Here is a 227225-nt window from a genome sequence, read left to right on the forward strand (position 1 = left end):
CAGCACCGCGTAGAAGGTCACGCCGGCGGCGCCGATCGCCGTGCGGGTGGCCGCGTTGCGCGGACGCTGTGCGATGTGGTGCTCGCGCTTGTCGCCCGTGATCCACGCCTCGATGAAGGGGTAGATCGCGACGAGCACGATGAACAGGCCGAGGGTGACCAGCGGGATCAGGATGTTGAACGACCAGGTGCGGTCCCAGAACACGGCCTCGAGGTGCGGGGGCACCAGACGCAGCGCGCCGTCGGCGAAGCCGATGTACCAGTCGGGCTGGGTGCCGGCGGAGACCGGCGACGGGTCGTACGGTCCGTAGTTCCAGATCGGGTTGATCGTGAACAGCGACGCGATCAGGACGATCACACCGAACGTGATGAAGAAGAAGCCGCCCATCTTGGACATGTACACCGGCATCATCGGGTAGCCGACGACGTTGCTGTTCGTGCGACCGGGGCCGGCGAACTGGGTGTGCTTGTTCACGATCATGAGCATGAGGTGCACCGCCAGCAGGGCGACCAGGATGGCCGGCAGGAGCAGGATGTGCAGCGTGTACAGGCGGCCGACGATCTGCGTGCCGGGGAACTCGCCGCCGAAGAGCAGGAACGAGGTCCACGTGCCGATGACGGGGATGCCCTTGACCATGCCGTCGATGATGCGCAGGCCGTTGCCCGAGAGCAGGTCGTCCGGCAGCGAGTACCCGGTGAAGCCCTCGGCCATCGCGAGGATGAAGAGGACGAAACCGATGAGCCAGTTCAGCTCGCGCGGCTTGCGGAAGGCGCCGGTGAAGAACACGCGCAGCATGTGCACGCCGATGCCCGCCACGAACACCAGGGCCGCCCAGTGGTGGATCTGGCGCACCAGCAGGCCACCGCGGATGTCGAACGACAGGCGCAGCGTCGAATCCAGCGCCGCCGACATCTCGACGCCGCGCAGCGGCAGGAAGGCGCCGTTGTAGTGGGTCTCGACCATCGAGGCCTGGAAGAAGAACGTCAGGAACGTGCCGGACAGCAGCACGACGACGAAGCTCCACAGCGCGATCTCGCCGAGCATGAACGACCAGTGGTCGGGGAAGATCTTGCGGCCGAGCTCCTTGACGAGACCCGAGATGCTCGTGCGCTCGTCGATGTAGTTCGCCGCGCCGGCCACGAAACGGCCGCCCAGCGGCGTCGCGTCGCGGGTCGCCTGGGGCTGGCTGGTGTCAGGGCCTGTCTCGGTGACAGTCGCGGTGCTCAATGGCGCTCCCAGAAGCTCGGGCCGACGGGTTCGGTGAAGTCGCTCTGCGCGACGAGGTAGCCCTCCGCATCCACCGCGATGGGCAGCTGCGGCAGCGGGCGGGCCGCCGGGCCGAAGATGACCGCGGCACCGTGCGTCACATCGAACTGCGACTGGTGGCACGGGCAGAGGAGGTGGTGGGTCTGCTGCTCGTAGAGGGCCACGGGGCAGCCGACGTGCGTGCAGACCTTGGAGTACGCGACGATGCCGTTGTACGACCAGTCCTTGCGGTCCTCGGCCTCGACGAGCTGCTCGGGCAGCAGACGCATGAGCAGGACGATCGCCTTGGCCTTCTGCTCGAGGTAGCCGTCGTGGTGGCTCAGGTCTGCGAGCGACTGCGGGATCACGTGCACGGCCGAGCCCAGCGTCAGGTCGGCGGCGCGGATCGGCTCGCCCGTCGGGTCGTGGGCGAGGCGCTCGCCCTTCTTCCACATGGTGTGGCTCAGCAGGGCCACCGGGTCACCGGCATCCGGGTGCGCCGTGCTGGACTCGGGAGCGAGGCCGCGGAAGAGCGTGATGCCGGGGAGCACGGAGGCCACGAGGGCGGCGATCAGCGAACCGCGGATGGCGGTGCGACGCCCGAAGCCGGACTCCTCGTTCGCCTCGCGGAACGCCTGGACGGCGCCTTCGCGGGTGACGTCGCGGCCGCGCGTCGCGTGGCGAGGCTCGATGTACTCCTTGTCGCTCATCACGGCCTTGGACCAGTGGATCGCGCCGATGCCGATGGCCAGCAGCGCGAGCGCGATGCCCAGACCGATGAAGAGGTTGTTGTGGCGGATGTCGATGATCCGGCCGCTCTCGATCGGGAACAGCATGTAGGCGGCGACCGCCCAGATGCTCCCCGCGAGCGAGAGGTAGAACAGGGTGTAGACCGTGCGGACGGCGCGCTGCATCGCGGCCGGATCCTTGTCGGTGATGCGCTCCCGGTGAGGCGGGAGGCCCGGGTTCTGCACGGGGTCGGGGACGGCGACGGCGAGCCCGGGGGAGGGCTTCCATGAAGCCCTCTCGTGCTCGAGTGCGTCTTCCTCGTGTGCCATGTCTCGTCCGTTCCCTACGTCAGTGCCGTTGTCCACGTATGCCCGATCAGTTCGACTTCGCCGTGATCCACACGGTGATGCCGATGAGGGCGCCGATGCCGAAGATCCAGATGAACAGACCCTCCGAGACCGGGCCGAGCGAGCCGAGGTTGAAGCCGCCGGCCGACTCGTTCTCCTGCAGGTACATCAGCGAGGAGATGATGTCGCGCTTCTCGTCGTCGGTGATGGTCATGTTGTTGAAGACCGGCATGTTCTGCGGGCCGGTGACCATCGCGGCGTAGATGTGCAGCGGGCTGGTCTTGGTGAGGGCCGGGGCGTACTTGCCCTCGGTGAGCGCACCGCCGGCCGCGGCGACGTTGTGGCACATCGCGCAGTTGATGCGGAACAGCTCGGCGCCGTTGGCGACGTCGCCCTGGCCGTCGAGGATCCGCTCGTCGGGATAGGTCGGGCCGGGAGCGACCGACTGGACCCACGCGGCGATCGCGCGGATCTGGTCCTCGGTGAACTGGGCCGGCTTCTGCGGCGCCTGGGGGCCCTGCATCTGCAGGGGCATGCGACCGGTCGACATCTGGAACTCGACGGCGAGCTCACCGACGCCGTAGAGCGACGGGCCGTCGGCCGTCCCCTCCATGTTCAGGCCGTGGCACGTGGCGCAGTTGGCCTGGAACAGCTTCTTGCCGTCGTCGACCGTCAGCGTCGTGGATGCCGACGCCGGCTCGGTCGAGGCCATCGCCGCGGAGGCGCCGGCATAGACGCCGCCGGTGACGAGCAGGCCGATGCCGATGAGCGCGGCGGCAGCCCACTTGCTGCGACGACCGGTCTTCGGGCGGGTGGTCTTGGATGCCATGGAGGAACTCAGCTCCGCTCTCACTTGACGACGTAGATGACGAAGAACAGGACGATCCACACCACGTCGACGAAGTGCCAGTAGTAGGAGACGACGATCGCGGACGTCATCTCCTTGCGTCCGAAGTTCTTGACGGCGTAGGCGCGCCCGATGACGAGGAGGAAGGCCAGCAGACCGCCCGTCACGTGCAGCGCGTGGAAACCGGTGGTGATGTAGAAGGCCGACGCGTACGAGTTCGCGCTGATCGGCAGACCCTCGGCGACGAGCGTCGCGTACTCCCAGACCTGGCCGGAGACGAACACGGCTCCCATGAGGAAGGTGAGGAAGAACCACTCGACCATGCCCCACTGACGGAACTGCCAGAACGAGCCGCGGCGGTAGGGCTGGAAGCGCTCGGCGGCGAACACGCCGGCCTGGGCGGTGAACGACGACAGCACCAGGATCCCCGTGTTCACGGCCGCGAACGGCACGTTGAGGTCTCCGGTGCTCTCGGCCCACAGGTCGGGGGAGGCGTTGCGCAGCGTGAAGTAGATCGCGAACAGACCCGCGAAGAACATGACCTCGCTGCCGAGCCACACGATGGTGCCGACGGCGACCGGATCCGGCCGCTTGACGGAACGCAAGGCTTGGGAATAGGTCGCTGGAGTGGTCGTCACGCTCCCCATTATGGCTGATTCCGGGCCGGGTTTTCGCATCACTGAAGGTGCGTTCGACTTTCGGAGGGATCGGAGGGCGCTTCGCGCGCGCCGGGAGTTCCCTGACAGAGTGCCGATAGGATCGGGGCTCATGGTGGAGCTCTATTCCTGGCCCGAGATCCTCACGGCCGTTCTCGACCGGCGCGACCTCAGTGTGTCGGAATCGACGTGGGCCATGCGGCAGGTGATGCAGGGCTCCGCGACCCCCTCCCAGCTGGGCGGATTCCTCCTCGCGCTGCGGGCGAAGGGCGAGACGGTCGACGAGATCGTCGGGTTCCGCGACGCCATCCTCGAGGCGGCACTGCCGCTTCCGGTGCCGGCGGACGTCCTCGACATCGTGGGAACGGGCGGCGACCGATTCGGCACGGTGAACGTGTCGACGATGTCGGCCATCGTCGCCGCAGCCACCGGCATCCCCGTCGTCAAGCACGGCAATCGCGCCGCCAGCTCGGCATCCGGATCTTCCGATGTGCTGGCCGCGCTCGGGATCGACCTGACGCTGCCGCCGGAGCGGGTGGCGGACGTGCTGGCCGAGGCCGGCATCACGTTCGCATTCGCGTCGGCCTTCCACCCGGGGTTCCGTCACGCGGGCCCGACGCGCGCCGAGCTCGGCGTCCCCACCGTCTTCAATTTCCTCGGGCCCCTCTGCAACCCCGCCCGCGCCGAGGCGAACGCCGTCGGCGTGGCGGCGCTGGACCGCGTGCCGCTCATCACCGGCGTGTTCCAGACGCGCGGCGCGACGGCTCTCGTCTTCCGCGGCGACGACGGGCTGGACGAGCTGACGACGACCGGGCACAGCCGGGTGTGGGAGATCAGCCGCGGCGACATCCACGAACACGATCTCGACCCGCGCGACCTCGGCATCCCGCTCGCCGACATCTCCGACCTCCTGGGCGGCGACGCGCACCACAACGCCGAGGTCGTCCGCCGTGTGCTCGACGGGCAGAAGGGTCCCGTGCGCGACATCGTCCTGCTGAACGCGGCCGCGGGCATCGTCTCGTACGAGCTGTTCCGCGACGCCACGCAGGTGCAGTACCCGATCGTCGAGCGTCTCGCCGCGGCGTGCGCGCGGGCCGCCGCCGCGATCGACGAGGGTGCCGCAGCCGGGGTCCTGGCACGGTGGGTCGAGGCGACCACGCGCACTGTGGACTGACCACAGGGTTTTCTCTGGCTCGTCCTCTGGTTGCCGCGCCGATGTGAGCGATACCGTGAGGCAACGGCCCGGCACCAAAGAGAGGACCCCCAACCATGTCAGAGAACACCGCCACCGCCGACACCCTCGAACCTCCGCAGAAGAAGGTCGGATTCGTCAAGATCGCCGGAATCCTCGGCATCCTCGGCGGAATCGCGCTGATCGTCGTCGGTCTCGTCGTGTGGGTCACGGTCTCGAGCCAGCTGCGCGCCGAGAACATCACCGTCCCCGATGACGCGATCGCCTTCCAGGGCCAGACCGTCCAGGGCCCGTTCACCGCGTACGTGCAGGCCGACATCATCCAGCACCACGCGCTGACGGCCTCCGGCGGCAAGACCTACGCCGAGCTCGACAAGGACGACCCGGTGCGCGCCACGATGATGAACGCGTCGTTCCTGCGGGCGTCGCTGTTCACGTCCGTCGTGTCCTTCGGCGTCGCCGCGTTCGCGATGGGAGTCGGCATCCTGTCGATCCTCTTCGGCGCCGCGCTCACGAGGCTCGCCTCCGTGCCCGTCGTGGTCCGTCGCTCGGCGGTCACGAGAGCCTGATCGATCGATGTCTCCCTCGGAACGGGCCCGCGCAGCGCGCGGGCCCGTTCCGCTGTCATGATGTCTTGCACATGGAGCCCATCGATGCCCTGAGGGAGATCGCGAGCCTGCTCGAGCGCGAGCGGGCCTCGCGCTACCGCTCCGCTGCCTTCCGTGCGGCGGCGGCGGCGATCTCCGATCTCCGCGCGGACGAGCTGGCCGACACCGCCGCCCTGCGCCGCCGGAAGGGGATCGGCGACTCGTCGTTCCGCGTCATCCAGCAGGCGCTGGCCGGGCAGGTGCCCGACTATCTCGCCGAACTGCGGGAACGATTCGCCCCGGCGCGGTCAGCGCTGCGCGCGACACTCCGCGGCGACCTGCACTGCCACTCCGACTGGTCGGACGGCACGACGCCGATCGGCGACATGGTCGACGCGGCGCGGGCCCTCGGTCACGAATATCTCGCGCTGACGGACCACTCGCCACGGCTGCGGGTCGCGAACGGACTGACCGCCGAGCGCCTTCGTACGCAGCTGGCGCAGCTGCCGGCGTACAGCGACGACGACTTCGCGCTGCTCAGCGGCATCGAGGTCGACATCCTCGACGACGGGCGGCTCGACCAGGAGCGCATCCTGTTGCGCAGGCTCGACGTCGTCGTCGCATCGGTGCACTCCGCCCTGCGGATGGAGGCCCCGGCGATGACCCGACGGATGGTGAACGCCGTCTCCAGCGGTGACGTCCACGTGCTCGGTCACGTCACCGGGCGTCTGGTGCGCGGTGACCGCGGCACCCGTCCGCCGTCGGCGTTCGACGCGCGCGCGGTGTTCGCCGCGTGCGCCGCGCACGACGTGGCGGTGGAGATCAACTCCCGGCCCGAGCGCGAGGATCCGCCGGACGGCCTCATCGCGCTCGCGCTGAGCGAGGGGTGCCTGTTCTCCATCGACTCCGACGCGCATGCTCCCGGCCAGCTCGGACTGCTGGACGAGGGCGCGGCGCGCGCCGAGCGTACCGGCGTGCCGCCCGAGCGGATCGTCACGACCTGGCCCCTCCCGCGCCTGCGCGACTGGCTCGACCGCTGAGGGCGGCGCCGCCGGCGGTGCCCGCCGGAGGCGGCCGTGCCCGCCGGGGGCTGCCGTGCCCCGCGGCGTCCGTGACGACCGTCGGATTCGCCGATTGTCGTCGCGGGCTGTCAGTGCCCAGGGGTCGGACCGTCTCAGAAAGTCCGACGAACGTCACCGACGTGCGGGGGTGCGGTCGCGTCGTCGTGTGGTGGCGGCGGCTGCCATGCCCTGCCGAGGCGGCCGTGACGACCGTCGGAATTCCCGGTCGTCACCGCGGGCCGTGGCTGCCCAGGGGTGGGACCGTCGCGGAAAGTCCGACGAACGTCACCGGCGTGCGGTGGTGCGGCGGTGCGGTGGAGCGGTCGCGTCGTCGTGTCGTGGCGGCTGCTGCCACGCAGGGCCGAGGTCAGGCGCGCGCGGCGACCGCGCTCACGGCGCGCGCGAGGGGCGTGCCCAGGTTCCACGCGGCATCCACACGCGCCACCTCCGCCGCATCGGGGGTGCGGAGCCGCGCGTCGACGTCGGGTAGGTCGAGCGTGCGGACCACCTCCACGACGCGCGGGGCGACGGCGACGTAGTCGCCCGCGGCGAGCAGCTTGGCGCGGATGCCGGCGGTGACGCCCTCGCCGGATGCGGCCGCCGCGAGGATGCCCGCGAGGTCGCCGTGGGTGGCGAGGAGGGTGGCGGCGGTCTTCTCCCCGATGCCGGCGACCCCGGGCAGGCCGTCCGAGGCGTCGCCGCGCAGCACCGCGAAGTCGGCGTACTGCTCGGCGAGCACCCCGTACTTCGCTGCCACGGCGGCGCCGTCGAGCACTTCGAGCTTGCTCATGCCGCGTCCGGTGTAGATGACCCGCACGTCCTTGTCGTCGTCGACGAGCTGGAAGAGGTCGCGGTCTCCGCTCACGACGTCGACGGGCCTCGTCGCCTGGGTCGCGTAGCTCGCGATGACGTCGTCCGCTTCGTGATGGGCGTGACCGACGATCGGGATGCCCAGAGCGTCGAGCTCGTCGCGGATCGCGGGGAGCTGGATCGTCAGGGGGTCGGGCACCTCCTCGACATCCGTGCCGCTCTCGACGACTTCGGCGACGCGGTGCGTCTTGTAGGTCGGGATGAGGTCGACCCGCCACTGGGGGCGCCAGTCGTCGTCCCAGCAGGCGATGAGATGCGTGGGCTCGTAGGTCGTCACGAGCTTCGCGATCATGTCGAGGAGTCCGCGTGCGGCGTTGACGGGACGGCCGTCCGGCGCCTTCACCGTGTCGGGCACGCCGTAGAACGCGCGGAAGTAGAGGGACGCGGTGTCGAGGAGCATCAGGCGATCGGCCACGCGCTCATCCTGTCACGCGGTCGCGTCGGCGTCGCGGTCAGCATCCCGGGCCGGTGGGGTTCTCCCCGCAGGTCCGCTCGACCAGGGCGGTCCGCACCTCCACGATCTGCAGCGTCGTGGTGCCCGCCGGGATCTCGAGAAGGCCCGGGACATCCGTCCAGCCCCCGCCGAAGTCCACCTGGGCCGCGTACCGCACGGTCGCGGCGGCCGTATAGGTGCCGCGGGTCGAGTAGGCGTGGCTCGTGTCGGTGGCGCTGAACTGCGCGCGGCCCAGCTGCGCCCACGTGCGGCCGCCCGTGACGGTCTCGCGCACGGTGCCGTCGCCGTGGACGAAGACGTACGACGTCGGTGTGAAACGCACGGTGACGGGCAAGTCGAACAGCACCCCGGTCTGTTCGTGGGCGCCGGCGGAGACCACGAAGTTGACGGGCATGCCGACGATCCCGACGCCGTCGGGCTCGTCGATGAGGGGCGTGGATGCCGGGGCGAACGACGCCACGTCGGCGAGAGTCGGCCCCAGCACGGCGACGGAATAGTTGCCGCGGCACAGGTTGTCGGTGCACGCCGGCGGGGGAGAGGCCGTGCCGCCCGAGTTCCCGCCGTCGCGCGAATCGTCGGGCGAGCCGTGAGAGCCCTCCGACCCGCCCGGACGAGTTGCGCCGACCTCGACGGAAGACCCCGTGTTCGAGATCGATGGGCATGATCCCTGCCAGCCGCTGCCGCATTCGGCGACGCCCGGCACCGCAAGTGACACTGCCAGGGTCAAGCCAGTAGCAACGATGCTCAGTGTCACGAGCACTCGGGGGCCCCTTCTCGTCCGCTAATGCTGGAGATACGGGGCACGGTCGACAAAGTCGCGACGGTGACGCTCAATGGCTGGACCGGTGGCCTATCAGTCGACACCTCAGATTCGCCCGCCGCGTTGATCAAAGTGACTTGGCTTACGTCGGCGCAGACGAGCAGTACGATCGACTCTGCCGCCGACTCAGGGCTGACTTCTAGCCGGGTTATGCGAGTCGCTCCGCCGACCTTCAGCCCCTTCGCCTGCAGAAAGCTGAACTCAGATCGCGCCTTCTCGTTCGCTTCTCCATCGGTCAGTTCGTACACCGGCTCAAAAGTGCGCGGGTCGGCGAGGTCGACGCGATTGAGGGCGTCGACGTAGGCGCGATAGGTCGCCTCGGCGGCGGCGAAGGCCTCCTCGTCCGACGCGAAGCCCGTCGCGGAGGCGCTCGGCGCGGGCGCGGGCTGAGGCGTGCAGCCGCTCATCGCCAGGCCCCAGACGACGGCGAGGGCGACCGCCGCCCCCGCCTGCCGCCGCGTCACCATGCCACCACGCTAGTCACGGCACCGGCCGTCCACCCCGGTTATCCACAGCCGCGCCGTAGAGTCGAGGCATGTCGTTCGGCGCCGTCTCTCCGTCGCACGGGCGCCGCCCGGCGCCGGGATCGCGGTGCGTGTGCGGCAGCGGCGACGCCTTCGCCGCGTGCTGCGGGCCCGTTCTCGATGGCGAGGCCGCGCCGACCGCCGAGGCGCTGATGCGTTCGCGCTACAGCGCGTTCGCGCTCGGCGACGCGGCACACCTGCTGGCCTCCTGGCACCCGGCGACGAGGCCCGATCGGCTCGAACTCGATGCGCAGACCGACTGGCGCGGGCTGGAGATCCTCTCCACGGAGCAGGGGCGTGCGGGCGACACCCGGGGTGTCGTCTCGTTCCGCGCCCGGTGGGCCGATCGGAGCAGCGGGGATCGCGGCGTCCTCGCCGAGACGAGCCGGTTCCGCCGCGTCGACGGACGCTGGACGTACCTCGACGGGGTGGTCGACCGGCGTAGCGTGTGAGCATGACCCCCGCCCGTCCGCCCGGCGCCCGTCCCGCATCGACGGATGCCGGCGCGCCGGAGGGACAGAGCGCGTCGCTGCTCACCGTGCTGATCGCCCTCGGCGCCAACCTCCTCATCGCGATCGCCAAGACCATCGCGGCGATGCTGACCGGCGCGGCGAGCATGCTCGCCGAGGCGGCGCACTCGTGGGCCGACACCGGCAACGAGATCTTCCTGTACGTCGCGGCGCGGAGGTCGGTGCGCCCGCGCGACGCGCGGCATCCCACGGGTTACGGACGCGAGGCGTACGTCTGGTCGCTGTTCGCCGCGTTCGGACTGTTCGCGGTCGGTGCGGGCGTGTCGATCATGCACGGCGTGCAGGAGCTGTTCTCCCCGGAGCCGGCCGGTCTGTTCGGTGTGTCCTACGCCGTGCTGGCCGTCGCCTTCGTCCTCGAGGGGATCTCGTTCCTGCAGGCGCTGCGTCAGTCGCGGCGGCATGCGAAGGAGAGCTCGCAGGACGTCCTCGACTACGTGATGGGAACGTCCGATCCCACGCTGCGGGCGGTGTTCTTCGAGGATGCCGCGGCGCTGATCGGTCTGGTGATCGCCTTCGGCGGCATCCTGCTGCATCAGCTCACCGGGTCGGCGGTCCCCGACGCGATCGGCTCGATCCTCGTCGGCGTCCTGCTGGCGGTCGTCGCGGTCGTGCTGATCCGCCAGAACCGTCGGTTCCTGGTCGGTGTCGCGGTCGATCCACGGGTGCGGGCGGCCGCTCTCCAGCGCCTGCTCGCCCAGCCGGAGATCGCTCAGATCACCTACCTCCACATCGAGTACGTCGGCCCCGGGCGCGTCTTCGTCGTCGCCGCGGTCGATCTGGTCGGCGACATCCCCGAGCACGTCGTGGCGGAGCAGCTCAACGCCATCGAAGACCGGCTCGCCGCCAGCCCGCGCGTCGCGTGGGCCGTGCTGACACTGTCGCGTCCCGGGGCGCCCGCCCTCGATCCCGACCACCCCGCCGACCCGCTGCGCGGCTGAGGCCCGCGACCCGGCGGGAACCCGGTGACTCTGATACCCTGGAGTGTCATTCGTGTGGCCCTGCCGCATGTTCCTGACACGCAATCCCTGACCGACCGCTCCGGCGGCGGCATCCGTTCGTCTTCGTACGGATGCCGCGATGCGATCTTCCGCGTCGGAGCCCGACATCCAACCCAACAAGGACAACCCACTACATGACTACCGCAACGACCGCCCCGGCCACCAAGCAGGTCGCCATCAACGACATCGGATCTGCTGAGGACTTCCTGGCCGCGGTCGAGAAGACCCTGAAGTTCTTCAACGACGGCGACCTCATCGAAGGCACCGTGGTGAAGATCGACCGCGACGAGGTCCTCCTCGACGTCGGGTACAAGACCGAGGGCGTCATCCCCTCGCGCGAGCTCTCGATCAAGCACGACGTCGACCCCAACGAGGTCGTCAAGGTCGGCGACGAGGTCGAAGCCCTCGTTCTCCAGAAGGAGGACAAGGAAGGCCGCCTCATCCTGTCCAAGAAGCGCGCGCAGTACGAGCGTGCGTGGGGCGACGTCGAGAAGATCAAGGAGAACGACGGTGTCGTCACCGGCTCCGTGATCGAGGTCGTCAAGGGTGGTCTGATCGTCGACATCGGCCTGCGCGGCTTCCTGCCCGCGTCGCTCATCGAGCTGCGCCGCGTCCGCGACCTCACGCCGTACCTCGGCCAGGAGATCGAGGCCAAGATCCTCGAGCTCGACAAGAACCGCAACAACGTCGTGCTCTCGCGCCGTGCCCTGCTCGAGCAGACGCAGTCCGAGTCGCGCACCACGTTCCTCAACAACCTGCACAAGGGTCAGGTCCGCAAGGGTGTCGTCTCGTCGATCGTCAACTTCGGTGCGTTCGTCGACCTCGGCGGCGTCGACGGTCTCGTCCACGTCTCCGAGCTGTCCTGGAAGCACATCGAGCACGCCTCCGAGGTCGTCGAGGTGGGCCAGGAGGTCACCGTCGAGATCCTCGAGGTCGACCTCGACCGCGAGCGCGTCTCGCTGTCGCTGAAGGCGACGCAGGAGGACCCGTGGCAGGTCTTCGCCCGTACCCACGCGATCGGTCAGGTCGCTCCGGGCAAGGTCACCAAGCTGGTCCCGTTCGGTGCGTTCGTCCGCGTCGCCGACGGCATCGAGGGCCTCGTGCACATCTCCGAGCTGTCGGGCAAGCACGTCGAGCTCGCCGAGCAGGTCGTCTCCGTCGGTGAAGAGGTCTTCGTCAAGATCATCGACATCGACCTGGAGCGTCGCCGTATCTCGCTGTCGCTCAAGCAGGCCAACGAGTCGGTCGACCCCAACGGCACCGAGTTCGACCCGGCGCTGTACGGCATGGCCACCGAGTACGACGAGAACGGCGAGTACAAGTACCCCGAGGGCTTCGACCCCGAGTCGGGTGCCTGGCTCGAGGGCTTCGACGCCCAGCGCGAGAAGTGGGAGCAGGAGTACGCCGCTGCCCAGGCTCGCTGGGAGGCGCACAAGCTCGCCGTCGCCAAGACGCTCGAGGCCGAGGCCGCCGCTCCCATCGAGTCCGGCTCGTCGTCGTTCTCGTCCGACTCCTCGAACGGCGGCGGCACGCTCGCCGACGACGAGGCTCTCGCGGCTCTCCGCGAGAAGCTGTCGGGTCGCTGAACCGCACCGCATCCGCACAGGGCCGTCGCACCGGAATCGTCCGGGCGGCGGCCCTGCGCCGTCCCCTCCCACCTGACCGCCTCGCTCGGCGGTAACGTCGTCCCATGGCGAACCCCCCTCGCTCCGCCGACGGCCGTATCGGCGGCGAACTGCGCGACCGCGTCGCAGCGAACAACCAGCTGGTGCTCTGCGCCGTCGTCGGCGTGCTGTTCGTCGTCGGCATCGCGACCGGATCCCTGGCGGACGGCGGTCTGTTCGGCGTCGCCGTGCTGCTCGTGGTGCTCGGAGGCGTCGCCGCGCTCGCGGTGCCCTGGTCCCGCCTCCCTCCCGCCGCGGTCGCCGTCATCCCCGTCGTCGACATCGTCGCGATCACGCTGCTGCGCATCTCCGACCCCGCGGCGGCGTTCGGGCTGCTCTGGGTCTTCCCGGCGATGTGGCTGTCGACCCTCGGCAGGCTCGGCTTCGCGGTCGCGGCCCTCGGCATCCCCGCCGTGTACTGGGTGGTGCTCGCGACCGGCTCCTCGTCCAGCGGCACGTACGCGGTCGTGCTCCTGCCGGTCGTCGTCATCGCCGTCAGCGCGGCCAGCTACGCGTCCGCGCGCCGATACAGCGCGCAGCGGAGCCTGCTCGATCGCCAGGCCGTCCGCGTGTCCGCGGCCCACCGGGAGGCGCTCCGGCAGGAGCAGCTCGTCAGCGAAGTGCTCGACACCGTCGACTTCGGCGTGATCCGCCTTGCGGAGAGCGGGGAGGTGGTGCTGGAGAACGATGCGCTCATCCGCTTCGGTCACATCCCCGGCTTCCTGCCCGCCGGCGCCGACGCCGCTGAGGTCCTGGACGAGAAGCTCGCCCCGCTCGTGGCGGAGCAGCATCCGCTGGTGCGACTGCAGCGCCGGGAGTCGTTCGACGACGTCGTGCTCTGGTTCGCCCTCGCCGACGGCAGCCGCCGCGCGATCGCGTTCTCCGGACGCCATCTGACCGACCACAACGGTGCGTCGGCGGGGGCCGTGCTGATCGCCCGCGACGTCACCGCCGAGCGCGACGCCCAGCGGGTGCGCGACGATCTCGTGGCGTCGATCTCACACGAGCTGCGCACTCCGCTGACCTCGATCCTCGGCTACCTGGAGCTCGCGCTCGACGGCGGGGGACTGTCGGAGGAGGCGCGGCGGCAGGTGGAGACCGCGTACCGCAACAGCGAGCGCCTGCTCGGCATCGTCACCGACATCCTCTCGGCCTCGTCGCGCTCGGGCTCGTCGATCGACACGCGGCTGCGTCCGCGCGCCCTCGACATGGCGGACGTCGTCCGCGCGGCGGCGGCCGGGCTGGAGCCCGTCGCGGCCGACCGGTTCGTCACGATCCGCGTCGATCAGGCCGGCTGGGCGGAGGCCTACGCGGATGCGGCCCGCATCCGCCAGGTGGTCGACAACCTCCTCGCCAACGCGATCAAGTTCAATCGCGACGGCGGCACGGTGACCGCGTCGACGTCCACCGACGGCGTGCACACCGTGATCCGTGTCGCCGACACCGGCATCGGCATGACTCCCGAGGCGACCTCCCGCGTCTTCGAGCGGTTCTTCCGCGCGACCCCGAGCGTGCCCGGCAACGGCCTCGGCCTCTCGATCACGCGCAATCTCGTCACGGCCCACGGCGGCACCATCACGGTCGAGTCGACGGCCGGCGAGGGCACCGTGTTCACCGTGGTGCTGCCGGCCACCCGGGACGTCTACGAGCGCGAGGTCGCGGCTCTCGGACTGGCCGGTCAGGACGATTCCGCCGTGGGGGAGCCGCGATGAGCCTCGACCTGTTCAGCGTGACCGTGATGACCGCGATCGTCGCGTCGGTCGCGGGCCTGACCTTCATCCTCGACACCCTCCTGCGCCGTGACACGGGTCCCGGGCGCCTGTGGGCGGTCGCCTTCTTCTGCGGGCTCGCGACGACGGTCGCCTACATGGCGTGGTCGGCGGGGGTGGGCGCCGCGGTGTCGGTCGCCGTCGGCAACACGCTGTTCGTCTGCGTCCCGGGGTTCATGCTGCTCGGCAGCCGGCGGTTCAACGACCGTCCGCTGACCGCGGTGTCGGTGGCGGTCGGGGTGCTGGCGGCGGTGACGTTCGTCGCCGTGCTGATCGAGTACCCCAGCCGTGGCAGCTGGGGCGGCTGGTGGGCGATGGCCGCCGCGCTCGTCGTGCTGTTCGGATGCGGTGCGGCGGAGTCTCTGCGAACGCCCATGCGGGGTCTGCGCAGCGCGTGGGCCCTCTCGGTCGTCCTGGGCCTCGCGGGCGTGTTCTACGCCGTGCGGCTGGTGGTCTTCCTCGCGGCGGGGCCGTACAGCGAGATCTTCTCGCGCTGGCTCGGCTCCATCAGCGCGAACATCGTGACGGTCATCCTCACGATGGTGGCGGCGATCGTGACGTCGGTGCTGCGGTCGCATCGCACCACGCTGCAGCGCTACGAGTGGCTGACGTCGAACGGTGTCGCCGCCGACGGCGTGATGCTGCCACGCACCTTCGCGGGGGCTCTCGCCGACATCGTCGAGCGGGCGTCGTGGCGCCGCGAGGGCATCGCGGTGATCGTGATGCGCGCCGACGGGGTCGACGAGATCGGCGACGCATTCGGCGGCGACGTCGTCGACACGATCTCCGCCGCCTGCCGCCACGCAGCGCGCTCCTACGCGCCGGCCGCGGCCCTGGTCGGCGAGGACGGCGACGGGCAGCTCGTCATCTGCGCACTGGCCGAGTCGACCGCCGACGCGCGCCGCATCGGCGGCGCGCTCTTCCGCGGGCTGATCGACGAGCTCACGGCGCTCGACCACGGGCGCCTCGCGTCGGTCGGCGTCGGGGTCGCGCTGACCCAGGTGCTGGGGCACGATCCCGAGGTGCTCATGACCGCCGCGCGTGAGGCCGCCCTGCGCGCGGCGCAGATCGCCGAGGCGTCGGTGATCGTCGCGGGCGCCGCATCGCCGTCCCCGTCGGCCGGCATGGCATCCTCGTAGTCATGCCTCTCATCGCGCTCACCGGCGGCATCGCGTCGGGCAAATCGACGATCGCCCGTCGGCTCGCCGGCCGCGGCGCCGTCGTCGTGGACGCCGACGCCATCGTGCGCGAGGTGCAGCAGCCCGGATCGGCGGTCCTCGCCGACATCGCGGAGGCGTTCGGTGCGGGCGTGATCGCGGGTGACGGCACGCTGGATCGGCCCGCACTCGGCGCGATCGTGTTCTCCGACCCCGCGGCGCGCGAGCGGCTGAACGCGATCGTCCACCCGGCCGTCAAGGCCGAGTCCGGCCGTCGCTTCGCCGCGGCCCTCGCCGCCGACCCGGCCGCCGTGGTCGTGTACGACGTGCCGCTTCTCGTCGAGGCCCGCGCGGACGATCCCTGGGACCTCGTCGTGGTGGCGCACGCCCCGGCATCCCTGCGGGCGGAGCGCCTGGTGACCCTGCGCGAGCTCCGTCCCGACGAGGCGCGGGCGCGCATCGCGGCGCAGGTCGACGACGAGACACGTCTCGTGGTCGCGGACGTCGTCATCGACACGTCGGGGACACTCGAACAGACGCACGTGCAGACCGACGCGCTGTGGGATCGGCTGACCGACGGGGTCCGCGCGGAGCGCTGACCTCGCGGCCTCACCCGGATGACGCGGGCGCCGCGGCGGCGTGCGGAGTGTGGCGGCGTCGTCGCCGGCGGAGCACGACGATCGCGGTCGCGACGATGCCCACGATCAGCGCCCCGGCGAGCAGCGGCGCGAAGATCGCCGCGAGGATGAGCCCCACCGCGGACACGTCCTCTCCGGCCGAGAGCGCCGGCGCGGCGAGGCCGAAGGTCGCGGCGTTCGCGATCGGCCGTATCGAGGCTTTGAGCGCGTGGATCGCGAGGACGATCACGACACCCACCACGACGGGCACCCAGGCCGTTCCGGCGAACAGCGCGGGGTCGTCCACGCGGACGGTCTCGGCGCTCGCGCCGGCTCCGAAGACGATCCCGCCTGATGCCGGGCGCACGACGGTCTGCAGCACGTCGTTGACGGAGTCGACCGCCGGCACCTTGTCGGCGACGATCTCGACGACCAGCAGGATGCCGGTGATCCAGAGCGCGACATCGCTCGACAGCCACGCCCACGCGGGCGGCAGCTGGAGGATCGACGGGAGGAACCGGTCGATCAGACCCAGGGCGAACAGCGGCATCCACGCGTTCAGGCCCGCCGCCGCGGCGAGGCCCGATCCGACGAGGAACTCCAGCATGGATCCAGGGTACGCGGCGCCGCCGACGCCGACGCCGACGGCGAACGGCGGGCCCGATGTCGGAGGCCGACCGTACGCTGGAGGAATGCAGACCACGCGATCCGTCCGGCCGTTCGAGGTCGTCAGCGAGTACGCGCCCAGCGGCGATCAGCCTCAGGCCATCGCCGACCTGGCCGCGCGCATCAACGCGGGAGAGACCGACGTCGTGCTGCTCGGCGCGACGGGAACCGGCAAGTCGGCGACGACCGCCTGGCTCGTCGAACAGGTGCAGCGGCCGACGCTCGTGCTCGCCCACAACAAGACGCTCGCCGCGCAGCTGGCCAACGAGTTCCGTGAGCTCATGCCGCACAACGCGGTGGAGTACTTCGTCAGCTACTACGACTACTACCAGCCCGAGGCCTACGTCCCGCAGACGGACACGTTCATCGAGAAGGACTCGTCGGTCAACGCCGAGGTGGAGCGGCTGCGCCACTCGACGACGAACGCGCTGCTGAGCCGGCGCGACGTCATCGTCGTCAGCACGGTCTCGTGCATCTACGGCCTCGGGGCGCCCGAGGAGTATCTGCGCGCCATGGTGGCCCTGCAGGTGGGGGAGCGGTACGACCGCGACGCCCTCATCCGCAAGTTCATCGCGATGCAGTACAACCGCAACGACGTCGACTTCTCCCGCGGCAACTTCCGCGTGCGCGGCGACACGATCGAGATCATCCCCGTGTACGAGGAGTACGCCGTCCGCATCGAGCTCTTCGGGGACGAGATCGAGGCGCTGTACATGCTGCACCCGCTGACGGGTGATGTCGTGCAGAAGCTCGACAGCGTGCCGATCTTCCCCGCGTCGCACTACGTCGCCGGCACCGAGACCGTCCACCGGGCGATCGGCACCATCGAATCGGAGCTGGCCGAGCGACTGGCGGAGCTGGAGGGGCAGGGGAAGCTGTTGGAGGCGCAGCGGCTGCGGATGCGGACGACCTTCGACCTCGAGATGCTGCAGCAGCTCGGCTTCTGCTCGGGCATCGAGAACTACTCGCGCCACATGGACGGTCGCGAGCCGGGCGAGCCGCCCCACACCCTCCTCGACTTCTTCCCCGACGACTTCCTGCTCGTCATCGACGAGTCGCACGTGACGGTGCCGCAGATCGGTGCGATGTACGAGGGGGATGCCTCGCGCAAGCGCACGCTCGTCGATCACGGCTTCCGTCTGCCGAGCGCCCTGGACAACCGGCCGTTGCGCTTCGACGAGTTCAAGAACCGTGTCGGACAGACGGTCTACCTCTCGGCGACTCCCGGGCGGTACGAGATGGGCATCGCGGACGGCGTGGTCGAGCAGATCATCCGCCCCACCGGTCTGGTCGATCCGCAGATCATCGTGAAGCCCTCCAAGGGACAGATCGACGATCTCCTGGAGGAGATCCGCCGGCGCGTCGAACGCGACGAACGCGTCCTGGTCACGACGTTGACCAAGAAGATGGCGGAGGAGCTGACCGACTTCCTGGGTGAGCACGGGGTCCGCGTGCGGTACCTGCACTCCGACGTCGACACGTTGCGACGCGTCGAGCTGCTCACGGAGCTGCGGCAGGGCGTGTACGACGTGCTGGTCGGCATCAACCTGCTGCGCGAGGGCCTGGATCTGCCCGAGGTCTCGCTCGTCGCGATCCTCGACGCCGACAAGGAGGGCTTCCTTCGCAGCGGCACGTCGCTCATCCAGACGATCGGACGTGCGGCCCGCAACGTGTCGGGCGAGGTGCACATGTACGCGGACAACATGACCGACTCGATGCGGTTGGCGATCGACGAGACCGAGCGTCGGCGCGAGAAGCAGATCGCCTACAACACGGCGCACGGCATCGACCCGCAGCCGCTGCGCAAGAAGATCGCCGACATCACCGATGTGCTGGCCCGCGAGGCCTCCGACACGAGGGAGATGCTCGCTCGCAAGGGCGGTGGCGGTCGCGCCGGCTCTCCGACGCCGCGCCTGCGGCGCGAAGGCATCGCGGCGGAGGGGGCGATGCAGTTGGAGGCGACCATCGAGGATCTGTCCAACCAGATGCTGGCGGCCGCGGGCGAGCTGAAGTTCGAGCTCGCCGCCCGGTTGCGCGACGAGGTGCAGGACCTCAAGAAGGAGCTGCGCGCGATGGAGCGCGCCGGACACGCCTGAGCGGCACGCCCAGGAACGCACGGCGCGCGTTCATGGGAGGTGGCTATCGGTTTGCTATCGTCACCGAGTGAGTATCGAGCAGTCCTGCGCGCCGGAACCCTCGGACGCGGGAACGAGCAGTACGGCGGGGGCCGTCGCGGCCGTCGTCAACCGACCCGACCACGTGACGCCGCGCACCCTGGATGAGGTTGCGGCCCGGCTTCCGAGCGCACGTGTGACGGGGTCGGCGACCGTGACGGGGATCTCGCTGACGACCGCGTCGACCCGCGCGGGCGACCTCTTCCTCGCCCAGCCGGGAGCGCGCACCCACGGCGCACGCTTCGTGGCGGACGCGGTCGCCGCCGGCGCCGCCGCGGTGCTCACGGATGCCGAGGGAGCCGCGATCATCGCGGAGACACCCGGCCTGGACCAGCTCGCCCGCATCGTCGTCGACGAGCACCCGCGCCGGTTCCTCGGTGCGCTCGCCGCCTGGTTCTATGGGTATCCCGCGCAGGCGCTGAAGACCATCGGCGTCACCGGCACTCAGGGGAAGACTTCGACGACCTATCTCGTGGACGCCGCGCGCGGCTCGATCCGCAGCGGCGTGATCGGTTCGATGGGGACCCGCATCGACGGCGTCGCGGTGCCCTCCACGCTGACGACCCCGGAAGCTCCGCAGATGCAGGCCCTCTTGGCTCTCATGCGCGAGCGCGGGGTCGAGGTGGTGTCGTCGGAGGTGTCCAGCCACGCGATCACGATGAATCGGGTCGCCGGGCTCCACTTCGACGTCGGCGTGTTCCTCAACCTCGGTCACGACCACCGCGACTTCCACGGCACGCAGGAGGCCTACCTCCTGGCCAAGCGCGAGCTGCTGACGAGCGCGATGTCGGGTGTCGGCCTGGTGAACGTCGACGACCGTGCCGGCCGTCGCCTGCACGCCGATCCCGAGCTGCACACGCAGTCGTATTCGGTCACGGGCCGAGAGGCGGACTGGCGGGCGGTCGACGTCGAGCTCGGCCTGCACGGATCCTCCTTCACGGTCGTGGGGCCCGAGGGGCAGTCGGCCCGCTTCACGACGCCGATGGTCGGCGAGTTCAGCGTCAGCAACATCGTCGCCGCCGTGGCGGCGCTCGACATCGTCGGGCATCCGCTGTCGGCGTCGGTCGCGGGCATCGCGACGTTCACCGGCGTCGAGGGCCGCGTGCAGTTCGTGCCGGTCGACGCGCCCTTCCAGGTCGTCATCGACGCCGGTCACAAGCCCGAGGCGATCAACGCCCTCCTGCGCGCCATGCGCCCGCTCACTCCGGCGCGGATCATCACGGTGATCGGCTCCAACGGCAACCGCGACATGCACAAGCGGCCTCTCATGGGCCGGTTCGCGGCGATGGCCTCGGACATCGTGATCGTCACCGACGACAACCCGGCCGACGAGGATCCCGCGACGATCCGCCGCGCGGTGGTCGCGGGCACCCGGGGCTCGCGCGCACAGGTCTTCGACGTCGCGGGACGCGCCGAGGCGATCCACAAGGCGGTCGAGCTGGCGGAGGAGGGGGACCTGATCGCGATCGTCGGCAAGGGCGACGAGCGTCACCAGATCATGCGCGACGGCGTGATCGTCCCGCACAGCGACCCCGACGAGGTCGAGTGGGCCCTGCAGCGGCGGCGTGCCGCCGCGGCGGCCGCGGCATCCGAGGGCTGACCGTCCGGCGGTCGTCCGGCGTCGGGGGAGTGCCTCAGGGGCAGTGCATGAGGGGCTTCGGGCCGCTGCGGTCGAACGTGTGCTGCGACATCGGCGCTCCGCACAGCGGGCACGCGCGCTCGGCGCGGGCGGGCTCCGGCTCGACGTCGTAGGGGCCCACCGAGGCCGGTCCCGCGAAACGGATCAGGCGCGTGTTGAGGTACGTGTACCAGCCGCCGGCCTCGCGGACCCGCTCGCGCAGCGGAGGGCGATCCGGATCGTTTCGTGTCATGAAGATTAGTGTACTAACGATTCGACTAGACTGGCGGCGTGGATTCTCGCGACGACCTCCTGAAGCTGGAGAACCAGCTCTGCTTCGCGCTCGTGACGGCGGCCCGCAACGTCGTCTCGATCTATCGGCCCGTGCTCGAGCCCCTCGGCCTGACGCATCCCCAGTACCTCGTGATGCTCGCGCTGTGGGAGAGCTCACCGCGCTCGCTGAGCGCGCTGGCCGACGAGCTCGCGATGGAGCCCGCGACGCTCTCGCCGCTCGTCAAGCGTCTGGAGGCGCAGGGCAGGGTCTCGCGCACGCGCCGGGCGGATGACGAGCGCGTCCTCGAGATCGCGCTCACGGCCGAGGGGCGTGCCCTGCGCACCGAGGCCCTCGACGTTCCCGGGCAGATCATGGCACGGGTGGGGGTCGACGCCACCGAGCTCGCGGCGCTCCGCGACGGTCTCGCGCCGTTCGCGGGGCGTCGGGTCGACTGAGCCGGCTACGCCGACAGCGCACGTCGGATCCGGTGTCGGAGGCCCCACCTAGACTTGTGCGGTGCCCATCGTCCCTGTCGCCTCGTCGAAACTCAGCGTCCGCGGAGCCCGCGTCCACAACCTCAAGAACGTCGATCTGGACATCCCTCGGGACGCCCTCGTCGTCTTCACCGGGCTGTCGGGTTCGGGCAAATCGAGCCTCGCGTTCGACACGATCTTCGCGGAGGGTCAGCGCCGCTACGTCGAGTCGCTCAGCGCATACGCGCGTCAGTTCCTCGGCCAGGTCGACCGTCCCGACGTCGATTTCATCGAGGGCTTGAGCCCCGCCGTCTCCATCGACCAGAAGTCGACCAACCGCAACCCCCGCTCCACCGTGGGCACGATCACGGAGATCCACGACTACATGCGCCTGCTCTGGGCGCGCATCGGCATCCCGCACTGTCCCGAGTGCGGCGCGCAGATCCAGCGGCAGACGGTGCAGCAGATCGCCGATCAGCTGATGGAGCTGCCGGAGCGCACGCGCTACCAGATCGTGGCGCCCGTCGTCTCGCAGAAGAAGGGCGAGTTCGTCGACCTCTTCAAGGAGCTGTCGGCCAAGGGCTACGCGCGCGCCGTCGTCGACGGCGACCTCATCCAGCTCGCCGAGCCGCCCACCCTCAAGAAGAGCTACAAGCACGACATCGCGGTCGTCGTCGACCGCCTCGTCGCGAGCCCCGACATCCTGGGCCGCATCACCGACTCGGTCGAGACGGCCCTCGGGCTGGCCGGCGGCATCGTCCAGGTCAACTTCGTCGACGAGGAGGGCGATGACGCCTGGGTGAGCTTCAGCGAGAAGCTCGCCTGTCCGAACGGCCACCCCCTGCAGCTCACGGAGATCGAACCGCGCACGTTCTCCTTCAACGCGCCCTTCGGCGCCTGCCCGGCGTGCTCCGGGCTCGGCACCCGGATGTCGGTCGACGTCGAGCTCATGCTCGGTGACGAGGACCTCTCGATCAACGAGGGCGTCATCATCCCGTGGACCACGCAGGGCAAGGGCCTCTACCAGTACTACGAGCGACTGCTCGTGGGTCTCGCCGACGACCTCGACTTCTCCCTCGACACCCCCTGGCGCGACCTCTCCACCGACGTGCAGGACGCGATCCTGCGCGGCGAGAACTACAAGGTCACCGTGAAGTGGCGCAACCGCTACGGCCGCGAGATGCGCTACTCCTCGGGCTTCGAGGGCGTGGTGCCGTACATCGAGCGGCAGTACACCCAGGCCGAGACCGACACGCAGCGTCAGCGATGGGCGGAGTACCTGCGCGAGGTGCCCTGCCCCGTCTGCCACGGCGACCGGCTCAAGCCCGAGGTGCTCGCCGTGCTCGTGCACGACCGCTCGATCGCCGACGCCTCGCGGATGAGCCTCGCGGAGGCGCAGGACTACTTCGCGCAGCTCGAGCTGACCGATCGTGAGGCCAAGATCGCCGCGGCCGTGCTGCGGGAGATCCGCGCCCGGCTGGACTTCCTGGTCCAGGTCGGACTGAACTACCTGAGCCTGGGCCGATCGGCCGGGTCGCTGTCGGGCGGCGAGGCGCAGCGCATCCGTCTCGCCACCCAGATCGGGTCGGGGCTGACCGGCGTCCTGTACGTCCTCGACGAGCCGTCGATCGGTCTGCACCAGCGCGACAACCGGCGCCTGATCGAGACCCTGGTCCGCCTGAAAGACCTGGGCAACACGCTGATCGTCGTCGAGCACGACGAGGAGACGGTCCACGCCTCGGACTGGGTCGTCGACATCGGACCGCGCGCCGGTGTGGACGGCGGCGAGGTCGTGCACTCCGGCCCCCTGGCCTCCCTGCTCGAGGAGGAACGATCCCTCACCGGCGCCTACCTGAGCGGCCGTCGGGCGATCGCGACCCCCAAGAAGCGCCGCAAGATCGACAAGAAGCGGATGCTGACCGTCGTCGGCGCGCGCGAGAACAACCTCCAGAACGTGACCGCGGAGTTCCCGCTCGGCGTCCTCACGGCGGTCACGGGCGTCAGCGGCTCCGGCAAGTCGACGCTGGTCAACGGCATCCTCTACGAGGTGCTCGCCACCAAGCTCAACGGCGCGCGTCGCGTGGCGGGCAAGCACACCCGCGTGACCGGGCTCGACAACCTCGACAAGGTCGTGCACGTCGACCAGGCGCCGATCGGCCGCACCCCGCGCTCGAACCCGGCGACCTACACGGGCGTCTTCGACCGCATCCGGACGCTGTTCAGCGAGACCCCCGAGGCGAAGGCCCGGGGCTACCAGCCGGGCCGGTTCAGCTTCAACGTCAAGGGCGGACGCTGCGAGGCGTGCTCCGGCGACGGCACGATCAAGATCGAGATGAACTTCCTGCCCGACGTCTACGTCGACTGCGAGGTCTGCCACGGCAAGCGGTACAACCGCGACACGCTCGCGGTGCACTACAAGGGCAAGAACATCGCCGAGGTGCTGGAGATGCCCATCTCCGAGGCCGCGGAGTTCTTCGAACCCATCCAGGCCATCCACCGCTTCCTGAAGACTCTCGTCGACGTCGGCCTCGGATACGTACGGCTGGGGCAGTCGGCCACCACCCTCTCCGGCGGTGAGGCGCAGCGGGTCAAGCTCGCCACCGAGCTCCAGCGGCGCTCGAACGGCCGCAGCATCTACGTGCTCGACGAGCCCACGACCGGACTGCACTTCGAGGACGTGTCGCGCCTGCTGCAGGTGCTCGGCGGGCTCGTCGACAAGGGCAACACGGTCGTCGTCATCGAGCACAACCTCGACGTGATCAAGTCGGCCGACTGGATCATCGACCTGGGGCCCGAGGGCGGATCGGGCGGCGGTCGCATCGTCGCCACGGGCACGCCCGAGCAGGTGGCCGACGTCGAGGAGAGTCACACCGGCGCCTTCCTCGCGGAGATCCTGGCATCCGAGCGCGAGCGGTCCGGCGCCGCAGCGAAGGCTCGGGGGCCGGTGCGGAAGGCGGGCTGAGGTGGCGTCCGACCTGCCGTACAAGCCGCGGCCGGGAGAGATCCCGACCCAGCCCGGCGTGTACCGGTTCCGCGACGCCGACGGCCGCGTGCTGTACGTCGGCAAGGCGAAGAACCTCCGGGCGCGGCTGTCGAACTACTTCGCCCCGCTGCACACCCTCCACGAGCGCACGCGCCGGATGGTGCTGACCGCGGCATCCGTGGAGTGGACCGTCGTCGCCAGCGACGTCGAGTCGTTGCAGCTCGAGTACATGTGGATCCAGGAGTTCTCGCCTCCGTTCAACGTGCGCTACAAGGACGACAAGTCCTACCCGTACATGGCGATCACGCTGGCCGACGAGGCGCCCCGCGTCATCGTGACCCGCAATCGGCGCATCCCCGGAGCGCGCTACTTCGGGCCGTATCCGAAGGTGTGGGCGGTGCACGACACCATCGATCTGATGATCAAGGTGTTCCCGATCCGCACCTGCTCCGACGCCTCGTACAAGAAGGCGATGGCCACCGGGCGGCCGTGCTTCCCCGGGCAGATCGGTCGGTGCGGGGGCCCCTGCTCGATGAAGGTGACGATCGAGGAGCACCGGGCGATCGTCGACGACTTCGTCGCGTTCATGTCCGGCGGAGACCAGCGGTTCGCGCGCGAGCTGACCGCCCGCATGCGCGAGGCCTCGGCGGAGATGGACTACGAGTCCGCGGCGCTCTACCGCGATCGTCTCCAGGCGATCGACGCCGTCCTCAGCCGCAGCTCGCTCGTGCTCGCGGAGGACACGGACGCCGACCTGTTCGGCATCGCCGAAGACGAGTTGTCGGCCGCCGTGCAGCACTTCGTCGTGCGCGGCGGCCGGGTGCGGGGTGTGCGCGCCACGACGATCGACAAGGAGCTCGACATCTCGGGCGCCGACCTCGTCGACCAGGTGGTGCAGCGCACCTACGGCTCCGCGACGGCGGCGGACATCCCGCGGCAGGTGCTGGTGCCGACGCTGCCCGACGACGCCGCCGACCTCGAGCAGTGGCTGCAGGAGCGTCGGGGCAAGCGGGTCACGCTCCAGGTCGCGCAGCGCGGTCGCAAGGCCGATCTCATGCGCACGGCGACGCTCAACGCGCAGCAGGCGCTCCTGCTGCACAAGACCCGCCGCACGTCCGACTACACGGCGCGCACGAAGGCCCTCACCGATCTGCAGATCGCGCTCGGGATGGACGAGGCGCCGCTGCGCATCGAGTGCTACGACGTGTCGCACCTGTCCGGCACGAACGTGGTCGCCTCCATGGTCGTCTTCGAGGACGGTCTGCCGAGGAAGGACCAGTACCGATCGTTCGGCGTTCCCGAGACCACGGACGACACCGACTCGCTCTACCAGGTGCTGACCCGTCGGCTCGCCCACATCGACCGCGACGAGGCGCTGCCGGATGCCGCCACGGTCGCCGTGGAGGGCGACCCGGACGCCGATCCGGACGCCCCCGTCGTCACGGAGCGCAAGCGTCCGCGCTTCGCCTACCGCCCGCAGCTGCTCGTGGTCGACGGCGGCGCGCCGCAGGTCGCGGCGGCGGCGCGGGCGCTCGAGGATGCCGGGCACACCGAGATCGCCCTGTGCGGCATCGCGAAGCGGCTCGAGGAGATCTGGCTGCCGGGGGAGGACTACCCCGTGATCCTGCCGCGCACCTCCGAGGCGCTCTACCTCCTGCAGCGCCTGCGAGACGAGGCCCATCGCTTCGCGATCACGCACCAGCGCAAGCGTCGCAAGCGCGACATCTCGACCGTGCTCGGTGAGGTGCCGGGACTCGGTGACGCGCGCATCAAGGCCCTGCTGCGTCACTTCGGCTCCGTCACCGCGCTGAGCGCCGCGACGGCCGACGAGATGACCGCCCTACCCGGCATCGGGCCGAAGCTCGCGGCGGCGATCGAGCAGCGCCTCGCGAATCGATAGGCTGTTCGTATCCGGATCGGCATGCGATCAGTCCTGGGGAGTGCACGTGGCAGATGACCAGCCCGCCGGCGAGGTGCTGATCGTCACGGGCATGTCCGGTGCCGGTCGCACGACCGCGGCCAACGCCCTCGAAGACCTCGACTGGTACGTCGTCGACAACCTCCCGCCCCAGATGCTGGGGCCGCTGCTCGAACTCACCGAGATGGCCGGCGGGGCGCTGCCGAAGCTCGCGGCGGTCGTCGATGTGCGCGGCCGCGACCTCTTCCAGGCGTTGCCGGCGGTCACCAGCGCCCTGCGCGCGGGTCGTCAGCTGCGCGTGCTGTTCCTCGACGCGGGCGACGACGTGCTCGTGCGCCGATTCGAGTCGGTCCGGCGCCCGCATCCGCTGCAGGGCGACGGCACGATCCTCGACGGCATCCAGCGCGAGCGCGAGCGGCTGGCGGTCATCCGCGAGAGCGCCGACGTCATCATCGACACGAGCGCGATGAACATCCACCAGCTGGCGAACCGCGTCGTCGACCTCTTCAGCGAGGAGGGCGCGGCGCGGCACACGATCACCGTCATGAGCTTCGGTTTCAAGTACGGCCTCCCCACCGACGTCGACCTCGTCGCCGACATGCGTTTTCTGCCGAACCCGTTCTGGATCCCGGAGCTGAAGGGGCACACCGGCGAGGAGGAGCCCGTGCGCGACTACGTGCTCGCGCAGGAGGGCGCGCGCGAGTTCATCGACGCGTACGCGACGGCCCTGCGCCCCGTCCTCGCGGGCTACCAGCGCGAGAACAAGCGCCACTCCGTTCTCGCCGTCGGGTGCACGGGCGGCAAGCACCGCTCGGTCGTGACGGCGATCGAGCTGGCCGACCGCCTGTCGCAGGTGCCGGGTGTGGCCGTACGGGTGAAGCATCGCGACCTCGGTCGCGAGTAGGCTGGATGTTTGTCCCCGCCCCCCGAACGAAGGATCGCCGTGTCGCCGACCGTTGACGTGAAGTCCGAGCTGGCCGCGGTCCGCGACCCTCGTCCCACGGCGCGGGTGGCCGAACTCACCGCGATCCTGCGCTTCTCCGGCGGCCTGCACTCGATCGCGGGACGCGTGGCCGTGGAGGCCGAGCTCGAGACGGATCCGCTCGCCCGACGCGTCGCGCGAGACATCATGGAGCTGTACGGCGTGCGCCCCGAGCTGCACCGCGTGCAGGCCTCAGGCGGACGCGCCGGCGGGCACTTCGCCGTGCGCGTCATCGAGGGCGGCGAGACCCTCGCCCGACAGACGGGACTGCTCGACGCGCGCCGTCGCCCGGTGCGCGGCCTGCCCAACAAGCTCACCACGGGGGCGCGCCACGACCTCGCGGCGGTCTGGCGCGGCGCGTTCCTGGCCAGCGGCACCCTCTCCGACCCCGGACGCTCGGCGGCGCTCGAGATCGCCTGCCCTTCGGGCGAGGCGGCCATGGCGCTCGTCGGCGCCGGCCATCGCATCGGGATCGCGGCGAAGGCCCGTGAGGTCCGCGGCGTTCCCCGGGTCGTCGTCCGCGACGGCGAGGCGATCCGTATCGCCCTGGCCGAGATGGGTGCCGTGCGCACCGCCCAGGCCTGGGAGGAGATGCGTCAGCGCCGCGAGGTGCGCGCCGGCGTCAACCGTCTGGTCAACTTCGACGATGCCAACCTGCGTCGGTCCGCACAGGCGGCCGTCGCCGCCTGTGCCCGCGTCGAGCGCGCACTGGAGATCCTGGGAGACGACGTCCCCGAGCATCTGCGCGAGGCGGGGGAGCTGCGGCTGTCCCACCGCGACGCGAGCCTCGACGAGCTCGGCCACCACGCCGACCCCCCGCTGACGAAGGATGCCGTCGCCGGCCGGATCCGGCGTCTGCTCGCGATGGCCGACAAGAAGGCCGTGAGCACCGGCATCCCCGGTACGGACTCCGCCGTGCCCGAGGGTCTCGAGGACTGACCCCCGCGTCACGGGGCGCGTGCGCGGCGGTACACGTCGGTCGCGGTGGGAACAACCCCCTGCCGGCAGCGTTGCACCTCAATAGGATGGCAATGTCCCATCGCCGCAGCGCAGTTGCGGCGCCGACGACAGGAAGAAGAGAACATGGCGATCTACACGCTGCCCGACCTCCCCTACGACTTCGCAGCCCTCGAACCGCACATCAGCGGCAAGATCATGCAGCTCCACCACGACAAGCACCACCAGGCGTACGTCACGGGAGCCAACACGGCGCTCGAGCAGCTGGCGGAGGCCCGCGAGAGCGGCAACCTGGCCAACGTGAACAAGCTCGAGAAGGACCTCGCGTTCAACCTCGGCGGCCACGTCAACCACTCGATCTTCTGGACCAACCTGGCGCCCGCGAACGACGGCGGCGGCGGACAGCCGGAGGGCGAGCTGAAGGCCGCGATCGAGGAGTTCTTCGGTGGCTTCGAGAAGTTCCAGGCGCACTTCACGGCCGCCGCGACCGGCATCCAGGGCTCCGGCTGGGCGGTGCTGAGCTGGGACCCGATCGGCGAGCAGCTGATCATCCAGCAGCTCTTCGACCAGCAGTCCAACACGGCGCAGGGCACCGTCCCGATCTTCCAGCTCGACATGTGGGAGCACGCCTTCTACCTCGACTACCTCAACGTCAAGGCGGACTACGTCAAGGCCGTGTGGAACATCGCGAACTGGGGCAACGTCGCAGAGCGCTTTTCGACGGCGCGCGAGAAGACGGCCGGACTGCTCAAGTAGTAGTCTCATGACCAGGTGAGGATGCCGGGTCCCTCCCGGCGACGGGCAGGTGACCCGGCATCCTTTTTCCTTCACACACCAAGTTCGCGACTGGCGCGTCGAAACGCCGTCGCCGTCGCGACATGAACCGGGAGACAACGTGTCTGTCAAGATCGGAATCAACGGCTTCGGCCGTATCGGCCGCAACTTCCTCCGTGCCGCGCTCGAGCAGGGGGCTGACCTCGACATCGTGGCGGTGAACGACCTCACCGACAACAAGACCCTCGCCCACCTGCTGAAGTACGACTCCGTCGGCGGCCGCCTCGACGCGGAGGTCTCGTACGACGCCGACTCCATCACCGTCAACGGCAAGGCCATCAAGGTCTTCGAAGAGCGCGACCCGGCGAACCTCCCCTGGGGCGAGCTCGGTGTCGACATCGTCATCGAGTCGACCGGCCGCTTCACCAAGGCCGCCGATGCCAAGAAGCACCTCGACGGCGGCGCCAAGAAGGTCATCATCTCGGCCCCCGGCACGGATGTCGACGGCACCTTCGTCATGGGCGTCAACGACGGCGAGTACGACTCGGCGACGATGAACATCATCTCCAACGCGTCGTGCACCACGAACTGCCTCGCGCCGCTGGCCAAGGTCTTCAACGACAACTTCGGCATCGAGCGCGGCTTCATGATGACCGCGCACGCCTACACGGCCGACCAGAACCTGCAGGACGGCCCGCACAGCGACCTGCACCGTGCGCGCGCCGCCGCGATCAACATCGTCCCGGCCTCGACGGGTGCCGCCAAGGCCATCGGCCTCGTGCTGCCCGAGCTCAACGGCAAGCTGAGCGGCTCGTCGTACCGCGTGCCGGTTCCCACCGGCTCGATCGTCGACCTCACGATCATCACGCCCACCGAGGGCCTGACCGCCGAGGTCATCAACGCGGCCTACAAGAAGGCTGCCGCGGAGGGCGAGCTCGTCGGCTACCTCAAGTACAACGAGGACGCCATCGTCTCCAGCGACATCCAGCTCGACCCGCACTCGTCGGTGTTCGACGCGGGCCAGACGAACGTCTCGGGCAACCTCGTCAAGGTCTCGTCGTGGTACGACAACGAGTGGGGCTACTCGAACCGCCTCGTCGACCTCACCGAGCTCGTCGCCGACAAGCTCTGAGGCTTCGCCATGGCTTTGCGCACCCTTGCATCCCTCGGGTCGCTGGCCGGTAAGCGCGTCATCGTCCGTGTTGACTTCAACGTCCCTCTGAAGGACGGCGTCATCACGGACGATGGCCGTATCCGGGCGGCTCTTCCGACCCTCAACGAGCTCATCAACCAGGGCGCGCGGGTCATCGCGTGCTCCCACCTCGGACGCCCCGACGGCGCGCCCGACGCCAAGTACAGCCTCGAGCCGGTCGCCCAGCGCCTGTCGGAGCTGCTCGGAAAGCCGGTCGTGTTCGCGCGCGACACGGTGGGCACCTCCGCACAGGAGGCCGTCGCGGCCCTCGAGGACGGCGATGTCACCGTCATCGAGAACCTGCGGTTCAACCCGGGGGAGACGGCGAAGGACGACGCCGAGCGTCGTGCGTTCGCGGAGGAGCTCGCCGCTCTGGGCGACGCCCTCGTCTCCGACGGCTTCGGAGTCGTCCACCGCAAGCAGGCGTCGGTCTACGACCTCGCCGAGCTGCTGCCCTCCGCGGCCGGGTACCTCATCGAGAAGGAGGTCGACGTCCTCGACCGCCTGACCGAGAACCCCGAGCGTCCCTACGCCGTCGTGCTCGGCGGCTCCAAGGTGAGCGACAAGCTGGGTGTCATCGCGCACCTCCTCCCGCGCGCGGACAAGATCCTCGTCGGCGGCGGCATGCTCTTCACCTTCCTCGCGGCCCAGGGTCACAAGGTCGGCAAGAGCCTGCTCGAGACCGACCAGATCGAGACCGTGAAGGGCTACATCGCGGATGCCGCCGCGCGCGGCGTGGAGCTGATCCTCCCGGTCGACGCGGTCATGGCCTCGGGCTTCGCGGCCGACGCCGACCACGTGGTCGCTGCCGCCGACGCGCTGGAGGACACCCCCTTCGGCGCCGACGGCATGGGCCTGGACATCGGTCCGCGCACGGCGGAGATCTTCGCCGACGCGATCCGCAGCGCGAAGACCGTGTTCTGGAACGGCCCAATGGGCGTGTTCGAGATGCCGGCGTTCGCTGCCGGTACCAAGACGGTCGCCCAGGCGCTCACCGAGGTCGACGGCCTGTCCGTCGTCGGCGGTGGCGACTCGGCCGCGGCCGTGCGTCAGCTCGGTTTCGCGGACGACCAGTTCGGTCACATCTCGACCGGCGGCGGCGCGAGCCTGGAGTTCCTGGAGGGCAAGAAGCTCCCCGGGCTGGAGATCCTCGGATGGGAGAGCTGATGGCGCGCACACCGCTCATCGCCGGCAACTGGAAGATGAACCTCGACCACCTGCAGGCGGTCGCGTTCGTGCAGAAGCTGCACTGGACGTTGAAGGACGCCGGGCACGAGGACGGCTCGGTGGAGGTCGCGGTCTTCCCGCCCTTCACCGACATCCGCACCGTGCAGACGCTGCTGGACGCCGACAAGATCCCCTTCGCGCTCGGCGCGCAGGACCTGTCGACGCACGACTCCGGCGCCTACACCGGAGAGGTGTCCGGCGCGTTCCTGAGCAAGCTGGCCTGCCGCTACGTCATCATCGGGCACTCCGAGCGTCGCGAGTACCACCACGAGAGCGACGCCATCGTCGCCGCCAAGGTGCAGGCTGCGCTCAAGCACGGTCTGGTCCCCGTCATCTGCGTGGGCGAGACGCTCGAGCAGCGCGAGGAGTCGGGGCCGACGGCCGTGTCCGTCGCTCAGCTGCGGGCCGCGCTGGAAGGCGTGCCGGCCGATGCCGACATCGTCGTGGCGTACGAGCCCGTGTGGGCCATCGGCACCGGACAGGTGGCGTCTCCCGAGCAGGCTCAGGAGGTGTGCGTCGCGCTGCGCGGCGTGCTCGCCGAGGTGCTCGGCGCGGATGCCGCCGCTCGCACCCGCGTGCTGTACGGCGGGTCGGTGAAGTCGGGCAACATCGCCAGCTTCATGCGCGAGCCGGACGTCGACGGCGCGCTGGTGGGTGGTGCGAGCCTCGTCGCGGACGAGTTCGCGGCCATCATCCGCTACCAGAAGCACGTCGGCGTCTGACGCCGTCCGACGCGCTTCGCTCTGCGTTTCGACTCGCTTCGCTCTGCGTTTCGACTCGCTGCGCTCTGCGTTTCGACTCGCTTCGCTCGCTCAACGACCGGGGGAGAGGCTCCGGTCGTTGAGCGAGCACCGCAGGCGCGAGCCGAAACGCAGGTATACTCGACCCTTGTGCGCCCGACGACGCGGGCGCCGCGAAAGGCTTCATCGACTGTGGACATCCTCGAGTTCGTGCTGCAGGTGCTGCTGGGCATCACCAGCCTCCTGCTGACCCTCCTGATCCTGCTGCACAAGGGGCGCGGCGGCGGTCTGTCGGACATGTTCGGCGGCGGCATGAGCTCTGCTCTCGGGTCGTCCGGTCTCGCTGAGCGCAACCTGAACCGCTTCACGGTCGTGCTCGCACTCGTCTGGTTCGTCGCGATCGTCGCGCTCGGACTCATCACCAAGTTCCAGGGGCTCTGATGGCAACGGGCGGAAACGCTATTCGCGGCACTCGTGTGGGTGCCGGTCCGATGGGTGAGCAGGACCACGGTCACCACGCCGACCGTATCGCCGTGTCGTATTGGGACGCGCTCGGCAACGAGACCGTGCGCTATTTCGCCGCGGGCATCGCCGAGGAGGAGATCCCCGAGGTCATCGACTCCCCGCACTCCGGGCTTCCCGCGGGCCGCGACAAGGAGAATCCTCCGGCGCTCGCGAAGACCGAGCCCTACAAGACGCATCTCGCGTACGTGAAGGAGCGTCGCACCGAGGAAGAGGCCGACGCCCTCCTCGACGACGCCCTCCAGCAGCTGCGCGAGCGCCGCGGCCAGGCCTGATCGCGGCGGCTGCCGCCGCCGACGCGTCCGCGAGGACGGCGTCCGCTCAGAAGTCCTGGTCGATCAGTTCGGCGGGCACGTTCGCAGCGGCGGCGTCGTCGACGAAGAACACCGTCTTCTTGCGCCCCTTCGCCCCGGCGGCGGGCACCGTCTCGTAGCTGGCGCCGGCGAGGGCGAGGCCCAGGGCCGCCGCCTTGTCGGTGCCCGAGACGACCAGCCACACGCAGCGTGCCGAGTTGATCACCGGTCGCGTCATCGTGACACGCACCGCCGGCGGCTTCGGCGCGTCGCGTACGGCGACCGCGGTGCGGTCGGTCACCTGGATCTCGCCGCGGTCGGGGAACAGCGAGGCGATGTGACCGTCGGAGCCGACCCCGAGGAAGCACACATAGAACTCGGGCCACGCGTGCTCGTCGGTGCCGAAGCGCGCGAGCTCGTCGGCGTACGCGGATGCCGCGGCATCCGCGTCGGGAGCGTCGCCGCTCGCCGCGATCGCGTGGACGTTCGCCGCGGGGACGTCGATGCGCGCGAGGAGCGCCTCCCGCGCCGCGCGCTCGTGGCGCTCGGGATCGTCGGCCGCCGCGAAGACCTCATCGCCCCACCAGACGTGCACGTGCGACCAGTCCACGTCCGCCCGTCGGGGGCTCGCGCCGGCCGCGCGCAGCACGGCCGTGCCGATCTGACCGCCGGCGAGGGCGATGTGGGTGGTCTTGCCGGCCGCCGAGCGGCGCGCCAGGCGCGCCAGCAGGCGGTCGGCGACGGCGGCGGCGAGCGTCGGAGCGTCCGGACTGATCACGACCCGTTTCTCGGTCCACATCTGCGCCATCGGAACTCCTAGGACTCGGTCGTGGTCGGGGGCCCCAGCAGCTCCCAGCCCTCCGTGATCACTCGACCATACAGGAGGTCGGGATCGAGCCGACGCAGCTCCTCGGCGAGGCATTCGCGGAGCGTGCGGCGCGGCAGGACGATGTCGTGCGAGGGCTGTCCGGGTTGCGTCAGCGTCGCGTCGATGTCGTTCGTCCGCTCGAGGACGATGTCTCCCGTCGCGCGCACGAGACGCACCTTCTGGATGCCGTGCTCCCACTCCTCGGGGGCCGAATAACGCCACTGCACGGGGACGTCGAGCTTCAGCCGCAGCCACGCGGCGAGCAGCCCCGTCGAGGGCGAGCTGCCGGCGCCGACGACCTCCACGGCCGTCACCGGCTCGTAGGGCGGCTGATCGAGCACGGCGGCGAGCTGCTCGCGCCAGTGCGTGAGCCGGGTCCAGGCGAGGTCCGTGTCTCCGGGCGCGTACGAGGGCCCGAGACGCGAGAGACGATCCTTCGCGTAGGGCTTGGTCGACGCATCCGTGATGCGCCGCTGCGCCATCCGGCCGATGTCGGACGCCGCAGGCTCGGCGGGCGGGAAGTCGGGCCACCAGGCGACGACCGGGGCGTCGGGCAGCAGCAGACCCGTGACGAGTCCCTCCTGGTTGGTCGCGACGTCGCCGCGGGCGCGCAGCACGACCACCTCGCTGGCCCCGGCATCCCCGCCGACGCGGATCTGCGCGTCGAGCTTGGCATCGCCTTCGGGGTCGGCGATGAGCACGATGACGCGCATCGGGTGCTCACGGGAGGCGTCGTTCGCGGCCTCGATGGCCTCCTCGTGCAGGCCGTGGGTCGTCACGATCACGAGCGTCAGCACGCGGCCGAGCGCGACCGCGCCACCCTCCTCCCGCACGCTCACGAGCGAGCGGGCGATCTTCGACACGGTGGTGTCGGGCAGGTCGACGATCACGGGCGCCTCCAGACGCGGCCATCACGGGCCAGGAGTTCATCGGCGGACGGGGGCCCCCACGAACCGGGGGAGTACTGCTCGAGAGGTCCGCCCTGCTGGGTCCAGTACTCCTCGACCGGGTCGAGGATCTTCCAGGAGAGCTCGACCTCCTCGTGGCGCGGGAACAGCGGCGGGTCGCCGAGCAGGACGTCGAGGATGAGGCGCTCGTACGCCTCCGGGCTCGACTCGGTGAACGCGTGGCCGTAGCCGAAGTCCATCGTGACGTCGCGCACCTCGTTGCCCGCGCCCGGCACCTTCGATCCGAACCGGATCGTCACGCCCTCGTCGGGCTGCACCCGGATGACGAGCGCGTTCTGGCCGAGCTCGAGCGTCTGGTTGCGCTGGAAGAGCAGCTGCGGAGCGCGCTTGAAGACGACGGCGATCTCCGTGACGCGGCGCCCGAGGCGCTTGCCCGTGCGCAGGTAGAACGGCACTCCCGCCCAGCGGCGCGTGCCGATCTCGAGCTTGATGGCGGCGTACGTCTCGGTGGTCGAGGCGGGGTTCATGCCGTCCTCCTCGAGGAAGGCGGTGACCTTCTCGCCGCCCTGCCAGCCGCCGCCGTACTGCCCGCGGGCGGTGGCGGTCGACAGGTCCTCCGGCAGCCGGACGGCGGCCAGCACCTTCTCCTTCTCGGCGCGCAGGTCCTTCGCGTCCATGGAGATCGGCTCCTCCATGGCGGTCAGCGCCAGCAGCTGCAGGAGGTGGTTCTGGATGACGTCGCGTGCCGCGCCGATGCCGTCGTAGTAGCCCGCACGGCCGCCCACGCCGATGTCCTCGGCCATCGTGATCTGCACGTGGTCGACGTAGTTGGCGTTCCAGATCGGCTCGTACAGCTCGTTGGCGAAGCGCAGCGCGAGGATGTTCTGCACCGTCTCCTTGCCGAGGTAGTGGTCGATGCGGAAGATCGAGTCGGCCGGGAAGGCGACCTCGAGCGCGGCGTTCAGCTCACGCGCCGTCTGCAGGTCACTGCCGAACGGCTTCTCGATGACGACGCGACGCCACGCGTCGGGGTTGTTGGACCGGTCGTCGACCAGTCCGGAGTCCTTCAGCTGCTTCGCGACGATGGGGAAGTCGCGCGGCGGGATCGAGAGGTAGAACGCGTGGTTGCCCATGGTGCCGCGTTCGACGTCGAGCTTCTCGACCGTCTCGCGCAGCCGGCGGAACGCGTCGTCGTCGCCGAACTCGCCGGAGACGAAGCGGATGCCCTGCAGCAGCTGCTTCCACGTCTCCTCACGGAACGGCGTGCGCGCGTGCTGGCGGACGGCGTCGTGGACGACGTTCGCGAAGTCCTGGTCCTCCCAGTCGCGGCGCGCGAAGCCGACGAGGGCGAACCCCGGCGGCAGGAGCCCGCGATTGGCGAGGTCGTAGACGGCGGGCATGAGCTTCTTGCGCGACAGGTCGCCCGTCACGCCGAAGATCACGAGCGCGCTCGGTCCGGCGATGCGATTCAGGCGTCGGTCATCGGGGTCGCGGAGCGGGTTGTGCTCGCGCGAGATCTCGGCAGTCATCGGGAAAAGACTCCTCCTGGGCCGCGGCTACTGCGCGGCCTCGAACAGCGAAAGCACCTCGACCTGCGGGTCGGTCAGGGTGAGGGTGACCACCGGTCGTCCGTGCGCGACGAGCACGTCGGCGTCGCCGGCCGCCTGAGCGGCGATCAACTGACCGAACGTGAAGGGGCGGCCCGGTATTTCCAGATCCACCTCTCCGGCGCCGATGATCTGCAGGAACACGCCGTTCGCCGGCCCGCCCTTGTGATACTGACCCGTGGAGTGCAGGAACCGGGGACCCCAGCCGAAGGTCGTCGGACGCCCGCTGTCGGCGGCGATGAGCTCGCGGATGCCGGCGAGCTGCGGAACCGCGGTGCGGTCCGCGTACGCCTGGATCGCGACATAGCCGTCGGCGCCGAGCCGCGCCCACAGCGCGTCGAGGACGCCGGCGAGCGTGCCGGAGGCGGCGAGGGCGGGGTCGGACACGCGCACCTCGACGCCGTCGACGGTGAACGCGGGTGCGCCGATGTCGGGCCGCGTCTCGAGCAGACCGCGCGCGGCCGCCTTCGCCGACTCGACATCGGGCTGATCGAACGGATCGATGCCCAGCATGCGGCCCGCGATCGCGGTCGCGTACTCCCAGACGACGAACTGCGCGCCGAGCGAACCGCTGACGAGCACCTCGTCGGGGTGCTGCTCGATGAGGCGGAAGTGCACCGCGTCGTCGACGAGGCGCACGATCTGCAGATCGGCGGGCGTGCGGTCGACCTCGGGCGACACCGGCAGCAGGACGACCGGCAGGATGCCGGTTCCGTTCTTGCCGGTGGACTCGGCGACGAGCTGCTCGATCCAGTCGGGCAGACCCACGATGTGCGTGCCGTCGCTGACGAGCCCCATCTTGTCGCGGCGCGGATCGCCGCCGGCGATCGCCGCGGCGAGGGTGAGCGCCGGGTTGCGCGGGTCGTCGATGGCGACCTCGAGCAGGGTGGCCTCGGCCTCGTCGAGCAGTTCGGCGATGTCGGCGCCGGCCAGTCCCGACGGCACGAGGCCGAACGCGGTGAGGGCGGAGTACCGCCCGCCCACGTTCGGGTCGGCCGTGAACACGCGGTAGCCCGATGTGCGCGCGGACTGCTCGAGCGGGGAACCCGGGTCCGTGACGACGACGATCCGCGCGGCGGGGTCGATCCCGAGATCGGACCAGGCGGCCTCGAACGCGCGTCGCGCCGAGTCGGTCTCGATCGTGGAACCCGACTTGGAGGCCACGACCAGCACGGTCCGCTCCAGGCCGCCGCTCTCGGCATCGCCGTCGATCGCGGCGAGCACCTGGGCGGGATCGGTCGAATCGAGGATCACGAGGGGCACACCGGCCGTCCGCGTGATGACCTCGGGGGCCAGCGAGGATCCGCCCATCCCGGCGAGGACGATGCGCGTGAGCCCGCGGGCGACGAAGTCCTCCCGCAGGGCGGCGATCTCGGGCAGCAGCGGCCGCGAGACGCTCACGGCCTCGACCCAGCCGAGACGCACGGCGGCTTCGGCTGCGGCATCCGGACCCCAGAGATCGGGGTCCCCCGCGGTGATCCCGCTCGCGACCAGGCTGTCGACCAGACCCGGCAGCGTCTGCGCGACGACGTCCTTGACGTGTCCCGAGACGTGGATCTCGAAACTCACCGGCTGGTCTCCGGGGCCTCGGCCAGCGCCTCGGCGACCGTCTTCTTCAGGTCCTGCCACGAGGCGATGAACTTGGCGACGCCCTCGTCCTCGAGCGTCTGGGTGACATCGGTGATGTCGACGCCGAGGTCGGCCAGCTGCGCGAAGACGAGATGCGCGTCCTCGTAGGCGCCCGTGACGGTGTCGCCCGTGACGACGCCGTGGTCGAAGGTCGCCTCGAGGGTCTTCTCCGGCATCGTGTTGACGGTGCCCGGGGCCACGAGCTCCGTGACGTAGAGCGTGTCGGGCAGCGCCGGGTCCTTGACGCCCGTCGAGGCCCACAGCGGGCGCTGGACGGTGGCGCCGGCGGAGACCAGCTCCTGCGCGCGCGGCGCGGAGAACTTCTTCTCGAACAGCTCGTAGGCGAGGCGGGCGTTGGCCAGGCCGGCGCGGCTCTTGAGCGCCTCGGCGTCTTCGCTCTCGAACGCAGACAGGCGCTTGTCGACCTCGGTGTCCACGCGGGACACGAAGAAGGAGGCGACCGAGTGGATGCCGGACAGGTCGTGACCGTTCGCCGCGGCCTGCTCCAGGCCGGCCAGGTAGGCATCGATGACCTCTTCGTACCGCTCGAGCGAGAAGATCAGCGTCACGTTGACGGAGATGCCCTCGGCGATCACCGCGGTGATGGCGGGCAGGCCCGCCTTCGTCGCGGGGATCTTGATGAGCGCGTTGGGTCGATCGACCTTGGCCCAGAGCTTCTTGGCCTCCGCGATCGTGCCGTCGGTGTCGTGGGCGAGATCGGGGGAGACCTCGATCGACACGCGCCCGTCGACGCCGCCCGTGGCGTCGTAGACACCGCGGAAGATGTCGGCCGCGTCGCGGACGTCGGTCGTGGTCAGCTCGAAGATCGCGGTGTCCACGTCGGCTCCCGAGGAGGCGAGCGCGGCCAGCGGGGCGTCGTACGAGTCGTCGTCCTGGTTGCCGATGGCCGCCTGGAAGATCGAGGGGTTCGTCGTCACGCCGGAGACGTTGCGCGTGTCGATCAGCTGGGCGAGGTTGCCCGAGTCGATGCGCGTGCGGGAGAGGTCGTCGAGCCAGATGCTGACGCCGGCGTCGACGAGCTGCTGGGTCGGGGTCGGGGTGCTCATGCGTTCTCCTTGACGGTTGCGCGGGCCGCTTCCACGACCGCGTCGGCGGTGATGCCGAACTTCTCGAACAGGGTCTTGTAGTCGGCGGAGGCGCCGAAGTGGTCGATGCCGACCGTGCGGCCGGTGTCGCCGACGATGCTGCGCCACAGCGGCGTGGATCCGGCCTCGACGGACACGCGCGCCTTCACGGCGCTCGGCAGCACGGACTCGCGGTAGGCGGCATCCTGCTCGGCGAACCACTCCAGCGACGGAGCCGAGACGACGCGGGCGCGGATGCCGTCGGCGGCGAGCGTCTCGCGCGCCGCGACGGCCAGCTGCACCTCGGAACCGGTCGCGATGAGGATCACGTCGGGCTCGCCGCCCTCGGCGTCGATCAGCACGTAGGCGCCCTTGGCGACGCCGTCGGTCGTGGCGAAGCCCGCCTCGCCGCGCGGGAACACCGGGATGTTCTGTCGCGTCAGGGCGATGCCCACCGGACCGCCGCTGGTGCGGCGCACGATCTCGTGCCAGGCCGCGGACGTCTCATTGGCGTCAGCGGGGCGCACCACCGTGAAGTTCGGGATGAGGCGCAGCGTCGACAGCTGCTCGATCGGCTGGTGCGTCGGGCCGTCCTCGCCGAGGGCGACGGAGTCGTGGGTCCAGACGAAGATCGACGGGATGTCCATCAGCGCGGCCAGGCGCACCGGGGGGCGCATGTAGTCGCTGAAGATCAGGAACGTGCCGCCGAAGGGACGCGTGGGTCCGTGCAGCTTGATGCCGTTGACGATCGCGCCCATCGCGTGCTCGCGGATGCCGAAGTGCAGCACGCGGCCGTAGGGGTCGCCCGACCACTCGTGCGTGGACCACTCGGCGGGGATGAACGACTTCGCGTCCTTGATGGTCGTGAGGTTCGACTCCGCGAGGTCGGCGGAACCGCCCCACAGCTCGGGCAGCTGCGCCGCGAGGGCGTTGATGACCTGACCCGACGCCGCGCGGGTGGACACCTCCTTGCCCGACTCGAAGCTCGGCACCGAGAGGTCGGCGGGCAGCTCGCCCGCCTCGAGGCGGTCCAGCAGCGCCTTGCGCTCGGGGTTGGCGGCGGCCCAGGCGTCGAAGTCGGCCTGCCAGGCGGCGCGCGCCTCGGCGGCGCGGTCGCGCAGGGCGCGGGTGTGCGCGATGACGTCGTCGGCGACGACGAAGGACTTCTCGGGGTCGAAGCCCAGCACCTTCTTCGTCGCGGCGAGCTCGTCGGCGCCGAGGGCGGAGCCGTGGATCTTGCCCGTGTTCTGCTTGCCGGGCGACGGCCAGCCGATGATGGTCTTCAGGATGACGAGCGACGGCTTGTCGGTCTCGCCCTTGGCCGCCTCGATGGCGGCGTACAGCTCGGCGACGTCCTCGACGTACTCTCCGGTCTTCTTCCAGTCGACGGTCTGCACGTGCCAGCCGTAGGCCTCGTAGCGCGCCGCGACGTCCTCGGTGAAGGCGACGTTGGTGTCGTCCTCGATCGAGATCTGGTTGGAGTCGTAGATCGCGATCAGGTTGCCGAGGTTCTGGTGGCCGGCGAGGCTCGAGGCCTCGCTGGTCACGCCCTCCTGCAGGTCGCCGTCGCCGGCGATCACGTACACGAAGTGGTCGAAGGGGCTCGTGCCCGCTGCGGCCTCGGGGTCGAACAGGCCGCGCTCGTAGCGGGCCGCGTAGGCGAAGCCGACGGCGGAGGACAGGCCTTGCCCGAGCGGGCCGGTCGTGATCTCCACGCCCTTCGTGTGTCCGTACTCGGGGTGGCCCGGGGTCAGCGATCCCCACGTGCGCAGCGCCTCGAGGTCGGAGAGCTCGAGGCCGAAGCCGCCGAGGTAGAGCTGCACGTACTGCGTGAGCGAGGAGTGACCGGCGGAGAGGATGAAGCGGTCCCTGCCCAGCCAGTGGGTGTCGGAGGGATCGTGGCGCAGGACGCGCTGATAGAGCAGGTACGCGGCCGGCGCAAGGCTCATCGCCGTGCCGGGGTGGCCGTTGCCCACCTTCTCGACCGCATCCGCGGCCAGCACGCGAGCGGTGTCCACCGCGCGCCGATCGATCTCATCCCAAGCCAGTTCCGACACGTGGTGCCCTTTCGAAAAGAGGGGGAGTGCGTCCGACACTCGAACCGGCCTCGGCGACGTCGGTCGCACCCTGCCGGCGCTCGGCGACGCCTGTGATTTCAGCTTAGCGAAGAGGCATGGGCCCGAAGCCCCGTATGTCATCCGTGACAATCCCGACCTGACCTCCTTGTTCAACATAGTGAATCATGTCCAGTGGAGTGGATGCAAGGGTGGGGAGAGCGTGACCTAGACTGGGTTCTGCCGAGAAAGGGGATCCGGGGCATGGTGCAGTCGAGCGTGTCCGCCGTGAGCGACCCCATCGCGCGGCAGGCCGTCGGTCGGAAGATCCGCGCCTACGTCACGCTCACGAAGCCTCGCGTGCTCGAGCTGCTGCTCGTGACGACCGTGCCGGTCATGATCCTCGCCCAGGGCGGGATGCCGGACCTCTGGCTCGTCCTCGCCACCGTCGTCGGCGGCGCGATGAGCGCGGGGTCGGCGGCGACCTTCAACATGTACCTGGATCGCGACATCGACGCCCACATGCGACGCACCGAGAACCGACCGCTCGTCACCGGTGAGGTGTCTCCGCGCGGAGCGCTGATCTTCGCCTGGACGCTGGCCGTCGCCTCCACGGTGTGGCTGCTGGTCACGACGAACGCGCTCGCGGCCGCGCTCAGCGCCGTCGCCATCTTCTTCTACGTGGTGATCTACACGATCCTGCTCAAGCGGCGCACCGAGCAGAACATCGTCTGGGGCGGGATCGCGGGCTGCTTCCCGGTGCTCATCGGATGGTCGGCCGTCACGGGCTCGCTGACCTGGACGCCCTTCATCCTCTTCCTGCTGGTGTTCCTGTGGACGCCTCCGCACTACTGGCCGCTCTCGATGAAGTACAAGGGCGACTACCAGGAGGCGGACGTGCCGATGCTGGGCGCGACCCGCGACGGCCTCCAGGTGGGCCTGCAGGTCATTCTCTATGCCTGGGCGACGGTGGCCTCCTCGCTGCTGCTCATCCCCGTCGCGGGGATGGGACTCGTCTACACGGCGTCCGCGCTCGTGTTCGGCGGCTGGTTCATCGTCGAGTCCCACGTGCTGTACAACCGTGCCGTCCGGGGCGAGCAGATCCGTCCGATGCGCGTCTTCCACGCGTCGATCACGTATCTCACGCTGCTGTTCGTAGCGATCGCGATCGATCCGCTGCTGCCGTTCTGATCCCCGAGGGCGCGGGCGGCGCCGGCACGTGTGCGTGCACACGCGAGAAGGCGCCGGCCCCCGTGGGGTACCGGCGCCTTCTCGATGACGCGGTGCGGGCGGATCAGACCGCGGGGCGGTCGGTACCGGCGTCGACGGTCTCGACGGGCGCGGACGCGACCGTCTCCGTCGCGGGGACGGACTCGACGACCTCGACGACCTCGATCTCCTCGGCGGCGACGACGGGCTCGATCTCGGTGCGACGCACGAGAGCGCCCAGCGTGCCGAGCGTGAGGGCCAGCGCGAGTCCGATGAGTCCGGCACCGATGAGGATCGCGCCGAGCACGGCCCAGATCTGACCGGCGTAGACCTCGACGCCGGTCGCGGTGCCGTCGGTGAGGGTGTTCGCCATGATCGTGAGCTTGTCGACGAGCAGGTACACGCCGCCGCCGATGGCGACGACCGAACCGCCCACGAGCACCCAGAACGGGATGCTGCGGTTCACACGGGCGGTGTTGGGCATGGGAAAGCTCCTTCTGTCACGTCACCGCACGCGCGGCGACAGATCGACTATCTGCGAACCACCAGGGGAGGAGTGATGCGCGGGCTATGAGGTCGCTGTGGACCGCACGCCGTCAGCCAGCATGGCACGGGGAGCCTTCAGGTGCAGCACCACGGCCGTCATCGCCGCCACGAGGCAGACGGCGAGCACCATGTGGATGTTGACCAGCACGATCGGCAGACCCGTGCGGGCCTGCCAGAGCCCGATCGCGATCTGCACGAGCTCCACGCCCAGCAGCAGCCCCGTCCACAGCGGCAGGCGCAGGGCGCCCGGCATCCGGAAGGACCAGGCGAAGAGCACGATCGTCAGGGCGAACAGGGTGTAGGCGGGCCAGCTGTGCACGTGCTGCCAGAAGATCGGGTCCAGACCGTTGCGGGCGGCCGCGTCGTCGCCCGCGTGCGGTCCCGAGCCGGTCAAGAGGATGCCGATCACGACCGTGATCAGCACGACCGCGCTGGTGACGTGGGTGAGGATCGCGTAGCCCCGGGCGACTGCGCGCTCCCGCGGCCCGGGTGTCGCGTACACGCGGACCACGTACGCGGCCGCGATCGCCACCAGGGCCGCCGACAGCAGGTAGTGCAGGCCCACGATGCTCGGGTGCAGGTGCAGCCACACGGTGATGCCGCCGATGACGGCCTGCAGGATGATGCCGATGCCGATGGCGAGCGTGAGGCGGGGCAGCTCGGGACGGGTGCGCCACAGGCGCACGACGGAGAGGAAGGCGAGGAGGGCCACGATCACCAGCACGCCGGTGAGGGTGCGGTTGCCGAACTCGATGAGGCCGTGGATGCCGAGCTCCTGGGTCGGCACCAGCGACTCGGGGGTGCAGTACGGCCACGTCTCGCATCCCATCCCCGAGCCGGTGAGCCGCACGAGGCCACCGGTGCCGACGATGACGACGTTGCTGACGAGGACGAGCCAGGCCAGGACACGGGTGCTGCGTCCGACACGCGCGGGAAGGCGCGAGGCCAGCGAGCGGCCGGAGCCCGAACCGCTCGCGGTCGTCGGGGCGTCAGGAGCGGAGGTCTGCGGTGCGGACATGGTGGGGTCGCCTCCCGGATGCGTGCCCGAACGGGCGCCGGCCACGCCCGTGTCGGGGTGTTGCCTGTAGACTGAAGGGGTGGGAACAGCGGCGCGCGAAGCGCGTCACGCCCCCTACAGTCTAGGCGCGCGAGGTGCGGGCCCCGACGCAGACCACGTCGGAGAAAACGACACGAAAACGGCCCTGAAAGCGGCATCCGACCTTCGCCCACGACACTCCGATCGTGAGACAGGCGCAGGCGCAGGAATGCCGGAGCGGATGACACCGCCGGGCACGAAGGAGGCAAACCCATGTCGGATGTGCTCATCGACCGCCCCGAACTCGAGGGGCTCGGCGTCTACGAGTTCGGCTGGCACGACACCGACGCCGCGGGCGCCGTCGCGCAGCGCGGCATCAACGAGGACGTGGTCCGGGGGATCTCGGCCCTCAAGGACGAGCCGGAGTGGATGCTGAAGACCCGTCTGAAGGGGTATCAGCTCTTCGGCCGCAAACCGATGCCCACCTGGGGCGCCGACCTGTCGGACATCGACTTCGACAACATCAAGTACTTCGTGCGCTCCACCGAGAAGCAGGCGCAGTCCTGGGAAGACCTCCCCGCGGAGATCCGTGAGACGTACGAGAAGCTCGGCATCCCCGAGGCGGAGCGCCAGCGACTGGTCGCCGGCGTCGCCGCGCAGTACGAGTCCGAGGTCGTGTACCACCAGATCCGTGAGGACCTCGAGGCCCAGGGCGTCATCTTCATGGACACCGACACGGCCCTGCGCGAGCACCCGGAGTTCTTCCAGGAGTACTTCGGCACCGTGATCCCCGCCGGCGACAACAAGTTCGCCGCCCTCAACACGGCCGTCTGGTCGGGGGGATCGTTCGTGTACGTGCCGAAGGGCGTGCACGTGGAGATCCCGCTGCAGGCGTACTTCCGCATCAACACCGAGAACATGGGCCAGTTCGAGCGGACGCTCATCATCGCCGACGAGGACAGCTACGTCCACTACATCGAAGGCTGCACCGCGCCGATCTACAAGAGCGACTCGCTGCACTCGGCGGTCGTCGAGATCATCGTGAAGAAGAATGCGCGCGTTCGCTACACCACGATCCAGAACTGGTCGAACAACGTCTACAACCTCGTCACCAAGCGGGCCATCGCCCACGAGGGCGCGACGATGGAGTGGATCGACGGCAACATCGGCTCCAAGGTGACGATGAAGTATCCGTCGATCTACCTCATGGGCGAGCACGCCAAGGGCGAGACCCTGTCGGTCGCCTTCGCGGGCCCCGGTCAGCACCAGGACGCCGGCGCCAAGATGATCCACATGGCGCCGTACACGCAGTCCTCGATCGTGTCGAAGTCGATCGCGCGCGGCGGCGGCCGCGCCGGCTACCGCGGCGAGGTGCGGGTGTCGCCGGAGGCACACCACTCCGCCAACACCGTGCGCTGCGACGCGCTCCTGGTCGACACGATCTCCCGCTCCGACACGTACCCCGCCATCGACATCCGCGTGGACGACGTCCAGCTCGGTCACGAGGCGACCGTGTCGAAGGTGAGCGAGGAGCAGCTGTTCTACCTGATGAGCCGCGGCATGCCCGAGGACGAGGCGATGGCGATGATCGTGCGCGGGTTCATCGAGCCGATCGCGCGTGAGCTGCCCATGGAGTACGCCCTCGAGCTGAACAAGCTCATCGAGATGGGCATGGAAGGATCCGTCGGCTGATGACGACAGTGACGCAGACCCCCGCCGATGCGAGCACCCGGGCGGAGGGTCACATCGACCCTGCGGCCTCGCTGGTCTCCAAGGTGGTGCCGGTGCAGACCCGGTCGGAGCGGCCGACCTCGTTCGACCCCGCCGACTTCGGCATGCCGACGGGACGCGAGGTGAACTGGAAGCACACGCCGGTGGCCCTCCTCGGCGACCTGCTGCGCGACGAGCCCGCCCCGCACGACGTCATCGGCGTCGAGGTGAGCGCGCCCGACGCCGTCCACCAGTCGCGTCTCGCGATCGGTGAGGCTCCGCGCGGCGAGGTGTTCCGTCCCGAGGATCGCGTGAGCGCGATCGCCTGGACGCAGGAGGCCGACGCGCCTCTCATCCGCATCCCCGCGGGCGTCGAGCTCGACGAGCCGGTGCTCGTGCGACTCACCGGCCGCGGCGGCGTCGCCCACGCGCACGTCGTCATCGAAGCGCAGGCCCAGTCGCGCGCCACCGTCGTGCTGCGTCACGAGGGCAGCGCCCAGCAGGCCCAGAACGTCGAGATCATCGTCCGCGACGGCGCCGCGCTGACCGTCGTGTCCGTGCAGCGCTGGGACGACGATGCGATCCATCTCGCGTCGCACCAGGCGCGCGTCGACCGCGACGCCACGCTCACGCACGTCGTGGTGAGCCTCGGCGGACGCGTGGTCCGCGTGAACCCCTCGGTCGAGCTCGCGGGTGCGGGCGCCGAGGGCAAGCTGTACGGCCTCGCGTTCTCCGACGCGGGCCAGCACCTCGAGAGCCAGGTCTACCTGCACCACAAGGGCGCGCAGACCGTGGGCGACGTGCTGTACAAGGGTGCACTGCAGGGCGAGTCCGCGCGCAGCGTCTGGATCGGCGACGTGCTCATCGGGCCGGATGCCGTGGGCACCGACTCCTACGAGGCGAACCGCAACCTCGTGCTCACCGACGGGGCGCGCGCCGACTCGATCCCGAACCTCGAGATCGAGACGGGCGACATCCGCGGCGCCGGTCACGCGAGCGCCACCGGGCGGTTCGACGACGAGCAGCTGTTCTACCTGCAGGCCCGCGGCATCGCCGAGGAGGAGGCGCGGCGTCTGGTCGTGCTCGGCTTCCTCGCCGAGATCGTCCAGAAGATCGACGTCGCCGACCTGCAGGACGAGCTGATCGCCGCCATCGAGGACGAGCTCGCCCTCGCGTCGGACGCCGAGGGAGCGGCCGAGTGACCGCGCAGAAAGTGCTGAACCTGAGCGACCTCGAGCAGGACACGGCCGTGCGCGTCGAGATCGACGGTGTGCCGATGGCGGTCGTCCTCGACTCCAACGGCGAGGTGCACGCCATCGGCGACACCTGCACGCACGGCGACATCTCGCTGTCGGACGGCTTCGTCGAGGGCGACACGCTCGAGTGCTGGGCCCACGGCTCGGCGTTCTCGCTGCGCACCGGCCGGCCCCTGAACCTCCCGGCCTACGAGCCGGTGCCCGTCTATGCGGTCACGATCGACGGGGACGACGTCCTCATCGATCCCACCGTCCTCAAAGAAGTGAACTGAAGAAGGTAATTGACATGGCTGTTCTCGAGATCCGCGACCTCCACGTGACGGTCGAGACCGACGCGGGCCAGACCCCGATCCTCAACGGCGTCGACCTCACCGTCCGCACCGGCGAGACCCACGCGATCATGGGCCCCAACGGCTCGGGCAAGTCGACGCTGGCGTACACGATCGCCGGGCACCCGAAGTACACCGTCACGCAGGGCACGATCACCCTCGACGGCGAAGACGTCCTCGCGATGTCGGTCGACGAGCGCGCGCGTGCCGGCCTCTTCCTGGCGATGCAGTACCCGGTCGAGATCCCGGGCGTCACCGTCACGAACTTCCTGCGCACCGCCAAGACCGCGATCGACGGCGAGGCCCCGGCGATCCGCACGTGGACCAAGGACGTCAAGGCGGCCATGAAGAACCTCCGCATGGACCCGAAGTTCGCGGCGCGCAACGTCAACGAGGGCTTCTCGGGCGGCGAGAAGAAGCGTCACGAGATCCTCCAGCTCGAGCTGCTCAAGCCCGCCATCGCGGTGCTCGACGAGACCGACTCGGGCCTCGACGTCGACGCGCTCAAGATCGTCTCGGAGGGCGTGAACCGCGCCAAGGAGGCGACCGACCTGGGCGTTCTGCTGATCACGCACTACACCCGCATCCTCCGCTACATCACGCCGGACTACGTGCACGTGCTCGTCAAGGGCCGCGTCGCGGAGGAGGGCGGCCCCGAGCTCGCCGAGCGTCTCGAGGAGGAGGGCTACGACCGCTACCTCGAGCCCTCCGACGTCGTCGAGGCCTAGGATCGAAGGCATGACCGCGACGCTCAACCCCGAGAAGTACGACGAGGTCACCGAGGCCCTCAAGGACGTGATGGATCCCGAGCTCGGGATCAACGTCGTCGACCTCGGACTCATCTACGACCTCAGCTGGGACGAGGAGAACGACGCGCTCGTCATCCACATGACGCTGACCTCGGCCGGCTGCCCGCTCACCGACGTGCTCGAGGAGCAGACCGCGCAGGCCCTGGACGAGGTCGTCGAACGGTTCCGCATCAACTGGGTGTGGATGCCGCCGTGGGGCCCCGAGCGGATCACGGACGACGGCCGCGACATGATGCGGGCCCTCGGCTTCGCGATCTGAGCGTCATGTCGTGACGTCGGGCACCGGCCGCGGCGCCGCGCCTCGATAGGCTCGACGGGTGAGCACCCTTCCCCTCGAGGCCCTGCCGTTGGAGACGTTGCGACGCCGGTCCAGCACGAAATGGCGCACCTTCGGCGCCGATGTGCTGCCGCTCTTCGTCGCGGAGACGGACTTCCCGCTCGCCGCCCCGATCACGCGGGCCCTGGCGACGGCCGTGGAACTCGGCGACACCGGGTACACGCCGCCCGACCTCGGTCTGCGCGACGCGTTCGCGGCGTTCGCGCGGCGGCGGTTCGGCTGGGACGTGGACCCCGCCCGCGTGCGCTCCACCGGCGACGTCATGATGGGCGTGGTCGAGATCATCCGCGCCGTCACGTCTCCGGACGATGCGGTGGTGATCACGCCGCCGGTCTACCCGCCGTTCGCGATGTGCGTCGAAGAGGCCGGATGCCGCGTCGAGGCGGTGCCGCTGACCGACACGGGGGCCGGGTGGGAGCTCGACCTCGACGGGATCGAGGCGGCCCTCGCCGCCGGTGCCCGCGCCGTGCTGCTGTGCAACCCGCACAATCCGACGGGGACCGTTCACCGCGCCGCCGACCTCGCGGCGCTCGCGGAGGTCGTCGCCCGTCACGACGCCGTGGTGATCAGCGACGAGATCCACGCGCCGCTGACCTACGACGAGGTGCCCTACACGCCGTTCCTCGCCGCGTCGGAGACGGCGGCGGCGGTCGGCTACACGGTCACGAGCTCGTCCAAGGCGTTCAACCTCGCCGGCCTCAAGTGCGCACTGATGATCACGGCGGACGCGCGGACCGCGGCCGTGGTCGCCGGCCTGCCCGCCGAGGTCGAGTGGCGCACGGGCCTGTTCGGCGCGATCGCGAGCATCGCCGCGTTCGACGCGGCATCCGACGGCTGGCTGGACGGCCTGCGCACGCGGCTGGACCTCAACCGCCGCCTTCTCGCCGACCTGCTGGCCCAGCAGCTGCCGGCCGCGCGCTACCGGGTGCCGGAGGCGGGATACCTCGCGTGGGTCGATCTCGGCGCCTACGGGTGGGGCGAGGATCCCGCGGCGCGCATCTTGGCGGAGGCGCGAGTCGCGCTCCATCACGGCCCGCAGTTCGGGCGCCAGGGGGACGGGTGGGTGCGCATCAACTTCGGCTGCGCGCCCGAGGTGCTCACCGCCGCCGTCGAGCGGATCGGTGCCCTGACGACGCGCTGACCCGGGCCGGTGTGACAACGCCGGAAGGTAAGGCTACCCTTAGAGGGTGTCTGCCGCCCCGACCGCCGTCCGCCCTGCGTACCGCCCGTATTCCGTCCGCGTGCAGGCCGTCCGCAGACTCGCCCCGCACTACGTGCGCGTGACGTTCACGAGTCCGCAGCTGGAATGGTTCGGCACCGCCGGACTCGACCAGCGCATCAAGATCGTGCTGCCGCTCCCCGGCATCCCGGGTGGTTTCGCCGACCTGGGCCAGGACGAGGAGGCGGGGGACTGGTACGACCGGTGGCGCGCGCTGCCCGCCGATCAGCGCAATCCGTTCCGTACCTACACCGTGCGCCGGGTGGATGCCGCGGCGCGGGAGCTGGACGTCGACTTCGTCATCCACCACGATGCCGGCCCGGCCGGGGCCTGGGCGGACGGCGCTCGCATCGGCGACGAGCTGATCATCGTCGGTCCGGACGAGCGCAGTCCCCAGTCACGGGTCGGCATCGACTGGCACCCCGGATCGGCGCGCCGGCTCCTTCTCGCCGGCGACGAGACCGCGGCGCCGGCCATCTGCGGCATCCTGGAGTCGCTCGACCCGCGCTGCGAGGTCGACGCGTTCATCGAGGTGCCCACGGCGGAGGACGCCCTGCGCCCCGCGCTGCCCGCGACCTCCGCGACGCGGCTGAGCTGGATCGCCCGCGGCGATCGCGCCCACGGTCTCGCGCTCATCGATGCGATCATGACCTGGACCGCCGCGCACGGCGACGTGCTGGCGCGCGCCGCCTCGCCGCGGCCGCAGGTGCTCGACGACATCGATGTGGATCGCGATCTGCTCTGGGACAGCCCGGAAGACGGCGACGGCGAGTTCTACTCCTGGATCGCGGGCGAGGCGGGCACGGTCAAGACGCTGCGCCGGCTGCTCGTCTCCGGCTGCGGCGTCGACCGCAAGCGGGTCGCCTTCATGGGCTACTGGCGCCTCGGCCAGGCCGAGCGCGTCGAATGACCGCGCCGCGACGACCGCGACGCACCCTCGTCGTCGCGGTGATCGGTGCCGCCCTGCTGGCCGTGCTCGTGATCCTCTCATTGACGGTGGGCGCCCGTCCGATCGCGCCTGCCGCGGTGTGGCAGGCCCTCGTCGGGGGAGGCACCGCCGACGCCGATCAGGTCGTGGTCCTCACGCAGCGGGTCCCGCGCACGATCATCGGCGTCTGCGCCGGCGCCGCGCTGGCGCTCGCGGGCACCGTGATGCAGGGGCTCACCCGCAACCCCTTCGCCGACCCCGGTCTGCTCGGCATCAACGCCGGGGCCTCGGTCGCGGTCCTCGGTGCGATCACGCTGTTCGGGCTGTCGCGTCCGGACGGGTTCGTCTGGTTCGCGTTCGTCGGGGCCGCTCTGGCCGCCCTGGTGGTCACCGCGATCGGCGGCCGCGGGCCGGATGCGTCGAGTCCGGCGAGGCTCGCGCTGACCGGCGCCGCCGTCACGGCCGGACTCACCGCCGTGACCTTCCTCATCCTCAACACGAACGTCTACGCGCTCGACGTCTACCGCTACTGGTCGGTGGGTGGTCTGACCGCCCGCGGGCTCGACGCCGTGCTCCTGGTCCTCCCGGCGATCCTGGTCGGGGCCGTCCTCGCCCTCGCTGCGGCGCGCGGCCTCGACCTCATCGCTCTCGGCCCGGAAGCGGCGGCGGGCCTCGGACACGACGTCACCCGCAGCCGTGCCCTCGGCATCCTGGCGACCGTGCTGCTGTGCGGGGGAGCGACCGCCATCGCCGGTCCGATCGTGTTCCTCGGGCTGCTCGTCCCGCATGCGCTGCGCCCGCTCGTCGGCGGCAGCTACGGCCGCCTGCTCGCCCTCGCGATCCCGTACGGCGCGGCCATCCTGCTCCTGGCCGACATCGTCGGACGCGTCGTCGCGCTGCCGGGCGAGGTGCAAGCCGGCATCGTGGTGGCCGTCATCGGCGCTCCGCTGCTCATCGCACTCGTCCTCCAGCCCCGCCGGAGCGCCCTGTGAGCGCGTCGCTCGCCGTGCGCCGCACCGTCGCCCGACGGCGGATGCGGGTCGTCGGTGTCCTCGCGCTCGTCGCGGTCGTCGTCATCGCCGTCGCCCTGTCGGTGGGCGACTACCCGCTGGCCCCCGACCGGCTGTGGCAGACGCTGACCGGCTCCGGAACGCGCATCGAGCAGTACGTCGTGTTCCAGGTGCGCGCGCCGCGCGCCGCCATGGCGGTCGTCGCCGGCGCGGCGCTCGGGGTCGCGGGGGCCCTCCTGCAGACCTACCTCGGCAATCCGCTCGCCAGCCCTGACCTGCTCGGCATCTCCGGCGGCAGCGGCGTGGCCGCGGTCACCGCGATCCTCGTCTTCGGCACCACCGGTCCCGTGCTGGTCGCGTTCGCGTTCGCGGGCGGGATCGCGGTCGCCGCGCTCCTCCTCGTCGCGGGACGCACCCTCCGCGACGGAGGATTCCGCCTGATCCTGGCCGGTATCGGCATCTCGTTCCTCTCGGCCGCCCTCATCAACCTGATGATGGTGCGCGCGAAGGTCGAGGAGGCGCGGCTCGCCCTGCTGTGGCTGACCGGCACCCTGGCCTCCACGCCCTGGTGGCAGGTGGCGACGGTGGGCGCCATCCTGATCCTGCTCGTCCCCGCGCTCGTGGTCGCGGGCCGGTGGCTTCCGATCACGCAGCTCGGACACGAGACCGCGAACGGCCTCGGCGTCCCCAGCGGGGCCGTCCGCATCGTCGTGGTGGCTGCAGCGGTGCTGCTGACGGCCGCGACCTCCGCCTTCGTCGGTCCGATCTCGTTCATCGCGCTGTGCGCCCCGGCGATCGCGCGCGCCCTGTTGCGTCACGGCGCGGTCGGCTTGGTCACCAGCGGTGTGGTCGGCGCCGTGCTGCTGCTGGCGGCGGACCTCGTCGCGCAGTTCGCGATCCCCGGCATGTCGCTCCCCGTCGGCATCGTGACCGGTGCGGTCGGCGCCCTCTTCCTCCTCTGGCTCCTCGCCACCTCGAAAGGACGGCAGCTGTGATCCCGGCATCCGCCTCTCCCCGCCTCGCCGCTCGCGGCCTCGCCGCCGGATACCCCGGTCGGCGCGTGATCGACGGCCTCGACCTCGAGATCGCTCCCGGTCGGATCACGATGATCATCGGGGCGAACGCGTCGGGCAAGTCGACCCTCCTGGGAACCCTGGCCCGTCTCCACACGCCGCTCGCCGGTCGGGTCGAGGTGGACGACGTCGACGTGCGCTCCGTGCCTCGTCGCCGGTTCGCGCAGACGGTCGGACTCCTTCCGCAGCATCCGACCGCTCCGGACGGTGTGACGGTGTCGGAGCTCGTCGGTCGCGGACGCCACCCGCATCGCGGACTGCTCGCGCGGTGGAGCGCCGAGGACTCCGCCCGCGTCGACGAGGCGATGGCGTGGACGGGGGTGACCGACCTCGCGGCGCGACCCGTCGGAGACCTCTCCGGCGGTCAGCGCCAGCGTGTGTGGATCGCGATGGCGCTCGCGCAGGACCCCCGCATCCTCCTCCTGGACGAGCCGACCACGTTCCTCGACCTCAGCCACCAGCTCGACGTGCTCGACCTGCTGCGCGAGCTCAACCGCAGCCGCGGCACGACCGTCCTGGCCGTCCTGCACGATCTCAACCTCGCCGCACGCTACGCCGACGAGCTCGTCGTGATGCACGACGGCGCGGTGGTCGCGCACGGCACCCCCGCGGACGTGCTGACCGCGGAGGTCGTGCAGACCGCCTTCGGCCTGCGCGCGCTCGTGATGCCCGACCCGCTCACCGCCACCCCGCTCATCATCCCCGTCCCCGCGGCCTCCGGCGCACCCGTCGCCGCGGATGCCGCACCGTCAGAACGTCCCTGAGAGAGGAACCCCCATGATAAGACTGCGCACGGCCCTCGGCCTTGCCACGATCGTCACCGCGACAGCGCTCCTGCTGTCGGGCTGCGCCGCCGGAACGGCGAGCGCTCCGACAGACTCCGCCGCCGCGACCGACGGATTCCCCGTCACCATCGACTCCGCGCTGGGATCCACGACGATCGAGAAGAAGCCGGAACGCATCGCGACGTGGGGATGGGGTGCCACCGACGCGGTGCTCGCCCTCGGCATCCAGCCGGTCGCGATCCCGGCGGACACCTACTCCGGCGGCGACGACAAGATGCCGCCGTGGATCGCCGAGGCCGTCGACAAGCTCGGCGGCACCAAGCCCGAGATCCTCGACGCGAGCGCGAACGAGATCCCGGTCGAGGCGCTCCTGAAGACGAACCCCGACGTCCTGCTCGCCCCGTACTCCGGGCTCACGCAGAAGGAGTACGACGCCGTGACGGCCGCCGGCATCCCCGTCGTCGCCTATCCGGACGCGCCGTGGACCACCCCCTGGCGCGATGTCGTCACGATCACGGGCAAGGCCCTCGGGATGAGCACCGAGGCGAGCGCGCTGCTGGCGAGCCTCGATGCCCAGGTCGCGGATGCCGCGGCGGCCCACCCCGAGTTCGCGGGCACGACCATCGCCTACGTGGACGACGACGTCGACACGTTCTACCTCTATCTGCCCTCCGACCCGCGAGTGGAGATCCTCGAGGACCTCGGCTTCGTCTCGCCGCCCAACGTGTCGGCTCTCGACACGGGCGAGGGCACGTTCTACACGACCGTGAGCCAGGAGAACCTCGACAAGATCGACTCCCAGGTGCTGTTCACCCAGGCCGAGGACCAGGCCACTCTCGACGAGTTCCTCGGCTCGTCGCGGGCGTCGCTCATTCCGGCGGTGCAGAAGGGCGCCGTCGCGGCGATGGTGGGCGCGGAGAACGTCGCAGCTGTGTCGCCGACCGCGCTGACCCTGCCCTGGGCGCTGCCGACGCTGACCGAGAAGCTCGCCGCGGCCGTCGCCACGGCCAAGGGCTGAGCTCGTCGCCTGAAAGAGAGGAAGGCCCCGACCAGCATGGTCGGGGCCTTCCTCGTTCGCGCGGGTGTCAGCGTCGCGCGTTGCGCTCGATCGCTCGCACGCCGGCCCAGGCGGCGGGGATCAGGAGGGCGGCGAGCGCGGCTTTGACGATGCCGCCGACGATGAACGGCGTGACGCCGGCCGCAAGGATCTCCTGCACGCCGAGGTCCATCCCGAGCACCGTGTTCAGGATGAACGCCATGTACGGCACGCCGAACAGGAAGGGGACGATGCTGGCGGCGACGAAGCCGACGAAAGCGAGCACGGGCTTGCGGTCCCACGCGCGCTCGGCGAACCAGCCCGCGACGTAGGCGGCGAACACGAAGCCGATGATGAAGCCGAAGCTCGGCTTGGCGACGGCGGCGATCGTCCCCGTGAAGCCGGCGAAGACGGGGAGGCCGGCCAGTCCCGCCACCAGGTAGGTCGCGAGGGCGGCGGCGCCGCGGCGTGCGCCCAGTGCGGCGCCGACGACGACCACGGCGAGGGTCTGACCGGTGATCGGCACGGGCCAGAGCGGAACCTCGACCTGCGCCAGGATCGCGACGAAGGCCGCGCCGGCGAGCACGAGGGCGGCGTCGAGGGCGACGACGCGCGCGCGATCGGTCGGGCGTGCGATGAGGTCGGCGAGGACGGGGCGGCGGCCGGCGGCGGCGAGGGACATGCGGTCTCCTTCGAGAGGCGGACGGGTCACGGCTCAGCCTAGGGCGTCACCATCACCGGCACCTGGCCGACATCGATGGAAGAGGCGCGGTTTCGTTGTCGCTGAGGGACAACAGCAGGCGAGCCGAGTCAGCCACCACCGCCGGCGGGAGGAATCTCCACCAACCGGAACCATCGTCCGGCCGGAGCGAGCCGGGCCCACACGGGGAGGAAGTGCGGGTCGGTGACGTGTCCGTCGAACGTGACGAGATCGATGCCGCGACCCGCGAGGACGTCCAGCGAGCGTCGGACGCTCGCTTCGACCAGCCTCTCGCCGTCCGACGCGGCCCGGGACGTCGTCTCCGCGGTGAGGATCGCCGCCTACGGGCCGTCCGTCGATCTCCAGCACTGCCGAGCGCGCGTGTGCGTCGCGCCAGCGATCGGCGCGGAAAGGGATCGTGCCGAGGAAGGGCAGCGACAGGTCGTCATCGGCGAACGGGCGCACACGCATGCGATCGAGTCTGGCACCGTACCGGCTCGTCGGAGACGGGATGGAGACACCGCCGGGCGGACCGTACCCGTCGCGACGGTAGACTGGGAGGCTGGCCCGCCTCCGGGTCGCTCTCCCTCACTGAAGAATGGACGTCTGCTGTGCTGGCCGTGCACGATCTCGAGATCCGCGTGGGCGCTCGAACGCTCATGTCGGAGGTGTCGTTCCGCGTGTCGGACGGCGACAAGATCGGTCTGGTCGGTCGCAACGGCGCCGGCAAGACGACGCTGACGAAGGTGCTCGCGGGCGACCTCCTCCCGGCCGACGGCAGCGTCGAACGCTCCGGCGAGCTCGGCTACCTGCCTCAGGACCCGCGCTCCGGCGACCCCGAGATGCTCGCGCGTACCCGCATTCTGGACGCCCGCGGTCTCGGGACGCTCGCCCTGCAGATGCAGGAGTCGTCCCTGCAGATGGGGGATGCCGATGAGAAGGTAGCCGCCAAGGCGATGCGTCGCTACGGCAACCTCATGGAGCGCTTCGAAGCTCTGGGTGGCTACGCGGCCGAGTCCGAGGCGGCATCCATCGCCCACAACCTGTCGCTTCCCGACCGCATCCTCGACCAGCCGCTCAAGACGCTGTCCGGCGGTCAGCGCCGCCGCATCGAGCTCGCCCGCATCCTGTTCTCCGACGCGCAGACGATGATCCTCGACGAGCCCACCAACCACCTCGACGCCGACAGCGTCGTGTGGCTGCGCGAGTTCCTCAAGAACTACAAGGGCGGCCTGATCGTCATCAGCCACGACGTCGAGCTCGTGGGGGAGACGGTCAACCGCGTCTTCTACCTCGACGCCATGCGCCAGGTCATCGATGTCTACAACATGAACTGGAAGAACTACCTGCGCCAGCGGGTGGCCGACGAGGAGCGCCGCAAGAAGGAGCGCGCCAACATCGAGAAGAAGGCCACGGCGCTGCAGCTGCAGGCCGCGCGCTTCGGTGCGAAGGCGTCGAAGGCCGCCGCGGCGCACCAGATGGTCGCCCGTGCGGAGAAGATGCTGTCCGGCCTCGAGGAGGCCCGCCAGGAGGACCGCGTCGCGAAGCTGCGCTTCCCGAAGCCCGCGCCCTGCGGCAAGACGCCGCTCATGGCGAAGAACCTGTCGAAGTCGTACGGCTCGCTGGAGATCTTCACTGATGTCGACCTCGCGATCGACCGCGGATCCAAGGTGGTGGTGCTGGGGCTGAACGGTGCCGGCAAGACCACCCTGCTGCGCATCCTCGCCGGCGTCGACAAGGCGGACACGGGTGTCATCGAACCGGGCCACGGCTTGAAGATCGGGTACTACGCGCAGGAGCACGAGAACCTCGACGTCGACCGCTCCGTGCTGGACAACATGATGTCCGCCGCGCCCGACATCAACGCGACCGAGGCCCGCAAGGTGCTGGGATCGTTCCTGTTCACGGGAGACGACGTGCTCAAGCCCGCCGGAGTCCTCTCCGGTGGAGAGAAGACGCGGCTGTCGCTGGCGACGCTCGTGGTCTCCTCCGCGAACATGCTGCTGCTCGACGAGCCGACGAACAACCTCGATCCCGCCTCACGCGAGGAGATCCTCGGTGCGCTGGCGCATTACGAGGGCGCCGTGGTGCTGGTCTCGCACGACGAGGGTGCGGTGCAGGCGCTCAACCCCGAGCGCGTCCTCATCCTCCCCGACGGTGTCGAGGACATCTGGGGCCGCGACTACGTCGACCTGATCACCCTCGCCTGACGCCAGCCGCGCGCGGGACGCGTCAGCGGGAGGTGAGCTCGTCGAGGAGGGCGTCCTCTTCCTGCATGTCGCGGTCGCGCGGACGCTGCTCCCGGCGCCGCCGACGGCGTGCCGCAGCGGAATCCGCGGGCGCGGGGGCGCGAGGCGCGTCCGGCCCGTCGGGGCCACCGCTCCCATCCGCCCCACCGCTCCCACCGGCGCCGTTCGCCTCGTCGGCCGCGGCATCCTCGGCGTCCTCACGACGGTGGCGGATCTCGGTGCGGATCATGTACCAGATGAACACGAAGCCCATCACGGCGAAGAGGATCCACTGGATCGCGTACGACAGGTAGGGTCCGGGATCGTCGGAGGGCGATTCGAGCGCGTTGGGCACGTCGGCGACGGAAGGCTCTTCGGACACGAGGAGGCCGTACGCGCTCGTGATCAGTCCCGCCTGCCCCGTCGTCTCGGCCACCAGCGGCAGGTTGATCGTCGGCACCTGGCCGTCCGGGGCCGACCGTCCCGAGTTCGGCAGCGCTTCGCCCGGCTTGAGGCGCACGACCACCTCCACCTGACCGGACGGCGGTGCGGGGATGGCGTCGGGCTCCGGCTGCGCGGATCCCGGGGCCAGCCAGCCGCGATCGACGAGGAAGACGTCGCCGTCGACGGTGCGGAAGGGCACGAGCACCTCGAACGCGCTCGTACCGCCGTGCGCCCGGTTGCGGGCCAGCAGCGTCTGGTCGGTGAGGTATTCGCCGGTGAGCGACACCGGATGCCATTGGTCGTCCGGATCGAACGCGCCGTCGGGGCCGATGAGTTCGCGCAACGGCACCGGGGCGGCGTCGTAGTTCGCGGCGACGAGCGCGAGCTGGCGGCTGCGGTCGGCGTTGCGCGTGAACTGCCAGTTCGACAGGAAGGCGCACACGATCGCGAACACCATCGCGATCGCGACGTAGCCTGCCCAGCGCAGCGCGGTGGACTGTCGGGCGGTGCGCGGGCTCATGCGGTGGTCTCCGTCTCCCAGGCGATCACGTCAACGGGGAAGTCGCGGGCGGCGAGGTAGTCGCGCAGGTAGGTGACGTGCTCGTCGCACGCGGCCCACGTCTTGCGCCGGTCGGCGGTGTGGATGCGGGGATTGCGCCACACCACCTGCCAGCGGGCGTCGGAGCGGCAGCCCGCGCGCGAGCAGATCGCGGCGCTCACGTCGGATCCGTCGATGTCGTCGGAGGTGCGTGCGACTCGGTGATGCGGATGACGGTCGGCGCGGCCGGAGATGTCGGCTGCGCCGAGGCGGGCGGCGGGGCGGGCGGCTCGATCGCGCGCTCGGGCGGGATCGCCCGCTCGGCGGGACCGGCGGCCACGTTCGCGATCACGACGGCGAAGTAGGGCAGGAACATCGCGCCCGCGCCGAAGAGCCAGGTGTACCACCCGTAGGGGGTGACGGCGACCATCAGCACGAAGCACGCGACGCGGATCACCATCATCGTGAAGTACTTCGTCATCCGCGCGCTCGCGTCGTCGCGCGGAGCGCGCGGCAACGAGGTGGCGGACTGGGGACGAGAGCTTTTCACGGTCCCCTCAGCCTACGCCGATCGGCGGCGCGCGGACCTCGTCAGTACGAGCTGTAGCGCGTGCCCGCGGTCGCCCCGAGGATCACGAAGAAGAGGAAGAAGGCGATGCCGATGACGGCGATCGCCACCCCGATCCACCCCACGATCACGCCGGCCAGGGCCATGCCGCGGCCGCCCTCGCCCGTCTTCTTGATCTGGTTGAGGGAGATGTGCCCCATGATGGCGCCGCCGAGGGAGCCGATGAAGGGCAGGATCCAGACGAAGCCGAGGATCGCGGCGATCATCGAGATGATCGCGAGCACGTTGGTCTTCGGTGCGGGGGCGCCGTAGTAGGGCGCGGCGGCGCCGTAGACGGGCGGGGCGCCGGGAGCCGGCTGCATCGGAGCGCCGGTGGTCGCGCCGTAGGCGGGCGGTGCGGCCGGGTAGGTCGGGGGCTGGTAGGCGGGCGGCTGATAGCTCGGCGCCGGAGCCGCCGCGGGCGGAGGCGTGTACGGGGCCGCCGGCTGCGCGGAGGCGGGAGCGGGCGTGGGCGGCGTCACCGGCGGGGTGGCCGCGGCATCCGGGGACTGAGGGTTCGTCGCATCGGTCATGATCTCTCCTGTCTCGCGATGTCAGCCTATCGGGAGCCGTCGCCGCGGGGGAGGAGCGGGCGTGCGCCGACTAGGCTGAGGCGGTCACATCCCCAGCGAACGGAGCCCCCATGTCGCACGACCGCGTCGTCCTCGTCACCGGTGGAAACCGCGGCATCGGCCGCGCGATCGCCGCCCGCTTCGTCGCCGAGGGCTACCGCACGGCGGTCACGGCGCGCTCCGGGGAAGGCCCCGAGGGCACGCTGACGGTGCGCGCCGACGTCACCGACGCCGCCTCCCTCGACGCCGCCTTCGCGGAGGTCGAGCGGGAGCTGGGCCCGGTGGAGATCGTCGTCGCGAACGCGGGCATCACCAAGGACACCCTCCTGCTGCGCATGACCGAGGACGACTTCGACTCGGTCGTCGCGACCAACCTGGGCGGCACCTTCCGCGTCGTCAAGCGCGCCTCCAAGGGGATGCTGCGGGCCAAGTGGGGACGCGTCATCCTCATCTCCAGCGTCGTGGGGCTCTACGGCTCGCCCGGACAGATCAACTACTCGTCGTCGAAGGCGGCGCTGGTCGGCTTCGCGCGCTCGCTGACGCGCGAGCTCGGCGGCCGCGGCATCACGGCCAACGTGGTCGCCCCGGGCTTCATCGAGACCGACATGACCGCCGAACTGTCCGAAGACACGCAGGCCGAGTACAAGCGGAACATCCCCGCGGGCCGGTTCGCGACGCCGGAGGAGGTCGCCGGTGTGGTGACGTGGCTCGCCTCGGAGGATGCCGGCTACATCTCCGGTGCGGTGATCCCCGTCGACGGCGGCCTGGGCATGGGCCACTGACCGGGAGCGCGTTTTGACTCGCGGGAGCGCCGTCCGCTCGAGGGTCGGTGGAACCTCAGCGCGAGATGGCGGCGACGATCGCCTCGCCGAGGTGCTGCGGCTGGGAGAACTGGGGCCAGTGACCACTGCCCAGGCGCACGATCTCGGTGTCGTCGATGGCCGAGAACTCGTCGGCGTACCGGCCCCACTGCGCCAGAAAACCGCGGAACTCCTCGTCGCCGAGTGAACCGGACAGCACGGTGACGGGGACGCGGTAGCGGCGTTCGTCGTGCAGCGCGATGGCGTCGGTGGGAACCCGCGCCGGCACGTCGTGGGTGAGGGGAGCGGTCCGCGCCCGCGTCTGCTCATCGAGATCGGCGACGTCGTCGGCGTCGAAGAAGTCCCAGCCGGGGAACGGCACGACGCCGTCGACGAGGTCGAACTCGGAGATCATGCCCCCGTCGTAGGGCACCGCGGTGTCGACCAGCACGACGCGCGCCACCCGGTCGGGACGCGCGTCGGCCGCGCCCCACGCGACGTTGCCGCCGCCGCTGTGGCCGACCACGACGACGGGCCCCTCGGCCGCGTCGATCGCCTCGACGGTCGCGGCCACCCAGTCGGCGATGCCGATGTCGGCGCTCTCGGCGGCGGGGGCTCCGAGTCCGGGCATGGTCAGGGGTCGTGGGGTCAGCCCCGCGGCGCGCAGCGGCGGCAGCACGTCGTCCCACGACGACGCGTCGAGCCAGAGACCGGGAATCATGATGACGTCCATGCGGTCACGCTACGCCCGGTCCCCGACATCCGTGCGGGCGTGGCCGACGCCGCGGTGCGTCAGGGCAGCAGGGGGATGAGCTCGCGCAGATCGACGGGCCCGACGACGAGGTCGGCCTGCCGCCGCACGGCGGGCTTCGCGTTGAACGCGACGCCGAGCCCCGCCGCCGCCATCATCTGCAGGTCGTTCGCGCCGTCGCCGACGGCGATCGTTCGGCGGAGGGCGACACCGGATGCCGCGGCCCACTCGCGCAGCGCGGACGCCTTGCCGGCGGCATCCACGATCTCGCCGTCGACCAGCCCGGAAAGGGCCCCGTCGTCGACCGCGAGGCGATTGGCGCGCCAGACGTCGATCCCCAACGCCGGGGCGACGGTGTCGAGGATCTCGTGGAATCCGCCGGACACGACCGCGGCCCGCCCGCCGCGCCGGTGGATCGCCGTGACCAGCTCGGCGGCCCCCGCCGTCGGCTCGACCCGGGCCCGCACCCGATCGAAGGCGCTCAGCGGCACGCCGCGCAACGCCTGCACACGCGAGCGCAGGCTCGTCGCGAAGTCGACCTCGCCGCGCATCGCCGCCTCGGTCGCGGCAGCCACCTCGGCGCCGCGGCCCGCCTCGTCGGCGATGAGCTCGATGACCTCGTTGCGCAGCAGGGTGGAATCGGCGTCGAACACGACGAGGAAACGGGCGTCAGGCACCCGTCCAACCTAGCGGTCCGTCAGCGGGCGACGTACGCGTTCTTGCCCACCACCGTGATGCCGCTGTCGGTCACCGTGAAGCCGCGCGAGAGGTCGAACGCACGGTCGACACCGACCGTCGCGCCCGGCTCGAGCACGACGTTCTTGTCGAGGATCGCGCGATGCACGCGCGCCCCGGCGCCGACCTGGACGTGATCGAACAGCACCGAGTCGGTGATGGTCGATCCCCCTCCCGACAGCGTCCACGGGCCTACGACGGAGCGTTCCAGGTGCGTCCCCGAGAGCACGGAGCCGAGCGAGACGATCGAGTCGATCGCGTTGCCCATGCGGCCGACGCCGTCGCGGACGAACTTGGCGGGCGGGGAGTTCACCGACTGCGAGTGGATCGGCCAGTCGACGTTGTAGAGGTTGAAGATCGGCAGCGTCGAGATGAGATCCATGTGCGCATCGAAGAACGAGTCGATCGTGCCCACGTCGCGCCAGTAGTCGCGATCGCGATCGGTCGAGCCGGGGACGTCGTTGCGCTTGAAGTCGTACACGGCGGCCTCACCGCGCCCCACGAAGTAGGGGATGATGTCGCCGCCCATGTCGTGGTTCGACCCGGGCAGCTCGCCGTCCGCCTCGACGGCCGCGATGAGCGCGTCGGCGTCGAAGATGTAGTTGCCCATCGACGCGAGCACCTCGTGGGGGGCGTCGGAGAGCCCCGTGGGGTTCTGGGGCTTCTCCAGGAAGTCACGGATCGTGATGTTGTCCGTCGGGTCGAGGTCGATGACGCCGAACTGGTTGGCGAGCCCGATCGGCTGACGGATGCCGGCGACCGTCGCCTTGGCGCCGGACTCGATGTGGGCCGCGAGCATCTGCTCGAAATCCATCCGGTACACGTGGTCGGCGCCGATGACCACGACGATGTCGGGCTTCTCGTCGTGGATGAGGTTCAGCGACTGCAGGATGGCGTCGGCCGAGCCGGAGAACCAGCGTTTGCCGAGGCGCTGCTGGGCCGGCACCGAAGCCACGTACGAGTTGAGCAGCGCCGACATGCGCCAGGTCTGGGAGACGTGGCGGTCGAGGCTGTGCGACTTGTACTGCGTGAGCACCACGATCTGGCGCAGACCCGAGTTGATGAGGTTCGAGATGGCGAAGTCGATCAGGCGGTACTGACCGCCGAAGGGCACCGCGGGTTTGGCTCTGTCCTCCGTCAGAGGCATGAGGCGCTTTCCCTCGCCCCCGGCGAGGATGATTCCGAAGACCTTCGGCGCTGCAGGCATGCCACCACACTAGGCCCCCGTTCGCCCTTGTACTAGCGTTCGTGACATGCGCGTCGACATCGTCACCAAGGAGTACCCGCCGGAGATCTACGGGGGAGCCGGGGTCCACGTCACCGAGCTGGTCAAGGCCCTGCGCGTGGGGGTCGAGGTGCAGGTGCGGGCGTTCGGCGCCGACCGCGACGAAGCGGACACGACGGCCTACGGCGTGCCCGCCGAGCTGGCCGCGGCCAACCCCGCGGTGCAGACGCTCGGAACCGACCTGGAGATCGTCGGCGACGTCGCCGGGGCGGACGTCGTCCACTCCCACACCTGGTACGCCAACTTCGCGGGACACATCGCCTCGCTGCTGCACGGCATCCCGCACGTCATCACGGCGCACTCCCTCGAGCCGCTGCGTCCCTGGAAGGCGGAGCAGCTGGGCGGGGGCTATGCGGTGTCGAGCTACGTCGAGAAGACCGCCTACGAGAACGCCGCCGCCGTGGTCGCCGTCAGCGACGGCATGCGTCGCGACATCCTGCGCAGCTACCCGGCGCTGGACCCCGCCAAGGTGCGCGTCATCTACAACGGCATCGACGTGGAGGCCTGGCATCCACAGCAGGACGACGCCCTCCTCGAGCGCTACGGCATCGACCCGAACCGGCCCTCGGTCGTGTTCGTCGGCCGCATCACGCGCCAGAAGGGCCTGCCGTACTTCCTGCGCGCCGCCACGCGCCTGCCCGCCGACGTGCAGATCGTCCTCTGCGCGGGAGCGCCCGACACCCCCCAGATCATGGCCGAGGTCGAGGGCCTCGTCCGCGAGCTGCAGGCCCAGCGCGACGGCGTCGTGTGGATCGACGAGTTCCTGCAGCGCGATCAGCTCTGCGCGATCCTCACGTCGGCCACGACCTTCGTCTGCCCGAGCGTGTACGAGCCGCTGGGCATCGTCAATCTGGAGGCGATGGCGTGCGGAGCCGCCGTGGTCGGCACCGCGACCGGCGGCATCCCGGAGGTCGTGGTGGACGGTGTCACGGGCCGTCTCGTGCCGATCGAGCAGGTGCAGGACGGGACGGGCACACCGGTGGATCCCGAGCGCTTCGTGGCCGACCTCGCGGACGTGCTCACCGAGGTCGTCTCGGACCCCGAGCGTGCCCGCGCGTACGGGGCGGCCGGGCGGGAGCGTGCCGCGAGCGCCTTCAGCTGGCAGGCGATCGCCGAGGCGACCGAGGCCCTGTACCGGGAGGTGTCGGGGCGCGTCGGCTGAGGCGAAGACCCGGCGCGTGCCGCCGGCGGGCGAGGGCACTCCCGATAGGCTGGGAGCATGCCCCAGGTGCTCGAGTTCCTCGATGTCGTCGTCCGCCGCAACGCCCGCAACATCATCGATCACATCGACTGGGCGGTCTCGGACGACCAGCGCTGGGTGGTGCTCGGGCCCAACGGAGCCGGCAAGACGACCATCCTGCAGCTCGCGGCGACGCTGATCCACCCCACCTCGGGCGAGGTGACCATCCTCGACGAGCGCCTGGGCCGCACCGATGTGTTCGACCTGCGCCCGCGCATCGGCTTCGCCTCGTCGGCGATGGCGCGTCGCGTGCCGCCCGAGGAGACCGTGCTGGATGTCGTGCTGACCGCGGCGTTCTCGGTGCTGGGCCGCTGGAACGAGACGTACGAGACCATCGACGAGCGCCGCGCGCGTCGCGTGCTGGCGGAGTGGAAGCTCGAGCATCTCGCCGAGCGCACGTTCGGCACGCTCTCCGACGGAGAGCAGAAGCGCGTGCAGATCGCCCGCGCGGTCATGACCGATCCGGAGCTGCTGCTGCTCGACGAGCCGACGGCGAGCCTCGATCTCGGGGCCCGGGAGGAGCTGCTCGGGCTGCTCAGCGGCTACGCCCTGGCGCCCACGACGCCCGCGATGGTCATGGTCACCCACCACGTCGAGGAGATCCCCGTCGGGTTCACGCACGTGCTGCTGCTGCGCGAGGGGACCGCGGTCGCCGCCGGCCCGCTGGCGGAGACGCTCACCGAGGAGAACCTGTCGGCGACCTTCGGCATGCCGATCGCCCTCACGTCGGAGGCCGGACGCTTCGCCGCGCGGGCCACGGGCGGCGCCTGAGACATCCCCGTTCCCGCCGGGTGCGGGCTGCTGGTATGATCGATCCTTGGTGCATTCGCACCGCAGACTTCCCTCGCCCTGGCAAAATCCAGGGCACCACGTAAGGAAACCCATGAAGACTGACATCCACCCCGAGTACAAGGCGGTCGTTTTCCGCGACCTCGGCTCCGGCGAGACCTTCCTCACCCGTTCGACGGTGTCGAGCGACAAGACGATCGAGCTCGACGGCGAGACCTATCCCGTCATCGACGTCGAGATCTCCTCCGCCTCGCACCCGTTCTACACGGGCAAGCAGCGCATCATGGACTCGGCCGGTCGCGTCGAGAAGTTCAACCAGCGCTTCAAGAACTTCGGCGGCTCGAGCAAGTAAGCCCGGTCCCGCGAGACAGCCCCGCTTCGGCGGGGCTGTCGTCGTTTCGGGGCGACCTCGCCTCCGCCGTCAGCGGATCGGCCAGCTGCCGTCGACGCGGTCCTCGGGGTCGAGCCGTCCGATGCGGATGAAGTACTCCGTGAGGCTGTCGGCCTGAGCGCGTGCCCACCCGATCTGTCGGGTGTGAAGCTCGTCGAGCGCGGCGTCGATCGCATAGCGCCGCGCGAGCGCCTGAGCGACCCGCCCGGCGGCGATCGCGTCTGCGGACGCGTCGTGGGCGCCGACCAGGGGAACCGCGTAGTGCGCCGCGACGGCCTCGAGCGTGCGCTTGCCCTTGCGGAAGCGATCGTGCGCTTTGTCGAGCACGAGCGGATCGATCACGGGCGAGGGGTCGAGGATGGGCGGGATGCCGTGGCGCAGCGCCTCGTACTTCAGCAGCGAGAAGTCGAACGGCGCGTTGTAGGCCACGACCGGGATGCCCGCGTCCAGCAGTTCCCGCAGCGCGGCGACGACCGCGGCGACGACCTGCGCCGCCGGAGCACCGTGCTCCCGGGCGTGCGCGGTCGTGATGCCGTGCACCGCCGTCGCCCCATCGGGGATCGGCACTCCCGGATCGGCCAGCCACGACTGCGCCCGGACCGCCGCGCCGTCGGCGTCGAGCAGGCCGACGTGGGCCGTGACGATGCGGTCGGTCGTGACGTCGATGCCGGTCGTCTCCAGATCGAACACGCCGACGGCATCCACCCATCTCGGCGGTCGCACGGGGGTGGTCTCGACGGTGGAGACGTCGTCCTCCCAGAGCGGGACGGCCTGCCACTGTTCCATGCCTCCGACGGTATGCGCCGGTTCCGACACCGACGCGCAGGCACGCGGAGGAGGACGGTCGCGGCGTCGGTCGCGAGTCGCCCCTCCTAGACTTCAAGGGTGACCGTCGACTCTCCCTACGCCGAGGCTCTCGCCGCCGTGCCCGTGTCGCGGCGCGAGATCGAGATCGACGGCGCCGTGACCGCGTACTGGGAGTACGGGCCCGCCGACGCCCCGGTCACGATGGTGGCCGTCCACGGCTACCGCGGCGACCATCACGGCCTGGAGCCCGTCGTCGCCTTCCTCCCGGGCGTCCGGGTAATCTCTCCCGACCTTCCGGGGTTCGGGGAGAGCGTGCCGGTCCCCGGTGCGGTGCACACCCTCGACACGTATGCCCGGTGGCTGTGCGCGTTCGTCGCCGCGGTGGCGCCCGGGGCCGTGATCCTCGGGCACTCGTTCGGTTCCATCGTCGTGGCCGCCGCCGTGGCGGCAGGGCTCCCGACGCCGCGCGTGATCCTGGTCAACCCGATCGGCGCGCCCGCGCTGGAGGGCCCCCGCGGCATCCTCACCCGCCTGGCGGTGTTCTACTACTGGGCCGGGGCCCGCCTGCCGAAGCGTCTCGGCGACGCACTGCTGCGCAACCGCGTCATCGTGCGGGTCATGAGCGTGTCGATGGCGAAGACGCGTGAGCCCGCGCTGCGACGCTTCATCCACGACCAGCACGACACGTACTTCTCGCTCTTCCACGACCGCGACGTGCTGCACGACGGCTTCGTCGCGTCGGTGTCCAACGACGTGCGTCGTTTCGCACCGGCCATCGCGCAACCCACGCTCCTGATCGCGGCGGAGAAGGACGACATCACGCCCATCGAGGCGGAACGCCACCTGCAGACGCTCTTCCCGGATGCCCGGCTCGTGGAGATCCCCGCCGTCGGCCACCTCATCCACTACGAGACGCCGCGCGAGGCGGCGGCGGCGATCACGCGCTTTCTCGGGCCTTCCGGCGACGGTACGCGTTGACGTTCATGCGGTTCCCGCAGTTGCCGGTGTCGCAGTAGAGCTTGGAGCCGTTTTTCGAGAAGTCGACGTAGACCGAGTCGCAGTCGTCCGCCGCGCACACCCGCACCCGCTTCCACTCGTCCGAGCGGATGACGTCGACGAACGCCATCGCCGACTCGACCAGCATGCGCATCGCCAGGGGGGCGTCGGGCTCGGTGGCGTGGATGTGCCAGTCGAACTCGTCGTGGATCACGAGCTGCGGAAGCGCCCGCCCGTCGCGGAGCATCGCGTTGACGAGGGGCACCGCGCCGTCGCGGTCGGTGGCCCAGAGCGCGCGCAGACGCCGCCGGTTCGCGCGCACGGCGTCGAGCTCGGCGTCGTCGCGTCGGAAGCTGCCCGTGTAGGAGAACTCCGACAGGTAGGCGTCGAGATCCTCCTGCGTCCGCAGGCGGTCGAGGCCTGCACCGTCGGTTTCGGGGAGGGTGTTGACGAGGGCCGCCGCGGCGCGCAGCGACATCTCGGTGTCATGGATGAAAACCACGTTGACTCCTGACCTCGGCGGGCGCTAGTGTCACCAGTGTAATTGCTGTTGAGTCCTGACAGTCCTCCTGCTCGATCCGAAGGAACGCCGGTGTCACGCACCGCTCCACCCGCCCGCACCGCGGGCATCGTCATGGCCGTCTTCTCCGCGCTGGCGTTCTCGTCGAGCGGCCCTCTGGTCAAGCCGCTCCTCGAGGCGGGCTGGTCGCTGTCGGCGGCGCTCATCGTGCGCATGGGGCTCGCCGGCCTCATCCTGTCGCCCGCGCTCGTGCGCGCGATGCGCCGCGAGCGCGGCTTCGTCCGCCGCCACGGGCTCTCCCTCCTGGCGTTCGGCCTGATCCCGGTGCTGGGCTGCCAGCTGCTGTTCTTCTCGGCGATGCAGCGGATGCCGGTGGCCGTCGCGCTGCTGATCCAATACCTCGCACCCGTTCTGCTCGTCGGCTTCGTGTGGCTGCGCACGCGCCGGGCCCCCTCGCGGCTCGTCATGATCGGTTCGGTGGTCGCGATCGTCGGTCTCGTGCTCGTGGTCGACATCGCCGGCGCGCGTTTCGACCTGCTCGGCACGCTCCTCGCGCTCGGAGCGGCGGTGTGCGTGTGCGTGTACTTCGTCATGAGCGAGCGCACCGGCGACGGCCTGCCGCCGCTGGCCCTCGCCGCCGGAGGGCTGCTCGTCGGCGCTGTGGTGATGGCGCTGCTGGGCGCCACGGGGGCCATGCCGTTCGCCGCGCCGCCGGTGTCGGTGACCTTCCGCGGCGTCGAGGTGCCCGGCATCCTGGCCCTGCTGTGGGTCGGGGCGGTGGGGACGACGCTCGGCTACGCGCTGGGCGTCATGGCGGTGCCGCGCGTGGGCTCGCGGCTGGCCTCGTTCATCGGTCTCAGCGAAGTGCTCTTCGCGCTCGGCTTCGCCTGGCTCCTGCTCGGGGAGGCTCCCTCCGCGGTGCAGATCTTCGGCGGTGCGCTGCTGCTGGCGGGAGTCGTCCTGGTGCGGATGGATGCGCGCGAGGCCGATGCCGTCGGCGTCGCCGCCGACGCCGTGCTGCCCGTGCCCGTGGTGCCGCTGCCGGCGGACGCCCTCCGTCCCGACGTCGTGCCGGTGGACGCGTCGCCGGTGGACGCGAGCGCGCTCAGCGCGTCGCGTCGTCGCGAGCCGATTCCAGGAGCGGCCGGATCCGATAGCCGATGACCTCGCCCATGACGAGGGAGGTCTCGGTGCGCTCCACCCCGTCGATCTCGAGGATGCGCGCGTCGACGTCGAACAGGTGCTGGGTGTCGCGCGCCGCGACCCGCACGAGCAGATCGACCTGACCGCTCATGCCATAGGCCTGCACGACCTCCGGGATGCTCGCGATCGCATGGGTGATCCGCGGCAGTTCCGCCTGCCGCACGGTGACGCTCACCATGGCCTCGATGGGCAGGCCCAGGGCGACCGGGGGGATCGCACGTTCGAAGGACTGGAAGACGCCGCCGCGCTCCAGGCGGGCCAAGCGCGCCTGGACGGTGTTGCGGGACAGACCCAGGCGTTCGGCGAGGGCCACCACGGTGGCGCGATGGTCATCGGCGAGCGCATTCAGGAGGTCGAGGTCCACGCGGTCCAGAGGTCCCATAGTGCCCAACTCTACCAGGGACCTTCGGGTCGGTCTGCGCAACATGCTCAGGCCACGGGTGAATGCTTGAGCTAGGTGCCAGACGGACGTAGCCTTCCAGGCAACCGGCGACGAGGCCGGCCCGGGCGGCGGTCGCTCTCCACGAGAGAGCGGCACGGCCAGAGAGGGATGACGACGATGTACACCCTGACCACAGACGAAGCGATGACGGCGCTGGACGACACGGCGCGACTGCTCACCCCCGAGGGGCGACGCGTCGCCGACCCCCGCCTCGACCCGTGGGTGCAAGATCTGGACGCCGCGGCGCTGCGCGCCCTGTACCGCGACATGGCGATCGTCCGTCGGATGGATGCCGAAGGCGTCGCCCTCCAGCGCCAGGGTCATCTGGGACTCTGGGCTCCGGCACAGGGCCAGGAGGCGATCCAGGTCGGCACGGCACGCGCCTGCCGGGAGGACGACTTCCTGTTCCCGAGCTACCGCGAGGTGGGCGTGACGATCGTGCGCGGCGGCGCACCGGCCGATCTCGTGCTCGCGTGGCGCGGTGAGGTGCATTCGACCTACGACCCCTTCGAGCTGAACCTCGCGACGCCGCAGATCATCATCGGCGCGCAGACCCTGCACGCCGTCGGGTACGCCATGGGCGTGCAGCGCGACGGCGGCGACCAGGTCGCCGTGGCCTATTTCGGCGACGGTGCGACCAGCCAGGGCGATGTGAACGAGGCGATGGTCTTCGCATCGTCCTTCGGCGCGCCGGTCGTGTTCGTCTGCTCGAACAACCAGTGGGCGATCTCCGAGCCGGTGACGGTGCAGTCGCGGTTCCCGATCGCCGGTCGCGCACCCGGCTTCGGCATCCCGAGCATGCGGGTCGACGGCAACGACGTGATCGCGTGCACGGCCGCCATGCGGTGGGCCCTCGACCACGCCCGCCGGGGGGAGGGCCCGGTGTTCCTGGAGGCCGTGACCTACCGGATGGGTCCCCACACGACCTCGGACGACCCGACCCGCTACCGCGAACGCGACGAGGTGGAGCGGTGGCGCGCCCGTGATCCGCTGACCCGGTTGGAAGCGCTGCTGCGCAGCACCGGCGACCTCGACGACGCGGCGCTCGCCGCGATCTCGCAGGAGGCGGACGCGCTGACGGGAGCCATGCGGGAGGCCGTGCTGACGGCGGTCACCCGCCCGCCGCTGGCCGTCCTCGACGACGTCTACGCGGAACCGCACAGCGGGCTGTCACGTCAGCGCCAGCGCTTCGCGGCTTACCTCGACTCGTTCGCCGACGGCGATGCGGAGGTGTCCCGATGACGCAGCTGACGATGGGCAAGGCGCTGACCGCGGGGCTGCACCGCGCCATGACGGACGATGACCGTGTGATCGTGATGGGGGAGGACATCGGTCGCCTCGGCGGCGTGTTCCGCATCACCGACGGCCTCCTCGGCGAGTTCGGGCCGAAGCGCGTGATCGACACCCCGCTCGCCGAGTCCGGGATCGTCGGCACTGCCGTCGGCCTGGCCATGCGCGGTTTCCGCCCGGTCGTGGAGATCCAATTCGACGGCTTCGTCTACCCCGCGTTCGACCAGATCGTGTGCCAGGTCGCGAAGCTGCACTACCGCACGCGCGGCCGCGTGAAGATGCCCCTCACGATCCGCATCCCCTGGGCGGGCGGTGTCGGTGCGGCGGAGCACCACTCCGAGTCGCCCGAGGCGTACTTCGTCCACACGGCGGGCCTCCGCGTCGTGGCCGTCTCGAATCCGCAGGACGCGTACACCGTCCTGCAGCAGGCCATCGCGTGCGACGATCCGGTCGTCTTCTTCGAGCCCAAGCGCCTCTACCACTCCAAGGGCGAGGTCGACCTGGACGCCGACGTCGCCGACGCGGCGCCGATGGGGCTGGCCCGCGTCGTCCGCGACGGCACCGACGTCACGATCGTGACCTACGGGGCGCAGGTCGCCACGGCGATGGATGCCGCCGTCGCGGCCGAGGACGAGGGCATCTCGATCGAGGTGATCGATCTGCGGTCGCTGTCGCCGGTCGACTACCGCACGGTGGGAGCGTCGGTGCGCAAGACGGGACGGCTCGTCGTGACCCACGAGGCCGGCGGGGAGGCCGGGGTGGGCGCCGAGATCGTGGCGAGCGTCACGGAGCAGTGCTTCCACTACCTGGAGGCTCCGCCGCAGCGGGTGACGGGTCACGACATCCCGTATCCGCCCGCGAAGCTGGAGAAGCATCACATCCCCGACCTCGACCGCATCCTCGATGCCGTCGACCGCGTCCTCGACCGCCCCCACAGCCTGACGGGGGTGGAGCTGTGATCGCGGAGTTCCGTCTGCCCGACCTCGGGGAAGGGCTTCCCGAGGCGGAGATCGTGCAGTGGCTCGTCGCTCAGGGCGACGAGGTGGCGCTCAACCAGCCGATCGCCGAGGTCGAGACCGCGAAGGCCATCGTCGAGCTGCCGTCGCCGTTCGCGGGCACGGTCAGCACCCTCCATGCCGAAGCGGGAGACGTCGTCGAGGTCGGAGCGCCGCTGATCGCCTTCCAGGTGGCGGGGGCGGAATCCTCGGAGGATGCTGCCGCCAGCGCCGCACCCGCCGCACCCGCCGCACCCGGCGGGACGTCCGCGGCCGCCGGCGCGCAGGACCCGGCCGAGGCCGCCGTGCCGAACCTCGTGGGCTACGGCGCAGCGCCCCGGGGTACCGCGCGCCCGCAACGCCGCCGGCGCATCGGCGGCGGTGCGCCCTCGAGCGCCCGCTCGACCGCCGCGACGGCGGCCGAGCGCGTCCTCACGGATGCCCCGCACGATGTCGTCGCCCCTGCGGCGCAGGAGCTGCGGCCGGAACGACCGCGCTCGACGCCCCCGGTGCGCGCGTATGCGCGAGAGCTCGGCATCGACCTCGCCCTCGTCGAGGCCTCCGGCGTCACCGACATCATCCGCCGCGAGGACGTCGACAGATTCGCCGCGACGCTGGACGATCGCGCACCCGGTGCGCACGAGGCTCCGGCCGACACCGCCGCGGCGAGCGGCGACGCCCCGCGGGAGACGCGCATCCCCATCCGCGGGGTGCGCAAGCACACGGCGGCCGCGATGGTGCGCAGCGCCTTCACCGCTCCGCACGTGACGACCTTCCTGGAGGTCGACGTCACGCAGACCACCCTGTTCGTGCAGAGCCTCCGGTCCGATCGCCGTCTGGAGGGTCACCGCATCGGGATCATGGCGGTGGCGGCGAAGGCCGTGTGCCTCGCACTGCGCGCCGAGCCGACGCTCAACTCGTCGTGGGACGAGGCCGCCGGGGAGATCGTCCAGTACGGCTACGTCCACCTGGGGATCGCCGCGGCGACCGAGCGCGGCCTCGTCGTGCCGCACGTGCCCGACGCGGACCGGCTCTCGCTCGTCGACCTCGCGGACGAGATCGGCCGCCTCGCCGAGACCGCGCGCGCCGGCCGGACGACACCGGCCGCGCTGAGCGGCGGGACGTTCTCGATCACGAACTTCGGCGTCTTCGGTATCGATGCGGGCACACCGATCCTCAATCCCGGTGAGGCGGGCATCCTGGGGCTCGGTTCGGTGCGGCGGCGACCGTGGGAGCACGAGGGGGCGATCGTGCTGCGCGACCTCATGACCCTGAGCCTGTCGTTCGATCACCGGTTGGTCGACGGCGAGCAGGCCTCGCGGTTCCTGACGATCGTCGGCGACGTCCTCCGCGAGCCCGCCCGCGCCATGCTGCTGGGCTGACGCGGGGGAGAGGTCACCGGGCGGCGAGTGCGGCGTAGGCCATGTCGGCCAGCACGTCGCGCAGCATCCCGTCGTCGCCGGCATCCACCGCCGCGTCGCGCCGGGTGCGTACGGCGTACGGCGTCGAGTTGATGAGACCGAACCCCGCGTGCGCGCGGACGCGGAGCTCCGGTTCGGTGAGGTCGGGGTGGACGGCGTGCAGCACGCCGACCCACAGCTCGACGTAGTCTCGCTGGAGCCGGCGCACCTCGTGACGGTCCTCCTCGCTGAGGCGGGCGAGATCGCGGTCGTGCACGCGGATGACGTCGGCGCCGCGGACGGCGAACTGGACATGGAAGTCGACGAGGTCGCGCAGTGACCGGTCCGGTCCGTGTCCGGCGTCGATGACGCGGCGTCCGCCCGTGAGCAGATCGTCGCTGGCGCGCAGGAGGATGGCGCCGAGCAGGGCGCGCTTGCTGTCGAAGTGGCGGTAGACGGCGGGACCGGTGATGCCGACGGCGGTGCCGAGGTCTTCCAGGCTCACACCGTCGAAACCGTGCTCGGCGAAGAGGCGGGCGGCGGCTTGCAGCAGGGAGTCGGCGCGCTGGGCCTTGGCTCGCTCACGCGAGGTGCGCGATGCCGCAGAACGCGTTGTCATTCCAGTTAATCCTCGCTAACCTGGACCTGTGGGTTAGTGCACACTAACCCACCCGCTCGCCCGCGCGCCACGAGATTGCGGGAGGCGTTATGCGACCGCGACATCGAAGGGGATGCCATGGCGATTCTGGATCCGTACGACCACGGACTGACCGACGAGGAGCGCGAGCTCGCGCGGATGGTGCGCGCCTTCGCCGATGAACGGGTCGCCCCGCAGGCCTACGAGGCCGACCGCACCAAGACCCTCCCGCTCGGGATCGTCGCCGAGATGGGGGAGATGGGACTGTTCGGTCTGCCGTTTCCGGAAGAGGTCGGCGGTCAGGGCGGCACCTACCTCGCGCTGGGGCTCGCGATCGAGGCGCTGGGGCGGGTGGACCAGTCGATCGCCATCACGCTCGAGGCCGGCGTGAGCCTCGGCGCGATGCCGATCCACCGCTTCGGCACCGACGCCCAGCGCGCCGAACTGCTTCCCGACCTGCTCGCCGGTCGCGCGCTGGCGGGGTTCGGCCTGACCGAGCCCGAGGCGGGATCGGATGCCGGGGCCACCCGCACGACGGCGCGGCGCGACGGTGACGAATGGGTCATCGACGGGGCGAAGCAGTTCATCACGAACTCGGGCACCGCGATCACCCGCTTCGTCACGGTCACCGCCGTCACAGGCGTCGAGGACGGGCGCAAGGAGATCTCGACGATCATCGTCCCCTCCGGCACGCCCGGCTTCGCCGTGGGTCCCGCCTACGACAAGGTCGGGTGGCATGCCTCCGACACCCACCCGCTCAGCTTCGACGGCGCGCGGGTGCCCGCCGAGAACCTCCTCGGCGAGCGGGGACGCGGGTTCGCGAACTTCCTCAGCATCCTCGACGAGGGCCGGATCGCGATCGCCGCTCTCGCCACCGGAGCCGCGGAAGGATGCCTGGAGGCGGCCCTCGACTACGCCGGCAGTCGCATCGTGTTCGGCGAACGGCTGGGGACGCGCCAGTCGATCCAGTTCACGCTGGCGAGGATGCAGCAGCGCGTGCACCTGTCGCGGCTGGCCTGGCTGCACGCCGCACGGCTGCGCGACGCGGGGCGCCCGTTCGCGTCGGCGGCGGCGCTCGCGAAGCTGACCGCCGGCGACGCGGCGATGGACAATGCGCGCGACGCGACGCAGATCTTCGGCGGCAACGGGTTCATGAACGAGTACCCGGTGGCGCGTCACTACCGCGACGCGAAGATCCTCGAGATCGGGGAGGGGACGACGGAGGTGCAGCTGCTCGTGATCGCCCGCGCGCTGGGACTGACCGCGCTGCCGCCGGTCGCGGCCGGCCCGGTAGCGTGAACGCATGACCGCCGCTTTCGACCTCGGACCTGCGCTGCTGTTCTGCCCGGCCGACCGCCCGGAGCGCCACGCGAAGGCCCTCGAGCGCGCCGACGCGGTGATCCTCGACCTCGAGGACGCCGTGGCTCCGGCGGACAAGGTCGCCGCGCGGGTGGCGCTCATCGACTCGCATCTCGACCCCGACCGCGTCATCGTCCGCGTCAACCCGCTGGACTCGCGCGAGATCGCCTCCGACCTCGCGACGCTGTCGCAGACCGACTACCGGCGCGTGATGGTCGCAAAGGCGGAGTCCGCCCCCGCGATCGCACGTCTGGATCCGCGGTTCGAGGTCATCGCCCTGTGCGAGACGGCCCGTGGTGTCGCCGCCGTCGAGCAGATCGCGGCGCAGGACCGGGTCGTCGCGGTGATGTGGGGCGCGGAGGATCTCGTCGCGTCACTCGGCGGCACGTCCAGTCGCACCCCGAAGGGCAAGTACCGCGACGTCGCCCGCGTCGCTCGGGCACGGGTGCTGCTCGCCGCCGGCGCGGCCGGCATCGCCGCGATCGACGCGGTGCATCTCGACATCGCCGACGAGAAGGGGCTGTCACGCGAGGCGAGGGATGCCGCGGCCAGCGGGTTCGCCGCGACGGCGTGCATCCATCCCGCGCAGGTCGAGACGATCCGGGCGGCCTACCGGCCCGACGACGACGCGCTCGCCTGGGCGCGCGGCGTGCTGGCGGCCGCCGAGGGCGAAGGCGGGGTGTTCCGCTACCGCGGACGCATGATCGATGAGCCCGTGCTCCGCCATGCGCGCACGGTCGTCGCCCGCGGCGCCTGAGCCCGCGGCATCCGCTCAGCCGACCGGGACGGCCGCGTAGGAGCGGACGCTGAGGCGGTCGCGCTCGAGCAGGAACGTGTGCGTCGAGGCGTTGGCCAGACGCTCGCCCTCGTGCGGGAAGGCGCCCGCCGACGCGTGACGGATCACCTCGCGGATGAGGGCGCCGTGCGAGACCATGACGAGCGTCGGTCCGAGCGGCGCGGTCGCCCGGCGGGCGTCGCGGACGGCCCGCTGCAGACCGGCGAGCGCGCGCTGGCGCACCTGGGCCCAACTTTCGGCGTCGGGAACCTCCGCCTGTGCCCACTCGCCCCAACGCTCACGGAACTCGTCGACGCCCGCACCCTCGGCGACGCCGTACGAGCGCTCGCGGAGCTGCCGGTAGGCGCGCGGTGCGGCGACGCCGAGCGTCGAGGCGATGATCTGCGCGGTCTCGGCCGCGCGGGACAGATCGCTGGATGCGACCACGACGGGTCCGACGCCCTCGAGCTCCTCTCGCAGCCGCTCGGCGACCTCGCGCGCCTGGGCGCGTCCCGTGTCGTTGAGCGGGATGTCGGTCGATCCCTGGATGCGGCGCGCCGCGTTCCAGTCGGTCTCGCCGTGGCGCACGAGGATGAGAGTCGTCACCCATCGAGCCTATGCGAGCGGGGAAGCCTCAGCGCACGTCGGGCAGGGCGTGCGCGAGCGCCCGGAGCACCTCGGAGGTGCCGGCGTCGATCTTGACGCTCGCGTGCACGTCGCCGCGCGTCTGTCCGCGATTGACGATCACGACGGGGAGCCGCCGGCGCCGGGCGCGCTCCAGTAGGCGGATGCCGGAGTTGACGACGAGTGACGACCCGGCGACGACGAGTGCCTCGCTGGTCTGGACCAGCTGCTCGGCCTCCGAGAACTTCACGAGCGGGATGTACTCGCCGAAGAAGACGACGTCGGGCTTGAGCATGCCCCCGCAGACGCTGCAGTCGGGGACGACGAAGCCATCGCTCGTGGACGGCAGCACGTCGCCGTCGGGCCCCAGCTCGACCGCGTCGGGAACCGTGATCCACGGGTTGTCCGCCTCGACCCGCGCCGCGAGGTCGCGGCGGTCGAACACCTGACCGCAGTGGGTGCACAGCACGCGTCGCATCGTCCCGTGCAACTCGACGACCCGGCGGCTGCCGGCGCGCACGTGCAGGCCGTCGACGTTCTGCGTGATGACGCCGTTCGCGACGCCGCGCTCCTCCAAATCGGCGAGGGCGCGGTGGCCGACATTGGGCTGTGCGGCGGCGAATGCGCGCCACCCGAGGTGACTGCCCACCCAGTACCGGCGTCGCGACGCGTCGCTCGAGAGGAACTGCTGGGCGGTCATGGGGGTGCGCGTGGGAGCCCCCTTGCCGCGGTAGTCGGGGATGCCCGAATCGGTGGAGACCCCGGCGCCGGTGAGCACGGCGATGCGACGGCCGGCCAGCGCGTCCACGGCGCGGCGGACCGCCGCGGTGGTCTCGGGGTCGAGCTCGGGAGCAGCCCCGGACGTGCGATCGAGAACCGTCGACATGGCGTCCTCCCTCCCTCAGACCTACCCCGAGCCTACGCGCCCCGCTTTTCGCGGAGGTTACAGCGGGGTGGGGGAGTGCGCGCGGGCGCGGTCGGGCGTGACAGCATGGGCGGATGCCTGTCGTTCGTATCGACGACCCCGCCGATGACCGTCTCGCCGACTACCGCGACCTCACGGACGTCGCGCTGCGTCGTGTGCTGGAGCCGGCCGGAGGGCTCTACATCGCCGAGTCGGCGAAGGTGATCGCGCGCGCCGTCGCCGCCGGACATCGTCCGCGGTCCGTCCTCGTGCAGCAGAAATGGCTCGATGACGCGCTGCCGCTCGCCGGCGACGCCCCCGTGTACCTGGTCGACGACGACGTGGCGGAGCGGCTGACCGGGTACACGGTGCACCGCGGTGCGCTCGCGGCGATGCACCGGCCCTCGCTGCCGAGCGTGGCCGAGGTGGTCGCCGGCGCGCGCCTCGTGCTGGTGCTGGAGGACATCGTCGATCACACCAACGTCGGCGCCGCGTTCCGCGCGGCGGCCGGGCTCGGCGCGGATGCCGTGCTGGTGACGCCGCGCTGCGCGGATCCGCTCTATCGGCGCAGTGTGCGGGTGAGCATGGGCACGGTGTTCCAGGTGCCGTGGACGCGGCTTCCGGACGAGGCGGACGGCGGGTGGACCGCCGGGCGCGCCCTCCTGCACGACGCCGGACTGCACCTCGCAGCTCTCGCGCTCGCCGACGACGCGGTCGGGCTCGACGCGTTCGTCGCCGCCCGCCCGCCGCAGGTCGCGCTGCTCATGGGCGCCGAAGGAGACGGCCTGTCGCGGCGTGCGCTCGCCGCGGCCGACACCGTCGTCACGATCCCGATGGCCGGCGGCGTCGACTCGCTCAATGTCGCATCCGCCGCCGCCGTCGCCCTGTGGGCGCTGCGGTAGAGCGGCGGCGAGCAGCCGCTCGGATCAGACCTGCTCGCCCGGTGCCGCGGTGCGGTCGCGCCCGGGGGCTTCCACGGTCACCGGCAGGGGCTCGGGGCGCTTGGCCGTGATGTTGTCGCCCGACGACTGGTGGCGCAGGCGCCGCAGCACCCACGGCACGAAGTGCGTGCGTGCCCAGACGAGGTCGTTCGTCCGGGCGGCGCGCCAGGTCAGACGCGGCAGCGGGTCGGGCTGCATGGGCTGCAGGTCGTTGGGCACGTTGAGGGCGCGCAGCACCATGCGGGCGATCTCGTGGTGGCCGAGCGCGTTGTAGTGCAGGCGGTCGTCGTCGAAGAAGCGCATGTCCTGCACCTCTTTGAGCGCCCATTGGTCGGCGACGATGCAGTCGTAGCGGTCGGCGATCGCGCGGATGTTCTCGTTGTAGATCGCCACTCGTCCGCGGATGCCGCGGAACACCGGTGTGAACTCCGTGTCGACCCCCGTGAAGACGACGAGCGTCGCGCCCTGCGAGCTCAGGCGCGCCACGGCGTCCTCGAACTGCTGCGCCACGGCATCCGGATCGCCGCCGGGGCGGATCACGTCGTTGCCGCCCGCGGAGAACGTGATCAGGTCGGGGCTGAGGGCGAGCGCCGGCTCGACCTGGTCGGCGATGATCTGGGCGATCAGCTTGCCCCGCACCGCGAGGTTCGCGTACGCGAAATCGTCGACCTGCGCGGCGAGGACCTCTGCGACCCGGTCGGCCCAGCCGCGGTGGCCGTCGACCGTGCCCGGGATGGGGTCGCCGATGCCCTCGGTGAACGAGTCGCCGATCGACACCATCCGGCGCCACGGGTGCGCGCTCTCGTTGGGGACGTACGGTGAGCGGTGGTCGTCGGGGGTGGGCTCGTTCCTGCGCATGACTCTCCTGACTCGTGGTCTTCTCCGAGGCTACCGGGGTCGGAGGTCACTGCCGAGGGCGGGCGTGGGGGAGGCGTCGTTTAGGGTGGTCAGTCGTGGACGGGACGGACGAGCGAGGACAGGAGCACTTCGGCAGCTTTGCCGCAGAGCACCTTTCGCCCGCCTTCCCCCAGCGTGCCCCGTGGGGGACGGCCCAGAACCTGCGCGCCTGGCAGGCCGAGGCCCTCGAGGCCTATTTCGCTCAGGACGGCCCCGACGGCGTGGGCGGTGGACCGCGTGACTTCCTCGCCGCCGCGACGCCCGGCGCCGGAAAGACGACCTTCGCCCTGCGCCTGGCGAGCGAGCTGCTGCGCCGCGGGATCGTGAACCGCCTGGTCGTCGTCGCGCCCACCGAGCACTTGAAGACGCAGTGGGCGGATGCCGCTGCCCGCGTCGGCATCCGTCTCGATCCCCGCTTCACCAACCGCCAGAGCGCCCCGGCGCGCCACTACCACGGCGTGGCGGTGACCTACGCGCAGGTCGCCGTCAAGGCGTCGGTGCACCAGCGGCTGACGATGGATGCCCGCACCCTCGTGATCCTCGACGAGGTGCACCACGGCGGCGACGCGCTGAGCTGGGGCGACGCGCTTCGCGAGGCGTACGGGCGCGCCACGCGCCGGCTCCTGCTGTCGGGCACCCCGTTCCGCAGCGACACGGCTCCCATCCCGTTCGTGGAGTATCACCCGAACGAGAAGGGCATCCGCCTCTCCCGCACGGACTACAACTACGGCTACGGGCGGGCGCTCGCCGACGGCGTGGTGCGTCCGGTGCTCTTCCACGTCTACGCGGGGCAGATGAAGTGGCGGACGAAGGCGGGAGACGAGTACGAGGCCCACCTCGGTCAGGACAACACGAAGGACATCAACGCGCAGGCCTGGCGGACGGCGCTCAACCCCGAGGGCGAGTGGATCTCCGCCGTCCTGCGCTCCGCCGATCGGCGACTCACCGAGGTGCGACAGGACGTGCCGGATGCCGGGGGTCTGGTCATCGCGACCGATCAGACGGCGGCGCGCGCCTACGCGGCGATCCTCCGCGACATCACGGGAGAGCCGACGACCGTGGTGCTGTCCGACGACAAGGCGGCGTCGGGCCGGATCGAGACCTTCGCGACCTCGACGTCGCGGTGGATGGTGGCCGTCCGCATGGTGTCGGAAGGCGTCGACGTTCCGCGGCTCGCCGTCGGCGTCTACGCGACGAGCGCCTCGACACCGCTCTTCTTCGCCCAGGCGATCGGTCGTTTCGTGCGCGCCCGCCGGCGGGGTGAAGCGGCATCCGTGTTCTTGCCGAACGTGCCGCCGCTGCTCGCCCTGGCGAACGAGATGGAGCGGGAGCGTGACCACGCCCTCGACCGCGAGGAATCGGACGACGACGGTCTCGAGGACACGCTGCTCGAGGAGGCCGAACGAGAGGACAAGGCCTCGGACGCGTTGATCGAGGAGGGCAGCTATCAGGCCCTCGGCTCGGTGGCGCACTTCGATCGGGTGCTCTACGACGGCAAGGAGTTCGGGCAGCTCGCGGTACCGGGCACCCTCGAGGAGGAGGAGTTCCTGGGCCTTCCGGGCCTGCTCGAACCCGAGCACGTCCACGAGCTGCTGATGCAGCGGCAGTCCCGCCAGAGTCGTCACCGTCGCGCCCGTGAGGCGAAGGAGGGCGCGGTCGCCACCGACAGCACGGATGCGGGCGAGGCGTCCCTTCCGCCCGCCCTCCACCGCACGCTGCGCGAACAGCGCCAGCTGCTGAACAGTCTCGTCGGCCTCTACGCCCGCCAGAGCGGCGAGCCGCACGGCGCCGTACACGCCGAGCTGCGACGGGTGTGCGGGGGACCGGAGGTGGCCCGCGCCACCGTCGCGCAGCTGCAGGCCCGCATCGAGGTCCTCCGCGCCCGCGTCCGATCCTGACATCGCACAACGCCGACACCGGCGCGCGTACACTCGCGCCCATGCGCCGCGGCTACGACTTCACGTCGCGATGGGTGGTCCCGGCATCCGTCGAGCGGTGCTGGGCGCTGTGCGAGCAGAGTCTCGTCTCGGGCGAGGTGCCGTGGTGGCCGTCCGTGCGGATCGTGCCCGGGGCGCGCGCTCCCGCCGTCGGAGACGTGCGGCATCTGGAGGTGCGCAGTCCCTGGGGCTACCGTCTGAGGGTCGCCCTGACGGTCACGGAGGTGCGACCCCCGCACCTGCTGGCCGCGACCAGCACGGGCGATCTGGTCGGCATCGGGCGGCTCGCCATCGCGGCGCGGCCGGGACCGCCCGCAGACGGCGCCGCGCTCACCTGGATCTGGCGGGTCGAGCTCACGCGGCGATGGATGCGCCTCGCCGCTCCCGTGCTGCGCCCCGCGTTCGTCGCCGCGCACCGTCTGGTCATGCGCCGCGGTGAGCGGGGGCTGAGGGCTGCGCTCGCCGGTGCTTCGGAGATCCGAAATCCTGACAATACCGGCGTGAGCGGTCGGCGCCGCCGCCGTCGACGGTACCGTGAAGCCCCGTGAGCCCGACCCCGAAACCCACGCAGAGAGACCGGCGCCGCTGGGCGCGCTATCTCGCCGACGAGCGTGCCGAGGCGCAGGTCTATCGCGCCTTGGCCGCACGGCGCGAGGGGGAGGAGCGTGAGATCCTGCTCGCGCTCGCCGAGGCGGAAGGACGCCACGAGGCGCACTGGCTCGAGCTGCTGGGCGGGGAGCCCGTCCGCCTTCCCGCGCCCGGGTTCGGCTCGCGCGTGCTCGGGTGGATGGCCCGCCGATTCGGGTCGATCTTCGTGCTCGCCCTCGCCCAGAATGCGGAGGGACGATCGCCCTACGACAGCGAGCCGTTCGCCACCGCGCGGATGGTCGCCGACGAGAAGATCCACCGCGAGGTGGTCCGTGGGCTCGCGGCGCGCGGGCGACGCCGGCTGTCCGGCACCTTCCGCGCCGCCGTCTTCGGCGCCAACGACGGACTCGTCTCGAACCTCGCCCTCGTGATGGGCATCGGGGCGACCGGCGTCGGCGCGCAGTTCGTGCTGTTCAGCGGGATCGCGGGACTTCTCGCGGGAGCGCTGTCGATGGGCGCCGGCGAGTACGTCTCGGTGCGCTCGCAGCGCGAGCTGCTCGATGCGACCGAGCCCAGCGGATACGCCGATCACGTGCTCCCAGATCTCGACCTCGACGCCAACGAGCTCGCTCTCGTCTATCGCACCCGCGGCATGGACGAGCAGGAGGCGCACGATCTCGCACGCCGCGTCGTCGAGACGGCGCACGCCGCGGACCGTGGCGAGCCCTACCGTCTGCCGCGGGCTGCCGGGGCCGACCACGAGGTCGTGGGCAGCGCGCTGGGGGCCGCCGGGTCGAGCTTCCTCTTCTTCGCGTCCGGTGCGATCATCCCCGTGCTGCCGTGGATCTTCGGGTTGAGCGGCCTGCCCGCGGTCGCCGTCGCGCTGCTGCTGGTCGGCACGGCGCTCACCGCGACGGGCGCGATGGTCGGGCTGCTGTCGGGCGCGCCGCCGCTGCGTCGCGGGCTCCGCCAGCTCGCGATCGGGTTCGGAGCGGCCGCCGTGACCTACCTGCTCGGTCTGCTGTTCGGCGTGTCGGCGGGCTGAGCGCGACCTCGATTCCACGTCTGGCGTCGGATCTGGTACTGTCGATCTTCGGTTGCGAAACCGAAAACCACCTGCGCGGGTGGCGGAATAGGTAGACGCGCTAGCTTGAGGTGCTAGTGCCCGTATAGGGCGTGGGGGTTCAAGTCCCCCCTCGCGCACAGAGAGAAGAAGGTCCCGTCAGGGGCCTTTTTCTTTTGCCCCGATGGATGTCGGGGCGAGGTCCCGTGTCGTCGTGTGTCACCGCGCGGAGGCCCCCTCCTGATCGCAGTACCGTGGTGAGCATGTCCGCATCCGAGCTGCCTGAGACCGAGCTGCCCGAGGTCGTCGCCGTCGCGCGCGATCTGATCCGCTTCGACACCACCAACTTCGGCGAGGGGCGCTCGCACGGCGAACGCGAGGCCGCGGAGTACGTCGGGGCCTACCTCGAAGGTCTCGGACTCCGCCCGGAGTACTACGAGCCCATCCCGCGCCGCACCAACCTCAGCGTGCGGGTGCCGGGACGCAATCGCGACAAGCCCGCCCTCGTCCTGCACGGCCACCTCGACGTGGTCCCCGCCGTCGCCGACGACTGGAGCGTCGACCCGTTCGGCGGCGTGATCAGGGACGGGATGCTGTGGGGGCGCGGTGCCGTCGACATGAAGGACATGGACGCGATGATCCTCACCTCTGTCGCCGAGCTCCTGAGAGCGGGGGAGCAGCCGGAGCGCGACCTCATCCTCACGTTCTTCGCCGACGAGGAGAACGGCGGGGTGGAGGGCTCGCAGCTGGTCGTGCGAGATCGGCCGCACTGGTTCGACGGCGCCACGGAGGCCATCAGCGAGGTCGGCGGCTACTCGATCCCGGTGGGCGAGCAGCGCGCCTATCTGCTGCAGGTGGGGGAGAAGGCCCTCGTGTGGCTCCGGCTGCGCGCTCGCGGCACCGCCGGCCACGGCAGCCGCTTCCACCCGGACAACGCCGTGACGCGGCTGTCCGAGGCCGTCGCCGCCCTCGGCCGGTCGGTCTGGCCGCTCGAGCTCACCGCCACCACGCGCCAGACCGTCGACGGTCTCGCGGCCCTGTGTGGCGTCGACCCCGCCGATCCGGATGCCGTGGCGGACGCGACCGGCGCGGCATCCGGTTTCCTGCGTTCCACCTTCCGCACGACGACGAACCCCACGGGTCTCGTCGCGGGGTACAAGCACAACGTCATCCCGGATGCCGCGGTCGCGACGATCGACGTGCGCACGCTCCCGGGCCAGGAGGAGCGGGTGCTCGCGGAGATCCAGCGCATCGTGGGCGACGACATCGAGGTCGAGATCTCGCATCGCGACATCGGGCTCGAGGTGCCCTTCCGCGGAGAGCTCGTGGAGGCGATGGTCGGGGCGCTCGAGCGGCACGATCCGGGGGTTCCGGTGCTGCCCTACCTGATGGGCGGCGGCACCGACAACAAGGCTCTCGCCGAGCTCGGCATCGCCGGATACGGGTTCGCGCCGCTGCGGCTTCCCACGGATCTCGATTTCACCGGTATGTTCCACGGTGTGGACGAACGCGTCCCCATCGACGCGTTGGTCTTCGGGCAACGCGTGCTCACCGATCTGATCCGCACGTACTGAAAGGGCCCCCATGCACCTGTTCGAGGCGATCATCCTGGGCCTGGTCCAGGGACTCACCGAGTTTCTCCCCGTCTCCTCCAGTGCCCACCTGCGCATCATGGGCGAGTTCCTCCCGTCCGCCGAAGACCCCGGCGCGACCTTCACCGCCATCACCCAGATCGGCACCGAGCTCGCGGTGCTCGTCTACTTCTGGGGCAAGATCGTGCGGATCATCTCCCAGTGGGCGAAGTCGCTGACCGGCCGCGTGCCGCGCAACGACCCCGACGCTCGCATGGGGTGGATCGTCATCATCGGCACGATCCCGATCGGCATCGCCGGATACCTGTTCCAGGAGTCCATCCGCAACACGTTCCGCAACCTCTGGCTGGTCGCGATCGTGCTGATCGTCTTCGGTCTCCTGCTCGGCGCCGCCGACGCGTTGGGGCGCCGCACCCGCACCGAGAAGGACCTGACCTACGGGCACGGCCTCGCTCTGGGCCTGGCGCAGATGCTCGCCCTCGTCCCGGGTGTCTCGCGCTCCGGTGCGACGACGACGATGGGCCTGGCCCTGGGCTACACCCGTCCGGCCGCGGCGGAGGTCGCGTTCCTGCTCGCGGTGCCGGCCGTGTTCGGCAGCGGCCTCTACGAGCTGGTGCAGGCCATCAAAGACCCGGGCGACCAGGTGTACAACATGCTCGAGACGGGCGTCGCCACGGTCGTCGCGTTCGGTGTGGGCCTCGCGGTGATCGCGTTCCTGATGCGCTACCTCAAGCGCGGCAGCTTCCTGCCGTTCGTGCTCTACCGCGTGGCGCTCGGACTCGTGCTGATCGTGCTGCTGAGCTTCGGAGTGCTGCAGGCGTACTGATCAGGAGCGGCGGGGGTCGTCGCGACCGGGTTTGCCGGGGCCCTCGCCGCTTCCGCCGCGGCGCAGATAGCGCTCGAACTCCTGCGCGATGGCGTCTCCGGACGCTTCGGGGGAGTCCCAGGTGTCGCGGGTCTGCTCCAGCTGGTGGATGTACTCGGTCATCTCCTCGTCGTCCGCCGCCGCGGCATCGATCGACGCCTCCCAGGCGAGGGCCTCGGCGGGCAGGTCGCCGCGGGCGACCACCGCTCCGGTCAGCGCCATGACGCGATCGAGCAGCGCGAGCGTGGCCTTCGGTGACGGCGTGTGGCCGGCGACGTAGTGCGGGACGCTCGCCCACAGGGCCGCGGTCGGGATGCCGGCCGCCTCGGCGGCCGCGGAGAGCACGGTGAGGATGCCGGCCGGCCCCTCGTACGTCGGCTTCTCCAGTCCCAGCGCGGCGCGCAGCTTCTCGTTGTCGCTTCCCGCGAACACCGAGATCGGGCGGGTGTGGGGCACATCCGACATCATCGAGCCGAGCGCCACGATGCCCGTGATGTCCTCGCTGAGGGCGGCGTCGATCAGCTCGGCCGCGAACGACTGCCAGGCGCGGGCGGGCTCGACACCGGAGAGCACCCACAGCCGTGTGCCCTCGGCGGGATGCAGCGGCCGCCACACGGTCGCGTCGGGCCAGCTGAGGGTGCGCGAGCCGTCGGCTTCCACCTTGAGCTGCGGTCGCGTGTACTGGTAGTCGAAGTAGAGCTCCGGGTCGACCGAGAAGACCTCGCGGTAGGCGCCCGACTCGCGGATGTGCGCCGCGGCGGCGGAAGCGGCCTCGCCCGCGTCGTTCCATCCGTCGAAGGCCACGACCAATACGCGGTTTCCGAGTTCGTCCACTCCGCCCCTCTCGCACGGTGAATCGATCCCTCAACGATACGCGTCGCGACCGGCGACAGGGCGGCGCCCGCGCGCGACGCGCGGTGCCGGCGGGACGCCGCGGAGCGCGTCGGTAGCATGGTCCGGTGAGCCCCGCCCTTCCCGTCGCCGTCCTGTGGGACATGGACGGCACCCTCGTCGACACCGAGCCGTACTGGATGGAGGCGGAGACCGCGCTCGTCGAGAGCTTCGGCGGCACCTGGACCCACGAGCAGGCGCTGACGCTGGTGGGGCAGGGCCTCGAGACGTCGGGAGCGATCCTGCAGGAGGCCGGCGTGCGGATGTCGGTCCGCGACATCGTCGACCACCTCACCGCCGAGGTCACCCGGATGCTGGCCGAGCGCGGCAACCCCCTGCGGCCGGGCGCGGCCGACCTGCTGAGCGCTCTGCGTTCGGCCGGGGTGCGGTGCGCCCTCGTGACGATGTCACTGCGGTCGATGGCGGAGCAGGTGGTGGCGCCCTTCGGCGACACCTTCGAGCTGATCGTCGCCGGCGACGACGTCACCCGCCCCAAGCCCTACCCCGACGCCTACCTGCAGGCCTGCCGGGCGCTCGGCGTCGATCCGTCGGAGGTCGTGGCGATCGAGGACTCGCCGACGGGGGTGCGCGCCGCGGTCGCCGCCGGGGTCACCACCATCGGGGTCCCGCTGATGGTCTCGCTGGTGGGTGCCGGCGCCCACACCCTCTGGTCGACGCTCGCCGAGCGGACGCCCGATGACATCGCCGCCGTGTACGCGGCACACCGCACAGGAGATCGCACATGACAACGCCCACCCCCCTCGTCGACCTCCGACCGAGCGGGCCGTTCCGGCTGGGCGACCGGGTGCAGCTGACCGGCCCGAAGGGGCGTCTGCACACCGTGACGCTCCGCGAGGGCGGCGAGCTGCACACGCATCACGGCGTCCTCAAGCACGCGCAGCTGATCGGCCAGCCCGACGGATCGGTCGTGACCAACTCGGGCGGCCACGAGTACCTGGCGCTGCGCCCGCTGCTGCGCGACTTCGTCATGTCCATGCCGCGCGGCGCGGCGATCGTCTATCCGAAGGATGCGGCGCAGATCCTCGCCTCCGCCGACATCTTCCCGGGCGCCACCGTCGTGGAGGCGGGCGTCGGCTCGGGCGCGCTGTCGATGTGGCTCCTGCGCACGATCGGATCGGCCGGCCGCCTGGTCTCCTTCGAGCGTCGCGAGGAGTTCGCCGAGGTGGCCCGCGCCAACGTCGAGACCTTCTTCGGCCATGCGCCCGAGGCCTGGGAGGTCGTGGTCGGCGACCTCGTCGCGGAGCTGCCCGGCGCGGTGGACGCGGCATCCGTCGACCGTGTCGTCCTCGACATGCTGGCGCCCTGGGAGTGCATCGACGCGGTCGCCGACGCCCTCACGCCCGGCGGTGTCGTGCTGTGCTACGTGGCCACCGCCACCCAGCTCAGCCGCGTCGCCGAGTACATCCGCGGCACGGGCCTGTTCACCGACCCCGAGGCCACCGAGACGATGGTGCGCGGCTGGCACGTGGAAGGTCTCGCCGTGCGCCCCGACCATCGGATGGTGGCGCACACCGGCTTCCTCATCACGGCGCGCCGTCTGGCGCCCGGAGCGATGCCGCCCGACGTGCGCAAGCGTGCGCTCAAGAAGCCGAGCTATGCCGACGCGGATGTCGAGGCGTGGACCCCCGGTGCGGTCGGCGACCGCGAGATCACCGACAAGAACCTCCGCAAGCGGGTGCGCGAGGCGCAGCGCGCCGCCGACGGGGCGCGACAGGCCACCGCCGGCGCCGACGCGGACACCGGCCCCGACGGCGCGGGGGAGCGGGCCGCGGACGACGTAGACTGATCCGGTGCGCCGGATCCCTGCTGCCCTCGCCGTCGTCGGCCTCTCCGTCCTGACCCTGGTCGGGTGCGCGTCCGCATCCCCATCGGCCGCCGCGTGCCACCGTGGGGCCGACCCGTCCGGCGTGCTCGACACCGTGAGCGTCTCCGGCGCCGAAGGCACCCCCGAGGTGACCCTGAGCGCTCCCGTCTACGTCGATCACACCGTCGCCGTCGACGAGACCGTGGGTTCGGGCCAGCGCGTGACCTCCGACATGCAGGACGTGCAGTTCGCCATCACGATCATGAGCGGCTCGACCGGGCAGAAGATCCTGACCTCCGGCACGCAGGTCACCCCGCTGTCGAAGTGGCGCGAGCAGTACGCCGGCTTCGCGGACATGATGATGTGCGCGACGGAGGGCTCGCGGATCGTCGGGGCCGTGCCGGCCAGTGACCTCTCCGACGCCGCGGCTCAGGGCTGGGGCCTCAGCGGCAGCGATGCGATCGTCGTCGCGATCGACCTCCAGAAGGTGTACCTCGCCGCCGCCGACGGTGTCCCGCAGTACAACGACCGCCGCGGCATGCCGTCGGTCGTGCTCGCGCCCGACGGCACACCCGGCGTCATCATCCCCGACACGGCCCCGCCCACCGATCTCGCGGTCGAGGTGCTGAAGAAGGGCGACGGCCCGGCCGTCGGCGGAACCGACAGCATCCGCATCAACTACACCGGCGTCACGTGGGCCGATCGCAAGGTCTTCGACTCGACGTGGGAGAACGGCGCCTCGGCGGCCGTCACCCTCGACGCGGTGGTGCCCGGCTTCGCTCAGGCGCTCGACGGCCAGACGGTCGGGTCGCAGATCCTCGTCGTGATCCCGCCGGCGCTCGGATACGGCGACACGGCGAGCGGCTCGATCCCCGCAGGATCGACGCTCGTGTTCGTCATCGACATCCTCGGCGTCGACACGCCCGCGACGAGCTGACGACCGCGACCGCGCGGCAGCGCCGCCGGCGCACAGGCGACGCCTAAGATTGTCGGGTGCCCACCGAGACCGTCCGCAGCGCGCCCGAGGAGCGTCTGGTCAACCTCGTCGTCGCCCTCATGGCGACCGAGCAGGGGCTCACGAAAGACACCATCCTCGCCTCCGTCGCGGGCTACCGCGAGCAGAGCAGCGCCGGCGCGTCCAAGGATGCGCTCGAGAAGATGTTCGAGCGCGACAAGGAGAACCTGCGCTCGCTCGGCATCCCGGTCGAGACGATCGGCGACTACGCCGACCCGGACGATCTCCGCGAGGCGCGCTACCGCATCCCGACGGCCGAGTACGAGCTGCCCGCCGACATCGAGTTCACCCCCGCCGAGCTCGCCGTCCTGAACCTCGCCGGCGGCGTGTGGAGCGAGAGCTCCATGTCGGCCGATGCGCGCAGCGGTCTGCGCAAGATCCGCGCGCTCGGCATCGAGGTCGACGCGCCGACCATCGGATACTCGCCGCGCGTCAACCTGCGGGAGGCCTCGTTCGGGCCGCTGCAGCGGGCGATCGAGCAGGGGCGCGTCGTCGAGTTCGCCTACCTCAAGGCCGGCGACGAGACCGCACGGGTGCGCCGCGTGCAGCCGTACGCCCTCGTCGAGTACGAGGCGCGCTGGCACGTGTACGGGTTCGACCTCGCGCAGGACGACGTGCGCACCTTCCTGCTGTCGCGCATCGTGTCGGATGTCGCGATCACCCGCGCCGGCTTCGACCTCGCGCTGCGCGAGGGCGCCGGTGAGCGCGCGCTGGCCGGTCTCGAGGCCCTCGCGGCCCGTCAGCAGGCGCTGCTCGAGATCGCGCCTGGCACCGAGGCCGCCCTGCGTCTGACCCGCCGCGCGACGGATGCCGAACAGGGGATCCGGGTGCCGTACGTGGACGTCCACATCCTCGCCGACGAGCTCGCCTCCTACGGCCCGGAGGTGCGCGTGGTCGAGCCGGCCGCGCTGCGCGATCAGGTCATCGCACGACTCGAGCGCACGCTCCGGCTGCACGCCGGCCCGGACGCCGCGACCGACGAGGGGGCGGGATCATGAGCCGTCGTCGCAAGCCGCTGCTGGCGACCGATCGGGCGGCGCTCATCCTGCAGCTCGTGCCCTACCTGATCGGGAAGGGCGAGGTGTCGCTCACCGAGGCCGCCGACGAATTCGACGTGACCGTCGAGCAGATGCGCGGGATGGTCGAGAAGCTCACCGTGATCGGCCTGCCCGGCGACGGCGGCTTCTGGCAGATGGCCAACGACCTGTTCGACATCGACTGGGACCTCCTGGACGAACAGGACCTCATCGTGATCACGAACACGGTGGGTCTGGAGCGCACCCCACGGCTGACCGCACCGGAGGCGGCCGCGCTGCTGGCCGGGCTGCGTGTCGCGGCGACCCTGCCCGGCGTCGGCGACAGCGGCGTCGTCCAGGGCCTGCTCGCCAAGCTCGCACGGGGCGCGTCGGGCGTGCCGGCCGATGTCATCGTCGCCCCCGACACGGTCGACGACGTGCGCCTGACCGTCGCGCAGGCTCTCCGCGAGCACGTCGCCGTGGCCTTCTCGTACCAGGCTCCCGATGCCGCGCCCACGACCCGCACGGTCGACCCGGTCAAGGTGCACATCGCGGGAGGACAGTGGTACCTGCAGGGATGGTGCCATCTGCGCCAGGCGATGCGCACCTTCCATCTCGACCGCGTCTCCGACGTACGTCTGACCGACATCGCGAGCACCCACGGCGAAGACTCGGTGCCCGCGCTGTTCGAGGGCGCCGCGGGAGACGTCGAGGTCGAGGTCCGCTATCGCGCGTCGGCGGCGCCGCTGCTGGCCGACTACGTCGTGCTGGACGACCCGGCCACGATCGACGCGGAGATCCGGTCGGCCCGCGTCCGGGTGGGCGACGCGCGGAGCCTCAAGCGGGTCGCGACGCGGCTCGGCGGCGACCTCGAGGTCGTCTCCCCGGATGCCGCGCGCCGCGCGACCGCCGCGTGGGCCGAAGCGGGGCTCGCCCAGTACCGCTGAACCCATCCGTCGGGGCGGCAGGTAGACTGGCCAGCAACCCCACACCCGAGGAGACCCTCATGCTCGGAGGCTTGACCGGCTGGCACCTGCTGGCCCTCGTCATCATCATCCTGCTCCTGTTCGGGGCGGCGAAGCTCCCGGCTCTGGCCAAGAGCGTCGGACAGTCCGCTCGTGTCTTCAAGGGCGAGATGAAGGCGATGAAGGAAGAGGACGCGCCCGCCGCGCCGACCGCACCCAACGGCACCAGCCCCGCCCCGACGGCGGAACCCGGTACCGACACCAAGCCCTGACACTCGTGGCCACGGTCGACTCCGCGCGCATCGCCGAAGAAGAGGGTCCGCGCCGTGACCGGCGGATGTCGCTGGGCGAGCACCTCAAGGAACTGCGCCGTCGGTTCATCATCGGGATCATCGCGCTCGTGGTGGGGATGGTCGTCGCGTGGATCTTCACCGATGCGATCATCTGGGCGATGACCGAGCCCATCCGCGTCGTCGCCGAGCAGCGCGGCGACGCCGACGTCGTCACGCTCATGTACCAGAGCATCACGGGCCCGTTCGACATGCGGCTGCGGATCTCGCTGGCCGTCGGCGTCATCATCTCGGCCCCCGTGTGGCTGTGGCAGGTGTGGGCGTTCCTGGTCCCCGGCCTCACGCGCAAGGAGGTCCGCTACACGATCGGCTTCGTCTCCGCGGCGATCCCGTTGTTCGCCGCGGGAGTGTTCGTCGGGTGGCTGATCATGCCCCACATCGTCGAGCTGATGGCGTCCTTCACGCCAGAGGGCGCCTCGAACATCTATGACTCGAAGTACTACTACGACTTCGTCTTCAAGCTCCTGCTCGTCGTCGGCGTCTCGTTCGTCCTGCCGGTGTTCCTCGTCGCGCTGAACCTCGCGGGCGTCATGAGCGGCATGGCGATCCTGAAGGGCTGGCGCGTGGCCATCCTCGTCGCCTCGGTCTTCGCGGCGCTCGCGACACCGGCCGCCGACATCGTGAGCATGCTGATGCTGGCCGGCATCCTCACCGTCCTCTTCTTCGCGGCCGCCGGTCTGTCCGTCCTGTTCGACCGTCGACGCGCCAAGCGCGAGAAGGCCCTCGGTCTCGAGCTGTGACGGATCCCGCCACTCGCTACGCACAGGCGCAGGCGCGTCAGGCCCACCCTCTCACCGCCGCCTTCGCCGACGAGCAGAGGTTCGAGCTCGACCCGTTCCAGATCGCCGGATGCCACGCCCTGGAAGAGGGGCGCAGCGTGCTCGTCGCCGCACCCACCGGGGCGGGAAAGACGATCGTCGGAGAGTTCGCCGTGCACCTCGCCATGCGCGAGCCGGGCGACAAGGCCTTCTACACGACCCCGATGAAGGCGCTGTCCAACCAGAAGTTCCGCGAGCTGCAGCAGGTCTACGGCGAGGACGAGGTCGGACTTCTCACCGGCGACACCAACATCAACGGGAACGCGCGCGTCGTCGTGATGACCACCGAGGTGCTGCGCAACATGCTCTACGCCGACTCGCCGGCGCTGCGCGGCTTGCGGTACGTCGTGATGGACGAGGTCCACTACCTCGCCGACCGCTTCCGCGGCGCCGTGTGGGAAGAGGTCATCATCCACCTGCCCGCGCGGGTGCGGCTGGTGTCGCTGTCGGCGACCGTCTCGAATGCCGAGGAGTTCGGCGACTGGCTCGACACCGTGCGGGGGGACACCGCCGTCATCGTGTCCGAGACGCGACCGGTGCCCTTGGAACAGCACGTTCTCGTGCGCGGCGATCTGCTGCCCCTGTTCGACGACCGCGCCGGCATCGCGACCGCGCAGGTGAACCAGGAGCTGATGCGCCTGAGGTCCGTGCGCGGCTCGTCGTTCGAGAGCAACCGGCGCGCGCAGGAGCACCGCTCGCAGGAGCACCGTTCGCAGGGACACCGCGCCCACGGTCAGCGGTCCGCAGGCGACCGTGCGCCGGGACAGCGACCGTCCTCCGGCGGGCGGCGCCCCATGCGTGCGGCGAACGCCCAGCGCATCGAGCGCATCGATCGCCCGCAGGTCGTCGAGCTGCTCGCGCGCGCCAACCTGCTGCCCGCGATCTTCTTCATCTTCAGCCGCGCGGGGTGCGAAGGCGCCGTGCAGCAGGTCCGACGTGCCGGCGTGCGGCTCACCGACCGTGACGAACGCGACGAGATCCGGCGCATCGTTGACGAGCGCACGGCCGCGCTTCCCGACGAGGACTTGGCCGTGCTCGGCTTCTGGGAGTGGCGCGAGAACCTGGAGCGCGGCATCGCCGCCCACCACGCGGGTCTGCTGCCCGCCTTCAAGGAGATCGTCGAGGAGCTCTTCCAGCACAAGCTCGTCAAGGTCGTCTTCGCGACCGAGACCCTCGCCCTCGGCATCAACATGCCCGCGCGCACGGTTGTGCTCGAGAAGCTCGAGAAGTTCAACGGCGAGGCGCGGGTCGCGATCACCTCGGGGGAGTACACCCAGCTCACCGGACGCGCGGGACGCCGTGGCATCGACGTCGAGGGTCACGCCGTGATCCAGTGGACCGAGAGCCTCGATCCGCAGGCGGTGGCCGCGCTCGCCTCGCGGCGCACCTACCCGCTCAACTCCAGCTTCCGCCCGACCTACAACATGGCCGTGAACCTCATCGACCAGTTCGGGCGCGCCCGCGCGCGGGAGATCCTCGAATCCTCCTTCGCCCAGTTCCAGGCCGACCGCGCGGTCGTCGGCCTGGCGCGCGAGGTGAAGGAGGCCGAGGACTCGCTCGCCGGGTACACGGCGGCGATGACGTGCGATCGCGGCGATTTCGCCGAGTTCGCGCGGATGCGGCGTGAGCTCACGGATCTGGAGCGCAAGGGCGACCGGTCCAGCTCACCGAAGCTCCGCCAGCAGCGGCAGGAGCAGCTGGAGTCGTTGCGACGGCGTCTGAAGCGGCATCCGTGCCAGACCTGTCCCGATCGCGAGAAGCACGCCCGGTGGGCGGAGCGGTTCTGGAAGCTGCGGCGGCACACCGACAAGCTGCGTCAGCAGATCGATGCGCGCACCGGCACCGTCGCGCGCATCTTCGATCGCGTCGTCGACGTGCTCGCGGCGCTCGACTACGTCGCGGTGGACGCCGACGGCGTGACCACGCTCACCGCGGCCGGCGCGACGATGAAGCGCATCTACGGCGAGCGCGATCTCCTCGTCGCCGAGTCGCTGCGCACCGGCATCTGGGCAGACCTGGATGCCGCGGGGCTCGCCGCGCTGGCCTGCAGCCTCGTCTACGAGCCGCGTCGCGACGAGAGCGGCCCGGGGGAGCGCGGGCTGCCGCGGGGCGCGTTCCGCGACGCGCTGGCGGCCACCCAAGAGCTCTGGGCGCGACTGGACGACCTCGAGCAGGACCATCGCCTTCCCGGGTCCGCGCCCGTCGCCACCGGCCTCGCCCCGGCGATGCACGCGTGGGCGCGCGGCGCGAGCCTCGACCGGGTGCTGCAGGAGGCCGACCTCGCCGCGGGCGATTTCGTGCGCTGGACGAAACAGACCATCGATCTGCTCGATCAGCTGTCGATGGTCGCCGACCCGCCGATCGCGACCACGGCGCGCTCGGCGCTCGACGCCGTTCGTCGCGGCATCGTCGCTTACGGCTCGTTCTGATCCCGCTCGCTTAGGCTCGTTCCGTGCCCCGACGCCCGCGACCGTCCTCGCCGCCCCCGAGGCCGCTTCTGCCGCTGTGGGCCGCGGCGGTGACCTCGGCCGCGGCGGGGCTGCTGTTGACGCTCGCCTTCCCCGCCCTCTCGTGGTGGCCGGTGGTGTTCGTGGCCGTGCCCCTCGCGCTGGTCGGGCTCATCGGACGCAGCGTGCGTGGTGCGCTCCTGGTCGGGCTGCTGTTCGGAGCCGGGCTGTTCTTCGTGAACTTCTCCTTCACGGCGCGCTATCTCGGTCCGGTGCCGTGGATCGCGCTCGCGAGCCTCGAGTCCGTCCTCACCGCCGTGATGGCGGTGCCGATCGCCCTGGCCTACCGCTGGCTTCCGCGGTGGGCGCCGGGAACGGCGGGTCGTCTGGTGGCGCTTCCGGCGCTCGTCGCGGGACTGTGGGTGTCGCGGGAGGAGCTGCAGGGGACATTCCCCTACGGAGGGTTCCCCTGGACGCGGATCGCCGTCACCCAGGCCGACTCTCCCCTGGTCGACGTGACGTCGTGGACGGGGATGAGCGGGCTGTCCTTCCTGATCGTCTTCGCCTGCGCCGCCGCCGTCGAGGCCGTGCGTCTGGGACGCCTGCGCGATCTGCGCACCGCGCTGCCGGCGGCGCTCACGGTGCTCGTGATGTTCCTGCTGCCGGCCTTCCCCACGACGGATGCCGGCAGCATCCGCGTGGGCGCGGTGCAGGGCAACGGGCCCGCCGGCTACTTCGACCAGCGGGCGGCCTACGACGTCCTGCGGGCTCAGCTGGCGGCGACGGCGCCGATCGAGGATGAGGACATCGACGTGCTGCTGTGGCCGGAGGGCGGCATCGACGCCGACGCCCTGTCGAACACGTCGGTGCGTGCCGCGCTCGACGCGCTCGCGGGCCGCATCGGCGCGCCGCTGCTCGTGAGCGGCGTGACCCAGCGGGGCGATCAGTACTTCAACTCGTCGATGCTCTGGAAGGACGGAGCCGACAACCCCGTCGCCCTGTACGACAAACGGCATCCCGTGCCCTTCGGGGAGTACGTGCCCGATCGCTGGTTCTACGACATGCTGGCCCCGGATCTCATCGGGCTCATCCAGCGGGAGTACACGCCGGGCACGTCGACACCGATGTTCGACGTCGACGGTGTGGGCGTCGGTCTCGCCATCTGCTTCGACGTCATCTACGACGACGTGATCCGCGAGGGCGCTCTGGCCGGTGCTCAGGTCTTCATGTTCCAGACCAACAACGCCGACTTCCGGGGCACCGACGAGAACCTGCAGCAGCTCGCGTTCGCGCGGATCAGGGCCGTGGAGTCCGGTCGTGCGGTCGTGAACCTCTCCACCGTGGGAACCAGTCAGGTCATCGGTCCGGACGGGCGCACGATCGACGCCCTGCCCGCCGACGAGCCGGGGGCGATGGTCACCGACGTGCCGCTGCGCACCGGTCTGACGCCCGGCATCCTGCTCGGCGAGGCCCTGCAGACCCTCCTCGGGTGGGGGAGCGTCCTCGCTCTGGCGGTGGTCGGCCTCGTCGCGCGGCGCCGCGCGCGCACGCCGAAGACGCCGACCCCCGAAGGGGCCGGCGTCATCACGGGGGAGTGAGCGTCAGGCGCTGAGGCGAGCGTCGCCCGTGGCGCCGCGGCGGGCGCGCAGCAGAGCCAGGCGCTCCTCGAGCAGCTCCTCCAGCTCGGGCACCGTGCGACGCTCCAGGAGCATGTCCCAGTGCGTGCGGGGAGCCTTGTCGCCGGAGTGGTCGATCTCGACGACCGAGTCGCCGACGCGGAGCACGGCCTCGGCGCCGCAGGTGCGGCACTCCCAGGCCTCGGGAAGCTCGGCGTCCGCCGCGAAGGTCATCACGGTCTCGCGTCCGCACTGCGTGCAGACATACGTGTGGTTGGCGCGCTCATGGAACACGACGCCTTCCTCGCTCTGTAGGCTGGAGGCGCCGAGTCGGATGCCGCGCAGGCTGCGATCTGCCATTGTGTGGTCCTCTCGTCGTGTCAGGTATAACGCGCGCACCTGTGTGCATCATCCGAACGGGCGTCCGGCCACCCCCTTTCACAGGGGATGCTCAGCCCGGATCAGTGCCGCGCGGCGACCGCCTGAAGTGCGAGGTCCGCACGGTCGGTGACGAGGCCGTCCACCCCCAGATCGAGCAGCCTGTCCATGTCGTCGCGGTCGTTGACCGTCCACACGTGGATCTCGACGCCCGCCGCGTGCGCGGCGCGGAGCAGGCGCGGGGTGACGATGCGCACCGCACCCTGGCGCTCCGGAACCTGGAGCGCGTCGACGTCGCGCAGCGCGCGGGCGACAAGGCGCGCCGAACCGGTGGACACCGCCGCCAGGACACGCGCGATGGTGGCCCGGCCGGCGGACGTGGCGGGCTCGCCGCCGAGGTGGCGCGCCGCGTCCAGCGCGTCACGGCGACGCGCGTCGGAGAAGCTCGTCAGCAGCACGCGACCCGCGTGGGGGACGACGAGGCGTCCCACGGGCCGCGCGGCCGCCGCCGCCTTCACGTCGAGGTTGAAGCGCAGCGTCGGGAACGCCGAGAGGGTGTCCGCCGCGGTGGCGAGCCCACCCCGATCGGCCATGATGCGTTCGAGCTCCGCGTGGTGCACCGCCGCGATCGCGCGCGGGTCGCCGGTCACGCGTCGCAGGTCGTCGTCGTGGAAGAAGACCACGACGCCGTCGGCCGTGAGGTGACAGTCCGACTCGACGTAGACCGCTCCGGCGGCATGGGCCGCCGCGAACGCGGCGACGCTGTTCTCCACGATGCCCTCGGCATCCGGGGGAACGAACCCGCGGTGGGCGAGCACCCGCGGCGACGACGTCCCCGTGAACCAGGGGTGGGTCACGACGGGTCGACGGGAGGCGTGTGCGGTGCGGGCGCGGCGCTCGGCGGCGGGGTCGGCCCGGATGCACCCGCGGCCGCCTCGGTGCGTGCGGCGAACGCGCCGCCCAGGCCCTTCATCGCTTCGGTGAACTCGCTCGGGATGATCCAGAGCTTGCTCGATGCGCTGTTGCTGATCTTCGGCAGCGTCTGGAGGTACTGGTACGCCAGCAGCTTGTCGTCGGGGCGTCCGGCGTGGATCGCGGAGAAGACGTTCTGGATGGCGGCCGCTTCACCTTCGGCCCGCAGGATCGCCGCCTGCTTGTCGCCCTCCGCCCCGAGGATGGCGGCCTGACGGCGTCCCTCCGCCTCGAGGATCTGAGACTGCTTCGAGCCCTCGGCGGTCAGGATCGTCGCGCGGCGCTCCCGCTCGGCGCGCATCTGCTTCTCCATCGAGTCCTGGATCGAGTGGGGCGGGTCGATGGCCTTGAGCTCGACGCGCGACACCCGCAGACCCCACTTCCCGGTCGCCTCGTCGAGCACGACGCGCAACTGGCCGTTGATGTTGTCACGGCTGGTGAGGGCCTGCTCGAGGTTCAGCCCGCCGACGACGTTGCGCAGTGTCGTCGTGGTGAGCTGCTCCACCGCCGACAGGTAGTTGGCGATCTCGTAGGTGGCCGCGCGTGCGTCGGTGACCTGGAAGTAGACGACCGTGTCGATCGAGACCACGAGGTTGTCCTCGGTGATGACCGGCTGCGGCGGGAACGAGACGACCTGCTCGCGCATGTCCACGAGCGGGCGCAGGCGGTCGATGAACGGGACGAGCAGGTTCAGGCCGGGGGAGAGGGTGCGCTGGTAGCGGCCGAGGCGCTCCACGACACCGGAGTAGGCCTGGGGAATGATGCGGATGGACCGGAAGAGGACCACGATCACGAAGATCGCGACGACGACCAGGAGGACGATCACGAAGATCTGTCCGACGAATGCTCCGACGTCGACCATCAGTCGGTGCTCCTTTCGGGGGAGTCGGATGCCGCGGGGGACCCCGGGGCGGGAAGCGGGGCGGCGGGCGCGACTTCGACGGTCGCCCCGCGCACGGCGGTGACCACGGCACGGTCGCCCGGGCCGAGCGGCGCGGCGGACGGCGCGAGCTCGGCGGTCCACTGCTCTCCGTTGTCGAGGCGGACGTATCCGCGCCCGTCGACGAAGGCGGCGCTGACGCGCGCACCCATCCCGTAGAGCGCGTCGACGTTCGTCGGGTGCGGCTGGCTGGAGCGGTGCAGTGCGCGCAGCAGGAGCGGGCGGATCGTGAACAGGAGCAGGGCCGACACGGCCGCGGCGATGAGCACCTGCAGCCACCAGGGGCCGCCGAGGAGGTTCACGCCGAGGCCGCCGATGAGCGAGCCCGCGGCCAGCATGAGGAAGGTGAACTCGAGGGTCAGCAACTCGATGATCACGAAGATCACGGCCAGCACGAGCCAGGCGATCCACAGATACTGCGTCAGATCGGGCAGCATGCGAGCTCCCTTCGAGTTCTTGTTCGAACCCTAACACCCGGTCTCTCCGTTGCGGTGGCCGCTCGCCGGTCGGCGCGAGGCCCCGGTTGATAGTGTCGAGAAGGCCACGGCGAACTCCGCCCGGCATCCGTCATTTCGCAGGAGCAATCATGTCCCAGCCCATTCCCGCCGGTTCGCTCGCCGGAAGGACGGCGCTCGTCACCGGGTCCTCGCGCGGCATCGGCGCCGACACGGTCCGTTACCTCGCCGAAGGCGGCGCGAACGTCGTCATCAACTTCCGCAACAAGGCGCCGCGCGCGGAGAAGCTCGCCGCGCAGCTGCGCGAACTGGGCGTCGAGGTGCTCGTCGTGGGGGCCGACCTCACCGACCCGGGTTCCGTCGAGGCGATGATGACCGCCGTGCAGGAGACCTTCGGGCAGCTCGATCTGCTCGTCCTCAACGCCTCCGGCGGGATGGAGAGCGGCATGGGCGAGGACTACGCGCTCGTGCTCAACCGTGACGCGCAGCTGAACGTGCTCGATGCGGCCCTGCCGCTTCTGCACGACGGTTCCCGCGTCGTTTTCGTGACCAGCCACCAGGCCCACTTCATCCGCACGACGCCGACCATGCCCGAGTACGAGCCGGTCGCCCTGTCCAAGCGCGCCGGCGAGGATGCGCTGCGTGAGCGGATCCCGGCTCTCGCCGAGCGCGGCATCGACTTCGTGGTCGTCTCCGGCGACATGATCGAGGGCACGATCACCGCGACGCTGCTCGAGCGCGCCAACCCGGGGGCCATCGCCGACCGTCGCGAGTCGGCGGGCAAGCTCTACAACGTGTCGGAGTTCGCCGCGGAGGTCGCTCTGGCCGCCGTCGAACCCGTTCCCGCCGACAACACGAGGCTCGTCGGAGACGTGAGCTCGTTCGGCGGGGAGTGAGCATGCGCGCCGTCGACATCACCTCCCTGACCACGGTCGGTCGCCCGAGCATCGCCCCCGACGGCGCGTTCTCGGTCTTCGCGACCTCGCGCCCCGACATCGACGCCGACCGCAACGTCGGCCAGATCTGGCGGATCGACCTGCCCGACGGCGCGCCGCGTCGACTGACGCGCGGCACGGCCGACGCCGAGCCGCAGGTGTCACCGGACGCCGGACGCATCGCCTTCGTCCGCGGCGACGCCGACGGCACTCCACAGGTGTTCGTCATCCCCGCGACGGGCGGCGAGCCGGTGCAGGCGACCGACGCCCGCGGCGGCGTCGGCTCGTACGCCTGGTCTCCCGACGGCACGCGCATCGCCTTCACCGCCCGCGTACCCGAGCAGGGCCGCTACGGCACCGTCGAGGGCCGCTCCGCCGATGCGGAGTCGCCGCGGCGCATCACCGGGGTGCGCTGGCACGCGAACGGTCTCGGCTACATCGGCGACCGTCCGTCGCACGTCTTCGTCGTCGATGCGCCGGATGCCGGTGCGGAGCCGTTCTACACGCCCGCGCCGACCGCGGACGGCGAGAACGCGGGCGCCAAGGCGAAGCGGGTCGCAGCGGATGCCGTCGCCCTGACCTCTGGGGCGGCATCGCACCACGGCGTCGTCTTCACCGCCGACGGTTCCCACGTGCTCACGGTGGTCGACGAGATCGAGCACGACCGCCGCGACCTGCGCACCCCCCTCATCGCGGTCGCCGTCGACGGCTCGGGCAGCGTCGAGGTGATCGCGCGCGAGGCCGGCTATTCCGTCGACGAGGTCGCCGTCGCGGCGGACGGCACGATCGCGATGCTGGCATCGCGGCCGGGTGCGTCGGGCATCGACTTCATCGCCCCCGACGTCGCGCTGTACGTCCTCGACGGTCCGGTGTCGGCGGTCGTCCCGCGTCGACTCACCGATCCCGAGGCGACCGACCTCGGCGAGGTCGGTTCGCACATCACGCCCATCGGTGCCGAGTTCCTCGTGCAGAACCGCACGCGCGGCCGTGTCGAGTTGCTTCGTGTCACCCGCGACGGCGACGTCTCGGTGCTCGTCGACGGCGACGTCGAGGTCGGTGGACACGCGGCGGCGGGGGAGCGGATTGTCTACGCCCACGCGACGCCGCGAAGCCTCGGCGAGCTTTCGCTCGTCGGCGAGGGTGCCCTCACGGCGTTCGGAGACGCGACGGAGCGCTCCATCGTGGTGCGTCCGGAGGAGCGGGAGATCGTCGGTCGCGACGGCTATCCCGTGCACGGCTGGGTCGCCGTCCCCGCGGGGGAGGGGCCTTTCCCCGTCATCCTGCAGATCCACGGAGGACCGTATGCGTCCTACGGCATACACGTCTTCGATGAGACCCAGGTTCTCGTCGACGCCGGCTACGCGGTCGTGTACTGCAATCCGCGGGGGAGTGCGGGCTACGGCCGCGCGCACGGACGCAGCATCCGTGGCGCGATGGGCACGCTCGACCTCGCCGATGTCCTCGACTTCCTCGACGGCGTGGTCGACGGCGACGACCGTCTGGACGGTGCCCGTGTCGGTATCCAGGGCGGCTCGTACGGCGGCTATCTGACCGCGTGGACGATCGCTCACGATCACCGGTTCGCGGCGGCGATCGTCGAGCGCGGGTTCCTCGATCCGGTCAGCTTCCAGGGAACGAGCGACATCGGCTCGTTCTTCGGCGACGAGTACGTCGGCACCGACCCAGAGGACATGGCGCGGCAGAGTCCGATGGCCGTCGTCGGTGCGGTGCGCACGCCCACGCTGGTGATGCACTCGGAGCTCGACTTCCGGTGCCCGCTGGAGCAGGCGACGCGCTACTACACCGCCCTGAAGCGGCAGGGCACCGAAGCGGAGATGCTGATCTTCCCCGGCGAGAACCACGAGCTCACCCGGTCGGGTCGACCGCGACACCGCGTCGAGCGCTTCGATGCGGTGCTCGACTGGTGGGCGCGCCACCTGCCGGCCGGCTGACCGACCGCATCCGCGATGCAGAAGCGCCCCGCGACCTCTCGGTCGGCGGGGCGCTTCTGCATCGGATCACTTGCCGAACGAGAAGGCACGTCCGATCTGGATGACACCCATCACGACGGCCGAGATGCCCAGCAGCCACCACAGCACCACGGCGCCCCAGAGCGGCGAGAACAGCAGGGTGACGCCGGCGATGATCGAGATGATCGCGTAGAAGATCGTCCAGCCGCGCGACGGGGCCAGGTCGAGGGTCGACAAGGCGACGACGCCCTCGATGATCCACATGATGCCGACGAGGATGCCGAGGAACGCGGCGAGGGTGACGGCGGTCGCACCGAGGTTGGTGAACGCGACGATGCCGGCGACGACGAACAGGACACCGAGCAGCACGTGTCCGATCCGCGACCAGCCGCCCTTCCCGGCGGCGAAGATGCCCAGGCCCGCGTAGACGAGACCGGCGATGATCGCGTAGACCGCGATGAGCGCGGTGACGACCATCGCGGTCTTGCCGGGCCAGACGAGGATGACGATGCCGAGGATGACCGACAACACACCACCCAGACCCAGTGCGGTCCGGATGCCGTTCGTTGCCGTCTTCTCGAGGGACGGTTCAGCAGTCATGGCGAAGCCCTTTCTGAAAATCTCCTGTGAGCGGAGATGTTCTCAGGGTAGCGCTGTTGCGCGGACGGTGCGGAAAGTGACGCGCGGAGTACGCGACGGTTTCGCCGACGGGGGAGAGGGGGTCAGGGCCTCGCGGAGCCGGAATCCTTCTCTGGCTCGCCGCGGCGCTCGATCGCCCCGAGGGCGAACGGAAGGCCGACGGCGAGGGAGGTCAGCATGAGGCCTCCGATGAAGACGAGCCCTTCGTACTCGGTGACGTTGAAAGCGAACCCCATGAGGTACATGCCGCCGAGGAACAGGACGAGGTAGAGGACGAACACGGGGGAGTCTCCTTCGGAGGGAAGCGATCACACGCAGGTGATTCGTGTGCGTACTATTAGTGTACTAACTAATGATCTGCGCGGGTGTCATCACGACCCCGCCGGCGACCCCCAGCCGAGAAGAGCATGACCGACCAGACTCTCCCTCCCTCCGCGGACTCCGATCTGCGGGGGATGATCGACCACACGCTGTTGACGCCGGAGGCCACCGCCGCCCAGGTCGACGCGCATCTCCGCGAGGCGCTCGACCTCGGTGTCGGCGCGGTGTGCATCCGTCCGACGCTGATTCCCGCCGATGCGTACGGGCTCCGCGTGGTCACGGTGTGCGGGTTCCCGTCGGGTGCCCACGATCCGCGGGTGAAGGCGCTCGAGGCCGAGCTGGCGCTGGCGCGGGGTGCGGACGACATCGACATGGTCGTCGACCTCGGCGCGGTGGCTTCGCACGACTGGGCTGCCGTTCGTCGTGACATCGATGCCGTCCGCGCGGTCGTGCCGAGCGAGAAGACGCTGAAGGTGATCATCGAGTCTGCGGCGCTCTCGGAGGACGAGATCATCCGCTGCAGCGAGATCGGTGCCGAGGCGGGTGTCGACTACATCAAGACGTCGACGGGCTACCATCCCGCCGGCGGGGCCTCGGTATCCGACGTCGCCCTGATCGCACGGATCGTCGGGCCCCACGTCGGAGTGAAGGCGTCGGGCGGCATTCGCACCCGGGCGCAGGCGATGGCGCTCGTGAACGCGGGAGCCTCCCGCCTCGGCGTCTCGTCGACACGCGCATTGCTCGTCGACGCAGCTGCGGATGCCGCAACGGTCGGCGGGGGTGCCGTGTCGTACTGACGCGCCCGGGGGGCGCGCATGGGGCGCTCGGTGGCACCTGTCGCGTTCCCGGTCGGCCTTCTCCTGTAACGCCGATAATGCACATTATGTCAACTCGAAGAGAGCATCCGATGGTCGAGTGGTGTGCGGCGACGGCCGATGGTCGGTGCGCGAGCGGTTTCCGCTGCCAGCCTCGCTACCCTGAACGGATGACGGACTCCCCCGAGACCTGGCGCGCGATCATCGCGGCGTTGCGCGACGACGACGTCCGTGCGGTCCTCGCGGAGACGGCGTCCCCGCCGCGAACGCCACGAGCGCGCGAGCGAGCCCTCGACCGCCTCACGGCTCTCGGCCTGGTGGTGCGCGGCGGCGACGGCATCCGCTTCGACGATGCCCCGCTGCAGGCTCTTCTGGTGGCGCCGCCTCGCCCTCGCGGGCCCGAGCGCTTCCTCGACCACGACGGTCGCATCGATCGGTATCCCTCGCAGCAGGGTGAGCGTGTCGCGCTGCTCCGTCTCGTCGCGGAGCGCGCCTTCTCCCCCGGCGTCGTCATGAGCGAGCGCGACGTCAACGAGCGGCTCGAGCCGTACGCGCCGAGCGGCGATGTCGCCGTGCTCCGTCGTCACCTGGTCGATCACGGACTCCTCGTCCGCACGCCGTCCGGGTCCGAATACACGCTCGCACGCGAGTAGCGTTGAGGGGTGAGCTCGCCCCGCCTCTCCCCCGCGTCCGTCGGGCCGGATGCCAGAGCCTGGCTCATCTGGGGCGTGGGCGTCGCGGCCTACATGCTCGCCGTGATCAACCGCTCCTCGCTGTCGGCGGTGGGCGTCGACACCGCACAGCGCTTCGGGGCGGATGCCGCGACGCTCTCGATGTTCGCCGTCGTCCAACTCGCCGTCTACGGCGGCATGCAGATTCCGATCGGCCTCCTGCTCGACCGTTACGGCGCCCGCCCGATCATGACGGCGGGGATGCTGCTCATGGCGGCGGGACAGCTGACTCTCGCCTTCTCCCCCAGCGTCGGCGTCGCGATCTTCGCCCGGATGCTGCTCGGCGCCGGCGATGCGGCGATCTTCCCGGGGGTGCTGCGCCTCGTCGCCGTGTGGTTCCCGGCGCAGCGCGGTCCGCTGATGAGTCAGCTCACCGGACTCGTCGGACAAGCGGGACAGCTCCTGGCCCTCGCCCCGCTCGCCGTGATGCTCCACGCCACGAGCTGGGAGATCGTGTTCGGCGGCATCGCCGGGCTGTGCGTGCTGTTCGGCATCCTGGTGTGGGCCGTCATCCGCAATCATCCGCCCGCGCTGCGCGCCGATGTCTCGGTCGACACCAGCACCGGGGCGATCAGGGTGGTGCGCTCGTCCATGGACACCGGCGTCGGCATCCGCGCCGCCTGGGCGCACCCCGGCACCCGCCTCGCATTCTGGTCGCACTTCACGGCTCCCTTCGCCGGCACGGCGTTCGTGCTGCTGTGGGGAACGCCCTTCCTGACGGCCGGTGAGGGGCTCAGCGCCGCCCAGTCGGCGGGCGTGCTGTCCACGTACGTCGTCGTGGGCATGGCGCTCGGCCCGATCATGGGCGACATCTCCCGCCGCATCCCGCATCTGCGCTCGCGCGCCCTGGTGCTGCCGGCGGTGGCGACCCAGTTCAGCGTGTGGATGGTGGTCGTCGCCTGGCCCGGACCTGCGCCGCTCTGGCTGCTGTACGCGCTGGCGGTCGCTCTCGCCATGGGCGGTCCCGCCTCGATGATCGCCTTCGACCATGCGCGCACGCACAACCCGGCGCACCGGTTGAGCACGGCGACGGGTATCACCAACGTCGGCGGCTTCCTCGCCGCGCTGATCGCGATCTTCGCGATCGGTCTGGCCCTCGACCTGCAGGGTGCGGGCACGCCCGACACCTACCGGCTGGACGCGTTCCGTATCGCCTTCCTGGCTCAGGTGCCGCTGTGGGCGCTCGGATGGACCTTCATCGTCATCGAACGGCGCAAGACCCGGGTTCTTCTGGGCATGGACCCGCCGCGCCGCCCGCGCGCGAAGGGCTGAACGGGGCGAGGGTGAGCGCGCTCAGACGGTGCCGTCGCCGGAGGTGCGCGACTCGGTCTGGGTGATCCGCTCCCCCACCCCGGGCTCGACGGTGCGCGTCACCTGCTGCGTCGAGCGACGACGAAGCAGGAGGACGAGCCCGATGATGAAGACGAGCACACCGGCGCCCATCAGGATGTAGCCGATCATGTCGAGGTCCACGTACGGGACGTCGACGTTCACCGCGAAGACCAGGATGGCTCCGATGACGAACAGCGCGATGCCGGCTCCGATGCTCATGGCGTTCTCCTTGGGTGGGGTTCGGGTGACGGGATGAGACGTCCCCATCGTGGCCGACCCGTGATCGCGTGCCCATGCCCTTGACAGTCACGGGCGCGCGACGCTAGCGCGGGGCGATCTCCACCCATCCGCCGCCGAACTTCGGCTCGCGTCCATCCCCCGACGACGTTCCGGTCAGCCGCCGGCGCACCCAGGGGCCCAGGTGCTCGCGGACGTAGTCGCGCTGAGCAAGCCGCACGGCATCGGGGATGGCCGGCATGCTCCACCATCCGTCGGGCACGGCCTCCCCCAGGGCGTCGAGCACGCGGGCGGCGACCCGATGGTGGCCGCGGCTGTTCATGTGGAGGCGATCCTCGGACCAGTACGAGGGGTCGGACAGTTCGGCATCGGGCCAATTGAGGGCGCGGACGACGTCATCACGGTCGCCGACACGGTCGATGACGGCATCCGACATCAGATCGCCCCGCCGCTGGATCAGGCGGCCCATCGGCAGTTGCGCCGACGGGTTCGCGCCCGAGAGGAGGACGAGCGTGACGCCCTCCTCGTCGCAGCGGCGCAGCACCTGGCTGAAGGCGTCGGCGATGTGCGCGATGGACGTCCGCGGGCGCAGCATGTCGTTGCCGCCGCCGTTGAAGGACAGATGCGTCGGCTTCAGCGCCAGTGCCGCCTCCAGCTGCTGACGCACGATCGGCCAGATCAGCTTCCCGCGGATCGCGAGGTTCGCGTACTGAAGGGGTTCCCCACGCGAGTCGGCCCACCCCTGCGCCGCGAGATCCGCCCAGCCGCGGACCCGGCCGTCGGGAAGCTCGTCGCCGACACCCTCCGTGAACGAGTCCCCGATCGCCACGAAACGCACGTCTGTCACCCGCTCAGCCTACGCCGCGCGTCACCCGACACGTCTCCTTCATTCGTCCCCCGTGGTCGCATCCCTGTGCGCAGAGCGACCACAGGGGACGGATGAAGCGGATGCCGGGGCGTCAGCGGTCGTCGAGGGCGGCGCCGCGGTGGTCGGCCGACCCCCATGCCGCAGCGGCGGCGAGGACGAAGAACGCGGCGAACACCACGAACAGCAGCGGGGCTCCGCCGCCCGCGAGCAGCGGCGGCACGCTCAGCGGTGCGACGATCGACGCGATGCGTCCGACGCCGGCCGCCCATCCGGCCCCGGTCGCGCGCAGCGACGTCGGATAGTTCTCGGGCGTGACCGCGTACAGCGCGCCCCACGCGCCCAGGTTGAAGAACGACAGGGCCATCCCCGCCCCGATGATCATGCCCTCGGTCGATGCGGTTCCGAAGACGACGGCGGCCGCGGCGGATCCGGCGAGGAACACCGAGAGCGTGAGGCGGCGCCCCCAGACCTCGATCAACCAGGCCGCCACCGCGTAGCCCGGCAGCTGTGCGAGGGTGATGATCAGCGTGAACCCGAACGACTTCACGAGACCATAGCCCTGCGCGAAGAGGATCGTCGGCATCCAGATGAAAGCGCCGTAGTAGGCGAAGTTGACGCAGAACCAGACGGTCCACAGCGCCGCGGTCCGCACACGGAACTCGCTCGACCAGAGCGCGCGGACGCCTCCCGTCGCGAGCGCGGGGCCGTCCGCCGACCCCGCCGGCGCGTGGCGGCGGTGCCCCCCGCCGAGCACGGGCGACGACTCGAAGCCGACCGTGATCGCCTCCGCCTGCGCGACGCGCCCGCGGCGCACGAGCCAGCGCGGCGACTCCGGCAGGCCCCAGCGCACCACGAGCGCGTACACGGCCGGAACCGCACCCAGCGCGAACGCCCAGCGCCAGCCGTCGGCGGATGCCGGGACCACGAAGAAGCCGATGAGGGCCGCCGCCGTCCACCCGACGGCCCAGAACGCCTCGAGGATCACGATGAGCCGTCCGCGCATCCGCGCCGGGGCGATCTCGCTCACGTAGGTGCTCGCCACGGGGAGCTCCGCGCCGAGTCCCAGCCCGACCAGCACCCGCAGGGCGATCAGGGCGGCCAGCCCGCCGGCGAGGGCGCTCGCGCCCGTCGCGACGCCGTAGACGAGCAGTGTGATCGCGAACACCGACCGACGGCCGAACCGATCGGCGAGCAGGCCGCCGAGACTCGCCCCGATCGCCATGCCGACGAAGCCCGCCGAGGCGATCCACGACGCCTGCTCCCCCGTCAGCGACCATTGCGCGATGAGCGCCGTCAAGACGAAGGAGACCAGGCCGACATCCATCGCATCCAGTGCCCACCCGAGGCCGGAACCGGTGAGCACCTTCAGGTGCCGACGAGTGAACGGCAGCGCGTCCAGCCTCTCGCCCACGTCGGCGCGCGCCGAGACGCGGGGGGCGGCCGCAGCATCCGTCATGACTGAACCCTTCTCAGGATGCCGCGAGCATCTCGCTCACGAGCGGTGCGACCCGGGTGCCGTACAGCTCGATGGAGTGCATCAGCTTCGCGTGCGACAGGGTGCCGTTCGCGTACTTCAGGTCGAAACGCGTGGCGCCGAGGGTCTTCATCGTGGCCGCGATCTTGCGGGCCACGGTCTCGGGCGAGCCTGCGTAGACGGAGCCCTCGGGCCCGATGTCGTGCTGGAACTGCAGCCGGCTGTACGGCGGCCAGCCGCGCTCGGCGCCGATCGCATTGCGGTTGATCTCCATCGCCGGGTACAGCTCGTCCCAGGCCTGGGCGTCGGTGTCGGCGATGTGGCCCGGCGAGTGCACGCCCACCGGCATCGGGGCGGTGTGACCGAACGAGGCGAGCGAGCGGTGGTAGAGATCGACGTAGGGACGGAAGCGGTCCGCGGACCCGCCGATGATCGCGAGCATGAGGCCGTACCCGTACCGCGCGGTGCGCACCACCGACTCCGGCGAGCCGCCGACACCGACCCAGGCGCGGAGACCGTTCTCCGTCTTCGGGTAGACGTCCGCGGCGGTGAGCGACGCGCGTGTCGTCCCCTGCCACGTCACGGGCTTCTCGGTCAGCAGCTGCGAGAAGAGGTCGAGCTTCTCGTCGAACAGCACCTCGTAGTCGCTGAGGTCGTAGCCGAACAGCGGGAACGACTCGATGAACGAGCCCCGTCCGAGGATCACCTCGGCGCGACCGGACGACAGCGCGTCGAGGGTCGCGAAGCGCTCGTAGACACGCACCGGATCGTCGCTGGAGAGCACGGTGACGGCCGTACCGAGATGGATCTTCTCGGTACGGGCCGCCGCCGCGGCGAGCACGAGTTCAGGGCTCGACACCGCGAACTCGTGCCGGTGGTGCTCCCCCACGCCGAAGAACGACAGGCCGACCTGATCGGCCAGCACCGCCTGATCGACGATGTCGCGGATCGTCTGCGCGTCGCTCAGGCGCGTGCCGTCATCGCCGACCGTGACGTCGCCGAAGGTGTCCAGTCCCAACTCTGCATTCATGTGAATGAGAACCTTCCGCGCGTCGGCCGCATTCCCCGTCAGCCCTGCGCGAGGGCCATCCGCAGGGTGTCGAGACCGACACCGCCCAGGCGCAGCGCCCGCATGTGGAAGCGCTTGATGTCGAAGTCGTCGCCCTCGCGTTCGGCGGTCTCGTCGCGGATCTGCTCCCAGATACGCTGTCCGACCTTGTAGGAGGGCGCCTGACCCGGCCAGCCGAGGTAACGGTTCACCTCGAACTGGATGAACTCGTCCGACATGTTGACGTTGCGGCGCATGAACTCGAGCGCGAAGTCGGCATCCCAGATGCCCTCGCCGTCGGGGCGCGGCTTGCCCAGGTGCACGCCGATGTCGAGGACGACGCGGGCGGCGCGCATACGCTGACCGTCGAGCATGCCGAGACGGTCGGCGGGGTCGTCGAGGTAGCCCAGCTGCTCCATGAGGCGCTCCGCGTACAGGGCCCAGCCCTCCGCGTGACCGCTGGAGCCCGCGAGGAGGCGGCGCCAGGAGTTGAGCTCGGCACGGTTGTGGACGGCCTGCGCGATCTGCAGGTGGTGACCGGGGACGCCCTCGTGGTAGACCGTCGTCAGCTCGCGCCAGGTATCGAAGGAGTCGACGCCCTCGGGCACCGACCACCACATGCGACCGGGACGGGAGAAGTCGTCCGTGGGACCGGTGTAGTAGATGCCGCCCTCGTTGGTGGGCGCGATCATGCACTCCAGGCGACGGATCTGCTCCGGGATGTCGAAGTGGGTCTTGCCGAGCTCCTCGACCGCGCGGTCGCTCGTCGCCTGCATCCACTCCCGCAGCGCGACGGTGCCGCGAAGCTTGCGGGCCTCGTCGTTCTCCAGGAACGCGACGGCCTCCTCGACGCTGGCTCCCGGAAGGATCTCGTTCGCGATGGCCTCCTGCTCGGCGACCATGCGGGCGAGCTCTTCCAGACCCCACTCGTAGGTCTCATCCAGGTCGATGACCGCGCCGAGGAAGCGCCGGGAGTGCAGTGCGTACAGCTCACGACCGACGCCGTCCACCTCGGAGGCCGCGGGAGCGAGCTCGGTGCGCAGGAAGTTCGCGAGCTCGTCGTACGCGACCCGCGCCGCACCGGCATGACCGGACAGCGTCTTGGCGAGCGAGGCGGGCAGCTGCCCCTCGGCGGGGGCGGCGTCGGCGGCGAAGGTCGCGAAGAAGCCGTTGTCGGACGTGTACCGCGCGATCTGACCGATGACCTCGGTGACCTGGCGGCGGGCCGGCACGACCCCGGTCGCGATCCCTTCGCGGAGGGTCTCGATGTAGCCGCCGATCGCCTCGGGGATGGCGGACAGCCGCGTGGCGATGACCGACCAGTCGTCGATCGTGTCGGTGGGCATGAGGTCGAAGACGCTGCGCAGCTCCTGCGCGGGCGAGGCGATGACGTTGACGTCGCGCAGGTGGGCGCCCGCCTCGTACAGCGCGATCGAGAGCTCCAGGTCTCCGCTCAGGTCGGCCTTGGTGACGACGTCGACGTCGTCGACCGGCTCGGCGGCCTGCAGGGCGGCGAGGGCGGCGCGCGCGGCGTCCACGCGCGCGGCGGCGCCGGCCAGCGAGTAGTCGTCGAGTCGACCGTTGTGCTCGAAGCGTCCGATGTAGGTGGCCAATCCCGGGGAAAGCTCGGCACAGGTGTCGACCCATGCCTCAGCGATCGCGTCGATCGGCGTGGGGGTACGGGGGGAATCAGTCATTCTTCGAGCCTAATCCCGACACGGCCTCGACGTGGGGCGGGATGCCGACGACCGCGGAACCGGATGCCACCGCGGCCGCGCCCGCTCAGTGCCCCGCGATGTCCCAGTTCTCGCCCCGGCCGATCTGGACGTCGAGCGGCACCGACAGCTCCGCGGCGTCGCCCATGCGGTCGTGGACGATCTTCTCGACCGTGTCCCACTCCCCCGGTGCCACCTCCACCACGAGCTCGTCGTGGATCTGGAGCAGGACCCGCGATGCGACGCCCTGCGCGCGGAACTCGTCGTGGATGCGGAACAGCGCGATCTTCATGATGTCCGCGGCGCTGCCCTGGATCGGGGCGTTCAACGCGGCGCGCTCCGCGTTCTCGCGCAGCACGCGGTTGGGGCTCGCGAGATCGGGGAAGGGGCGGCGGCGCCCGAAGATCGTCTCCGTGTAGCCGTCGATGCGCGCCTGCTCGACGGAGGAGCGCAGGTAGTCGCGCACCGCGCCGAAGCGGGCGAAGTACTCGGTCATCAGCAGCTTCGCCTCGGACTGTTCGATGCGCAGTTGCTTCGACAGGCCGAACGCGCTCAGGCCGTACACCAGGCCGTAGCTCATCGCCTTGACCTTGGTGCGCATGGCGGACGTCACGTCGGCCGGCTCGACGCCGAACACCCGTGCCCCGACGAACCGGTGCAGGTCCTCGCCCGAGTTGAACGCCTCGATCAGACCGGCGTCGCCCGAGAGGTGCGCCATGATGCGCATCTCGATCTGCGAGTAGTCCGCCGTCAGCAGGGTCTCGTAGCCCTCGCCGACCTCGAACGCGGCGCGGATGCGCCGAGACTCCTCGGTGCGGATGGGGATGTTTTGCAGGTTCGGGTCGGTGCTCGACAGACGCCCCGTCTGGCTGCCCGTCTGCACGTACGTCGTGTGGATGCGGCCGTCGGAGCCCGCGGCGCGATCGTTGCCGATCGACGAGTCGAGCGACTCGATGATCTGCCGCAGCTTGGTGGCTTCGCGGTGCTGCAGGAGCAGATCGAGGAACGGATGCGGGTGCGACTCCTGCAGGTCGGCGAGCACCGCGGCATCGGTCGAGTACCCGGTCTTCGTCTTGCGCGTCTTGGGCAGCTCGAGCTGCTCGAACAGCACGTCCTGCAGCTGCTTGGGCGAGCCGAGGTTGACCTCCCGCCCGATCTCCGCGTAGGCGAGCTGGGCCACGGCGTCGGCCCGCGCGCCGAGCTCCGCGGAGAACGCCGAGAGCTTCTCGTGCGAGACGGCGACGCCGGCCAGCTCCATGTCGGCGAGGGTGTCGAGGGTGGGCAGCTCGATCTCGGTCATGACGCGGGCGACGGATGCCGGGATCTGCGCGCGCATCTCGTCGGCGACCCGCAGCGCGTACCACGAGAGCTGGCCCGGGGTCGCGCCCTCGGTCTCGGGCACGAGCTGGGTGGGATCCGCCTCGGGGAGCTTCTCGTCGAGGTAACGGTCGACGAGGTCGGACAGCCCCTTGTCGGGAAAGCTCGGACGCAGCAGCCAGCCGGCGAGGATCGGGTCGAAGACGAGCCCCCGCAGGCGCACGCCCGCGCGGCGCAGGGCCTTCACCTGGGGCTTCGCGTCGGCGATGACCTTGGGCGCCGCGCTCTCCAGCCACGGCCGGAGCACGGCCGCCGTGTCGGGCGACCACGTCGTCTCGACGGCGCTGTCGGCCAGGGCGAGTCCGACGCGGGCGGGAAGGCCGGCGTCGGTCGTCACCGTCACGGCGACGTCGGCGGCATCCGGGGTGAGATCGCGGGCGCCGATCCAGGCGGCCAGCGCGGCGGCATCCGCCTCTGCGGGCTTCGGGGCGGCGACCGCGGCCGCGGCGTCGTGGGCGCCCTCGTCGGGGTCGGCGCCGACGGCCTCGAACACGCGCGGCAGGAGGGTGCGGAACTCGAGCCGCGCGAAGATGTCGCGAACGGCCTGCGCGTCGATGGGCTGCACCACGAGGTCGGACGGCTCGACGCCGAGCTCCACGTCGCGAAGGAGCGCGTTGAGCGATCGATTGCGGCGCACGTCGTCGAGATGGTCGCGGAGGTTTCCTCCGACGACACCGGTGATCTTGTCGGCGTTCTCGATGAGCGCATCCAGCGTGCCCCACTGCGTGAGCCACTTCACGGCGGTCTTCTCCCCCACCTTCGGCACGCCGGGCAGGTTGTCGCTCGTCTCGCCGACGAGGGCGGCGATGTCGGGGTAGTTGACGGGCGGGAGGCCGTACTTCTCGACGACCGCGGCGGGCGTGTAGCGCTTGAGCTGCGAGACGCCCTGCACGCTCGGGTAGAGCAGCGTGACGTCGTCGGTGACGAGCTGGATCGTGTCGCGGTCGCCCGAGCACACGAGCACGTCGAAGCCCTCCGCGGCTCCCTGCGTCGCGAGCGTCGCGAGGATGTCGTCGGCCTCGATGCCCTCCTTGGTGAGCACCGGGACGTTCATCGCGGCGAGGCAGTCCTGCAGCAGCGGGATCTGGCCCTTGAACTCCGCCGGCGACTCGGACCGGTTCGCCTTGTACTCCGGATACACGTCGGTGCGGAACGAGTGGCGCGAGGTGTCGAAGGCCACCGCGAGGTGGGTGGGCTGCTCCGCCTTGACGAGGTTGACGAACATCGACAGGAAGCCGTAGATGCCGTTCGTGTGCTGCCCGTCACGGGTCGTGAAGTTGTCGACCGGGAGGGCGAAGAACGCACGGTAGGCGAGCGAATGGCCGTCCACGACGAGAAGGGTAGGCTTTGCGGAGTCCGTCACCCTGCAACTCTAGACGGGGGCATGGACACCGCAGCCTCCGATCCGATCGCTTCCGAAGGTGGATGATGACCGCTGAGAACACCCCTGCAGACCTCGACGGCATGGCCTGGGCGCGGCAGCGCGGGATGGGCGCGCTGGCCGAGAAGATGGGCATCGAGTTCGTCGAGTTCACGATCGAGCGCTCCGTCGCGACCATGCCCGTGGCGGGCAACACGCAGCCCGTCGGGCTGATGCACGGCGGTGCCTACGTCGTGCTCGGCGAGTCGCTGGGCTCGATGGCCGCGAACCTCCACGCCGGGCCGACGCGCCTGGCCGTCGGCGTCGACATCAACGCGACGCACACGCGGTCGGCGACCAGCGGCATCGTGACGGGGGTGTGCACGCCGGTGCACCTCGGGCGCAGCATCACGGTGCACGAGATCGTCGTGACCGACGAACAGGGACGGCGATGCTCCACGATCCGGATCACCAACATGATCACGGATCGCCCGGCGGTCTGACCCCCTCAGCGGGGCGCCGAGCCGCGGGAGACCGCGGGCGGCGTCAGGACTTCTTCGGCGAGAGCTGCTCGATGATGGCCTTGGCGACGTCCTGCATCGTCAGGCGACGGTCCATCGACGCCTTCTGGATCCAGCGGAACGCCTCCGGCTCGCTGAGGCCCATCTTCTCGTTGAGCAGCCCCTTGGCGCGGTCGACGAGCTTGCGGGTCTCGAAACGCTCGACCATGTCGGCGACCTCGGCCTCGAGCGTGATGATCTGCTCGTAGCGCGCGAGGGCGATCTCGATCGCGGGCAGCAGGTCGTTCGGCGTGAACGGCTTCACCACGTAGGCCAGGGCGCCGGCCTCGCTGGCGCGCTCGACGAGCTCCTTCTGGCTGAACGCCGTCAGCAGCACGACGGGGGCCACGTGGTTCTTGCTGAGCTTCTCGGCGGCGCTGATGCCGTCGAGCACGGGCATCTTGACGTCCATGATGACGAGGTCGGGGCGCAGCTCGGTGGCGAGCTGGACCGCGGTCTCACCGTCGCCGGCCTCGCCGACGACATCGAAGCCGTTGTCCCGGAGGATCTCGACGATGTCGAGGCGGATCAGCGATTCGTCCTCCGCGACGACGACGCGTCGGGGGGCGGATGCCGTGGGAGTCGTGCTCGGTTCCTGCTCAGTCACCTTTGAATCCTACGGTATGGTCAATCCCGGACGCGCGCCGACGAGCGTCCGCGTGCGCCGGTGTGGCGGAATGGCAGACGCGACCGACTCAAACTCGGTTGTCTTCGGACGTGTGGGTTCGACTCCCACCACCGGCACGGAAGATGCGCAACGCGAAAGGGCGGATGCCGGGAACCCCGGCATCCGCCCTTCGTCGTTCGTGCTGCGACCTACTTCTCCGTCTGGTAGATCGGCGCCTTGCCGTGGACGGCGTCGCCGATCCGGTGCACCCGGATGTCGTTGGTCGAGCCGATGATTCCGGGAGGGGAACCGGAGATCACGACGACCTTGTCCCCTTCCTGGGCGAGGCCCTGGCCGAGGAAGAACTCGTCGACCTGGAGGAACATCATGTCGGTGTGGGCGACGTGCTCGACGAGCGTCGACTGCACGCCCCACGTCAGCGCCATGCGGCGGCGGATCGCCGGGTCGACGGCGAAGGCCATCATCGGGATGCCGGGGCGCAGGCGCGACATGCGACGCGCCGTGTCACCGGACTCCGTGAAGATCGCGATGTACTTCGCCTCGATGAACTCGGCGACCTCGTTCGCGGCCAGGGTCAGGATGCCGCCCTGCGTGCGGGGCTTGGCGCTGAACGGACGGATCCGCTCCAGGCCGTGCTCCTCGGTCGACTCCACGATGCGGGCCATCGTCTGCACGGTGACGACCGGATAGTCGCCGACGCTCGTCTCACCCGACAGCATGACCGCGTCGGCGCCGTCGAGCACCGCGTTGGCGACGTCGGACGCCTCGGCGCGGGTGGGGACGGGGGCGTGGGTCATCGACTCGAGCATCTGCGTCGCGACGATGACGGGCTTGGCCATCCGGCGGCACATCTCGACGGCGCGCTTCTGGACGACCGGCACGGCCTCCAGCGGCAGCTCGACGGCGAGGTCGCCGCGGGCGACCATGATGCCGTCGAACGCGTCGATGATCTCCTCGAGGTTGTCCACCGCCTGCGGCTTCTCGATCTTGGCGATCACGGGGACCTTGCGGCCCTCCTCCGCCATGATCTCGTGCACGCGGGTGATGTCGGCCGCGTCGCGGACGAAGGACAGCGCGATCAGGTCGGCACCCGCCTTCAGCCCCCAGCGGAGGTCGGCCTCGTCCTTCTCGGAGAGCGCGGGGACGCTCACGGCGACGCCCGGGAGGTTGATGCCCTTGTTGTTGGACACGGTTCCCGCGACGATGACCTTGGTCGTGACGACCGGACCGTCGACGCTCTCGACCTGGACGCGCACCTTGCCGTCGTCGATGAGGAGGAAGTCGCCGGGCTTGACGTCGCCGGCGAGGCCCTTGAAGGTCGTGCCGACGAGATCGCGGGTACCCACGACGTCATCGGTGGTGATGCGGAAGGTCTCGCCGACGGCGAGGTCGTGCGGTCCATCGCTGAACTTGCCGAGACGGATCTTGGGGCCCTGCAGGTCGACGAGGATGGCGACGGCGCGTCCCGCGTCGTCGGCGGCCTTGCGCACGTTGGCGAAGCGGACTTCGTGCTCGGCGTACGAGCCGTGGCTCAGGTTCATTCGGGTGACGTCCACGCCCGCCTCGATGATCGCGCGGATCATCTCGTACGATTCGGTGGCCGGTCCCAGGGTTGCGACGATCTTCGCGCGTCTCACTGAAGACTCTCCGGTCTCTATGGGTTGTTCGGGGTTGATTTCAGCCTACGCGGGCTGAAGGCCGATCGCGACGTCCGTCGGGCGCACCGGTGACGGCAGGCTCGTGCGGCCCATCAGGTACTCGTCGACGGCGGCGGCCGCCGCGCGCCCTTCCGCGATCGCCCAGACGATCAGGGACTGGCCACGGCCGGCGTCTCCGGCGACGAACACGCCGGGCGCGGTCGTCTGGTAGTCATCGCCGCGCTCGACGTTGCCGCGGCCCGTGAACACGGTACCCAGCTGCGACTCGAGCTCGGCGCGCTCGGGGCCGGTAAAACCCATCGCGATGAGGATGAGGTCGGCGGGGATCTCGCGCTCGGTGCCGCTGCGGGGCACACGGCGCCCGTCGGGGAGGTACTCCGTCTCGGCGACGCGGAGCGCGCGCACCTCGCCGGCCTCGTTGCCGAGGAACTCGACGGTGGAGGCCAAGAAGCTGCGCTCCCCGCCCTCCTCGTGCGCCGAGGAGACCTCGAACACCGTCGGCGTCATCGGCCACGGCTGGTGGTCCGGGCGGCCCGCCGGGGGCTGCTTGCCGATCGCCAGGTTGGTCACGCTGAGCGCGCCCTGACGGTGCGCCGTGCCGATGCAGTCGGCACCGGTGTCGCCGCCGCCGATGACGATGACGTGCTTGCCCTCGGCGTGGATCTGGTGGGGCACCTGGTCGCCGGCGACGGCCTTGTTGGACTCGACGAGGTACTCCATCGCGAAGTGCACGCCCGCGAGGTCGCGGCCCGGGATCGCGAGTTCGCGAGGCAGCGTGGAGCCGGTCGCGATGACCACCGCGTCGTAGCGGGCCCGCAGCTCGCTCCAGGTGATGTCGGTGCCGATCTCCACACCGGCGCGGAACCGCGTGCCCTCGTCCTGCATCTGACGCAGGCGCGACTCCAGGTGGCGCTTCTCCATCTTGAAGTCGGGGATGCCGTAGCGCAGCAGGCCGCCGATGCGGTCGTCCCGCTCGTAGACCGCGACGGTGTGACCGGCCCGGGTCAGCTGCTGCGCCGCCGCGAGTCCCGCGGGGCCCGAGCCGACGACGGCGACGGTCTTGCCGGTGAGCCGCGCGGGCGGCTCCGGCTCGACCCAGCCGTTCGCGAACGCCTCGTCGATGACGGAGACCTCGATCTGCTTGATCGTGACCGCGGGCTGGTTGATCCCGAGGACGCAGGCGCTCTCGCACGGCGCCGGGCACAGCCGCCCGGTGAACTCCGGGAAGTTGTTCGTCGCGTGCAGACGCTCGATGGCGGAGCGGCCCTCGCCGCGCCACGTCAGGTCGTTCCACTCCGGGATCAGGTTGCCCAGCGGGCAGCCCTGGTGACAGAACGGGATGCCGCAGTCCATGCAGCGGCCGGCCTGACGACGCAGCACGGCGGAGTCGCCGGGCTCGTAGACCTCTTTCCAGTCCATGATGCGCACGGGAACCGGCCGGCGCGCCGGGAGCTCGCGCTCGGTGGTCTTCAGGAAGCCCTTCGGGTCAGCCACCGGTCACCTCCAGGATGCGGGTCCAGACGACGTCGCCGTCGGGGTCGAGCCCCTCGGCGGCCGCCTCCTGGCGGGTCTGCAGCACCGCGGCGTAGTCGCGCGGCAGGACACGGACGAAGTTCGCGGCCTCGGCCTCGAGATCGTCCAGAAGTGCGGCGCCGAGCGCCGAGTCGGTCTCGGCGACGTGACGCTCGAGCAGGTCGCGGAGGATCTCCACGTCACCGGAGCCCATGTCGAGCAGCTCGAGCTCGCCGGTGGCGAGCGCCTCGCGGTTGACGAGGTCGCGGTCCAGCTTGTAGATGTATGCCGTCCCGCCCGACATCCCGGCGCCGAGGTTGCGCCCCGTCGGACCGAGGATGACGGCCAGACCGCCCGTCATGTACTCGAGCGCGTGGTCGCCCACGCCCTCGACGACGGCGGTGGCGCCCGAGTTGCGCACCAGGAAGCGCTCCCCGACCACGCCGCGCAGGAAGAGCGTGCCCTGCGTGGCGCCGTAGCCGATGACGTTGCCCGCGATGACGTTCTGGGCGGCGTCGAAGCTCGCGCCGCGCGGCGGGCGCACGACGATCTCGCCACCGGACAGCCCCTTGCCGACGTAGTCGTTCGAGTCGCCCTCCAGCCGCAGGGTGATGCCCGACGGCAGGAACGCGCCGAAGGACTGGCCCGCGGAGCCCGTCAAGTTGATCTCGATGGTGCCGGACGGCAGGCCGTGCTCGCCGTGGGCGAGCGTCACGCGGTTGCCGAGCATCGTGCCGACCGCGCGCTCCGTGTTGCGGATCGGCAGGTCGATCGAGAAGTGACCGCCGTGCACGATGACGTCCTGCGCGCGCTCGATGAGCTGCACGTCGAAGTGCTCGTCGAGTTCGTGGTCCTGGTCGCGGAGGTGGCGACGGGGCACGTCGGGCGCGAACGCCGGGCCCTCGAGGATGGGCGCGAGGTCGAGTCCGCTGGCCTTCCAGTGGTCGATCGCGCCGTTCATGTCCAGCACCTCGGTGCGCCCGACCGCCTCGTCGATGGAGCGGAAGCCGAGCTCCGCGAGGTACTCGCGCACCTCCTGGGCCAGGAACTCCATGAAGTTGACGACGAACTCGGGCTTGCCCGAGAAGCGGCTGCGCAGCACCGGGTTCTGCGTCGCGACGCCGACCGGGCAGGTGTCCAGGTGGCACACCCGCATCATGATGCAGCCCTCGACGACCAGGGCGGTCGTCGCGAAGCCGAACTCCTCGGCGCCCAGCAACGCCGCGATCACGACGTCGCGGCCGGTCTTGAGCTGACCGTCGGCCTGCACCACGACACGGTCGCGCATGTCGTTGAGCATGAGCGTCTGCTGCGTCTCGGCGAGCCCCAGCTCCCACGGGGTTCCCGCGTGCTTGAGCGAGTTCAACGGGCTCGCGCCCGTGCCGCCGTCGTGCCCCGAGACGAGGATGACGTCGGCGAGGGCCTTGGCGGTGCCGGCGGCGACCGCGCCGATGCCGGACTGGCTCACGAGCTTCACGTGCACGCGGGCCTTGGGGTTCGCGCGCTTGACGTCGAAGATGAGCTGCTTGAGGTCTTCGATCGAGTAGATGTCGTGGTGCGGCGGCGGCGAGATGAGCCCGACACCGGGCGTCCCTCCGCGCGTGCGGGCGATCCAGGGGTACACCTTGCCCGGGGGCAGCTGCCCGCCCTCACCGGGCTTCGCGCCCTGGGCGAGCTTGATCTGGATGTCGTCCGCGTGCGTGAGGTACATGCTCGTCACGCCGAACCGGCCCGACGCCACCTGCTTGATGGCGCTACGGCGCTCGGGGTCCAGCAGACGGTCGACGTCCTCGCCGCCCTCCCCCGTGTTCGATTTGGCGCCGATCGAGTTCATCGCGATCGCGAGCGTCTCGTGCGCCTCCTTCGAGATCGACCCATAGCTCATCGCGCCGGTGGAGAACCGCTTCACGATGGAGGACACCGGCTCGACCTCGTCGATCGGCACGGGCGGGCGCACGCCGGTCTTGAGCTTGAACATCCCGCGCAGGGTCTTCAGCTCGGCCGCCTGGTCGTCGACGAGCTTCGTGTACTCGCGGAAGATGTCGTACCGACGGGTCCTGGTCGCGTGCTGCAGCCGGAACACCGTGTCGGGGGTGAACAGGTGGGGCGCGCCGTCCCGGCGCCACTGGTACTCGCCACCGGTCCAGAGGCGCTCGTGCGCGCGGACCGCGCCGTCCTCGGGGTAGGCGTAGTCGTGGCGAGCCTGGTTCTCGGCGGCGATCTCGCGGACGCCGACGCCGCCGAGCTTGGTCTCGGTGCCGGTGAAGTACTTCTCGATGAGCTCCTCCGACAGGCCGACGGCCTCGAAGACCTGCGAGCCCGCGTAGGACGAGACGGTCGAGATGCCCATCTTCGACATGATCTTCAGCACGCCCTTGCCGAGCGCGTAGATGAGGTTCTTGACGGCCTTCTCGGGCGTGATGCCGGTGATGAAGCCGGCGCGGACGAGATACTCGACCGTCTCCATCGCGAGGTAGGGGTTCACCGCCGAGGCGCCGTAGCCGATGAGGGTCGCGACGTGGTGCACCTCGCGGACGTCGCCGGCCTCCACGACGAGGCCGACCTTCATCCGGTTCTCCTTGCGGATGAGGTGGTGGTGCACGGCCGACAGCATGAGCAGCGACGGGATCGGCACGAGGTCCTTGTTCGAGTCGCGGTCGCTCAGGATGATGAACTCGGCACCGTCGGCGATCGCGGCATCCACTTCGGCGGAGATCTCGTCGAGGCGACGCTCGAGGGCGTCCTCGCCGTGCTCGAGGTGGTAGAGGCCGCGGATCGTCACGGAGCGCCGTCCGGGCAGGGCCTTGTCGATGTTCTGGAGCTTCGCCAGCTCGTCGTTGTCGATCACCGGGAAGTCGAGCGTGATCGTCCGCGTGTGCTCGGGACCCCACTCGAGGAGGTTGCGCTCGGGGCCCAGGCCCAGGGCGAGCGAGGTGACGACCTCTTCGCGGATCGAGTCCAGCGGCGGGTTGGTGACCTGCGCGAACTGCTGCACGAAGTAGTCGAACAGCAGGCGCGGCCGCTTGCTGAGCACGGCGATCGGGGTGTCGGAGCCCATGGCGCCCAGCGGCTCCGCGCCGTTCTGGCCCATCGGGGTCAGGAGGATGCGGACCTCCTCCTCCGTGTAGCCGAAGGTGCGCTGGCGGCGCGTGATGGAGGCGATCGGATGCACGATGTGCTCCCGCTCCGGCAGTTCCTTCAGGCGCACGCGGCCGGCGTCCAGCCACTCCTGCCACGGCTGCAGAGCCGCCAGCTCGGCCTTCACCTCGTCGTCCTCGATGATGCGACCCTGCGCGGTGTCCACGACGAACATGCGGCCCGGGCGCAGGCGTCCGCGGCGCTTGATGCGCTCGGGCGCGAAGTCGAGCACACCGGTCTCGCTGCCGATGACGACCAGTCCGTCGGTCGTCTCGGTCCAGCGGCCGGGGCGCAGGCCGTTGCGGTCGAGCGTCGCGCCGACGAGCGTGCCGTCGGTGAAGATGAGCGCGGCCGGGCCGTCCCACGGCTCCATCTGCATGGAGTGGTACTCGTAGAACGCACGCAGATCCGGTGCGATGTCGGCCTGCTTCTCGTAGGCCTCCGGCACCATCATCATGATCGCGTGCGGCAGGCTGCGTCCCGTCAGGGTGAGCAGTTCGAGCACCTCGTCGAAGGATGCCGAGTCGCTCGCGCCCTCGGTGCAGATCGGAAGCAGCGGGCGGATGTCGCCGATCAGCTCGGACTCGAGCTGCGACTGACGTGCGCGCATCCAGTTGCGGTTGGCGCCGACGGTGTTGATCTCGCCGTTGTGGGCCAGCATGCGCAGCGGCTGCGCGAGGGGCCACGACGGGAACGTGTTGGTCGAGTAGCGCGAGTGCACGACCGCCAGCTCGCTCTGGAAGCGCTCGTCCTGCAGGTCGGGGTAGAACGGCTCGAGCTGGAGCGTCGTGACCATGCCCTTGTAGCCGAGCGTGCGCGCGCTGAGCGACACGAAGTAGGCGTCGTGCTCGCGACGGGCCCGCTTGCGCAGGCGGTAGACGCGCCGGTCGAGCTCGATCCCGCTGAGCGCGGGGGCGTCGCCCACGGCGGGGCGCGACACGAAGAGCTGCTCGAAGTGGGGACGGGCCTCGTAGGCCAGCTTGCCGAGGTGCTCCTGCTCGGTCGGGACGTCGCGCCAGCCGAGCACCGTCAGGCCCTCGGTCTCGGCGATGCGCTCGACGCCCGCCTTGATGTCGGCGCGGGCCGCCTCGTCGAGCGGGAGGAACGCCATGCCGGCGGCGTACTCCCCCACCGGCGGCAGGTCGAAGTCGACGACGGCGCGCAGGAACGCGTCGGGCATCTGCGTGAGGATGCCGGCGCCGTCGCCCGTGCCGGCGTCGGAGCCGATCGCGCCGCGGTGCTCGAGGTTGCGCAGCGCCGTCAGCGCCAGCTCGACGATGTCGTGGCCCGGCTCGCCGCGGAGCGTGGCGACCATCGCCAGGCCGCAGGCATCCTTCTCGAAGGCCGGGTTGTACATCCCCTGCTTGGCGGGGAAGCCGGATGCGGGGCGCATCACGGGCTGTTCGTGGGTCTCTTCACGACGGGGGCTCGAAGCCATGGCAACCGTCCTCATGGTCAAACTGATCGGGGACGACGTCGGCCCTGGGCATTCAGCGGAGGTGTGTTCAGCGGAGGAGAAATCGAAGCGTGGCGGGCACCGGGGAGGTGACTGCGGTGCTACTTCGATGCGACGGTGCTTGTGGCTGCGTCCGCGATGGAGCCGGGCGTCGGGGGTGCGCTGACGTCCACGAATTCATCGGTGTTCTGCGATTGTACAGCCCCGCCCCGCTCGCGGCCGCGCATGTACGGCGACGGCTCGAAGCCGGGGTGACGACGCGTCTGCACCACGAAGATGGCCAGACCCACGATGACCCCGAAGATGGCCGCCCACACGTTGGTGCGCAGGCCGAAGAACACCTCGCTCGGGTCGATGCGGATGCTCTCCCAGACGATGCGACCGGCGCTGTACCAGACGAGGTAGATCGCGAACAGACGGCCCCACTGCAGCCGGAAGCGGTGGCCGGCCCACAGGAGGACGAAGACACCCATCGTGTTCCAGATGACCTCGTAGAGGAACGTCGGGTGGAACAGCGTGCCGGCGGGCAGGCCGACCGGCCAGGCCGCGTTCGGGTAGTCGATCTGCAGGCCCCACGGGAGGTCGGTGGGCAGGCCGTACAGCTCCTGGTTGAACCAGTTGCCGAAGCGTCCCATCGCCTGCGCGAGCAGCAGCCCCGGGGCCAGGGCGTCGGCGAAGGTCCAGAAGCGGATGCCGGTCCACTTACAGCCCAGCCACGCACCGATGGCGCCGCCGATGAGAGCGCCGAAGATCGCGATGCCCCCGTCCCAGACGTTCCAGATCGCGTCGCGGACGAAGGGGTTCCACCAGTCGCGGCCCTGCTCGAAGTAGAAGCCCCAGTGGGTGACGACGTGGAAGGCGCGCGCCCCGACGATCGCCAGCGGCACCGCCAGCAGGCAGATGTCGATGACGACCCACGCCTCGGCTCCGCGCTTGGTCAGCCGGTGGTTGGTCATGAACGCCGCGACGACGATCCCCGCGAGGATGCACAGGGCGTAGAAGTGGATCGTCAGCGGGCCGATCTGGAAGGAGCTGATCGACGGGCTCGGGATGCTGGCGACGACGGAGGCGGAGGAAAGCACGAGGGGCAGTCTACTTCGCCGTCGGGATCGTCACGTGTCGCCGCGGACGGCTCAGGAGCCGGTGCCGCCCGTGAGCGCGCGGGTCTCGGCGGCGAGGGCCGCCACGCCGCCGTCGCGGAGGGCACGGACCAGAGCCGTCCCGACGATGGCGCCGTCGGCGTACTCCAGCACTCCGGCGACCTGTTCGGCGGTCGAGATGCCGATTCCGACGCAGGCGTGCTCGACGCCGAAACCGCGGAGACGGGCCACGAGGGTGCGGGCGGCGGCATCCAGTTCTGCGCGCTCCCCCGTGATGCCCATCGTGGAGACGGTGTAGACGAAGCCGGTGGAGGCCTCTGCGATCATCCGCAACCGCTCGTCGGTGGAGGTCGGTGCGGCGAGGAAGACGCGGTCCAGTCCGGTGCGCTCCGAGGCGGCGATCCAGTCGGGTGCGGCGTCGGGGGTGATGTCGGGGGTGATCAGGCCGGCTCCCCCCGCCGCGGCGAGCTCGTCGGCGAACCGGTCCACGCCGTACTGCAGCACCGGGTTCCAGTAGGTCATCACGAGGATGGGCACGTCGACGCGCGCGGCGATGGCGCGGACGGCCGTGAAGGTGTCCCGCAGCCGGAAACCGCCGGCGAGGGCCGCCTGCGTGGCCTCCTGGATGATGAGCCCGTCCATCACGGGGTCGGAGTAGGGCGGCCCCAGCTCGAGGATGTCGGCGCCGTTGTCGGCCAGGGCGACGGCGGCGTCGATGCTCGTCTGGAGGTCGGGGAACCCGAGCGGCAGGTAACCGACGAACGCCCCCCGCCCTTCGGCCTTCGCGGCGTCGATCGCCGCGGCCACGCGCGAGGTCACTGCGCGGCCCCCTCGTCGTAGAGCCCGAACCAGCGGGCGGCGGTGTCCATGTCCTTGTCGCCGCGGCCGGAGAGGCTGACGGCGATGATGGCGTCCGGGCCCAGCTCGCGGCCCAGGCGCAACGCGCCCGCGAGGGCGTGGGCGGACTCGATCGCCGGGATGATGCCCTCGGTGCGCGAGAGCAGGCGCAAGGCGTCCATGGCCTCGGCATCCGTGGCGGGGATGTACTCGGCGCGGCCGATGTCGGCGAGCCACGCGTGCTCCGGCCCGACACCCGGATAGTCCAGGCCCGCCGAGATCGAGTGCGACTCGACGGTCTGGCCGTCCTCGTCCTGCAGCACGTAGGTCTTCGCGCCGTGGAGCACACCGGGCCGTCCGCGCTCGATGGATGCCGCGTGCTTCGGGGTGTCGACGCCGTCGCCGGCCGCCTCCACGCCGTACAGCTTCACCTTCTCGTCGTCGAGGAACGCGTCGAACATGCCGATCGCGTTCGAGCCGCCGCCGACGCACGCGACGACGGCGTCGGGCAGGCGCCCGGTCTCGTCGAGGAGCTGGGCGCGCGCCTCCTCGGAGATGATCTTCTGGAAGTCCCGCACCATGGCCGGGAACGGGTGGGGCCCCGCCGCGGTGCCGAAGATGTAGTTGGTCGTCTCGACCGATGCCACCCAGTCGCGGTACGCCTCGTTGATCGCGTCCTTGAGCGTGCGCGAACCGGTCGTGACGGGGATGACCTCGGCGCCGAGAAGACGCATGCGGGCCACGTTCAGTGCCTGGCGCTCGGTGTCGACCTCGCCCATGTACACCGTGCACTCGAAGCCGAACAGCGCGGCGGCCGTCGCGGTCGCGACACCGTGCTGGCCGGCGCCGGTCTCGGCGATGACGCGCTTCTTGCCGAGCCGTTTCGTCAGCAGAGCCTGCCCGATGACGTTGTTGATCTTGTGCGAGCCGGTGTGGTTGAGATCCTCGCGCTTGAGGAAGATCCGCGCGCCGCCCGCGTGCTCGGCGAAACGGGGCACCTCGGTCAGCGCCGACGGGCGCCCCGCGTACGAGTGCAGCAGGCTCTCGAACTCCGCCTGGAACGCGGGGTCGGCCTTGGCCGACTCGTACTCCGCGGTCAGCTCGTCGATCGCGGCGATGAGCGATTCGGGCATGAATCGACCGCCGAAGTCGCCGAAGAACGGTCCGTGCTGGTCACGCAGGCTCATGATCCGGCCTCCAGGAAGGCATGCAGGGTGGTGACGGGGTCGTTCGTGACGAGCGCCTCCCCCACCAGGACGACGTCGGCGCCGCCGGCGCGGTAGTGCGCGACGTCGGCGGGGGCGAGCACCGCGGACTCGGCGATCTTCACGGCATCCGCCGGGAAGTGCTCGGCGAGCGAGCCGAACAGGTCGCGGTCCAGCTCGAAGGTGGACAGGTTGCGGGCGTTCACGCCGATGAGCTTCGCGCCCAGGTCGGCCGCGCGCTCCAGCTCCTCGCGGGAATGCGTCTCGACGAGCGGCGTCATGCCGAGCTGGAGCACCAGCTCGTGCAGTCGGCTCAGCAGCGGCTGCTCGAGGGCGGCGACGATCAGCAGCACCAGGTCGGCGCCGGACGCACGTGCCTCCAGCACCTGGTAGGGGGTCGCGATGAAGTCCTTGCGCAGGACGGGCACGCCGACGCGTCCCTTCACCGCCTCGAGGTCGGCGAGGGAGCCCTTGAATCTGCGCGCCTCGGTGAGCACGGAGATCGCCGAGGCTCCGCCCTCCTCGTACAGCGCGGCCTGGAGGGCGGGATCGGGGATCGCCGCAAGATCGCCGCGGGACGGGCTCGCGCGTTTGACCTCGGCGATGATCTTCACCCGGTCGGCGGGGGCGAGGGCGGCGAGGGCGTCGAGCGCGGGGGCCTGTGCGAGGGCGTCACGCTCGACATCGCGAAGAGGACGTGCATCCTCCCGCGACCGGGCATCTTCCACCGCACCGGCCGTCAGGCCATCGAGCATGTCAGTGCTGCTTCGGGGCGTACTTCGGGCCCTTGGCGCCGTAGCCGGCCTTCGCCATGCCCCAGCCGACGAGCGCGCCGACGATGAGCAGGCCCACCGAGGCCCAGACCAGGATCGGCATGTCGAACCAGTAGAAGACCGTGCCGAGCGTCACGGCGAGCAGCATGATGACCACAGCCGTCCAGGCGGCGGGCGAGTGTCCGTGGCCGGGGTCGTCGATGCTGTTGCTCATGATGCTCCTCGGAGTGATTCGGGGGTTCTCCGCCAGTCTAGCGGGCGGTGGGATCGTCGCCGTGCGACAGGTCGTCCCAGGAGTCGATCGCGTCGTAGGGCCGGGACGCCGCCGCGGACGGCGCGGCGGCTCCCGCGCCGGTCCCGCCGTCGGTGCGGTAGCGCCGGCCGCTGCGGCGCCAGAGGTGCGCCGTCGCGATCGTCAGCGCGCCCCCGGCCACGATGAGCACCCCCGCCACGACGGTCAGCCAGGGCCACGGCGTGGCGGTGACGGACGTCACGAGGCCGGCGATCGCGGCCGTACCCGACAGGCCCGTCGACGTCGTGACCGCGGCGGCGACCGCATCCAGCGGCTGCTCGATCGCGATGCGGGCGGCGGCGATGGTCAGCGTCCCGCCGATGAGGAGGGCGAGCGCGCCGAACGCATACCGCAGCGCGCGGCCCACCACCGTCAGCGCGAGTCCCAGCGCGAGGGCCGCCAGACTCAGCGGTGCCAGCATCGTGAACGCCTTCGCCCCCGCCACCTGCAGGGCCGCGGTCGCGCCCGCGTCGAGGGTCACGTCGAGCCAGGTCTGGGTCGACGAGATGATCGCCAGCGCTCCGCCGGCGATGATCGCCAGCACCGCAAAGCTGCGCGCACGTGCCGTCACGACGCGTCGCCGCCGGAATCGAGGGGCGCCCAGGCGACGACGGGCGACAGGTCGTCGGCGTCGAAACAGGTGTGGTCACCGGTGTGGCAGGCCGCGCCGATCTGCTCGACGGCGATCAGCAGGGTGTCGCCGTCGCAGTCCAGCCGCGCGCCGCGGACGTACTGCGCGTGTCCGGAGGTGTCGCCCTTGCGCCAGTACTCCTGGCGGGACCGCGACCAGAACGTCACGCGGCCCTCCGTCAGCGTGCGGCGCAGCGCCTCGGCATCCATCCACCCGAGCATGAGCACCTCTCCGGTGTCGTGCTGCTGGATGATCGCCGGGACGAGCCCGTCGTCGTTGAAGGCGACGCGGCCGATGCGGGGATCGTCGACGGCGGTCATCGGCGCACCTCGATGCCGTCCGCGCTCAGCGCGTCCTTGACCTCGCCGATCGTCAGCTGGCCGGAGTGGAACACGGATGCCGCGAGCACGGCATCGGCTCCGGCGTGCACGGCCGGGGCGAAGTGGTCGACGCTGCCGGCGCCGCCGGAGGCGATCACCGGCACCGACGACAGCTCGCGCATGAGCCCGACCAGCTCGAGGTCGAAGCCGTCCTTGGTGCCGTCGGCGTCGATCGAGTTGACGAGCAGCTCGCCGGCGCCGCGGTCGATGGCCTCACGGGCCCAGTCGAGGGCGTCGAGGCTCGTGGCCGTGCGTCCGCCGTGGGTCGTCACGACGAACCCGGAGCGGGTGCCGGGTGCGCGCTTCACATCGAGCGAGAGCACGAGCACCTGGGCGCCGAAGCGGTCGGCGATCTCGCCGACGAGGTCGGGGCGCGCGATGGCCGCGGAGTTCACGCCGACCTTGTCGGCACCGACGGCGAGCAGGCGCGCGACGTCGTCGGCGCTGCGAACGCCCCCACCCACGGTGAGCGGGATGAAGACCTCTTCGGCCGTGCGCCGCACGACGTCGTACGTCGTCGCGCGGTCGTCCACCGTCGCGGTCACGTCGAGGAACGTCAGCTCGTCGGCGCCCTGGGCGAAGTAGAGCGCGGCCAGCTCGACCGGGTCGCCCATGTCGCGCAGGTTCTCGAAGTTCACGCCCTTCACGACGCGGCCGGCGGCCACGTCGAGGCACGGGATCACCCGTCGTGCGAGCGACATGTCAGAGCCTCGCGTTGTGGATCGGCGTCACCAGGATGGCGCGGGCGCCGATGGCGTAGAGCGCGTCCATGACCTGATTGACCGTCGTGCGCGGGCTCATCACGCGCACCGCCACCCACTCCGGGTCGCGCAGCGGCGAGATGGTGGGCGACTCGATGCCGGGTGCGATCGCCACCGCGTCGTCGACCAGCGACGCCGGCAGGTCGTAGTCGATGAGCACGTAGCGGCGCGCGACCATGACGCCGCGCAGGCGCCGCAGCAGGGTCTCGGTGCCCTCGGCCTCGGTGGGAGCCCCGATGAGCACGGCCTCCGACTGCAGGAGCACCGGTCCGAAGATCTCCAGGCCCGCCTGCTTCAGCGTCGTGCCGGTGGAGACCACGTCAGCGACGGCATCCGCCACGCCGAGCTGCACCGCCGACTCGACCGCACCGTCCAGCGGCACGAGGTCGACGGCGACGCCCTGCTCGTCGAGGAAGCCGTCGACGAGGCCCGGGTAGGCCGTCGCGACCCGCAGGCCCTCGAGGTCGGTCACCGCGGTGAAGCGTCCGGGAGGGCCGGCGAAGCGGAACGTCGAGCCGCCGAAGCCGAGCTGCTCGATCTCACGTGCCCCCGGCATCCGGGCGTCGAGGAGCAGGTCGCGGCCGGTGATGCCGACATCGAGGGCGCCGGAGCCGACGTAGGTCGCGATGTCCTTCGGACGCAGGTAGAAGAACTCGACCTCGTTGATCGGGTCGATGACATGGAGATCCTTGGGGTCGCGACGGCCGGTGTATCCGGCCTCCGCGAGCATCTCGGCGGCGGTGTCGGCGAGCGACCCCTTGTTCGGCACGGCGATGCGCAGCATGGGTGAAGGGCTTTCGGTAGCGGGACGAGCAGAGGCGGGAGCGCGCTCAGAGATGTCGGTACACGTCGTCGAGGGTGAGGCCCTTGGCCAGCATGAGCACCTGCAGGTGGTACAGCAGCTGGGAGATCTCCTCGGCCGTCTCGTCGTCGGACTGGTACTCCGCGGCCATCCACACCTCGGCGGCCTCTTCGACGATCTTCTTCCCGATGGCGTGCACGCCGCGGTCGAGCTGCGCGACCGTGCCGGAACCCTCGGGACGGGTCTCGGCGGTCGTCGTCAGCTCCGCGAACAGGGCGTCGAACGTCTTCACCCTGACAGGCTACCGGTCCGCGCCGGGGGCGAGCGCCGTCCGGGCGGCCGGCGGGCGGGTCAGTGCCGGTGGTGATCGGCGGCGAGGCGACGCAGGGCGGCGATCGCGCGGTCCGGCTCCCCCGCGCCGAAGACGGCCGAGCCGGCGACGAACGTGTCGGCGCCGGCCTCGGCGGCCTGGGCGATCGTCGACTCCGAGATGCCCCCGTCGACCTGCAGCCACACCTGCGAGCCGCGCCGACGGGCCTCGTCGTGCAGTCGCGCCAGCTTGGGCATCTGGTCGGCCATGAACGACTGTCCGCCGAAGCCGGGCTCCACGGTCATGACGAGGATCTGGTCGAACTCGTCGAGCACGTCGAAGAGCCCCTCGACCGCTGTCGCGGGCTTCACCGCCACCCCGGCGCGGGCACCGATCGCGCGCAGGCGGCGCGCGAGGGCCACGGGATCGGTCGCGGCCTCGAGGTGGAAGGTGACCGATGCCGCACCCAGCTCGGCATAGCCGGGAGCCCAGCGGTCGACGTCCGAGATCATGAGGTGCACGTCCAGCGGCACCGGGCTCGTCGCCTGGATGCGCTCGACCATCTGCGGCCCGAACGTCAGGTTCGGCACGAAGTGGTTGTCCATCACGTCGACGTGGACGAAGTCGGCGGTCCCGATACGGGCCAGCTCCGACTGCATGTTCACGAAGTCGGCGGCCAGGATGCTGGGGTTGATGCGGATGTCGCCGGTCACGGCACCACCCTAGCCGCCGCCGACGGGCCCGCCGGGCCGCTCAGCGCTTGCGCAGCAGCGAGATGGACATGGCATCGGTGCCGTGACGGTGCGGCCACAGCTGCGCGCGCCCGGACCCGTCCGCGGGTGGGGCGAGATCGATCGGTGCGTCGGAGATCCCCGCGACGACCGCACGCGCATCGATCTCCTCGATGGTGTCGCCGTGGGTGCGCAGGGCGTCGGCGACGACCGCGGCGGTCTCGGCCAGGTGCGGCGAGCACGTGACGTAGGCGACGATGCCGCCCGGGCGCAGTGCCGCGATCGCGGCATCCAGCAGTTCGGTCTGGAGCGCGGCGAGCTCGGGGACGTCGGCGGGCTGCTTGCGCCAGCGCGCCTCGGGACGACGGCGCAGGGCGCCCAGGCCGGTGCAGGGGGCATCGACGAGGATGCGGTCGTAGCGCCCGCGGGCGGCCCGTGTGCGACCGTCCTCCTCCGACACCGGAACCTCCAGCGGTACTGCCGCGACCGAGTCGCGCACGAGCGGCGCGCGAGCCGGCGACAGCTCGTTCGCCTCCAGCTCGGCGCCGTGGGCGAGCGCCTCCGCCGCGAGCACCGCCGTCTTGCCCCCCGGCGCGGCACAGAGGTCCAGCCAGCGCTCGCCGGGTGCCACCGGGAGGGCGCGGGAGAGGGCGAGCGCCGCCAGTTGGGATCCCTCGTCCTGCACGCGGACCAGGCCCCCGGATGCCGCGACCAGCGCCCCGGGATCGCCCCCGGCGGAGCGGAACCCGAGCGGCGAGTACGGCGTCGGCGCGGCGTCGGCGGGCCGGTGCGCCAGTCCGGGGAGAGCGGCGAGGGTGACCACCGGCGCCGCATTGTCGGCGGCGAGGAGCGCTTCGAGCTCGTCGGCGCGGCCTTCCGCGGCCAGGGCGCGGCGGAAGGCGCGGATCACCCACACGGGATGCGCGTAGCGGAGGGCGAGGCGCTCGTCGTCCGACCGCGCCCCCGCCGCGAGACGCTCGTCCCACTCGTCCGGCGTCCGCTCGCTGACGCGACGCAGCACCGCGTTCGCGAAGCCCGCCGCCGACGCGCCGACGGCTTTGCGTACCTGGCGCACGGTCTCGTTGACGGCCGCGTGCGCGGGCGTGCGCATCGCCACCAGCTGATGGACCCCCAGCAGCAGGGCGTCGCGCACGGCGGGGTCGATGTCGGCGACCGGGCGACGTGCGGCATCCGCGATGATCGCGTCGTAGGTGCCCTCGCGGCGCAGCGTGCCGTAGGTCAGCTCGGTGGCCAGTCCGGCGTCGGGGCCGGTGAGCCCGGCCCGCGTGATCGCACGCGGCAGCAGGAGGTTGGCGTACGCGTCGGAGTCGTGCACGGCGCGCAGCACGTCGTAGGCCACCCAGCGCGGCGACCCGCTCACGAGGCCGCCTCCCCCGACGACGGCAGCTCGATGCGCGGGTCGTCGACCCGCACGCCGCGCCACCAGTCCCCCGCCGCCATCGCGCTCTTGCCGGCCGGCTGGACGGTCTTCAGGACCACGCTGGTGCCGCCGCCGGCACCGAGCAGGATGTCGCGGCCCGAGGCGCTCACCACGCCCGGCTCCAGCCCCGCATCCGGCCCGCGGTGCGCCGCGAGGATCTTCAGCCGCGCGCCGTCGAAGCTCACGTGCGCCCCGGGCTCGGGCGTCGTGCCGCGGAAACGGTCCAGCACGACGTCGGCGGGAGCCGTGAGGTCGAGGGCGCCATCGGCGATGGACAGCTTCGGAGCGAGCGTGGCCGTCCCCGTCTGCGGCGCCGCGCGCGCGGTTCCCGCCGCGATCTCGTCGACGACGCGCACGAGCAGCTCGGCGCCGGCGTCGGCCAGCTCGGTGAGCACCTCCCCCGCGGTCGCGCCGCGGGGGACGTCGTAGCGCACCTCTGCGAAGACGTCACCCGCATCCAGGGCGGCGACGAGCTGGAACACGCTCGCCCCCGTGGTCCGGTCCCCCGCGATGAGCGCGTGCTGCACCGGGGCTGCGCCCCGCCAGCGCGGCAGGAGGGAGAAGTGCAGGTTGATCCACCCGTGCTTCGGCATCGACAGCAGCGGTTCCCGCACGAGGCCGCCGTAGGCCACGATGACGCCGAGATCGGGCGCGAGGGCGTCGATCGCGGCGCTCGCCGCGGCGTCGAGGCGGTCGGCCTTGACGATCGGCACCCCCAGGTCCGCTGCCGCCGCGGCCACCGCGGACGGCGTCAGCACCCGCTTGCGACCGAGGGGCGCGTCGCTGCGGGTGACGACCCCGACGAGATCGTGAGCGGATGCCGCGACCGCCCGCAGGGACGGGACGGCGGGCGCCGGTGTGCCGGCGAAGACGATGCGCATGGGATACCTCGGTTGATGACGACGATCACGGCGGCGAGCCCGCCGGATCAGAGATCGAGTTCGGGGACGTCGAGCCGCACCCGCAGTGTAGTGCGCGCGCCGCTGTTCGCCCCGCGCGCCGGTCCGCGACGGGCCGCGCGACGCCCCCGCAGGGCCTCGGCGACGACGGCCGCGCGCAGCGTATCGGCGACCGCCTTGCCGTGGGCGTAGTCGAAGCGCACGAGGGCGCGGACCACCCCCTCCTCAAGGGGGACGGGACCCAGGATCGCGCCCGCGGGGGCGGCGAGCGTGGGAACGGCGTCGCGGACCGCGCTGAGCGCCCCCTCGACGGCGGTCACGCTGCCCTCGACCGCCGCGACGCGGATCACCGGTGGCATCGCGAGCGGCGCGCGGTCGGCGAGCTCCGCGCGCGCGTAGGCCGGCTGCGTCCAGGTCGCGAGGGCGCGTGCGACCGGTCCCGCGACACCCACGAGGTGCACGGGGGCCGTCGGGGCCGCGAGCGCGGCCGCGTTCGACCACCAGCGCAGCGCGGACTCCCCGATGCGCAGCTGCTCGGCCAGCAGCATCCGGTCGCCGTCGAGCAGGATCACCGCCCGATAGCCGCCGCGCGCGAACGGCTCGGCGCCGCGGGTCGCGATGACGAGCGCCGGCCGCTCGTCGACGTGGGTCACGGGATGCGCGCCGTCGGCGACGATGACGCGGGTGTGGGGGAAGGCGCGTCCGAGCTCGTCCGCCGTGCGCTCGCTGCCCGACGACGCCATGCGCAGCTTCACCGAGCCGCAGTTCGCGCACGTCCAGGCGGGGGCGGAACGGCCGCACCACCCGCAGTCGGGGGTCGCTCCGGGGCGGCGCGCCCGCAGCGGGCCCGTGCAATGGCGGCAGCGGGCGGGCGTGCGGCAGTCGGCGCACACCAGCACCGGCGAGTAGCCCGGGCGGGCGACCTGCACGAGGACCGGTCCCTCGTGCAGGGCGTCGCGGGCGGCGGCGAACGCGCTCGACGGCACGCGGGCTCCCCGCGACTCGCCCTCGCGTGTGGCCGACAGCACGACGGTCGGGCTCGGCCGCCGGGCCGCCGGCAGGTCGCGCACCCAGCCGAGCTGCACCAGCCGCTCCACGTCGGTCGTGCGCGTGTGACCGGCGAACACGAGCGCCGAGCCCTCCAGCTCCTGGCGGAGGAGGGCCGCGTCGCGCGCGTGGACGCCGGGACTGAGCGGCTCGGCCAGCAGGGGGTCGCCGTCGTCCCACACGACGACGCAGGCCGTGTCGTGCGCGGGGGCGTAGACCGTCGACCGGTTGCCGACCACGATGCACGGCGACGGCGTCAGCAGCCGCAGGTAGGTGGCGTAGCGCTCGGGGCCGGAGCGGCGCGCGTCGTCGCGCACCACGGCGTCGTCGGGTGCGCGCCCCGCGAGCGCGGTCAGGAGCTGGTCCTGGTCGCGGTGATCGGGCACCACCAGCACGGTGCTGCGCCCGTCCGCCAGCGTGCGCACGGCGATCGCGGCGACCAGGTCGGCCCACGCGCCGACCGGGCGATCGGGCGCGGGGCGCGGCGGCGCGTCGAGGGCGAGCCGCTCCCCCGCCGCGACGGCCCCGGACAGCCCCGGATAGGCCGCGAGCACGCCGTCGGCCCAGGCCGCGGCATCCGTCGACACCTCGGCGGCGGAGGCGTCCGCATCTCCGGCGGCGAGCCACGCCTTCTCCGCGCGCACCATCCGCTTCGGGATCACCAGCCTCAGGATGTCGCTCGCCGAGCCGGCGGCGCGGTCGGCCGCGCGTCGGGCGAGCGCGTACAGCGCCGGGGTCAGCACGGGCACCGACGAGACGACCGCGTCGAGCTCGGAGAGCGGCCGCTCGGGCGCCTCCGCCGTGTGCACCTCGACGAGGTAGCCGTCCACGACGCGCCCCGCCGTCCGCAGCGGCACGCGCACCCGGACTCCCGGCACGGCATCGGCGACGAGCGATGCCGGGACCTCGTAGTCGAAGAGCCGGTCCAGCTGCGGCAGGGGCGAGTCGATGAGGACCCGGGCGACGACGATCACGGCGTCGGTCAGAGACCCGCGGCGGCGCGCAGCTCCTCGACGCGGTCGGTGCGCTCCCACGTGAACTCGGGAAGCTCCCGGCCGAAGTGGCCGTAGGCGGCCGTCTGCGCGTAGATGGGCCGCAGCAGGTCGAGGTCGTCGATGATCGCCTTCGGACGCAGGTCGAACACCTCTCGGATCGCCCGGGTGATCTTCTCGTCGGACACGTGCGCGGTGCCGAACGTCTCGACGTAGAGCCCGACGGGCTCCGCGCGACCGATCGCGTACGCGACCTGCACCTCGAGGCGGTCGGCGAGACCGGCCGCGACGGCGTTCTTGGCGACCCACCGCATCGCGTAGGCCGCGGAGCGGTCGACCTTGGACGGGTCCTTGCCGCTGAACGCGCCGCCGCCGTGGCGGGACGCGCCGCCGTAGGTGTCGATGATGATCTTGCGGCCGGTGAGACCGGCGTCGCCCTTCGGGCCGCCGGTGACGAACGGGCCCGCGGGGTTGATGACGTAGCGGACGTTCGACACGTCGAGGCCGGTGGTGGCGAGGATGGGGTCGATGACCTCGGCCTGCACCGCGGCCCGCAGGGCGGGCAGCGAGATGTCGGGGTTGTGCTGGGTGGAGAGCACGACGGTGTCGACGGTGCGCGGCACCGGACCGTCGTAGCCGAGGGTCACCTGGGTCTTGCCGTCGGGACGCAGGAACCCGAGCGCGCCGGAGCGGCGGGCATCCGTGAGACGCTCGGCCAGCCGGTGGGCGGTCCAGATCGCCATCGGCATGAGCTGCGGTGTCTCGTTCGTCGCGTAGCCGAACATGATGCCCTGGTCGCCCGCGCCGAGCGCGTCGACGGGGTCGACCGAACCGCCCTCGCGGTGCTCGATCGCGTTGTCGACGCCGGCCGCGATGTCGCCGGACTGCTCGCCGATCGACACCGTGACGCCGCAGGAGTCGCCGTCGAAGCCGGTTTCGCTCGAGGTGTAGCCGATGCGGTTCACGACCCGGCGGACGATGCCGGGGATGTCGACGTAGCCGTCGGTACGGACCTCACCCGCCACGTGCACGAGGCCCGTCGTCACGAGGGTCTCCACCGCGACACGGCTGCCCGGGTCGACCGTCAGCAGGGCGTCGAGGATCGAGTCGGAGATCTGGTCGCAGATCTTGTCCGGGTGCCCCTCGGTGACGGATTCGGACGTGAACAGACGCAGCGCGCTCATCGGTGCTCCAGACGACAACGGGTACTCGACAATCATGCCCGCGATCTCCGACACGACGTCGTCGTAGCGGGGATCACGGGCATGGCGACGCCATACGGCGTCATGAAGTCAGCGGAGGATCACTCGGCCGCGCGCAGGCGCAGCTTGTCCTCGTGGATCTCGTGCAGCGCGATCGTGAGCGGCTTGTCCTCGACGCTCGAGTCGACGAGCGGACCGACGTTGTCGAAGAGGTTCCCCTCGTGCAGGTCGGAGTAGTAGTCGTTGATCTGGCGCGCGCGCTTGGCCGCGTAGATCACGAGCTGGTACTTGGAGTCGACCTTGTCGAGCAGTGCGTCGATGGGCGGGTCGATGATGCCCTTGTCACGTCCGGCCATGATGAACCTCCAGGATCGAATGGCGGTGGGAAAACTCGCGGGGACACGCCCACGCGGGAGAACTCGTGGCCGCAGGATGCCGCGGCATCCGTTCATTCTATCAGCGCGGACTCGGCGATCGCTTTCATCCGTCCCGCGACCTCGCTTCTGCGGGTGCGATCCGACCTCGCGGGACGGATGAAGCGGCGCTCAGCGGGCGAGGGCCGCGATCTCGGCGGCGGCGCGGGCGACGTCGTCGTTGACGACGCGGTAGTCGAACTCGCCCTGGGCGGCGAGTTCCACCTTGGCCGTCTTGAGGCGTCGGGTCCGCTCCTCGGCTCCCTCGGTCCCGCGCCCCACGAGGCGGTTGACGAGCTCGTCCCAGCTGGGCGGGGTGAGGAACACCAGCGTCGCGTCGGGCGCGGCGGCGCGCACCTGGCGCGCGCCCTGCAGGTCGATCTCCAGCAGCACCGTGCGGCCCGCGGCCAGCGCCTCGTCGATCGGCCCGCGCGGTGTCCCGTAGCGGAACGCGTTGTGCACCGTGGCGTGCTCCAGCAGGGCGCCGTCGGCGATGAGCCGGTCGAAGCCGGCGTCGTCGACGAAGAAGTAGTGCTCGCCGTCGACCTCGCCCGGTCGCGGCGAGCGGGTGGTGGCCGAGACGGACAGCAGGATCTCGGGGTGGTGCTCCTTGATGTGGGCGGCGACGGTGCCCTTGCCGACGGCGGTGGGGCCCGCGAGCACGATCAGCCGGCTGCGGCCGCCGCGGGGCTGCAGCGGCGGGAACCGGGTGTCGAGCCACTCCTTCAGCGCGATGCGTTGGCGGGCGCCAAGGCCGCCGAGCCGCTTGACGGGGGCGATCTCCAGGTCCGCGAGGATGCGGTCGCGCTTGCCCTCGCCGATGGCCGGCAGCGCCGTCAGGAACTCGGTGATCCGCATCGCGCCGGCGGGGCTCTCCGGCGCGTCGAGCGCGCGCTGCAACAGCTCCTGCGGCGTGATGACCCGCATCGCGACGTCGTGCTTGAGGGCCGCGCGTTCGCGGCGCGCGGCGACGGCGCGACGGGATGCCGCGACACGGTCGACCTCGGGAGGTGTGCGGGAGTCAGCCATGGGATCCTCCACGGTACAGGGCGGCGCGTTCGGCGATCCGCGCGGCGAGCCGGTCGGGTCCGGCGGACAGGATGCTGCGGCTCTCGCTCGCGATCACGCCGTCGGCGAGGCCGCCGAACACGCGCGTCAGGTCGGCGGGCTCGGCGCCCTGGGCTCCGAAGCCGGGGGCGAGGATCGGCACGGTCCGCCCGAACGGTCGCAGGCCGCGGTCCGCGAGGTCGACCGTCGCGCCCACCACGAGGCCGAGCGAGGCCCAGTCGCCCGTGGAGGAGTCGGCGGCGACCACCTCGGCGGCCACGGCGGCGGCGACCGGGGCGCCGGTGTCCACGTGCGCCGTCTGCAGCTGCGCCGCCTCGGGGTTGCTCGTCGCGGCGAGGACGAAGGCGCCCTTCCCGTGGGTCAGCGCGGAGGCCAGGGTCGAGGCCAGCGCGCCGACGCCGAGGTACGGGCTCAGGGTGAGGGCGTCCGCCTCCAGCGGCGCCCCGGGGGGCAGCCACGCGGCCGCGTACGCGTCCATCGTCGTGCCGATGTCGCCGCGCTTGGCGTCGGCGATCACGATCAGCCCCGCGGCGCGGGCGGCCGCCATGACCTCTTCGAGGGCGGCGAGCCCGGCGGACCCGAACCGCTCGAAGAACGACACCTGCGGCTTGACGATCCCCACGGTGGATGCCGCGGCATCCACCGTGCGCAGCCCGAACTCACGCACGCCCTGCGCGTCGACACCGAGCCCCCACTCCCGCAGGAGCGTCTCATGGGGGTCGATGCCGACGCACAGGCGTCCGCGCGTGGCGACGGCCCTCTGCAGTCGCGAGCCGAACGAGCTCACACCGCGGCCCGCTGCTCGGCGGCCTGGAGAGCCTCGGCGCGGTCGACCGCGTACTCCTGGAGGCTGCGCACGGCGAAGCCTTCCCGCAGCACCGGCAGCGCGCTGACCGCGGCGCCGAGGACGGCCATCGTGGTGAACAGTGCCTTGTCGGCGGCCACGGCCGCCGCGCGGATCTCGTACCCGTCGGCGCGGGCGATGCCGCCGGAGGGGGTGTTCACGACGATGTCGATCTCGCCCGCGTTGATGAGGTCGACGACGTTGCGCTCCCCCGACTCCTGCGTGTCGGAGTACTTGTTCACGACGTCCACGCGGATGCCGTTGCGCGCGAGGATCTCGGCCGTGCCCGACGTCGCGACGAGGCGGAAGCCGAGCTCCTGCAGGCGGTGCGCCGGCAGGATCACGGCGCGCTTGTCGTCATCGGCCACCGACAGGAATACCGTGCCCGAGGTCGGCATGCCGCCGTAGGCCGCCGCCTGGCTCTTGGCGAACGCAGTCGGGAAGTCGCGGTCGATGCCCATGACCTCGCCGGTGGAGCGCATCTCCGGGCCGAGCACGGAGTCGACGGTGTGGCCGTCGGCGGTGCGGAACCGCTTGAACGGGAGCACGGCCTCCTTGACGGCCACGGGAGCGTCCAGCGGCACGCGCGAGCCGTCCTCGACGGGCAGCAGGCCCTCCGCCTTGAGCTCGGCGATGGTGGAGCCGGCCATGATGCGCGACGCCGCCTTGGCCAGCGGGATGCCGAGCGCCTTGGACACGAACGGCACGGTGCGCGAGGCGCGCGGGTTCGCCTCGATCACGTAGAGCACGCCCGCCGACACGGCGAACTGCACGTTGAGCAGACCCCGCACGCCGACGCCTTCCGCGATCGCCTGCGTGGCGGTGCGGACGCGGTCGATCTCGGTGCGACCGAGCGAGATGGGCGGGAGGGTGCACGACGAGTCGCCGGAGTGGATGCCGGCCTCCTCGAGGTGCTCCATGACGCCACCGATGTACAGCTCGTGGCCGTCGTAGAGCGCGTCGACGTCGAGCTCGATCGCGTCGTCGAGGAAGCGGTCGACCAGCAGCGGCTTGCCCTCCTCGATGACGACCTCACCGGCGGTGCGCACGAAGTAGTCGCGCAGGCTCTCGGTGTCGTAGACGATCTCCATGCCGCGGCCGCCGAGCACGAAGCTCGGGCGCACGAGCACGGGGTAGCCGATCTCCTCGGCGATCGCGACGGCGCCCGCCTCGTCGACGGCCGTGTCGTGGCGCGGGGCCACGAGTCCGGCGCGGTCGAGCAGCTGCGAGAACAGCTCGCGCTCCTCGGCGATGTCGATGGCGGCGGGAGAGGTGCCGAGGATCGTGTAGCCGGCCTCCTCGATGCCCTTCGCGAGTCCCAGCGGCGTCTGACCGCCGAGCTGGCAGACCACGCCGAGGATCGTGCCCGACGCGCTCTCGGCGTGCAGGACCTCCAGGACGTCTTCGAGCGTGAGCGGCTCGAAGTACAGCCGGTCGCTCGTGTCGTAGTCGGTCGAGACGGTCTCCGGGTTGCAGTTGACCATGATCGTCTCGTAGCCGGCGTCCGACAGGGCGAACGAGGCGTGCACGCACGAGTAGTCGAACTCGACGCCCTGGCCGATGCGGTTCGGACCCGACCCGATGATGACGACCTTGGTGCGATCGCTCGGCGTGACCTCGGTCTCGTAGTCGTAGCTGGAGTAGTGATACGGCGTCAGGGCGGGGAACTCCCCCGCGCACGTGTCGACCGTCTTGTACACCGGGCGGATGCCGAGGCCGTAGCGGACGCCGCGGATCTCGGCCTCGGTCACGCCCCGCAGCTGCGCGAGCTGCGCATCGCTGAAGCCGTGCTCCTTGGCCAGACGCAGGGTCGCGGCATCCAGCTCGGCGGCGGCCTGCACGAAGGCGGCGACCTCGTTGATCAGTGCCATCTGGTCCAGGAACCACGGGTCGATCTTCGTGGCCTCGAACGCCTGGGCGACCGTGGCGCCCTTGCGCATCGCCTGCTGCAGCGTCACGATGCGCCCGTCGGTGGGGACCTTCGCGATCTCCAGCAGCTCCTCCACCGAGCGGGGCTCTTCGCCCCAGTGGAAGCTCGATCCGCGCTTCTCGAGCGAGCGCAGCGCCTTCTGCAGCGCCGTCGTGTAGTTGCGGCCGATCGCCATCGCCTCACCGACCGACTTCATGGTGGTCGTGAGCGTCGCGTCGGCGTTCGGGAACTTCTCGAAGTTGAAGCGCGGCACCTTGACGACGACGTAGTCGAGCGTCGGCTCGAAGCTCGCCGGCGTCGCCTGGGTGATGTCGTTCGGGACCTCGTCGAGGCGGTAGCCGATCGCGAGCTTCGCGGCGAGCTTCGCGATCGGGAAGCCCGTCGCCTTGGAGGCGAGGGCCGACGAGCGCGAGACGCGCGGGTTCATCTCGATGACGATGATGCGCCCGGATGCCGGGTCGACGGCGAACTGGATGTTGCAGCCGCCGGTGTCCACGCCGACGGCGCGGATGATGTCGATGCCGATGTCGCGGAGCTTCTGGTACTCGCGGTCGGTCAGGGTCAGCGCGGGGGCCACCGTGATCGAGTCGCCGGTGTGCACGCCGACCGGGTCGACGTTCTCGATGGAGCAGACGACGACCGTGTTGTCGGCCATGTCGCGCATGAGCTCGAGCTCGTACTCCTTCCAGCCGAGGATCGACTCCTCCAGGAGCACCTCGGTGGTCGGCGAGTCGCGCAGGCCCGCACCGCCGATGCGACGCAGGTCCTCCTCGTCGTAGGCGAAGCCGGAGCCCAGGCCGCCCATCGTGAACGAGGGGCGCACGACCAGCGGATAGCCGAGCTCGGCGGCGCCGGAGATCAGATCGTCCATCGTGTGGCAGATGACGCTGCGGGCCACGTCGGCCCCGGCATCCAGCACGAGCTGCTTGAAGATCTGACGGTCCTCGCCCTTGCGGATGGCGTCGACCTTGGCGCCGATGAGCTCGACGCCGTACTTGTCGAGGATGCCCTGCTCGTGCAGCGCCATGGCGGCGTTGAGCGCGGTCTGGCCGCCCAGGGTCGGCAGGATCGCGTCGGGCTTCTCCTTCTGGATGATCGTCTCGATCACGGCGGGCGTGATCGGCTCGATGTAGGTCGCGTCCGCGAAGTCGGGGTCGGTCATGATCGTCGCCGGGTTCGAGTTGACGAGGATGACGCGCACGCCCTCCTCGCGCAGCACGCGGCAGGCCTGGGTTCCCGAGTAATCGAACTCGCAGGCCTGGCCGATGACGATCGGGCCGGAGCCGATGACGAGGACGCTCGTGATGTCGTCGCGCTTGGGCATCAGTTCTTGTTCTCCAGAGAGGTGCGCACCATGTCGGCGAAGCGGTCGAAGAGGTAGTTGGCGTCGTGCGGGCCGCCGGCGGCCTCGGGGTGGTACTGCACGCTGAACGCCGGGATGTCGAGGGCGCGAAGGCCCTCCACGACGTTGTCGTTGAGGCCGATGTGGCTCACCTCGACGCGGCCGTAGCCGTTCGGGCTGAGGGTCTCGCCGTCCAGCGGAGCGTCCACGGCGAACCCGTGGTTGTGCGCCGTGATCTCCACGCGCCCGGTCTGCTTGTCGAGCACCGGCTGGTTGATGCCACGGTGGCCGAAGGGCAGCTTGTACGTGCCGAAGCCGAGCGCACGGCCGAGCAGCTGGTTGCCGAAGCAGATGCCGAAGAAGGGCAGGCCGTCGTCGAGCACGTTGCGCAGGAGCGTGACGTGGTCGTCGGATGCCGCGGGGTCGCCCGGGCCGTTGGAGTAGAAGACGGCCACGGGGTCGATCGCGCGGACCTCGTCGATCGTCGCCGACTGCGGCAGCACGTGCACGTCGAACCCGCGGGCGGCGAGGTTGAGCACGGTCGCGCGCTTCACGCCGAGGTCGAGCACGGCCAGGGCGCCCAGCCTCTGCACGTCGGCGGCGGCGGGCGTGACCTCGACCTCGCTGACCGAGACGGCTGCGGAGAGGTTCTGGCCGGCCATCTCGGGCGCTTCGCGCACGATGCGCAGCTGCTCCTCGGGGTCGAGGGCCGCGGCCTCGCCGGAGAACACGCCGCCGCGCATCGAGCCCGACGAGCGGAGCACGCGGGTGACGGCGCGGGTGTCGATGCCGGCGATGCCGACGATCCCGTCGCGCACGAGGGCGTCGTCGAGCGACTCGTCGGCACGCCAGTTGGAGACGACGCGCGAGGGGTCGCGCACGATGTAGCCGGCGACCCAGATGCGGCGTGACTCGGGGTCTTCGCCGTTCATCCCGGTGTTGCCGATGTGCGGCGCGGTCTGCAGGACGATCTGTCCCGCGTAGGAGGGATCGGTGAGCGTCTCCTGGTAGCCGGTCATGCCGGTGGAGAAGACGACTTCGCCGAGGGTCGTGCCCCGTGCGCCATAGGCGCGGCCGGGGTGGCGGGAGCCGTCTTCGAGGACGAGGACGGCGGGGTCGAGCAAGAAGGTCATGCGGCGTTTCCCGTCGAGGTGGTGGAGGTCTGGTCTGTCGCGGTCGGGGTCGAAGGCGGCAGGAGGGCGGAGATCGCAGCGGCGAGGGCGGAGGCCGACTCGTCCTGCGGGCGGAGGTAGCTGTCGACGATCTCGGTGGAGCCGTCCGAGCGGTCCGCGAGCCAGGCGATGCGCACGAGCCCGCCCGCCTCGACCACACGGTCGATGGCCGTGTTGGCGAGGTCGACGCCGGAGATCCGCTCGAGAGCGAGGAACATGCGCGGCTGGCCCACGAGGTCGAGGGCGACGCCCCGATCGGTGACCGTCACGTCGAGGCGCGAACGGAAGCCGAGCCCGCGGATCGCGAGGCGTTCCAGGGCGTCGTCGTGCCGGGTCGTCGCGACGTAGAAGCCCGAGCTGCGAACCTGCTCGCGGGCGTCCGTCGGCGCCTCGCCGAACGGTGCGGCGAGCCCGCCGTCCCGCCGGGATCGTCGTCGCCACGCGACCACACCGAGCGCCAGGAGCCCGACGGCCACGGCGATCATGACGAGCAGTGCCCCTTCACGGGTCATGACGTGACCTCCTTCATGCCGGTGGCCACGACGCCGTCGGCGACCGTCGGAGCGCCGCGGAAGAACGTCCACCGCACCTCGCCCGGCAGTTCGCGGCCCAGGTAGGGAGAGTTGACGCTGCGTCCGCGCAGATCGTCGCGGCCGAACGTCCGCACCGGCGCCGGGTCGTACAGCGTGAGCGAGGCCGGTGCTCCCACGGTGAGCGGCGTGCCGGCGTCGGCGAGGCGGCCGATGCGGGCCGGTGCGGCCGACATCACGCGGGTGACGTCGTCCCACGACAGCATCCCGGTCTGCACCATCGCCTGGTGGACGACCCGCAGCGCGGACTCCAGCCCCACCATGCCGTTGGCGGCCGCCTGCCACTCGCACGACTTGGCCTCCGCCGGGTGCGGGGCGTGGTCGGTGGCGACGATGTCGATCGTGCCGTCGGCGAGGCCTTCGCGCACGGCCTGCACGTCCTCGTCGCGGCGCAGCGGCGGGTTCACCTTGTAGCGGGCGTCGTAGCCGCGCACGAGATCCTCGGTGAGGAGCAGGTGGTGCGGCGTGACCTCGGCGGTGACGTTCACGCCCCGCTTCTTCGCCCAGCGGATGATGTCGACCGACCCGGCCGTCGAGAGGTGGCACACGTGCAGGCGGGAGCCGACGTGTTCGGCGAGCAGCACATCGCGGGCGATGATCGACTCCTCGGCCACGGCGGGCCAGCCGGCGAGGCCGAGCTCGGCCGAGACCGTGCCCTCGTTCATCTGGGCGCCCTCGGTCAGCCGCGGATCCTGTGCGTGCTGCGCGACGACGCCGTCGAACGCCTTCACGTACTCCAGCGCGCGGCGCATGATGAGCGGGTCGAAGACGCAGAAGCCGTCATCGCTGAAGACGCGCACGCGGGCGCGGGAGGATGCCATCGCGCCCAACTCGGCGAGGCGTTCGCCCTTCTGCCCCACCGTCACGGCGCCGATCGGCTGCACGTGCACGTAACCGGCCGCCTCGCCCAGCGCGAGCTCCTGCTCCACGACACCGGCCGTGTCGGCGACCGGCGAGGTGTTCGGCATCGCGAACACCGTCGTGAACCCGCCCGCCGCGGCGGCGCGCGAACCTGTCAGCACCGTCTCCGACGCCTCGTAGCCGGGCTCGCGCAGATGCACGTGCAGGTCGACCAGGCCGGGCAGGGCGATCAGCCCGTCGGCATCCACCACATCGGCGCCGGCGCGGGTGAGCCCGGTGCCGATCTCGGCGATGCGGCCGCCTTCGAGCACCACGTCGGCGGCCTCTGCCCCGTTCAGGCGGGCGCCGCGGATGATCGTCGGGCGCTCCGGGGTGTGTGGAACCGTCACGGGGCGTGCTCCTCTGCGTTCGTGTCGCGCTCGCCGGGTCGTTCGCCGGCCAGCACCAGGTACAGCACCGCCATCCGCACCGAGACGCCGTTCGCGACCTGCTCCAGCACGGTCGAGCGCGGGGAATCGGCGGCGTCGGCGGAGATCTCCAGGCCCCGGTTCATGGGGCCCGGGTGCATCACCATGCTACCGTCCGGCAGAGCGGCCAGACGCTCGGCATCCAGTCCCCATCGACGCGAATACTCCCGTTCAGTGGGGAAATACGCCGCGTTCATGCGTTCGAGCTGAATCCGCAGCATCATGATCGCGTCCGGTGCGCCCGCGATGGCCTCGTCGAGGTCGTAGACGATGCGCGCTGGCCACGCCGAGACATCCTGAGGGATCAGCGTCGGAGGAGCGACGAGAGTGACCTCCGCGCCGAGCGTGTGCAGCAGCCAGACGTTCGAGCGCGCGACGCGCGAGTGCAGGATGTCGCCGACGATCGCGACCCGCACGCCCGCGAGGTCTCGGCCGCGGCTGTCGTCGCCGAAGCGGCGCTTGCGGATCGTGAAGGCGTCGAGCAGCGCCTGGGTGGGGTGCTCGTGCGTGCCGTCGCCGGCGTTGACGACGCCCGCGGTGATCCAACCGCTCGTGGCGAGGGTGTGCGGTGCTCCGGACGCGCCGTGACGGATGACCACGGCATCCGCGCCCATCGCCTGCAGCGTCTGGGCGGTGTCCTGCAGCGACTCCCCCTTGCTGACGCTGGAACCCTTGGCGGAGAAGTTGATGACGTCGGCCGACAGTCGTTTCGCGGCCGCTTCGAAGGAGATGCGCGTGCGCGTCGAGTCCTCGAAGAAGAGGTTGACGATCGTCTTGCCGCGTAGCGTCGGCAGCTTCTTGATCTCCCGCGACTGGGTGTCGCGCATGTCCTCGGCGACGTCGAGGATGCGCAGGGCCTGCTCGCGTGCGAGCGTGCGGGTGTCGAGCAGGTGCCTCATGATGCGATCGTCACCTCTTCGACGCCGTCGACTTCCGCGAGGTGCACGTTGACGCGCTCGCTGCGGGCGCTCGGCAGGTTCTTGCCGACGAAATCGGGGCGGATCGGCAGCTCACGATGGCCGCGGTCCACGAGGATGGCGAGCCGCACCGCGGCGGGGCGGCCGATGTCGCCGATCGCGTCCAGGGCGGCCCGGATGCTGCGTCCCGAGAACAGCACGTCGTCCACGAGGACGACGGTCTTGCCGTCGATCCCCCCGGCCGGGATCTGCGTCGGGCGCGGCGTGCGGGTGGGATTGCGGTGCAGGTCGTCGCGGTACATCGTGACGTCGAGGGCGCCGACGGGGACGCTCGAGCCGGAGATCTCGCCGAGGAGGCCGCCGATGCGCTCCGCGAGGGTCACCCCCCGGGTCGGGATGCCGAGGAGGACGAGGCCGTCCGCCCCTTTGTTGGACTCCAGGATCTCATGGGAGATCCGAGTCAGTGCGCGGGCGATGTCGGCTGTCTGCATCACGGTACGCGTGTTACCGGTGCTCATCCGTCGCTCCCTTCTCCGCCTCACGGGACGGTGTTAAAGGTTGCTGTGGTACGTCACCCACTCTACCCGACCCGGGCGGCGCTTCAGGTGGTGGATCGCCCCGGCGCGATCGCGCGTCGTACCCCGGCGCGGGCGGCCGTGAGACCGAGCACGAGCAGCGTCACCGACCAGAAGCCCCCGAGGGAGACGGCGTCGCCGAAGAGCAGGTCCTCGAGCCACAGCACGACGAACTTGCTGCCGGGCAGGATCAGCACCAGCATCACGATCGAGGTGACACGCCGCGCCGCCGTCGACGCCGCGCGCAGCCGTGCCACGACCCTCTTCTTGACCCGCAGCACCAGCTCGAGGACGAGCTTGAGCATGACCGCGGTCGCGAGCGAGACGGCGAAGCTCTCGGTGATGACGCCCGGGACGAACTCGGCGGTCAGGTTGAGGATCACGAGGTAGACGAGGACGTCCACGAGGTGCAGCGGGTCGATCTTCATGCCAAGGTCCTCCCTTGCGGACCCCCGGTGTAGTGGTCGCGCTCACTCTAGGGCAGGCCGTTGAAGCGCATGAGAACACTCTCACGCGGCGTGTGACGTTTCCTCTCTCGATCTGGACTTTTCCACCGTGTGGTGTCGGAGGCCCTCGGCAGAATGGGGGTATGGACCTCCTCGCACCGCACCTCGACGACCTGCGTTCGCAGGTCGTGCACGTGCTGCGCGCGGCGGCCTCGAACCGTGTCTTCGAGCGGGGCACCGAAGGCGAGCTCGCCCGGCAGATCGCCGCGATCGCCGAGATCGGCCGCTTCGTCGAGGCGCTCCTGATCGACGCGGCCGGCGAGGTCATGCGCCGGTCGGAGAACCCCGTGCGCGACGAGCGGATGACCTCGCACCTCGGATGCCGCGACGTCACCGATCTGCTGCAGACGCTCACCCGGCTCGAACCGCGCTCGGCGGCCCGGCTGCAGCGGGCGGCGACGGCTGTCCGCCGCGCCGTGTCGCCCACGACCGGCGAGGCGCTCGACGCGCCGTTCCCGTCGGTGCGGGCCGCGATGGTCGACGGGGTGGTCGGTACCGACGGCATCCTTGCGATCACCGGACCCCTCCAGCAGACCGCGCCGCGCGTCTCCGCGGCCGCGCGGAGGGACGCCGCCGACGTCGTCGTCGCCGAGGCGCGGGGCGAGGGGCCGGATGCCGCGCCGCCCGCATGCGCCGAGCTGCTGCGCATCCACGCGCAGACGTGGGCGCTCGCGCTCGATCAGGACGGCGCCGAGCCGCGCGAGCGGGTGGCCGAGCGGAAGCGCTCGCTCGTGCTCGGTGTCGCCACCGCGGCCGGAGTGCCCGTCCGAGGAACCCTGCTGCCCGAGGTGGCGGCGCAGCTGCAGACCATCTTCGATGCCCACCTCTCCCCCGCGATCGCCTTCGACGACCCGTTCACCGCCCTTGACGACGACCCGCTCGTCGCCCGGGACGAGCGCACCCACCCGCAGAAGCAGCACGATGCGCTCGCGGCGGCACTCGGTGTCGCGGCATCCAGCGGGCTCCTGCCCACGGTCGGCGCCCACGCGCCCACCCTGGTGGTCTCCGTCGAGGCCGACGATCTCATCGCGGGCACGGGTTTCGCCCACGCGCAGGGCTGCGATCAGCCCGTCAGCACCATGGTCGCCCGCCACGTCGCCTGCGCCGGCGCGATCCAACGCGTCGCCACCCGCCCAGGCGGACGCGTCGTCGCGATCGGTACCGAGGAACGGGTGTTCAACCGGCATCAGCGTCGTGCCATCGCCCTGCGTGACGGCGGGTGCATCATTCCCGGCTGCGGCGTTCCCGCCGGCTGGTGTGAGATCCACCATGTCACCGAACATGCCCAAGGCGGCCCGACGCACACCGACAACGGCGTGCTGCTGTGCTGGTACCACCACCGCTTCCTCGACCGCATCGGCTGGAAGCTGCGCATGAACAGCGGCGTGCCCGAGGTCACGGCACCGCCGTGGCACGGCAGGGATCATCGGTGGCGGCCGGTGACGACGTCGCCCGTGCGACTCACGAAGCGCGCGAAACGAATCCTGACGACGTGAATCCCGTGCGTCAGAGCCGGGTCACGACGTCGGCGAGGCCGCCGTCTCGCTGACGCGCGCCGCGCGGATCGGATGCCCCGGTGCGGTGAGGCACTGTCCGCTCGCCAGGTCCCACTTCCAGTCGTGGAGGGCGCACGTGAGCACGCCGTCCTCGATCTTGCCGGTCTTGGTGAGGTCGGCGCGCAGGTGCGGACAGCGCCGCTGCACGTTCCAGCCGTCGATCTCGGCATCCTCGGTCTGATCCGACTGCTCGGCGTACCAGTTCTCGACGTACTCGATGCGGTCGCGCGACAGGCACTTCAGGAACGTGGTGAGGAACTCGTTGAACTTGCCGCTGCGGCCCACCTCGAACTGCATCGACAGGAAGATCGAGTTCGACCAGTCGATCTCGTGGTCGCGGATGTTCGTCGAGACGAGATCGGCGGGGATCGTGTACCAGTAGATGCACTCCTCCCCCGCGTACGCGCGCACCTTGGCCTTCGGGAAGTCGACGACCATGTCGAGCTCGCCGATGCGGAAGCGGACGTTGCCGCCCACCCCGGTGCGGATCGTGCGAGCGCGGCGCAGCAGCGGCTCCCACCACTCCTGCAGTGCCGCGAGCATCTCGTCGGGTGCCATCGGCTCGGCGCGGGTAGCGATCTCGGCGATGACCTCTCCCTGACGGCTGTCGCGCTGTTCGGCGAGGTAGGCCCATTTGTCGTCGAAGACGCGGTCGATCTCCTCCGCCGAGTAGAGGGTCTGGGTGATCTCGATCGCCCCGCCGTCGAGGTCGACCTGCGTGCCGGGCACGAACTCGTAGCCCTTCTGGTCGGGACGCTCGTCGCGCATGTGCGCGAGGAACTGACGCTGATCGGTGAAGATCGAGTCGTCCTCCAGGCCCCACCCGTTGAAACGGAACAGGTCCTCACGCAGGAACATGGGCGGACCCGCCATCGGGAAGACGTGCTCGGCATCCACCTTCTCGATGTAGTACATCGCGCGCTTGTTCTGCGCGTCGCGCTTGAGCTTCGCGAAGTGCTGCTTGGAGTCCTGCGGCAGGTCGTAGACCATGGGCCACCAGATCGCCCCCGACACCTGCGTGAAGTACGCGTCGGGCTTCGAGAACGAGAGCAGCCGGTCGAGGTCGAGCGGATGCGAGTCGTTCTGGTCCAGGATGCTGGCGGTGCCGTCGTCCACGCTCAGCGAGGAGTCGCCGATCGGGCCGTCACTGGGCGCGCGCAGCGGCGTGACCATGATCTTCAGCCCGCCGGGGTACTCGATCGTCCGGCCCGCCTGGGTGTAGACGATGTTGTCGTAGCCGAGGCGGCGAAGGTCCACCTCGAGGTCGTCGGTCGGGTACTCCGGCAGCAGGACGCGGATGTCCTTCGGCACGTACCGCTCCAGCAGCGTGGGGTCGAAGTGGTCGCGGTGACGGTGGGAGATGTAGAGGAAGTCCGCCTTGCCGAAGCGCTCCCAGTCCAGGCCGCGGTTGTCGGGGAAGGGGAACCAAGAACCGAAGAAACTCGGCCCCATCACGGGGTCGCACAGGATGCTGCCGCCCGTCGTCTCGATGAACATTCCGGCGTGGCCGAGGCCTGTGATCCGCATGGGTCCTCCTGGTCGAACAGCTCCCGAGTCTACGCGCGAGAGGCTGTGCGCCCGCTCAGGCGAGGCGGGAGTCAGGGTGCGGAGAGACCGAGGCGCGGGTACAGGCGGGCGAAGCCCTCGGCCAGACCGCCCTCCAGGGCGTCGACGACATGGCCGGCCCCGGGCACCACGTGGCTGTCGGCCTGTCGGCCCGCCGCGGAGAGGAGATTCCCCCCAGCCATACGGATGTGACGTCAGGCGGTGCGGGCGATACGTCCGAGCACGCCGTGCACGAACGAGCCGGAGTCGTCGGTGGAGAACTCCTTCGCGAGCTCCACGGCCTCGTCGATGGCGACCGCGGAGGGCACCTCATCGTTGAACATGAGCTCCCAGACGGCCAGGCGCAGGATGGCACGGTCGACCGCCGGCATCCGCTCGAGCTTCCAGTCGCGCGCGTGCGTGACGATCTGCTCGTCGATCTCGTCGCGGTTGTCGATGACGCCGTCGACGATCTCGCGTGCGTACAGCCAGGACGCCTCGCGGGCGGGCTCGTTCGCCGCGCGCTTGGCCTCGGCCGCGAGCGTCACGGCGAGGGCGTCACCGCGGACGTCGGACTGGTAGAGGATGTCGAGGGCGCGCTTTCGCGCCTTGGAGCGTGCGCTCATGTGATCGGATGCCGCGCGTCAGTTGACGCGGCCGAGGTAGTCGCCCGTCCGGGTGTCGACCTTCACCTTGGTGCCGGTCTCGAGGAACAGCGGGACCTGGATCTCATAGCCGGTCTCGACGGTCGCGGGCTTCGTGCCCGCCGACGAGCGGTCGCCCTGAAGACCGGGCTCGGTGTAGGTGATCTCCAGCACGACGGAGGCCGGGAGCTCGATGTAGAGCGGGTTGCCGTTGTTGAGCGCGATCTGCACCTGCTGGTTCTCGAGCAGGAAGTTCGCCGAATCGCCGACCGTCGCGGCGCCGACCGTGATCTGGTCGTAGTCGGCGACGTCCATGAAGACGTAGCCCTCGCCGTCGTTGTAGAGGTAGGTGAAGTCGCGGCGGTCGACGTTCTCGATCTCCACCTTCGCGCCGGCGTTGAACGTCTTGTCGACGACCTTGCCGGTCATGACGTTCTTGAGCTTGGTGCGGACGAAGGCGCCGCCCTTGCCGGGCTTCACGTGCTGGAACTCCACGACGCTCCAGAGCTGTCCGTCGATGCTGAGGACGACGCCGTTCTTGATGTCTGCGGTCGATGCCATGAGTGTGGAGTTTCCGTTCGTGAGTTCGAGGTGGCGCACGCGGTGGCGCGCGGCCGACAGTCGATCTTAGCCCACGCTCCTCCGCGGGCCCGGGCGTCAGCCCTCCGCCGCACCCGTGATGACGTCGATGAGCAGAGCGACCGCGCGCGCGTAGCCCGAGACGCCCTCGCCGATGACGTGGACGGCGGCGACGTCCGCGACGTAGGAGTGGTGCCGGAAGGCCTCGCGTTCGAGGATGTTGGAGATGTGCACCTCGGCGACCGGCAGCGAGACGCCCGCGAGCGCGTCGCGGAGCACGACGGACGTGTGCGTCAGGCCCCCCGGATTGATCACGATCCCGGCGCAGTCGGTGCGCGCCTCGTGGATCGCGTCGAGGAGCACGCCCTCGTGATTGCTCTGCACGGCCCGCACCTCGAAGCCGCGCTCCGCGGCGGCATCCCGGGTGAGGCGTTCGACGTCCGCGAGGGTGTCGCGACCGTAGATCTCGGGCTGGCGGGTGCCGAGGAGGTTGAGGTTGGGGCCGTTGACCAGCAGCAGTCGTCGCGTCTCGCTCATCGTCGGCACACTATCAGCGCGGCCGCTCACCGGGCGGCGTCGCCTTGCGCGGTGAGGCGGATCGGGGCGTTTCCGGCTCCGAAGCCGGCGTAACCGTCGCGGCGCTCCACGAACTCCCAGAAGATCTGCCCGACGGTGCGCGTGTAGACGTGCAGGTACTCGCCGTCGGCGTCGCGGTCGTATGCGATGTCGAGCGCGCGCAGCTCGCTGATGACCTCGGCGGGCAGGTCGAAGCGGGCCGCGAGGTCGTCGTAGTAGTTCTGCGGCATGCGCAGCAGCTGCATCCCCCGCGCGCGGGACGCGCGGGCCAGCGCGCGGACGTCGTCGCACGCGAACGCGACGTGCTGCGCCAGACCCGTGGCGCTGCCCTGTTCGGCCACGATCGGGGGTGCGACGTTCAGCGGCAGCCGCACGCCGTCCTCTCCGGGCCCGGCGAGGACCCGGCTGCGCACCAGCCCCTGCGGGCCCGGCACGTCGGTGCTGCTGGCGACGTGGAGGCCGAAGGCCGCCGTGTAGAACAGCGTCGTCTCGTCGATCTCCTGCCACGGCTGCGTCATGCTGACATGGTCGAAGCCCGTCACGGCGCTCGCGGCGGCGACCTCGCCGTGCTCGAACTCGCGGGTCCAGGAGGGTTCGCCGGCGTCGGCGGCCTGCGTCCAGAACACCGCCATCCCGCCGGGGGCCACGGCGGCGTCGAGCTGCTGCTCGCGGGCGTACGTGCGTCGGTACGCCCGGGGCGTCTGCAGGGCGTCGACGCGGCGCGACACGGCCTCCGCGTCGTCGACCTCGAAGCCGACGGCCGCCAGGTGAGGCGCCATTTCGCGCGCGTGCTGCTCGTTGAGCACGACCCGCGCCCGCCCGGCCGACCACAATGTCACCGGCTTGGAGCGGTGGCGTCCGCGGGAGGTGAACCCCGCCTGCGAGAGCAGCGCTTCGACCGGAGAGGTGTCCTCGGCGCGGATCTCGACGAAGTCGATGCCCGAGGGCGCTGCGGAGTCGGGCAGCATCTCCAGGTTGGGCAGATCGGGATACCGTCGCGCCACGGCGTCCTCGAGCCACCTCAGGGACCGGTGCGCGTGCAGCGCCGTGCGCGCGGAGTCCGTCTGCCGGAAGGTGTCGTTGAAGACCTCGAGCGACCACGGCCCCGAGTAGCCGGTGTGCAGCACCTGACCCATGAAGCCGACGAGATCGAAGCTGCCCTCCCCCGGGAACAGGCGGTGGTGCCGGCTCCACGACAGCACGTCCATCGACAGTCGCGGCGCGTCGGACAGCTGCAGGAAGAAGATGCGCTCGCCCGGGATGTCGCGGATCGCGGACGGGTCGTGGCCGCGGGAGAGGATGTGGAACGAGTCGAGGCACAGCCCCACGGCCGGGTGGTCGGCGAGCTGCACGACCCGCCACGCCCGGCGGTAGTCGTCGATGAAGCGTCCCCAGGCGAGCGCTTCGAACGCGATGCGCACACCGTGCCGCGCGGCGACATCGCCGAGGCGGCGCAGCTGCACCGCGCTCACCTCGTCGTCGTCGACCGTCGCCGTCGCCACGTTGCTGCAGCACAGCACGAGGTCGATGCCCAAGCGCGCGGCGAGGGCGAACTTCGCCTCGGCGCGGTGCAGCACGCGGGCGAACTCCGCCTCGTCGACGCCTTCGACGTCGCGCAGCGGCTGGAAGAGATCGAGCGTCAGGCCGAGGCGGTCGGCGACGGCGCGGATCTCCTCCGGGCTCTCGGGCGCCGCGACCAGGTCGGGCTCGAAGACCTCGACGCCGTCGAAGCCGGCCTCGGCGCAGGCGTGCAGCTTGTCGACGAGAGTGCCGCTGACGCACACGGTCGCGATCGAGGTTCTCATGCCGGGAAATGTACCATCCGGTACATACGTGCGGTAGGCCTCGCCTGCGAGGTTCGGTCTCGCCCGTCGATATCCTGAGCGGATGGTGGTCCAGCAGCGCGACGCGGAACGCACCCGGGCGGAGCTGCTCGCGGTGGCGACGGAGGTGTTCGCGCAGGACGGCTACTCGGGTGCGCGTGTCGACGACATCGCGGAGCGCACCCGCACGACGAAGCGGATGATCTACTACTACTTCGGCAGCAAGGAGGGCCTGTATCTCGCGGTGCTCGAGAACGCGTATCGCGGCATCCGTGATGCGGAGCGCGGGATCGACCTGGCCCACACCGATCCCCTCGCGGCGATCCGGGAGCTGGCGGAGCTGACGTTCGACTATCACGTCACCCACGACGACTTCATCCGTCTGGTCTCGATCGAGAACATCCATCGTGGAGCGTTCATCCGCCGCATCGAGGCGCTGCGCTCCCTCTCCCAGCCGGCCAAGACGCTGCTCGACGACATCTTGGAGCGCGGGCGCGCCGACGGCGTCCTGCGGTCCGATGTCGACGCGATCGACGTGCACCTGGTCATCAGCGCCTACTGCGTGTTCCAGGTGGCCAACCGTCACACCTTCGGCTACCTGTTCGACATGGACTTCGACGACCGCAGTGCGCACCTGCGCGCGCTCATCGGCGACGTCGTCGTCTCCTGGCTCGCCGCGCGCTGAGCGCGAGGATGGCCGGGGTTTTTCCCGGCCGATCCTTGACGTCGTGGATTTGCCGTGGTTCACTCTGAACGTACCGGTTAGTACATAGACCGGAGCGTACGAAGGAGTACACCCGTGATCGTCACCCACACCGCTCGGCGTCCCTATCTCGTGGGACTCGTCGGCAGCGGGGTCACGCCCTCGCTCACGCCGCCGATGCACATGGCGGCCGCACGCGAGCTCGGTCTCGAGTACGTCTACCGCCCTCTCGACATCACGGCGCTCGGCCTGTCCCCCACCGCAATCGGCGACATCCTCACGTGGGCGGAGCGCCTCGGCTACGACGCCCTCAACATCACGCATCCGTGCAAGCGGCTCGTCCTGGACCACCTCGACCACGTCGACCCGCTGGCCGCGGCGCTCGGCGCCGTCAACACCGTGCTGTTCACGCCGGAGGGCCGTATCGGCCACAACACCGACACGACCGGCTTCGCCGCCGGGTTCGTGTCCGGCCTCCCCGGCGTCGCGACCGACCGCGTCGTGCAGCTCGGTGCCGGCGGTGCGGGGTCGGCGGTCGCCGATGCGCTCCTGCGCGGTGGCGTCGGTCGACTGATCGTGGTCGACATCGACGGCCGTCGCGCGGCGGAACTGGTCGACGATCTGCGGTCGCGCCACGGAGTCGAGCGCGTCGCCGTCGGTGCCGCCGACGACCTGGCCGTCCTGCTCGCCGCGGCGGACGGACTGGTCCACTGCACGCCCACGGGGATGGCCGAACACCCCGGGATGCCCGTCGACGCGGCGCTCCTGCGGCCCACCCTCTGGGTCGCCGACATCGTCTACCGGCCCTATGAGACGGCGCTGCTGCGGGCCGCGCGCGCTCTCGGGGCCCCGACGCTCGACGGCGGACGGATGGCCGTGTTCCAGGCCGTCGACGCCTTCGAGCTGATCACCGGCATCCGGCCCGACGCCGATCGGATGTCCGCCCACTTCCACGCTCTCGTGGCCGCCGACCACGACGTGCTCACCCGCTGACCCGAGTCCGGCGCTCACGTCCCCTTCGAAGGAGAACCACCGATGTCCGAATCCGCAATGGCGCGGAAGACCCCTGTCAGAGCCGCCGTGGCCTCTTTCATGGGCAGCGCCGTCGAGTACTACGACTTCTTCCTGTTCGGCTCCGCCGCCGCGCTGATCTTCCCCACCGTCTTCTTCCCCAGCGGCGACCAGGCCGCACTGGTGATGTCGTTCGCCACGTTCGGGTTCGCCTACATCGCGCGTCCGTTCGGCGCGGTCATCCTCGGCCACTTCGGCGACCGCATCGGCCGCCAGAAGGTGCTGATGTTCACCCTCATCCTCATGGGGGCATCGACGTTCATCATCGGCTGCCTCCCCGGCTTCGCACAGATCGGCTGGGCCGCCCCGGCGCTGCTCGTGCTGTGCCGGCTCCTGCAGGGACTGTCCGCCGCCGGCGAGCAGGCCGGCGCGTCGTCGCTGACCCTCGAGCACGCACCCGACGACCGACGCTCGTTCTTCACCTCCTGGACGCTGACCGGCACACAGGGCGGGCAGATCCTCGCGGCGCTGATCTTCATCCCGGTGGTCGCCATGCCCGACGAGCTCAAGTTCAGCTGGGGCTGGCGCATCCCCTTCTGGCTGAGCGCCGTCGTCGTCGTGGTCGCCTACGTCATTCGCCGCTCCCTTCACGAGACCCCCGAGTTCGAGGACGCGAAGGCGGAGGGCAAGATCGCCCGTCTGCCCCTGATCCCGTTGCTGCGCGATCACTGGCGCGACGTCCTGCGCGTGATCTTCTGCGCCTTCATCGCCGCCGTCTCGACGGTCTTCGGCAACCTCGCCCTGGCCTACGGCAAGCAGGTGGGACTGGCGGAGAGCCTGACCCTCTGGCTCGTCGTCATCGCCAACGTCGTCGCGCTCGGCACGCAGCCCTTCTTCGGTACCCTCGCCGACCGCTACGGACGCAAGCCCGTCTTCATCTACGGCGCGGCCGCGTCGGCGGCGCTGATGCCCTTCTACATGCTCTCGATGAGCAGCGGCAACACCTTCCTCACCCTCGTGCTCGCCGTGCTGACCTTCTCGTTCGGCTACGCGGCGGCCAACGCGGTGTGGCCGTCGTTCTACGGCGAGATGTTCTCGACGCGGGTGCGCTTCTCCGGAATGGCGATCGGCACGCAGCTCGGCTTCCTCATGGCCGGATTCGCTCCCTCGATCGTCACCGCGCTGGGCGGCGTCGCCCCCGGCGGGTGGGTCGTCATCAGCATCTTCACCGCCGTGATCGCCCTCATCGCCATCGTCAGCGCGGCGACGGCGCGCGAGACCCGCAGCGTCCCGACCGCACAGCTGGGCCTCCCGCGCACGACCGTGCGGACGCGCGAGAGCGTCTCGGCCTGACGCGCCGGAACGGCCGCACGCCGCGTCCCCTCGCCGGGGTGCGGCGTGCGGCCGTGTGCCGCTCAGGGGCGGGGGCGCCGCATCACGATCTCGGCGCCGATCGCGCTCGAGAACGTCTCCCCCGTCGGCACGAAGCCGAGCCGGCGGTAAGCGGCCTGCGCGCGGGCGTTGTCGACGTGCACGTCGAGGGTCAGCGCCTCGGCGCCGCGGTCGCGGGCCCAGTCGTGGGCGGCGTCGACGAGTCGCCCGAGCAGCCCCGTCCCCCGGTGCGAGGGCGCGACGTAGACGCCCACGAGGTCCGCTCGCGACGCCGTCACGGCGCGATCGAGATGATCCGATGCCCCCGGCTCGCGCAGGAGCACCGTGACCGTTCCGACCCAGCGGCCGCCGTCGTCGGCGATGAACTGCGCCGCATCCGCGCCGATCGCGGCGCCCGCGGCCCGCTCACGCCAGAAGGAGTCGTCGCGCGCTCGCTCCTGCTCGATGGTGGTCAGGAACGCGATGGATGCCGCGGGATCGCCGACGGCCTCGATCCGCAGGTCGCGCACTTGGCGCCATTCCGGCATCCGCACGCGGCGGACGTCCGGCTCGTCCGTCACTCCGCGACGTCCTGATAGGCGGCGAAGAGCAGCGACTCGTCCGGTGCCTGGAGGACCGTCGGCTTGGCGATGTCGTCGAGCACGATGAAACGGAGCATCGCGCCCCGCGTCTTCTTGTCGCGCTGCATCGTCGCCAGCAGCTGCTTCCATGCTCCCGAGCGGTAGGAGGTGGGCAGGCCCAGCAGCTCGAGGATGCGGCGGTGCCGGGCGGCGGCGTCGTCCGAGAGACGCCCCGCCAGCCGCGACAGCTCGGCGGCGAACAGCATCCCCACCGAGATGGCGGCGCCGTGGCGCCATTGGTACCGCTCGGCGTGCTCGATCGCGTGACCCAGCGTGTGCCCGTAGTTGAGCACCTCCCGAAGCCCCGCCTCGCGCAGGTCCTCCCCCACGACGCGAGCCTTCATCTCGATGGCCAGCTCGATGCAGCGGCGGAAGGCGGGCGACTGCGGGTCGACGGCGGCGTCGGGGTCGGCCTCGATCAGGTCGAGGATCTCCGGGTACCAGATGAACCCCGCCTTGACGACCTCGGCGAAACCGGCCACCCGCTCGTTGCGGCTCAGCGAGTCGAGCATCGCCAGATCGCAGACGACGGCGCGCGGCGGCCAGAACGCTCCGACGAGGTTCTTGCCCTCCGCGGTGTTGATCCCGGTCTTGCCGCCCACGGCGGCGTCGACCATGCCGAGCACGGTGGTGGGCACCTGGACGACCGCCACGCCGCGCAGCCAGGTGGCGGCCACGAACCCGGCGAGATCGGTGACCGCGCCGCCGCCGAAGCCGACGACGGCGTCGGTGCGGGTGAAGTCGGCCTGTCCCATCACCTGCCAGCAGAAGGCCGCGACCTCGACCCGCTTGCCGGACTCGGCATCGGGGATCTCGGCCAGGAGCACCTGACGCTCGGTCGTCATCAGCAGCTCTCGCAGCTGCGCCGCCTGCGCCGCCAGGGTCGGCGGGTGGATCACGAGCACCTTGCGGGCCGTCTCGGGCAGCGCCGAGCCGACGAGGGGAAGGATGTCGCGGCCGATCGTGATGTCGTAGGGCTGATCTCCCGCGACGGTGATGACGGTGTTCTCGCTCATGAGTCCTCCTGACGCCGGGCGTCTGCGTGCACCCAGTCGACGATGCCGGCCACGACATCGGCGAGGGGTCCGGTCGAGGTGTCGAAGGTGATGTCGGCGACCTGCTCGTACACGGGGCGCCGTTCATCGAAGATGCGGGTCCAGCGCGCCACGGGGTCTTCGCCGGCCAGGAGCGGGCGCGCGCCGCCCCCGATGCGCGAGGCGATGATGTGCGGCTGAACGGTCAGCAGCACGACGTCGTGCCGTCGGAGGTCATCGCGGGTGGCGGGGTCGAGGACCGACCCGCCGCCGAGGGCGACCACCCCGCCGACGGCGAGGGCCTCCTGCACCGCGAGGCGCTCGACGGAGCGGAAGTGCGCCTCGCCGTGCGTGGTGAACAGGTCGGCGATCGCCCCGTGATCGCGGACGACGATCTTGTCGGTGTCGGTGAACGGTCGATCCAGGGCCCTCGCGACGCGGCGGCCGACGCTCGTCTTGCCGGCTCCCATCGGCCCGATCAGGACGAGTGCGCGCCCCGTCATCCGAGCGACAGGGCGTCGTCGCTGTCCGACGCCGTCTGCAGGGTGCCCGGGATGGCGGCGAGGTAGCCCTCGAGGTTCCGCCGCGTCTCGGCGACGCTGTCGCCGCCGAACTTCTCCAGCACCGCCTCCGCGAGCACGATCGCCACCATCGCCTCGGCGACCACGCCGGCCGCGGGCACCGCGCACACGTCGGAGCGCTGGTGGTGGGCCGTCGCGGCCTCGCCGGTCGCGACGTCGATCGTGCGCAGCGCGTGCGGGACGGTCGCGATCGGCTTCATCCCGGCGCGCACGCGCAGGACGGTGCCGGTGGACATGCCGCCCTCGGTGCCGCCCGCCTTGTCGGAGGCGCGCGTGATGCCCTCCGACGCCGCGAACAGCTCGTCGTGGGCGGCCGACCCGCGCCGGCGCGTGGTCTCGAAGCCGTCGCCCACCTCGACGCCCTTGATGGCCTGGATGCTCATGAGGGCCTGCGCGAGCCGGCCGTCGAGGCGGCGGTCCCACTGCACGTGCGAACCGAGGCCGGGCGGCAGCCCGTAGGCGAGCACCTCCACGATGCCGCCGAGCGTGTCGCCGTCCTTCTTCGCGGCATCCACCTCGGCCACCATCCGCGCCGATGTCGCGGGGTCGAAGCACCGCAGCGGATCGGCGTCGAGCGCCTCGACGTCGTCGGGGGTCGGCAGCGCCGCGTCGGAGGGCACCTGCACGGGACCGATCGAGAGGGTGTGACTCACGAGACGGATGCCGAGCTCGCCGAGGAAACCCCGGGCGATCGCACCGAGGGCGACGCGCGCCGCGGTCTCGCGGGCGCTGGCGCGCTCCAGGATCGGGCGGGCTTCGTCGAAACCGTACTTCTGCATGCCGACGAGGTCGGCGTGTCCGGGGCGCGGGCGGGTGAGAGCGGCCCCGCGGCCGCGGGACTTCTCCGTCAGCTCGACGGGCTCCGCGCTCATGACCTCGGTCCACTTCGGCCATTCGGTGTTGCCGATGCGCAGGGCGATCGGGCTTCCCATGCTGAAGCCGTGTCGGACGCCGGACGAGATGGTGAGTTCGTCCTCTTCGAACTTCATCCGCGAGCCGCGGCCGTAGCCGAGCTTGCGGCGCGCGAGATCGGCCTGGATGGCGGCGCGCGAGACGGGGACGCCGGCGGGCAGTCCCTCCATGAAGGCGACGAGTTCGGGGCCGTGCGATTCGCCGGCCGTGAGCACGCGGAGCATTCGCCTAGTCTCCCACGAGCGCGCGGGCCATGACGTCCACGACGGCAACCTCGTCGGCGAGCGGCACTTCCGGATCCCCCGTCAGGAACGCCCGGATCTGCAGCACCGCCTGGTGCAGCAGCATCCCGCGCCCGTCGACGGCGGGAGCGCCGGCGTCCTCCCACGCCCGGGCGAGATCGGTGGGCCAGTGCCCGTAGACGACGTCGTAGAGGAGCCCGCCGCCGGCGGCCAGGCGGCGGCAGGTCTCGTCGGCGAGGGTGGTGCCGCCCGGCAGCGTCGAGACGGTGAGATCCACGGATGCCGGGGCCTCGGCATCCGTCGGAGCCGTCGTCACCCGCACCGACAGGCGCGCGCCGAGCTCGAGGAGGGCGGCGGCCGCCTCGGGGCGCCGCGCGACGACCTCGACCGTCTGCGCGCCCAGCTGGGCCAGGGCGACGAGGGCGGATGTCGCCGTCGCGCCGGCGCCCACGATGCGCGCCCGTTCCACGCCGTCGACGCCCTGCGCGCGCACGTCCGCGACGATGCCGCCGACGTCGGTGTTGAACCCGACCCGGTCCCCTTCGGTGAGCACCAGCGTGTTGACGGCACCGGTGAGCGTCGCGGTGCGGTCGCGGCGGGTGGCCGCGGCGAACGCCTCGGCCTTCAGCGGGAAGGTCAGCGACAGCCCGCGGAAAGCGGGCGGCAGGCCGTCCAGAACGGCGCGGAGATCGGCCGCGGCCACGCGCCGCCGACCGTAGGTCCAGTCGAGGCCGAGCCGCGCGTACGCGGCGCGATGCAGCCGCGGCGACAGGCTGTGGTCGATGGGGTCGCCCCACACCTCCAGAGCGGTGCCCGAGGGCAGCGCCGCGGAGGCGGTCGAGGCGTCAGCAGTCGTCACTGGCGTTGGCGGCGCACCACTGCTGCCACTGGGCGACGGCCTTCTCGTGCTCGGCGTAGGTCGTGCTGAACACGGTCTCGCCCGTCTCGAGGTTGACGGTCACGAAGTACAGCCAGGGGCCGTCGGCGGGGTGCATGGCGGCGTCGATCGCGAGGTCGCCCGGGTTCGCGATGGGCCCCACCGGCAGTCCCGGGTGGAGGTAGGTGTTCCACGGGTTGTCGTTGGCGAGGGCCTCGGCCGAGGAGCTGGCCGTGCCCTTGTTGATCTCGTTGTAGCCGTACTGCGCGGTGGAGTCCATCTGCAGGAGGCCGTGGGTCTCCTCGTTGTCCGGGTCCAGGCGGTTCTCGATGACGCGCGACACCTTGTAGAAGTCGGCGGTGAACCGCGCTTCGCGCTGGATGATCGAGGCGACCGTCAGGATGCGCTCACGCTGGTCGACGGGAACGCCGGCGGCATCCAGCGACGAGACCGTGCGGTCCACGAGGGTCTTGATCACCTGCTGCGCACTCGTGCCGGGGTCGAAGGTGTAGGTCGCCGGGAACAGCCAGCCCTCCAGCGTCGTCGCCGCGACGCCGTACTGCGACGGGTCGGCGGCGGCGGCCTGCAGATCGGCGAGCGGGATGCCGGTGCCGTCGGCGAGCCGCGTGAGGGTCGACTCCATGGTGAGGCCTTCGGGCAGCTGCGCCGTGTTCTCCCGACGACTGGCCGGATCCTCCAGGGCCTTCAGGGCCGCCGCGGACGACATCTTCTGCTTCAGCGCGTAGACGCCGGGCTGGAAGGTCGGGTTCTGGCCGGTCTTGATGAGGTAGTCGTAGAACGCGCCGTCGGTCTTCGTGACCCCGGCCTGGAAGAGCGTCGTGGAGATCGTCGAGCCGGTGTCGCCGCTGACGATGGTTACCGTCGCGTCGCCCTCCGCGATGCCGTCCTCGTAGTCCTTCGGCTCCTCCCAGCCCATGAACGAGCGGATCTTGTCCTCGTACGTGTTCCACACGTAGAAGCCGCCGCCGGCGATCCCGCCGACGATGGCGAGGATCACGCCGAAGATCACCCAGCCGGCGATGCGGCTCTTGCGGCGGTCCCGGTCGTGCTGCTTCACACGCTCGCGTTCGGCGTGCTCTTCGGCCTGGAACAGCGCGGCGAGCTGGTGGTGCTCCGACGGCGGCTCCTCGCGGCGCTCCGGTGCGTCGACGGCGCCCTCGCCGGCGGCATCGGCCGCGGCGACGGGGCCGGCCGGCTCCCCCCTGCGCGCCGACACGGGCGGCGCGCTCGCGGCGAGGTCGGCGGGCGGCTCGGCGGCGGCGGGCACGTTCGCGACCGGGGAGGTCGCGGCGCCCGCCGCGGCCGCTTCCCGGGCGGCGCGGCGCGACGGCGGGACGGCCGGCGGCTCCTCGGCGCGGGGTCGGTCGCTCGCACGGGTCTCGGAGCCCCCGGGAGCACCGGACGACGGCGCCGCGCTCCGCGGCGTCGGGAGTTTGCTGAACAGGTCCGCGAACTCATCGTCGTTCGGCGGGGTTTCGGGCATCAGACGGGCTCCTGCAGATCGGGCACGGCGGCGCCGGCGGGGGCACCGGTGCTCTTCTCGACATCGATCGCCTGCTGCAGCAGGACCACCGCGGCGACTTGGTCGACAATCCTACGAGACGAACGCTGAGAGCGCCCGGCGCTGCGCAGGGCCGCGTGGGCGGTCACCGTGCTGAGCCGCTCGTCCACCAGTCGCACGTCGATCCCGGATGCCGCGCGCAGCGCCACCGCGAACTCCCGCGCGTCCGCGGTGGACGCGGTGTCCCCGCCCGCGAGGCTGATCGGCAGGCCCACCAGCAGCTCCATGGCGGAGTACTCCTCGGCGAGCTCCACGATGCGCGCGACGGCGGCGTCCGTGCGCGCCACCGTCTCGACCGGGACGGCCAGCAGGCCGTCGCGGTCGCACCGCGCCACCCCGACGCGCGCTTTCCCGACGTCGATGCCGAGGCGCACGCCCGGGCGGAATCCGCTCACGCGCCCGGGGTCTCCAGCGCGCGGGTGAGGGCGGTGAGCGCGCTCGGAAGGGCGCTCACATCCGTCCCGCCGCCCTGGGCGACGTCATCGCGGCCTCCCCCGCCGCCGCCGAGCACGCCGGCGGCGGTCTTGGCGAGCACGCCGGCCTTCGCACCGGCGCCGCGGGCCGCATCGTCGGTGGCGACGATCACGATCGGCCGCCCGCCGACGTCGGCGCCGAGCGCCACGACGGCTCCGGCCCCGACCCGTTCGCGGATCTGCAGCGCGAGCGTACGCACATCGTCGGCGGATGCCGCCGTGCCGAGCGTCTGCGCGACGACACGGTAGGCCCCGATCTGCTGCGCCGTCGCCGCCAACTCGGGCAGGCGGCTCTCCAGCGCCTTCGCCTCGAACTGGGCGATGCGCTTCTCGGCGGCCTTGAGGCTCGCGGCGAGATCCGCGACGCGGGCGGCGAGCTGATCCTTCGGCGTCTTCAGCGAGCTGGTCAGCTGCGACACGATGGCGCGCTCGGCCGCCAGCTCGCGGAAGGCGTCCAGCCCGACCAGGGCCTCGACGCGGCGCGTCGACGCCCCCACCGAGGACTCCCCCACGAGGTTGATCAGACCGATCTCGGCGCTGGACGCGACGTGCGTGCCGCCGCACAGCTCACGCGACCACGGGCCGCCGATGTCCACCATGCGCACGGTGTCGCCGTACTTCTCGCCGAACAGCGCCATCGCGCCGGCGGCCTTCGCCTCGTCGAGGGGAAGCACGCGCGTGGTCACCTGCAGGTTGTCCCGCACGGCGTTGTTCGCGATCTCCTCGATCTCCGTCTTCGTCGCCTCCGACAGGGTCTGGCCCCACGAGAAGTCGAAGCGCATGTAACCGGCGCGGTTCAGCGATCCGGCCTGCGTCGCGGACCTGCCGAGGGTGTCGCGCAGGGCCGCGTGCACGAGGTGGGTCGCCGAGTGGGCCTGCTGCGCGGCGCGACGGTTGACGGCATCCACGACGCTCGTCGCCGGCTGCCCGACGCCGACCTCGCCGGCGGTGACCTCGACCGTGTGGCTCACCAGGCCCGGGACGGGACGCTGCACATCGAGCACCTCGAGCTCGTAGCCCGGGCCGACGATGACGCCCTTGTCGGCGACCTGCCCGCCGCTCTCGGCGTACAGCGAGGTCTCGGCGAGGATCACCTCGGCGATCTGGCCCTGCAGCGCGCGCTGGGCGGGAGCGCCGTCGACGAGCAGGCCGAGCACGGTCGACGGGGTCTCCCACTCCGTGTAGCCGGTGAAGACCGTCTCGCCGTGCGCGCGGAAGTCGCGGTACACGCTCGTGTCGGCGAGCTGACGCTTGCGCGAGCGGGCGTCGGCCTTCGCGCGGGCGCGCTGCTCATGCATCAGCGAGTCGAACGCGTCACGGTCGACGGACAGGCCCGCCTCCTCCACGATCTCCATCGTCAGATCGATCGGGAACCCGTACGTGTCGTGCAGGAGGAACGCCTCCGCGCCGCCGATCGCGGTGGCGCCGGCATCCTTGGCCGCGGCGATCGAGGCGTCGAGGTTCTCGGAGCCCGCCGCGAGCGTGCGCAGGAACGTCGCCTCCTCGGCGAGGGCGTAGGCGACGAGACGGTCGTAGTCGATGCCCACGACCGGGTACGCCTCCTTCATCGCGTCGCGCGACGCGGCGAAGAGGATCTCGAAGGTCGGGCCGTCCACGCCCAGCAGCCGCATCGAGCGGATGACGCGGCGCATGAGGCGACGCAGGATGTAGCCGCGGCCCTCGTTGGCGGGAGTGACCCCGTCGCTCAGCAGCATCAGCGACGAGCGCACGTGGTCGGCGACGACGCGGAAGCGCACGTCGTCCTCGTGGTTCGCGCCGTACGCCTTTCCGGAGAGGGCGACCGCGGCGTCGAGCACGGGGCGCACCTGATCGGTCTCGTACATGTTGTCGACGCCCTGCTTGAGGAACGCGATGCGCTCGAGCCCCATGCCGGTGTCGATGTTCTTGTTCGGCAGCTCGCCGACGATCGTGAAGTCGTACTTGCTGCGCACGTCGGTGATCTCGTACTGCATGAACACGAGGTTCCAGATCTCGACGTAGCGGTCGTCGTCGGTGGCCGGGCCCCCGTCGATGCCGTAGGCGGGACCGCGGTCGAAGAAGATCTCCGAGCACGGACCGGCGGGGCCGGGAAGACCGGTCGACCAGTAGTTCGTGTCCTTGCCGAGGCGCTGGATGCGCTCCTCGGGCAGGTCGGTGAGGCGAAGCCACAGGTCGTGCGCCTCGTCGTCCTCCTCGTAGACGGTGACCCAGAGGTCCTTCGGGTCGAAGCCGAGGCCGCCCTCCTCCTCCGCCGTGGTCAGCAGCTCCCACGCGTAGCGGATCGCGCCTTCCTTGAAGTAGTCGCCGAACGACCAGTTGCCGAGCATCTGGAAGAACGTGCCGTGGCGCGGCGTCTTGCCGACCTCTTCGATGTCGTTCGTGCGGATGCACTTCTGGTTGTCGGCCGCGCGCGCGTAGGGCGCCGGCACGTCGCCGGACAGGTACGGGATGAACGGCACCATGCCGGCCACGGTGAACAGCAGCGCCGGGTCGTCGGTGACCAGGGATGCCGAGGGCACGATCGTGTGCCCGTTCTTCTCGAAGTAGTCCAGGTAGCGCTGGGCGATCTCGGCGGTCTTCATCTGTGGGTTCCTCGGCAGAGCACGGGCGTGCGGGATCGGGCGGTCCCGGACGGGGACGATGCGGGGTGGGTCAGTCGGCGTTCTTGACGGCGTCGGCCGCGGCGTCGACGGCGCTGGAGGCGGCATCCTTCGCGGCCTCCACGGCGTGGGCTGCGGCATCCTTGACGTTCTCGGCGATGCCGTCGATCTTCGCCTCCTGGGCGCGATAGGCCTCGCCGATGCGATCGGTGAACTCGGTGATGCGGGCATCGACCTCCGCGAGCACCTCGTGGCCGCGCGGATCCTTGTTCACCAGGTGGGCGGCGACGAAGCCCCCCGCGAGTCCGACGACGAACCACAGCACGCTCTTCATGGGTTCCATGTTAGGTGCACGGGTGATCCGGATGGGCGCGGGGACGACGAAGGGCGCCGGGGGAACCCCGACGCCCTTCGGGCGGCATCCGATCGCTGAGCGGATGCCGCGAGTCGAAACGGCTCAGCGCGCGGCGTAGTACTCGACGACGAGCTGCACGTCACCGGTCACGGGGACCTCGGCGCGCTTGGGGCGACGCACGAGACGCGCCTGGAGCTTGTCGAGCTCGACCTCGAGGTAGCCCGGAACGGGGGGCAGGACCTCGGCGTGGCCACCGAGCGCGGCGACCTGGAAGGGCTCCAGCGACTCGCTCTTCGGCTTGACGTGGATGAGCTGACCCGGCTTCACACGGAACGACGGGCGGTCGACGAGCTGGCCGTCCACGAGGATGTGGCGGTGCACGACGAGCTGACGGGCCTGCGCGGTGGTGCGGGCGAAGCCGGCACGCAGCACGAGGGCGTCGAGGCGCATCTCGAGCAGCTCGACCAGGTTCTCACCGGTCAGGCCGTCCTTGCGGCGGGCCTCGTTGAACGTGTTGCGCATCTGCTTCTCGCGGATGCCGTACTGCTCGCGCAGACGCTGCTTCTCGCGCAGACGGACGGCGAAGTCGCTGTCCTGCTTGCGCTTGGTGCGGCCGTGCTCGCCGGGGGCGTACGGGCGCTTCTCGAGGTACTTGGCTGCCTTGGGGGTCAGCGCGATGCCGAGGGCACGCGACAGACGCACCTTGCGGCGGTCCTGGGACTTCGTAGCCACGAAGTGTTCCTTTCGTTACGCGGACGCGACTGTCGCGCCTCGCGGACGTATCGCCTCTCCTCGCCCTGTCCGGACTGCACGCCGGGGCATGCCGGAAGGTCGGTCAAGAAGAGAGGGGATGCCCGAAAACCGGTTTCGAGCCCCTCAAGCCTATCAGAGCGCTCCCCCGCTGAGCGCGGACCAGCCCAGCGCGAACAGCGGCACGTACAGGAGCGCGATCAGCAGCGCGTGCGTCAGGACGAAACCGAAGGCCTCCAGCGCCTTCCCGCGCAGGCGGAGGTGCCCGGCGAGCTTGCGGATCATCGAGGTGGGATGGCGCACGTCCCAGCTGTTGAACCGCAGGTAGCGGCCGAGGTAGACCCCGACGGCGCCGAGCACGATCACGACCCCGGCGAACACCCAGCTCCCGCCGGGAATGCGCCGGTCCGCCGGATCGAGCAGCAGGACGACCATCGTCTGGACGACCGCCAGGCTGAGGACGGCGTTCGCGATGCCCGACAGCGTCAGCGCCAGCGTCTGGACGATGTCGTACCAAAGCGGGACGGGAGTCGCCCGCGCGCGGTGGCTGAAGTTCAGCTCCGTGATGAGGTAGACCGAGTTCGGGAAGAACAGCAGCCAGACGGCGGTCGCGATGACGAGGTAGACCCAGATCGCGACCGTGCCGCCGCCGTCGACCACCTGCGCCGCGCGGCCGAACACGGGTGTCAGCAGCAGGAAGCCGACCCCGAAGACGATCGCCAACAGCACCGGCAGGAAGGACAGGCCGATGTTCACGAGCATCGGCCGGTACAGCCGCACGGCGTACACGCGGGCTCGCAGCACGACGAGCACGGCGGCGTAGACGTTGAGCAGCGCGACCGCCAGGACACCGAGAAGCAGAGCCGACACCCCGCCAGCCTGGCACATCGCCCGCGCGCCGGGGCGCGCGGGTCAGCCGAGCAGGTCGAGGATGCCGACGGGGTAGACGGGCCGTGTCATGTCCCGCGCGGCGGCGGCGATGTCGTACCAGCCGACGCTCGTGTGGCTGTCGCGGACCGCGATCCGCCCGTCGACGGGGAGGGCGCTGAGCGTGCGCGAGCGCACCCGGAAGACGTGCACGATCTCGTGGCCGCGTCCGGCGGGGCCATCGAAGATGTTCTCGGTGACGCCGAGCGCCTCGACGTCGTCGAGCACGGCGTCGAGCTCCTCCGCGAACTCGCGGGCGAGTGCCACCGCGGCCGGCTCGCCGAAGGCGATTCCGCCGCCCGGCGCCCGGAGGAACTCGCCGTGCCGGTCGTTCGCGGGGTACGACTCCAGCAGCACGCGACCGTCGTGCACGACGAGCCCGACGGCGATGGCGCGGACGCGATCGGGTGCGCTCAGCTCTGCCGCATACGCGCGGACCGCGCGCTGATAGCGCGGCAGTCGCGGAGCGAGGGTGGTGAGGGCGGTGGTCAGCGCGCGCGCCGGCTTCTCGTCGGAGAACAGCGCGAGCGAGAGGAAGGCGCGGGCGGCGTCGATGAGGGGGTCGTCGTCGGCGACGCCCTGCAGGAGGGCGATGGCGGCCGAGGACTCGCCGACGTTTCGCAGGGAGCTGGCCAGCTGGATGACCGCGCGTGTGCGGTGCGGGGTCGCCAGTCCCCGTCCGAGGGCGTCGCGATAGAGCGGGATCGCCTCCCGCTCCTCTCCGAGGGAATCGTGCAGAGAGGCGCGTTCGTAGCTCGCGCGGGCGTCGTCCTGCCCGCGAGCGGCCAGGATCGCGGCCAGCTCGGCGCGGGCCCGCTCCGGTCGCTCGAGGTCGACGTGCTCCCAGAAGCGGTCGAGGTCGTCCTCCGCTGCCGCCGGATCCGCCGCCGTCGCCGTCGCCGTCGCCGTCGCCGCACCGACCGCGGCGCCGTCGCGCCCCGTGCACGCCGAGCCGACGACGCCCTGCAGGTCGCGGAGGGTCGGATCGTCGAGGTCGGATCGCAGGAAGACCTGCAGGCCCCGCACCGCCTCCCCCGCGTCGCTCAGGTCTCCCGACAACAGGTGGGCGATGAGGGCGTCGAGGGTGACGGTGAGGACGGTGCCCGTCTCGCCCGTCTCCCATCGCGGTTCGCCGACGCGGCGGCATCCGGCGGCGATCACGACGTGCTTGCGCCGCGTCGAGTTGGCGCCCGACCACTCCGAGCCGGCGTGGAACAGGGCCGCCGCGCGGTGGCCGGTCTCCTCCCGCAGCTCCCGCGCCGCTGCGGTGACCGGGTCCTCACCGGGATCGATGAGGCCGCCCGGAAGCTCCCGCACGGGCATGCGCGGGCCGACGCGGAACTGCTCGAACAGCAGCGCACGGCCCGCGTCCGTCACCGCGATCACCGCGACCGTGTCGCCCTGCACGAGGACGTCCCAGTCCGAGACGGAGCCGTCGGGAAGACGGTAGGTGTCACGGCGCACCGTGGTGTAGCCGTCGTAGACGGTCTCCTGGCCGAGGCGGACCCAGGGGGTTGCTGCGCTGTCGTCGTCCATCATCCGATCCTCGCACCGGGGCGGCCGCGTCAGTCGCCGAGGATCTTCCTGATCTTCTCGACGCGGGCCGCGATGTCGCGCTCGAGCCCGCGTCCCGTCGGCTCGTAGTAGTGACGGCCGCGGAGCTCGTCGGGCAGGTACTGCTGCGTCGCCACACCGACCTCGAGGTCGTGCGGATAGACGTACCCCTTGCCGTGGCCGAGGCGCTTGGCGCCCGGGTAGTGGGCATCGCGAAGGTGGGTGGGGACGCGGCCGAAGCCGCCCGCGCGGACGTCGGCGATCGCCTTGTCGATCGCCGTGTACGCGGCATTCGACTTCGCCGTCGTCGCGAGGTAGGCGGTCGCCTCCGCGAGCGGGATCCTGCCCTCGGGCATGCCGATGAACGCCACGGCGTCGGCGGCCGCGACGGCGATGACGAGCGCCTGAGGGTCGGCGAGCCCGATGTCCTCGGATGCCGAGATCACCAGGCGCCGCGCGATGAAGCGCGGGTCCTCACCGGCCTCGATCATGCGCGCGAGGTAGTGCATCGCGGCATCCACGTCGGATCCGCGGATGGACTTGATGAACGCGCTGATGACGTCGTAGTGCTCGTCGCCCTGCCGGTCGTAGCGCAGCAGGGCGCGATCGACGGCCTGGGCGACCTGAGCGGCGGTGACGGTCGGCGCCTCGACCTCGGACTCGTCTGCCGTCTCGTCGCCGTCGGCGACCATCGCGGCCGCCGCCTCCAGCGACGTCAGCGCCCGGCGGGCGTCGCCCGACGCGAGCTGGATGAGCGCCGTCCGCGCCTCCGCGTCGAGCCGGACGCGGCCGGCGAGCCCGCGCGCGTCGTCGACGGCGCGGTCCAGGAGCAGGCCCAGATCGTCGTCGGTCAGCGGCTGCAGCGTCAGCAGCAGTGAGCGCGACAGCAGCGGCGAGATGACCGAGAACGACGGGTTCTCGGTCGTGGCCGCGATGAGGATGACCCAGCCGTTCTCGACGCCGGGAAGCAGCGCGTCCTGCTGCGCCTTGGTGAATCGGTGGATCTCGTCGAGGAACAGGATCGTCGAGATCCCGTAGAGGTCGCGCTGGGTCATGGCCTCCTGCATGACCTCGCGCACGTCCTTCACGCCCGCTGTCACCGCCGACAGCTCGACGAAGCGGCGCCCCGAGGTGCGCGCGATGGCCTGTGCGAGCGTGGTCTTGCCCGTGCCCGGCGGTCCCCAGAGGATCACCGAGACGGCGGTCTTGGCCGCGCCGGACGGATCCGCGAGCGCGACCAGCGGCGACCCCGGGCGCAGCAGGTGCGCCTGCCCGGCGACCTCGTCGAGCGACGTGGGGCGCATCCGGACGGCCAACGGGGTCTGACCCTGGAAGAGAGCGGATGCCGATGCCACGCACCCAGGCTATCCGCGCCCCTCGACGCCGGGGGCGCCGACGGGGACGCGACGGCGCCGTTTGTGGGCGGGAACGGACGACACGTAGTCTTCGCGTAGTGTTTGTGCGCCCCCGGATCGCGGGGAACGAGGGAGGTCCGGGTGGCTGCGGCGACAGGGAAGAAACAATCGCGCGTCGAGAAGGAGCGGGCGCGGGCCTACCGTGCGCGCCAGGAGTTCCATGAGGGCCTGATCGCGCGTCGCCGTCGCGACAACCTCATCGCCGGAGTCGCCGGCGGTCTGCTGATCCTCGCGGTCGTCGGCGGCCAGGTCGCCTACTACACGACGGGACCGGGCGCCCCGACGCCGGTTCCCACCGACACCGGCACCCCCGCGCCGACCTCGATCGAGCTGCCCGGGTCGTCGCAGATCCCGACGCCGACCCCCACTCCCTGACGCGTCCGGCCTCGGGTCCGGCGGGTGCGTGCGCCCACCACGGACGACGGGGTCGCGCATATAGGCTGTAAGCCGACCGAACCCCCATGCGGCGTGCGCCGCGACGAGGTGCTATCCGTGACTGACGTCTCCCCTTCCCAGCCCGACCACGAGCCCGCAGAGCAGGCCGCCGTCGAGGAACCCGTGCTCGCCGACGACGGCGTGGACGCCGACGCTCCGACCGCGCCCGCGCCCGTCGACGAGGCGCCCTCCGACGAGGCGCCGGTGGAGTCGGCTCCCGTCGAAGAACCCGCCGCCGACCCTGCGCCCGCCGCGGCTCCCGTGCCGACGCCGCGAGCCGTTCCCGTGCCGCGCCCGCCGGCGCGTCGGGCGGCCGTCGCACCCCTGCCGTCGGCGGTGCCCGACACGTTCGGCCGCGTCGACGACGACGGCACCGTCTCGGTGCGCGAGGGCGATGAGTGGCGCGTCGTGGGCCAGTACCCGGACGGCACGCCCGCGGAGGCGCTGGCCTACTTCGAGCGCAAGTACGTCGACCTCGCCGGCGAGGTCACCCTGCTCGAGGTGCGCCACCGCAACGGCGGCGCCTCGGCATCCGATCTGCGGGCCACCCTCGCGACCGTTCGCGAGCGTGTGACCGGCGCGGCCGCGGTGGGCGACCTCGCGGCGCTGGAAGAGCGCCTCTCCGCCCTGGATGCCGCGCTCAGCGAGGCGTCCGCGGAGGAGGCCCAGGCCCAGCGCGAAGCGGTGGATGCCGCGATCGCCGAGCGGACCGCTCTCGTCGAGCGCATCGAGGCCATCGCCGCCCGCGATCCGAAGTCGATCCAGTGGAAGCAGACGACCGCCGAGGTGGGCGAGCTCTTCGCGCAGTGGCAGGCGCACCAGGCCACCGGGCCGCGCCTTCCCAAGAGCACGGGCCAGCAGCTGTGGAAGCGATTCCGCGACGCGCGTGCGGTTCTCGACAAGCACCGTCGTGAGTTCTACGCCGGCATGGACGAGCAGCACCGCTCCGCGCGCGACGCCAAGGCGCGGCTCGTCGAGCGGGCCGAGGCCCTCGCCAGCAAGGGCGAGGACGGCATCGGCGCGTACCGCACGCTGCTGGACGAGTGGAAGAGCGCGGGCCGCGCGGGCAAGAAGGCGGACGACGCCCTGTGGGCCCGCTTCAAGGCGGCCGGCGACGCCCTCTACGCCGCGCGCAGCGACCGCGAGCAGGCCGACGCCGAAGCCTCGCGCGAGAAGATCGACGCCAAGCGCGAGCTGCTCGCCGAGGCGGCCGCGGTTCCGCAGGAGAAGGACCTGGTGAAGGCCCGCACGCTCCTGACGGGCATCCAGCGCCGCTGGGACGAGATCGGACGCGTGTTCCCCCGCGAGGCCGAGCGGGGCCTCGACGACGACCTCCGCAAGATCGAGCAGGGCCTCAAGGCGCGCGAGGACGCCGACTGGAAGTCGAACAACCCCGAGACGAAGGCGCGTCAGAACGACATGACGCAGCAGCTGCGCGACGCGATCGCGGGTCTCGAGGCCGATCTCGAGAAGGCGAAGGCGTCCAAGAACGCCGGGGCCATCGCCAAGGCCACCGAAGCGCTCGAGGCGCGCAAGGGCTGGCTCAAGGCGCTCGGCGGCTGACATCCGGAGCCGGCGGTCTCTCCGCCGGCTCCCCTGCCCCTGCTCCCCGCCTCTGCGGCTTCCTCCCCGGCGGGGGCGTCGCTCGCGATTGTCCACAGTTCGGTGCCTGTCGTGCCTGCGCGCACGCCGGGGGCGTGAGACTGCCGTCATGCCCTGGCCGTTCCTCTACTTCCCCGGCGACCGTCTGTCACGAACCGAGCTGTCGGCCGCGCGTCTCGACGGTCATGTCGTCGAGGTCGGCGAGGCGTACATGCCCGCCGACGCCGTCGAGACCCGGGAACTTCGCGCCGGATCGGCGCGGCCGTGGCTGTCGGCCGCGCTGGCGTTGACGCACGAGTCGGCGGCCTGGGTGCACGGCGCCCTCGCCGAGCCCCCGGTGCGCCAGCGGGTGCAGCGCGTAACGGCGCGCCGCATCCCGTCGGTGCTCGACGTGCGGCTCGTGTACCGCGATGTCGCGCTCCGGCCGGAGGACGTCGAGGTCATCTCGGGCGTCGCGGTGACCACACCGGAGAAGACCCTCGGCGACCTGGTCCGCGATCTCTGCGGCGGCATCGCCACGCAGGGCGCCGTCGACGCCCTCGTGGCGTGGCGCCCCGGCATCGCCCGGTCGACGGCGGATGCGGTGGCAGAGGGGCCGCCACTGCATCACAAGCGCGCGGCGATCGTCTACCTCCGCGCGCGGGCGCAGGAGGTCCGGGCTCAGGAGGAGGTGACGCGGTAGACGTCGTAGACGGCGTCGATGCGGCGCACCGCGTTCAGCACGCGATCCAGGTGCACGATGTCGCCCATCTCGAAGACGTACCGGCTCAGCGCCAGGCGATCGTTCGTGGTCTGCACGGAGGCGGACAGGATGTTCACGTGGTGCTCGCTGAGAACACGCGTGATGTCGCTCAGCAGCCCGGAACGGTCGAGGGCCTCGACCTGGATGTGCACGAGGAAGACGCTCTTGGTCGTCGGGGCCCACGAGACGTCGATCATCCGGTCGGGGTCGTCCTTGAGCGAGCGCACGTTCGTGCAGTCCGCGCGATGCACCGACACGCCGCTGCCGCGCGTGACGAACCCGACGATCTGGTCTCCGGGGACGGGCGTGCAGCATTTCGCGAGCTTGACGAGGATGTCGGGCGCCCCGCGCACCAGCACGCCGGAGTCTCCCCCGCGCGGAGCCTTCGAGCGCCCGATGTGCGGGATCTCGATCGGCCCGGTGGAGGTGTCCTCCTGCGAGCTGACGAGCGCCGTGACCTTCTCGAGCACCGACTGGGTGGACACGTGTCCTTCGCCGACGGCGGCGTAGAGCGCGGTGACGTCCTCGTAGCGGAGCTGATGGGCGACCTCGGTGAACGAGTCCTGGTTCATCAGCCGCTGCAGCGGCAGGTTCTGCCGTCGCATCGCGCGGGCGATGGCGTCCTTGCCCTGCTCGACGGCTTCCTCTCGGCGTTCCTTCGTGAACCACCCGCGGATCTTGTTGCGGGCCCGGGTGCTCTTGACGAACCCCAGCCAGTCCTGGCTCGGGCCGGCATCCGGGTTCTTCGAGGTGAACACCTCGACGACGTCACCCGAGTGCAGTTCGGACTCGAGGGGAACGAGGCGCCCGTTGACCTTGGCGCCCATCGTCCGATGGCCGACCTCGGTGTGCACGGCATACGCGAAGTCGACCGGCGTGCCGCCGGCGGGAAGACCGATCACGCGTCCCTTGGGCGTGAAGACGTAGACCTCTTTCGCCCCGATCTCGAAGCGCAGCGAGTCGAGGAACTCGCCCGGATCGGCCGTCTCGGCCTGCCAGTCGGAGATGTGGGCGATCCACGCCATGTCGGTGTCGACCGACTTGGCCTCGGACTTGCCGCCGGCCATCCGCTCCTTGTACTTCCAATGCGCCGCCACCCCGTACTCGGCCTGCTGGTGCATCTCGTTGGTGCGGATCTGGATCTCGACGGTGCGTCCGCCGGGACCGATCACCGTCGTGTGCAGCGACTGGTAGAGGTTGAACTTCGGGGTCGCGATGTAGTCCTTGAACCGGCCGGGGATCGGTGTCCACCGCGCGTGGATCGAGCCCAGCACCGCGTAGCAGTCGCGCACGGTGTTCACGAGCACGCGGATGCCGATGAGGTCGTAGATGTCGTCGAACTCGCGGCCGCGCACCACCATCTTCTGGTAGACGGAGTACAGCTGCTTGGGCCGCCCCATCACGCGACCGCGGATGCGCAGATCGCGGAGGTCCGCCTCGACCGCCTCGATCACCTTGTGCATGTACTCCTCGCGCTGCGGCGTGCGCTGCTTCACGAGGCTGTCGATCTCGGCGTAGAGCTTCGGGTGCAGCACGGCGAACGAGAGGTCTTCGAGCTCGCTCTTGACGGCCTGGATGCCGAGGCGATGCGCCAGCGGGGCGTAGATCTCGAGCGTCTCGGTCGCCTTCTTCGCCGCCTTCTCCGGCGGGACGAAGCCCCAGGTCCGTGCGTTGTGCAGGCGGTCGGCGAGCTTGATGATCAGCACCCGGATGTCCTTGGACATCGCGACGATCATCTTGCGGACGGTCTCGGCCTGCGCGGCATCCCCGTACTTGACCTTGTCGAGCTTGGTGACGCCGTCGACGAGCATCGCGACCTCGTCGCCGAACTCCGCGGCCAGCTCGTCGAGGCGGTAGTCGGTGTCTTCGACGGTGTCGTGCAGGAGGGCCGCGGCAATCGCGCGGGGACCGAGGCCCAGGTCGGCGAGGATCTGCGCGACCGCGAGCGGATGCGTGATGTAGGGCTCGCCGCTCTGACGCTTCTGCGCCGCGTGCGCCCGGGCGGCCACCTCGTAGGCGCGCTCGATGATGGCGACATCGCCCTTGGGGTGGTGCGTGCGCACCGTGCGGATCAGCTGCTCGAGGCCGTTCCGCGACGGCGCGCGGGAGAAGATGCGCGGCACGAGGCGGCGCAGGGAGGAGCTGGGCGGTGGCGCGACGTTTCCGGCACTGTTGGACGTGGGAACCGTCTCGGCCATCCGCTCACCTCCGCCTTGAATGATCCGTCAATCCTACGCCCGGGCCCACGGCGCCGCGTTCACGCCTCGACGCGTGCGCGTTCGCGTGCCGCGAGCACCCGGGTGTCGCGCGCCTTCAGCTCCGTCTCGTTCTCGCGCAGCAGCGAGTACAGGGGGGCGGCGACGAAGAGCGTCGAGTAGGCCGCGACGATCGTTCCGACGAAGATCGACAGCGAGATGTCGGTCAGCGTCTGCGCACCCAGCCAGAGCGCACCGATGAACAGGATCGCGCCGGTGGGCAGGGCCGCGACGACGGTCGTGTTGATCGAGCGGATCAGCGTCTGGTTGACGGCCAGGTTGACCGATTCGCCGAACGTCCGCCCCGACTTCTCGCCGTCCTCGCGCGTGTTCTCCCGCACCTTGTCGAAGACGACGGTGGTGTCGTACAGCGAGTAGGACAGGATCGTCAGGAAGCCGATGACGGCGGCCGGCGAGATCTCGAACCCGAACAGCGCGTAGACGCCGACCGTGATCACGAGGACGTCGACGAGGCCGATGATGGCCGCGACGGACATCTTCCACGTCCGGAAGTAGATCGCGAGGATGACGAAGGTCAGCGCGAGGAAGATCGCGAGACCCCACAGCGACTGGCGCGTGACGTCCTGACCCCAGCTGGGTCCGATGAACGACGAGCTGACGTCCGACTCCTGCACGCCGAACTCCTGCGCGAGCGCGGTCGTGACGGCCTGTGTCTGGGTGTTGGTCATCTGGTCGGTCTGGATGCGGAGCGCGTCCGAGCCGATCGTCGTGACCTTGGTGGTCGCCCCCGGGACGACGGACTGCACGGCGGCGGTCGCGGCGGTCTGGTCGGGGCTCGCGACCTGGTTGACGGTGAACTGCGATCCGCCGGTGAACTCGATCGAGAACTGGATGGGGCGGAACAGCGGGACGAGGGCCGCGCCGATGACCAGCACCGCGGCGATGATGAACCACAGGCGACGGCGTCCCACGAAGGGGAAGGAGGTCTTGCCGGTGTAGAGGTCGTTTCCGAACTCGTTCATGGAGCGCATCAGTCGTCTCCCTCCGTCGTCGAGCTCGGTCTGGTTCCGTTCTTGGCCGCCAGTTCCGCCTGCTTGCGTTCGGCGATCGTCTGTCGGCGCTCCGCCTCTCCGCGCGAGCGTGCGGCGCGCCGGGCTGCGGCACCCTTCGCGCCCTCCGACACCGGCGCACGGAACTGCGCGCGGCCCCGGTAGACGGCGCCGAGTGCTTCGGGGTCCAGGCCCGACAGGGGGTGACCCCCGCCGAAGAAGCGCGTGCGCGCCAGCAGCTGGAGCACGGGGTGCGTGAAGAGGATGAAGATCAGGATGTCGATCAGCGTCGTGAGGCCGAGGGTGAACGCGAAGCCCTTCACCGTCGCATCGGCGAGGATGTAGAGCACGACGGCGGCGAGGATGTTGATCGACTTCGAGATGTAGATCGTGCGCTTGGCGCGACCCCACCCGTCCTCGACGGCGCCCGTGATCGACTTGCCGTCGCGCAGCTCGTCGCGGATGCGCTCGAAGTACACGATGAAGGAGTCCGCCGTGAACCCGATCGTGACGATCAGGCCCGCGACACCGGCGAGCGACAGGCGGAAGCCCATCCGCCACGCGAGGATGCACAGGGTGATGTAGGTCAGCACGCCCATCACGCCGAGCGACGCGATGATCACGAAGCCGAGGGCGCGGTAGACGATCAGCGAGTACAGGGCGACGAGAGCGAGTCCGATCAGACCCGCGATGAGGCCGATCTGCAGCTGCTGCGAGCCGAGCGTCGCGGAGATCGCGTTGTCGCTGACGATGCCGAAGCTGAGCGGCAGGGCGCCGTACTTGAGCTGATCCGCGAGCGTCTTGGCGCTCTCCTGGTTGAACGAGCCGCTGATCTGCGGCTTGCCGTCGAGGATGACGCCGTTCATCGACGGAGCGGAGATGACCGCGCCGTCGAGCACGAAGGCGAACTGGTTCTGCGGGCTCTTGCCGGCCTGCGTGAACGCGTAGAGGCGCTGGCTCACCTCGCCGAAGGTCTTGGTGCCCTGCTCGTCGAACACGATGTTGACGACCCACTGGCCGTTCTGCGTGTTCATGCCGCTGGTCGCGTCGGTGATCGCCGATCCGTCGAGCTCGACGGGACCGAGGAGGTACTTCGCGGTGCCGGTGGGGTCACAGGCGATCAGCGGCTCACCGGCGGGGCTGTTGGCGGGGTCGTTGTCGGCGGCGGCGCAGTCGTACGCCAGGAACTTCGCCTGCAGCGCGGGGGTGATCCAGTTCAGATCGCTCCCGTCGGTGGGCGACGCCGTCGGCGTCGAGGCCAGGCCCGGGTCGGGCGTGGGATACGGCGTGGAGTTGCCGTCTTCGCCGACGTAGGACGTGCTCGCGGCGGTCGTGGCCAGCACCGCGCGCAGCTGCATCTGCGCCGAGGACTCGATGCGCTTGCGCGTCTCCTCATCGGCCTGGCCGGGGATCTGCACGACGATCTGGTTGCCGGCCTGGGTCGTGATGTCGGCCTCGCCCACGCCGGACGCGTCGACGCGCTGGCGGATGATCGCGGCGGCCTGGTTCATCTGGTCGGTCGACGGCGTCGCACCGTCGGGCGTCTTCGCCTCGAGGATGATCTGCGTGCCGCCCTGCAGGTCGAGGGCGAGCTCGGGCGTCCAGGAGCTCTTACCGAAGACGTAGACGCCGAGCGCGTTCACGCCGAACAGCAGGGCTGTGATGACGAGGAGACCGGTCAGTGCGCGCCAGGCACGGCGCACCGGGGTGGGTGTGGCCACGGAGGGTCAGCTTTCTTCGGGAGCGATGCGCGTCTGGATCAGGCCTGGGGCTTCGCGTCGCCCGCGTCGGAGGCCTCGGTCGAGGTCTCGACCTTGCTCGCGGCGCGGTCGTCGCTCACCGAGGTGATCTCGCCGTCGGCGACATCCGCGGCGTACTCGGCCTGGTCGGACTCCGCCTCGATGAACTCGTCCTCGGTGACGGTCCCCTCCTCTTCGTCCACGACGCGCAGGATGGCCTGGCTGTGGACCTCGACCTCCATGCCGGGGGCGAGCTCGACGAACGCGGGCTTGGACAGGTCTTCCCCGTCGTACGCCACGAGCGTGCCGTAGAGGCCGCCCTGGAGGAGCACCTTGACGCCGGGGACCATCGCGCGGGCCTTGGCCTCCTGCTCCGCCTTCATGCGGGTGGCACGACGCCGCGAGCTCCAGAACATGAAGCCGAGCAGCGCCGCCATCGCGACGAGCAGAATCCAATCCATGCGGACACACCTTTCGGGAGCGCGCCGATCGACGCGAAGAAGGCGGCAGAAAGCCTTCAGTGATTATAGGTCATCGAATCTCAGCGCCTCGCCGGGCTGTGCGACGCGTAGATGCGCGTAGGCCTCGGGCGTCGCGACGCGCCCACGCGGTGTGCGCCCCAGGAAGCCGATGCGCACGAGGTAGGGCTCGACGACCGACTCGATCGTCTCCGCCTCCTCTCCCACCGTGACCGCGAGGGTGCTCAGGCCGACCGGACCCCCGCGGAAACGGCGGACCACGGCATCCAGCACCGCGCGATCGAGCCGGTCGAGGCCGATCGCGTCGACGTCGTACAGCTCCAGCGCCGCGGCCACGTGCGCGTCGGATGCGGTCCGGTCCGGCGTGCCGTGCACGATCACGTAGTCGCGCACGCGGCGCAGCAGTCGGTTCGCGATGCGGGGTGTGCCGCGGGAGCGGCGGGCGATCTCCGCACGTGCCGACCGCGGCAGATCGACGCCGAGGACGGCGGCCGATCGCGAGACGACCTGCTCGAGCTCGTTCGGCTCGTAGTACTCCAGGTGCGCCGTGAACCCGAACCGGTCGCGCAGGGGGTTGGGCAGAAGGCCCGATCGCGTCGTCGCGCCCACGAGCGTGAACGGCGCGAGGTCCAGCGGGATGCTGGTGGCGCCGGCGCCCTTGCCGACCATGATGTCGATGCGGAAGTCCTCCATCGCCAGGTACAGCATCTCTTCCGCGGAGCGCGCCATCCGGTGGATCTCGTCGATGAAGAGCACCTCCCCCGGCACCAGGCTCGACAGCAGCGCGGCCAGGTCGCCGGCGTGCTGGATCGCCGGTCCGCTCGACAGGCGCAGCGGTCGGCTGCTCTCGTGGGCGACGATCATCGCGAGGGTCGTCTTGCCGAGCCCGGGCGGGCCGGACAGGAGGATGTGATCCGGAGGACGCTGCTGGATGCGCGCGGCATCGAGCAGCAGCTGGAGCTGTCCGCGCACCTTCTGCTGGCCGACGAACTCGGCGAGCGACCCCGGTCGCAGCGCCCCCTCGACCGCGAGCTCGGTCTCGTCCTCGGCGAGGCTCGGATCGCGCGGGTCAGACACCGGCACGCTCCGGACGGGCCGGCCCCAGCTGCGCCAGCGCGAGCTTGAGCAGCGAGGGCACGGATCGACGATCGGCGTCGCCCGCGGCATCCACCACGATCGCGACGGCCTCGACGCTGGTGCGCTCGTTCCAGCCCAGTGCGGTGAGGGCGGCGACCACCTGGCCGGCGATGTCGTTGCCCGCGGATGCCGCGGGCGTCGCCGTCGCGCCGACCCCCGCCGGCAGCTTGCCGGCGAGCTGCACCACGATGAGCTTCGCGGTCTTGGGGCCGATGCCCGACACGCGGCGGAAGGGAGCGTCGTCCTCGGCGGCCACGGCGTCGGCGATCTGCGCCACGCTCAGGGAGGACAGCACGCCCAGAGCCGACTTCGGACCCACGCCGGACACGCTGAGCAGATGCTGGAACACCGTCAGCTCCTGCCGCTCGGCGAAGCCGAAGAGGGAGAGCGCATCCTCGCGGACGATGAGCGCGGTGTGCAGCATCGCGTCGTCGCCGATGTGGAGGGCGCGGGCGACCTGGGCGGGCACGGCGACGCTGAAGCCGACGCCGCCGACCTCGAGGATCGCCGACTCCGAGTCGAGGTGCAGCACGCGGCCGCGCAGCGAGGAGATCATGCCACCACCCTAGACACCGGTTCGCAGATTTGTTCGATCGACACGCGCCCCGGCCGCCTCAGCGTCGGCTCGCGCGTTCGGCCTCCGCCCATGCGCGCTGGGCGGGCGTGAGGGTTTCGCCCGTGCCGCCCGCGACCGGCGTCCCCCGCCGCCATCCGTGGCAGAGGGCGATCGCGAGCGCATCGGCGGCATCGGCGGGCTGGGGCAGTGCGTCGAGGCGCAGCACGCGGGCCACCATGGTCTGCACCTGGAGCTTGTCGGCCGAGCCGTAGCCGGTGATGGCCGCCTTCACCTCCGAGGGCGTGTGCGTCGCGGCGGGAAGTCCGTGCTCGGCCGCGAGCAGCAGCGCGATGCCGCTGGCCTGCGCCGTGCCCATGACCGTGCTGCGGTTCTGCTGCGCGAACACGCGCTCCACGGCGACGACGTCGGGTCGGTGCGCCGCGAGCACCTCGCGCAGCCCCGCCGCGATGAGCGCGAGCCGCTCCGACACCGGCAGATCCGCGCCCGAGCGCACCACCCCGACGTGGACGAGGGTCGCGGACCGGTCGGCCCGCACGTCGACCACGCCGACGCCGCAGCGGGTCAGGCCGGGGTCGATGCCGAGGATGCGGAGAGCGGATGCCACTCCCCCACGCTAAGCGCCGATGGCTGCGGACGGCGTTTCGACTCGCGGCTTCGCCGCTCGCTCAACGACCGGTTCTCCCGCTCCCCCCGGTCGTTGAGCGAGCGGAGCGAATCGCCCCCCGGTCGTTGAGCGAGCCGCCCCCCGGTCGTTGAGCGAGCGGAGCGAGTCGAAACGCGGTCGTTGAGCGAGCCGCCGCCCCCGGTCGTTGAGCGAGCGCAGCGAATAGCCCCCCGGTCGTTGAGCGAGCGCAGCGAGTCGAAACGCGGTCGTTGAGCGAGCCGCCCCCCGGTCGTTGAGCGAGCGGAGCGAGTCGAAACGCGGTCTACTCGTCGTTCTCGAGCTCGGCCTGCACCTCGGCGCTGAGGTCGAAGTTGCTGAAGACGTTCTGCACGTCGTCGCTGTCCTCGAGGGCGTCGATCAGGCGGAAGATCTTGCGCGCGGTCTCCGCGTCGATCTCGACCTTGAGGTTCGGCACGAACTCCACGTCGGCCGACTCGTACTCGATGCCGGCATCCGTCAGCGCGGAGCGCACCGCCACGAGGTCGGAGGCCTCGGTGATGACCTCGAAGCCCTGAGCGTGCGGCTCGATCTCCTCGGCGCCGGCCTCGAGGGCCGCGAGCATCACGTCGTCCTCGCTCGTGCCCTCCTCGGAGACCACGATGACGCCCTTGCGGGTGAAGTTGTAGGCGACCGAGCCGGGGTCGGCGAGCGTGCCGCCGTTGCGGCTGAGCGCGGTGCGCACCTCCGCGGCGGCGCGGTTCTTGTTGTCGGTCAGACACTCGATCATCAGCGCGACGCCGTTCGGGCCGTAGCCCTCGTACATGATCGAGGAGTACTCGACCGACTCGCCGCCGATGCCGGCGCCGCGCTTGATCGCGCGGTCGATGTTGTCCTTCGGAACGGACGTCTTCTTGGCTTTCAGGACCGCATCGAAGAGGGTCGGGTTGCCCTGGAGGTCCGGGCCGCCGAGCTTGGCGGCGACTTCGATGTTCTTGATGAGCTTCGCCCACGACTTGGCGCGGCGGGAGTCGATGACCGCCTTCTTGTGCTTGGTCGTGGCCCATTTGGAGTGTCCGGACATGATCTCCAGTTTACTCAGGCGACACCGCTGCTTCTCAGCGCAGGATCTTGACGAGTGTGCGCAGGTTGCGCGTCGTGGTCGTGGGCTTGTACTCGGACCGGCCGAGCAGCCTGCCGAACGGCGTGTCCAGCGTGCGTCCCTTCTCGGGGCTCCAGTAGACGACGCCGAATCCGGGCTGTGTGGGGTCTTCTGCAGGGTCGAGGGATGCCGCGGCATCCACCAGCGCGTCGCGCACCGCCAGTTCGCTGCAGAAGACGACGTAGGGCTGTCGGGTCTCGTCGTCGGCGTCGAACGGGTACGTGGTCGTCGCGGCTTCCAGCTCGTCGAGCGTGATGAGCACGATCCACGCGTCGTAGTCGAACTGCTCCAGCAGAGCCGCCTCGATCCGCGCCTTGAGGTCGGCCCGTCCCGTGACGTCCACGTCGGTCGAGAAGCGGGCGTTGCCGCTGGCGAGCACCGTCTTCACGTCGTCGAATCCGAGCCGGCGCAGCAGCGCGGCCAGGTCCGCGCTGCGGATCGTGATGCCGTTGACGTTCACGCCGCGAAGCAGCGCCACCCAGGTCGTCATGCCGCCACGTTAGCCCGCCGCACCGACACCACACGCTCGAGGACGGTCAGTGGGGCGGGCGCAGGTCGCTGAGCGCGGTCGTTCCGCGGCAGCCGAGCTCGCCCGGCTGCAGGTACACGCGCGGCGCGTACACCCGCTCGGTCACGCCATCCACGCGGCGCACGAGCACGCATCTGCTCTCGGTGCCCATCGAGGCTCCGAGCGCGCCGTCGGCGGTCCGCACGACCTCGAGCGGGGCGAGGTGCTCGTAGGGGCCGGTGGGCGGGGTGAGTCGGGCCAGGATCGCGCTCTCCAGCTCGCTCGTCGAGGCCGTCGCAGAAGCGTCGCCGACCACCGCGAGGATCGCGTCGGCCGCCTCCTCGGGGACCACGAACACCGGAGAGGTGTCGGGTGGCGCCGTCACGGCCGCCGCTCCGTCGGGGCAGTCGATCGTGCGGACCGGGCTGGGAGCGCCCCACGGCCGCTCGTGAGCGACGGCGCCGTACCTCGTGAAGTCGACGGCGTAGCACGACGTGCTCGACACGGTGTCGGCGGACCACATATCGGTGCTGCGTGCGGTCATCTCGACGCGGAAGGACAGCGTGCCGAGCGGGTCGATCGGCTCCTGCGCGGTCTGCGGCGTGATGCCGATGAGGGTGATCGTGCTCCGGTCGCCGGTGGCCTCCGTGGCCAGCCGCGCCCATCCGTCGATGTCGGATGCCTGCCGGGGTGAGATCTCCCCGACGAGCCACGCGACCGCGTCGCGCGCGGCCGCGTCCGCCGGGTTCTCGGGGGCCGCGCATCCCGCGAGGAGGACGACCGAGGCCGCACCCGCCACCGCGCTTCCGATCATCCGCGATGCGCGTCGTGCCATGGTGCGATCCTACGCAGCCGCCTCTGCGGGTCGCAGCATCCGCTCAGCGCGCGCGGGCGGCGACGAGGTCGAGCAACAGTGCGTGGAAGCGCGTCTCCCCCGACATCTCGGGATGGAAGGCGGTGCCGAGCAGTGCCCCCTGGCGCACGGCGACGACCGCCCCGTCCGGCAGGGAGGCCAGCACCTCGACGTCGGGTCCGGTCTCCACCACCCGCGGTGCGCGGATGAAGGTGGCCGAGACCGGCTCATCGAATCCCGCGACCGCGAGCTCCGTCTCGAAGGAGTCGACCTGCGACCCGAACGCGTTGCGCTGCACGGTGACGTCGAGTCCGCCGAAGGTCTCCTGTCCACGGATGCCGTCGGTGATGCGATCCGCCAGCAGGATGAGCCCCGCGCACGTGCCGTACACCGGCATCCCCTCCGCGATCGCGGCGCGGATCGGCTGCTGCAGGCCGAAGGTGCGCGCCAGCTTGTCGATCACGCTGGACTCGCCGCCCGGGATGACCAGACCGGAGACGGCGGCCAGCTCGGCCGGCCGGCGCACCGCGACCACCTCCGCTCCCAGCGTCTCGAGGCTCCGGACGTGCTCGCGGACGTCTCCCTGGAGGGCGAGGACGCCGACTCGCGGCATCCCCGTCGTCACCATCCGCGCTCGGCGAGGCGGTGCGGCGCCGGGAGGTCGGAGACGTTGATGCCGACCATCGCCTCGCCCAGGCCCCGGGACACGTCGGCGATGACGGCCGCGTCGTCGAAGAAGGTGGTCGCCTTCACGATCGCGGCGGCCCGGGCGGCCGGGTTACCGCTCTTGAAGATGCCCGAGCCGACGAACACGCCGTCGGCGCCCAGCTGCATCATCATCGCGGCATCCGCGGGTGTGGCGACGCCGCCGGCGACGAACAGGACCACAGGGAGCGTCCCGGTCTCCGCGATCTCGGCGACCAGATCGTAGGGGGCCTGCAGCTCCTTGGCGGCGACGTAGAGCTCGTCGCGCGACAGCGCCCCGAGCGCGGCGATCTCGCCGCGGATCTTGCGGATGTGCTTCATCGCCTCGGAGACGTCGCCGGTGCCGGCTTCGCCCTTGGAGCGGATCATCGCCGCACCCTCGGTGATGCGCCGGAGGGCCTCGCCGAGGTTGGTGGCGCCGCAGACGAAGGGGACGGAGAAGTCCCACTTGTCGATGTGGTTGACGTAGTCGGCGGGAGAGAGCACCTCGGACTCGTCGATGTAGTCGACGCCGAGCTCCTGGAGAACCTGCGCCTCCACGAAGTGGCCGATGCGGGCCTTCGCCATGACCGGGATCGAGACCGCCTCGATGATGCCGTCGATCATGTCGGGGTCGCTCATCCGCGACACGCCGCCCTGGGCGCGGATGTCGGCGGGCACGCGCTCGAGTGCCATGACAGCGACGGCCCCGGCATCCTCGGCGATCTTCGCCTGATCGGGGGTGACGACGTCCATGATGACGCCGCCCTTGAGCATCTCGGCGAGTCCCCGCTTGACGCGGGACGATCCGGTGACGGGAGTGGACACGGCGGGCTCCTTCGGGAGGGTTCGGATGCCGGATATTGGCCTAGGCCAAAACGTAGCATGATCTGTCACATAGACTTCACGGTGTGACCAGCCCCCGCGGATCGACCACCGAGGTCCGCATCGTCGGCGCCACCGCCACCGAGATCGCCGACAGCGTCCGTCAGCACGTCGAGCGCGGCGTCCTCTCCCCCGGTGCGCCGCTGCCACCGGTGCGAGCGCTCGCCGATGAGCTCGGCGTCAACCGCAACACCGTGGTGGCCGCCTACCGCCTCCTCACCCAGGCGGGCCTGCTCGAAGCGCGCGGCCGCGCCGGCACGCGCGTCGCGGAACGCACCCCGGTCGCGCAGGAGGGCTTCGCGCGGGGCACCGTGCTCCGCGACCTCGCGGCGGGCAACCCCGACCCCGCGCTGATCCCCGACCTCCGCCCGGCTCTCGGGCGCATCGCCGGCCGGCCGGTGCTGTACGGAGAGCCCGTCATCGACCGCGATCTCGCCGCCTGGGCCGAGGCGTGGATGCGCGACGCCGTCGGTGACGACCGCGCCCTGCGCCTGACGATCACCGGCGGCGCCTCCGATGCGATCGAGCGCCTGCTCGCACAGACGCTCACCCGCGACGACGCCGTCGCCCTCGAAGACCCCTGCTTCCTCGCGAGCCTGAACACCGTCCGCCTCGGTGGCTACCGCCCGGTCGCGGTTCCGGTCGACGACGAGGGCATGACCGTCGACGGCCTCCGCGCCGCGCTGGATGCCGGGGTGCGCGCCGTGCTGCTCACGCCGCGCGCCCAGAACCCGACCGGCGCCAGCCTGACGGCCGAGCGCGCCGCGGCCCTCCGCGCCCTGCTCGCGGACCACCCGTACGTGCTCGTGATCGAGGACGACCACTTCTCGCTGCTGTCCTCGCGGCCGTTCCACTCGGTGATCGCTCCCGGCCATCATCGCTGGGCGCTCATCCGCTCCGTCTCGAAGTTCCTGGGCCCCGACATGTGCCTCGCGGTCGTCGCCTCCGACCCCGACACCGCCGATCGGCTCGCGGAGCGTCTGAACCCGGGCGCCACGTGGGTCAGTCATCTGCTGCAGCGGCTTGCTCTGGAGCAGCTCACCGACGCGGAGGCCGTCGCCGCGGTGGCCGCGGCATCCGCCCACTACGCGGCGCGCAACGCCGCCGCCGCGGCGGCGCTGACCGGGCACGGCGTGCCGGTGTCGGCCGGTGACGGGCTGAGCCTCTGGGTGCCGCTGCCGGTGCCGGCACGCGCGGCATCCGAGCAGCTCATGCGCCGCGGCTGGCTGGCGCGTCCGGGCGACGAGTTCGTGCTCGAGAACGCCCACGCCGCCCGCCATCTGCGCCTCACGGTGCACGACCTGTCCGACGCCGATCTCGCGCGTCTGGCCACCGACCTGGCCGCGGCGATCCCCGCCGCAGCCGCGACTTCGAAAGCAGGATGATCGCCCGATGAAGATCCTCTCCATCCAGTCCGCCGTCGCGTACGGACACGTCGGCAACTCGGCCGCCGTGTTCCCCTTGCAGCGCATCGGCGTCGAGGTGCTGCCGGTGTACACGGTGAACTTCTCCAATCACACCGGCTACGGAGCCTGGCGCGGACCGCTCATCTCGCCCGACGACGTCCGCGACGTCATCACCGGGATCGAGGAGCGGGGCGTCCTCGGGGAGATCGACGTCGTGCTCAGCGGCTACCAGGGCGGGGAGGGCATCGCCGACGTCATCCTCGACGCGGTCGCGCGCGTGAAGTCCGCGAACCCGGAGGCGATCTACGCGTGCGATCCGGTGATGGGCAATGCGAAGAGCGGATGCTTCGTCGCCCCCGCCATCCCGATCCTGCTGCGCGAGCGCGTCGTGCCGGCGGCCGACATCATCACGCCCAACCAGTTCGAGCTCGGCTTCCTCACGCAGACCGAGCCGGGCGACCTCGCCTCGACCCTCGCGTCGGCCGACGCCGCGCGCGCGATGGGTCCGCGCACCGTGCTCGTGACCTCGGTCGAGCGCCCCGACGCGCCGGAGGGCACGATCGAGATGCTCGCCGTGACCGACGACGGCGCGTGGATCGTGCAGACGCCGCGCATCCCGATGAAGGCGAACGGGTCGGGCGATGTCACGGCGGCGCTGTTCACGGCCCACTACCGGGCGAGCGGTGATGCCGCGGATGCCCTCGCGAAGACCGTGTCGAGCGTGTACGACCTGCTGCAGACGACGTTCGACGCCGGTGCGCGCGAGCTCCAGCTCGTGGAGGCGCAGGAGTTCTACGCCCACCCGCGGCTGCAGTTCCCCGTCACGCAGGTGCGCTGAGGTTCGGCGTTTCGACTCGGCGCTGCGCGCCTCGCTCAACGACCGGGACTCCCCCCGCTCCCGGTCGTTGAGCGAGCGCAGCGAGTCGAGACGCGCCTCGCCCGCGTTCCCGGTCGTTGAGCGAGCGAAACGCGCCTCGCCGCGTTCCCGGTCGTTGAGCGAGCGCAGCGAGTCGAAACGCCCCCACCCCGTCAGAACAGGTCGTACGGCCAGCGTGCGCTGAGCTCGGGCGAGATCGCCTCCAGTGCGGCGCGGGTGCGCTCCACAGCGGTGTCGCTCGTCTCGTCAGCCGCCTCGAACGACGCGAGCACGTGCCCCACCATCAGCCACTCCGTGATCGAGAGGTGCATCGGCGCGAAGCGCGACACGGCCCTCTCGCCGTCGACGTGATCGAATAACCAGACGTCGCCGCGCGGCCCGAGCCACCATTCGTCGCCCTGGCCGTTGTCCCCGACGATCACCCATCCCGCGGCGACCTCGAGGTCCACCCAGTACAGCGGATCCTGCCGCTCCCGCGTCTCGGTGACGGCGCGGGCGACATCGAACGCGGTGATGTCGCCGCTGAGCTCGACAGTGGATGCCGGCAGCGCCCGGAGCCGGCTCTCGTCGACGGCCAGGGGCTCGGCGCCGTCGTCAGGCCCTCCGACGCTCACCACGACGGCACTGTCCTCACGCGTGCGGCCAAGCTGAGGCGACGGCTTCGCGCACCTCGCCGAGCAACTGGGGCAGGGCCTTCGTGCGCGCGATGATCGGGAAGAAGTTCGCATCGGACGCCCACCGCGGCACGATGTGCTGGTGCAGGTGCTCGTCGACACCGGCACCCGCGACGGCACCCTGGTTCATCCCGATGTTGAAGCCGTCGCAGCGCGAGACCTCGCGCAGCACCCGCATGCCCACCTGGGTGAGCGCGCCGATCTCGGCGACCTCCTCCGCCGTCGCCTGGTCGTACGTCGCGATGTGGCGGTACGGGCACACGAGCATGTGGCCGGAGTTGTAGGGGAACAGGTTCAGCAGCACGTACGACGTGACGCCCCGGTGCACGATGAGGCCGTCGGCATCCGACTTCTGCGGCGCCGCGCAGAACGGGCACCCCGATCCGCGGAGGGCGTCGGCGCCCGTGTTGATGTAGGCCATGCGGTGCGGCGTCCAGAGCCGCTGGAAGCCGTCGGGGACGCCGGCGAAGGCGCTCGCCTGCTCGAGAGAGGCGTCTGCGTTTCGACTCGCCTCCGGCTCGCTCGACGACCGGGGGGTCGCCTCCGGCTCGCTCAACGACCGGACCCTCTCATACGAGGTCCTCCGCGGTGTTCACGAGCAGCTTGCCCGAGATCGCGGCGACGATCTTGTCGATCGCCTCGTCGACGGGGATGCCGTTGGTCTGCGACCCGTCGCGGAAGCGGAACGAGACCGTGCCGGCGGAGCGGTCCTGCTCCCCCGCGATCAGCTGCAGCGGCACCTTCTGGGTGGTGTGCGTGCGGATCTTCTTCGGCATCCGGCCGTCGGAGTGATCCACCTCGGCGCGTACGCCGGCGGCCCGCAGGCGCGCGACGATCTCGTCGAGGTACGGCGCGAAGTCGTCCGCGACGGGGATGCCGACGACCTGCACCGGTGCGAGCCACACGGGGAACGCGCCGGCGTAGTGCTCCAGGAGGATCGCGAAGAACCGCTCGACCGAGCCGAAGAGCGCGCGGTGGATCATCACCGGGCGGTGCTTCTCGCCGTCGGGTCCGGTGTACTCGAGCTCGAAGCGCTCGGGCTGGTTGAAGTCGAGCTGGATGGTCGACATCTGCCAGGTGCGGCCGATCGCATCGCGCGCCTGCACGGAGATCTTCGGTCCGTAGAACGCGGCGCCGCCCGGGTCGGGCACGAGCTCGAGCCCGGATGCCTCGGCCACCTCGCGCAGGGTCTCGGTCGCTTCGGTCCAGAGCTCGTCGGCCCCGATGAACTTCGGGTTGCCGTCTTCCTTCGTCGACAGCTCCAGGTAGAAGTCGTTGAGACCGTAGTCGCGGAGCGTCTGGAGCACGAAGTCGAGGCTGTGGGTGAGCTCGCCCTTAACCTGGTCGGCCGTCACGTAGATGTGGGTGTCGTCCTGGGTCATGCCCCGCACGCGCGTGAGGCCGGAGAGGGTGCCGCTCTTCTCGTAGCGGTACACCGACCCGAACTCGCTCAGCCGCAGCGGCAGCTCGCGGTACGAGCGGCCGCGCGAGCGGAAGATCAGGTTGTGGAACGGGCAGTTCATGGGCTTCAGGTAGTACTCCTGGCCCTCGCGGCTGACGTGGCCGTCGGCATCCACGACCTCGTCGAGCACCATGGGCGGGTACATGCCGTCGGCGTACCACTGCAGGTGTCCGCTGGTCATGAACAGGTCGCCCTTGGTGATGTGCGGGGTGTTGACGACCTCGTAGCCGCTCGCGAGCAGACGCTCGCGCATGTAGCGCTCGATCTCGTAGCGGATGATGCCGCCCTTGGGATGGAACACGCTGAGGCCGGGGCCGATCTCGTCGGGGAACGAGAAGAGGTCGAGCTCCTTGCCGAGCTTGCGGTGGTCGCGCTTGGCCGCCTCTTCCAGACGCTGCTGGTAGGCGCGCAGCTCGTCCTTCGTGGGCCACGCGGTGCCGTAGATGCGCTGCAGCTGCGGGTTCTTCTCGCTGCCGCGCCAGTACGCACCGGCCACGCGGGTGAGATCCCAGCCGTTGGACACGTAGCGGGTACCGGGAACGTGCGGACCGCGGCACAGGTCGCGCCAGGCCACCTCGCCGTCGCGGTTCACGTTCTCGTAGACCGTGAGCTCGCCGGCGCCGATCTCGGCCGACGCGCCCTCGGCTGCGTCAGCACCAGAGCCCGGACCGCCGGCGAGCGAGATGAGCTCGAGCTTGAACGGCTCGTCGGCCATCAGCTCGCGCGCCTCGGCCTCGTCGACCACGCGGCGCACGAACCGCTGGTTCTCGCGGACGATGCGCTCCATCTCCTTCTTGATGGCCTTGAGGTCGTCGGGAGTGAAGGGGTCGACGTTGCCGAAGTCGAAGTAGAAGCCGTCGGCGATGGGCGGGCCGATGCCGAGGTTGGACTGCGGCTTGATGCGCTGCACGGCCTGAGCCATGACGTGCGCGGTCGAGTGGCGCAGGATCGACAGGCCGTCGGGGCTATCGACGAGGACCGGCTCGACCTCGTCGGCGGCCGTGACGACCGTCGCGAGGTCTTTGAGGTCGCCGTTGACGCGCAGAGCGACGACGGAGCGGTCGGGGAACAGGGTGAAGCCGTCGGCGGGGTAGGTCACGGCCGCCGCGGGTGAGACGTCAGTCAAGGAAGGTCTCCAGAAGATGGATCGGATGGGATGCTCAGCTTCGGGCGCCGCGCGCCCTGCCCGCTCAGGCCCAGATCGTTCGTGCACCGGGCGTTCGGGTGCCGGTCGCGAAGGCGCTGATCCGGCTCTGTTCCATGTGTGCAGTCTATCGCCGCACCGGACCGCTCGATGAGGGTCCATGATGGATGCCGTGATGCTTGCCGTGGTCGGAGCGGTGCTGCTGCTCCTGGGCGGCGCCGCCGTCGTGTTCGGGGTGCTGCCACCGGAGGCCGCCCTCGAGATCGGCGATCGGGTCTGGCCGATCCTGCTCTTCGTCGTGGCCGTCACGGTCGTGGCCGAGCTCGCGGCGCAGGCCGGTGTCTTCGACGCCGCCGCGGCCCGGCTGGCGCGCCTGTCACGGGGGCGCGTGATCGTCCTGTGGCTGATGGTCGTCGCGTTCGCGGCGGTGGTGACCGCCTTCCTGTCGCTCGACACCACCGCGGTGCTGTTGACGCCCGTGGTCGTCGCGGTGGCGCGCGCGAACGGGCTGTCGCCGATGCCGTTCGCGTTCGCGACGGTGTGGCTGGCGAACACGGCGTCGCTGTTCCTGCCCGTGTCGAACCTCACCAACCTCCTCGCCGCGCACCGACTGGGCGATCTCGACGCCCTCGGTTTCCTCGTGCTGCTCGGCCCGTCGGCGGTCATCGCCACCGTCGTCACGGTCGTGCTCCTGTGGCTGACGAATCGCCGCGACCTGCGCGGTCGGTTCACCCCCGCGCGGCCGCCGCGCGTCGCCGATCCGGCCCTGCTGCGCATCTCCGCCGTGGTGCTCGTCGTCATGATGCCGCTGCTGGTCATCGGCATCCCGCCGTGGATGCCGGCGCTCGGCGCCGCCGTCGTGCTGTCGGTCGTCTTCGCTTGGCGCTCGCCGCGTGTGCTGCGGTGGGCTCTGGTGCCGTGGCAGCTGGTCGTGTTCGCCTCGGGGCTCTTCCTGGCGGTCGGTGCCGCCGAGGCGCTCGGGTCGGGGGCGCTGCTGGCTGCGGCGACCGGAACGGGTGAGGATCTCGTCTCGCTGTGGCAGGTCGCCGGCGTCGGGCTCCTGGGTGCGAACGTCGTCAACAATCTGCCGGCGTACCTCGCGCTCGAGTCGGCGGCGGGCTCTCCCGTGCGTCTGGCGGCTCTGCTGATCGGCGTGAACGCGGGACCGCTCATCACGCCCTGGGCATCGCTGGCGACGCTGCTGTGGCACGAACGGCTGCACGCCGTGGGCGTCGATGTGCCGTGGAAGCGCTACATCCTGCTGGGGCTCGTCGTCGCCCCGGTCACGGTGGCGCTGGCCGTCCTCCCGCTCGCGCTGCGCTGAGTCCGGCGCGGGAGACCCGGTCGGATCGTGGGCAGGCGGGCTCAGAGGTTCTTGAGGGCCTCTCGGGCGCTGAGGGGGCTCAGACGGTGTGTGGCGACGAACGCGCGCACCTCGTCGGGTCTCGTGCGCGCGGCATCGCGCAGCGCCCACCCGATCGCCTTGCGGATGAAGAACTCCGGATCGTCGGCGTTCTGCTCGATGACATCGGTGAGCAGATCGAGGTCGAGACGGTCGCGTCGGCCGAGCTGCGCGATGATCGCGAGCCGCCGCATCCACAGGTCGTCGTCGACGCTCCAGCCGCGCACGAGCAGGGTCGCCTCCGCGGGGTGGGCGTCGAGCAGGTCCGCGACGCGGTGCGCGAGCTCGTCCGTGATGTCCCACCACTGACCCGTCCGCACCATGTGCGCGATCATCGGGACGATCGCGAGGTCGCCCTTCACCGGTCGCAGCGCGAGCAGGGCCAGCGCGGCATACCGCTCCTCACGGAACTGCGCGCCGTCCAAGAGCGTGAGCGCGGTCTCCTGCAGCACGACGCCGTCGCGGATGCCGCGCGCGCGGGCGTGCGCGAGCCGCCTCGCGGCGGGCACCCGCACGCCGAGGAACGGCATCGCCGACTTCATGTAGGCCTGCTGGCCGGCGGCGCGCGAGGGGTCGGCGGAGAGCCGCAGATCGGCGCGGATCGCGTCGGCGAGCTCGTCCATCTCCGGCGTCAGCCGACGGTGAGATCGACCTGGATCTCGCCGGCGAGCGCTTCGAGGGCGTTCGAGAGGGCACCGGCATCCGCATCGGCCGGCAGGCTGACGGTGACGGTCGCCTCGAACAGGGTGCCGCCCGCCATGGGGGCGTCGAGCGTACGGCTGCGGAAGGTGTCGATGCTCAGGGCGTGGGCCGCGATGGCGGCGGTGACGTCGCGGACGATCCCGGGGCGGTCGTTGCCGAGGACCGTGAACGAGACGGCGTGCGGTGTCGCGATCGACGTCGGTGACGGTGCGTCGTGGGTCGTGATCCGCAGCAGGCCGTCGAGGCCGTTCAGCGCCGTGATGAGGGACTGCTGCTGGTCATCGGGCACCGACACGAGCACGATGCCGGCGAACGCGCCCGCCAGTTCGGCGAGCTCGCTCTGCTCCCAGTTGCCACCGTGGTCCGCGACGGTGTGGGCGAGGGCGCTGACGAGACCGGCGCGGTCGTCGCCGACGACGGTGAGCACGAGGTGGGCCATGCCGCGAGCCTAATGCTCAGGCCACGGCGGGTGTGAGCGTCGCTCCGCGGCGGCGCATCGATTCCACCAGGACGATCAGGAGCAGCGTCAAGGCGAGCGCCACCCACCCCGACCCCAGGCCCGCCCCGCCCTCGGCGATCGGCTTCGCGAGGGCATCCGCGACGGACGCGCCCCAGGGACGCGTCAGGACGTAGGCGGCCCAGAACGCCGGCACCGCGGGCCAACGGCCCCACCGGTGGCCCGCGGCGATCACCGCGATCGCGACCGTGAACAGGGCGATCGAGCCGACGTAGCCGATGCCGAGTCCCACGGCCGTGAAGTCTCCTACCGCGGTCCCGAGCGCGAAGGTGCCGACCACCGCGGCCCAGTAGAACAGCTCGCGGCGGGTGGTCGTGGTCTGATGCACCGACACGGTTCCTTCGACACGTCGCCACAGCACGAACACGATCGCGAGGGCGACGGCGTAGGCTGTCGCGGCGACGGGGTAAGGGACCCCCAGGGCCACGTGCATGACATCGGCGGCCATCGTGCCGAACACGCCGACCGCGGCGACGGCGAGCCAGTAGGCACGCGGACGGTACCGGCGGCGCGTGAGCTGGAAACCGACGGCGCCCACGAAGAACGCGAAGCCGAGGAGCACGGCGACCTCGGGCGGCATGATGCGGATGGAGTAGTCGGAGACCGCCTCCCCCAGCGCCGTCGATGCCGCTTTGGCGGCCCAGAAGGCGGCGGTCGGTTCGGGAACCCGCGACCGCGGCGGAACGGGGTCAGACGTCTGATCGGCCTGGGCTCGCGTGGGGGGCACGACCCGAGTTTGACGACATCGCACCAAGACGGCACCAAGAAATCATCGGCGGAGCGCGACGGCGCCACGCCGGATCCCAAAGCGTCGTCTGTGATCGCGTGTGGTTACGGTGAGGAGGTGAACGGTCTGGGGACCATCACGATCGCAGCACCATCTCCCGAGATGGACTGCGCAAGGCGGGACGTCAGATGCAAACGTCCCGCCTTTTTCGTCTGCGGTGGGAGAGGCGGATGCCGCGGCGGCGACGCGCGACCTGCACGGCCCGCACCCGGGCACAAAAAAACCCCGGCTGACCGGGGTTGTTCTTGTGCGCGATACTGGGATCGAACCAGTGACCTCTTCCGTGTCAGGGAAGCGCGCTACCGCTGCGCCAATCGCGCCTGTACAGGCATGTTCAGTTATGAGGCGAGGTGGCGACGGGATTCGAACCCGTGTAAACGGCTTTGCAGGCCGGTGCCTAGCCGCTCGGCCACGCCACCGTGTGGATTAACCGTGTGGTTTGACCCCACGTGCCGTGATCACTTCGAAAAGAGATCCCTGCACTCGAGCGGATGACGAGACTCGAACTCGCGACCCTCACCTTGGCAAGGTGATGCGCTACCAACTGCGCTACATCCGCGTGCTCCCTGGTTGCCCCGGGAACTTGATCGACTTTAGCCGACTATCCGCGCATCGCAAAACCGGGCGCACCCCGCGCGTGTCTCGGCATCCGAGCGCTGACGGATTCGTGCCTGGGGCCCGCATCCGGTAGCATCGGATCTCGGCCCGCACGGGCCATGGGCGATTGGCGCAGTTGGTAGCGCGCTTCCTTCACACGGAAGAGGTCATCAGTTCGAGTCTGGTATCGCCCACCATCCCCCCCTCCCTGCGGGCCATTTCACGGCCGTGCGCGGATGCTCGGTCGCCGGTGCGCCGGTAGGGTCGCGCCCATGAGGGTTCCCCGCGCAATCCGGCTGTCCCTGCTCATCGTGGCCTGGTTCAACCTGGTGTCCGCCGTCATCGGGCTTCTACTGCTCACGGTCGTGGGCGGCGACAGCGTCGGGATGCCGCCGGAGTGGCTCGAGCGCACCCCGTTCACCTCGTGGCTCTGGCCCGCCCTCATCCTCGGATTCGTCGTCGGCGGGGCGCAGGCGCTCGCCCTGGCCGCGCAGCGACGGCATCTCTCCGTCACGTGGGGACTGCACGCAGCATCCGGCCTCGTGATGATGATCTGGATCTTCGTGGAGATCGCGATGCTGCTCGTCTGGTCGCCCCTCCACGGCATCTATTTCACGACCGGCCTCGTCCAGACGGTGCTCGCGGTGCTCGCGCTCGGTGCCTGGCCACGGCCGTTCCTGGCACCGGAACCGCGACGAGTGGGCTCCGGCGGCGGGAAACACCCCCGACATCGGGCGCTGGCAGACTGACGCCATGACCACGGCGCGCATCATCGTCCTCTTCCTGCTCGCCGCGGTCGCGGAGATCGGCGGCGCCTGGCTCATCTGGCAGTCGGTGCGGGAGAACAAGGGCTGGCTGTTCGCGCTGCTCGGTGTGCTCGCGCTCGGGGCCTACGGTTTCGTCGCGGCCTTCCAACCCGACGCGCACTTCGGACGCGTGCTGGCGGCGTACGGCGGTGTGTTCGTGGCGGGCTCGCTCGCCTGGGGCATCGTCATCGACGGCTTCAAGCCGACCATCTGGGACTACGTCGGCTCGGGGGTGGCGCTGCTGGGGGCGGCCATCATCATCTTCGCGCCGGTCGTGCAGCGCGCCGTCTCGGAGTGATCGCGGGCGATCGCGTCCGCTACAGGTCGCTGGTCCAGCCGTACCGCTGCTGCAGCGCCGCGGCCACCCCGGCGAAGCGGCGACGGTCGAGTGTCGCCGCTTCACGTCGCATGCCGCGCACGTGCACGCTGTACAGCTGCTCGATGTCGACCCACGAGGGTCTGCCCTGCGCGTCCCACGCGCCCGGCCCGATCGACAGGTAGTCGCGGTCGCCGTCGTGCGACTTGCTGGTGAGCCGCACGGCGTAGACGCGGTCGGCGCCGTGGCGACCGATCACGAGCACCGGGCGGTCCTTGCCCCGACCGTCGTTCTCCTCATAGGGCACCCAGGTCCAGACGACCTCCCCCGCATCCGGCGCACCGTCGCGCCGCGGGCTGTAGGAGATGCGCAGCCCGCCACGGGCGGGAGGCCGTACCTCGCGCGTGGCGGTCTCCCCCTCGCGTCCCGGCGAGGACGGCGACGTGGGTGCTCCCGCCGACCGGGACGAGGGCGCCGCCCGCCGCGACCCATTGCGGCTGAAGAGGCCGACGACGCCGCGCAGCAGTGCCGTCAGAGATCCGTTCCGCTGGCGCTCCGTCATGGACACACGCTACCAACCACGCTCCCCTCCCCCACCCCGCTGATCTCCGAACCGCTATCCCGCGTGCGAGCCGCTACCCCGCGGGCGGTCCGTCCCGTGGCGGCTGGTACAACGCGTAGCGGCTGGCGCACCGCGAGCGTGCGTGCACGCCGAAGGGGCGCCGGACCGGGAGATCCGACGCCCCTTCGGGCTGGTGACGCGGGAGCGTCAGTCGACGAGCGCGTAGCCCTCTTCACCGTGGACGGCGGTGTCGATGCCGGCGACCTCGTCCTCGTTCTTGACGCGGAAGCCGATCGTCTTCTCGATGATGAAGCCGAGCACGTAGGCGACGACGAAGGAGAAGATCAGCACGGTAACCGCCGCGATCGCCTGCAGGATGAGCTGCTCGGCGTTGCCGCCGAGGAACAGGCCCGTGCCGGTCGCGAAGAAGCCGAGGAACAGGGTTCCGATCAGACCGCCGACCAGGTGGACGCCGACCACGTCGAGCGAGTCGTCGAACCCGAGGCGCCACTTGAGCTCGACGGCCAGGGCGCAGACGGCACCGGCGATGATGCCGAGCAGCAGGGCCCAACCGGGAGCGAGGTTGGCGCAGGAGGGGGTGATCGCGACGAGACCCGCGACGGCACCGGAGGCGGCGCCGACGGCCGTGGGCTTGCCGTCCTTGAGCTTCTCGACGATGGCCCAGCCGAGGATGGCGGCAGCGGTCGCGCCGAGCGTGTTGAGGACGATGAGGCCCGCGGGCGAGCCGACACCGGCGATACCGCTCAGGATGTCACCCGTGGTGCCCTCGGGAGCGGCGTAGAAGGCGGCCGCGCCGGCGTTGAAGCCGAACCAGCCGAACCACAGGATCGCGGCTCCCAGCATCACGAGCGGCACGTTGTGCGGCTTGTGGATGCCCTTCTGGAAGCCGACGCGCTTGCCGAGGACCAGGGCGAGCGCGAGGGCGGCCGCGCCGGCGTTGATGTGGACAGCGGTGCCACCGGCGTAGTCGATCACCTCGGTCGAGAAGCCCAGCGTCGTGCCCAGGTTGAAGATCCAGCCGTTGGTGTTCCACACCCAGCCGGCGACGGCGAAGTAGTCGATCGTCGCGAAGAAGAACGCGAAGATCATCCACGAGCCGAAGCGGGCGCGGTCAGCGATCGCGCCGGAGATGAGGGCCACGGTGATGATCGCGAAGGTGGCGCCGTAGGCGACGGCCGTGAGGTTCACGGTCGCGTCCTCACCGGTCGCCATCGTGCCGAGGCCGAAGTCGGAGAAGGGGTTGCCCAGGATGCCGCCCCACCAGTCGGCGGTCTGCATGTTGAATCCGTAGAGGATCCAGAGCACGGCGACCAGTCCCATCGCGCCGAAGCTCATCATCATCATGCTGATGACGCTCTTGGCCTTGACGAGCCCGCCGTAGAACAAGGCCACTCCGGGCGTCATAAAGAGCACGAGCGCCGTTGCGGCGATATACCAAGCGAGATTTCCGCTGTCCATGAAGGTCCTCACTGATGTGTTGTGTAACTCGGACCGGGTCGTCGCGGTTTCGGGGTCGGGACGTCCCAGCGCAATCAGTGTCGCGGCGTGCCGTTTCCGACGGCATGCGTCTCGTGTTTCGCGTCGGTTACACGGGCACCGCTCAGGTAAACATCACGTTTCGTCCGGGCGGTCGACGCCGGTGAATCCCCTCAGGAATGCGTGAGCGCGTTGAGGCGCGAGATCGCGCGGAGGTACTTCTTCCGGTATCCGCCGGCGAGCATGTCGTCGCCGAAGACCTCGTCGAGGGGGCGGCCGGTCGCGCGGACGGGGATCTGCGCGTCGTAGGCGCGGTCGACGAAGGCGACCAGGCGCAGGGCCGCGGACTGATCCTGCAGTGTGACCACGTCGCGCAGGCCGATGGCCGACAGCCCGTCGAGCAGGCGCACGTAGCGGGACGGGTGCACGGTGGCGAGGTGGGTGATCAGGTCGCCGAAACGGTCGTCGGAGACCACGCCGGATGCGGCGGCCTCGTCGATCGCGGCGCGATAGCCGTCGTCGTCCCACACCTCGGCGTGGCCGTCGATGGCGCGCTGACGGTAGTCGGTGCCGTCGATGCGGATCGTCTCGAAGCTCGCGGCCATCGCGTGGATCTCGCGGAGGAAGTCCTGGGCGGCGAAGCGGCCCTCCCCCAGTGCGTTCGGCGGGGTGTTGGAGGTGGCGGCCAGCCGCGTGCCGGTGGGCACCAGCTCTCCCAGCAGCCGCGTCATCACCATCGTGTCGCCGGGGTCGTCGAGCTCGAACTCGTCGATGCAGAGCAGATCGGCGCCGCGGAACAGCTCGACGGTCTTCTGGTAGCCGATCGCTCCGACGAGGGCCGTGTACTCGATGAACGAGCCGAAGTACTTCCGGCGTGCGGGCACCGCATGGTAGATCGCGGCGAGCAGGTGGGTCTTGCCGACGCCGAACCCACCGTCGAGATAGACGCCGGGCTTCATCTCGGGTGCCTTCTTCGCCCGACGGAACAGTCCGCCGCGCTCGGCCGGGCCGCTCCCCCGGCTGAACGCGATGAGGCGGTCCTTCGCCTCCTGCTGCGACGGGTAGGCGGGATCGGCGCGATAGGTCTCGAACGTCGCGTCGTCGAACTGCGGCGGCGGCACGAGTGCGGCCACCATCTCGGCGCCCGACACGGCGGGCTGGCGCTCCGCGAGCCGGACGATCCCGGTGGTCGTCGACGTCATCGTTCTCCCTCGTCGGTCGGGTGCGTCGCCGGCACCGGCAGCAGGTCGCGGTCGCGGAGCCAGTCGCCGATCGCATCGGTCCACCGCTGCTGGTCGTAGTTCCACAGCTTGGTGTGGCGGGCCGTGCGGAACACCTGGAGGTCGACCAGATCGGGCCGCGCTGCGGCGAGCCGATGGGAGGCGCTCGAGGGCACGAAGCCGTCGTCGTCGCTGTGCAGGATGAGCACGGGATGCCGCAGCTCGCCCGCCCGGGCCACGATGTCGAGCCGGTCGAACGGGATCGCCCCGTCCGCACCGGTGGCCGGCGCGGTCCAGTCGGAGCGCAGCGCGCCGATGGCCAGACCAGTGACCGGAGACGGCACGTGCAGGGCCTTCGCCTGGTAAGCGAGCACGGTGCGCCAGTCCACGACGGGCGAGTCGAGGATCACGCCCGAGATCTGTTCGCGATGCGCCGAGCCGAGCGAGGTCTGCAGGGCGATGGCCCCGCCCATGGACCACCCCATCAGGAGCACGCGGCGCGCTCCGTGTCGGAGGGCCCAGCCGACGGCGGCATCCACGTCGCGCCATTCGGTGGCGCCGAGCGCGTAGGCGCCCGCACGGCTGCGCGGGGCGTCGCCGTCGTTGCGGTACGACACGACGAGGGAGGTGATGCCGAGCGCGTGGAAGACGGGGACCGCGCGGAGGCATTCGGCCCGTGTGGTGCCGCGCCCGTGGATCTGGATGACCCAGGTCTCGTCGTCGAGGTCGCGGGTGGGCTCGGCGGGGAACAGCCAGGCCGGGCAGGGTCCGATCGCCGCGTGGACGTGCTCCGTCGTGAACGGAAGGTGCAGTTCCTCGGGCCGCTGATAGTACCAGCCGCTGAACGCGGCGGCGGGCGCAAGCGTCGACTGCCCGCTCACCTGGGTGAGCAGTTTGCGCTTGACGGTGGTCTCGTCGCTCGAGAGGACCGACCCGACCTTCAGGTAGTCGGCCGATCCGGTGGTGAACAGGCCGTAGCGGCCGGGCAGCACGGTATCGGCGGTGCGCGCCAGCGTGATCGTCTGCGCGGGGACGTCGATGTCGACGATGCGCGTGTCGGGTACGCGCCCCGAGGGGGTCACGACGCGACGGGCCATCCGGAGGGCGACTCCCGCGGCCATCGCCACCACCGCGAACAGGGCGGCGGCGAGAGCGAGAGCCAGCATCCGCAGAGTCGCCGCAGGGCCGATTCGTGAGGCGCCGAAGGCGGCGCGCCTGGGTGCCTTCATCGTGGGGCCATCCTAGTCTGTGAGCGTGGATGACACCCGTCCCGCCGCTGAGACGCCCGCCTTCGCGCGTGCCGCGCAGCAGCTGCGCGCCCTCACGTTCCGATCCGACTTCTCCGTGCGCGAGATCGCCGCGCCGACGAGTCTCGCCCCGGAGGCGATCGCGTTCGCCGGCGACGTGCGACCGGATGCCGAGGGCATCGACTCCGAGTACGGCACCGGGCGCTTCGTGCTCATGCACGACCCCTCCGAGCCGGACGCCTGGGGCGGCGCGTGGCGTATCGTGTGTTTTGCGCAAGCTCCGCTCGAACCTGAAATCGGCGTCGACCCGCTGCTCGCGGACGTCGCCTGGTCCTGGCTCGTCGACGCGCTCGACACGCGCGGCGCGGCCTTCCATGCGGAGTCCGGAACGGCGACGAAGACCCTGTCGAAGGGATTCGGATCGCTGGCCGACGAAGGCGACGGGGCGCAGATCGAGTTGAGGTCGTCCTGGACGCCCGACGGCGATCTGTCCGCTCACGTCGAGGCCTGGGCGGAGCTGGTGTGCATGCTGGCGGGACTTCCGCCGGGATCAGAGGGCATCGCCGTGTTCGGCTCGCAGCGGGGTGCAACGGGAAGGGGAACGCGTGGCTGAGTACGACGTCATCACGGATGCCGCCGGTCTCGCCACCGCCGTCGACGCGCTCGTCGCCGGCACGGGCCCGGTCGCGGTCGACGTCGAGCGGGCCTCCGGCTTCCGGTACTCGCAGCGGGCGTACCTCATCCAGGTCTTCCGGCGGGAGGCGGGTGTCTTCCTCATCGACCCCCCGGCCGTCGGCGACCTCAGCGCGCTTCAGGACGCGATCGGCGACATCCCCTGGATCCTGCACGCCGCGAGTCAGGATCTGCCGTCGCTGCGCGACGAGCGTCTCGAGCCGCCGTCCCTCTTCGACACCGAGCTGGCCGCCCGCCTGCTCGGGCACGAGCGCGTGGGACTGGGCGCCGTCGTCGAGGACACGCTCGGCATCAGCCTCGCCAAGGCCCACTCCGCGGCCGACTGGTCGACCCGTCCGCTGCCGCAGCCGTGGCTGGAGTATGCGGCGCTCGACGTCCTCCATCTCGTGGACGTCCACGACGTGCTGGTGGCCGAGCTCGAGGAGCAGGGCAAGACGGAGATCGCGGCGCAGGAGTTCGAGACGGTGCGCACGCGACCGGTGAAACCCGCCCGCGAAGAGCCGTGGCGTCGCCTCAGCGGCCTGCACACCGTCCGCGGACGTCGCGCGCTGGCGGTCGCCCGTGCGCTGTGGCTCGCGCGCGAGGAGTTCGCGCGCGAGCAGGACACCTCCCCCGGCCGCCTGGTTCCCGATCGCGCGCTGGTCGCAGCGGTGCTGGCCGACCCGGCCAGCAAGCAGGACCTGGCACGCGTGAAGGACTTCACGGGGCGAGCCAGTCGTAGCCAGCTCGACCGCTGGTGGGCCGCGATCGAGGCGGGCCGCGCCGATCCCGTGCTGCCGGCGGAGCGCGCGACGGGCGACGGGATGCCGCCGCCTCGCGCCTGGGCGGATCGCAATCCCGCCGCCGACCTGCGCCTGAAGGCCGCGCGACCGCTGCTCGAGCAGCTCGCGGTCGAGCTGCGGATGCCCACCGAGAACCTCCTGACCCCCGACACTCTGCGTCGCATCGCCTGGACTCCCCCGGCCGAGATCGACGCGGCATCCATCGGTGACGCGCTCGCGTCGCACGGCGCGCGCCCGTGGCAGATCGCGCTCACCGCCCCCGTCATCGCCGGCGCTTTTGTCGAATCCGTCCAGACACCCGAGGCTGCGTCCGACCTGGCATCGTAGAATCGTCCCAAGCGTTTCGGTGAGACTGAGTTTCACCGTACGCTGGACTGAATCTCAACCCTTGGAGGCAGTGTGGCCGAGCTCTCGGACGTCTACTTCGTCGATGGAATGCGCACCCCGTTCGGGCGTGCCGGCGAGAAGGGCATGTACTGGAACACCCGCGCGGACGACCTCGCGGTCAAGGCGACGATCGGTCTCATGGCGCGCAACGCCGCGGTGCCCGCCGAGCGCGTCGACGACGTCGCGATCGCCGCCACGAGCCAGACGGGCGAGCAGGGACTCACCCTCGGGCGCTCCGTCGCCATCCTCGCGGGCCTCCCGCAGACCGTGCCCGGATTCGCGATCGACCGAATGTGCGCCGGTGCCATGACGAGCGTGGCCATGATGGGCGCGTCGATCAGCGCCGGCATGTACGACGTCGCCCTCGCCGGCGGCGTCGAGCACATGGGGCACTACCCCATCGGCGGAAACGCCGACCCCAACCCGCGCTTCGTGGCCGAGAAGATGGTCGACCCGGGCGCGCTGAACATGGGTGTCACGGCCGAGCGCATCTTCGACCGCTTCCCGCAGCTGACCAAGGAGCGCTCCGATAGGTTCGGCATGCTCAGCCAGCACAAGGCGCAGGCCGCGTACGAGGCCGGCAGGTTCCAGCCCGACCTCGTGCCCGTCGCGATCAAGGATGCCGAGGGCACCTGGGGCCTGGCGACCGAGGACGAGGGCCGCCGCCCGCAGACCACGATGGAAGACCTCGCGGCGCTGAAGACGCCGTTCCGCCCCCACGGTCGGGTGACGGCCGGCACGTCGTCGCCCCTGACCGACGGCGCGACGATGTCGCTGCTGGCCGGCGGCGGCGCGGTCAAGGAGCTCGGGCTGACGCCGAAGATGCGCATGGTCTCGTTCGCCTTCGCCGGTGTGCAGCCGGAGATCATGGGCATCGGCCCCATCCCGTCGACGGAGAAGGCGCTGAAGAAGGCCGGGCTCACGATCGACGACATCGGCCTCTTCGAGCTGAACGAGGCCTTCGCGGTGCAGGTGCTGTCGCTGCTCGACCACTTCGGCATCGCCGACGACGACCCGCGCGTCAATCAGTGGGGCGGCGCGATCGCCCTGGGTCATCCGCTGGCCGCCTCCGGTGTGCGCCTGATGATCCAGCTCGCCGCGCAGTTCGCCGAGCGGCCCGACGTCCGCTACGGCCTGACCGCGATGTGCGTCGGGCTCGGGCAGGGCGGATCGGTGATCTGGGAGAACCCGCACTACAACGGCAAGAAGCGCTGAGAGGTACGGACATGACCAACTACGAAGAGATCGACTTCTCGCCCTTGACCGCTCTCGCCGACGGCGAGGTCGTCACGCACTCGCGCGTGCGCGACATCACCCTCCCGTCCGGGAAGGTGCTCGCCCTCATCACGCTCGACAACGGCCGCGACCACACCCGCCCCAACACCCTGGGTCCGGCGACGCTCACGGAGCTGGGCGAGACGCTCGCGACGCTGAAGGCGCGCGCCGCCGCCGGCGAGATCCAGGCCGTCGGCATCACCGGCAAGCAGTACATCCTCGCCGCCGGTGCGGACCTCTCCGACATCACCCGCGTGGGGTCGAAGGACAACGCCCGCCTGGTGGCGCAGCTCGGTCACAAGGTGATCGGCGCGCTCGGTGACCTGGGTGTGCCGTCCTTCGCCTTCGTCAACGGCCTCGCCCTCGGCGGCGGCCTGGAGATCGCCCTGAACTCCACCTACCGCACGGTGGATGCCTCGGCGGCCGCGATCGCGCTGCCCGAGGTCTTCCTGGGGATCATCCCCGGGTGGGGCGGCGCCTACCTGCTGCCCAACCTCATCGGCATCGAGAACGCGCTCGAGGTCGTCATCAGCAACCCGCTGAAGCAGAACCGCATGCTGAAGCCCCAGCAGGCGTTCGAGTACGGAATCTTCGACGCGATCTTCCCCGCGGCGACCTACCTGGAGAGCTCCCTCGCCTGGGCCGACGGCGTCCTCACGGGTGCCGTGAAGGTCGACCGCAAGAACGAGCCGGGCAAGATCGAGCGTCTCACCAAGTGGCCGATCGCCATCAAGATGGCACGCGGCATGCTCGAATCGAGGATCGGCACCGTCCCCCGCTCCCCTTACGCCGCGCTCGAACTGCTCGACAAGGCGAAGAGCGGCACGAAGGCCGAGGGCTTCGCGCGGGAGGACGAGGCGCTGGCCGACCTCGTCACGGGCGATCAGTTCGCGGCATCCATGTACGCCTTCGACCTGGTGCAGAAGCGCGCGAAGCGTCCCGTCGGCGCGCCGGACAAGGCCCTCGCCAAGAAGGTCACCAAGGTCGGCATCATCGGCGCCGGTCTCATGGCGAGCCAGTTCGCGCTGCTGTTCGTGCGCAAGCTCCAGGTGCCGGTGCTCATCACCGACCTCGACCAGGCGCGCGTCGACAAGGGTGTCGCGTACATCCACGACGAGATCGGCACGCTCGAGGCCAAGGGGCGCCTCGACGCCGACTCGGCGAACAAGCTGCGTGCGCTCGTCACCGGGACGACCGACAAGAGCCTGTACGCCGACTGCGACTTCGTCATCGAGGCCGTCTTCGAGGAGGTCGGGGTCAAGCAGGCCGTTTTCGGCGAGATCGAGAAGATCGTCGCCGAAGACGCGATCCTCGCGACCAACACCTCGTCGCTGTCGGTCGAGGAGATCGGTTCGAAGCTCGCGCACCCCGAGCGCCTCGTCGGCTTCCACTTCTTCAACCCCGTGGCGGTCATGCCGCTCATCGAGATCGTGAAGACGCCGCAGACGACGGATGCTGCGCTGTCGACCGCCTTCGTGGTCGCGCGGGGGCTGGGCAAGAACGCGGTGCTGACCGCCGACGCCCCCGGCTTCGTCGTCAACCGGTTGCTCGCGAAGGTCATGGGTGAGGCCGCTCGCGCCGTGTACGAGGGCACCCCGGTCGCCGACGTCGAGAAGGCGTTCGCCCCCCTCGGCCTGCCGATGGGGCCGTTCCAGCTCATCGACCTGGTCGGTTGGAAGGTGGCGGCGCACGTGCAGGACACGATGGTCCACGCGTTCCCCGACCGCTTCTACGCGAACGAGAACTTCCACCAGCTCGCCGAGCTGCCCGAGGTCGTGGAGAAGGACAAGGGTGGACGGGTGACCGGCTTCTCGAAGGCAGCGGAGAAGGCGCTGAAGGGACACGTCGGGTCCGCACCGGCATCCGCTGACACGATCCTGCGTCGCGTGCAGGACGGCCTCGCCACCGAGATCAAGCTGATGCTCGACGAGGGCGTCGTGCCCGAGGTCGAGGACATCGACCTGTGCCTCATCCTCGGTGCGGGCTGGCCGTTCATCGACGGCGGCGCCTCGCCCTACCTCGACCGCGAGGGGGCGTCCGAGCGGGCGTTCGGCGACACCTTCCACCACCCGCCCATCCGCGGCATCGGCGGCTGACGACCGCCGGATCCGCCGTCACGGATTCGGATGATCACAACGGAATCGGATGCCGCACCTCGCGGCATCCGATTCAGTTCTTCATGTCCGTATCCGGTGGCTGCGCCGTCGCCTGCTCAGCGCGTGGGCTGTGCCGCCCGCACCCGCAGATCGCGCGCGAGGCCGTCGCGCTGCTCGATCACGAGACGGCGGAGGGCCCCCGGCGCGTCCGGGTGATCCCGCAGCCACGCGTCGGCGGCGTCGAGCGAGGGGGATGCCGGGAAGAGGCCGATCACGAGGCGCCGGGCGATCTCGATCGAGCGCGACCGCCATGCGGGCAGGATGCGCGCGTAGTAGTCGTCGTCGAAGCCGGCGATGAGGTCGCGGCGTCCGCCGGCGCGCACGCCGGCGATCGTCGCGTCCAGATGGTCGTTGGTCAAGGTCGCGTCGGTCCAGGCGTCGTTCCAGGCGGCGGCGCGGACCGCGGCATCCGGACGCGCCGTCCGGGCGGTGCGTGCCGCGACGCGTCCCGACGCCGTGTCGTCGGCGGCAAGCTCGTCCGCGATGTCCGCGTCATCCGCGTGTCCGGTGGCCGACAGGGCGACGGTCCAGGCCCAGCGGAGGTCGGGGTCGAGCCTCAGCCCTTCCGGTGCCGGGGCGGCGCCGGCGAGGATCGCACGCAGGTCCGGCGCGCGCACGGCGCAGACGGATGCCGCGGCGCCGACCGTGCGGGCCCAGATGAGCTGCGCGTCAGACCCGGCCGTCGCGTGCTGCAGCGCGTTCCACGCCGTCTCCAGCCACTGCGCCGCCAGGGCGGACCGGTCGCCGTCCGCCGCGAAGTGCGCGATCGTGAAGGCCGCGCGGGCGGCGGCCTCGGTCAGCAGCGCGGCATCGGTCTCCGACGGCGCGTGCCGCGCCACGATTCCGACGTACTGCTGAGCGGGCAGGATGCCGTCGCGCACCGCGTTCCAGAGGGCCGCCCAGACGACGGCCCGCGCGAGAGCGTCGTCGATCGTCGAGAGGCCGCGCGCGACGGCGTCCGTCGACGCGTCGTCCAGCCGGACCTTCGCGTACGTCCGGTCATCGTCGTTGGGGACGATGAGAACCACGTCCTCCAGAGCCGCGCCGGTGAGCGCGGTGCGTTCGGCGGTGATGTCGGTCGCCAGGCCGCCGCGGCGGACGAGGCGGCCGTCGCGCTCGACGTAGAGCCCGACGGTCACGCGATCGGGGCGCACCGTGGACACCGTCAGCTCGAGCGCGTCGGCGGTGCGCTCGGCGCGCAGCTCGGTGACGCCGGTCGTCTGCAGCCACGCCGCGCTCCAGGAGCGCAGGTCGCGTCCGGACGCCTGTTCGAGGGCGCTGAGCAGGTCGGGCAGGGTGGTGCTGCCGTACGCGTGGTCGGCGAAGTAGCGCTGCGCGCCGCGGAAGAATGCGTCTTCGCCGACGAAGCCGACGAGCTGCTTGAGCACGGAGGCGCCCTTGGCGTAGGTGATGCCGTCGAAGTTGAGCTTCGCGGCCTCGAGGTCGGGGATGTCCGCGACGATCGGGTGCGTCGTCGGCAGCTGGTCCTGCGTGTAGGCCCAGCCCTTGCGTCGCGTGGCGAAGCTGACCCAGGCATCCGGGAACCCGCCGACCGCGGCCGCGGCATGCGTGCCCATGTAGTCGGCGAACGACTCCTTCAGCCAGAGGTCGTCCCACCACCGCATCGTCGCGAGGTCGCCGAACCACATGTGGGCCATCTCGTGCAGGATCGTGTTCGCCCGGGCCTCGTGCTGCGCGGCGGTGGACGCGCCGCGGAACACGTAGGCCTCGGTGAAGGTCACCAGGCCCGGATTCTCCATGGCACCCAGGTTGTACTCCGGCACGAAGATCTGGTCGTACGTGCCCCAGGGGTACGGGAAGTCGAACGCCTCCTCGAAGAACGTCAGCCCCCGTCGCGTGATGTCCAGGATCTCGTCGGCATCCAGATGAGGAGCGAGGGAGGCGCGGCACAGCACTCCGAGAGGGATCTCGCCGGCTGCGCCGTGGTGCGTGCCGTCGACGCGGTGATACGGACCCGCCGCGACCGCGGTGATGTAGCTCGACAGCGGCAGGGTCTCGGCGAACCGGGTGCGCACTCCCCCGTCGACGGGCTCGCGGCGGGTCTCGGCGCCGTTGGAGAGCACCTGCCAGCCGGCGGGAGCGGTGACCGTGAAGCGCCAGCGCGCCTTCATGTCGGGCTGCTCGAAGCAGGGGTACACGCGCCGGCAGTCGGCCGGCTCGTACTGGGTGTACAGGTAGGTCTCGCCGTCGACGGGGTCGCGGAAGCGGTGCAGGCCCTCGCCCGACGTGCTGTATCGCCCGGTGGCGACGATCGTGACGGTGTTCGTGGTGCCCGCTGCGGTGCGCAGCCCGGCGACGCTCACGCGTGCGCCGTCCCAGTCGACTCCCTGCTCGACGCCGTTGACGACGACCGCGTCCACCGCGGCGCCGATGAAGTCGATCCACGTGCTCTCCGCCCGAGCGGTGATGGTGAGGGTCGCGCGTGTGCGGAAGGTGCTCTCGGCGGCATCCGGGGCCGAGCGGAGGTCGAGATCGATGTCGACGGTGTCGAGGTGGATGACCGCGGCGCGTGCCGCCGTCTCTTCGCGCGTGAGGTTGGCGGAGCTCATCCCTCCATGCTGTCACGGGGCGGGTTGTGCTATTTTTCGAACATGTTCACTTCTGAGGCACCCGCGATGTCGAAGAGCGACCGGACGCGGGCGCGGCTGCGCGAGATCGCGCTGAAGTCGTTCCGCGACCGGGGCTACGACGCCACCACGATGCGTCTGATCGCGCAGGAGGCCGGCGTCTCGGTCGGCAACGCCTACTACCACTTCGCCACCAAGAACGACCTGGTGCAGGAGTTGTACCTCGACGTGCAGCGCGGACACCGCGAGGCCGCCGCGCCCCGTCTCGCCGACGCGGACGACCTCGTCGACCGCATCGCGATCGTCTATCGCACGGGGCTCGATCAGCTCACCGCCTACCACGGGCACGCGGCCGAGTTCCTCTCCGCCGCCGTCTCGCCGCGCTCGGAGATCAACCCGCTCGCGGAGGCCTCCCGTGAGGCGCGCGCCATCACCGAAGGCCTGTTCGCGGAGGCGGTGCAGGGCGCCCGCTCGGGCGCGGTGCCGACAGAGCTCGCCCGCTCGCTGCCGACCGCGCTCTTCCTGGGGCATCTCCTCCTCGCGCTGTTCTGGGTCTACGACCGCTCCGAGGGGCAGGAGCGCACCCGGCGACTGCTCGATCGCGGACTCGCGCTGCTGCGGACCACCCTGCCCCTGGCGCGGCTGCCGCTCGTGCGCGGCGTCGTCCGCGATCTGCTCGAGCTCATCGCGGAGGCAGGGCGGTGAGCGCACCGGTGCGACCGGCAGCCTTCACGCGCGACCAGCTCTGGCGCGGTGCGCTGCACGCGTGGCTCGGTTTCGTCGCGCTGCTCGTGATCGCTGCTGGGGTGTGGACGCTGGTGGTCAGCGCCGCGCGGTTCGACCTGTCGACCGTCTCCGTGGCGGTCTACGCCGCCGGATGGTTCGCCGTTCTCGGCGCGCTCATCTCGCTGGTCGTGACGATCGTCGGACTTCCCGTCGCCGCGCTGATCGGCCACGCGCTTCGCGGCGTGCGTCGCCGCTGGGTCCACCTCGTTGCTTTCGCGGCTTTCGGCGTCGGCATCGGTGCGGCGGTGGTCGGTGTGTTCGTCGCGCTGTCGAGAGCGGTGGCGCTAGATCCGACGATCGCCACGGTACTGCTCGCGCTCTGCGCGGCCGCCACGGTCTACGGACGGTGGCAGGGAGCGCGGACACCGAAGCGTCGCGCCCCCGCGATCGAAGAGGAGGACCGCCTGCTCGGCGGGTGAGCGGCCTCAGCCGCGGCCGTCGCCGTGCTCGGCGTGCTCGGAGCTGCCCGCCCCGCCCTGCACGGTCCAGATGGCGCCCGTGTCGCTGGATGGGCGCGCCACCGGGATCCGCGTCCCCAGCACCTGGGCGACGACGTCCTGCGCGATCTTCGCCGCCGACAGTCCGGCATCCTCGAGGATCTGCTCTCGCGTCGCGTGATCGATGAAGGCGTCGGGCAGACCCAACTCGTCCACCGCGGTGTCCACGCCCGCTTCGCGCAGAACCTGCCGCACGCGCGTGCCGACCCCGCCGACGCGGATACCGTCCTCGATCGTGATCACGAGACGGTGCGCGGCGGCGAGCTTCACGATCGACGGCTGAACGGGCACGACCCACCGCGGATCCACCACGGTCGCCCCGATCCCCTGCGCGCGAAGACGCGTCGCGACCTCGACGGCCAGCTGCGTCATCGGTCCGATGCCGACCAGCAGCACGTCCTCCGCGCCGTCGCGCCACAGCACGTCGACGCCGTCGGGCAGACGCTCGATCGCCGGCTGCTCCGTCGCCACGGCGCCCTTGGGGAAGCGGATGACGGTCGGTGCGTCCTCGACGGCGATCGCCTCGTCGAACTCCTCCCGCAGGCGGGCCTCGTCGCGGGGTGCGGCGATGCGGATGCCGGGGACGAGCTGCAGCATCGCGAGGTCCCACACGCCGTGATGGCTCGGACCGTCGGGGCCGGTCACTCCGGAGCGGTCGAGCACGAACGTGACACCGGCGCGGTGCAGCGCGACGTCCATCAGCACCTGGTCGAAGGCGCGATTCATGAAGGTCGCGTAGATCGCGACGACCGGGTGCAGGCCGCCGAACGCGAGCCCCGCGGCGGATGCCACGGCGTGCTGTTCCGCGATGCCCACGTCGTAGACGCGGTCGGGGAAGCGCTGCGCGAACGGCTGCAAGCCCGTCGGTCGCAGCATGGCCGCCGTGATCGCGATGACGTCGTCGCGCCGCTCCCCCGCGTGGAGGAGGGCGTCGGCGAAGACGTCGGTCCAGGCCACGGCGTCCGAGGAGCCCAGCGGCTCCCCCGTGGCGGGATCGATCTTGCCGACCGCGTGGAACTGGTCCGCCTCGTCGTTGCGAGCGGGCTCGTACCCGCGCCCCTTCTCGGTGATGACGTGGACGATGACGGGTGCGCTGTAGTCCTTCGCGAGCTGCAGCGTCTCCTGCAGGGCGACGAGGTCGTGACCGTCGATCGGACCCAGGTACTTGATGTCGAGGTTCGAGTACAGGGCTTCGTTGTTCGAGAACCGGGAGAGGAAGCCGTGCGTGCCTCCGCGCACCCCGCGATAGAGCGCGCGACCCATGGGTCCGAGGCGACGGAAGAAGGATGCCGAGCTCTTGCGCAGGCTCTCGTAGCTCTCGAGCGTGCGCACGCGGTTGAGGTAGCGCGCCATGCCGCCGATGGTCGGCGCGTAGGAGCGGCCGTTGTCGTTGACGACGATGACGAGGTTGCGGTCGTTGTCGTCGGAGATGTTGTTGAGCGCCTCCCACGTCATGCCGCCGGTCAGGGCGCCGTCGCCGACGACCGCCACGACGTGGTGGTCCTTGCGGCCGGTGCGGGTCAGCGCGCGCGAGATGCCGTCGGCCCAGCTGAGGGAGCTGGAGGCGTGCGAGGACTCGACGACGTCGTGGACGCTCTCCGCTCGCTGGGGGTAGCCGGCCAGTCCGCCGCGGGAGCGCAGCTCGCGGAAGTCCTGACGCCCCGTCAGCAGCTTGTGCACGTACGACTGGTGTCCGGTGTCGAAGACGAACGGGTCGTTCGGCGAGTCGAAGACGCGGTGCAGGGCGATCGTCAGCTCGACGACACCGAGGTTCGGGCCGAGGTGTCCGCCCGTGCGGGCGACGTTCTCGATCAGGAACTCGCGGACCTCCTGCGCGAGCTGCGCGAGCTGCTCCGCGGACAGGGAGTCCAGGTCCCGCGGACCGGTGATCGAGGCGAGCAGACTCATCCTCCGAGTCTACTTCGCGCGCACGCGAACGCCCCGGCATCCGCGTCCCCTTGCGGGGACCGATGCCGGGGCGTTATACGCGGCGATCAGACGAGCGAGCGCAGCACGTACTGGAGGATGCCGCCGTTGCGGTAGTAGTCCGCCTCACCGGGGGTGTCGATGCGCACCTTGGCGTCGAAGACGATCGTCTCCTTGCCTTCCGGCGAGAACTCGCTGGGGGCCGCGGTGACCTTCACGGTCTTCGGCGTGACGCCCTCGTTGAGCTGCTCGAGGCCCTCGATCGAGACGATCTCGGTGCCGTCGAGGCCGAGCGACTTCCAGCTCTGGCCGTCGGGGAACTGCAGCGGGACGACGCCCATGCCGATGAGGTTCGAGCGGTGGATGCGCTCGAAGCTCTCGGTGATGACGGCCTTCACTCCGAGGAGGGACGTGCCCTTGGCCGCCCAGTCGCGCGACGAGCCGGAGCCGTACTCCTTGCCGCCGAAGACGACGAGCGGGGTGCCCTGGGCGCGGTAGTTCTCGCACGCGTCGAAGATGTACGACTGCGGGCCGCCCTCCTGCGTGAAGTCGCGGGTGAAGCCGCCCTCGATGATCTGACCGTCGTTGACGGCGGCGACCAGCTCGTTCTTGAGGCGGATGTTCGCGAAGGTGCCGCGGATCATGACCTCGTGGTTGCCGCGGCGCGAGCCGTAGGAGTTGAAGTCCTTCTGCGCGACGCCGTGCTCCGTGAGGTACTGCGCGGCGGGGGTGCCCGCCTTGATGTTGCCGGCCGGCGAGATGTGGTCCGTCGTGACCGAGTCGCCCAGCGCCGCCATGACGCGTGCGCCGTGGATGTCGCTCACCGGGGTGAGGTCCATCGACATGCCCTCGAAGTACGGGGCCTTGCGGACGTAGGTCGAGTCGGCATCCCACTCGAAGACCGGGCCCTCGGGGGTGGGCAGGCTCGTCCAGCGCTCGTCGCCGTCGAAAACGGTGGCGTACTGCTTGATGAACTGGTCGCGCGAGATCGACGAGTCGATGACCTCCTGGACCTCCTCGGGCGACGGCCAGATGTCCTTGAGGAACACGTCGTTGCCCTCGGCATCCTTCCCGAGCGGGTCGGTCTCGAAGTCGAAGTGCATCGACCCGGCCAGGGCGTACGCGACCACGAGGGGCGGCGAGGCGAGGTAGTTCATCTTCACGTCGGGGCTGATGCGCCCCTCGAAGTTGCGGTTGCCCGAGAGGACGGCCGTGACGGCGAGGTCGTTCTCGTTGATGGCCGCCGACACCTCTTCGATGAGCGGTCCGGAGTTGCCGATGCAGATCGTGCAGCCGTAGCCGACGGTGTAGAAGCCGAGGCCCTCGAGGTCCTTGTCGAGTCCGGACTTCTCGTAGTAGTCGGTGACGACCTTCGATCCCGGGCCCAGCGTCGTCTTGACCCACGGCTTCTGCTTGAGGCCCCGGTTGCGCGCCTTGCGGGCGAGCAGGCCCGCGGCGATCATGACCGACGGGTTCGAGGTGTTGGTGCACGACGTGATGGCGGCGAGGGTGACGGCGCCGTTGTCGAGCAGGTACGAGTCGCCCGCGGGCGAGGTCACCGGCACCGGGTTGGATGCCGCGGCCGGAGCGCCGCTGGAGATGTGCACGTCGCGCGTCTCGGGCTCTTCGTCGCCCGGGGCGGAGCCGGGGTCGGAGGCCGGGAACGAGTGCTTCGACTCGAGGTCGACGATCGAGTTCGACACCGACGGCGTCGTGTAGTCGACGATGTCCTTCTCGAACTGGGTCTTGGCCTCGCTGAGCAGGATGCGGTCCTGCGGGCGCTTCGGGCCGGCGATCGACGGAACGACCGTCGAGAGGTCGAGCTCCATGTACTCGCTGAAGACGGGCTCGCTGGCGGCGTCGTGCCAGAGCTTCTGCTCCTTCGCGTACGCCTCGACGAGGGCGACGGTCTGCTCGTCGCGACCGGTGAGGCGCAGGTAGTCGAGCGTCACGTCGTCGATCGGGAAGATCGCCGCGGTGGAGCCGAACTCGGGGCTCATGTTGCCGATGGTGGCGCGGTTGGCGAGCGGCACCGACGCCACGCCGGCACCGTAGAACTCGACGAACTTGCCGACGACGCCGTGCTTTCGCAGCATGTCGGTGATGGTGAGCACGACGTCGGTGGCCGTCACGCCCGCCGGGATCTCCCCGGTCAGCTTGAAGCCGACGACGCGCGGGATGAGCATCGACACGGGCTGGCCGAGCATCGCGGCCTCGGCCTCGATGCCGCCGACGCCCCAGCCGAGCACGCCCAGGCCGTTGACCATGGTGGTGTGCGAGTCGGTGCCGACGCAGGTGTCGGGGTACGCGCGCAGCACGCCGTCACGACCGGTGCGGTCGTAGATGACCTTCGCCAGGTGCTCGATGTTGACCTGGTGGACGATGCCGGTGCCCGGCGGGACGACCTTGAAGTCGTCGAACGCCGTCTGGCCCCAGCGCAGGAACTGGTAACGCTCGCCGTTGCGCTCGTACTCGATCTCGACGTTGCGCTCGAGCGCGTTCTCGGTGCCGAACAGGTCGGCGATGACGGAGTGGTCGATGACCATCTCGGCGGGCGAGAGCGGGTTGATCTTCGCCGGGTCGCCGCCGAGGGCCGTGACGGCCTCGCGCATCGTGGCGAGGTCGACGATGCAGGGCACGCCGGTGAAGTCCTGCATCACGACGCGCGCGGGCGTGAACTGGATCTCCGTGTCGGGCTCCGCGTCGGCATCCCAGTTGCCGAGGGCCTCGATCTGGGACTTGGTGACGTTCGCGCCGTCCTCGGTGCGCAGAAGGTTCTCCAGCAGCACCTTGAGGCTGAACGGGAGCTTCTCGTAACCGGCGACGGTGTCGATCCGATAGATCTCGTAGTCGGTGCCACCGACCGTGAGGGTGCTCTTGGCTCCGAAGCTGTCAACAGTGGACACGTCTGCTCTCCTTCGTTGGGAGTTCCTGAGGCCGCGGGCTCAGTCGTCGGCGGATGCAGGGTTCGGCATGGAGGGCCGTTGCCTGATCCTCCATCTTCCCCGCCGCCGCGTCGCCGGGCTAGTGAGGCTGGCCTTACCCGCGGTGGGCGCCGGTGGCGTACCGCGAGGGGACGAATTTATCTTGATATCAAGATAAATCTATCACGCCGCGACGTCGCCGTCGTCCTCGACGCGGCGCGGGTAGACCGCCCGGACGGCGAGCCAGGTCACGGCGACGAGCGGAGCGAACAGCGGCAGACCCATCACGAGCTTGAGGGTCCCGAGGGTCGTGACGTCGCCGGAGAAGTAGAACGGGAGCTGCACGGCGAGACGGAGGTAGAAGAGGCCGGCCCAAGCGATCGCGAGCCAGAAGAAGACGCGACGTTCGCGGTTGTCGGCCCGCCAGGCGGTGCCCTCGTTCATGAGGAAGCCGACCGCCAGGCCGATGATCGACCATCCGATGAGGGCCGACACGAGGAACGCGGTGCCGTACACGGCGTTGGTGATGAGGCCGGGGACGAAGTTGTCCTGGCCGCGTCCGGTCCACAGCGCGAGCGCTGCGGCGGCTGCGGCGGCGATGAGACCGCCCAGCGCAGCGCTGACGGGCGAGCGCTGCACGAGTCTCACGACGGTGAACAGCGCCGCGGCTCCCACCGAGATCGCGAGCGAGAGCGCGAGGTCCTGCGTCACCGTGAAGAGGATGACGAACGCCAGCCCCGGCAGTACGCTCTCCAGCACGCCCCGCCAGCCGCCCATGGCGGCCCATACGACGTGACCGGTGTGCGACTGGCGCGACGGGTCCAGTCCGGCCCGCCGCGCGGCACCGCCGAGCGCCTGTCCCAGGATGTCGGAGGCCGACGGCGGCGTGAGGGGGTCGGATGCCGACGCTCGCGCGTCGTCGTCGGGGATGCTCATGCCGTACCGGGAGCTGCCGGCATCTTCAGCGGGATCAGGTCGCGCGGGGGCATGGGGCTGCCGCCGCGGACGACCACGATCGAACGGAAGAGGTCTTCCACCCGTGCCGCGGCATCGACGTCGGTGGTGGCCGCGCCGCCGATGACGCCGCGCAGGAACCACCGGGGACCGTCGACGCCGACGAACCGCGCGAGGCGCTTGCCCGCGACGGCGTCGGGTCCGCTGACGACCGGCACCTCGGCCAGCAGCTCCGGTCCGAGCGGGCCCTCGCGCTCCTCCACCCGTCCGCCCTGCTGGCGGATCTGCTGGCGGATCTGCTCGCGGGTCTCGTCCCACAGGCCGCTCGAGCGGGGGGCGGCGAAGGGCTGCACCTGCAGGGTCGACTCGGCGTAGTCGAGGCCGACGGCCACGATCCGCTTCGTCTGCTCTTCCACTTCGAGACGGAGGTTGAGGCCCTCCCGTGGGAGCACCTTTATGCCGCCGAGGTCGATGTACGGCCGAACCGGGTTGGCCTCCGACTCGTCGAACGGGCCGGTCGAGGCGCGGTCGCCGGCGCCGGGGGTCTGCGGTTCGTCGCTCATGCGATGACTCCTGTCTGGTAGCCCGTCGAGCCGAAGCCGCCCTCGCCCCGGATGGACTCGGGCAACGTCTCGACGGGAAGGAAGCGGACGCGCGGCACGGGCATGACGATGATCTGCGCGATGCGGTCGCCGGGGGCGATCTCGTACGCGTCGCGGGGGTCGGTGTTCAACAGCGCCACCTTGATCTCGCCCCGGTAGCCGGCGTCGATCGTTCCGGGCGCGTTGACGATGGTGATGCCGTGCTTGGCGGCCAGCCCGCTGCGCGGGACGACGAACGCGACGTAGCCGTCGGGCAGTGCGATGCGCACGCCCGTTCCCACGAGCGCCCGCTCGCCGGGCTCGAGGCGGACGGCCTCGGTCGCGACCAGATCGGCGCCGGCATCGCCCGGGTGCGCGTAGACGGGAACCTGCGACGCGATAATGGGAACGTCCACGGATTCGATCACTCCACGAGGGTAATGCACATCGCCGCCACAGCCCCCTTCTCGCCCACCGACCTCGTCTACCGCGAGCGGCTCAGCCCGTCGCTGTGGACATTGCTGAGCGCCGCCGTGCTCGCGCCCATGGTGGCGCTGGTCTTCGTGCCGCTCGATCCGACGATCGCTCTCGGGGCCGGCATCGCCGTGGCGGCGGCCCTGATCGCACTGATGGTGTTCGCCTCCCCCGTCGTCGAGGTGCGAGGCGGCGAGCTGCGGGTCGGTCGCGCGCACATCGGCGTCGACGACCTCGGCGAGGCGGAGGCCCTCTGGGGCGAGGAGGCCCGGGCGGCGCGGGGGCCGGAGCTCTCGCGTGACGCGTGGCATCTGCTCAGGGGCGGCATCGACCCGGTGGTGCGGATCGCCGTCACCGATCCGGGCGACCCGGTGACGCAGTGGGTGTTCGCGACACGCACGCCTGACCGGGTCATCGCCGCGATCAGGCGTGCGCAGACGCGCTGACGTCAGATCAGGCGCACTCGACGCAGACGGCGCCGCCGGCGGTCTCGTGGTCGATCTGCGTGCGGTGCTTCACGAGGAAGCACTCGATGCAGGTGAACTCGTCCTCCTGCGGCGGGAGCACGACCACGTCGAGCTCGAGGTCGGAGAGATCGGCTCCGGGCAGTTCGAAGCCCGAGGGGTTGTCGGCATCCTCGACGTCGACGGCCCCGGACATCTTGTCGGGAACGCGCTCCTTCAGAGCCTCGATCGACTCGCTGTCGTCGTCGGTCTTGCGGGGGGCGTCGTAATCGGTCGCCATGCTCTCAACTTCCAGGTTGTTGCCAAATGCCGACCAGCGGCGGGCGGACCGACGTGGGGCGGCGATAGTTTGCACGACGGGTCGGGATTTCGCAAATGATCGTCGTGCGCGTGCCCGCTTCCGGCGGGTGCGTCGCATGGAACTCGCGGCACGCCCGCGATATTCCCAGGGGCGGCGATCTGCTGTGACAGCATGGGCGCGGCAACGGAATCGTGCCCGAGCAGGGAACGGGAGGGGTGTTTCGCATGGAACAGCTCAAAGTCATCGGAACCGAAGAGGGCATCCTCGTCCTCGCCACGGAGGCGGGCGAGCGCTATGCCCTGCCGGTCGATGAGACGCTGCGCAGTCAGCTGCGCCGCTCCCAGCGTGAGAGCGAACCGCGTTCCGCGCGACCGAGCCCGCGCGACATCCAGGCCCACATCCGCTCCGGCCTGTCGGCGCAGGAGGTCGCCGAGCTCCTCGGTGCGCGGATCGAGGACGTGCAGCGCTTCGAGCGCCCGGTGCTGGCCGAGCGCGAGCACATCGTCGGTCAGGCCCTCGCCGTTCCCGTGCTGATCGCCGGCGAGCTCGACGCGAACGCGCAGCCGACGTTCGGCGTGGCGGTGCGCGCCAAGCTCGCGGAAGCGGGCGCCACCGGCGAACGCTGGACCAGCTGGAAGGACGAGGACGGCTGGGTCGTGAAGCTCGAGTTCACGGCCAACGAGGTCGACCACGACGCGCGGTGGAGCTTCGACCCGCGCCGGAGCAGCCTCGCGCCCCTCAACGCCGACGCGACGCAGCTCTCGCGTCAGGGCTCGCTGCCGGAGGGGCTGATCCCCCGACTGCGCGCGCTCGACGCCTCGCCCCTGAAGGATGCGTCCCGATTCGACTCGGGGGCGTTCGGTCCCCGCCGCCTCGACCTCGACCCCTCCGCAACGGCACCCGAGGCGGACATCGTCCGGCCCGACGTGCGCACGCCGGTCGCGCCCGCCGTTCAGGATGCCGCGATCAAGCGGGCCCCCGATCACGCCGTGACCTCGGCGGAGACGGCGGACCTCCTGGAGGCGTTGCGCCGGCGCAGGGGTCAGCGCGAGCCGATGCCGGCCGAGGAGTCGGCACCCGAACGCGCCCACTCCCCCGTCGCACTCTTCGACGCGCTCGAACCGGGCTACGACGACGCCGACGCCGAGACCGACGACAGCGCCGCCGGCATCGAGGACACCGTCATCAGCGAGGCGTCGCGGCGCAAGGGCCGCACCTCCATGCCGTCGTGGGACGAGATCGTCTTCGGCGCGCGGACCGAGGACGGCTGAGCCGCCTCGAGTCGCGCCGCGCTACCGGGTGGTGAAGGCGCCGAGCCGGATCAGCGGGACGATGCGCTCCTGATCGGTGAGCGAGCCGTGCTGCCCGACCATCCGCTGCGGCTTCTTGTCCGAGAGCCGGTCGTCGTAGTACGCCACGGCCCCGCGGGCCGCGACGAGCACATCGCCGATGCGCGGCAGCACCTCGGCATCCACCACGGGACCGTAGAGGCCGGCGGCGATCGCCTCCGCGCGGGTCAGCACCCACGAGCGTGAGCCCTCGGCCTCCCGCCAGCGCGCGGCGACGCCGTCGGCGGCGCCCTCCTCGCTGTACAGCTGCAGCAGACGCGGCTCGCCCGCGACCAGCTCGACGCCGTCGAGGAGCGCGTCGCCCTCGCGCAGCAGCACGTGGCGGTGAGCGGGGACGTCGACCATGCCGTGATCCGCCGTGACGAGCGCGCCGGTGCCCGGATGCAGCGCGTTCTCGAAGCGGCGCAGCTCGGCGTCGAGGTCTTCGAGGCCGCGCAACCAGTTCTCGGACTCCCATCCGTGTGCATGCCCGAGGGTGTCGAGCTCGGGGAGGTAGACGTAGATGAGAGCGCCGGCGTGGGTCGCGGCGAGGTCGGCGGCCGTGGCGAGGCGCTCGGCGGGAGTCGCCGCACCGACGAACGTCGCCCCGCGCTGGATCGCGCGGGTGAAGCCGCTGTCGCGGTACACGCTCTTGCTCACGACGAAGCACGCCCGCCCGGCGTCCGACTCGCGCTGCAGCAGCGGCTCCGCCCGCTGCCACGTCAGGGGGTCGAGCCGGTCGGTCTCCCATCCCTTGAGCTGGTTGGGAGCGGAGGAGGTGCCCGGCACGCGGCCCCGGTAGCCGACGATGCCGTGGACGCCGGCATCCACTCCGGTCAGCAGGCTCGTGAGCGCCGTCGCCGTGGTCGACGGGAAGGTGCTGCGCGCGGTGTCCTTCTTCGTCAGGCGTTCCATGAGGAAGCGGGCGTGGCCGGCGCGGGCCGCGAGGTTGCCCCGACCGAGCCCGTCGACGAGCACGAGGACGGCCGAACGGGCGGGCGGGAACCAGTCCGCGGGGCCGTTCAGAGAGCGCAGCAATCGCGGCACGATACCGGTGAGGCTCCGGGCCGATGGCGGGTCCGCGGGTAGGCTGAGAGACATCGGGGCCAGTCTCGCACACGGCGCACGGGCCCCTCTTCCCGGCCCACCCGAGCACCGAGGGAACCGCACATCCATGGCAGCTTCGCGCACCGCGTCCATCCCCGAGGATCACGGCCGCATCGAGGACGTCGACGTCTCTGCGGAGATGCAGGACTCCTTCCTCGAGTATGCGTACTCGGTGATCTACTCCCGCGCCCTTCCCGACGCCCGGGACGGGCTCAAGCCCGTGCAGCGGCGCATCCTGTTCCAGATGGCCGACATGGGCCTGCGGCCCGACCGCGGACACGTCAAGAGCGCGCGCGTGGTCGGCGAGGTCATGGGCAAGCTCCACCCGCACGGCGACTCGGCGATCTACGACGCGCTCGTGCGCCTCGCTCAGCCGTTCGCGCTGCGCGTTCCCCTCGTCGACGGGCACGGCAACTTCGGGTCGCTCGACGACGGTCCCGCCGCGGCCCGCTACACCGAGGCGCGACTGGCCCCGGCCGCTCTCGCGCTGACGGAGAACCTCGACGAGGACGTCGTCGACTTCGTCCCCAACTACGACGGTCAGTTCCAGCAGCCGGCGGTGCTGCCCGCGGCGTTCCCGAACCTCTTGGTCAACGGCGCCTCGGGCATCGCGGTGGGCATGGCCACCAACATGGCGCCGCACAACCTCATCGAGGTCGTCGCGGCGGCGATCCACCTGCTGGACAACCCCGACGCGACGACCGCGGAGCTCATGGAGTTCGTTCCCGGGCCGGATCTGCCCGGCGGCGGCATCATCGTCGGCCTCGACGGCATCACCGAGGCGTACGAGACCGGGCGCGGCACCTTCCGTACCCGGGCCAAGACCTCCATCGAGTCGCTCGGGCCGCGTCGCACCGGCATCGTCGTCACCGAGCTGCCCTACATGGTGGGCGCCGAGCGCGTGATCGAGAAGATCAAGGATGCCGTCAACGCGAAGAAGCTGACCGGCATCGCCGACGTCAACGATCTGACCGACCGCAACCACGGGCTGCGGCTCGTGATCGGCATCAAGACCGGCTTCGACCCCGCGGCCGTCCTGGAGCAGCTGTATCGCCTCACCCCGCTCGAGGACTCGTTCGGCATCAACAACGTGGCGCTCGTCGACGGCCAGCCGCAGACGCTCGGGCTCAAGCCGCTCCTGCGCGTCTACCTCGACCACCGCATCCAGGTGGTCACCCGGCGCAGCCGCTACCGCCTTGCCCGCAAGCAGGAGCGGCTCCACCTCGTGGAGGGTCTTCTCATCGCGATCCTCGACATCGACGAGGTGATCCAGGTCATCCGCGCCTCCGATGACAGCGAGCAGGCGCGCTCCAAGCTGATGAGCGTCTTCGACCTGTCGCAGGTGCAGGCGGAGTACATCCTCGAACTGCGCCTGCGCCGTCTCACCCGGTTCTCCCGCATCGAGCTGGAGACCGAGCAGGATGCGCTGAAGAAGGAGATCGCCGAGCTGGAAGCCCTGTTAGCCAGCGACGTGCTGCTGCGTCGGCAGGTCGCGCACGAGCTGGATGCCGCGGCGGAGACGTTCGGCACACCGCGGCGCACGATGCTGCTCAACGGCGGGCCCGTCGCCGCGCGCTCGCGCAGCGCGGCGCCGGCCGACCTGCAGATCGCCGACGCGCCCTGTCGGGTCTTCCTGTCGGCCACCGGTCGCATGGTGCGCGCGGAGCTCGGCGAGTCGGGCGAGGTGGTCGCCCCCACGCGGCGTGCGAAGCACGACGGCATCCGCGCCGCCGTCGATGCCACGACGCGCGGCGATGTGGGCGCCGTGACCAGCCTCGGACGCCTCGTGCGCTTCTCCCCCGTCGACCTGCCCTCCGTGCCGGCCAATGCCGTCCAGCTGGCTGCGGGGACGCGCGCGGATCAGTACCTGGGCCTGGCGGCGGGCGAGCACGTCGTCGGCATCGTCCCGCTCGGAGAGGTCGTCGTCGCTCTCGGCACGGCGCAGGGCGTCGTCAAACGCGTCTCCACCGCGGAGCTGGCGCCGGGCAAGCACGACGTCGAGATCATCTCGTTGAAGGACGGCGACCGCGTCGTCGGCGCGGCGATCGCGCCCGACGGCGCAGAGCTCGTGTTCGTGGCATCCGATGCGCAGCTGCTGCGTTTCGATGCGTCGAGCGTGCGTCCCCAGGGGCGCTCGGCGGGCGGCATGGCGGGCATCCGGCTCTCGGACGGCGCGAGCGTGATCGCGTTCACGGCCGTCACGGATGCCGACGCCGCGGTGGTCGTCACGATCGCGGGCTCGCTGCTCGCGATCGCCGGCACCGATGCGGGAAGCGCGAAGGTCTCGTCCTTCTCGGAGTTCCCGCCGAAGGGCCGCGCCACGGGCGGCGTGCGCGCGCAGCGCCTGCTCAAGGGCGAGGACGCGCTCACCCTGGCGTGGGTCGGCGTCGAGCCGCGTGCGCTCGCGGCCGACGGTGCGGTGCGAACGCTCCCCGACGTCGGCGCCAAGCGCGACGCGTCCGGACAGGCCCTGGATGCCGTCGTCGCCGCGGTCGGCACCGCGATCGTCTGAGGGGCGTCAGCCGAGCGAGACGAGTCCGTACTGCGTGGCGCGGATCAGCACCTGGATACGGTCGCGGACACCCCACTTGGCGGTGATGCGGCCCAGGTGCGACTTCACGGTCGCCTCCGAGACGAACATCGCGGCGGCGATCTCCGCGTTGGACATGCCCTGGGCGAGGAGGGTGACCACCTCGAGCTCGCGCTCGGTCAGCTCCTCGTCCCGTCCGACCTGGCGCGGCGCCGGGGGCTCGTTCTGCTGGACCGAGCTCACGAGTTCCTTCGCCACCCGGGGTGAGAGCACGTATCCGCCCTCGTGAGCGAGACGAGCGGCGTCGAGGATGCGGTCGGGCGACGTGTCCTTCACGAGGAAGCCGGAGGCGCCCGCGCTGAGCATCGGCACGATCACGCGTTCGGACGAGAACGTGGTCAGGGCGACGATCTTGATGCCCGGGAACTCCCGCGTCAGCCGCTGCGTCGCCTCGATGCCGTCCATCTTCGGCATCTGCACGTCCATCAGCACGACATCGGGGTGGGTGCTGCGTACCAGCGCGATCGCGTCGATGCCGTTGTCGGCCTCACCGACCAGGTCGAAGCCGTCAGCCGAATCGAGGAAGACGCGCAGTGCTGCGCGCACCAGCGACTCGTCGTCGACGATGATCACCCGAATCGGTTCCGTCACATCCCCATCTTACGAACAGCGCTGTGGAGCCGATTCCACGCGATATCGACGAAAGTCGCAACTGATGTAGCTATACGTCGGTCGTGCGAGAGGACCTCTGTTTGAAGAATCGATTCGAGAGATTGCAGGAGGTGAAACACATGTGGTACTGGCTTGGACAGCTCATCGGTATCTTCAAGTGAGGGTGCACATTCGCGAGATAATCGCGAGGTGACCTCCGTTCGAGAGAACCTTCTTCGCTTCGTGCGAGCGCCCTTCTGGGCGTACCAGCCGCTGCGGCCCGCCGCTCGGCGCATCGTCATTATTCTCGCGGCAGTGGCCCTGATCCTCGACTCGCTCTTCCGGGCGACGTCCGGAGGTCCGGGCAACATCATCTCTGCCGCCATCACGACAAGCATCACCCTTTCGGTTGCCCTCTTCGCATGGCGTCCGCCGGTCGCGGCCATCGTCCTGGTGGTTGCGGCGCTGCTGGCCGGTGTCACGGGAATTGCCGACAGCCTCCTCGCGGGGGCGGCGATCCTCGGCCTGGTGGCGTTCAGCTGCAGTGGTCTGCTCACGGCCGTGTACTTCGTGGCATGGCTCGTCTGGCTTGTCGCGGTCGTCTGGAGGCCTGATTCCGTCTTCCAGCCACTGGGCGGGCTCATCGTCGCCATCCTCAGTGTCGTGAGTCTGATGATCGGTCTGGCGATCCGGCAACAGTACGAGAGGGCGCAGTCTTTGGCATTACAACTCGAAGTCAGCGAGCGCGAAGTCGCCGAGCAGCTCAAGCACGAGCGCGATCTCATCGCGGACGAGCTGCACGACATCGTCGCGCACGAGATCACCATCGTCGCCCTGCACGCCGCGGTCCTGGACCGCACCGAAGACGTGCAGACGCGGTCGCAGTCGCAGACGGCGATCCGCGAGGCGGCCGTTCAGGCCCTCACCGACATCCGCCGCGTTCTCGGCATGGTGCGCGGTGAAGAGAACCTCTCGCCCGACCGCGTCTCCTCTCCGGACGGCATCAACGGCACCATCGCCGCTGTGACGAAGGAACTCGGTCAAGCCGGCATCCAGGTGCACGCGGACATCCCCGCCGACCTCCGCCTGCCGAGCGCATCGCTGGTCGCTCTCACCCGCGTCATCCGCGAGAGTGCGACGAACGTGTTGAAGCACGCGACGGGTGCCCACAACGTCAAGATCGTCCTGCGGGTCGAACGCGGCTGGGTGCATCTCACCTTCGCCGACGACTCCCCGCCGGCGCGCACCGCGGGTCTTCCCGCGTCGGGCTACGGCATCATGCGGCTCCGCGAGCGCTTCCGCCTGTTCGGCGGAACCTTCGAGTCCGAACGCAAGTCCAACGGCTGGGTCGTGAGCGCTTCGCTCCCCCTGACCGGCTGATCCCGGCGGGATGTCCTCGCGCCACAGGTCTATACGAAAGTCGCAGGCGAATCCGCCTATCGTCGAGGTCGTGGCCATCTTCGCGCGCCTACTGTTTATCTAGCCGAAGAGCTGATCCCCAGTCGGTTCTTCACAGGGCACGGCGCGTGACGTCCGTGATTTCGGGGACGAGGAGACCGATCTGGTTTCGTCGTCATCCGGATGTCCCCCGTAGCCGCGGCGATGGCCCGAGACCGAATCCCCCCAGATCGGTTTCGGGCCCCGCGCGTTTTCAGGGGCCCTCAGGCGTCGATCGCCTCGCGGTCCAGCTTGTCGCTCGAGGTGACGATGAAGTCGCGCCGGGGTGCCACGTCGCTGCCCATGAGGAGCTCGAAGACGCCCGAGACGGCCTCGGCATCCTGGACCCGGACGCGCCGCAGCAGCCGCCCGGCACGATCCATGGTGGTCTCCGCCAGCTGGTCCGCATCCATCTCGCCGAGACCCTTGTAGCGCTGGACGGGCTCCTGCCACCGGCGCCCCGACTTCTGCACCTTCGCGAGCAAGGCGTGCAGCTCCTGCTCGGAGTAGGTGTAGATCGTCTCGTTCGGCTTCGATCCCGGATTCACGACGATGACCCGGTGCAGCGGCGGCACGGCCGCGTACACCCGTCCCGCCTCGATGAGCGGGCGCATGTAGCGGAAGAACAGCGTCAGCAGGAGCGTGCGGATGTGCGCACCGTCGACGTCGGCGTCGCTCATGAGGATGATCTTGCCGTAGCGCGCCGCCTCGAGGTCGAAGCTGCGGCCGGAGCCGGCACCGATGGTCTGGATGATCGCGGCGCATTCGGCGTTCGAGAGCATGTCGCTGATGGACGCCTTCTGCACGTTGAGGATCTTGCCGCGGATCGGCAGGAGGGCCTGGTACTCGCTGTTGCGCGCGAGCTTGGCCGTGCCGAGGGCGGAGTCCCCCTCGACGATGAACAGCTCGGACTGCTCGACGTCGGAGGTGCGGCAATCCGCGAGCTTGGCGGGCAGCGACGACGACTCCAGCGCGTTCTTGCGGCGCTGGGTCTCCTTGTGGGTGCGCGCGGAGATGCGCGCCTTCATCTCCGAGACGACCTTGTCCAGCAGCAGGGCGGTCTGCGACTTGTCGTCGCGCTTGGTCGAGGAGAACCGCTCCCCGAGCTCCTTGGCGACGACGTTCGCCACGATCGTGCGCACCGCCGGGGTTCCCAGGATCTCCTTGGTCTGTCCTTCGAACTGCGGCTCGGGCAGACGCACGGTCAGGACCGTCGTCAGCCCGGCGAGGATGTCGTCCTTCTCGAGCTTCTCGCCCGCGCCCACCTTCAGACGCCGCGCGTTCTGCTCCACCTGCGTGCGGACGACCTTCATCAGGCCCTGCTCGAAGCCGGCCTGGTGGGTTCCGCCCTTCGGCGTCGCGATGATGTTGACGAAGGACCGCGTGACCGTGTCGTAGCCGGTGCCCCACCGCAACGCGATGTCGACCTCGCACTCGCGCTCGACCTCGGTCGGCACCATGGCGCCGCCGGCCTGGAGCACGGGGACGGTCTCCGTGAACGTGCCCGTGCCCGTCAGCCGCCACGTGTCGGTGATGGCCGCGTCGGGCGCGAGGAACTCGGCGAACTCCGAGATGCCGCCGTCGTAGCGGTGCGTCGTCTCGACGACCTCGGCTCCGCGCTGGTCGACGATCGCGATCTCGAGGCCGGGGATGAGGAAGGCCGTCTGTCGCGCGCGCTGCTCGAGCTCGTCGGCATGGAACGTCGCATCCTTCGTGAAGATCTGCCGATCGGCCCAGTAGCGGATACGCGTGCCCGTGACGCCCTTGGCCGCCTTGCCGATGACCCGCAGCTCGGACGCGCGCTCGAACGGCGTGAACGCGGAATCGGGGCTCGGGCCGTCGAAGCGACCGGGCTCTCCCCGGCGGAACGACATGGCGTACGTCTTGCCGCCGCGATCGACCTCGACGTCGAGACGCTCGGAGAGGGCGTTGACGACGGAGGCGCCCACGCCGTGCAGACCACCGGATGCCGCATACGAGCCTCCGCCGAACTTGCCGCCGGCGTGCAGCTTGGTGAAGACGACCTCGACGCCCGTGAGGCCGGTGCGGGGCTCGACGTCGACGGGGATGCCGCGGGCCCGGTCGCGCACCTCCACGCTGCCGTCGTCGTGGAGGACGACGTCGATACGCGATCCGTAGCCGGCGAGGGCCTCGTCGACGGAGTTGTCGATGATCTCCCAGACGCAGTGCATGAGTCCCCGGGAGTCGGTGGACCCGATGTACATGCCGGGGCGCTTGCGGACGGCCTCCAGGCCCTCGAGCACCTGCAGGTGGTGGGCGGAATACTCGGCTGTCACAATCCTCAAGCGTATCCAGCCCCGCCGACACTGCGGCCGCGACACACACTCCGTTCCCGAACCGCCGTATTCCCGCACCGCGGCGGGGTACGCGCACAGCGAAATGTGACCGGATCGCGGCATTCCTGCGGCCAGGGCGTGGTTGTATGTCATGACACCGCACCGCAACTCATGTACCGAGGAGGACCCGAAATGAGCATGTCGACCACCGCAGAGCCCGACGTCCTCGAGTACCGACTGAGCGCAACGGACCGTTGCGACTCGTGTGGTGCGCAGGCCTACATCGCCGCCGAGGTGAACGGCAGCGAGCTGCTGTTCTGCGCGCACCACGGACGCAAGTACGAGGAGAAGCTGCGGGCCGTCGCCACGTCGTGGCACGACGAGACCGCGCGCCTCGCCGAGGCGCGCTGAGCCTCACGCAGGCCCCCACGTAGACTGAGGGGAACCCCGTTCCCGCTCGTCCCTGGGAGGACTCTGCCATGGCATCTCGAGGCCTTCCGCTGTTCCACCGCTTCGCGGTCCTCGTCGAACGCGCCCGCGGGCTCGACGTCGCCTCGCTGACGGAGCGGGCGCGGTTCACCGCGAACGTCCACGGCAAGAGCTATCCGCTCGTGCTGGTGGACATGCTCTGGTCGGCGGCGCGCCACCGCGTCGGGTTCAACGACTACATGGAGTTCGACTTCGCGATCCTC

216 protein-coding genes and 6 tRNA genes (2 of these 222 cut by a window edge) are annotated in these 227225 nt (G+C 70.7%); 94 read left to right on the forward strand and 128 right to left on the reverse strand.

The annotated features are described in order from the left end of the window. The 4 genes in view from qcrB to ctaE are tightly spaced (at most 46 nt apart) and all read right to left on the reverse strand, a layout consistent with a single transcriptional unit that may run on beyond the window. A protein-coding gene (qcrB, locus tag MHO01S_RS00825) for a cytochrome bc1 complex cytochrome b subunit (protein WP_060958727.1) crosses the window boundary here: on the reverse strand, window positions 1-1227 show its 5' portion. The gene continues 597 nt to the left of window position 1, outside the view; only the first 1227 of its 1824 coding nucleotides appear in the window; the start codon lies at window positions 1225-1227; its stop codon lies beyond the left edge, outside the window. Continuing rightward, complete coding sequence (qcrA, locus tag MHO01S_RS00830) at window positions 1224-2303, reverse strand: cytochrome bc1 complex Rieske iron-sulfur subunit (RefSeq protein ID WP_060958726.1); 1080 nt, start codon at window positions 2301-2303, stop codon at window positions 1224-1226. The genes qcrB and qcrA overlap by 4 nt, the downstream gene beginning before the upstream one ends. Before the next feature lie 46 nt (window positions 2304-2349). Then, entirely contained in the window at window positions 2350-3150 is an 801-nt protein-coding gene (qcrC, locus tag MHO01S_RS00835; protein WP_060958725.1) for a cytochrome bc1 complex diheme cytochrome c subunit, read from the reverse strand. Between the two features lie 20 nt (window positions 3151-3170). After that, window positions 3171-3815, reverse strand: a complete 645-nt coding sequence (gene ctaE / locus MHO01S_RS00840; RefSeq protein WP_060958724.1) for an aa3-type cytochrome oxidase subunit III — start codon at window positions 3813-3815, stop codon at window positions 3171-3173. 121 nt (window positions 3816-3936) lie between these two features. Here ctaE and trpD point away from each other — a divergent pair, with 121 nt between their 5' ends. The 3 genes from trpD (at window position 3937) to MHO01S_RS00855 (ending at window position 6643) form a co-directional block, all read left to right on the forward strand. Further along, window positions 3937-4998: an anthranilate phosphoribosyltransferase gene (trpD, locus tag MHO01S_RS00845; protein WP_060958723.1), complete on the forward strand. Its 1062-nt coding sequence runs from the start codon at window positions 3937-3939 to the stop codon at window positions 4996-4998. A 95-nt stretch (window positions 4999-5093) separates the two neighbouring features. Beyond that, complete coding sequence (locus MHO01S_RS00850) at window positions 5094-5585, forward strand: hypothetical protein (RefSeq protein WP_060958722.1); 492 nt, start codon at window positions 5094-5096, stop codon at window positions 5583-5585. A gap of 71 nt (window positions 5586-5656) precedes the next feature. Then, on the forward strand, window positions 5657-6643 hold the full coding sequence (locus MHO01S_RS00855) for a PHP domain-containing protein (RefSeq protein ID WP_061781717.1): 987 nt from the start codon (window positions 5657-5659) through the stop codon (window positions 6641-6643). 388 nt (window positions 6644-7031) lie between these two features. Here MHO01S_RS00855 and MHO01S_RS00860 read toward each other — a convergent pair whose 3' ends face one another. The 3 genes from MHO01S_RS00860 to MHO01S_RS00870 all read right to left on the reverse strand — a co-directional run bounded on the left by MHO01S_RS00860 (window position 7032) and on the right by MHO01S_RS00870 (window position 9275). Beyond that, on the reverse strand, window positions 7032-7949 hold the full coding sequence (locus tag MHO01S_RS00860; RefSeq protein WP_082808014.1) for a 5'-3' exonuclease: 918 nt from the start codon (window positions 7947-7949) through the stop codon (window positions 7032-7034). 37 nt (window positions 7950-7986) lie between these two features. Next, complete coding sequence (locus tag MHO01S_RS00865) at window positions 7987-8472, reverse strand: hypothetical protein (RefSeq protein ID WP_231734866.1); 486 nt, start codon at window positions 8470-8472, stop codon at window positions 7987-7989. A gap of 266 nt (window positions 8473-8738) precedes the next feature. After that, complete coding sequence (locus MHO01S_RS00870; RefSeq protein ID WP_060958721.1) at window positions 8739-9275, reverse strand: hypothetical protein; 537 nt, start codon at window positions 9273-9275, stop codon at window positions 8739-8741. Window positions 9276-9343: 68 nt separating this feature from the next. Here MHO01S_RS00870 and MHO01S_RS00875 point away from each other — a divergent pair, with 68 nt between their 5' ends. The 6 genes from MHO01S_RS00875 to coaE all read left to right on the forward strand — a co-directional run bounded on the left by MHO01S_RS00875 (window position 9344) and on the right by coaE (window position 16049). Beyond that, complete coding sequence (locus tag MHO01S_RS00875) at window positions 9344-9784, forward strand: YchJ family protein (protein ID WP_060958720.1); 441 nt, start codon at window positions 9344-9346, stop codon at window positions 9782-9784. Window positions 9785-9786: 2 nt separating this feature from the next. Further along, entirely contained in the window at window positions 9787-10800 is a 1014-nt protein-coding gene (locus MHO01S_RS00880) for a cation diffusion facilitator family transporter (RefSeq protein WP_060958719.1), read from the forward strand. A gap of 194 nt (window positions 10801-10994) precedes the next feature. After that, window positions 10995-12446, forward strand: coding sequence for a 30S ribosomal protein S1 (gene rpsA, locus MHO01S_RS00885; protein ID WP_060958718.1), 1452 nt, complete (start codon window positions 10995-10997; stop codon window positions 12444-12446). Window positions 12447-12550: 104 nt separating this feature from the next. Continuing rightward, window positions 12551-14236 carry a sensor histidine kinase gene (locus MHO01S_RS00890; protein WP_060958717.1) on the forward strand — a complete coding sequence of 562 codons (1686 nt, stop codon included), beginning with the start codon at window positions 12551-12553 and terminating at the stop codon, window positions 14234-14236. Continuing rightward, window positions 14233-15432 (forward strand): hypothetical protein, encoded by a 1200-nt coding sequence (locus MHO01S_RS00895; RefSeq protein WP_061781718.1) that lies wholly within the window; start codon window positions 14233-14235, stop codon window positions 15430-15432. Before MHO01S_RS00890 ends, MHO01S_RS00895 begins: the two co-directional genes overlap by 4 nt. Before the next feature lie 2 nt (window positions 15433-15434). Further along, window positions 15435-16049 carry a dephospho-CoA kinase gene (gene coaE / locus MHO01S_RS00900; RefSeq protein WP_060958715.1) on the forward strand — a complete coding sequence of 205 codons (615 nt, stop codon included), beginning with the start codon at window positions 15435-15437 and terminating at the stop codon, window positions 16047-16049. A gap of 10 nt (window positions 16050-16059) precedes the next feature. Here coaE and MHO01S_RS00905 read toward each other — a convergent pair whose 3' ends face one another. Next, window positions 16060-16674: a DUF4126 domain-containing protein gene (locus MHO01S_RS00905; RefSeq protein ID WP_174524646.1), complete on the reverse strand. Its 615-nt coding sequence runs from the start codon at window positions 16672-16674 to the stop codon at window positions 16060-16062. An 85-nt stretch (window positions 16675-16759) separates the two neighbouring features. Between MHO01S_RS00905 and uvrB the strand changes: the two genes are divergently transcribed. Then, window positions 16760-18829, forward strand: coding sequence for an excinuclease ABC subunit UvrB (gene uvrB / locus MHO01S_RS00910; RefSeq protein ID WP_060958714.1), 2070 nt, complete (start codon window positions 16760-16762; stop codon window positions 18827-18829). A gap of 67 nt (window positions 18830-18896) precedes the next feature. Further along, the gene (locus tag MHO01S_RS00915; protein WP_082734066.1) at window positions 18897-20507 is read left to right on the forward strand and encodes a UDP-N-acetylmuramoyl-L-alanyl-D-glutamate--2,6-diaminopimelate ligase; all 1611 of its coding nucleotides are present in this window, start codon (window positions 18897-18899) and stop codon (window positions 20505-20507) included. Between the two features lie 34 nt (window positions 20508-20541). On the opposite strand, the gene MHO01S_RS00920 is transcribed toward MHO01S_RS00915, so the two are convergent. Beyond that, the gene (locus MHO01S_RS00920; protein ID WP_060958713.1) at window positions 20542-20778 is read right to left on the reverse strand and encodes a hypothetical protein; all 237 of its coding nucleotides are present in this window, start codon (window positions 20776-20778) and stop codon (window positions 20542-20544) included. 38 nt (window positions 20779-20816) lie between these two features. On the opposite strand from MHO01S_RS00920, the gene MHO01S_RS00925 reads away from it, so the two are divergent. From MHO01S_RS00925 to MHO01S_RS00975, 11 genes are all read left to right on the forward strand, one after another. Further along, complete coding sequence (locus tag MHO01S_RS00925) at window positions 20817-21254, forward strand: MarR family winged helix-turn-helix transcriptional regulator (protein ID WP_061781719.1); 438 nt, start codon at window positions 20817-20819, stop codon at window positions 21252-21254. A 61-nt stretch (window positions 21255-21315) separates the two neighbouring features. Further along, window positions 21316-24234 (forward strand): excinuclease ABC subunit UvrA, encoded by a 2919-nt coding sequence (uvrA, locus tag MHO01S_RS00930; RefSeq protein ID WP_060958711.1) that lies wholly within the window; start codon window positions 21316-21318, stop codon window positions 24232-24234. A 1-nt stretch (window position 24235) separates the two neighbouring features. Beyond that, window positions 24236-26155 carry an excinuclease ABC subunit UvrC gene (gene uvrC / locus MHO01S_RS00935; protein WP_060958710.1) on the forward strand — a complete coding sequence of 640 codons (1920 nt, stop codon included), beginning with the start codon at window positions 24236-24238 and terminating at the stop codon, window positions 26153-26155. 46 nt (window positions 26156-26201) lie between these two features. After that, window positions 26202-27077: an RNase adapter RapZ gene (gene rapZ / locus MHO01S_RS00940; protein WP_060958858.1), complete on the forward strand. Its 876-nt coding sequence runs from the start codon at window positions 26202-26204 to the stop codon at window positions 27075-27077. A gap of 39 nt (window positions 27078-27116) precedes the next feature. Further along, the gene (whiA, locus tag MHO01S_RS00945; RefSeq protein ID WP_060958709.1) at window positions 27117-28094 is read left to right on the forward strand and encodes a DNA-binding protein WhiA; all 978 of its coding nucleotides are present in this window, start codon (window positions 27117-27119) and stop codon (window positions 28092-28094) included. Between the two features lie 144 nt (window positions 28095-28238). Continuing rightward, on the forward strand, window positions 28239-28868 hold the full coding sequence (locus MHO01S_RS00950; RefSeq protein ID WP_060958708.1) for a superoxide dismutase: 630 nt from the start codon (window positions 28239-28241) through the stop codon (window positions 28866-28868). Between the two features lie 139 nt (window positions 28869-29007). Next, complete coding sequence (gene gap, locus MHO01S_RS00955) at window positions 29008-30018, forward strand: type I glyceraldehyde-3-phosphate dehydrogenase (protein ID WP_060958707.1); 1011 nt, start codon at window positions 29008-29010, stop codon at window positions 30016-30018. 9 nt (window positions 30019-30027) lie between these two features. After that, entirely contained in the window at window positions 30028-31245 is a 1218-nt protein-coding gene (locus MHO01S_RS00960; protein ID WP_060958706.1) for a phosphoglycerate kinase, read from the forward strand. Continuing rightward, a complete protein-coding gene (gene tpiA / locus MHO01S_RS00965; RefSeq protein WP_223848940.1) occupies window positions 31245-32027 on the forward strand; it encodes a triose-phosphate isomerase in 783 nt (260 codons plus the stop codon). Before MHO01S_RS00960 ends, tpiA begins: the two co-directional genes overlap by 1 nt. Window positions 32028-32237: 210 nt before the next feature. Then, complete coding sequence (gene secG / locus MHO01S_RS00970) at window positions 32238-32486, forward strand: preprotein translocase subunit SecG (protein ID WP_060958704.1); 249 nt, start codon at window positions 32238-32240, stop codon at window positions 32484-32486. Beyond that, window positions 32486-32842, forward strand: coding sequence for an RNA polymerase-binding protein RbpA (locus MHO01S_RS00975; protein ID WP_060958703.1), 357 nt, complete (start codon window positions 32486-32488; stop codon window positions 32840-32842). Before secG ends, MHO01S_RS00975 begins: the two co-directional genes overlap by 1 nt. A 46-nt stretch (window positions 32843-32888) precedes the next feature. Here the strand turns inward: MHO01S_RS00975 and pgl are convergent, their stop codons facing one another. The 6 genes from pgl to tkt are packed head-to-tail and all read right to left on the reverse strand — an operon-like array spanning window position 32889 to window position 41014. Then, entirely contained in the window at window positions 32889-33668 is a 780-nt protein-coding gene (gene pgl / locus MHO01S_RS00980) for a 6-phosphogluconolactonase (protein WP_060958702.1), read from the reverse strand. Between the two features lie 8 nt (window positions 33669-33676). After that, window positions 33677-34618: a glucose-6-phosphate dehydrogenase assembly protein OpcA gene (locus MHO01S_RS00985; RefSeq protein ID WP_060958701.1), complete on the reverse strand. Its 942-nt coding sequence runs from the start codon at window positions 34616-34618 to the stop codon at window positions 33677-33679. After that, window positions 34615-36165: a glucose-6-phosphate dehydrogenase gene (gene zwf / locus MHO01S_RS00990; protein WP_060958700.1), complete on the reverse strand. Its 1551-nt coding sequence runs from the start codon at window positions 36163-36165 to the stop codon at window positions 34615-34617. The genes MHO01S_RS00985 and zwf overlap by 4 nt, the downstream gene beginning before the upstream one ends. 27 nt (window positions 36166-36192) lie before the next feature. Then, window positions 36193-37812 (reverse strand): glucose-6-phosphate isomerase, encoded by a 1620-nt coding sequence (locus MHO01S_RS00995; RefSeq protein ID WP_061781720.1) that lies wholly within the window; start codon window positions 37810-37812, stop codon window positions 36193-36195. After that, window positions 37809-38939, reverse strand: coding sequence for a transaldolase (tal, locus tag MHO01S_RS01000; RefSeq protein WP_060958698.1), 1131 nt, complete (start codon window positions 38937-38939; stop codon window positions 37809-37811). Before tal ends, MHO01S_RS00995 begins: the two co-directional genes overlap by 4 nt. Continuing rightward, complete coding sequence (gene tkt, locus MHO01S_RS01005) at window positions 38936-41014, reverse strand: transketolase (RefSeq protein WP_061781721.1); 2079 nt, start codon at window positions 41012-41014, stop codon at window positions 38936-38938. The genes tal and tkt overlap by 4 nt, the downstream gene beginning before the upstream one ends. A gap of 261 nt (window positions 41015-41275) precedes the next feature. On the opposite strand from tkt, the gene MHO01S_RS01010 reads away from it, so the two are divergent. Then, window positions 41276-42202 (forward strand): heme o synthase, encoded by a 927-nt coding sequence (locus MHO01S_RS01010; protein ID WP_060958696.1) that lies wholly within the window; start codon window positions 41276-41278, stop codon window positions 42200-42202. 103 nt (window positions 42203-42305) lie between these two features. Here the strand turns inward: MHO01S_RS01010 and MHO01S_RS01015 are convergent, their stop codons facing one another. Further along, window positions 42306-42704, reverse strand: a complete 399-nt coding sequence (locus tag MHO01S_RS01015; RefSeq protein ID WP_060958695.1) for a hypothetical protein — start codon at window positions 42702-42704, stop codon at window positions 42306-42308. An 84-nt stretch (window positions 42705-42788) separates the two neighbouring features. Next, window positions 42789-43784: a COX15/CtaA family protein gene (locus MHO01S_RS01020; protein WP_060958857.1), complete on the reverse strand. Its 996-nt coding sequence runs from the start codon at window positions 43782-43784 to the stop codon at window positions 42789-42791. 291 nt (window positions 43785-44075) lie between these two features. Between MHO01S_RS01020 and sufB the strand changes: the two genes are divergently transcribed. From sufB to MHO01S_RS01075, 11 genes are read left to right on the forward strand one after another with little or no spacing between them, the layout of a single operon-like run. Next, a complete protein-coding gene (gene sufB / locus MHO01S_RS01025; protein WP_060958694.1) occupies window positions 44076-45494 on the forward strand; it encodes a Fe-S cluster assembly protein SufB in 1419 nt (472 codons plus the stop codon). Then, the gene (gene sufD / locus MHO01S_RS01030; RefSeq protein WP_060958693.1) at window positions 45494-46714 is read left to right on the forward strand and encodes a Fe-S cluster assembly protein SufD; all 1221 of its coding nucleotides are present in this window, start codon (window positions 45494-45496) and stop codon (window positions 46712-46714) included. The genes sufB and sufD overlap by 1 nt, the downstream gene beginning before the upstream one ends. Next, a complete protein-coding gene (locus MHO01S_RS01035) occupies window positions 46711-47040 on the forward strand; it encodes a non-heme iron oxygenase ferredoxin subunit (protein ID WP_060958692.1) in 330 nt (109 codons plus the stop codon). Before sufD ends, MHO01S_RS01035 begins: the two co-directional genes overlap by 4 nt. A gap of 14 nt (window positions 47041-47054) precedes the next feature. Further along, entirely contained in the window at window positions 47055-47825 is a 771-nt protein-coding gene (gene sufC, locus MHO01S_RS01040) for a Fe-S cluster assembly ATPase SufC (RefSeq protein WP_060958691.1), read from the forward strand. Window positions 47826-47835: 10 nt separating this feature from the next. Continuing rightward, entirely contained in the window at window positions 47836-48165 is a 330-nt protein-coding gene (locus tag MHO01S_RS01045) for a metal-sulfur cluster assembly factor (RefSeq protein ID WP_060958690.1), read from the forward strand. A 58-nt stretch (window positions 48166-48223) separates the two neighbouring features. Continuing rightward, entirely contained in the window at window positions 48224-49384 is a 1161-nt protein-coding gene (locus tag MHO01S_RS01050; protein WP_060958689.1) for a MalY/PatB family protein, read from the forward strand. Window positions 49385-49430: 46 nt separating this feature from the next. Then, window positions 49431-50372, forward strand: a complete 942-nt coding sequence (locus MHO01S_RS01055; RefSeq protein ID WP_060958688.1) for a siderophore-interacting protein — start codon at window positions 49431-49433, stop codon at window positions 50370-50372. Beyond that, window positions 50369-51382: a FecCD family ABC transporter permease gene (locus MHO01S_RS01060; RefSeq protein ID WP_060958687.1), complete on the forward strand. Its 1014-nt coding sequence runs from the start codon at window positions 50369-50371 to the stop codon at window positions 51380-51382. Before MHO01S_RS01055 ends, MHO01S_RS01060 begins: the two co-directional genes overlap by 4 nt. Then, a complete protein-coding gene (locus MHO01S_RS01065; RefSeq protein WP_061781722.1) occupies window positions 51379-52395 on the forward strand; it encodes a FecCD family ABC transporter permease in 1017 nt (338 codons plus the stop codon). Before MHO01S_RS01060 ends, MHO01S_RS01065 begins: the two co-directional genes overlap by 4 nt. Beyond that, window positions 52392-53237 (forward strand): ABC transporter ATP-binding protein, encoded by an 846-nt coding sequence (locus tag MHO01S_RS01070; RefSeq protein ID WP_060958685.1) that lies wholly within the window; start codon window positions 52392-52394, stop codon window positions 53235-53237. Before MHO01S_RS01065 ends, MHO01S_RS01070 begins: the two co-directional genes overlap by 4 nt. Window positions 53238-53250: 13 nt before the next feature. Next, window positions 53251-54276: an ABC transporter substrate-binding protein gene (locus MHO01S_RS01075; RefSeq protein ID WP_060958684.1), complete on the forward strand. Its 1026-nt coding sequence runs from the start codon at window positions 53251-53253 to the stop codon at window positions 54274-54276. A gap of 67 nt (window positions 54277-54343) precedes the next feature. Here the strand turns inward: MHO01S_RS01075 and MHO01S_RS01080 are convergent, their stop codons facing one another. Next, window positions 54344-54976 (reverse strand): biotin transporter BioY, encoded by a 633-nt coding sequence (locus MHO01S_RS01080; RefSeq protein ID WP_060958683.1) that lies wholly within the window; start codon window positions 54974-54976, stop codon window positions 54344-54346. Between the two features lie 629 nt (window positions 54977-55605). On the opposite strand from MHO01S_RS01080, the gene MHO01S_RS01085 reads away from it, so the two are divergent. Beyond that, the gene (locus tag MHO01S_RS01085) at window positions 55606-57204 is read left to right on the forward strand and encodes an ABC-F family ATP-binding cassette domain-containing protein (protein ID WP_060958682.1); all 1599 of its coding nucleotides are present in this window, start codon (window positions 55606-55608) and stop codon (window positions 57202-57204) included. 22 nt (window positions 57205-57226) lie between these two features. On the opposite strand, the gene MHO01S_RS01090 is transcribed toward MHO01S_RS01085, so the two are convergent. The 4 genes from MHO01S_RS01090 to MHO01S_RS01105 are packed head-to-tail and all read right to left on the reverse strand — an operon-like array spanning window position 57227 to window position 59344. Then, window positions 57227-58186, reverse strand: a complete 960-nt coding sequence (locus MHO01S_RS01090) for an SURF1 family cytochrome oxidase biogenesis protein (protein ID WP_061781723.1) — start codon at window positions 58184-58186, stop codon at window positions 57227-57229. Beyond that, complete coding sequence (locus tag MHO01S_RS01095; RefSeq protein ID WP_060958680.1) at window positions 58183-58386, reverse strand: hypothetical protein; 204 nt, start codon at window positions 58384-58386, stop codon at window positions 58183-58185. The genes MHO01S_RS01090 and MHO01S_RS01095 overlap by 4 nt, the downstream gene beginning before the upstream one ends. After that, window positions 58383-58754: a DUF3099 domain-containing protein gene (locus tag MHO01S_RS01100; RefSeq protein ID WP_082734065.1), complete on the reverse strand. Its 372-nt coding sequence runs from the start codon at window positions 58752-58754 to the stop codon at window positions 58383-58385. Before MHO01S_RS01100 ends, MHO01S_RS01095 begins: the two co-directional genes overlap by 4 nt. Window positions 58755-58795: 41 nt before the next feature. Then, window positions 58796-59344, reverse strand: a complete 549-nt coding sequence (locus MHO01S_RS01105) for a DUF4190 domain-containing protein (protein ID WP_061781724.1) — start codon at window positions 59342-59344, stop codon at window positions 58796-58798. A 110-nt stretch (window positions 59345-59454) separates the two neighbouring features. Between MHO01S_RS01105 and MHO01S_RS01110 the strand changes: the two genes are divergently transcribed. Continuing rightward, on the forward strand, window positions 59455-60165 hold the full coding sequence (locus MHO01S_RS01110; protein ID WP_060958678.1) for a beta-ketoacyl-ACP reductase: 711 nt from the start codon (window positions 59455-59457) through the stop codon (window positions 60163-60165). A 55-nt stretch (window positions 60166-60220) separates the two neighbouring features. Here MHO01S_RS01110 and MHO01S_RS01115 read toward each other — a convergent pair whose 3' ends face one another. Genes MHO01S_RS01115 through glgC form a run of 3 tightly spaced genes read right to left on the reverse strand, consistent with a single transcriptional unit; the run spans window position 60221 to window position 62876 of the window. Further along, on the reverse strand, window positions 60221-60916 hold the full coding sequence (locus MHO01S_RS01115) for an alpha/beta fold hydrolase (protein WP_061781725.1): 696 nt from the start codon (window positions 60914-60916) through the stop codon (window positions 60221-60223). A 59-nt stretch (window positions 60917-60975) separates the two neighbouring features. Next, on the reverse strand, window positions 60976-61611 hold the full coding sequence (gene serB / locus MHO01S_RS01120) for a phosphoserine phosphatase SerB (protein ID WP_061781726.1): 636 nt from the start codon (window positions 61609-61611) through the stop codon (window positions 60976-60978). A 20-nt stretch (window positions 61612-61631) separates the two neighbouring features. After that, window positions 61632-62876, reverse strand: a complete 1245-nt coding sequence (gene glgC / locus MHO01S_RS01125) for a glucose-1-phosphate adenylyltransferase (protein ID WP_060958675.1) — start codon at window positions 62874-62876, stop codon at window positions 61632-61634. A 46-nt stretch (window positions 62877-62922) separates the two neighbouring features. Here glgC and glgA point away from each other — a divergent pair, with 46 nt between their 5' ends. The 3 genes from glgA to MHO01S_RS01140 all read left to right on the forward strand — a co-directional run bounded on the left by glgA (window position 62923) and on the right by MHO01S_RS01140 (window position 65335). After that, window positions 62923-64116, forward strand: coding sequence for a glycogen synthase (gene glgA, locus MHO01S_RS01130; protein WP_060958674.1), 1194 nt, complete (start codon window positions 62923-62925; stop codon window positions 64114-64116). A 57-nt stretch (window positions 64117-64173) separates the two neighbouring features. Beyond that, entirely contained in the window at window positions 64174-64965 is a 792-nt protein-coding gene (locus tag MHO01S_RS01135) for an ABC transporter ATP-binding protein (protein ID WP_060958673.1), read from the forward strand. Window positions 64966-65077: 112 nt separating this feature from the next. After that, window positions 65078-65335, forward strand: coding sequence for a type B 50S ribosomal protein L31 (locus MHO01S_RS01140; protein ID WP_060958672.1), 258 nt, complete (start codon window positions 65078-65080; stop codon window positions 65333-65335). Window positions 65336-65404: 69 nt separating this feature from the next. On the opposite strand, the gene MHO01S_RS01145 is transcribed toward MHO01S_RS01140, so the two are convergent. After that, entirely contained in the window at window positions 65405-66160 is a 756-nt protein-coding gene (locus tag MHO01S_RS01145; protein ID WP_167626499.1) for an exonuclease domain-containing protein, read from the reverse strand. 99 nt (window positions 66161-66259) lie between these two features. Between MHO01S_RS01145 and MHO01S_RS01150 the strand changes: the two genes are divergently transcribed. Beyond that, complete coding sequence (locus MHO01S_RS01150) at window positions 66260-67159, forward strand: alpha/beta fold hydrolase (protein ID WP_060958670.1); 900 nt, start codon at window positions 66260-66262, stop codon at window positions 67157-67159. On the opposite strand, the gene MHO01S_RS01155 is transcribed toward MHO01S_RS01150, so the two are convergent. Continuing rightward, entirely contained in the window at window positions 67119-67679 is a 561-nt protein-coding gene (locus tag MHO01S_RS01155; RefSeq protein WP_060958669.1) for a CGNR zinc finger domain-containing protein, read from the reverse strand. The genes MHO01S_RS01150 and MHO01S_RS01155 overlap by 41 nt on opposite strands. A 90-nt stretch (window positions 67680-67769) precedes the next feature. On the opposite strand from MHO01S_RS01155, the gene MHO01S_RS01160 reads away from it, so the two are divergent. After that, window positions 67770-68861 carry a DMT family transporter gene (locus MHO01S_RS01160; RefSeq protein WP_060958668.1) on the forward strand — a complete coding sequence of 364 codons (1092 nt, stop codon included), beginning with the start codon at window positions 67770-67772 and terminating at the stop codon, window positions 68859-68861. Here MHO01S_RS01160 and MHO01S_RS01165 read toward each other — a convergent pair. Then, window positions 68803-69282: an Lrp/AsnC family transcriptional regulator gene (locus tag MHO01S_RS01165; RefSeq protein ID WP_060958667.1), complete on the reverse strand. Its 480-nt coding sequence runs from the start codon at window positions 69280-69282 to the stop codon at window positions 68803-68805. The genes MHO01S_RS01160 and MHO01S_RS01165 overlap by 59 nt on opposite strands. Before the next feature lie 177 nt (window positions 69283-69459). Here MHO01S_RS01165 and pdhA point away from each other — a divergent pair, with 177 nt between their 5' ends. Genes pdhA through MHO01S_RS01180 form a run of 3 tightly spaced genes read left to right on the forward strand, consistent with a single transcriptional unit; the run spans window position 69460 to window position 73009 of the window. Then, window positions 69460-70584 (forward strand): pyruvate dehydrogenase (acetyl-transferring) E1 component subunit alpha, encoded by a 1125-nt coding sequence (pdhA, locus tag MHO01S_RS01170; protein ID WP_082734086.1) that lies wholly within the window; start codon window positions 69460-69462, stop codon window positions 70582-70584. Beyond that, the gene (locus MHO01S_RS01175) at window positions 70581-71591 is read left to right on the forward strand and encodes an alpha-ketoacid dehydrogenase subunit beta (RefSeq protein WP_060958665.1); all 1011 of its coding nucleotides are present in this window, start codon (window positions 70581-70583) and stop codon (window positions 71589-71591) included. Before pdhA ends, MHO01S_RS01175 begins: the two co-directional genes overlap by 4 nt. Next, on the forward strand, window positions 71588-73009 hold the full coding sequence (locus tag MHO01S_RS01180; protein WP_061781727.1) for a dihydrolipoamide acetyltransferase family protein: 1422 nt from the start codon (window positions 71588-71590) through the stop codon (window positions 73007-73009). The genes MHO01S_RS01175 and MHO01S_RS01180 overlap by 4 nt, the downstream gene beginning before the upstream one ends. Before the next feature lie 13 nt (window positions 73010-73022). Here MHO01S_RS01180 and MHO01S_RS01185 read toward each other — a convergent pair whose 3' ends face one another. Further along, the gene (locus MHO01S_RS01185; protein WP_061781728.1) at window positions 73023-73646 is read right to left on the reverse strand and encodes a TetR/AcrR family transcriptional regulator; all 624 of its coding nucleotides are present in this window, start codon (window positions 73644-73646) and stop codon (window positions 73023-73025) included. 117 nt (window positions 73647-73763) lie between these two features. Between MHO01S_RS01185 and MHO01S_RS01190 the strand changes: the two genes are divergently transcribed. Then, the gene (locus MHO01S_RS01190; RefSeq protein WP_060958663.1) at window positions 73764-74963 is read left to right on the forward strand and encodes an acyl-CoA dehydrogenase family protein; all 1200 of its coding nucleotides are present in this window, start codon (window positions 73764-73766) and stop codon (window positions 74961-74963) included. Between the two features lie 4 nt (window positions 74964-74967). Further along, on the forward strand, window positions 74968-75780 hold the full coding sequence (locus MHO01S_RS01195; RefSeq protein WP_061781729.1) for an HpcH/HpaI aldolase/citrate lyase family protein: 813 nt from the start codon (window positions 74968-74970) through the stop codon (window positions 75778-75780). 15 nt (window positions 75781-75795) lie between these two features. Here the strand turns inward: MHO01S_RS01195 and MHO01S_RS01200 are convergent, their stop codons facing one another. Together MHO01S_RS01200 and MHO01S_RS01205 are read right to left on the reverse strand one after the other, a co-directional pair. Further along, window positions 75796-76404: a histidine phosphatase family protein gene (locus MHO01S_RS01200; RefSeq protein WP_061781730.1), complete on the reverse strand. Its 609-nt coding sequence runs from the start codon at window positions 76402-76404 to the stop codon at window positions 75796-75798. Between the two features lie 28 nt (window positions 76405-76432). Then, on the reverse strand, window positions 76433-77308 hold the full coding sequence (locus MHO01S_RS01205) for a Sir2 family NAD-dependent protein deacetylase (RefSeq protein ID WP_060958662.1): 876 nt from the start codon (window positions 77306-77308) through the stop codon (window positions 76433-76435). A gap of 113 nt (window positions 77309-77421) precedes the next feature. On the opposite strand from MHO01S_RS01205, the gene MHO01S_RS01210 reads away from it, so the two are divergent. Then, window positions 77422-78228 carry a TrmH family RNA methyltransferase gene (locus tag MHO01S_RS01210; protein WP_061781731.1) on the forward strand — a complete coding sequence of 269 codons (807 nt, stop codon included), beginning with the start codon at window positions 77422-77424 and terminating at the stop codon, window positions 78226-78228. A 24-nt stretch (window positions 78229-78252) separates the two neighbouring features. Here the strand turns inward: MHO01S_RS01210 and MHO01S_RS01215 are convergent, their stop codons facing one another. Then, a complete protein-coding gene (locus MHO01S_RS01215; RefSeq protein ID WP_061781732.1) occupies window positions 78253-79125 on the reverse strand; it encodes an SGNH/GDSL hydrolase family protein in 873 nt (290 codons plus the stop codon). A gap of 95 nt (window positions 79126-79220) precedes the next feature. Here MHO01S_RS01215 and MHO01S_RS01220 point away from each other — a divergent pair, with 95 nt between their 5' ends. The 6 genes from MHO01S_RS01220 to MHO01S_RS01245 all read left to right on the forward strand — a co-directional run bounded on the left by MHO01S_RS01220 (window position 79221) and on the right by MHO01S_RS01245 (window position 85170). Continuing rightward, the gene (locus MHO01S_RS01220) at window positions 79221-81062 is read left to right on the forward strand and encodes a DEAD/DEAH box helicase (protein ID WP_060958659.1); all 1842 of its coding nucleotides are present in this window, start codon (window positions 79221-79223) and stop codon (window positions 81060-81062) included. A gap of 41 nt (window positions 81063-81103) precedes the next feature. Continuing rightward, the gene (locus tag MHO01S_RS01225) at window positions 81104-81649 is read left to right on the forward strand and encodes an SRPBCC family protein (protein WP_060958658.1); all 546 of its coding nucleotides are present in this window, start codon (window positions 81104-81106) and stop codon (window positions 81647-81649) included. After that, window positions 81646-82734, forward strand: a complete 1089-nt coding sequence (locus MHO01S_RS01230) for a VIT1/CCC1 transporter family protein (protein ID WP_060958657.1) — start codon at window positions 81646-81648, stop codon at window positions 82732-82734. Before MHO01S_RS01225 ends, MHO01S_RS01230 begins: the two co-directional genes overlap by 4 nt. Before the next feature lie 73 nt (window positions 82735-82807). Beyond that, window positions 82808-82892, forward strand: a tRNA-Leu gene (locus tag MHO01S_RS01235). Window positions 82893-83015: 123 nt separating this feature from the next. Next, the gene (locus MHO01S_RS01240) at window positions 83016-84326 is read left to right on the forward strand and encodes a M20/M25/M40 family metallo-hydrolase (protein WP_174524647.1); all 1311 of its coding nucleotides are present in this window, start codon (window positions 83016-83018) and stop codon (window positions 84324-84326) included. A gap of 10 nt (window positions 84327-84336) precedes the next feature. After that, window positions 84337-85170 carry an undecaprenyl-diphosphate phosphatase gene (locus tag MHO01S_RS01245; RefSeq protein ID WP_060958656.1) on the forward strand — a complete coding sequence of 278 codons (834 nt, stop codon included), beginning with the start codon at window positions 84337-84339 and terminating at the stop codon, window positions 85168-85170. Here MHO01S_RS01245 and MHO01S_RS01250 read toward each other — a convergent pair whose 3' ends face one another. Beyond that, entirely contained in the window at window positions 85171-86043 is an 873-nt protein-coding gene (locus tag MHO01S_RS01250; protein ID WP_061781733.1) for a PAC2 family protein, read from the reverse strand. It abuts the gene before it with no gap. 125 nt (window positions 86044-86168) lie between these two features. Between MHO01S_RS01250 and MHO01S_RS01255 the strand changes: the two genes are divergently transcribed. From MHO01S_RS01255 to lnt, 9 genes are all read left to right on the forward strand, one after another. Next, window positions 86169-86846 (forward strand): HAD family hydrolase, encoded by a 678-nt coding sequence (locus MHO01S_RS01255; protein ID WP_082734064.1) that lies wholly within the window; start codon window positions 86169-86171, stop codon window positions 86844-86846. After that, window positions 86843-87907, forward strand: a complete 1065-nt coding sequence (locus tag MHO01S_RS01260; protein ID WP_060958654.1) for a tRNA (adenine-N1)-methyltransferase — start codon at window positions 86843-86845, stop codon at window positions 87905-87907. Before MHO01S_RS01255 ends, MHO01S_RS01260 begins: the two co-directional genes overlap by 4 nt. Window positions 87908-87911: 4 nt before the next feature. Beyond that, window positions 87912-88862: an FKBP-type peptidyl-prolyl cis-trans isomerase gene (locus MHO01S_RS01265; RefSeq protein ID WP_061781734.1), complete on the forward strand. Its 951-nt coding sequence runs from the start codon at window positions 87912-87914 to the stop codon at window positions 88860-88862. A gap of 56 nt (window positions 88863-88918) precedes the next feature. Next, entirely contained in the window at window positions 88919-89938 is a 1020-nt protein-coding gene (locus MHO01S_RS01270; RefSeq protein WP_060958652.1) for a helix-turn-helix transcriptional regulator, read from the forward strand. Continuing rightward, on the forward strand, window positions 89935-90903 hold the full coding sequence (locus MHO01S_RS01275) for a helix-turn-helix transcriptional regulator (protein ID WP_061781735.1): 969 nt from the start codon (window positions 89935-89937) through the stop codon (window positions 90901-90903). Before MHO01S_RS01270 ends, MHO01S_RS01275 begins: the two co-directional genes overlap by 4 nt. 59 nt (window positions 90904-90962) lie before the next feature. Then, window positions 90963-91193 carry a twin-arginine translocase TatA/TatE family subunit gene (locus MHO01S_RS01280; RefSeq protein ID WP_060958650.1) on the forward strand — a complete coding sequence of 77 codons (231 nt, stop codon included), beginning with the start codon at window positions 90963-90965 and terminating at the stop codon, window positions 91191-91193. Between the two features lie 65 nt (window positions 91194-91258). Next, window positions 91259-92011: a twin-arginine translocase subunit TatC gene (gene tatC, locus MHO01S_RS01285; RefSeq protein WP_060958853.1), complete on the forward strand. Its 753-nt coding sequence runs from the start codon at window positions 91259-91261 to the stop codon at window positions 92009-92011. Then, entirely contained in the window at window positions 92008-94518 is a 2511-nt protein-coding gene (locus MHO01S_RS01290) for a DEAD/DEAH box helicase (RefSeq protein ID WP_060958649.1), read from the forward strand. The genes tatC and MHO01S_RS01290 overlap by 4 nt, the downstream gene beginning before the upstream one ends. 23 nt (window positions 94519-94541) lie before the next feature. Further along, window positions 94542-96134, forward strand: a complete 1593-nt coding sequence (gene lnt, locus MHO01S_RS01295; protein ID WP_060958648.1) for an apolipoprotein N-acyltransferase — start codon at window positions 94542-94544, stop codon at window positions 96132-96134. Window positions 96135-96137: 3 nt separating this feature from the next. Here lnt and MHO01S_RS01300 read toward each other — a convergent pair whose 3' ends face one another. The 4 genes from MHO01S_RS01300 to MHO01S_RS01315 form a co-directional block, all read right to left on the reverse strand. Then, window positions 96138-96512: an RNA polymerase-binding protein RbpA gene (locus MHO01S_RS01300; RefSeq protein WP_060958647.1), complete on the reverse strand. Its 375-nt coding sequence runs from the start codon at window positions 96510-96512 to the stop codon at window positions 96138-96140. A 101-nt stretch (window positions 96513-96613) separates the two neighbouring features. After that, window positions 96614-97387, reverse strand: a complete 774-nt coding sequence (locus MHO01S_RS01305) for a glycerophosphodiester phosphodiesterase family protein (protein ID WP_061781736.1) — start codon at window positions 97385-97387, stop codon at window positions 96614-96616. Continuing rightward, on the reverse strand, window positions 97384-98364 hold the full coding sequence (locus MHO01S_RS01310; RefSeq protein ID WP_061781737.1) for an SPFH domain-containing protein: 981 nt from the start codon (window positions 98362-98364) through the stop codon (window positions 97384-97386). Before MHO01S_RS01310 ends, MHO01S_RS01305 begins: the two co-directional genes overlap by 4 nt. Further along, window positions 98364-98879, reverse strand: a complete 516-nt coding sequence (locus tag MHO01S_RS01315) for an NfeD family protein (protein WP_060958644.1) — start codon at window positions 98877-98879, stop codon at window positions 98364-98366. The genes MHO01S_RS01310 and MHO01S_RS01315 overlap by 1 nt, the downstream gene beginning before the upstream one ends. Window positions 98880-99028: 149 nt before the next feature. Between MHO01S_RS01315 and MHO01S_RS01320 the strand changes: the two genes are divergently transcribed. Both MHO01S_RS01320 and MHO01S_RS01325 read left to right on the forward strand, forming a co-directional pair. Further along, a complete protein-coding gene (locus tag MHO01S_RS01320) occupies window positions 99029-99793 on the forward strand; it encodes an SDR family oxidoreductase (RefSeq protein ID WP_060958643.1) in 765 nt (254 codons plus the stop codon). A 2-nt stretch (window positions 99794-99795) separates the two neighbouring features. Continuing rightward, window positions 99796-101784, forward strand: a complete 1989-nt coding sequence (locus tag MHO01S_RS01325; RefSeq protein ID WP_060958642.1) for a S9 family peptidase — start codon at window positions 99796-99798, stop codon at window positions 101782-101784. A gap of 66 nt (window positions 101785-101850) precedes the next feature. On the opposite strand, the gene MHO01S_RS01330 is transcribed toward MHO01S_RS01325, so the two are convergent. Continuing rightward, a complete protein-coding gene (locus tag MHO01S_RS01330) occupies window positions 101851-102402 on the reverse strand; it encodes an HdeD family acid-resistance protein (protein WP_060958641.1) in 552 nt (183 codons plus the stop codon). Between the two features lie 122 nt (window positions 102403-102524). Next, the gene (locus MHO01S_RS01335) at window positions 102525-102722 is read right to left on the reverse strand and encodes a hypothetical protein (protein ID WP_060958640.1); all 198 of its coding nucleotides are present in this window, start codon (window positions 102720-102722) and stop codon (window positions 102525-102527) included. Window positions 102723-102848: 126 nt separating this feature from the next. Between MHO01S_RS01335 and deoC the strand changes: the two genes are divergently transcribed. The 3 genes from deoC (at window position 102849) to MHO01S_RS01350 (ending at window position 105580) form a co-directional block, all read left to right on the forward strand. Further along, entirely contained in the window at window positions 102849-103559 is a 711-nt protein-coding gene (gene deoC / locus MHO01S_RS01340; RefSeq protein WP_060958639.1) for a deoxyribose-phosphate aldolase, read from the forward strand. A gap of 188 nt (window positions 103560-103747) precedes the next feature. After that, complete coding sequence (locus MHO01S_RS01345) at window positions 103748-104230, forward strand: DUF2087 domain-containing protein (protein WP_082734063.1); 483 nt, start codon at window positions 103748-103750, stop codon at window positions 104228-104230. A gap of 9 nt (window positions 104231-104239) precedes the next feature. Next, the gene (locus MHO01S_RS01350; RefSeq protein WP_060958638.1) at window positions 104240-105580 is read left to right on the forward strand and encodes an MFS transporter; all 1341 of its coding nucleotides are present in this window, start codon (window positions 104240-104242) and stop codon (window positions 105578-105580) included. Between the two features lie 21 nt (window positions 105581-105601). On the opposite strand, the gene MHO01S_RS01355 is transcribed toward MHO01S_RS01350, so the two are convergent. The 6 genes from MHO01S_RS01355 to polA all read right to left on the reverse strand — a co-directional run bounded on the left by MHO01S_RS01355 (window position 105602) and on the right by polA (window position 113722). Beyond that, window positions 105602-105859 carry a DUF6458 family protein gene (locus MHO01S_RS01355; RefSeq protein WP_060958637.1) on the reverse strand — a complete coding sequence of 86 codons (258 nt, stop codon included), beginning with the start codon at window positions 105857-105859 and terminating at the stop codon, window positions 105602-105604. Window positions 105860-105962: 103 nt separating this feature from the next. Then, a complete protein-coding gene (locus MHO01S_RS01360; protein ID WP_174524648.1) occupies window positions 105963-106724 on the reverse strand; it encodes an SGNH/GDSL hydrolase family protein in 762 nt (253 codons plus the stop codon). A 112-nt stretch (window positions 106725-106836) separates the two neighbouring features. Next, window positions 106837-108201, reverse strand: a complete 1365-nt coding sequence (locus tag MHO01S_RS01365) for an MFS transporter (RefSeq protein WP_061781738.1) — start codon at window positions 108199-108201, stop codon at window positions 106837-106839. 13 nt (window positions 108202-108214) lie between these two features. After that, on the reverse strand, window positions 108215-109249 hold the full coding sequence (locus tag MHO01S_RS01370; RefSeq protein ID WP_060958635.1) for an LLM class flavin-dependent oxidoreductase: 1035 nt from the start codon (window positions 109247-109249) through the stop codon (window positions 108215-108217). A 38-nt stretch (window positions 109250-109287) separates the two neighbouring features. Continuing rightward, window positions 109288-110964 (reverse strand): DUF885 domain-containing protein, encoded by a 1677-nt coding sequence (locus tag MHO01S_RS01375; RefSeq protein WP_061781739.1) that lies wholly within the window; start codon window positions 110962-110964, stop codon window positions 109288-109290. An 85-nt stretch (window positions 110965-111049) separates the two neighbouring features. Further along, window positions 111050-113722, reverse strand: a complete 2673-nt coding sequence (gene polA / locus MHO01S_RS01380; protein ID WP_061781740.1) for a DNA polymerase I — start codon at window positions 113720-113722, stop codon at window positions 111050-111052. A gap of 65 nt (window positions 113723-113787) precedes the next feature. On the opposite strand from polA, the gene MHO01S_RS01385 reads away from it, so the two are divergent. Next, window positions 113788-114222 carry a hotdog fold thioesterase gene (locus MHO01S_RS01385; protein WP_060958850.1) on the forward strand — a complete coding sequence of 145 codons (435 nt, stop codon included), beginning with the start codon at window positions 113788-113790 and terminating at the stop codon, window positions 114220-114222. A gap of 43 nt (window positions 114223-114265) precedes the next feature. On the opposite strand, the gene MHO01S_RS01390 is transcribed toward MHO01S_RS01385, so the two are convergent. Further along, entirely contained in the window at window positions 114266-114886 is a 621-nt protein-coding gene (locus MHO01S_RS01390; protein ID WP_060958632.1) for an ANTAR domain-containing response regulator, read from the reverse strand. A gap of 56 nt (window positions 114887-114942) precedes the next feature. Between MHO01S_RS01390 and MHO01S_RS01395 the strand changes: the two genes are divergently transcribed. Next, window positions 114943-115023 (forward strand) — tRNA-Leu (locus MHO01S_RS01395). A 72-nt stretch (window positions 115024-115095) separates the two neighbouring features. Here the strand turns inward: MHO01S_RS01395 and pyk are convergent. The 28 genes from pyk to MHO01S_RS01535 all read right to left on the reverse strand — a co-directional run bounded on the left by pyk (window position 115096) and on the right by MHO01S_RS01535 (window position 146681). Further along, window positions 115096-116544 carry a pyruvate kinase gene (gene pyk / locus MHO01S_RS01400; RefSeq protein ID WP_060958631.1) on the reverse strand — a complete coding sequence of 483 codons (1449 nt, stop codon included), beginning with the start codon at window positions 116542-116544 and terminating at the stop codon, window positions 115096-115098. A gap of 45 nt (window positions 116545-116589) precedes the next feature. Beyond that, complete coding sequence (locus MHO01S_RS01405; protein WP_060958630.1) at window positions 116590-118059, reverse strand: glutamate synthase subunit beta; 1470 nt, start codon at window positions 118057-118059, stop codon at window positions 116590-116592. Next, complete coding sequence (gene gltB, locus MHO01S_RS01410; RefSeq protein WP_061781741.1) at window positions 118052-122653, reverse strand: glutamate synthase large subunit; 4602 nt, start codon at window positions 122651-122653, stop codon at window positions 118052-118054. Before gltB ends, MHO01S_RS01405 begins: the two co-directional genes overlap by 8 nt. Window positions 122654-122772: 119 nt before the next feature. Then, complete coding sequence (lgt, locus tag MHO01S_RS01415) at window positions 122773-123753, reverse strand: prolipoprotein diacylglyceryl transferase (RefSeq protein ID WP_060958628.1); 981 nt, start codon at window positions 123751-123753, stop codon at window positions 122773-122775. Between the two features lie 51 nt (window positions 123754-123804). Next, complete coding sequence (trpA, locus tag MHO01S_RS01420) at window positions 123805-124590, reverse strand: tryptophan synthase subunit alpha (protein WP_060958627.1); 786 nt, start codon at window positions 124588-124590, stop codon at window positions 123805-123807. Continuing rightward, a complete protein-coding gene (gene trpB, locus MHO01S_RS01425) occupies window positions 124587-125795 on the reverse strand; it encodes a tryptophan synthase subunit beta (protein ID WP_060958626.1) in 1209 nt (402 codons plus the stop codon). Before trpB ends, trpA begins: the two co-directional genes overlap by 4 nt. Next, window positions 125792-126568, reverse strand: a complete 777-nt coding sequence (gene trpC / locus MHO01S_RS01430) for an indole-3-glycerol phosphate synthase TrpC (RefSeq protein ID WP_060958625.1) — start codon at window positions 126566-126568, stop codon at window positions 125792-125794. Before trpC ends, trpB begins: the two co-directional genes overlap by 4 nt. Before the next feature lies 1 nt (window position 126569). Then, window positions 126570-126800, reverse strand: a complete 231-nt coding sequence (locus MHO01S_RS01435) for a DUF6704 family protein (protein WP_060958624.1) — start codon at window positions 126798-126800, stop codon at window positions 126570-126572. A gap of 37 nt (window positions 126801-126837) precedes the next feature. Further along, a complete protein-coding gene (locus tag MHO01S_RS01440; RefSeq protein ID WP_061781742.1) occupies window positions 126838-127449 on the reverse strand; it encodes a Trp biosynthesis-associated membrane protein in 612 nt (203 codons plus the stop codon). After that, window positions 127446-127829, reverse strand: a complete 384-nt coding sequence (gene hisI / locus MHO01S_RS01445; protein WP_060958622.1) for a phosphoribosyl-AMP cyclohydrolase — start codon at window positions 127827-127829, stop codon at window positions 127446-127448. Before hisI ends, MHO01S_RS01440 begins: the two co-directional genes overlap by 4 nt. After that, the gene (hisF, locus tag MHO01S_RS01450) at window positions 127826-128590 is read right to left on the reverse strand and encodes an imidazole glycerol phosphate synthase subunit HisF (protein ID WP_060958621.1); all 765 of its coding nucleotides are present in this window, start codon (window positions 128588-128590) and stop codon (window positions 127826-127828) included. Before hisF ends, hisI begins: the two co-directional genes overlap by 4 nt. 1 nt (window position 128591) lies before the next feature. Next, the gene (hisG, locus tag MHO01S_RS01455) at window positions 128592-129434 is read right to left on the reverse strand and encodes an ATP phosphoribosyltransferase (RefSeq protein WP_061781743.1); all 843 of its coding nucleotides are present in this window, start codon (window positions 129432-129434) and stop codon (window positions 128592-128594) included. 46 nt (window positions 129435-129480) lie between these two features. Then, window positions 129481-129744: a phosphoribosyl-ATP diphosphatase gene (locus MHO01S_RS01460; RefSeq protein ID WP_060958619.1), complete on the reverse strand. Its 264-nt coding sequence runs from the start codon at window positions 129742-129744 to the stop codon at window positions 129481-129483. A gap of 59 nt (window positions 129745-129803) precedes the next feature. Further along, entirely contained in the window at window positions 129804-130475 is a 672-nt protein-coding gene (rpe, locus tag MHO01S_RS01465; RefSeq protein ID WP_061781744.1) for a ribulose-phosphate 3-epimerase, read from the reverse strand. A 40-nt stretch (window positions 130476-130515) separates the two neighbouring features. Further along, window positions 130516-131874, reverse strand: a complete 1359-nt coding sequence (locus MHO01S_RS01470) for an RsmB/NOP family class I SAM-dependent RNA methyltransferase (RefSeq protein WP_061781745.1) — start codon at window positions 131872-131874, stop codon at window positions 130516-130518. Beyond that, window positions 131871-132815, reverse strand: coding sequence for a methionyl-tRNA formyltransferase (gene fmt, locus MHO01S_RS01475; RefSeq protein ID WP_061781746.1), 945 nt, complete (start codon window positions 132813-132815; stop codon window positions 131871-131873). The genes MHO01S_RS01470 and fmt overlap by 4 nt, the downstream gene beginning before the upstream one ends. A gap of 47 nt (window positions 132816-132862) precedes the next feature. Further along, complete coding sequence (locus MHO01S_RS01480) at window positions 132863-134854, reverse strand: primosomal protein N' family DNA-binding protein (RefSeq protein ID WP_061781747.1); 1992 nt, start codon at window positions 134852-134854, stop codon at window positions 132863-132865. A gap of 8 nt (window positions 134855-134862) precedes the next feature. Next, on the reverse strand, window positions 134863-136056 hold the full coding sequence (gene metK, locus MHO01S_RS01485; RefSeq protein WP_060958615.1) for a methionine adenosyltransferase: 1194 nt from the start codon (window positions 136054-136056) through the stop codon (window positions 134863-134865). 119 nt (window positions 136057-136175) lie between these two features. After that, on the reverse strand, window positions 136176-136430 hold the full coding sequence (gene rpoZ / locus MHO01S_RS01490; protein WP_060958614.1) for a DNA-directed RNA polymerase subunit omega: 255 nt from the start codon (window positions 136428-136430) through the stop codon (window positions 136176-136178). A gap of 189 nt (window positions 136431-136619) precedes the next feature. Then, a complete protein-coding gene (gmk, locus tag MHO01S_RS01495; protein WP_060958613.1) occupies window positions 136620-137516 on the reverse strand; it encodes a guanylate kinase in 897 nt (298 codons plus the stop codon). After that, window positions 137509-138342, reverse strand: coding sequence for an orotidine-5'-phosphate decarboxylase (gene pyrF, locus MHO01S_RS01500; protein ID WP_061781748.1), 834 nt, complete (start codon window positions 138340-138342; stop codon window positions 137509-137511). Before pyrF ends, gmk begins: the two co-directional genes overlap by 8 nt. Then, complete coding sequence (carB, locus tag MHO01S_RS01505) at window positions 138339-141653, reverse strand: carbamoyl-phosphate synthase large subunit (RefSeq protein ID WP_060958611.1); 3315 nt, start codon at window positions 141651-141653, stop codon at window positions 138339-138341. The genes pyrF and carB overlap by 4 nt, the downstream gene beginning before the upstream one ends. After that, window positions 141653-142804, reverse strand: coding sequence for a glutamine-hydrolyzing carbamoyl-phosphate synthase small subunit (carA, locus tag MHO01S_RS01510; RefSeq protein WP_061781749.1), 1152 nt, complete (start codon window positions 142802-142804; stop codon window positions 141653-141655). Before carA ends, carB begins: the two co-directional genes overlap by 1 nt. Next, window positions 142801-143355 carry a PH-like domain-containing protein gene (locus MHO01S_RS01515; RefSeq protein WP_060958609.1) on the reverse strand — a complete coding sequence of 185 codons (555 nt, stop codon included), beginning with the start codon at window positions 143353-143355 and terminating at the stop codon, window positions 142801-142803. The genes carA and MHO01S_RS01515 overlap by 4 nt, the downstream gene beginning before the upstream one ends. Next, window positions 143352-144683: a dihydroorotase gene (locus MHO01S_RS01520; protein ID WP_231734859.1), complete on the reverse strand. Its 1332-nt coding sequence runs from the start codon at window positions 144681-144683 to the stop codon at window positions 143352-143354. The genes MHO01S_RS01515 and MHO01S_RS01520 overlap by 4 nt, the downstream gene beginning before the upstream one ends. Further along, window positions 144680-145660, reverse strand: coding sequence for an aspartate carbamoyltransferase catalytic subunit (locus MHO01S_RS01525; RefSeq protein WP_060958608.1), 981 nt, complete (start codon window positions 145658-145660; stop codon window positions 144680-144682). The genes MHO01S_RS01520 and MHO01S_RS01525 overlap by 4 nt, the downstream gene beginning before the upstream one ends. Further along, window positions 145657-146196: a bifunctional pyr operon transcriptional regulator/uracil phosphoribosyltransferase PyrR gene (gene pyrR / locus MHO01S_RS01530; protein WP_060958607.1), complete on the reverse strand. Its 540-nt coding sequence runs from the start codon at window positions 146194-146196 to the stop codon at window positions 145657-145659. Before pyrR ends, MHO01S_RS01525 begins: the two co-directional genes overlap by 4 nt. A gap of 83 nt (window positions 146197-146279) precedes the next feature. Beyond that, window positions 146280-146681, reverse strand: a complete 402-nt coding sequence (locus MHO01S_RS01535; protein WP_060958606.1) for a hypothetical protein — start codon at window positions 146679-146681, stop codon at window positions 146280-146282. Window positions 146682-146842: 161 nt separating this feature from the next. Between MHO01S_RS01535 and MHO01S_RS16195 the strand changes: the two genes are divergently transcribed. After that, window positions 146843-148255: an HNH endonuclease signature motif containing protein gene (locus tag MHO01S_RS16195; RefSeq protein WP_082808015.1), complete on the forward strand. Its 1413-nt coding sequence runs from the start codon at window positions 146843-146845 to the stop codon at window positions 148253-148255. 21 nt (window positions 148256-148276) lie between these two features. On the opposite strand, the gene MHO01S_RS01545 is transcribed toward MHO01S_RS16195, so the two are convergent. The 6 genes from MHO01S_RS01545 to MHO01S_RS01565 form a co-directional block, all read right to left on the reverse strand. Further along, entirely contained in the window at window positions 148277-149842 is a 1566-nt protein-coding gene (locus MHO01S_RS01545) for a Rieske 2Fe-2S domain-containing protein (protein ID WP_060958605.1), read from the reverse strand. Window positions 149843-149913: 71 nt separating this feature from the next. Beyond that, the gene (locus MHO01S_RS16420; protein WP_157553716.1) at window positions 149914-150063 is read right to left on the reverse strand and encodes a hypothetical protein; all 150 of its coding nucleotides are present in this window, start codon (window positions 150061-150063) and stop codon (window positions 149914-149916) included. 12 nt (window positions 150064-150075) lie between these two features. Further along, the gene (gene nusB, locus MHO01S_RS01550) at window positions 150076-150486 is read right to left on the reverse strand and encodes a transcription antitermination factor NusB (RefSeq protein WP_060958604.1); all 411 of its coding nucleotides are present in this window, start codon (window positions 150484-150486) and stop codon (window positions 150076-150078) included. Between the two features lie 18 nt (window positions 150487-150504). Then, entirely contained in the window at window positions 150505-151065 is a 561-nt protein-coding gene (efp, locus tag MHO01S_RS01555; protein WP_060958603.1) for an elongation factor P, read from the reverse strand. Window positions 151066-151161: 96 nt separating this feature from the next. Continuing rightward, window positions 151162-151620 carry a type II 3-dehydroquinate dehydratase gene (aroQ, locus tag MHO01S_RS01560; protein WP_060958602.1) on the reverse strand — a complete coding sequence of 153 codons (459 nt, stop codon included), beginning with the start codon at window positions 151618-151620 and terminating at the stop codon, window positions 151162-151164. A gap of 26 nt (window positions 151621-151646) precedes the next feature. Further along, on the reverse strand, window positions 151647-153464 hold the full coding sequence (locus tag MHO01S_RS01565; protein WP_060958601.1) for a sugar phosphate isomerase/epimerase and 4-hydroxyphenylpyruvate domain-containing protein: 1818 nt from the start codon (window positions 153462-153464) through the stop codon (window positions 151647-151649). Between the two features lie 82 nt (window positions 153465-153546). On the opposite strand from MHO01S_RS01565, the gene MHO01S_RS01570 reads away from it, so the two are divergent. From MHO01S_RS01570 to MHO01S_RS01580, 3 genes are all read left to right on the forward strand, one after another. Then, on the forward strand, window positions 153547-154167 hold the full coding sequence (locus MHO01S_RS01570) for a TetR/AcrR family transcriptional regulator (RefSeq protein ID WP_060958600.1): 621 nt from the start codon (window positions 153547-153549) through the stop codon (window positions 154165-154167). A 114-nt stretch (window positions 154168-154281) separates the two neighbouring features. Continuing rightward, window positions 154282-155178, forward strand: coding sequence for a shikimate dehydrogenase (locus tag MHO01S_RS01575; RefSeq protein ID WP_060958599.1), 897 nt, complete (start codon window positions 154282-154284; stop codon window positions 155176-155178). Between the two features lie 42 nt (window positions 155179-155220). Further along, window positions 155221-156549 carry an MFS transporter gene (locus tag MHO01S_RS01580; RefSeq protein ID WP_060958598.1) on the forward strand — a complete coding sequence of 443 codons (1329 nt, stop codon included), beginning with the start codon at window positions 155221-155223 and terminating at the stop codon, window positions 156547-156549. A gap of 62 nt (window positions 156550-156611) precedes the next feature. On the opposite strand, the gene MHO01S_RS01585 is transcribed toward MHO01S_RS01580, so the two are convergent. From MHO01S_RS01585 to MHO01S_RS01645, 13 genes are all read right to left on the reverse strand, one after another. Then, window positions 156612-157148, reverse strand: a complete 537-nt coding sequence (locus MHO01S_RS01585) for a GNAT family N-acetyltransferase (RefSeq protein ID WP_060958597.1) — start codon at window positions 157146-157148, stop codon at window positions 156612-156614. Next, complete coding sequence (aroB, locus tag MHO01S_RS01590) at window positions 157145-158224, reverse strand: 3-dehydroquinate synthase (RefSeq protein ID WP_060958596.1); 1080 nt, start codon at window positions 158222-158224, stop codon at window positions 157145-157147. The genes MHO01S_RS01585 and aroB overlap by 4 nt, the downstream gene beginning before the upstream one ends. Further along, the gene (locus MHO01S_RS01595; protein WP_060958595.1) at window positions 158221-158745 is read right to left on the reverse strand and encodes a shikimate kinase; all 525 of its coding nucleotides are present in this window, start codon (window positions 158743-158745) and stop codon (window positions 158221-158223) included. The genes aroB and MHO01S_RS01595 overlap by 4 nt, the downstream gene beginning before the upstream one ends. Then, window positions 158742-159959 carry a chorismate synthase gene (gene aroC, locus MHO01S_RS01600; RefSeq protein ID WP_060958594.1) on the reverse strand — a complete coding sequence of 406 codons (1218 nt, stop codon included), beginning with the start codon at window positions 159957-159959 and terminating at the stop codon, window positions 158742-158744. Before aroC ends, MHO01S_RS01595 begins: the two co-directional genes overlap by 4 nt. 4 nt (window positions 159960-159963) lie before the next feature. Next, entirely contained in the window at window positions 159964-160836 is an 873-nt protein-coding gene (locus MHO01S_RS01605) for a shikimate dehydrogenase family protein (RefSeq protein WP_061781750.1), read from the reverse strand. Continuing rightward, window positions 160823-162358: an endolytic transglycosylase MltG gene (gene mltG / locus MHO01S_RS01610; RefSeq protein ID WP_061781751.1), complete on the reverse strand. Its 1536-nt coding sequence runs from the start codon at window positions 162356-162358 to the stop codon at window positions 160823-160825. Before mltG ends, MHO01S_RS01605 begins: the two co-directional genes overlap by 14 nt. Then, the gene (gene ruvX, locus MHO01S_RS01615) at window positions 162358-162831 is read right to left on the reverse strand and encodes a Holliday junction resolvase RuvX (RefSeq protein WP_060959596.1); all 474 of its coding nucleotides are present in this window, start codon (window positions 162829-162831) and stop codon (window positions 162358-162360) included. Before ruvX ends, mltG begins: the two co-directional genes overlap by 1 nt. Further along, the gene (alaS, locus tag MHO01S_RS01620; protein ID WP_061781752.1) at window positions 162828-165491 is read right to left on the reverse strand and encodes an alanine--tRNA ligase; all 2664 of its coding nucleotides are present in this window, start codon (window positions 165489-165491) and stop codon (window positions 162828-162830) included. The genes ruvX and alaS overlap by 4 nt, the downstream gene beginning before the upstream one ends. Before the next feature lie 70 nt (window positions 165492-165561). After that, a complete protein-coding gene (locus MHO01S_RS01625) occupies window positions 165562-165843 on the reverse strand; it encodes an ATPase (RefSeq protein WP_231735085.1) in 282 nt (93 codons plus the stop codon). A gap of 123 nt (window positions 165844-165966) precedes the next feature. Next, a complete protein-coding gene (rpsD, locus tag MHO01S_RS01630; RefSeq protein WP_060959594.1) occupies window positions 165967-166596 on the reverse strand; it encodes a 30S ribosomal protein S4 in 630 nt (209 codons plus the stop codon). 153 nt (window positions 166597-166749) lie between these two features. Then, window positions 166750-167484 carry a DUF1361 domain-containing protein gene (locus MHO01S_RS01635; protein ID WP_060959593.1) on the reverse strand — a complete coding sequence of 245 codons (735 nt, stop codon included), beginning with the start codon at window positions 167482-167484 and terminating at the stop codon, window positions 166750-166752. Window positions 167485-167526: 42 nt separating this feature from the next. Then, complete coding sequence (locus MHO01S_RS01640) at window positions 167527-169077, reverse strand: tetratricopeptide repeat protein (RefSeq protein ID WP_061781753.1); 1551 nt, start codon at window positions 169075-169077, stop codon at window positions 167527-167529. A 29-nt stretch (window positions 169078-169106) separates the two neighbouring features. Next, on the reverse strand, window positions 169107-170399 hold the full coding sequence (locus MHO01S_RS01645; RefSeq protein WP_061781829.1) for a replication-associated recombination protein A: 1293 nt from the start codon (window positions 170397-170399) through the stop codon (window positions 169107-169109). 192 nt (window positions 170400-170591) lie between these two features. Between MHO01S_RS01645 and MHO01S_RS01650 the strand changes: the two genes are divergently transcribed. From MHO01S_RS01650 to MHO01S_RS01660, 3 genes are all read left to right on the forward strand, one after another. Next, entirely contained in the window at window positions 170592-170885 is a 294-nt protein-coding gene (locus MHO01S_RS01650; protein ID WP_060959592.1) for a hypothetical protein, read from the forward strand. Window positions 170886-171002: 117 nt separating this feature from the next. Beyond that, on the forward strand, window positions 171003-172508 hold the full coding sequence (locus MHO01S_RS01655) for a DUF349 domain-containing protein (RefSeq protein ID WP_082808020.1): 1506 nt from the start codon (window positions 171003-171005) through the stop codon (window positions 172506-172508). 148 nt (window positions 172509-172656) lie between these two features. Continuing rightward, the gene (locus MHO01S_RS01660; RefSeq protein ID WP_060959591.1) at window positions 172657-173229 is read left to right on the forward strand and encodes a type IV toxin-antitoxin system AbiEi family antitoxin; all 573 of its coding nucleotides are present in this window, start codon (window positions 172657-172659) and stop codon (window positions 173227-173229) included. On the opposite strand, the gene MHO01S_RS01665 is transcribed toward MHO01S_RS01660, so the two are convergent. The 12 genes from MHO01S_RS01665 to pdxS form a co-directional block, all read right to left on the reverse strand. Then, window positions 173208-175487 (reverse strand): RelA/SpoT family protein, encoded by a 2280-nt coding sequence (locus MHO01S_RS01665; RefSeq protein ID WP_060959590.1) that lies wholly within the window; start codon window positions 175485-175487, stop codon window positions 173208-173210. The two genes, MHO01S_RS01660 and MHO01S_RS01665, sit on opposite strands and share 22 nt — an antisense overlap. A 59-nt stretch (window positions 175488-175546) precedes the next feature. Further along, window positions 175547-176536 (reverse strand): protein translocase subunit SecF, encoded by a 990-nt coding sequence (secF, locus tag MHO01S_RS01670; protein ID WP_060959589.1) that lies wholly within the window; start codon window positions 176534-176536, stop codon window positions 175547-175549. Next, window positions 176536-178275: a protein translocase subunit SecD gene (secD, locus tag MHO01S_RS01675; RefSeq protein ID WP_060959588.1), complete on the reverse strand. Its 1740-nt coding sequence runs from the start codon at window positions 178273-178275 to the stop codon at window positions 176536-176538. Before secD ends, secF begins: the two co-directional genes overlap by 1 nt. Before the next feature lie 38 nt (window positions 178276-178313). After that, on the reverse strand, window positions 178314-178754 hold the full coding sequence (locus tag MHO01S_RS01680) for a preprotein translocase subunit YajC (RefSeq protein WP_060959587.1): 441 nt from the start codon (window positions 178752-178754) through the stop codon (window positions 178314-178316). Window positions 178755-178817: 63 nt separating this feature from the next. Further along, a complete protein-coding gene (gene ruvB, locus MHO01S_RS01685; RefSeq protein ID WP_060959599.1) occupies window positions 178818-179849 on the reverse strand; it encodes a Holliday junction branch migration DNA helicase RuvB in 1032 nt (343 codons plus the stop codon). Beyond that, entirely contained in the window at window positions 179842-180465 is a 624-nt protein-coding gene (gene ruvA, locus MHO01S_RS01690) for a Holliday junction branch migration protein RuvA (RefSeq protein WP_061781754.1), read from the reverse strand. The genes ruvB and ruvA overlap by 8 nt, the downstream gene beginning before the upstream one ends. Before the next feature lie 58 nt (window positions 180466-180523). Then, a complete protein-coding gene (ruvC, locus tag MHO01S_RS01695) occupies window positions 180524-181090 on the reverse strand; it encodes a crossover junction endodeoxyribonuclease RuvC (protein ID WP_060959585.1) in 567 nt (188 codons plus the stop codon). 322 nt (window positions 181091-181412) lie between these two features. After that, window positions 181413-182171 carry a YebC/PmpR family DNA-binding transcriptional regulator gene (locus MHO01S_RS01700; RefSeq protein ID WP_060959584.1) on the reverse strand — a complete coding sequence of 253 codons (759 nt, stop codon included), beginning with the start codon at window positions 182169-182171 and terminating at the stop codon, window positions 181413-181415. 34 nt (window positions 182172-182205) lie between these two features. Beyond that, window positions 182206-182739, reverse strand: coding sequence for a DUF1697 domain-containing protein (locus tag MHO01S_RS01705; RefSeq protein WP_060959583.1), 534 nt, complete (start codon window positions 182737-182739; stop codon window positions 182206-182208). Between the two features lie 46 nt (window positions 182740-182785). Next, the gene (locus MHO01S_RS01710; RefSeq protein WP_060959582.1) at window positions 182786-183592 is read right to left on the reverse strand and encodes a hypothetical protein; all 807 of its coding nucleotides are present in this window, start codon (window positions 183590-183592) and stop codon (window positions 182786-182788) included. 43 nt (window positions 183593-183635) lie between these two features. Further along, on the reverse strand, window positions 183636-184238 hold the full coding sequence (gene pdxT, locus MHO01S_RS01715) for a pyridoxal 5'-phosphate synthase glutaminase subunit PdxT (protein WP_060959581.1): 603 nt from the start codon (window positions 184236-184238) through the stop codon (window positions 183636-183638). Beyond that, entirely contained in the window at window positions 184232-185122 is an 891-nt protein-coding gene (pdxS, locus tag MHO01S_RS01720) for a pyridoxal 5'-phosphate synthase lyase subunit PdxS (protein ID WP_060959580.1), read from the reverse strand. Before pdxS ends, pdxT begins: the two co-directional genes overlap by 7 nt. 83 nt (window positions 185123-185205) lie before the next feature. Between pdxS and MHO01S_RS01725 the strand changes: the two genes are divergently transcribed. Beyond that, window positions 185206-186564, forward strand: coding sequence for an aminotransferase class I/II-fold pyridoxal phosphate-dependent enzyme (locus MHO01S_RS01725; RefSeq protein ID WP_061781755.1), 1359 nt, complete (start codon window positions 185206-185208; stop codon window positions 186562-186564). Between the two features lie 7 nt (window positions 186565-186571). Then, complete coding sequence (gene pdxY / locus MHO01S_RS01730) at window positions 186572-187423, forward strand: pyridoxal kinase PdxY (RefSeq protein WP_060959578.1); 852 nt, start codon at window positions 186572-186574, stop codon at window positions 187421-187423. A 191-nt stretch (window positions 187424-187614) separates the two neighbouring features. Here pdxY and MHO01S_RS01735 read toward each other — a convergent pair whose 3' ends face one another. From MHO01S_RS01735 to thrS, 3 genes are read right to left on the reverse strand one after another with little or no spacing between them, the layout of a single operon-like run. After that, window positions 187615-188079: an SMI1/KNR4 family protein gene (locus MHO01S_RS01735; protein WP_231735083.1), complete on the reverse strand. Its 465-nt coding sequence runs from the start codon at window positions 188077-188079 to the stop codon at window positions 187615-187617. Window positions 188080-188092: 13 nt separating this feature from the next. Continuing rightward, window positions 188093-188692: an HIT family protein gene (locus MHO01S_RS01740; protein ID WP_060959577.1), complete on the reverse strand. Its 600-nt coding sequence runs from the start codon at window positions 188690-188692 to the stop codon at window positions 188093-188095. Between the two features lie 13 nt (window positions 188693-188705). Next, window positions 188706-190724: a threonine--tRNA ligase gene (gene thrS, locus MHO01S_RS01745; protein WP_060959576.1), complete on the reverse strand. Its 2019-nt coding sequence runs from the start codon at window positions 190722-190724 to the stop codon at window positions 188706-188708. Between the two features lie 181 nt (window positions 190725-190905). Between thrS and MHO01S_RS01750 the strand changes: the two genes are divergently transcribed. Continuing rightward, the gene (locus MHO01S_RS01750; RefSeq protein WP_082734146.1) at window positions 190906-192066 is read left to right on the forward strand and encodes an ArsB/NhaD family transporter; all 1161 of its coding nucleotides are present in this window, start codon (window positions 190906-190908) and stop codon (window positions 192064-192066) included. Between the two features lie 41 nt (window positions 192067-192107). Here MHO01S_RS01750 and MHO01S_RS01755 read toward each other — a convergent pair whose 3' ends face one another. From MHO01S_RS01755 to MHO01S_RS01780, 6 genes are all read right to left on the reverse strand, one after another. Continuing rightward, window positions 192108-192767 carry a DNA alkylation repair protein gene (locus tag MHO01S_RS01755; RefSeq protein ID WP_061781756.1) on the reverse strand — a complete coding sequence of 220 codons (660 nt, stop codon included), beginning with the start codon at window positions 192765-192767 and terminating at the stop codon, window positions 192108-192110. Between the two features lie 8 nt (window positions 192768-192775). After that, a complete protein-coding gene (locus MHO01S_RS01760) occupies window positions 192776-193285 on the reverse strand; it encodes a glycine cleavage system transcriptional repressor (protein WP_060959573.1) in 510 nt (169 codons plus the stop codon). A 16-nt stretch (window positions 193286-193301) separates the two neighbouring features. Continuing rightward, window positions 193302-194090 (reverse strand): COG4705 family protein, encoded by a 789-nt coding sequence (locus MHO01S_RS01765; RefSeq protein WP_060959572.1) that lies wholly within the window; start codon window positions 194088-194090, stop codon window positions 193302-193304. A gap of 308 nt (window positions 194091-194398) precedes the next feature. Next, window positions 194399-194470 (reverse strand) — tRNA-Val (locus MHO01S_RS01770). 28 nt (window positions 194471-194498) lie between these two features. Next, a tRNA-Cys gene (locus tag MHO01S_RS01775) sits at window positions 194499-194569 on the reverse strand. Window positions 194570-194636: 67 nt separating this feature from the next. Next, window positions 194637-194709: transfer RNA gene (locus tag MHO01S_RS01780), tRNA-Gly, on the reverse strand. A 159-nt stretch (window positions 194710-194868) separates the two neighbouring features. Between MHO01S_RS01780 and MHO01S_RS01785 the strand changes: the two genes are divergently transcribed. The 3 genes from MHO01S_RS01785 to MHO01S_RS01795 all read left to right on the forward strand — a co-directional run bounded on the left by MHO01S_RS01785 (window position 194869) and on the right by MHO01S_RS01795 (window position 195851). Beyond that, a tRNA-Val gene (locus MHO01S_RS01785) sits at window positions 194869-194944 on the forward strand. A 75-nt stretch (window positions 194945-195019) separates the two neighbouring features. Beyond that, on the forward strand, window positions 195020-195496 hold the full coding sequence (locus tag MHO01S_RS01790; protein WP_060959571.1) for a hypothetical protein: 477 nt from the start codon (window positions 195020-195022) through the stop codon (window positions 195494-195496). A gap of 4 nt (window positions 195497-195500) precedes the next feature. Next, a complete protein-coding gene (locus MHO01S_RS01795) occupies window positions 195501-195851 on the forward strand; it encodes a YnfA family protein (RefSeq protein ID WP_060959570.1) in 351 nt (116 codons plus the stop codon). Between the two features lie 19 nt (window positions 195852-195870). Here the strand turns inward: MHO01S_RS01795 and MHO01S_RS01800 are convergent, their stop codons facing one another. The 4 genes from MHO01S_RS01800 to MHO01S_RS01815 form a co-directional block, all read right to left on the reverse strand. After that, on the reverse strand, window positions 195871-196431 hold the full coding sequence (locus MHO01S_RS01800; RefSeq protein ID WP_060959569.1) for a type II toxin-antitoxin system PemK/MazF family toxin: 561 nt from the start codon (window positions 196429-196431) through the stop codon (window positions 195871-195873). A 207-nt stretch (window positions 196432-196638) separates the two neighbouring features. Then, a complete protein-coding gene (locus tag MHO01S_RS01805; protein ID WP_060959568.1) occupies window positions 196639-197910 on the reverse strand; it encodes an ammonium transporter in 1272 nt (423 codons plus the stop codon). 191 nt (window positions 197911-198101) lie between these two features. Then, a complete protein-coding gene (zapE, locus tag MHO01S_RS01810) occupies window positions 198102-199130 on the reverse strand; it encodes a cell division protein ZapE (protein WP_060959567.1) in 1029 nt (342 codons plus the stop codon). Next, window positions 199127-200377, reverse strand: coding sequence for an alpha/beta hydrolase family protein (locus MHO01S_RS01815; protein WP_061781757.1), 1251 nt, complete (start codon window positions 200375-200377; stop codon window positions 199127-199129). The genes zapE and MHO01S_RS01815 overlap by 4 nt, the downstream gene beginning before the upstream one ends. Before the next feature lie 25 nt (window positions 200378-200402). On the opposite strand from MHO01S_RS01815, the gene MHO01S_RS01820 reads away from it, so the two are divergent. The 4 genes from MHO01S_RS01820 to MHO01S_RS01835 all read left to right on the forward strand — a co-directional run bounded on the left by MHO01S_RS01820 (window position 200403) and on the right by MHO01S_RS01835 (window position 205628). Next, the gene (locus tag MHO01S_RS01820; RefSeq protein ID WP_060959565.1) at window positions 200403-201008 is read left to right on the forward strand and encodes a DUF3000 domain-containing protein; all 606 of its coding nucleotides are present in this window, start codon (window positions 200403-200405) and stop codon (window positions 201006-201008) included. Then, the gene (locus MHO01S_RS01825) at window positions 201001-202197 is read left to right on the forward strand and encodes a ribonuclease D (RefSeq protein WP_060959564.1); all 1197 of its coding nucleotides are present in this window, start codon (window positions 201001-201003) and stop codon (window positions 202195-202197) included. Before MHO01S_RS01820 ends, MHO01S_RS01825 begins: the two co-directional genes overlap by 8 nt. A 72-nt stretch (window positions 202198-202269) precedes the next feature. Further along, window positions 202270-203472 (forward strand): thiolase family protein, encoded by a 1203-nt coding sequence (locus MHO01S_RS01830; protein ID WP_061781758.1) that lies wholly within the window; start codon window positions 202270-202272, stop codon window positions 203470-203472. Window positions 203473-203483: 11 nt separating this feature from the next. Then, entirely contained in the window at window positions 203484-205628 is a 2145-nt protein-coding gene (locus MHO01S_RS01835) for a 3-hydroxyacyl-CoA dehydrogenase NAD-binding domain-containing protein (protein WP_060959562.1), read from the forward strand. A 116-nt stretch (window positions 205629-205744) separates the two neighbouring features. Here MHO01S_RS01835 and pepN read toward each other — a convergent pair whose 3' ends face one another. After that, window positions 205745-208258, reverse strand: coding sequence for an aminopeptidase N (pepN, locus tag MHO01S_RS01840; protein WP_061781759.1), 2514 nt, complete (start codon window positions 208256-208258; stop codon window positions 205745-205747). Between the two features lie 42 nt (window positions 208259-208300). Here pepN and MHO01S_RS01845 point away from each other — a divergent pair, with 42 nt between their 5' ends. Together MHO01S_RS01845 and MHO01S_RS01850 are read left to right on the forward strand one after the other, a co-directional pair. Further along, entirely contained in the window at window positions 208301-208981 is a 681-nt protein-coding gene (locus MHO01S_RS01845; protein ID WP_060959560.1) for a TetR/AcrR family transcriptional regulator, read from the forward strand. Beyond that, complete coding sequence (locus MHO01S_RS01850; protein WP_060959559.1) at window positions 208978-209481, forward strand: hypothetical protein; 504 nt, start codon at window positions 208978-208980, stop codon at window positions 209479-209481. Before MHO01S_RS01845 ends, MHO01S_RS01850 begins: the two co-directional genes overlap by 4 nt. Window positions 209482-209487: 6 nt before the next feature. Here the strand turns inward: MHO01S_RS01850 and dxs are convergent, their stop codons facing one another. From dxs to dut, 5 genes are all read right to left on the reverse strand, one after another. Further along, window positions 209488-211467, reverse strand: a complete 1980-nt coding sequence (dxs, locus tag MHO01S_RS01855) for a 1-deoxy-D-xylulose-5-phosphate synthase (protein WP_060959558.1) — start codon at window positions 211465-211467, stop codon at window positions 209488-209490. Between the two features lie 86 nt (window positions 211468-211553). Continuing rightward, a complete protein-coding gene (locus tag MHO01S_RS01860; protein WP_060959557.1) occupies window positions 211554-214391 on the reverse strand; it encodes an aconitate hydratase in 2838 nt (945 codons plus the stop codon). Between the two features lie 201 nt (window positions 214392-214592). Further along, window positions 214593-215345, reverse strand: a complete 753-nt coding sequence (locus tag MHO01S_RS01865) for a DUF3159 domain-containing protein (RefSeq protein ID WP_060959556.1) — start codon at window positions 215343-215345, stop codon at window positions 214593-214595. Beyond that, a complete protein-coding gene (locus MHO01S_RS01870) occupies window positions 215342-215926 on the reverse strand; it encodes a DUF3710 domain-containing protein (RefSeq protein ID WP_060959555.1) in 585 nt (194 codons plus the stop codon). The genes MHO01S_RS01865 and MHO01S_RS01870 overlap by 4 nt, the downstream gene beginning before the upstream one ends. Then, entirely contained in the window at window positions 215923-216372 is a 450-nt protein-coding gene (gene dut / locus MHO01S_RS01875) for a dUTP diphosphatase (RefSeq protein WP_060959554.1), read from the reverse strand. Before dut ends, MHO01S_RS01870 begins: the two co-directional genes overlap by 4 nt. Window positions 216373-216384: 12 nt before the next feature. On the opposite strand from dut, the gene MHO01S_RS01880 reads away from it, so the two are divergent. Next, entirely contained in the window at window positions 216385-216864 is a 480-nt protein-coding gene (locus MHO01S_RS01880; RefSeq protein WP_060959553.1) for a DUF3093 domain-containing protein, read from the forward strand. 7 nt (window positions 216865-216871) lie between these two features. Here the strand turns inward: MHO01S_RS01880 and MHO01S_RS01885 are convergent, their stop codons facing one another. After that, window positions 216872-217162 (reverse strand): DUF4193 domain-containing protein, encoded by a 291-nt coding sequence (locus MHO01S_RS01885; RefSeq protein WP_060959552.1) that lies wholly within the window; start codon window positions 217160-217162, stop codon window positions 216872-216874. A 245-nt stretch (window positions 217163-217407) separates the two neighbouring features. Here MHO01S_RS01885 and sepH point away from each other — a divergent pair, with 245 nt between their 5' ends. After that, a complete protein-coding gene (sepH, locus tag MHO01S_RS01890; protein ID WP_060959551.1) occupies window positions 217408-218454 on the forward strand; it encodes a septation protein SepH in 1047 nt (348 codons plus the stop codon). 21 nt (window positions 218455-218475) lie between these two features. Here the strand turns inward: sepH and MHO01S_RS01895 are convergent, their stop codons facing one another. After that, window positions 218476-219612 carry an alkaline phosphatase family protein gene (locus tag MHO01S_RS01895; RefSeq protein ID WP_060959550.1) on the reverse strand — a complete coding sequence of 379 codons (1137 nt, stop codon included), beginning with the start codon at window positions 219610-219612 and terminating at the stop codon, window positions 218476-218478. Window positions 219613-219685: 73 nt separating this feature from the next. Between MHO01S_RS01895 and MHO01S_RS01900 the strand changes: the two genes are divergently transcribed. Next, window positions 219686-222130 (forward strand): DNA gyrase/topoisomerase IV subunit A, encoded by a 2445-nt coding sequence (locus MHO01S_RS01900; protein ID WP_060959549.1) that lies wholly within the window; start codon window positions 219686-219688, stop codon window positions 222128-222130. 6 nt (window positions 222131-222136) lie between these two features. Here the strand turns inward: MHO01S_RS01900 and MHO01S_RS01905 are convergent, their stop codons facing one another. Further along, window positions 222137-222799 (reverse strand): response regulator, encoded by a 663-nt coding sequence (locus MHO01S_RS01905; RefSeq protein WP_082734145.1) that lies wholly within the window; start codon window positions 222797-222799, stop codon window positions 222137-222139. Window positions 222800-223009: 210 nt separating this feature from the next. On the opposite strand from MHO01S_RS01905, the gene MHO01S_RS01910 reads away from it, so the two are divergent. Beyond that, window positions 223010-224179, forward strand: a complete 1170-nt coding sequence (locus MHO01S_RS01910) for a sensor histidine kinase (RefSeq protein ID WP_223848929.1) — start codon at window positions 223010-223012, stop codon at window positions 224177-224179. Between the two features lie 281 nt (window positions 224180-224460). Here MHO01S_RS01910 and MHO01S_RS01915 read toward each other — a convergent pair whose 3' ends face one another. Next, window positions 224461-226533, reverse strand: coding sequence for a DNA gyrase/topoisomerase IV subunit B (locus MHO01S_RS01915; RefSeq protein WP_060959547.1), 2073 nt, complete (start codon window positions 226531-226533; stop codon window positions 224461-224463). Window positions 226534-226725: 192 nt separating this feature from the next. On the opposite strand from MHO01S_RS01915, the gene MHO01S_RS01920 reads away from it, so the two are divergent. Together MHO01S_RS01920 and MHO01S_RS01925 are read left to right on the forward strand one after the other, a co-directional pair. Beyond that, window positions 226726-226944, forward strand: a complete 219-nt coding sequence (locus MHO01S_RS01920) for a DUF7455 domain-containing protein (protein WP_060959546.1) — start codon at window positions 226726-226728, stop codon at window positions 226942-226944. Window positions 226945-227012: 68 nt separating this feature from the next. Then, window positions 227013-227225, forward strand: partial view of a sugar-transfer associated ATP-grasp domain-containing protein gene (locus tag MHO01S_RS01925; RefSeq protein ID WP_060959545.1) — the 5' portion only. 813 nt of this gene lie beyond the right edge of the window; the window shows 213 of its 1026 coding nt (coding positions 1-213); the start codon lies at window positions 227013-227015; the stop codon falls past the right edge of the window.

This window comes from Microbacterium hominis NBRC 15708, from assembly GCF_001592125.1.
GTDB classification, from domain to species: domain Bacteria; phylum Actinomycetota; class Actinomycetes; order Actinomycetales; family Microbacteriaceae; genus Microbacterium; species Microbacterium hominis.

What these genes read in the sequence shown, in the direction of transcription:
- qcrA (WP_060958726.1), bottom strand. Translation starts at nt 2,303, where the DNA reads ATGGCACACGAGGAAGACGCACTCGAGCACGAGAGGGCTTCATGGAAG.
- qcrC (WP_060958725.1), bottom strand. Translation starts at nt 3,150, where the DNA reads ATGGCATCCAAGACCACCCGCCCGAAGACCGGTCGTCGCAGCAAGTGG.
- ctaE (WP_060958724.1), bottom strand. Translation starts at nt 3,815, where the DNA reads ATGGGGAGCGTGACGACCACTCCAGCGACCTATTCCCAAGCCTTGCGT.
- trpD (WP_060958723.1), top strand. Translation starts at nt 3,937, where the DNA reads ATGGTGGAGCTCTATTCCTGGCCCGAGATCCTCACGGCCGTTCTCGAC.
- MHO01S_RS00850 (WP_060958722.1), top strand. Translation starts at nt 5,094, where the DNA reads ATGTCAGAGAACACCGCCACCGCCGACACCCTCGAACCTCCGCAGAAG.
- MHO01S_RS00855 (WP_061781717.1), top strand. Translation starts at nt 5,657, where the DNA reads ATGGAGCCCATCGATGCCCTGAGGGAGATCGCGAGCCTGCTCGAGCGC.
- MHO01S_RS00870 (WP_060958721.1), bottom strand. Translation starts at nt 9,275, where the DNA reads ATGGTGACGCGGCGGCAGGCGGGGGCGGCGGTCGCCCTCGCCGTCGTC.
- MHO01S_RS00875 (WP_060958720.1), top strand. Translation starts at nt 9,344, where the DNA reads ATGTCGTTCGGCGCCGTCTCTCCGTCGCACGGGCGCCGCCCGGCGCCG.
- MHO01S_RS00880 (WP_060958719.1), top strand. Translation starts at nt 9,787, where the DNA reads ATGACCCCCGCCCGTCCGCCCGGCGCCCGTCCCGCATCGACGGATGCC.
- rpsA (WP_060958718.1), top strand. Translation starts at nt 10,995, where the DNA reads ATGACTACCGCAACGACCGCCCCGGCCACCAAGCAGGTCGCCATCAAC.
- MHO01S_RS00890 (WP_060958717.1), top strand. Translation starts at nt 12,551, where the DNA reads ATGGCGAACCCCCCTCGCTCCGCCGACGGCCGTATCGGCGGCGAACTG.
- MHO01S_RS00895 (WP_061781718.1), top strand. Translation starts at nt 14,233, where the DNA reads ATGAGCCTCGACCTGTTCAGCGTGACCGTGATGACCGCGATCGTCGCG.
- coaE (WP_060958715.1), top strand. Translation starts at nt 15,435, where the DNA reads ATGCCTCTCATCGCGCTCACCGGCGGCATCGCGTCGGGCAAATCGACG.
- MHO01S_RS00905 (WP_174524646.1), bottom strand. Translation starts at nt 16,674, where the DNA reads ATGCTGGAGTTCCTCGTCGGATCGGGCCTCGCCGCGGCGGCGGGCCTG.
- uvrB (WP_060958714.1), top strand. Translation starts at nt 16,760, where the DNA reads ATGCAGACCACGCGATCCGTCCGGCCGTTCGAGGTCGTCAGCGAGTAC.
- MHO01S_RS00920 (WP_060958713.1), bottom strand. Translation starts at nt 20,778, where the DNA reads ATGACACGAAACGATCCGGATCGCCCTCCGCTGCGCGAGCGGGTCCGC.
- MHO01S_RS00950 (WP_060958708.1), top strand. Translation starts at nt 28,239, where the DNA reads ATGGCGATCTACACGCTGCCCGACCTCCCCTACGACTTCGCAGCCCTC.
- MHO01S_RS00960 (WP_060958706.1), top strand. Translation starts at nt 30,028, where the DNA reads ATGGCTTTGCGCACCCTTGCATCCCTCGGGTCGCTGGCCGGTAAGCGC.
- tpiA (WP_223848940.1), top strand. Translation starts at nt 31,245, where the DNA reads ATGGCGCGCACACCGCTCATCGCCGGCAACTGGAAGATGAACCTCGAC.
- MHO01S_RS00975 (WP_060958703.1), top strand. Translation starts at nt 32,486, where the DNA reads ATGGCAACGGGCGGAAACGCTATTCGCGGCACTCGTGTGGGTGCCGGT.
- pgl (WP_060958702.1), bottom strand. Translation starts at nt 33,668, where the DNA reads ATGGCGCAGATGTGGACCGAGAAACGGGTCGTGATCAGTCCGGACGCT.
- zwf (WP_060958700.1), bottom strand. Translation starts at nt 36,165, where the DNA reads ATGACTGCCGAGATCTCGCGCGAGCACAACCCGCTCCGCGACCCCGAT.
- tal (WP_060958698.1), bottom strand. Translation starts at nt 38,939, where the DNA reads ATGAGCACCCCGACCCCGACCCAGCAGCTCGTCGACGCCGGCGTCAGC.
- MHO01S_RS01010 (WP_060958696.1), top strand. Translation starts at nt 41,276, where the DNA reads ATGGTGCAGTCGAGCGTGTCCGCCGTGAGCGACCCCATCGCGCGGCAG.
- MHO01S_RS01015 (WP_060958695.1), bottom strand. Translation starts at nt 42,704, where the DNA reads ATGCCCAACACCGCCCGTGTGAACCGCAGCATCCCGTTCTGGGTGCTC.
- MHO01S_RS01020 (WP_060958857.1), bottom strand. Translation starts at nt 43,784, where the DNA reads ATGTCCGCACCGCAGACCTCCGCTCCTGACGCCCCGACGACCGCGAGC.
- sufB (WP_060958694.1), top strand. Translation starts at nt 44,076, where the DNA reads ATGTCGGATGTGCTCATCGACCGCCCCGAACTCGAGGGGCTCGGCGTC.
- sufD (WP_060958693.1), top strand. Translation starts at nt 45,494, where the DNA reads ATGACGACAGTGACGCAGACCCCCGCCGATGCGAGCACCCGGGCGGAG.
- sufC (WP_060958691.1), top strand. Translation starts at nt 47,055, where the DNA reads ATGGCTGTTCTCGAGATCCGCGACCTCCACGTGACGGTCGAGACCGAC.
- MHO01S_RS01045 (WP_060958690.1), top strand. Translation starts at nt 47,836, where the DNA reads ATGACCGCGACGCTCAACCCCGAGAAGTACGACGAGGTCACCGAGGCC.
- MHO01S_RS01060 (WP_060958687.1), top strand. Translation starts at nt 50,369, where the DNA reads ATGACCGCGCCGCGACGACCGCGACGCACCCTCGTCGTCGCGGTGATC.
- MHO01S_RS01075 (WP_060958684.1), top strand. Translation starts at nt 53,251, where the DNA reads ATGATAAGACTGCGCACGGCCCTCGGCCTTGCCACGATCGTCACCGCG.
- MHO01S_RS01080 (WP_060958683.1), bottom strand. Translation starts at nt 54,976, where the DNA reads ATGTCCCTCGCCGCCGCCGGCCGCCGCCCCGTCCTCGCCGACCTCATC.
- MHO01S_RS01090 (WP_061781723.1), bottom strand. Translation starts at nt 58,186, where the DNA reads ATGAGCCCGCGCACCGCCCGACAGTCCACCGCGCTGCGCTGGGCAGGC.
- MHO01S_RS01105 (WP_061781724.1), bottom strand. Translation starts at nt 59,344, where the DNA reads ATGACCGATGCGACGAACCCTCAGTCCCCGGATGCCGCGGCCACCCCG.
- MHO01S_RS01110 (WP_060958678.1), top strand. Translation starts at nt 59,455, where the DNA reads ATGTCGCACGACCGCGTCGTCCTCGTCACCGGTGGAAACCGCGGCATC.
- MHO01S_RS01115 (WP_061781725.1), bottom strand. Translation starts at nt 60,916, where the DNA reads ATGGACGTCATCATGATTCCCGGTCTCTGGCTCGACGCGTCGTCGTGG.
- glgC (WP_060958675.1), bottom strand. Translation starts at nt 62,876, where the DNA reads ATGCCTGCAGCGCCGAAGGTCTTCGGAATCATCCTCGCCGGGGGCGAG.
- glgA (WP_060958674.1), top strand. Translation starts at nt 62,923, where the DNA reads ATGCGCGTCGACATCGTCACCAAGGAGTACCCGCCGGAGATCTACGGG.
- MHO01S_RS01135 (WP_060958673.1), top strand. Translation starts at nt 64,174, where the DNA reads ATGCCCCAGGTGCTCGAGTTCCTCGATGTCGTCGTCCGCCGCAACGCC.
- MHO01S_RS01140 (WP_060958672.1), top strand. Translation starts at nt 65,078, where the DNA reads ATGAAGACTGACATCCACCCCGAGTACAAGGCGGTCGTTTTCCGCGAC.
- MHO01S_RS01145 (WP_167626499.1), bottom strand. Translation starts at nt 66,160, where the DNA reads ATGGAACAGTGGCAGGCCGTCCCGCTCTGGGAGGACGACGTCTCCACC.
- MHO01S_RS01165 (WP_060958667.1), bottom strand. Translation starts at nt 69,282, where the DNA reads ATGGGACCTCTGGACCGCGTGGACCTCGACCTCCTGAATGCGCTCGCC.
- pdhA (WP_082734086.1), top strand. Translation starts at nt 69,460, where the DNA reads ATGTACACCCTGACCACAGACGAAGCGATGACGGCGCTGGACGACACG.
- MHO01S_RS01175 (WP_060958665.1), top strand. Translation starts at nt 70,581, where the DNA reads ATGACGCAGCTGACGATGGGCAAGGCGCTGACCGCGGGGCTGCACCGC.
- MHO01S_RS01185 (WP_061781728.1), bottom strand. Translation starts at nt 73,646, where the DNA reads ATGACAACGCGTTCTGCGGCATCGCGCACCTCGCGTGAGCGAGCCAAG.
- MHO01S_RS01190 (WP_060958663.1), top strand. Translation starts at nt 73,764, where the DNA reads ATGGCGATTCTGGATCCGTACGACCACGGACTGACCGACGAGGAGCGC.
- MHO01S_RS01195 (WP_061781729.1), top strand. Translation starts at nt 74,968, where the DNA reads ATGACCGCCGCTTTCGACCTCGGACCTGCGCTGCTGTTCTGCCCGGCC.
- MHO01S_RS01205 (WP_060958662.1), bottom strand. Translation starts at nt 77,308, where the DNA reads ATGTCGACGGTTCTCGATCGCACGTCCGGGGCTGCTCCCGAGCTCGAC.
- MHO01S_RS01210 (WP_061781731.1), top strand. Translation starts at nt 77,422, where the DNA reads ATGCCTGTCGTTCGTATCGACGACCCCGCCGATGACCGTCTCGCCGAC.
- MHO01S_RS01215 (WP_061781732.1), bottom strand. Translation starts at nt 79,125, where the DNA reads ATGCGCAGGAACGAGCCCACCCCCGACGACCACCGCTCACCGTACGTC.
- MHO01S_RS01225 (WP_060958658.1), top strand. Translation starts at nt 81,104, where the DNA reads ATGCGCCGCGGCTACGACTTCACGTCGCGATGGGTGGTCCCGGCATCC.
- MHO01S_RS01240 (WP_174524647.1), top strand. Translation starts at nt 83,016, where the DNA reads ATGTCCGCATCCGAGCTGCCTGAGACCGAGCTGCCCGAGGTCGTCGCC.
- MHO01S_RS01245 (WP_060958656.1), top strand. Translation starts at nt 84,337, where the DNA reads ATGCACCTGTTCGAGGCGATCATCCTGGGCCTGGTCCAGGGACTCACC.
- MHO01S_RS01260 (WP_060958654.1), top strand. Translation starts at nt 86,843, where the DNA reads ATGACAACGCCCACCCCCCTCGTCGACCTCCGACCGAGCGGGCCGTTC.
- MHO01S_RS01275 (WP_061781735.1), top strand. Translation starts at nt 89,935, where the DNA reads ATGAGCCGTCGTCGCAAGCCGCTGCTGGCGACCGATCGGGCGGCGCTC.
- MHO01S_RS01280 (WP_060958650.1), top strand. Translation starts at nt 90,963, where the DNA reads ATGCTCGGAGGCTTGACCGGCTGGCACCTGCTGGCCCTCGTCATCATC.
- tatC (WP_060958853.1), top strand. Translation starts at nt 91,259, where the DNA reads ATGTCGCTGGGCGAGCACCTCAAGGAACTGCGCCGTCGGTTCATCATC.
- MHO01S_RS01300 (WP_060958647.1), bottom strand. Translation starts at nt 96,512, where the DNA reads ATGGCAGATCGCAGCCTGCGCGGCATCCGACTCGGCGCCTCCAGCCTA.
- MHO01S_RS01310 (WP_061781737.1), bottom strand. Translation starts at nt 98,364, where the DNA reads ATGGTCGACGTCGGAGCATTCGTCGGACAGATCTTCGTGATCGTCCTC.
- MHO01S_RS01315 (WP_060958644.1), bottom strand. Translation starts at nt 98,879, where the DNA reads ATGCTGCCCGATCTGACGCAGTATCTGTGGATCGCCTGGCTCGTGCTG.
- MHO01S_RS01320 (WP_060958643.1), top strand. Translation starts at nt 99,029, where the DNA reads ATGTCCCAGCCCATTCCCGCCGGTTCGCTCGCCGGAAGGACGGCGCTC.
- MHO01S_RS01325 (WP_060958642.1), top strand. Translation starts at nt 99,796, where the DNA reads ATGCGCGCCGTCGACATCACCTCCCTGACCACGGTCGGTCGCCCGAGC.
- MHO01S_RS01330 (WP_060958641.1), bottom strand. Translation starts at nt 102,402, where the DNA reads ATGACTGCTGAACCGTCCCTCGAGAAGACGGCAACGAACGGCATCCGG.
- deoC (WP_060958639.1), top strand. Translation starts at nt 102,849, where the DNA reads ATGACCGACCAGACTCTCCCTCCCTCCGCGGACTCCGATCTGCGGGGG.
- MHO01S_RS01345 (WP_082734063.1), top strand. Translation starts at nt 103,748, where the DNA reads ATGACGGACTCCCCCGAGACCTGGCGCGCGATCATCGCGGCGTTGCGC.
- MHO01S_RS01355 (WP_060958637.1), bottom strand. Translation starts at nt 105,859, where the DNA reads ATGAGCATCGGAGCCGGCATCGCGCTGTTCGTCATCGGAGCCATCCTG.
- MHO01S_RS01365 (WP_061781738.1), bottom strand. Translation starts at nt 108,201, where the DNA reads ATGACGGATGCTGCGGCCGCCCCCCGCGTCTCGGCGCGCGCCGACGTG.
- MHO01S_RS01370 (WP_060958635.1), bottom strand. Translation starts at nt 109,249, where the DNA reads ATGAATGCAGAGTTGGGACTGGACACCTTCGGCGACGTCACGGTCGGC.
- MHO01S_RS01375 (WP_061781739.1), bottom strand. Translation starts at nt 110,964, where the DNA reads ATGACTGATTCCCCCCGTACCCCCACGCCGATCGACGCGATCGCTGAG.
- MHO01S_RS01385 (WP_060958850.1), top strand. Translation starts at nt 113,788, where the DNA reads ATGACCGCTGAGAACACCCCTGCAGACCTCGACGGCATGGCCTGGGCG.
- gltB (WP_061781741.1), bottom strand. Translation starts at nt 122,653, where the DNA reads ATGGCTTCGAGCCCCCGTCGTGAAGAGACCCACGAACAGCCCGTGATG.
- trpB (WP_060958626.1), bottom strand. Translation starts at nt 125,795, where the DNA reads ATGAGCCTGCGTGACCAGCACGGACCGTTCTTCGGCGACTTCGGCGGT.
- trpC (WP_060958625.1), bottom strand. Translation starts at nt 126,568, where the DNA reads ATGCTCGATGGCCTGACGGCCGGTGCGGTGGAAGATGCCCGGTCGCGG.
- MHO01S_RS01435 (WP_060958624.1), bottom strand. Translation starts at nt 126,800, where the DNA reads ATGAGCAACAGCATCGACGACCCCGGCCACGGACACTCGCCCGCCGCC.
- hisI (WP_060958622.1), bottom strand. Translation starts at nt 127,829, where the DNA reads ATGACCGCCGTCGACGATCCCCGCATCGGCCGCGTCGCCTTCAACGAC.
- hisF (WP_060958621.1), bottom strand. Translation starts at nt 128,590, where the DNA reads ATGTCGCTCGCACGACGGGTGATCCCGTGCCTCGACGTGGCCGCCGGC.
- hisG (WP_061781743.1), bottom strand. Translation starts at nt 129,434, where the DNA reads ATGCTGCGCATCGCCGTGCCGAACAAGGGGTCGCTCGCCGACACCGCC.
- fmt (WP_061781746.1), bottom strand. Translation starts at nt 132,815, where the DNA reads ATGCGCATCGTCTTCGCCGGCACACCGGCGCCCGCCGTCCCGTCCCTG.
- metK (WP_060958615.1), bottom strand. Translation starts at nt 136,056, where the DNA reads ATGAGCGCGCTGCGTCTGTTCACGTCCGAATCCGTCACCGAGGGGCAC.
- rpoZ (WP_060958614.1), bottom strand. Translation starts at nt 136,430, where the DNA reads ATGGCCGGACGTGACAAGGGCATCATCGACCCGCCCATCGACGCACTG.
- gmk (WP_060958613.1), bottom strand. Translation starts at nt 137,516, where the DNA reads ATGGCTGACTCCCGCACACCTCCCGAGGTCGACCGTGTCGCGGCATCC.
- carB (WP_060958611.1), bottom strand. Translation starts at nt 141,653, where the DNA reads ATGCCCAAGCGCGACGACATCACGAGCGTCCTCGTCATCGGCTCCGGC.
- carA (WP_061781749.1), bottom strand. Translation starts at nt 142,804, where the DNA reads ATGACCTTCTTGCTCGACCCCGCCGTCCTCGTCCTCGAAGACGGCTCC.
- MHO01S_RS01515 (WP_060958609.1), bottom strand. Translation starts at nt 143,355, where the DNA reads ATGACCCGTGAAGGGGCACTGCTCGTCATGATCGCCGTGGCCGTCGGG.
- MHO01S_RS01525 (WP_060958608.1), bottom strand. Translation starts at nt 145,660, where the DNA reads ATGAGGCACCTGCTCGACACCCGCACGCTCGCACGCGAGCAGGCCCTG.
- pyrR (WP_060958607.1), bottom strand. Translation starts at nt 146,196, where the DNA reads ATGAGCACCGGTAACACGCGTACCGTGATGCAGACAGCCGACATCGCC.
- MHO01S_RS01535 (WP_060958606.1), bottom strand. Translation starts at nt 146,681, where the DNA reads ATGAAGATCGACCCGCTGCACCTCGTGGACGTCCTCGTCTACCTCGTG.
- MHO01S_RS16195 (WP_082808015.1), top strand. Translation starts at nt 146,843, where the DNA reads ATGGACCTCCTCGCACCGCACCTCGACGACCTGCGTTCGCAGGTCGTG.
- MHO01S_RS01545 (WP_060958605.1), bottom strand. Translation starts at nt 149,842, where the DNA reads ATGCGGATCACAGGCCTCGGCCACGCCGGAATGTTCATCGAGACGACG.
- MHO01S_RS16420 (WP_157553716.1), bottom strand. Translation starts at nt 150,063, where the DNA reads ATGGCTGGGGGGAATCTCCTCTCCGCGGCGGGCCGACAGGCCGACAGC.
- nusB (WP_060958604.1), bottom strand. Translation starts at nt 150,486, where the DNA reads ATGAGCGCACGCTCCAAGGCGCGAAAGCGCGCCCTCGACATCCTCTAC.
- efp (WP_060958603.1), bottom strand. Translation starts at nt 151,065, where the DNA reads ATGGCATCGACCGCAGACATCAAGAACGGCGTCGTCCTCAGCATCGAC.
- aroQ (WP_060958602.1), bottom strand. Translation starts at nt 151,620, where the DNA reads ATGAGCGAGACGCGACGACTGCTGCTGGTCAACGGCCCCAACCTCAAC.
- MHO01S_RS01565 (WP_060958601.1), bottom strand. Translation starts at nt 153,464, where the DNA reads ATGAGAACCTCGATCGCGACCGTGTGCGTCAGCGGCACTCTCGTCGAC.
- MHO01S_RS01570 (WP_060958600.1), top strand. Translation starts at nt 153,547, where the DNA reads ATGGTGGTCCAGCAGCGCGACGCGGAACGCACCCGGGCGGAGCTGCTC.
- MHO01S_RS01580 (WP_060958598.1), top strand. Translation starts at nt 155,221, where the DNA reads ATGTCCGAATCCGCAATGGCGCGGAAGACCCCTGTCAGAGCCGCCGTG.
- aroB (WP_060958596.1), bottom strand. Translation starts at nt 158,224, where the DNA reads ATGAGCGAGAACACCGTCATCACCGTCGCGGGAGATCAGCCCTACGAC.
- MHO01S_RS01595 (WP_060958595.1), bottom strand. Translation starts at nt 158,745, where the DNA reads ATGACGGGGCGCGCACTCGTCCTGATCGGGCCGATGGGAGCCGGCAAG.
- aroC (WP_060958594.1), bottom strand. Translation starts at nt 159,959, where the DNA reads ATGCTCCGCGTGCTCACGGCCGGCGAATCGCACGGCCCCGAACTCGTC.
- mltG (WP_061781751.1), bottom strand. Translation starts at nt 162,358, where the DNA reads ATGCCCGAAACCCCGCCGAACGACGATGAGTTCGCGGACCTGTTCAGC.
- alaS (WP_061781752.1), bottom strand. Translation starts at nt 165,491, where the DNA reads ATGAAGACCGCCGAGATCGCCCAGCGCTACCTGGACTACTTCGAGAAG.
- MHO01S_RS01625 (WP_231735085.1), bottom strand. Translation starts at nt 165,843, where the DNA reads ATGAAGAGCGTGCTGTGGTTCGTCGTCGGACTCGCGGGGGGCTTCGTC.
- MHO01S_RS01640 (WP_061781753.1), bottom strand. Translation starts at nt 169,077, where the DNA reads ATGGACGACGACAGCGCAGCAACCCCCTGGGTCCGCCTCGGCCAGGAG.
- MHO01S_RS01645 (WP_061781829.1), bottom strand. Translation starts at nt 170,399, where the DNA reads ATGCGCCCCACGTCGCTCGACGAGGTCGCCGGGCAGGCGCACCTGCTG.
- MHO01S_RS01660 (WP_060959591.1), top strand. Translation starts at nt 172,657, where the DNA reads ATGCCCTGGCCGTTCCTCTACTTCCCCGGCGACCGTCTGTCACGAACC.
- MHO01S_RS01665 (WP_060959590.1), bottom strand. Translation starts at nt 175,487, where the DNA reads ATGGCCGAGACGGTTCCCACGTCCAACAGTGCCGGAAACGTCGCGCCA.
- secF (WP_060959589.1), bottom strand. Translation starts at nt 176,536, where the DNA reads ATGCGCTCCATGAACGAGTTCGGAAACGACCTCTACACCGGCAAGACC.
- MHO01S_RS01680 (WP_060959587.1), bottom strand. Translation starts at nt 178,754, where the DNA reads ATGGATTGGATTCTGCTCGTCGCGATGGCGGCGCTGCTCGGCTTCATG.
- ruvA (WP_061781754.1), bottom strand. Translation starts at nt 180,465, where the DNA reads ATGATCTCCTCGCTGCGCGGCCGCGTGCTGCACCTCGACTCGGAGTCG.
- MHO01S_RS01700 (WP_060959584.1), bottom strand. Translation starts at nt 182,171, where the DNA reads ATGTCCGGACACTCCAAATGGGCCACGACCAAGCACAAGAAGGCGGTC.
- MHO01S_RS01705 (WP_060959583.1), bottom strand. Translation starts at nt 182,739, where the DNA reads ATGACGACCTGGGTGGCGCTGCTTCGCGGCGTGAACGTCAACGGCATC.
- MHO01S_RS01710 (WP_060959582.1), bottom strand. Translation starts at nt 183,592, where the DNA reads ATGGCACGACGCGCATCGCGGATGATCGGAAGCGCGGTGGCGGGTGCG.
- pdxT (WP_060959581.1), bottom strand. Translation starts at nt 184,238, where the DNA reads ATGGTGACGACGGGGATGCCGCGAGTCGGCGTCCTCGCCCTCCAGGGA.
- pdxY (WP_060959578.1), top strand. Translation starts at nt 186,572, where the DNA reads ATGAAGATCCTCTCCATCCAGTCCGCCGTCGCGTACGGACACGTCGGC.
- MHO01S_RS01750 (WP_082734146.1), top strand. Translation starts at nt 190,906, where the DNA reads ATGGATGCCGTGATGCTTGCCGTGGTCGGAGCGGTGCTGCTGCTCCTG.
- MHO01S_RS01755 (WP_061781756.1), bottom strand. Translation starts at nt 192,767, where the DNA reads ATGGACGAGCTCGCCGACGCGATCCGCGCCGATCTGCGGCTCTCCGCC.
- MHO01S_RS01760 (WP_060959573.1), bottom strand. Translation starts at nt 193,285, where the DNA reads ATGGCCCACCTCGTGCTCACCGTCGTCGGCGACGACCGCGCCGGTCTC.
- MHO01S_RS01790 (WP_060959571.1), top strand. Translation starts at nt 195,020, where the DNA reads ATGAGGGTTCCCCGCGCAATCCGGCTGTCCCTGCTCATCGTGGCCTGG.
- MHO01S_RS01795 (WP_060959570.1), top strand. Translation starts at nt 195,501, where the DNA reads ATGACCACGGCGCGCATCATCGTCCTCTTCCTGCTCGCCGCGGTCGCG.
- MHO01S_RS01800 (WP_060959569.1), bottom strand. Translation starts at nt 196,431, where the DNA reads ATGACGGAGCGCCAGCGGAACGGATCTCTGACGGCACTGCTGCGCGGC.
- MHO01S_RS01805 (WP_060959568.1), bottom strand. Translation starts at nt 197,910, where the DNA reads ATGGACAGCGGAAATCTCGCTTGGTATATCGCCGCAACGGCGCTCGTG.
- zapE (WP_060959567.1), bottom strand. Translation starts at nt 199,130, where the DNA reads ATGACGTCGACGACCACCGGGATCGTCCGGCTCGCGGAGCGCCAGCCC.
- MHO01S_RS01815 (WP_061781757.1), bottom strand. Translation starts at nt 200,377, where the DNA reads ATGAAGGCACCCAGGCGCGCCGCCTTCGGCGCCTCACGAATCGGCCCT.
- MHO01S_RS01835 (WP_060959562.1), top strand. Translation starts at nt 203,484, where the DNA reads ATGACCAACTACGAAGAGATCGACTTCTCGCCCTTGACCGCTCTCGCC.
- pepN (WP_061781759.1), bottom strand. Translation starts at nt 208,258, where the DNA reads ATGAGCTCCGCCAACCTCACGCGCGAAGAGACGGCGGCACGCGCCGCG.
- MHO01S_RS01845 (WP_060959560.1), top strand. Translation starts at nt 208,301, where the DNA reads ATGTTCACTTCTGAGGCACCCGCGATGTCGAAGAGCGACCGGACGCGG.
- dxs (WP_060959558.1), bottom strand. Translation starts at nt 211,467, where the DNA reads ATGAGTCTGCTCGCCTCGATCACCGGTCCGCGGGACCTGGACTCCCTG.
- MHO01S_RS01865 (WP_060959556.1), bottom strand. Translation starts at nt 215,345, where the DNA reads ATGAGCATCCCCGACGACGACGCGCGAGCGTCGGCATCCGACCCCCTC.
- MHO01S_RS01870 (WP_060959555.1), bottom strand. Translation starts at nt 215,926, where the DNA reads ATGAGCGACGAACCGCAGACCCCCGGCGCCGGCGACCGCGCCTCGACC.
- MHO01S_RS01880 (WP_060959553.1), top strand. Translation starts at nt 216,385, where the DNA reads ATGCACATCGCCGCCACAGCCCCCTTCTCGCCCACCGACCTCGTCTAC.
- MHO01S_RS01885 (WP_060959552.1), bottom strand. Translation starts at nt 217,162, where the DNA reads ATGGCGACCGATTACGACGCCCCCCGCAAGACCGACGACGACAGCGAG.
- sepH (WP_060959551.1), top strand. Translation starts at nt 217,408, where the DNA reads ATGGAACAGCTCAAAGTCATCGGAACCGAAGAGGGCATCCTCGTCCTC.
- MHO01S_RS01895 (WP_060959550.1), bottom strand. Translation starts at nt 219,612, where the DNA reads ATGTCTCTCAGCCTACCCGCGGACCCGCCATCGGCCCGGAGCCTCACC.
- MHO01S_RS01900 (WP_060959549.1), top strand. Translation starts at nt 219,686, where the DNA reads ATGGCAGCTTCGCGCACCGCGTCCATCCCCGAGGATCACGGCCGCATC.
- MHO01S_RS01920 (WP_060959546.1), top strand. Translation starts at nt 226,726, where the DNA reads ATGAGCATGTCGACCACCGCAGAGCCCGACGTCCTCGAGTACCGACTG.